Here is a 197,135-nt window from a genome sequence, read left to right as displayed (position 1 = left end):
GTTATCAATAAATCCGATGGCGATAGCGAAGGCATCGCCCGGACTACCCGTCAACACTACGACGGCGCCATGGGCTTACTGAAGCACTCAGGCTTTTGGAAACCGCGGGTGCTCACCTGCTCGGCATTGCATAACCAGTCGATCGACACCGTTTGGGAAACGATTTGCGAGTATCGCGATGCCGCCATCGAGCGGGGCGCACTTGAATCGAAACGGGCCTCACAGAATCTCAGTTGGATGCGTCAATTGGTCAACGAGCTACTCTTGCGCAGTCTGCGCACCCATCCAGGTGTTCGTGAGGCCTTGCCGGCTATCGAAAAGCGCGTTCAAAATGCGGAAGTCACGCCGCTTGCCGCTGCCCTGGAAGTGATTGAGCGCGCCCGCAGCTGACGGTGCGCTTTCTTCCTCTGGATAAGTTGATCAATCTTCACGATGGCTATCGTCGCGCCTTCAAAATTGACCAGCTTGAGATTCTGCTGTTACAGGAAGCGGGCAAGGTGTGGGCGGTGTCCAGCCGTTGTCCCCACCAGGAGCAGTCTTTGATTGACGCGGAAATCATCGATGAACAGCTACTCTGTCCGCGGCACCATTTTGCATTTGAGCTCGCCAATGACGGCGTTCAGGTCGATGGCTTGTGCGCGTCGCTAAAGGTTTTTGCCACCGCCTATGAGGGCAACGAAATCGGTATCCTGCTGCCATAGCAGAGGATCAGGCACGGTCCAATTCGCGATACCGGTTTTCGGCTTCGGCCACATTACCCGCGCTTAGCCAACTACCCAGCACAATAGCGAAGCTCGCGAAGATAAAGCCGGGGATCAACTCGTAAGCTTCGAAAATTCCTCCGTCAATCTGGCTCCAGATAATAACGGTTAACCCCCCGGTGACAACGCCGGCCAGGGCGCCTGTCCCCGTCATACGAGCCCAATAGAGACTGAGTAAGATTGTGGGACCCAGAGCAGCGCCTAGCCCGGCCCAGGCGTAGGACACAACGTCCAGCACCTTACTGTCGCTGTCCATGGCGATGAGTGTGCTGGCGACGGCAACCCCGCCTACCGCCCAACGCCCGATACGCAGGCGAAGCGTGGCGTCGATGGCGCGCTTGCGCAACAGTGGATAAATATCCTCGGCTAAGGCGGACGAGCAGACCAGCAGCTGTGAATCCACGGTGCTCATGATGGCGGCGAGGATGGCAGCGAGCAAAACACCGGCGACGAAGGGGTTGAAAAGGGTACCAACGAGGAGAATAAATACCTTCTCGGCATCGGCCAGAGCCGTATCGAAGACGGCAATACCCGCCATCCCCACTACTATCGCGGCAATATAGACCACGATGGCCCAGATAATACCTATGGCCGCCGCGGATTTTACCGCGTGGGCCGACTCGATCGCTTTGAAGCGCGACAGGATATGGGGCTGGCCAAAATAGCCGAGACCCCAGCCCAGCAGGCTGATAATGGCAATGGCACCGAGTGGCTCCCCGTTCTTGTCGTGCCAGGCTTCGAGTAGCCAGGGGTTCTCTATTTCAATGGCCGCGATACTCGCGTCGAGGCCATCGGCGACCTGTATTGCCATAACAGGTACAACGAGCAGGGCTATTGTCAGTAACAGGCCCTGAAAAACGTCGGTCCATGAGACCGCAAGAAAACCACCGAACAGGGTATAAACGATGATAATGACGGCGCCTAGAATCACCGCGATGTGGTAGTCGACCCCGAACACCGCGACAAAAAGCTTACCGCCGCCAATGAGGCCTGAGCTGACATAAAACAGGAAAAACAGCAGGATAAATAGCGATGAGACGATTCTCAGCCCACCCCCGGAGTCGCAAAAGCGGCGCTGCAAGTAAGTGGGCAATGTGACCGCGTCTTCCAGCGCGTGACTGAAAATCCTCAATTTTCGGGCCGTGAGTAACCAGTTCATAGCAACGCCGAGGCAAAGGCCGAGAGCAAGCCATCCCGCCTCGAGGCCGGACAGATAGGCATAGCCCGGCAATCCCAGTAACACCCAGCCGCTGGTGTCAGATGCACCGGCACTCAAGGCGGCCACGGCGGGGGACAGGTTGCGCCCCCCGAGGTAGTAATCCGCGGCGGTGCGGGTTCGCATCCAGGCGACGACAGCGATGGCAAAAATAATCGCGAGGTAAAACAGAAACGTCGCGGCAATAGCCGCATCGAACGCTACCATTCGTACGACCCCGGCACACTTTTTTCTACCCTAGGAGACGCTGGGGCCAAGACAAAGCGCGACGGAAAACTGCGCATTGAGTAATGAAGCGGTATGCTTGACGTCATGATCAGCTCCCAAATTGAACGCCAACTGTACACCGCCGATCAGGTCCGTGCATTGGATGCCCGTGCCATCAACCAAGCCGATGTACCGGGCTCGGTTTTGATGGAACGCGCGGGGGCGGCGGCTTTCAGGCACCTTGGTGACGAATGGCCAAATGCCCGAGTGATCCATGTTATTTGTGGTACCGGCAATAACGGCGGCGATGGCTGGGTTATCGCGCGCCTCGCCGCGGATTCCGGGTTGCAAGTCAGCCTCACCCTCATCGGCGATGAAGGGCGCATTGGCGGTGATGCCAAAACGGCCTACCTGCGTTTTATAGAAGCCTACCCACAGATCGCCATCCGTACTGAACTGAGACTGCCGCCCGATCCTGAAGCCGGCCCTGCAGCGGCGCCCACTAGCGATCAAGTGGTGGTCGATGCATTACTGGGCACCGGCTACCGGGGCGCACTTCGCGAAGCACATCGCTCAGTGATAGCGCGCATCAATGATGCGGGCCTCCCGGTCCTCGCCATCGACTGCCCCTCCGGGCTAGATGCGTCGACCGGCTCGATACCGGAAGTGGCAGTAAAGGCGTGTTTGACGGTGACATTCATCGGGGCAAAGTTCGGTCTTTATACCGGTGACGGTGTCGATGTGGTCGGAGAGATTCGCGAGGAGTCTTTGCAAGTCCCGGCCTGGGTGTTCGACGATCCAAGCCCTGTGGCAGCCCTCATGAGTCTGGAGCATCAACGGGCTTCATTGCCTAAGCTCCCCCGATCGGCTCACAAAGGTCGCCGTGGTCATGTACTGGTCGTCGGTGGTGATTATGGGTTCGGAGGCGCTGCGATCATGGCCGCTGAAGCGGCGCTGCGAAGCGGCGCGGGTCTGGTCAGCCTGGCCACCAGAACCGAACACCTGAGCGCTATGATGGCGCGGCAGCCCGAGGTGATGGTAACTGGCGTCGGAGGCGCTGCTGATTTGCGACCATTACTGGCGCGGGCGTCGGTTGTCGCGATCGGTCCAGGATTGGGCCAGTCCGAGTGGGGACAGTCGCTATTGGGTGCCGTACTCGATGCTCGATGTCCCCTCGTAGTCGATGCCGACGGGCTTAACTTGCTCGCGAATTCGGGTAGTGAACTGCCCGCGGGATCGGTAATGACCCCGCACCCGGGCGAGGCGGCACGGTTGCTCGGAGTCGGTAACGCCAGGATCGCAGAGGATCGTTTAGCCACTACCCGTGCGCTACAGACGCAGTATCAGGCCACGATCGTGCTCAAGGGAGCCGGTTCGATTGTCATCGATCAGGATGAACGCTTTGCCCCGGGGGTGTGTCCTTATGGCAATCCGGGCATGGGTAGTGGCGGCATGGGTGATGTGCTTACGGGGGTGATCGCAGCCTTGATGGCTCGAGGTTTATCGGCAGGCAACGCCGCGCGGCTGGGGGTGTGTGCCCATGCCCGCGCGGCGGACTGGATCGCCCGTGAAGTCGCGCATGTGGGCTACGTGGCGACCGATTTAATGGCTCCGATCCAGCGCCTGCTGGCGGGCAGGCTGGACTAGAGTCGCCGCAGTTCCGGGGAGGGTGCCGATGCGGTCCACAATCGATCGAAGCGTTCTGCCTGAGATCGTGCTGCTGCGGCGCCATCAAGCGTGCGGAACGCCGTGTCTTCGGCACCGCTATACATCCCGGCCTGTCGATCGACCACAATCACGGTGTCCTGCGGCCATTCAGGGTGGCGCTCCAGCTCGTGCAGATTGACCGTGCTGGGTACGCGAAGAGCCAGAGCCAAAAGCCGGTGCCCCATCTCTTTTAACGGTCTAACCCGAGTCACCAGGAGACGTATGCGGGTTTGCCGGCCGCGTCGCACGAGTTCGGTGAGACAGCTTATGACGACCTCGTCGTTGAGCAGGGTGGGGGCGAGGTCAGGGCTCAGCACATCGACATGCCGCGTCGCGTTTTCCAGCAGCGCAATCAGCGCCTGACGTGAATCAGTAGGCTCAGTCATGGCCTGTCCTCAAGGTCGCAAAGTACGCCTGCCGCCCACAACCACTCCAAAAGCGCTCGAGTGTCGATAGGCGCGGTCGACGTCATAATGCTGCCCCCTGCACAAAGCGGGGTCAAGACATCGAGAGCCTGTCGCGACGCAGGGAAGCGCTCCCCGTTGGCAAACACGGCGATGCCTTCTGGAGTTTCCATCCAGTTAATCCGTGAGCCGAGGTCCATCGCGATATGCGGGGGTACGGCGCCTTCTGGGGACTCACCAATGAACGGTTCGGTCTCTGTCAGCAACTCGCCGAGCCACACGCCATCGTCAAGGGCGCTCAGGGCAGATAAAACGGCGCTGCGAATGTTGTCGCGCTGCTGTGTGGTGATCTCTCCGGGTCGTCCGCGCTCACTGACCAGACTGTTTCGGTCCTCGAGCAGGAGATCAGGCATTAATTGCTCGAGCGCACTATCGGTAAGGCGCGCCGTCAGGGCTGCAATCGACGGCGCACGAAATCCCAGTGAAAAGGTCGTACAGGGGCCGCGGGCAATGCCCCAATGAGCGATTCCCGGCGGTATATACAGCGCATCGCCGGTCTGCAGCAGATGGGTCTCACGATGCTCGAAATCGTCGAGTAGCAGTAGTTCATCGTAATTGTGGGTCGCTGTGGTGTGATCGCAGCGCTGCCCGATTCGCCATTCGCGCTCACCCTCGCCCTGAAGAAGAAATACATCGTAGCGATCAAAATGAGGCCCCACGCTGCCGCCCTCACTGGCATAGCTGATCATCACGTCATCAAAGCGCCAGGAGGGCAGGAAGTCGACAGCGCGCTGTAAGGCCGCCACTTCGGGTAGTAAACGATCTACCCCCTGAACCAATAGACTCCATTGGTCATCACGATCAAAGTCGGCTTCGGAAAAAGGGCCGTGTTGCACTTCCCAATGACCCCGATCACAGCTGACGATCCGGCTTTGAACATCGGGCTCAAGAGCGAGCCCCGCAAGATGGTCGGCATCGATTGGCGGCGTAAAGTCAGGAACGGCCTGTCGAATAACCAGGGGGTGCTTTTGCCAGTAGTGCTTTAGAAAGCGCTCCGTATCAAGACTGATGGTCACGACACGACTCGCTCATGACCTGATCGCTTTTGCCTGCGCTGTGGCGTTGCCAATATAGTTACCCGGTGTCAGGGCCAGCAGGCTCGATTTGGCGTCCTGTGGGATATCCAGGGTTTCGATAAACTCAGCCAGCGTGTCACGGTTGATGGTCTTGCCCCGAGTCAGGGCTTTCAGCTTTTCGTAGGGTTCGGGTACGCCATAGCGCCGCATCACCGTCTGAATCGGTTCCGCCAGTACTTCCCAGGCGTTATCCAGGTCAGAGGCGAGTCGTGCGGCATTGACCTCCAGTTTGCCAATGCCCTTGCTCGCGGATAGATAGGCAAGCAGGCTGTAGCCCAATCCAACGCCCATATTGCGCAGCACGGTGCTGTCGGTAAGATCGCGCTGCCAGCGACTGATCGGCAGCTTCTCTCCCAAATGTTGCAGCACCGCATTGGCCAGGCCCAGGTTGCCCTCCGAATTTTCAAAATCGATGGGATTGACTTTATGGGGCATCGTCGAGGAACCCACCTCGCCGGCAATCGTTTTCTGTTTGAAGTACCCCAGCGATATATAACCCCAAACATCCCGGTTGAAATCAATCAAAATGGTATTGAATCGGGAAACGGCGTCGAACAGCTCGGCGACATAGTCGTGGGGTTCGATCTGGGTAGTGTAGGGGTTCCATTCCAGCCCCAGCGAGGTCACCAGCGTATTTGCCAGCTCGGGCCAGTCAATATCAGGGTAGGTCGCAAAATGCGCATTGTAATTGCCCACAGCGCCATTGATCTTTCCCATGGGTTGCACGGCGAGCACGGCGCGGTGCTGTCGTTTCAGTCGAGCCGCCACGTTGGCCATTTCTTTGCCCAGTGTCGTCGGACTGGCCGTTTGCCCGTGGGTCCTCGACAGCATGGGTAGAGCCGCGTGAGTAACCGCGAGGTCCTCTATGGCCGTGATGATGGCGGTCATGGCGGGGTCAAGCAGCGCCACTCCGTCTCGTAGCATCAGTCCATGGGAAAGATTGTTAATGTCTTCCGATGTGCAGGCAAAATGCAGGAACTCGCTGATAGCGGCCAATTCGGGTTGGTGGGCCACGGCGTGCTTGAGAAAATATTCAACGGCTTTGACGTCGTGATTGGTTGTGGCTTCGATGGCCTTGACGGCCTCGGCGTCCGCCACACTGAAATCAGTGACCAGCTGCTCCAGCATTTTCTGCGCGGCATCACTCAGGGCAGGGACCTCGGCGATGTCAGGGTGCCCGGCAAGACACTCCAGCCATCGAACCTCTACTTCAACCCGACGTTTGATCAGACCGTACTCACTAAAAACATCTCGTAGGGTTGCCAGCTTGTCACCGTAGCGGCCATCGATCGGTGAAATAGCAGTCAGTGCCGTCAGTTCCATATGATTTCCTTTACGTGAAGTGAGCCGTAGTGCGTAACGCCTCGAGTCATCGGCTTAATCAAGGCCCATATCCCGTGACAGTTGATGGGCCGTATCGCGGAGCTGGCCGCGTTGCAGGGCGAGCTTCCAGCGGCGGCCACCCAGTTGCCGCCACAGATAGGCGGAGCGGACACCGGCAAGCAGCAATGCTCTGATGATGTCCGCATTGGCCTCATTCTGTAGGTGCTGCGCGCTCCCCGTGACTTTGATCCGAAACGAAAGCGTGCTCAGAGTATCTTGATAAACCGCTGATATATTATGACATATACCATTGATATCATTGGAGAAATGATTGGCCTTGTATTGGGCGTGCTGGAGACGTGTATGGATGATCTGCTGCATTTCTGGGCGCTTCTCAAACTGTCTGGAGAGATGCAGGATGGCGAACAGATAGCGCATGGTGGTAACGGTTTGATGGCTATTGTCCGTTCCAAGGCCAGCACTGAGCGTCTGCAACCCCAGTTTCACCCCTTGCAGGTTGCCGTATACCGCAGCGACGGATGGGGTGTCGAAACTGAATAGCGAATGGATTGATGCTTCGAGAAACGCAGTGGGGTAGCTGCCACTGCGCGAGCACTGGTCGACGATACGCGCGGCCTGGGCCACACCGGCGAGCGCTATGGTCTGATCTTCCAGAGGGGTATGGGCCACTACAGCGAGTCCTCGATAACGCCACCGCCAAGGCAGCATTCGCCATCATAAAAAACGACGGATTGTCCGGGTGTTACCGCGCGCTGCGGTGTATCGAAAACAACCTCGAAGCCGCCGTCGATGGCGACCAGGTGGCAATCCTGATCGGGCTGCCGATAGCGTATTTTTGCCGACAGCTGCACCGAGGGAGCCGGGGGCTCCCCGGAGATCCAGAAAATGTCTCCGGTAAGCAAGCGCGAGGAAAACAGCGCGGGGTGATCATTCCCCTGGGCGACCAGCAGTACATTTCGGTCGAGATCCTTACCGACGACGTACCACGGCGCCTCATCGTGGTCGGCCAATCCGCCTATGCCCAACCCCTGCCGCTGACCTATGGTGTGATACATGAGACCGATATGCTGGCCAATGGTTCGTCCATCGAGATCCTCGATATTCCCGGGTTGTGCGGGTAGATATTGGCGGAGGAAATCTTTGAATCGACGCTCACCGATAAAGCAGATGCCGGTGGAATCCTTTTTTTTCGCGGTGACAAGCTGGTTTTCCTCCGCGAGTTGGCGAACACGGGGCTTATCAATTTCGCCGACAGGAAACAGGGTGCGACCCAATTCAACGTTACCCACCTGATGCAAAAAGTAACTTTGGTCCTTGTTGGTATCCAGCCCCTTGAGTAGTGTGGCTTTCGATTCGAAATGGCCCCGGCGAACATAATGCCCGGTGGCAATGCAGTCGGCGCCGAGCAGGGTTGCATAATCGATGAAGGCGCGGAACTTTATCTCGCGGTTACACAAGATATCGGGATTGGGTGTGCGACCGGCGCGATACTCGCTGAGAAAGTGCTCGAAGACATTATCCCAGTATTCTGCGGCGAAGTTGGCCTCGTGAAGTGGAATGCCCAACCGGTCAGCAACTGAGCTGGCATCGGCGAGATCCTCTTTTGCCGTGCAGTACTCAGTCCCGTCATCCTCTTCCCAGTTTTTCATGAACAGCCCCTCCACGCGATACCCTGCATCACGCAGCAGCAGTGCCGACACCGACGAGTCAACACCTCCGGACATTCCGACGATGACTTTGGTATTTGCGTTCAGACTCATAAATCAACTACTAAGGATAATGGGGCCCATTGCCCTTTGATGAACTGTTCAATGGCTTTGTACACCAACGGACTGCGCAGTTGCTGACTCCGGTGGCGAATTTCATCGAGGCTAAACCAATGGACGGCGATGATACTCGGATCGAGGGCTTTTGTCGGGTCATGAGTTAACGCCGTGGCAACAAAGGTGTGCCGCAAGTACGTGACGCCATTTCCCCCGGTATACAGGGCGACGCCCAGATAATTCGACACGTGGCAGTGCCAGCGTGTTTCTTCGAGGACCTCGCGCTCAACGGCGGCGATCAGCCCCTCGCCCGGCTCGAGGTGACCGGCGGGTTGGTTGAACACGGTCGCACCGGTGCTGGGGTCAGACTCCTCTACGAGAAGAAATCGATCACCATCGGCGATGACGGCGGCGACGGTAGCGTTGGGTCGCCATCGGGGTGAATCCTGGGCAATAGTTGCGATCATAAAGTCAGCCGCCGATGCTCTCCGGGGCGAAGGGTGTCCAGTTGCCAGGGGCCGATAGCACGACGAACCAGCCGCAGGGTGGGGAATCCAACTGCCGCAGTCATCCGCCGGATCTGACGATTACGGCCCTCGCGCAGGGACATTTCTATCCAACTGTCTGGAACGTTTCGCCGATAACGCACTGGGGGATCCCGAGACCACAACGCAGGCTCACTGATTGCCGTGGCCTTACACGGTTGTGTGGGGCCATCCTTGAGTTCCACCCCCTTCATTAACTGTCCCAATATTTCATTATTCACGGCTCCCTCGATCTGAACCCAGTAGGTTTTCCACTGCTTGTGGCGCGGGTTGGCAATGCGTTGCTGCAATACCCCGTCATTGGTGAGCAGCAAAAGCCCCTCGGAGTCGTAATCGAGCCGACCGGCGACGCGAAAACCCGGCGCACTGAGATAGTCTGCGAGTGTTTTTCTGGGACCACGGCTGGTTTGCTCTCGATCCGTAAACTGACTCAGTACACGAAAGGGCTTATTGATCAGAATGATCTCAGACACGGGTCATCACCGTCACGTTTAATGGTAAACTTGGCGCCGTTTTGCGGTTCAAGCGGGGTTTCGACGCAGCGTAGAATGCTTCCCCCGTTTGCCGAGCCCGGATCTGTCGGTCGATCCGAGCCTACCTATTCTATCGGACTCCAAAAAAAGGAAAGACCCATGGCTTACAAGCACATTAAGGTACCGGAAACGGGCGAGACCATCACGGTTAATGCTGACCACAGCCTCACTGTACCTGATAATCCCATTATCCCGTTTATTGAAGGCGATGGTATCGGCGTCGACATCAGTCCCGTGATGATAGATGTGGTTGACGCTGCTGTTGACAAAGCCTACGGCGGCGACAAGAAAATCTCCTGGATGGAGATTTATACCGGCGAAAAAGCGGCCGAGCTCTACGACGGTGACTGGTTTCCCGAAGAAACTCTCGATGCCATCAAAACCTATTCGGTGGCTATCAAGGGCCCGTTGACCACGCCGGTAGGCGGCGGCTTCCGCTCGCTCAATGTGGCTTTGCGCCAGGAACTTGATCTTTACACCTGTCAGCGCCCCGTGCGCTGGTTTGAGGGGGTTCCGTCGCCGGTGAAGAACCCCGGAGACTGTGACATGGTCATTTTCCGCGAGAACTCCGAGGATATTTATGCCGGTATCGAATACCAGGCGGATTCTCCAGAAGCCAAAAAAGTCGTCGATTTCCTGCGCAACGAAATGGGTGCTACCAAAATTCGATTCCCGGAGAATGTGGGTATTGGGATCAAGCCGGTATCGGAAGAGGGCACCAAGCGCCTGGTTCGCAAGGCTATCCAATACGCCATCGACCAGGATCTGCCTTCGGTTACACTGGTGCACAAAGGCAACATCATGAAGTTTACCGAGGGCGCCTTCCGCGATTGGGGTTATGAGCTGGCGCAGGAAGAGTTCGGTGGCACGCTTCTCGATGGCGGCCCCTGGGTAACGATGAAAAATCCGCGTACGGGTAGCGACATTGTCATCAAGGATGTCATCGCCGATGCCATGCTGCAGCAGATTCTGACTCGCCCGCGAGATTACAGCGTAGTTGCCACGCTAAACCTCAACGGTGACTACCTCTCCGATGCCCTCGCGGCGCAGGTAGGGGGTATTGGCATTGCTCCCGGCGCCAACCTGTCTGACACCATAGGGGTTTTTGAAGCCACCCACGGCACGGCACCGAAATACGCCGGGCAGGACAAGGTCAACCCGGGTTCGCTGATTCTCTCTGCGGAAATGATGCTTCGCCACCTCGGGTGGAATGAAGCCGCCGACCTGATCATTAAAGGGATGAACGGTGCCATTCAGGACAAGACCGTAACCTATGATTTTGAGCGCCTGATGGATGATGCGAAGCTGCTGAGCTGCTCTGAGTTTGGCAAGGCGATTGTCGCGAAGATGTAAGACACCGCCGCAAGACCAGAAAAAGCCCGCGCTTTGTCGCGGGCTTTTTTTTGGTTTATCGCGAATTTCAGGGATTGTTACTCTCCCCGCAGTTGGAGTGCATCGTCCCCGAGCGGATGCGCCTCGACAGTGAAAAACCTTATATTTTACCTCAGTAATCCTCTGCAAGTATATGAAATAAAGTAAATTATTGGTCAGAAAATCTTGCCGGGGTTGAGAATCCCGGTGGGGTCGAGGGCGAGCTTCAAGCCCCGCATCAAATCGATTTCTTCCCGTGATCTCGATATCGACAGATAGTTTTTCTTTTCGATACCAATGCCGTGCTCCGCGGATACAGAGCCTTTAAACGCGTGCAGCGGGTCGTAAACCAGGCCTTCGATCTGCGGTCGCAGGGAGTCAGCGTTGCCGGCAGGTACGCGAATGGCCAGGTGGAGGTTGCCGTCACCCAAATGCCCAAAAACGAATAGATCCGCCTCGGGTAGGGCATTCGCAAGCGCGACCTCCAGTTCGGTCGTGTATCGGTCCATCTCGCCGATGGGCAGTGCGATATCGAACAGGAGCGCGTCCCCTTTGACAAAGACCTGCTCCACATCATCCCGCAGGGCCCAAAATCCGGCGCAATCCTGCTCTGACTGACTCATTGCGGCGTCAACCACCAAGCCCGCCTCCAGTGCCGACTCCAGCGCCTGCTGGAGGCGTTCGCGATCGCTGTCAGGATTGGCGCCCTGGGATTCAAGGAGTACGTAGAAAGGAAAGTCCTGCCCGATGGGTGGGCGGCCCAGCGCCGGCGGGGTGGTGATGAGGCGGTAGAAGGATGGCCACATCGCCTCGAAGGCCGAGAGCGACCCCCCAAGCTGGCTATCCATATGCTTGAGCAAGCGGATTACGGCATCGAAATCGGGGATCGCCACCAATGCCATGTCTCGAGTCAGGGGCGCTTCGCGCAGTCGCAACGACAGTCGGGTAATGATTCCGAGTGTGCCCTCTGAGCCAATAAACCACTGTTTGATGTCGTAGCCCGCATTATTTTTGATCAGGCTGTTCAGCGCGTTTACCACTGTGCCGTCGGCAAGCACTACCTCGAGCCCGAGCACCGACTCCCGCATCATGCCGTAACGAATCACGCGGTTTCCGCCGGCGTTGGTCGCCGCATTCCCACCGAGTGTCGCGCTGCCGCGTGCGCCGAGGTCGAGGGGGAAGTGCAAGGCGTGGGGTTCGAGGGCGGTGTGCAGGGTTTCCAGCGGGACGCCGGCCTGCGCGACGGCAACCCGCTGACGGCTATCGATGCTCTCAATTTGGTTCATCCGCTCCAGAGAAAGAATAACCTGCTCCGGGCTGGCATCGGCACCATGAACCAGTCCGGTCCGTCCACCCTGAGGGACCACACTAATGCCCTGTTGATGGCAGTATTCCATAATCCGGGAAACTTCCCCGGTGCAGGTGGGGCGCGCCAGTGCCGCAGCCTCAAGGGCGTCAGAGCGCCATACGCCGGCCTGGCGTTCACTGAGTGCCGCGGCATCGAGGACACCGCGGTCGCCGATCAATCGTCGTAGGTCGGTTACCAAAGACACGGTCTTTTCTCCCTATTGCGGTCACATCCGCTGCGCATCAATTATACTGGGGCTATGGAAACTATCGATAACGCTGCGACCGCGAGGCTCTCGGACCCTCGCCCCAGGGCGACCGGAGACGACGCGGAGCGCGGCCCTGGTCGGGACGAAGGCGTGGCCATTGCGCCCGCCAAACCGAAGCTGAAAAGGCCGCCACTCTATCGTGTCATTCTGCTCAACGATGATTACACGCCTATGGAGTTTGTCGTCGAGGTGCTTGAGCGCTTCTTCAGTATGAATCGGGATAAGGCGACCCAGGTGATGCTCGCGGTTCACACCCAGGGCAAAGGCGTTTGCGGCATCTATCCCCGCGATATCGCGGAGACCAAGGCCGCACAAGTGAATCAGTGTGCCAAAGAACATCAACACCCGTTACTGTGTGAAGTAGAACCCGCCCAAGACGACGAGGAATAAGACCATGCTAAGCAAAGACCTGGAACAAACGCTGAACGAGACGTTCCGCAATGCCCGGGGTCGTCGCCATGAATTCATTACCGTGGAGCACCTGCTCCTGTCGCTGCTGGACGATACGGCGGCGATCGCGGTGTTGAAAGCCTGTAGTGTCGATCTGGAAGCGCTGCGGGGCGATCTGGTTGAGTTTATCGACGCCACCACGCCGCTGCTGCCCGACGATGACGAGGCGGTAGAAACCCAGCCCACACTCGGTTTCCAGCGGGTGCTGCAACGGGCCGTTTTTCACGTCCAGAGTTCGGGAAAAAACGAAGTAACCGGCGCCAATATTCTGGTGGCCATCTTTTCAGAACAGGAATCCCAGGCCGTTTTCTTCCTGAAATCCCAGGATGTCTCTCGACTGGATGTCGTGAATTACATCACCCACGGCATCGCTAAACCCGATGAAGAAGGCGAGGGTATCGAACGAACCGAGAGCGATACCAGTGAAGACGCGGGCGGTGCTGATGCCAGTCCCCTCGACACCTACGCTACCGATTTGAACGCGGAAGCGCGGGAGGGCAACATCGACCCGCTTATCGGGCGGCTCGAGGAAGTGGAGCGCGTTGCCCAGATTCTGGCGCGCCGGCGCAAAAATAACCCACTGCTGGTCGGCGAGTCGGGCGTTGGAAAGACCGCAATCGCTGAAGGCCTGGCGAAACTGATTGTTGATGGTGACGTTCCTGAAATACTCAAGGACGCGGTGGTGTACTCATTGGATCTCGGTGCGCTGTTGGCGGGTACCAAATACCGTGGCGATTTCGAGAAGCGGTTCAAGGGTCTGCTGGCAGACCTGAAAGAACGCGATCACTCGATCCTGTTTATCGATGAAATACACACGATTATCGGCGCCGGTGCGGCCTCGGGCGGTGTCATGGACGCGAGCAATCTACTCAAGCCGTTGCTCAGCTCGGGCAAGATGCGCTGTATCGGCTCGACGACTTTCGCTGAATACCGTGGAATTTTTGACAAAGACAAGGCGCTCAGTCGTCGTTTTCAGAAGGTCGATGTGCTTGAGCCTTCGGTCGACGACGCCTACAAGATTCTCAAGGGCCTGAAATCCCGATTTGAAGAGCACCACGGATTGCGTTACTCCGACCGTTCGCTGCGCACCGCTGTCGAAATGGCGTCGCGCTACATCACCGATCGTTTCCTGCCGGATAAGGCCATCGACGTCATTGACGAGGCGGGCGCCTACCAGCAACTTCAGGCCCCCTCGAAACGCAAGAAGGTTATTGGCCCCGGTGATATTGAAAGCATTATCGCCAAGATTGCCCGCATTCCCCCCAAAACCGTAACCTCCGACGACAAATCACTGTTGGAGAAGCTGGAACCCAATCTGCAAATGGTTGTTTTTGGTCAGAATAAAGCGATTTCGAGCCTTGTTGCTGCCATCAAGCTCGCGCGAGCGGGGTTGCGATCGGGCGATAAGCCCATAGGCTCCTTCCTGCTGGCCGGCCCTACCGGGGTGGGCAAGACCGAGGTGACCAAACAGCTGGCAATGCAGCTGGGACTTGAGTTATCCCGGTTTGATATGTCCGAATACATGGAGCGACACACGGTATCGCGGCTGATCGGTGCGCCTCCGGGCTATGTCGGTTACGATCAGGGCGGGCTGCTAACCGATGCGGTCACCAAGCATCCGCATTCGGTGGTGTTGCTCGATGAAATCGAAAAAGCCCACCCCGAAGTGTTTAACCTGCTACTGCAGGTGATGGACCACGGGACCCTGACCGACAACAATGGTCGCAAGGCGGATTTCCGCAATGTGATACTGGTGATGACGACCAACGCCGGTGCCGAGAATGTGAGCCGTCGCTCTATTGGCTTTACCGAGCAGGATCACAGTACCGATTCGCTCGAGGCGATTAATCGTACTTTCACCCCGGAATTCCGCAATCGACTCGACGCGATAGTGCCGTTTGAGCCGTTGGGAGAAGACGTTATCTTGACCGTGGTCGACAAGTTTCTCACCGAACTGCAGGGTCAGTTGGACGAGAAGGGTGTTGATCTTGAGGTGGACGAAGAAGCTCGCCTCTGGTTGGTAGAGAAGGGCTATGACCGAACCATGGGAGCAAGGCCCATGGCCCGTGTTATCCAGGAGCACATTAAGAAGCCGCTTGCCGACATGGTGCTGTTCGGAGAGCTCAGCAAGGGCGGTAGCGCCGTGGTGAGCATGAAGGATGACCGCAGTGACTTGTTGGTCTCGGTGCGGGCAGAGAAGCCCTCAGAGGTCAGCGTCTGATCAGCGCTCTCGGTAAGTAATACGGCCTTTGGTCAAATCATAGGGCGTGACTTCCACCCGTACTTTGTCACCCGTCAGGATTCTGATGTAGTGCTTGCGCATTTTTCCCGAGATATGTGCCGTAACCACGTGCCCGTTTTCCAGTTTGACCCGAAAAGTGGTATTCGGAAGGGTTTCTACAATCTCGCCTTCCATTTCAATTTGATCTTCTTTCGCCATGCGGCGCGTTTCCTTTACGATAAAAACAGGCGCGCACTTTAACCGAAAGCGGCGCACTGAGAAAGCGGCATTGTTGTGCTATCGGTCGCGTTACCGATTAAGCATCAGGTTCCGCACCGGTTCTGTGGTGTCCTGATCGGCTGCAGAGGCCTGCAGCCGGCGCCATTCACCACCTTTCAGAATTTCCAGGGCGTTGAATTTCGATTTGTAGCTCATCTTGGGCGACTCTTCGATCCAGAACCCCAGGTACACATAGGGCAGGGCTCGGCGTCGAGCCTCTTCGAGCTGATGCAGTACCGCAAATGTCCCCAGGCTTCTGCGCTCGTGGTCGGGATCGTAGAAGGTGTAAATGGCGGATAGTCCATCTTCCATGACATCGACGACGCTCACCCCGACCAACTGGTCTCCCAGCGAAAACCGGTAATACTCGGTGCACCCCAGCCCATTGTTGAGAAAGGATTCATATTGATCGCGGTCTGGCGGATACATATCACCATCGGCGTGACGCTGCTCGATGTAGCGGTGGTAGAGGGCATAGGTTTCGTCGTCGAAAATATGCTCTGATCGAGCGACCGTGATATCGTGATTCCGATTCAGAATACGCCTTTGGGATCGACTCAGCCGAAATTCAGCGATATCGATCCGTGACGGAACACAGGCGTTGCAGCGATCGCAATGGGGACGATAAACGTGATCGCCGCTGCGGCGAAACCCGAGCAGTGAAAGCTGGGTGTAAAGCCGCTGGTTTATCTTCTGCCGGGGATCGACAAAAAGCGTCGTAGCTTCGCGACCATCGAGATAACTGCAGTCGTGGGGGAAGGTGGTGTACACCTTGATTTCGCGCAATGACGCCGTCAAACCAAAACCTCTGTGTGTGCGGGCATCGTGACGCCCAACTGCATCTCAAGGGAACCCGAGCCCACCGCAGGGCTCAGTGCTTGCCTAGTATCGCTTGGTTTTATAGCGTCTTGAAGCAGTTTTTCAAAGCGTTTGCGCGGTATTTCACGGGCACCGAGGCCCAGCAGGTGTGGATTCGTCACCTGGCAGTCGATCAGTTTAAGCCCCGCTTTTTGTGCCAGCCATACCAGGCCGGCAAGCGCTATCTTGGAGGTGTCTGGCTGGGCAGAAAACATCGACTCACCGAAAAAAACATCGCCGATGCGCACCCCGTAGAGCCCACCGACCAGCTGGTCACCGCGCCAGGTTTCGATCGAATGGGCGCAGCCCAGGGCGTGAAGGTGGCAGTAAGCCGCTTTCATCTGGGGCGATATCCAGGTGTCCGGGCTGTCCGCCCGCGGTGCGGCGCAGCGCTCGACCACGTCTGCAAATGCAGAATCGCAGCGAACCGAGAACTGGTTTTTGCGCAGCGTCTTTCGCAGCGACCGGGAACAATGGAATTCATTGGGGAAGAGAACGGCGCGAGGGTCCGGCGTCCACCAGAGCACCGGTTGGTCCGCCTCAAACCATGGAAAAATACCACGACTGTAGGCGCTAACCAGTCTTGGCGCGGAGAGATCTCCGCCGACAGCCAATAACCCGTTGGGGTCCCGCAGTGCATTTTCCGAGGGAGGGAATGACGTACTGCCCTCGCTTATTGGTTACTCTCCTGGCTATCAAGAAATTTCTCAGCATCCAGGGCCGCCATGCAGCCGAAGCCAGCCGACGTAATCGCCTGGCGATAGATGTGATCTCCCACATCCCCGGCTGCGAACACACCGGGGACACTGGTAGTGGTCGCCTCACCATTGATTCCCGATTTGACGATGATATAACCGCCGGCCATATCGAGCTGCCCCTCAAACATGTCCGTATTGGGCTTGTGGCCGATGGCAATGAATACCCCCGCGAGATCGATGTCCGTCGTCTCGTCGGATTGGGTGGAGCGAAGTCGCATCCCTGTCACTCCGGTGGCGTCGCCGAGGACTTCATCAAGGGTCTGGTTCCAGTGAGGAACGATCTTGCCTTCGTCCACACGGGCAAAAATTCGGTCCTGTAATACTTTTTCGGCTCGCAGGCTGTCCCGTCGGTGAACCAGATGCACCTTGCTGGCGAGGTTACTGAGGTAGAGTGCTTCCTCAACGGCGGTGTTGCCACCACCGACGACGGCGACTTCCTTACCGCGATAGAAAAACCCATCGCAGGTTGCACAGGCACTCACCCCTTTACCCATAAACGTGGTTTCGCTGTCGAGGCCGAGATATTGCGCGGATGCTCCGGTGGCAATGATTAGCGCATCGCAGGTGTAATCACTCGAGCCACTGAGGCGAAACGGCCGCTTTGATAGATCGACACGCTCGATATGATCAAACACGACGCTCGCATCAAAACGCTCAACGTGCTCCTGCATTTGCTGCATCAGCTCTGGGCCCTGCAGTTCAGCGTGACCCCCGGGCCAGTTTTCGACTTCGGTGGTGGTGGTTAACTGTCCACCCTGCTGCATTCCTGTAATGACCACCGGGCTAAGGTTCGCCCGCGAGGCATAGACTGCCGCCGTGTAGCCCGCAGGGCCTGAACCCAGAATAATTAATCGATGGTGCTGAACATCGCTCATGATGACACTGGTGCCTCTGTGAACTGGCAAGGGAGCTGGCCTATTCCCAAGCGGTCGCAACTAAAGTGCAGGGTTAAATAAAGCAGCTAAAGGGGTGCAAGGGTAATACACTGCTGCGGTATCGGCAAAGTTTGGCGCGCCGCTACCAAAAGTAGCGCAAGCATTTGAATTTCATGGCAATTCGACGGACCGCGAAGACAAGGGGCTGTGGTAGCATTTGCCTTTCGCAATAAGGATGTCTGGCTTTGGCCAAAGCAGCAAAACAAAATTCGGAAGCAGCGCTTCAGCGGGGTGATCACCCCCGCAGGCGTCTGCGGGACGCGCTGTTCATCGCCGTGGGAGCGGGGTGCCTGTTTGTTCTTATGGCCCTTTTGTCCTACAGCCCTCAGGATCCGGGATGGTCGGCGAGCGCGGTGAGCAGCGAGGTCAATAATCTCGGCGGGATCACGGGTGCGTTTCTGGCGGATGTCTGTTTCTCTCTGCTCGGTTACGCCGCTTATCTGGTGCCGGTACTCCTCGCCTCCCGGGCGTTCGGCATTCTCCTCGCCAACGACGATCATCGGCCGATTGACTGGTCCTATATAGGCCTGCGCGCACTCGGGCTGGTGCTCGTGGTGATCGCCTTTACGGCGCTGGCATCGCTCAATGACTCGGGCGGTTCGGGGTTGCCCCAGGGGGATGGCGGTATTTTGGGTTCGGGGATTGGGGGTGGTTTTGATACGGCCTTCAGCCCGGTGGGCGCCCGACTGATCCTCGTCGCCGTGCTCTTGCTTGGGCTGACCGTTTTTGCCGATATCAGCTGGCTTCGCCTGTCCCAGGGCATCGGTGCCTTCTGCTTGCTGGCCTGGGACCGGAGCGTGCAATTCGTCGTCACTACCCGCGACCAGATTGCGGACCGACGGGCGCGGGAAAAGCAACTCGAGGTGCGAAAGGCGCAAATCGAGCAGCATGTTGAAAAAGAGCGCAAGAGAAAACCGCCAAAGATCAAAGCATTACAGTCCAAACCTGAAGTCGGAAAGCGGGTCGAGAAAGAAAAGCAACAGCCCCTGTTCAATACGCCAATAAGCGGCGAGCTACCGCCATTGGGGCTGCTTGATGCGCCCACCGAAGACGGTCCCCGCGGTTATTCCAAGGCGGAGCTCGAGTCGCTGTCACGGCTACTTGAGTTAAAACTCGCGGATTTTGGTGTGACGGCTGAAGTGACTGCGGTTTATCCCGGTCCGGTGGTCACCCGCTTTGAGATCCAGCCAGCGGCGGGGGTGAAGGTGTCTCGGATCTCCAACCTCGCCAAGGATGTCGCGCGGTCGTTGGCCGTCATTTCGGTTCGCGTGGTTGAGGTGATTCCCGGTAAAAGTGTTGTGGGAATCGAGATTCCCAACGCCGATCGACAAACCGTCAACTTCAAGGAGGTGCTCGCTTCGCGCACCTTCGACGAGTCCAAGTCTCCGCTCACACTGGCCCTCGGGCACGATATTGCCGGTGTGCCCATTGTTGCGGATCTGGGCAAGATGCCCCACCTATTGGTCGCCGGAACCACGGGCTCGGGTAAATCGGTAGGCGTAAACTGCATGTTGGTCAGCCTTCTGTATAAAGCGGGCCCCGAGGATTGTCGGCTCATTCTGGTTGATCCCAAGATGCTCGAGCTGTCGGTTTACGATGGGATTCCCCATCTCCTGACTCCGGTGATTACCGACATGAAGGATGCCGCCAACGGCCTGCGCTGGTGCGTGGCAGAAATGGAGCGACGGTACAAGTTAATGTCGATGCTCGGGGTGCGGAATCTGGCGGGCTACAACCGCAAGGTGGCTGATGCGGCAAAAGCGGGAGAACCGATTCCGGATCCCACCTGGAAGCCCGACCCCCTGTCGATGACCGCGGAAGAGGATCAGGTCCATCCGGACCTCGAGAAACTGCCCAGTATTGTTGTCGTGATTGACGAATTTGCCGACATGATGATGATTGTCGGCAAGAAGGTCGAGGAGCTGATCGCGCGTATTGCGCAAAAAGCGCGCGCTGCAGGTATTCATCTGATCCTCGCCACCCAAAGACCTTCGGTGGACGTCATCACGGGTCTGATCAAGGCCAATATACCGACGCGTATCGCTTTCTCGGTCAGCTCCAAGGTCGATTCGAGAACCATCCTCGATCAGGGTGGAGCAGAGCAACTTCTCGGCTATGGCGACATGCTGTATTTGCCCTCGGGGTCTAGTGTGCCGCAGCGGGTGCACGGTGCGTTTTGTTCCGATGACGAAGTCCATCGGGTGGTGGCCGATTGGAAGCAGCGCGGGGAGCCTCAATTCATCGAGGGATTATTGGATGAGGGCGGGCAAACACCGGTGACGGCAGGGGAACTGCAGTCGGCGGCATCGGATAACGATGACCCTGAGGCGGATGCACTCTACGATGAGGCCGTGCACTATGTATGCAAGTCACGCCGTGCATCGATCTCCAGCGTTCAACGCAAATTACGTATCGGTTATAACCGGGCCGCACGCCTGATTGAGGCGATGGAAAGCGCCGGCGTGGTCACCGAGATGGGTACCAACGGTCAGCGTGAGGTGCTCGCGCCACCTCCGATGGAGGATTGATGCGCCTGATGCGGTACCGCTCACTCCGTCTTTTATTGCTGCTATCGGGCCTATGGTTTCACCTTGCAGTCGCGGCGGGCCCGGACGATCGGCTGCTACCCTCGGAGGGTCTGCAGGGCAGTTTTCAACAGCAGTTGGTGGATGCCGATGGTGTCTCCCTCGGGTCGAGTGAAGGACGCTTCGCCATCCTGACGCCGCATTTCTTCCGCTGGGAGATTACTGCACCGGGCAGTCAGCTAATAATCAGTGATGGACAGGATTTATGGCAGCTCGATCGCGACCTTGAAACTGCGACCCGGCGACCGCTTGATCCTGAGATGCTTTCACCCATGCAGTTGCTCACCCGTTCTCGGGCCCAGCTCAGCGAGCACTATGTGCTGGAAGCCTCCCTCGACAACCTGGTACTGACACCTAAAGCCGACTTCAGCGCGCCGTTCAGGCGGCTACGCATCCACTTCGAGGGGGATGTTCCATCATCTATCGAAGTACTGGATTCGCTGGAGCAGACCATCTCAGTCGACCTCACCCCGGATGTTGGCGAACTCCCCGATGCCACCTTGTTTGTGATGCAGTTACCGCCCCATATTGAATTGGTCGAGCAGGGCACTGGGAGGCGCTGAGGGTGGCCAATCAACAGCCGCTGTTTGCAGCAGACGACAGTATGGCGAAAACGCGACCGCTTGCCGCCCGTCGCCGACCATCGGCCCTCGCAGACTATGTAGGGCAGGTCCACGTGCTGGGACCGGGTAAGCCTTTGCGCGAGGCCATCGAGCGGGGTGATTTACATTCCTTCATTCTGTGGGGTCCGCCGGGAACCGGCAAGACCACGCTCGCGCGACTGTCTGCCCATCAAGCCAATGCCGAGTTCGTGCAAATCTCAGCAGTCATGGCCGGCGTTAAAGATATTCGCGACGTCGTCGCTCGGGCCAGTCAGGAGCGGGGCATGGGCAGAGCCACCGTCTTGTTTGTCGATGAAGTCCATCGTTTCAATAAAGCCCAGCAGGATGCCTTTCTTCCTTATGTCGAAGATGGCACGTTGATTTTCATTGGGGCTACCACCGAAAATCCCTCTTTTGAGGTGAATTCAGCATTACTTTCCCGTGCTCGGGTGTACAAACTTCAACCGCTGTCCGATGACGAGTTATCACGGATAGTCCGTGCGGCACTGGCGGCGGAATTTACTGACGTGACCGTCAGTGACGACGCCTTATCCCAACTCGTTGCTTCCGCTGATGGCGATGCGAGGCGCGCGCTGGGGCAGCTAGAACTCGCCGTCGATCTCGCCAGTGCTGAAAATGGAAGTACAACCATCACCGAGACCACCATCGAGGAAATTACACGGGGACTGGCACGTCGATTCGATAAAGGGGGAGAGGCCTTTTACGATCAGATCAGCGCGCTGCATAAATCAGTGCGTGGCAGCGATCCGGATGCCACCCTGTACTGGTTTGCCCGAATGATGGATGGCGGCTGTGATCCCTTCTACGTTGCCCGCCGGGCGATTCGTATGGCCACCGAGGATATCGGCAATGCCGATCCCCGGGCTCTCGAACTGGCGCTCAATGCCTGGCAGGTACAAGAGCGTTTGGGAAGTCCTGAAGGCGAGCTCGCTATAGCCCAAGCACTGGTCTACATGGCCTGTGCTGCAAAGAGCAATGCAGTTTATGAAGCTTACAAGGCGGCTCAGCAGGCGGTCGCTGAAGGCGGCTCACTGGAGGTGCCCATGCATCTCAGGAATGCACCGACCCCGTTAATGAAAGACAGTGGCTATGGTGACAATTATCGCTACCCCCATGACGAGCCCGAGGGTTACGCTGCCGGCGTGGACTATCTTCCCGAGTCGCTGACAGGACTTCGCTTTTATCGACCAGTCGATCGCGGTCTGGAGCTCAAAGTGCGGCAAAAGCTTGAACATCTGCGCGCATTGGATAAAAACGCCGTGGATGGCCCTTCATCGTGACCCAGTGGCTATTGGTCGCATTGGGAGGGGCGCTGGGTGCCATGGCGCGTTTCGGTAGTGGTGCGCTGGTTCGCCACTACATCATTGAAGACTGGCCCCTGGCCACCTTACTGGTCAACGTAACGGGCTCCTTGGGTATTGGGGTGCTGTTTGTGCTTCTTGAGCGGGGCATGATACACGGGGATTTTCGCGCCTTGCTGGTGATTGGCTTTTTTGGCGCTTTCACCACGTTCTCGACCTTTTCCCTCGAAATGCTGCATATGATTGAGGCGGGGGATATTTACCATGGGGTGTTGTACGCCGCGCTCAGTATTTTTTGTTGCCTTGCCGGTGTGACCGCAGGTGTTTATCTTGCCAGGGGCGTGGCTTAAAAGGCAGAAAACTCAAGCGCAACGCGCTATCATGCGCGCCCTCAGAATCATCAGTCATAGAGACCATGCTCGATACAAAAACCGTCCGTAAAAATCCGGAAGCGATCGCCGCCCAACTGCTGCGAAAGGGCTTCGAGTTTCCCGTCACCGAATTCAAGGATCTCGAATCGCGCCGTCGCGAGGCTGACGTTCGAGCGCAATCGCTGCAGGCGGAGCGTAAGTCTGCGTCCAGGCAAATCGGTACTCTGATTGCTGCGGGTAAAAGCGTCGACGAGGCCAAAGCCGAGGTGCAGCAGCAACTCGATCGCATCGCCGCAGAGATTGATACGGCTACCGCAGCGGCCAACGCGGTTCAGTCAGCGCTTGAAACACTACTGATGAGCGTGCCCAATGTGCCACATGAGCAGGTTCCCGCGGGATCCGACGAGAACGATAATATCGAGGTAAAGCGTTGGGGTAGTCCGCGTAATTTCGACTATGAGGTCAAGGATCACGTCGATCTCGGAGAGGGCCTCGGTTTCCTTGATACCCAGGCCGCGGTCAAGATCACCGGTTCCCGTTTTGCCGTCATGACGGGGCCCCTGGCCCAGCTGCAGCGTGCGCTGGTGCAGTTCATGCTCGATCGACACACTCTGGATCATGGCTATACCGAGACCTACGTTCCCTATCTGGTAAATCGTGAGTCCCTCGCGGGCACGGGACAGCTTCCGAAGTTTGAGGAAGACCTGTTTCGTATCGTTTCGGATCAGGGCTACTACCTGATACCCACGGCAGAAGTGCCCGTAACCAATCTCTGTCGGGACCGAATTTTTGAAGCCGACGAATTGGGCGAGGAGGGGCTTCGTTTTGTTGCGCACACGCCGTGCTTTCGCAGTGAGGCGGGCAGCTACGGCAGAGATACTCGCGGATTAATTCGCCAGCACCAGTTTGAAAAAGTGGAGCTGGTGCGGATAGTTCGGCCGCAGCAGTCTGATGCGGCACTGGAGAGCTTGACGGCACACGCGGAATCGATTCTTGAGGCACTGGAGCTGCCCTATCGCAAAGTGATTCTCTGTGGTGGTGATCTCGGTTTTTCTGCGCAGCTCACCTATGATCTTGAGGTCTGGCTTCCCGCACAAAATACCTTTAGGGAGATCTCCAGTTGCTCCAATTTCGGTGACTTCCAGGCGCGACGAATGTCGGCCCGGTGGCGTAACCCGGAAACAGGAAAGCCTGAGCTACTCCATACCCTAAACGGATCGGGCCTGGCCGTCGGTCGGACTCTGGTAGCGATTCTAGAAAACTATCAGTGTGCCGACGGCAGCATAACTATTCCCACCGCCCTGAGGCCTTATATGCGCGGCAGCGACGTAATCCGCTAGTGGACTACCTTCCCGTCTGCCTTAAGCTCGATGGCGAGCCCGTTTTGCTTGTGGGAGGTGGAGAGATTGCCACGCGCAAAGCAAGGCTCCTCCATCGCGCGGGCGCGGTGCTTACGGTTGTCGCACCGGAGGTCAGCGCTGAGCTTACTGACCTTGTTGGTGATTCTGCGAGAGTCCAGCGAACGCCATGGAGCCCAGAAAAGCCACTGGATCAATTTCGAGCCGTCATTGCCGCAACCAATGACACTGCGGTTAATGCTGAAGTGTCGCAGGTCTGTCGGGCGGCAAATCTTCCCGTGAATGTGGTCGACAGCCCGGCGCTGTGTAGCTTCATTATTCCCGCGATTGTCGATCGAAATCCACTGCTGGTCGGCATTTCCTCAAGCGGTGCCAGTCCGGTCATGGCTCGGCGCATTCGCAGCACTCTGGAAACGTTGTATCCACCGGGCTATGGCGCCGCCGCGCGCTTTTACGGTGAGCAGCGGGATCGTGTGAGTAGCGAGATTGCGGAGGAGGGCGATCGTCGACAGTTTTGGGAAGCGATCGTGGATTCCCCGATTACCGACCTTCTGGCGAGGCAGGAGGTCGCTGAAGCCAGTCGTCGATTCGATCGGGCGCTGGAGGATCCCGGTGCGCTGATTCACGGTGCGGTCTATCTGATCGGTGCGGGCCCCGGTGATCCTGACCTTATGACATTCAAGGCCTTGCGCCTGCTGCAGCGCGCGGATGTGGTGCTTTATGATCGGCTCATCGGCGATGGCATTCTTGAGCTCGCTCGCCGTGATGCCGATCGTATCTACGTTGGCAAACAGCGTTCTGAGCACGCCATGCCGCAGGATCAAATCAATCAGGCACTGGTGGACTATGCAAGGGCCGGTAAACGGGTCGCGAGACTCAAGGGAGGTGACCCGTTTATCTTCGGTCGCGGCGGTGAGGAAATCGAAGGACTGATGAAGGCCGGGATCGATTTTGAAGTCGTGCCCGGTATTACAGCAGCATCGGGTGCGGCTTGTTATGGCGGCATTCCTTTGACCCACCGGGACCACGCGCAGTCGGTACGCTTTATCACGGGCCACACGCGCAATTACGAATTAAACCTGCCGTGGGCACAGTTTCTGAATCCCGCTGAGACGCTGGTATTTTATATGGGGCTCGCGGGATTGGAGATCATCTGTCGTGAACTTATGGCGGCGGGCAGGGCGGGGGACACCCCCATGGCGGTGATCGAAAAAGCCACCCGTCCCGATCAGCGAGTCATTACGGGGACACTATCCACCATGCACCGTATCGTTGAGGAGACACAGCCTGCGGCACCTACACTGCTCATTATTGGCTCGGTAGTCACGCTGCATGAGTCCCTGGGCTGGTTTAACGGCACCTCCAGCGACGACGATTAACCCGCTACGCAGCGGGCTGTCGTTAGCGGGCTGCGGTTTGCTGTTCTGGCCGCTCTGATGCCGGCGCCGAGAGGGCCATTGCATCGGCGAGGATTCGGCCGGTTTCTATCAGCAGGACGTCGGGGGTATCGGAGTCATCCTCGATAGGATCACTGTGAACCGACAACGCGTCATCACCCCCGGTTTCGCCCTCGGTGCCACCCATTTCCTCATCCGCCAGTGGGTCTGCTGGCGCGTCGCTCAGGCTGGTCAGCAGCTCCAGTCCCTTTGCCTTGCGCCGCTTGTTTTCAATCGCGAGCGCTTTGGCCTCCTGGGCTTCTCGTAACTCCACTCGACTCTGCTCTGACAAAGGAAGCTGTGTCAGCGATCGGGTTTCCGCGGCCATTGCCACCTGATCGGTGAGAAAAATGAAATCCGGGTCATCGGAGACCCGTTCTTCATGGCGTTGCTGGAGCGTGGGCAGCAGTTGCCCATAAAAGTTGTACTCTCTATGACGAACGGGGGAAATCTGATCCCAATCGAGTGCATTATCCAGCGAGCTCTCGCCGATTTGTTCGGGGTCGAACAACGAGGGGTAGCTGATATCCGGGACGACGCCGCGATGCTGAGTGCTGTCACCACTGACACGATAGAACTTACTCTCGGTGACTTTGAGCTGCCCCTCGGGGAGCGCCATCATGGTTTGGACCGTCCCTTTTCCGAACGTCCGGTCTCCGACAACGATCGCGCGCCCGTAGTCCTGTAAAGCGCCGGCAAAGATCTCGGAAGCGGATGCGCTCAGCCGGTTGATCAGTACGGCAACCGGGCCATCGTAATAAGCCGAACGGCGGCGTTTGCCGTCGCGCCACACCCGGCGTTCCGCACTGCGGATCTGTACCGTAGGCCCGTATTCGATAAACAGTCCGGTCAACTCGTTGGCCTCCTGTAAGGAGCCACCGCCATTGTTACGCAAATCAATAACGAGGCCTTCAACACCGTCGGCCTCGAGTTCGCCAATCAGTCGCCGCACATCGCGGGTAGTGGATTTGTAGTCGTCATCGCCCCGGCGAAGTGCGGCAAAATCAATGTAAAACGCAGGGATGTCAATCACGCCAATCTTGCGCACATCACCGTTCACATCGGGCACTTCAATAATATCGCTCTGGGCTGATTGCTCTTCAAGCTTGACCTGATTCCGGCGAATCGCGATAACCTGGCGTTGATCGGTTTTCATTTTGTCCGGAATAACTTCGAGGCGCACAATGGTATCCCGCGGACCACGAATCAGGTCGACGACCTCGTCGAGGCGCCAGCCAACCACGTCCGTGATAGGGCCCGAATTCCCTTGGCCCACGCCGACGATGAGCTGTGAGGGTTGGAGATCCCCCTGCTTTTCGGCGGGTCCGGCGGGCACCAGGCGGGCTATCTTGGTGAACTCATCATCAACCTGTAAGACCGCGCCAATCCCGTCAAACGACAGGCTCATGTTGATATCAAAGTTTTCGGCCCGGCGTGGCGAAAAGTAGCTGGTATGGGGGTCGAATAGCTCGGTCAGGGCGTTGGCATAGACTTGAAAAACATCTTGTGCATTGTATTGATCGAGTCGGTTGAGCTGGCTCGTGTAACGGCGCTCCAACATAGGGACGATCTCGTCATCGGGCTTGTCGGCCAATTTAAGGCTGAGCACCTGATTCTTGACACGCTTCCTCCAGCGGTCGTCCAGATCCGACGGCTTGTCGGCCCACGGTAGTTCACTGCCATCGACCTCGATAAATTCTTCACGCTCAAAATCGTAGCCGGCAACCCAATCTCCGACCTGCTCTACCACCTGCGTCAGGCGCGACCGAAGACGGGCTTCGTAGACGTTAAAAATCTCGAAAGCGGGGGAGAGCTCACCCTCTCGTCCGTAGTCGTCGAGCGCCTCGCCGTAGGCATCGAATTTCTCGATGTCGGCGGAAGTAAAGAACATCCGCTGTGGGTCAAGACTATCGATGTACTCGTTGAGATGGGCGCGCGATAGCGAATCGTCATAGACGCGCTTGGCGTAGTGCCTGTCCTCAAGGGCATCGACCAACTCCTCGAGGGTCTCTCCCTGCGCTGGCGTAGGCTCCAGGCTGTATGCCGGGAATACGAAAAGGAGTGAGGCACCACAGAAGGTAAGCAGCCGACCGAGTCGACCCGCCAATAAACAGGCAATGGTTGAAAGTGCTGTCACGTACATCTTCCTCTATCAAAAATGGGCTCATTAGCCACGTCGACGCGGGGTGCTTTACAAAGTCGCGACAGGACCAGTCTCACCGCGGGGGGGGGGGCCACCTTGATTATCCTGACACTATAGACAACTTGTGAGGTTCAAAGTTAGCAGCTGTTTTTTATCATTGGGACCTATCTACAAGCGGGAACCCTTCGGTAGATCGTTAATTTAACATAATATACATTATACGCAGTTAATGATAAGGCGTAAGGGGTCCTGGCGTCAGGCCTTTCGTGATACCCCCCCCCAGGCAGGTAACTACGGATTTTGAGGCAAAACGGTGCTCTGCCTACACCTCAGGGCTGTTTTTCGAACCGATACCGGATAATTCCAGCTGCCGCATGATTACTATTAACTTGAGAAAGACTTACTAAAATATTGAATTTAAACTCAAAAATCTATTGCGCAAAATCTCAAGGACTTTAGTACTAAAGTACTAGCCCACCGGCGTTTTAGTGCCAAACACTTTGCATTTTCAACAATTGCCCCGTGACTCCGCTCAAACCTTGAATTAGTCTCATTTGCGAAATCGTGAGACGTGCCCTTGTTGAGATGCAAACTGGGCATCGTGCTAAAAGCTAATCGATTTAGGGAAAAACGTTCGAATAGTAAGTAAAGGTGCCGCCGCCATGCCCACTCATTATCAGATACATCGTCGTGACGATGTTCAAAACTCATTACCGGAACGACGGGAAGACCGTGATCAGCATGGTGCAGCGCTTGAGACGAAGCTGACCGGCGCCCAGCAGGCCGTTGTTCTGAATAAGCGCGCGCAGGGGTTTGCAGTTCGGTTTATGCGTGAACACCTCTTCTTCGCCCCGGAAGTCGTACTTGAAGCGCCCGATGGATTCACATTTTTTATCGTTTCTGCCAATGGGCGGATGTCACCGTTTTATAACCTCCGGGATGGTGACGTCTCCTGATTAATTCGCCAGCCTGCAGGGCGCTGACCTTCCGTTAAGGCGAATCCCTGCTTTCCTTCGGCATTGGAAGAAATCGCGCCCCAATGCTGAACACCGCAACCAGAATCGCTCCTGCTATCATGCCCCCGATTGCACTGAGCAGTGTCATCATCAGGGTACTCCAGCCGCCAAGTCCCAGGGGCTTGATCAGATCAACCAACTGGTGCTCGAGTGCTGGTGCCGCGTGCAATAGGATGCCGCCACCGACCATGAACATGGCTACTGTTCCAACGATGGATAACATTTTCATCAGAAATGGAGCGAAGGCGAGTAATCCGCGGCCGATGGCCTGTTGCACGCCCGCCAGCGTTTTGTCATCGGCGGTCTCGCTCATGTACAAGCCCAGGTCATCCAGCTTTACGATGGCGGCAACCAAACCGTAAACACCAACCGTCATAGCGGCCGCTATTCCGCCAAGCACAATTAACTGAGTGACAAGGTCAGAGTCTTCGACCACGCCAAGCGTCAGCACAATGATCTCGGCGGACAGAATAAAATCGGTACGAATCGCGCCTTTTATTTTACTTCGCTCAAGCGCCACGAGATCGCTGGGTGATTTTCTGAGCTTGGAGACACGCTGCGCGGCGCCCTCCTCGTCAGTATGTTTTGATTCCTTAAGCCAGTGGAGCAGTTTCTCGGACCCCTCAAAACACAGGTAAAGCCCACCGCAGACCAATAGCGGGGTTATCAGCCAGGGGGCGATGGTCGCGATCACCAGCGCAGCGGGCACGAGTATGCACTTGTTGACGACAGAACCCTTGAAGACCGCCCAAACCACGGCCAATTCCCGTTCGGGTCGCACGCCGGTAACCTTTTCCGCATTGACCGCCAGATCGTCCCCCAGAACACCGGCAGTTTTTTTGGCGGCGACTTTGGTCATGACCGAGACGTCATCGAGTATTGCGGCGATATCATCCAGAAGGGCCAGCAGGCTGCCAAATGCCATTTATCCCCCTCCTTTGCGTCGCCGCCGCGACGGCTTGCGCATAAACGTCTTGGGGTATCGTGGCAACTTTCCTGCGCTTAAGTAGCGGTGGATCGATTCCTGGGACCGAATCTTGCCGCCCTTGCTGTTCCGGCGTGGCATGGCGTTGCGCTGCTCGGCGTCCAGCGTCCGTGCCTTGACGTTGTCGAACCACTGTTGATCGAGAATATCCTGAATAATTTTCTGATTGTCCTCGCCGTTGACCGGACAGAGAGCCTCAACCCGGTAGTCGATGTTGCGCGTCATTAAATCGGCAGAGCCGATGAAGTAACGTGGTCGACCGCGGTTATGGAAAACATAAACCCGGGGATGCTCGAGATAGCGATCCACAATACTGATCGCTTCAATATTTTCAGAGATTCCCGATACCTGCGGCAGTAAGGCGCACATACCGCGAATAATCAGTCGGATCTCTACCCCACTTTGACTCGCCTCGTAGAGCTTCATTGACAGCTGTCGATCGACGAGGTTATTGCATTTCAGGATGATTGCGGCCCGATACCCATCCCTGGCGTTGCGAATCTCCTGCTCAATCAGCGCAAGCAATCCGGACCGGGAATTGTGTGGCGATACCAGAAGCAGTTTGTAGTCGGGGCGGCGATAGCTGTACTTCAAGAAGTCAAAAACTTTTGCAACGTCCTGGCCAATCGCCTGGTCGAAGGTCAGGAGCGCGAAATCGGTATATAACCTCGCGGTTTTCTCGTTGAAGTTCCCTGTGCCGATGTGGCTGTAATACCTGGTCGCCCCGCTCTCGCGCCGCTCGATGAGGAACAGCTTGCTGTGGACCTTGAGGCCCATAATGCCAAAGATAACCTCGATCCCTGCATCCGTGAGTCGTTGCGCCCACTGTATGTTGGCTTGCTCATCGAAGCGCGCCGCCAGTTCAACCACCGCCATAACCCGCTTGCCATTGTTGATGGCGTTGATCAGGGCGTCGACTACCCTCGAATCGCGAGCTACGCGATACAGGCAAATCTTAATTGCCAGAACGTCGGGGTCGAGCGCCGCCGTCTTCAGGACATCGACGATGTAATCGAAGGAGTGATAAGGATAATAGAGAAGTACGTCCTGCTCCCGAATCGTCTCAAAGCAGTTTGCACCCGATTCCAGTCGGGGTATCTCTATAGGTGGTAGCGGCTTGAACTCAAGATACTTTGGACCCGCGTTGGGAAATGCGATGAAGTCTTTTGAGTTGTGGTACCGACCGCCAGGAATGAGGCTGTCGTACTTGCCGAAACCGAACCGCTTGCGCAGATAGCTAAGGAGGTTTTCGGGCATGGCGCCATCGAATACAAAGCGCACAGCATCGGCTTTTCGACGCTGCTTTAGACTCGACGCCATTTTTTCAATCAGGCTTTCGGTGATGCTGGCATCGATTTCGAGTTCGGCATCCCGCGAGAACTTAAAGCAGTAGGCCTGCGCGGATTTGATAGTGAACACACCTCGGAACACCTGCTTCATGCATGCCCGTATAATGTTGTCGAGAACAATAAACACCCTGCCCCGCTTGCCTTTGCCCTTGCGCTTGGGTATCTCAATGAAGCGATCGAGTCGATCGGTGGGCACCTCGATGACGGCGTACTGGGGACCTCGAGTCGTCTCAAGTGCTACAGCGAGATAAAGCGACTCGTCGGTCAGATTCGGTATAGGCTGATCGTCGCGCAGTAGAATAGGTTCCAACTCGGGAAGGACTTTTTCATGAAAGAACTCCTGAACAAAAGCCGCCTGTCCCTCATCAAGCTGGGTTTCATTGATGAGGTAGATTTTACGAGCCGCCAGCTCTGCCAAGACAGCGTCGTAAACACCATCGAATTCGGCCTGCAACTCCACCACGCGTGCCTGTATCGCAGTTAACAGCTCTTTGGCCCGCTGCCGATGACTGCCTCGGGAGACGCTGATGAGGCGGCGCACTTCGGCCACGCGCACTCTGAAAAACTCATCGAGGTTGCTTGAAAAAATGCCCAGGTAGCGTACACGCTGAATCAGCGGGACGCTGCTGTCCATCGCCTCCTGCAGTACCCGTTCGTTGAAAGAGAGCCAACTGAGCTCTCGGGGCATAAACAGGGACTCATCAAGATCAGCGAGTCTGATTGTGATCTCATTTGACATGCCGGCAGACGCCTCCATGGCGCCAGGAAAGCCCCGCGCGGTAGATCAGGGCTTCAGAGTCAGTGTGTCGCTCTTCAACAAGTGAAGTACTTCCTCAGCGGTGTTACCGATCACCTTGGCTTTGACGCCACGGCGCCCGACGGTTCCCATGACCACAAGCTGGGTTTTCAGACGGCTGGCTTCGGACACAATCGTCTCTGCCACTGGGCCGCGCTTGAGTTTGAACGCCGAACGCGCGACACCGGTGGCTTCGACCAGGGCGTCGATAATCGGTTGAGCCTCTTTTTTGCGCTCATCGGCATAGGTTTTCGGATCGACGAGATCCAAATCCGCGAGAAGTGTCGGGACTTCCAGCACACCCAGTACTTTGAGCTCGGCATCAAAAATTTCTGCGAAATGCCTCGCCTCCAAAATAACGTCAATATTCAATTGCTGTTTGACTTTCTTTTTCGCGTTCAGGTCCACGGTGGCCAGTATGGTGCTCGCTTTCTTCCAGCGCTTTTTGCCAACAAGGAGCACGGGTGCGGGGCACTCGCGCAACAGATGCCAGTCGGTGGGTGTGTGACCAATCGATTCGGTCTGATGCCGGGTTTTTACAACAGCGGCATAGCCGTTTTCAGCACGTTTGCAGATCCAGTCATGGATCTCTTTGGCCCACACCACGGTCACCTTGACCGATTCGCCCTGCGCATATTTCTCGACCCGGGCCTCTACAGCGGCTCGCCGCTCTGCAATAATCTTTTTCTTGGCTTCGGCACTGGTAGCCTCGTTGAGGGCTAGTTTGCTCAAGTCGACCCAGGCAAAGGCGACCACTTCAGGCTGAAGATCCATTTCCCGCGCCAGACTCAAGCCTCGCGGGGTTGCGGAGCACTTGTCCTCGATATCAGCAACAATCAGTACCTTATTCATGAAACCTCCCTAACTAGTGACTACTCCAGTATAGAACCGAGCCGGTCATTACGCATCTTTAATCGTGCCAACGCGTTAGCCGCATCGGGTGAAAACTGTGTTGTGTCCCGCCACCTTAGAAAATATGGATGCACTTCCCTGCTGGCGGCAAAATCGGCGCTAAATGACTGACTTTGTCCCTTGAAAATAATTCCGGGCATGGCCCTTGACCCGATAAGAATTCCGGTGCGCCATGCTCGATGCACAGTGTTAAGCGTTTTATCACGGCATAAAAAAGGCGGCCCCTGGCCGCCTTTCGGGTTCTCGCTGATGGTTCACCTAGAGCTTGGAGAACTCCCGGTTGAGGTCGTAGTGGCGCGAAGTCACGTAACGCTCCATCGCCTCCACTCGGCTCAGGGCCTTGTTCAGTCGCTCCTGAGCCTTGCGGATTCGTGTGCTCGGCGCATCCGAATACCGAAACACCGTCTTCGGGCGGTACTGGTGCAGATCTTCGTCGTATTCCATGGCCACGTCATCCTCGGCGTCCGCCTCAAAGCGGCCCGGGCGCGGCGCCAGTAACAACCAGCCCACGATGTAGCCCCAGAAAGCCAGCGAGCCGGTAAAGATCAGTAGCGCCACCACACCCAAACGCACCATCCACGCCGGTACATCCCAGTGGTCGGCAAAGCCCGCGCACACACCGCCGAGCCAGGCATCGCTGCGGTTGCGGTATAAGCCAATCCCCCAACCCCGTTTCTTGCGTGAACCTATCCCCTCGCGGCGATCGGCCCGTCGGTAACCACGCTCATCCCTGCGCATCATTCGCTCCTTTGTCCGTCTGTCTTGCGCCAATTCGGATGGTCCACATCCAGTATCGACTCCAGCGATACGATTCGGTCGCTCAGCTTGTCCACCGTCGCCAGCATCTCATCAAGCTCCTGACGATCATCCTCGCTCAGGCTCTGGCTCGAGCGCTTGCGGCTCTGGTAGTGCATCACAATCCAGATCGGCGCCACGATCAGCATGAACAGTATGGTCGGTACAAATAACGCTTCCGTAATGCTCATCGTTGACTCCCTGGTCCTGCGTCGGTGATATCGAGTGTAAACAGCCTTCCCTGGCCTTTCATCCTCTCAGTCCTTTGCACCGCCTGATGACTTCCCTTTGCTGGTGGCTTTGTCGTCCTTCGACGCCATCGACGCCTTGAGACGATCGAGTTCCTCGGTCAGCCACTCGTCCTGCGCCAGCGACTCGATCTCCGCCGCCAGATCCGGCGTCACATCGCGACCGAGATCCATCGCCTCCAGCTGCCCTTCGAGGTTATCCACCCGTCGCTCGAACTTGTCGAACTTGGTGAAGGCCTCATCGAGCTCGGTGCGATGCACCTGACGCTTGACCTGCATCCGTGACTGGACCGTCTTCGAGCGCATCAGAATGGTCTTCTGCTTCGCCTTGGCGTCATTGAGCTTCGCCTGCAGCTGGCTCACTTCCTCGTTGAGCTGGGCAATGTGCTCGTCGGTCGCCGACAGTTCCTCCTGAACCGCCGCCACTTCCTCCTCGATCGCCCGCTTCTCCTGAAGCGCTGCCCGGGCCAGGTCTTCGCGGCCCTTGCTGATCGCCAGTTTCGCTTTTGCTTCCCACTGCGCGGCTTCCGCCTCGGTCGCCTCCAGCCGTCGGGCCGCGGTCTTCCTGTCCGCCAACACCCGTGCCGAGGAGCTCCGTACTTCCACCAGCGTGTCTTCCATCTCCTGAATAATCAGGCGAATCATCTTCTCCGGATCTTCGGCGCTGTCCAACAGCGCGTTCAGGTTGGAGTTAACAATGTCTGACATACGTGAAAATATACCCATGATGCTTCTCCTTTCGATGGACCTAGGCGTCGGACTGGTCCGTCGCGTTCATCAGGCCACTAGCGACATACGCCAGCTCGATACCGACCGCCAACACGCCAAAGGTCACCGCCGCGGCACTCAGCCCGGCCAGCGCACCCAGGGTGCTGCAGATGAAAACTACCGCGGTGTAGATCGAGAATCGTTCGTCCAGTGTATCCATGCGGTATTACTCCTTGATAATGAGTGGGGCTTCCCTGCCCCTCTGGCGATTCCGGCCAACCCGGCGCCTTCAACCGGTATTTAGCGAATGCCGTGCCAGATTAATAAATCATTGCGAAAACAGATACTTAAGGCTTTTTTTTAGCTGAGACGGACCTTGTCGGCGACGTATTAAAGGCGTTTATCGCATTTTTAGTGGTGTTTTATACCCAGTAGGGCTAATTTAGCCTTTATGAATGCACCCCAGACGATTATCGGGCAAAGCCCGGCGCTCTCGGCGGCCCTGGACCACCTGTCGGCACTGGCCACCATTGACCGACCGGTACTGGTGATTGGGGAACGCGGCACCGGAAAAGAACTCGGCGCCGAACGGCTTCACTTTCTTTCGAGTCGCTGGTCTGAGCAGTTTATTAAGGTCAACTGTGGCGCCATCACCGAGTCACTTCTGGAAAGCGAACTATTCGGGCATGAAGCCGGGGCCTTTACAGGGGCGACCAAGCGGCACATTGGCCGCTTTGAACGCGCCGATGGGGGCAGTCTGTTTCTCGATGAGTTGGGTACGATGTCCCTGCGTCTACAGGAGAAGCTACTAAGGCTTATCGAGTACGGTGAGTTCGAGCGCGTAGGTGGGTCGAGCACCTTAAAAGTCGACGTGCGGATTATCGCCGCCACAAATGCTGATCTACGGGGTATGGCAAACAATGGGCAGTTTCGCTGGGATTTACTGGATCGCCTGACCTTCGATGTGGTGCGCTTGCCCCCTTTGCGCGAGCGACCCGGCGATATCGAAGAGCTCGCACAACATTTTGCCGTGCGCATGTCTTCGGACCTGGGCTGGTCCTTGTTCCCGGGCTTCACCGATGAAGCGATGGAGACGCTGAAGGGCTGCCGCTGGCCGGGCAATGTGCGCGAGCTTAAAAATGCGGTCGAGCGTTCGCTTTTTCGCTGGGGCCGCGATGATGCTGCCGTGGATGAAGTTGTGGTTGATCCCTTTGCAAACTTCGCCGGCCCATTCGGTGGCGATTCAACGGCAGAAGATTTGGCAGACGTTTCAGATTCGCCGGAACGGCTGAGCACAGGCCTACCGCCTCGCCGGGATTGGCCCATCGATTTTCAGCAGTGTGTAACGGAGTATGCCAAGGCTATCTTGCTCGAGGCGCTGGAGGAGGCAAGCCAACAGCAAAAGGTTGCCGCTGAATTACTCGGGTTGAGCTATGATCAGTTACGGGGCTTGATGCGCAAACACGATTTGAGAACGCGCCCACCCCGGCGGGTAAGCAACCCTCGAAAATAGATCCTCTACCGAAGCATTAATGCCTACGTATTTTCGAGTATACTTATTAGGTAACCTGTTACGCATTTTATTCTATTGAAATAAGGCCTGATTCATGACGCTATTCCTCGACGATCCTACCCTGCTACAAACCCGGGCGCTCATCAACGGATCCTGGGTGGATGGTGATGATGGACATACCCTCGATGTAACCAACCCGGCAACGGGCGCCCTGGTCGCGTCCATCGCCAAGGTGGGACAACCGGAAACTCGGCGAGCCATCGCCGCCGCCGATTCAGCGATGGCGGATTGGTCGGCGACGCCGGCAAAGGCCCGTGCACAGGCGCTGAGGCGCTGGTTCGATCTCATCATGGATAATCAAGAAGACCTTGCAAAAATCCTCACCGCGGAGCAGGGAAAAACACTCGCGGAAGCCCGGGGCGAAATTGCCTACGGCGCCTCCTATATCGAGTGGTTTGGAGAGCAGGCAAAGCGAATCGACGGTGACGTGATACCCGCCCCTTCCGGTGACAAACGCGTGATCTGTATTAAACAACCGGTGGGTGTCGTCGCCGTGATAACACCGTGGAACTTCCCTAACGCCATGATCGCGCGCAAAGTTGGTCCAGCGCTTGCAGCGGGCTGCTCGGTGGTCATCAAGCCCGCAAGTGAGACTCCCCTGTCCGCCCTTGCGATGGCTGAACTCGCGGGCCGTGCCGGCATACCCGACGGGGTCGTCAATGTGGTCTGCGGCAGCTCTCGGGATATTGGCCCTGAACTTACCGGCAATCCGATTGTGCGCAAACTGACATTTACAGGGTCTACACCGGTGGGCAAGCAGTTGGAAACCGAGTGCGCGGCAACGCTGAAAAAGACGTCGATGGAACTGGGCGGTAACGCACCCTTCATCGTTTTTGAAGATGCCGATATCGACGCTGCTGTCGAAGGTGCCCTGGTTTCAAAGTACCGCAACAGTGGCCAAACCTGCGTCTGTACCAATCGAATGCTGGTGCACGAAGACATTTACGACGCCTTTGTGGAAAAGTTGGTGGCTGAGACCGCCAAATTCCGTCTCGGCAATGGAATGGATGAATCTACGCAGCTTGGACCACTCGTCAATGTCAAAGCGGTCAATGATGTGGATGACCTCGTCCAGCGCTCGATTCAGGCGGGCGCTAAATTAGCGTTGGGTGGAGAGCGCAGTGCGCTGGGTGAGTGCTTTTATACCCCTACCGTATTGACCGAGGTTACTGCGGACATGCCGGTCTTCCGCAATGAAATTTTTGGGCCCGTAGCGCCGGTTATTCGTTTCCGTAGCGAAGAGGAAGCAGTGGCCATCGCCAACGATACCGAATTCGGATTGGCCTCTTATTTTTACACTCGGGATATCGGTCGGGTATGGCGCGTCAGTGAAGCACTCGAATACGGCATGGTTGGGGTAAACGAGGGCATCATCTCCAACGAAATGGCCCCCTTTGGCGGTGTCAAAGAGTCCGGTAGTGGACGCGAAGGGTCGAAATATGGCATCGACGACTACGTTGAAATCAAATACATCCTTATGGGCGGACTTGGTCGATAAGGTATCGCGTCTGAATTTGCCAATCAGCCCTGTCCCGCCGCTTCAAGGACTTGTCGATATACCGCCAGATTTCCCCGTGCCATGACGTCAACGGAGAATTCATCCTGCATGCGACGTTTGCCTGCCTCACCCATACGGCGCGCGGTATCAGGGTTGCTGAGTAAGCTGTTCATGGCATCAGCAATCGCCGTAGTATCCCCCGGGGGGCACAGATAACCGGTTTCTCCGTCGACGACGACTTCGGGAATGCCCCCTGCCCGAGTAGCGACAATTGGCAGGCCCGCCGATGACGCCTGCAACAGGGCAACCCCTAACCCCTCGGCATCCGCAGGGTGCACGACAGCAAAAAGATTGGGCAGAATACGCTTGATATCCTGACGAAAACCAATGACATGTACCTTCCCGAGGAAGGGCTTTTTTGTTGCGATCTCGACCAGTTCTCCATAGAGCGGCCCCTGCCCCAACACGAGGATGTGCAGCTCCGGCCAGCGCTCGAGTAACGAAGGCAGTGCTTTAAGTAAATGACGATGTCCTTTTCGCTCGATCAACTGTGCGGCGATTGCAAAAACCCGTGCGTCTTCGGGCAGGTTGAATTCGGTCAAAAACCAGCCGCGTTCCGGTGCAAGGTTCCAGGCATCGCTATCTATGGCACTACGTACACAGGTAATCTGCTTGCCGGATAGACCGCCGTCGAGCAACACTCGCCGTATCTCTTCAGAGATCGTAATCACATGATCGTAAAGCCGGTATTTGATAGGTATCACCCACCGAGACTCGGGGTTGTCAACCCGGCGCGACAGCACGCAGGGGGTTCCCTCAAGCGCTGCTGCAATGCCGCCGAGAACATCGGCGCCGCGTCGACTGTGTAAGTGCACCAGGTCGGGTTTCGTCGTTTTTATCACGCGTCTCAATCGGCCAACAAAACCGATATCAAGATCTCCCGCGAGAGCAACCTCTACGGTGATCGCCGGTGGGGTAATCGCATCGGCGATGGCACTCCCCGGTGGACAAACCAGGGTGTTGCTGATGCCCTCGCGCTGCAGCCGGTTGATCAGATAGCTAACCTGTAATGCGCCGCCATAGAGAAAGCGGCCCGTCTCCACGTGAAGTATGTGCATCTTATAGCGGCATGACAATAAACATCATTGCGCCCGACTCCGTTCCTTGCCACAGCGTGCACAGCGATATCGCGAAATAAGCTCTCCTCGGTGTACGGCAAATGGATCGCTGTTAACGATCTTCCATTTGTGATGCCCGTTTCGACAGAGCGTCAAGTCGACAGGCTTTTTGACGTGTTTCTTAAACGGAATAACATCAGCCATCGGCACCCTCCCCGGTTCGCGCACGCGCAATGGCCCGCTGCCACGAAGCAAGACGCTCCCTGCGTCCGGCTGCCGATAAGCCCACTTTAAATTCCCGATCGATCTGCCAGCTGCGAGTAATATCAGCAGTCGAATTCCAGACGCCGACACCAAGCCCCGCGAGGAAACAGGCACCCGCTACTGTGGTTTCCACGACCTTTGGCCTGATAATTTTACGTCCCATGTAATCGGCCTGTAATTGCATCAAGAGTTGGTTTGCTGAGGCACCACCGTCGACGCGGATAGGCTTGAGTCGCTTCCCCAGATCTCGCTCCATAGCGATGAGTATGTCAGCATTTTGCAATGCCATCGCATCGAGGGTTGCCCGTGCAATATGCCCCCGATTACTACCGCGGGTAAGACCACACAGCAAACCCCGTGCGTCTGGATCCCAATGCGGCGCACCGAGCCCGGTCAGCGCGGGCACAAATTCGACGCCATTACTGTCGGATACTGTGCCGGCCAGCACCTCGATGTCCGCAGCATTGCGGATAATTTGCAGCTCATCACGGAGCCACTGTACCGCCGCACCGCAGACGAAAGCTCCGCCCTCGAGGGCATAATAAAGCGGCCCCCCCGTCTTGAGTTGCCAGGCCACCGTAGTCAGTAAACCGGCCTTGGACTGGATGCGCTGTTTGCCCGTATTGGTCAGGATGAAAGAGCCGGTACCAAAGGTACATTTCGCCTCACCGGTGTGGAAGCACGCCTGGCCAAACAGTGCCGACTGCTGGTCACCAGCCATCCCTGCTATCGGGATACCGTCAGGTAGTCCGGGCACTGAACGGGTATGGCCGAGAACCCCACTGGATGGCGCTATCTCGGGCAATATCGACAGTGGCACCCCGAACAGTGCGCCCAGGTCCTCGTCCCAGTCACCGCGATCGATGTCCATCAGCGACGTGCGTGACGCATTGGAGACGTCGGTGACATGCTGTTCTCCGGCCGTTAGCTGCCACACCAAAAAGCTGTCAATGGTTCCGGCTGCAACGCGACCCTTGCGAACCTTCGACTTTATGCCAGGAGTATTATCCAGCAACCAGCGATACTTGCTGGCTGAGAAGTAGGGATCGAGGACCAGCCCTGTTTTCTGGCGGACCAAGCCCTCAGCGCCGGAACGCTTGAGATTGTCGCAGAATTCGGTGGTTCTTCGGCATTGCCAGACGATGGCGTTGTTGAGAGAACTCCCAGAGTCGGTATCCCATAACAGCGCGGTCTCGCGTTGATTGGTAATACCGATGGCGATCACATCGGCTGGCTTGGCGCTGCCTCGTTTGAAGATGCCGCGAATCCCCTTGAGCACGGACATCCAGATGTCCTCGGGATTGTGTTCGACCCACCCGGGCTTCGGATACCGTTGCGGGAATTCGCGGTTAACACTGGCTAGTAGGTTTCCCCCCGTATCCATCATGGCGACGGTGGTTCCGGTTGTGCCCTGATCAATGGCGAGTATGACTTTCGGCATGCTTATCTATCCTGCTCTCCGATTGCCTGGCTTCAATCGCAAGGGGAAAGGCGCCCGAATCGGACGCCGGAAAGTAAGTGCTACCTAGGCAGACTCGTAACCTGAAACTGCCTTTATTTCCAGATAATCGGTAAAGCCGTGGGAACCCCACTCTCGCCCGTTACCCGACTGCTTATAACCGCCGAACGGGATGTTGTAATCGGCCTCAACACCATTAATGGAGACATTGCCTACACGCAGCTTGCGTGCGAGCTCACGCCCCCGTTCAATGTTGCCTGTTTGGATATAGCCCGCGAGCCCATAAACCGTATCGTTGGCTATTTCGAGCGCCTCCTCCTCGGAATCGTAGGGGATAATCACCAGCACAGGACCGAAAATCTCCTCCCGGGCAACCGTCATATCGTTGGACACCTCGGAAAAAATCGTCGGCCGAACGTAGTAGCCCCGGTCGACGCCGTCGGGCAGCCCTGGGCCGCCACACAACAGTTTGGCACCTTCCTCAATACCCGCCTTGATCAGCCCCTGAATCTTGTTCCATTGAACATCAGAAACCACGGGGCCCATATTGGTGGTTTTTTCCGCAGTATCGCCGGGGCGTGCTTTGGCGGCCGCGGCTACGGCCAGTTCTTCAATTTCGGGGAGCTGCTTACGCGGCACCAGCAGTCGCGATGGCGCGTTACAGGATTGACCGGTATTGCTGAACATTTCACGCACACTGTATTTGACCGCCTTCGTAAGATCAGCATCGTCGAGAATGATGTTGGGAGATTTTCCGCCCAGCTCCTGCGTCACCCTTTTTACCGTCGGTGCTGCATTTTGTGCGACAAGGGACCCTGCCCGTGTCGAGCCCGTGAATGACATCATGTCGATATCCGGATGCTTCGACAAGGCTGTGCCCACGGTGGGGCCGTCGCCATTAACGAGATTGAACACGCCTGCGGGGACACCTGCTTCATGCAAGATTTCAGCGTAGAGATAAGCCGAGAGCGGTGCAATTTCCGACGGCTTAAGCACCATGGTGCATCCTGTTGCCAGAGCCGGCGCGACCTTGCAGCTCACCTGATTGAGCGGCCAGTTCCACGGGGTGATCAGACCGCAGACGCCGATTGGCTCTTTGAAGATACGATGATCACCGAGGTCCTCCTCCCACTCAAAGGTCTTCAGCACTTCGGCGGCTTCCTGAAGATGCCCAAGTCCGGAATAGGCCTGCGCCGACGACGCCCATGAAATGGGTGCACCCATCTCCAGACGAATCGCCTCGGCGATCTCGGGTATACGCCGCTTGTAAATCTCAATGATTCGCTCGAAAAGCGCAATTCGATCGGCGATGGTGCTTTGGCTATAGGTCTTGAAGGCCGCTTTGGCGGCGGCTACCGCGGCATCAACGTCTGCCTCACCACCCAACGAAATATGGGCGCATACCGTTTCAGTAGCGGGATCAATGACGTCAAAATCATTCACCGTCTGTGGGTCGACCCATTCACCGTTAATATAAAACTGTTTGTAGTCTCGCATGTAGCCCTCGTTGTCTGCTGTGCTGATTCAAAGATTGAAAGTCGGTCGTCAACAGCCGAAGCTGGTATCGGTTACGACATAAAACTACCGAGCCGTCATGGTACCCGAGCCGCTCAATATTCGCAGGGGGTGCATGTCAGAACCAGTCTGGGTCCATTTCAAGCGGTGTCGCATCGAGCGAACATAGTAGGTCCGACCACACTGCGGTCTGGGGAAGCTCCCAGCGACCAAAGTAATTCATCGCCTGTAGCTTACCCCTGTAGAACGCCTCCTCGGTCTGATCGAGGTCGGCACCCTGCAGGGCTTCCACCGCTGCCCTCCCCTGACGCAGCCACATCCACCCGACGACCACATGACCAAACAGCTGCAGATAAACCGGTGCATTCGCCAGTGCGAGATCGGTATTCTCTTCGTTGAGCGCAGAAACAAGCGCTTCAGTCGCCCGCTTCAGGTGCCCGAGCGCTGAACCCAGCGCCATATCCATTTCCAGTAAAGACTCCCACTTGGACGCCTTTATTTGCTCGCGTTCCATGGCGCCGACACAAGTGATATAGCCGCGCATCTTTTTCTCGGTGAGTTTGCGCCCGAGCAGATCGAGGGCTTGTATCCCGGTAGTACCCTCGTGAATCGGATTGAGGCGGTTGTCCCGATACATCATCTCTACCGGATGCTCATCGGTATAACCTGCTCCGCCCAAGACCTGAATAGCGAGGTCGTTAGCCCTCGGTCCAAATTCCGACGGGAATGTTTTGACGATCGGCGTGAGGAAGTCGAGCAGGTCATGGGCCCATTCCCGCTGTTCGCTATCGGGGTGAGTTCGCGCGTCATCGACCAGCTGCGAGGCAAATAGACACAGCGAAAAGGCGCCCTCGGCGTAGGCCTTTTGCGCCAATAACATTCGCCGCACATCGGCGTGGTCGATCAGGGCCACGGGCGCTGAAAGGGGATTTTTATTTGAGGGCAGTCGTCCCTGGGTCCGCTCTCGGGCGTACCACAGCGCGTACTGAAAACCGGTGAGGGCAAGAGTAGCTGCCATCATGCCCACCATGACCCGGGCTTCGTTCATCATATGGAACATATAGCCCAGGCCCGCATTGGGCTGCCCTACGAGAAACGCAACAGCGCCCTCACGTTCCCCGAAATTCAGAGCTGTTGAGGTGTGACCGCGGCCCCCCATTTTGTGAAACAAGCCGGTTAGATGGACGTCGTTCCGGCGACTGACCTGCCCCGATTCGTCGAGTAAAAATTTAGGACAAATAAACAGCGAGATCCCAGGGACACCAGGCGGCGCGCCCTCGATGCGCGCCAACACCGCGTGAACGATATTCGACGACAGCTCTTGATCACCGCCAGAAATCCAGATTTTGCTGCCGTAGAGGCGGTAGCTGCCATCAGACTGGAGAACCGCTTTGGTGGTGATGTCGGACAGGCTGGAGCCGGCGTGTGGTTCACTCAGCGCCATGGTGCCCGCAAACTCCCCGGATCGGAGCCGGGGCACCCAGGTGGCGATCTGCTCCTCGTCACCATGGGCTTCCAGTAAACTGGCATTGGCGGCCGTCAGGGCATGATAGCCGTTGGTGGTGCTGCCGGCTGCCGTCAAATAGGCCGTCGCGCTGGCGCTGACCACCGGGGGCAGTTGCATACCGCCCATGCTGTAATCCTGATCGGCGGCAATCAATCCCGCCTCGGCAACTGCCTCATACGCCGCTTTAATATCGGGGATCAGCCTGACCCGCTCACCGTCAAATTCCGGTGGGTTTCGGTCGACCTTCTTCCTGATCGGCAGAAAGTGATCGACCGCGATCTTCTCGGCTAGATCAAGCGCCGCATCAAACGACTCTCGGTTGTGATCGCTATACCGCGCTCTGGAAGTGAGATCCTCGGCCTGAAAGACCTCGTAAAGGTAGAATTCAATATCACGACGAGAAAGCAACGGCGCAGTCATAACAGCTTCCAGAGGATCAGGGGTTGCTCTTTACGCTACCCAAAGGCTGCGTGGTAAAGCGCGCTCACCCATTCAGGGTCTGCACCGGATTATAGGCCAAGCGTGCTACGCGAGTGCATCCAGCGTCTCGCCCAGTGCTGAGACCAGCGATTCCATTTGCGGGCGCTCCATCACAAAGGCCGGTGCAAGCTGAATTGTATCGCCGCCATAGCGCACCAGGAATCCGCGCTCCCAGAGTCCCATCGCAATTTCAAAAGGTCGCCGCAGTGGCTCTCCCGGGTAAGGGGCTATGGTTAGCGCACCTGCAAATCCGTAGTTACGTATATCACTGACATGGGGTTTGTCCCGCAGTGTATGCAGCAACTCGCCCCAGTAAGAGGCTTCCGCAGCGACGCGATCCACCAGCTTCTCCTCAACCAGAACATCAAGCGCGGCAATGCCGGCAGCGCAGGCGACGGGGTGCGCAGAATAGGTATACCCATGGGGGAATTCGAGGGCATATTCCGGGCCCCCGTGCTCCATGAAAGTGTGGTAGATGTCTTCATGCGCAATAACCGCGCCCATGGGGATTACCCCGTTGGTTAGCTGTTTGGCCGTATTGATAATATCCGGGACTACACCGAAGGCGTCGCTGCCCGTCATGGCGCCGCAGCGACCAAAACCCGTGATGACTTCGTCAAAAATCAGCAAAATATCATTGGCGACACAGATTTCTTTAAGTCGCTGCAGGTAACCCACAGGCGGTGGAATTACCCCCGCCGAACCCGCCATAGGTTCTACGATGACCGCCGCAATGGTAGAGGCGTCGTGCAGCGCGATCAGCTCCGACAGATCATCGGCGAGGTGGGCACCGGTTTCCGGCATACCATGAACAAATTTGTTTTCGGGCAGCATGGTATGCGGCAGGTGATCGGCCTCAACGCCCTGACCGAAATGACGGCGGTTTGCAGCGATACCTCCAACGGAGATGCCCCCGAAATTAACGCCATGATAGCCCTTGGATCGACCAATAAAGCGGGTCTTGGCGGGTTGCCCTTTCAGGCGCCAGTAGGCCCTGGCCATTTTCAGTGAGGTGTCTGCCGATTCTGAACCCGAGTTGGTGTAAAACACGTAGTTCAGCGGGTCGGGCATAAGCTCCTTTAACTTCTCCGCGAGCTCGAAAGCGCCCGTGTGGCCGAATTGGAAGGGGGGTGCATAGTCCAGTTGAGCGAGCTGACGGGTGATGGCATCTGCGATTTCCGGCCGGCCATGACCCAACCCGGTGGTCCACAACCCCGAATGGCCATCCAGGATTTTTCGACCGCGATCATCGGTGTACCAGACCCCGTCGGCGGAATGAATCATCCGCGGATCTTTTTTAAACTGGCGGTTACCGGTATAAGGCATCCAGTGGTATTCGAGATTGGCCTGGCTCATGTCGATTCGGGCTCCCTGTTGACGTTGAACAGAAACAAGGGGCATCTTAGTGGTAACCTGAGCGCAGTGTAAGCCTCCCGATACCCCCCGCCGGGGTTAATCTGAAGAGGCGTTTCACCAGTAAATAAACAAACCACAGTCATTATTCGGACAATTTGGAGAAGCTTATGTCACCACGACGTTTTTTGACCGCCAGCGCCCTATCGCTCGCCGTTGTATTGCCTACGGCCGCGCACATCGACGGAGACGAGCCGCTGCAGTCGCTGCGACAGTCCTACTTTGCCCTCGTTGGGATGAATTTTGGCCCGATGGCCGACATGGTGAAAGGCAAGATCGAATGGGACCAGGCCACCTTCGAGGGCTGGGCTACTGACCTGGCAGCCATCGCCGGTACCAACGTTGAGCGCGGGTTCGCCCCGGGCAGCAGCGAGGGTAAAACCCGCGCCAAACCGGAAATCTGGGAGAACATGGATGATTTCAAGGAAAAACTCGCCGAACTGCGCGAGCAGACCGCACTACTTGCTGAAGCCGCCGGTACCGGTGATCGCGAAGCGATCGGTGCACAGCTAGGGGCTACAGGCAAAGCCTGCAAAAGCTGTCACGACGACTACAAGTCAAAGGACTATCTCTACTGACTAGTTACTGACAGCTTAAGGAGTAGGCTCTAAGTTATTGAATAAAAAGTTAATAAAAGGACGGCGCCTCCGGGGCCATCTCGACAATAGCGTATAACATCAGGCCGACGACCGCCCCCGCCACGACCGCTCGCCACAGCGGTTTTGGCGGGTGGTCGCTGGTTTTATCCGGCGCCTTTCCCCACCACATGGCCTGAATCAAGGGCTGTTTACGCCAACGCTGGTAGTACAGAACCGCTCCCACGTGCAAGACGACCATGGCCTGCAATAGAAGCCAATTCACTTCGTGCCACTGCCCGGCCGAGTCGCTGAAATCCCCGGCCCAATAGGCCAGTGGACCTTCGAACAAAATATCGTCTGACGACATCATTCCAGATCCCGCCTGTAGCAGGATCAGGCCCAGTAGCGCGAGCGTCGCATACCCCCCCGAGGGGCTATGGCCCGTGCTCTGCCATGGGCTTCTGAAATAGGCAAAGAAGGTACGAGGACCTACCACAAACGTGGAAAAGCGCGCGTGGTAGCTGCCGATTACCCCCCATAAAACTCGGGTTATGGCGAGTATCAGGATGCCGTAACCGAATCGGGAGTGCCAATCCATCCAGCCCTGCTCCGCGGTAATCCAACTACCGATTACAGCCAGCGCCAGCGACCAGTGGATAACCCTGACCGCCAGATCCCAAACGGGGTAGCCAGCACCCTGCTCATGCTCGGTAAGGGCGCTGTCGTCCAGCGGTTGATCGCGGTCGATCATGGCCTTTCTCCTCCACTCAGGTGTTGGCGCATCACCATTATTCGGTTTGGCAGTGCCGCTATGGTATTCTCTCGGCCCGCTGCCTCAGGCAGCACGCAGTACTCGGCTCTCGCCCGACGTTTTAACCATCTCAATGTGGAAAGTCCAGTGAACAGCGACCTCATTCGCGAGCGATTCGGCAGTTATTTCGTCGACGTGATGCGCCAGTCAGAGCAAACCCGACTTGCCAATCTTTACAGCATGGAGAATGGTGAGAAGATCTGCAGGACGCTCGCGTTAACGCAGTTTTTTCTACCGACCTGCCCCGAACTTGCTGAACCTGACCAGCAGATTCGTCGAGGCGCGAGCATCGGCGCAACATTGCGAGGTGCCGGTTATGCCGTGGAAAAAATAGAAAGTGCCATCATCGTTGCAAAAGCAGGACGCAAGATGGCAGACCTAACGGGGGGCCAGGTGGCGACAGGTAGCCGTATCGAAATTCGGGTTTATGCGCTCAATGCAGTGTCGGCCGGTTCAACCTACCCCTACGCGATGATCGCCGAGGCTTACCACCCCGCGCACATACCGCCGGCCAGTGCCGCCATCAATGTGGACATGGCACTCGAAAAGCTATCCAGTCTTGAGCGCCAGGCCCTGAACGCGATTGTTACCGAACTTTAGCGGGCCTGGTTGGCAAGACTTAGTTCAAAACCCAGTGCCAGCGCTTTGGCTTCTGCCTCGCCGCGCTGTTCTTCACTGCGTGTCACCACCCATAGATTGGTGCATCGGGTTCCGGTGCGGCAGTAAGCCAGTGTTTTTTCCTGGTTATCAAATTCAGCGGCCATATCAGCGGGTGCAGCACCCGGGAATGTCGTTGCGTTGACCGGATATCGAACAAAACGTAAACCCGCGGCAGTGGCGGCAGCCTCCATATCAGCCATTGTTGGCTGGCCGTCAGTCTCGCCGTCGGGACGGTTGCATATGACTGTCTGATAACCGTCTGCAGCAAGGGTGGCCATATCAGCAGGAGTCGGCTGTGCGGAAACCGCGAGATGGTCGGTCAGATTGATTATCTTCATAAACTACTCTTTAGCATTCGTTGAATTTTCGGCGCGTTGGTGAACCGAACCGCGTTAGATTAATCCCAATCCAGCCAGCGCGTCGAGTATCTCCGCCCTCGGGTGTTCAGGGACGCGTATTTCGGAGCCGGTGATCTCCCGACCGAGCCCGAGATAATTTTGAGAGACGTCCATCATCAGTTCGAGTGGCAAGGTGGTTGTTGCTGCAAACGCCAGGCGCTCTGCCATCCGCTGCTTGTCGAGCAGCACAGCCGGGTCTGGAGCCAGGTCAAGCAGTGCCTGGCGGAAAGCTTCTTTACTGCGCTCTACCACCTGCCCCTGCCGGTAGGCGTCACCCTCCCATATTCGTGATGAATCCGGTGTGCCCACCTCATCCATGTAAATCATTTCCAACGTACCTGATTCGCTGTGGACGTATCCAAATTCGAATTTAGTGTCCACAAAAATACGACCCTGCCCGGGCGAGATCGCTGCTGATAAGGTCAAAGCCGGCGCATAACAACTGCTCGTAGCGATCGATGTCGCTGAGGCTCTGAAATCGAAAGCGCGCCAATGGGCGCGCAGTATCGATCTCGATACATTGACGTCGTCGGCTTCAGGCACGCCGGGTATGCCCCGAATAATACCCTTGGTTGATGGAGTGACCACAAGCTCCTCCAGTCGCTCATGGGCGCGGAGACCCGGGGGCAATGTATAGCCGCAAAAATCCCGTGCTCCGGCATGGTAGGCACGCCACATGGACCCGGTAATGTAGCGCCGAGCAATCGCTTCGATCTGAATCGGTTGTGCGCGCTGCACCACCCAAACCAGAGGGTGGGGTACTTCGAGAATGTGACTGCGCGCGAGGCCCTCTGTCCTGAAGCGGTCGAACCAGTGTGCGGAAATGGCATTTAAAGCGGCGCCCTTACCGGGCACTCCGCGTAAATCACCCTCTCCATGCCACAAACACTCAAAAGCAGAGATACGATCTGAAATAATCAGGATGCCCAACTGTGAATCGGCGCTTGCCGGGTAACCACGGGCCTCCACGAGGCGTCGTGAGTCATTGCTTGTCAGCCAATAAGCGGAGCGCACCTTCCCGGAATGCACGGGCGAGGACGTCGCGATGGGAAAATCATCACTGATTTCAAGAATCGTTGGGATATTCGCCATCGGATTATCCCCCGATCGCTAGTGGCAGATACGGCTGGATCGGCTCAGCTCGCCACGTTCCGATCACAGCCATGAGATTCACATCAGGCATAGGCGCGTAATCCAATGGCATCACGTACTTGTCGCAACAGCTCGCTTGCCTGGGGCCGCACGCGTTCGGCGCCTGCCACCATAATATCCTCCAGCTCGCCAGGGTGATCCATTAGATACTGATAGCGCTCACGCGCCGGTGCCAGTTCCTCGTTAATACGTTTGAAAAGCAGCTTCTTGGCTTCGCCCCAGGCAATGCCATCGGCAAAGTCCTGTCGCATTGATTCTCGCTGCTCGTTATCGGCGAACGCCGACCAGATCTGGAACACGATAGAGTCGTCCGGATCCTTGGGTTCGCCAGGCTCGAGCAGGTTGGTCTTTATCTTGTTAATCGATTTCTGCAGCTTTTTCTCACCCTCAAACAGGGGGATGGTGTTGTTATAACTTTTACTCATTTTTCGACCATCAAGCCCCTGAAGCACAGCGACATTGTCATCGACTACCGCCTCCGGCAGCGTAAACAGCGGCTCGTAATGGTGATTGAAGCGCTGGGCGATATCGCGAGCCATTTCAACATGTTGGATTTGGTCACGCCCGACAGGAACCCGCTCCGCGTTAAATATCAAAATATCGGCCGCCATGAGAATCGGGTAGGAGAACAGTCCCATCTTGATGCCGAAGTCAGGATCGTCGTTACTGGCGTCATTAGCCTGAACCGCTGCTTTGTAAGCATGCGCCCGATTCATCAAGCCCTTTGCCGTATTGCAGCACAGTATCCAGCAAAGCTCCGCCACCTCGGGAATGTCTGATTGACGGTAAAAATGACTGCCCGCGGGATCAAGCCCCAACGCCAGCCACGCCGCGGCAATCTCTTTACTCGAGCGCGCCACCTGTTCAGGGTCCTCACACTTAATGAGCGCATGATAATCCGCGAGAAAGAGATAAGCGTCGGTGTCGGATCGCCTTGACGCCTCAATCGCGGGCTTGATGGCGCCGACATAGTTACCCAGATGCGGCGTACCACTGGTGGTTATTCCGGTAAGAACACGTTGGTTTGGCATGGGTAAATCTCCGAATTACGCCCGGTGGTTTAGAAATTGGATGAGCAGTCTGTTCAGATAATCGACATCGGCTGCGCCTGCGAGCTCTCGCACTGAATGCATCCCGAGAGTAGGTACACCAAGATCGATCGTACTGATACCGGTCTCGGCGGCAGTAATCGGTCCAATCGTACTGCCGCAGCCGAGGTCGGAGCGCACAACAAAAGTTTGAATGGGGACTTCGGCAGATTCAGCCAGCAATTTCAGCATTGCAGCGCCCATGCCCGACGTGGCGTAACGCTGATTGCGATTGACCTTGATCACGGGGCCGCCATTCATCAGGGGACCATGATTTTCGTCGTGGCGATCGGAAAAATTGGGGTGAATCCCATGCGCATTGTCCACGGATAACAGCCAGGAATGTTGACGCAGGGACCGATTTTCATCATCAGAATTCGATAAGGCATGCAATACATCGATCAAGAATGGACCTTGGGCACCAATGGCTGACGAGCTGCCCACTTCTTCGTGATCGGTGCAGACAAGAAAAGACCACCCATGGGGTTCCGCGTCAATGAGCGCCTTCATACCGACAAAGCAGCTCAACAGGTTGTCGAGACGCGCCGAAGCGATGAATTCCTCATTAAGGCCAATGACTGCCGCTTTCTGAACGTCGTATAGCGACAGCTCGAAATCGATAATACGCAAATCCTCGTACTCGGGATACTGGATTCTGAGCTGCTCGCTGAGTAACGCCTGGAGGGTAATCTGACCGTCCGATTTATCCGCATTAAGGAGTACCGGTAAAATGTCTTTTTGGGGGTTAACGCTTCGATTCTGGTTGGCCTCTCGATCCAGATGAATGGCGAGACTCGGGATGGTTGCAACTGCCCTTCCAAAGTCAATCAGGGCATCTTGAAGCACGCCATGCTGGTCAACAAAGTTCACTCGACCGGCAATCGACAGGTCACGATCAAACCAGGGGTTGAGTAGTGCACCCCCGTAGACATCAACGCCCAGCTGGACAAAACCATGCCGGATCTTCAACGGATTGGGTTTAATTGAGAGATTGGGGCTGTCGGTATGCGCGCCAATCAGCCTTGCGCCAGCTGAAAGCGGTGCACGACCCGCCCTGAAGGCGATGATCGAACTGTTATTACGAATCGTGAAATATCCACGTCCGGCCTCGATATCTCGGCTATTCAGGTTATCGAGCTCAGTAAAACCAGCCGCTGCCAATCGCCATGCCATGGCATCTACCGCATGGAAAGGGGTGGTCGCCTCGTTAAGGAAGTCGAGCAGCTCAGGTACGACCGGTGCAGTCGAGATCATCAGTTGTGTTCTCCTCAGTAGAACAGGGCAATTAGCGCCAGCCCCATTAAAAGGCGGTAGACGACAAAGGGCATAAGACCAATTCGGTCCAGAAGTGTGATGAAAGCGGCAATCGTACTGAACGCAGCGATCGCTGCGAGACAGCCTGCCACCCACAGCATCGACCACGAAACCGGGCTGCTTTGCTCTGCGGTCAGTACCCCCGCCAATAGCAGACTCATCGCGCCTGCAATAATGGGAATGGATAATAAGAAAGAAAATCGGGCCGCTGTGTCAGCCCGGTACCCGAGCAGCATGGCCGCCGAGATTGTGACACCAGATCTCGAAACTCCCGGCATAAGTGCAAACGCCTGGGCTATGCCAATCAATACTCCCTGCCAAAGACCAATGAATTCGACTTCACCTCCACGAATTGCTGGCCTGCCGAGCGCCGCAGCCACACCCAGTAGCACGCCAAAAATCAGCGTATTCGCCGCGATAACCATAGCCCCCCGGAGCTGAGACCCAATAAAGTCCTCAGCAATTAATCCAAACACTACGGCGGGCAGCGTGGCCACGATCAATACCAACATCTCATGTCGGGACGAGCCGTTTACAGCTTCAGCCGTGAACAGCCCTCCCACCAAATTTAACAGTTCCCGCCGATAATACGTCACCACTGCAAGCAAGGTACCCATGTGCACGGAAACATCGAACAGCATCCCCTGCTCAGGCCAGCCCAGAATTTCGGCGGGAAGCAGCAGGTGCGCCGAACTGGAAATAGGCAGGAATTCAGTGAGTCCCTGAATAACAGCGAGTACCGATACCTGAAGCCAATCAATCACGGGAGCCCTGCTCTGTCAGTTTTTTCCAGCCCACTGTGTCTTGCACGTAGCGAGGCATCAGATCGCCGGCTTTTAAGGTCATAGTGCTTTCGGGAGACTGCGCCAGATGGCGCGCCATTGGTGCCGTGCACAACTCGACCTCGCCGACTCTGGGAATGTCTGAAAATCCGACGAGGACGTCCAACAAGTGTATGCCATTACCGATGATCGCTGTGGGTTCGTTGGGAAACGATACTGCATCAGCTGCACTCAGCTGCGGCGGACCCATGGGCGAAAAATGGCTCTCTCCATACTCAAACCAGCGCCAATAGAGTTGCCCAATCTGCGCATCAAGAGTACTCAAGACTCGGCCAGATGTGGGAACAAGGTCAGCTGCAACGGCAGCTCGCAGTTGAGCCTCAAGGGAGCAAAAAGGCTGCAGCGGTATTTCTCGCGACCAGGCGAGTCCCTGGGCAACGCTAACTGCGATTCTCAACCCGGTAAAAGAGCCTGGCCCAATACCGCAGGCAATCACGTCCACACCGTCCAGTGGGGTGCCATCAAGAACTCGGTCTATCATGGCTAGCAGGTGTTTGTTATGGGCCCGAGGCAGCCGCTCCACTTCAGCATTAACGGTGCCTTCGCATACGAATGTGGCGGAGCAGTATTCAGTAGCGGTATCAAATGCAAGAATAGTGCGCATTGGGGAGGACGGTTCCGGATCGGCGGGGCCGTATGATCCCACAGCAGGAGACCTCTTTGAACACAAGCGGGCATTGTTCACTCGGTATTTTGGCGTCGGGCACAGGTCTGCGATGGGGCAGGCGGGAAAAATCCATGATTGCGTTTCGCGGTAAACCCCTGCTGGTCAATAGCCTTGTCGAAAGTGATGCTTATGGTGAGATCATCATCAACTGCCGATCGACACCCTTTTTCTATAGTCACTACGCGAACCGGCTGGTCTGTGATCGGTCACCGGATAATGGACCCTGCTTCGGCATCCTGGCATTGCTGTCCGCCAGCGCTAACGAACTGATGATGATTGTGCCCAGTGATCTAATCACAATCCCCGTCGACCTAAAACGACGGCTGCTTGAGGAACTCAATGCCGATGATCTGGGCGTGGCTGTCGTCGACGAATCCAGACTAACCAGCGGGTGCCTGTTACTGAAAAGGTCCGCGCTACCTTTCATCGAGCGCTTCCTCGAAACCGGAGGTCGATCACTTAATGGGCTTGTTCAATGTCTCGACCTGAGAAAAAGGGTGCTCTCCCCTGGCGATAACCCACGCGATGCCAATAACCCCGACCAACTGAAATAAAAAACCGGCCGAAGCCGGTTTTTTTTTGCAACCACGGCCTATTTTTTCTTTGCCGCCTTGCGCTTAGCCGCACCCTTCTTCTTGGGTGCTGGTTTCTTCTTGGCGGCCTTCTTCTTGACCGCGGATTTTTTCTTGGCAACCGCTTTTTTCTTCCTGGTCACTTTGGCTTTGGCCGCTGACTTTTTCTTGGCAACTGCCTTTTTCTTTTTGGTTACCTTGGCTTTCACCGCTGTCTTTTTCTTGGCAACCGCTTTTTTCTTTCTGGTCACTTTAGCTTTAACCGCTGACTTCTTTTTCGCGACCGCTTTCTTCTTCTTGGTGACCTTTGCCTTCGCAGTAGACTTCTTCTTCGCCACCGCTTTTTTTACCGTTTTCTTCTTTTTGGCAACTACCTTCTTGGCAGCTGCCTTTTCTTTCGCGGCGGTCTGTTTCGCCTTCGCTTTCGCAGCGGCGATAGTTGCTCTCAGCCGACTGCGGGATTCCTTTGCCTTTTCACGAGCCTTTTTCAGGCGATCACTGATCCGAGCAACCGCCTTTTTAGCCGCCTCCTGACCGCGTTTATCTGCAGCCGCCCGCGCCTTTTTGGCCTTCTCACGCGCCTGCTTGAGACTCGTAGAGTCGGCGTCGATCTGACGAACAATCTTTGCGAGAGCCGCTTCAGCCCGCTTGATTCCAGGCGTAGAAATAGCGGCAGACTTTTTCGTCGGCGACTTCTTTTTTACTGTCGATTTTTTCTTGGCAGCCGTTTTTTTTGCGGCTGTTTTTTTCGGTGAAGCTTTTCGTTTTTTTGCGGTTGCCATTTTTTTCTCCAGTGACCAGCGAGGCTGATTGAAAACTAGCAGCGTTTAACAAACGACACAAGCCGTTGAGTGCGAATAACTACTGACTTTCAAGACTTTTGCGAATTTGGCCGGTAATTGACTCTACGCTGCCGATACCATTTATTCGATGGTAGCGTGGCCCATCGAGATTCTGATAAAAATCAACGAGTGGTCGAGTCTGTTCATGGTAGACGCTAAGCCGATGGCGAATGGTCTCTTCCTGATCGTCGTCGCGCTGAATCAGCGGCTCGCCTGTTTCGTCGTCGATACCTTCGCGATGCGGTGGGTTGTGCTCGATGTGATAGATACGACCACTTTCAGGGTGCACTCGCCTTCCACTCAATCGCTTCACAATCGCTTCGTCTTCAACCGCGATTTCAATCACATGATCGACAGAAATACCGGTATCGACCATCGCCTGAGCCTGCGGAATAGTTCGCGGAAACCCGTCAAACAAGCATCCCCCGGCACAATCGGGCGCCTCAATACGGTCTTTTACCAGGGCAATAATCAAATCGTCGGAGACCAGGCCACCGCTATCCATGATCGACTTCGCCTGTTTTCCCAGTTCGGTACCGGCAGCCACGGCGGCACGCAGCATGTCACCTGTCGATATCTGGGGGATTCCGTAATGATCACAGAGGAACTGGGCTTGAGTGCCCTTGCCCGCTCCGGGTGCCCCCAAAAGAATAATTTTCATCAAAGTGCCCCTTCGTTGTAATGTGCTCGTGGGTTAATGGAAAAAAAGACCATCAAAACTACACAGCCTTAACATGGGTTACAAGTTGCCTTTGGTCGACTTGACCCGGTGCCAGCGTTGCTCGAGTTGTTCGCTGCTTTGTTCGCTCAGTGCGACTCCCTCAGAATCGGCTTCCTTTTCCATTTGTCTGAACCGGTTCTCGAATTTACGACTGGATTGACGGAGGGTCTTTTCAGAATCAAGCCCCAGATGCCTCGCTACATTAACCGCACTGAAAAACACATCCCCCATCTCGTCGGCAATAGCGGCAACCTGCTGCTGCTCCAGTGCCTGCTTGAGCTCCTGAATTTCGGCCTCTAGGTTGTCAATAACCTCTGAAAGCTCCTGCCAATCAAAACCGATACCGGCCGCTCGTTTCTGCAATTTTTGGGCCCGGGATAGTGAAGGCAGACTATGGGGTACATCGTCGAGTATACCGTGATGAGACTTTTCCCGACGTTCCTCGGTTTTAATGGCCTCCCACGTATCACTAACCTCAGCGATTGGTGCCGTTCCCTGCACCACACCATCGATGTCGCCACCGGCAAATACGTGAGGATGCCGTCGAATCAACTTCTCTACCAGGGTATGGGTGACTGAATCAAAATCAAAATCCCCGGCTTCTTTGCCAAGCTGGGAATAAAAAATTACCTGGAACAGCAGGTCACCGAGTTCCTCAGCGACGTGAGGCATATCCTCTCGCTCTATGGCATCCACCAATTCATAACTCTCTTCCAGAGTCGATGCCGTGATGCTTTTGAAGTTTTGCTTTAAATCCCAGGGGCAACCCAGATCAGGATGCCGGAGTCTGCTCATCACATGAAGAAGGTCGTTAATGGTGTAGTGCTGAAGGTTTGAGGAATCCATCAGTCCAACACCCGGTTGGCGGACACGATATTATCAAGCTGACCCAACTTGTTAAGTACTGAACTCAGAGACTCAAGCGAAGCAACTTCCAGGCGCAAACGCATGCGGGCCGTATTGTCGGCCCGATCGCTCAGGGTGTTCACTTCAGTAACATTCACGCGGTTGCGCGCCATCAAACCGGTAACATCGGCCAGCAATCCCTGCCGATCATAGGCCTCAATGGCAATTTCGACCTCGAAACGCTGGTCATCGAGTCCGCCCCAGGACACCGCAATAATACGTTCAGGGGTATTTTGCTTTAGCGACAACACGCGATTACAGTCCCGACGATGCACTGAAACCCCTCTTGAGCGCGTGATGTAACCCACAATTTCGTCGCCCGGCACCGGCATGCAGCAGCGAGCAAATTGGGTCAGCATATTGCCCACGCCGTCGACCTGAATTGCATCGCTGTGTAGGTGCTGGGAGGGTGCCACAACCTTTAATGGATTTTGCGGCGTATCACCCACAACGCTCTGTGCCGCGCGCAACAGTTGCTCTGAAGAAATGTCTCCAGACCCGACCGCGGCAAACAGATCGTCTACCCGCGGACGGCCTAGCTGCTTCGCCATCTCGCGATAATTGATTGACGTTAGCGCCAGCCGGGAACACTCACGCTCAACAAGGGCGCGGCCCGCCGCAATATTGTCATCCCGGTTCTGGGCTTTGAACCACTGCTGAACGCTACTGCGCGCGCGGGGGGTTATCAGGAACTCCGAGCCAGTCTGTAGCCAGTCTCGACGTGGCCTCGATTCATTACCGGTAAGAATCTCTACTCGTTCTCCGGTGAGTAATCGATAGGTGAGAGGTACAATCTTGCCGTTGACCTTGGCCCCTCGACATCGATGCCCCACCTCCGTATGCACGTGGTAGGCAAAATCCAGAGGAGTCGCGCCCTGCATTAAGCTGACCACATCACCTTTGGGTGTAAACACGTAAACCCGGTCTTGTGTGGATTCAAAGCTAAACTGTTGCGCTGTGGTTTCATCGTCACCCACAGACTCATGCCATTCGAGCACGCGCCTCAGCCAGGCTAGCTTTTGCTCATAGGTGTTTGATTGTTTTTTGCTTCGGTCACTGCCCTTGTAGCGCCAGTGGGCGCATACCCCAAGCTCCGCTTCCTCATGCATTTGATGGGTGCGAATTTGAACCTCAAGAATTTTCCCCTCAGGCCCAATTACCGCGGTGTGCAGCGACCGGTAGCCATTTTCTTTGGGACTGGCGACATAATCGTCGAATTCATTGGGGATGTTGCGCCAAATACTGTGGACGATACCCAAGGTGTGATAACAGTCCTTGGTACTGTCAACCAATATACGCAACGCACGTATATCGTAGACTTGGGAAAAACCTATACCTTTGCGCTGCATCTTTCGCCAAATACTGTAGATATGCTTTGCGCGCCCCGACAACTCGTAATCAACACCCGCACGATCCAGACTCAGGCCGAGTTCCGCGCTGACTCGCTCGATAAAACGGTCGCGATCCTTGCGTCGCCCATCCAAGAGCCTGGCGATGCGACGATAGGCATCCTCGTGCAGGTAGCGAAAAGCAAAGTCCTCGAGTTCCCACTTCAGGTGTCCGATACCCAGCCGGTGAGCCAGCGGCGCATAGACGTCGTAGACCTCCTGGGCAATCGGTATGCGCTGCTCGGGTAAGGCTGTGCGTAATACCCGCATCGCGACCGTGCGCTCCGCCAGCTTGAGTAAGGCGACTCTGACATCATCAACCATTGCTACGAGCATTTGTCGAACATTGGTATTGGGGGATGACGACTGACCCAGAACCGGCGCATCACTGTCACCGCGCAACTCACTGACAGCCGCCATGCGCAGTACGCCATCGAGTAACCCGCAGACACCGGTGCCAAATGATTTCTGCACGACGTCCAGCGATAATCGCTGCTCCCGTACAGCCCGATACAGCATCGCCGCGACCAGGGCATCGCCACCCTGGCGTAGTTCGGCGAGGATATGGACAATCTCCAGACCCACCGCAAGCGGCGTTTCGTCACCCGCCCAATCGCGCGTGCTAACACCTTCTTGCGTGGTCGTACCATTGACCGTCTCAATCGCAAGCATTAATTGATCCCGCTCGCGGTCATTGAGCTCTGTGGGCAATTCACAAATCCACTCTGAGAGCTGCTGTGGGTTAGCGTTATCGAAAGCCGGCAATATGCGAGTTTGAACCATCGTCAGTCGCCCGCCGCGAAAACTCCGGTGGAGAGGTATCGATCTCCCCGATCGCACACGATAGCTACAATCGTGGCATTTTCGACTTCTTTACTGATTTTCAGTGCGGCGGCAATTGATCCGCCCGAGGACACACCGGCGAAAATACCCTCCTCGCGCGCCAGTCGCCGCATCATGACTTCGGATTCTTCCTGCGACAGGTCCATGACCCGGTCCACCCGGGCGGCATCATAAATACTCGGCAAGTAAGCTTCGGGCCATCGGCGAATCCCCGGTATTGCTGAACCGTCTTCCGGCTGTAGTCCTATGATCTGGATGTCGGGGTTTTTGGTCTTAAGGTAGGCGGAAACCCCCATAATGGTTCCCGTAGTTCCCATCGAACTGACGAAGTGAGTAATTTGGCCCTCGGTCTGGCGCCAGATCTCAGGACCGGTAGTACGAAAATGAGCCAGCGGGTTATCGCTGTTGCCAAACTGATTCAACACCCTGCCCTCGCCCCTGGCTTCCATGGCGAGCGCGAGATCCCGAGCGCCCTCCATGCCCTCGTCCGAGGTCACCTCAATCAACTCGGCACCGTAGGCCGCCATAGCCTGTTTACGCTCATCGCTCATATGCGAAGGCATAATCAAGAGCATTCGATAACCTCGAATTGCTGCGGCCATCGCCAGTGCGATACCGGTATTGCCACTGGTTGCCTCGATCAGTGTGTCGCCGGGGTTTATATCGCCTCGATCCTCGGCCTCCGCGATCATCGACATCGCCGGCCGATCTTTGACTGAACCTGCGGGGTTATTGCCCTCCAGCTTTGCCAAAAGGGTATTGGTCGTATCGCCACCAAGGCGCTGCAGTCGCACTAATGGCGTGTTGCCGATAACGCTTTCAATAGTGGGATAGTTCACAGCCGAGCCAGTCATGAATGGATCACCTTGATGTTGAGAACAACCAGATGTGAGTGGTTTTAAGGGATTAGACGACGGCGGCGTGAGCCAGCGCACAATCGTACTCATCAGCGATACTCAATAATACTCGTTTACCGCCAATCTTTATAAGTCGTTTTGCGGCAGCACCTTCGAGCCTGACCACCGGTGCTCCAAGAGTGTCGCGCTCAATAATAATATGGCGCCACCCTATACCCTCTCTAAAGCCTGTCCCCAGGGCCTTGGCTACCGCCTCTTTTGCGGCAAATGACTTCGCCAGAAAATGCACATCACCTGGGCGATACCGGACCCGCTCGCCGGCGGACAAAATACGATGGACAAAGCGATCGCCGTGCCGCGATAACGCCGCCTCGATACGGGACGTTTTGATAATGTCGGTACCGAGGCCAATCATCGGGGGTTTAGCCCGTCGGCGCGGGCAGCGGGCACCCTCGTTGAACCGGATAGGAAAGCACGGGCAAGCTCACGACTGCGCAGAGGTTTGTCACCCAGTTGCACTTTCAGGGCGCGGCGGCTGATGTATTTGGCACAGGCAAGCGCCTCTCTATCAAACTCGGAATGATTTTCAAGGGCGTCGATGACACGAATCAAGGTGTTCCCTGTAAAGCCGCTATTGTCAGTCTCCGTATCATCCACACCGACAAGACCCCGGGTTGGGTCCAGGGCGTAACGTCGATGGCCAAGCAGTGACTCGCCCAAAACATCACAGGACAAATTGGGCTGGTAACCCAACGCTTCAAGAAGCCGCCATTCGAAACGCCTTAACACCGGCTCGTTACCACCTGCCTTCATATCCTGTAGCGACGAACCGTAGTCCGCGAATAACTGCGGCTGTGGATCAAATTTCGGCAGCAAACGCACGAGCAGTTCATTCACGTACAACGCGCTGATCATCGCCTCCCTATCGAGTCGCAAATTGGCCCCGGCAGACTCTATTTGCCGTAACTGCTTCAGATCTGAATTTCCCGCCAGGGTAATCAGCAAAGGGGTAAACGGTTGTAGCAGACCTGATTTTGCACCGCCCCTGGAGCGACGATGCACGCCTTTTGCTACCGCTGACAGGCGACCGGTTTCATGCGTGAAAACTTCGAGTAACAGACCGTTATCGCCGTAGCTACGCCGATGCAGCACCCAAGCAGGCTGTAGCGAAGGCAGCACCTTCAGCGATCCTCATAACCGAGACTGCGAAGAGCGCGGAGATCGTCTGACCAGCCAGACTTTACTTTGACCCACAACTTCAACATCACTTTGCTATCGAAGGCTCGTTCCATATCCTTGCGTGCGTCGGTACCGATGGACCGTAATCGGCTACCGCCCTCACCAATCAATATCCGCTTTTGGCCATCTCGCTCGACATAGATAAGCGCCGCGATATGAAGGGTTTTACCCTGTAGCGAAAAATCTTCGATTTCGACCGCGGTGGTATACGGCAGCTCGTCCCCGAGCTGGCGGACGATTTTTTCGCGAATAAGCTCTGCGGCCAGAAAGCGCTCGCTCCGATCAGTCACCTGATCATCGGGAAAAAAATGAGGTCCCTCGGGCATTTTATCGGCGATAAAATCATCGAGGGTATCGAGCTGCTTGTTACGCAGGGCTGAAATGGGGAAAACCCCAGTGAAGTTGTGTTTCTGGGTCATCGTCTCTGCGAAGTTCAACAATTGATCAGGGTGATCCAGCAGGTCTACCTTATTGATAACGAGAGCGACGGGAGCCGCGCTTTTTGATGCCGCACTGAGTACCAAATCGTCCTCTTCGGTCCAGCGATTCCGATCGCAAACCTGTAGAACAAGATCGACATCGTTGACCGCTGCAGCGGCTGTACGGTTCATAAATCGGTTAATTGCCCTTGGCTCTGAACTGTGAATCCCAGGGGTGTCGACAAAAATAATCTGGGTATTGCCATCCGTTTTTATACCCAGCACCTGATTACGTGTAGTTTGTGGTTTTCGAGAGGTGATGCTGATCTTCTGACCAAGCAGGTAATTCAAAAGCGTCGACTTGCCCACATTGGGTCGACCGACGATAGCGACGTATCCGCATTTGGAGGGTTTGTCTTCAGTCACTTTCCAATCGCTCCAGGGTGGCCTTTGCCGCCGCCTGCTCTGCTCTTCGACGACTACTGCCCCGCCCGGTGAGCGCCAGATCGCGACCCGCAAGCTGACAAGTTACCGTAAATGACTGTCGATGATCTTCACCATCGACCTGAACCAAATCGTAGCTCGGGAGCTCCTCCCCCCGTGCCTGCAGCCATTCCTGAAGCCGGGTTTTGGGATCCTTTACCGCATCAAGCGTTATCTCATCCAGCCCCTCGTGATACCACTGCAATACGACCTTCCGCACTGTGGCGAACTCACTATCGATCAGCATGGCCCCAGCAATGGCCTCCACTGCATCGGCGAGTATGGAGCGCCGCTGACGGCCACCACTTTTGCGCTCGCCAGCCCCCAGTATCAACGCGTCTGCCAATTCAAGTCCGTGGGCTAGACCCGCGAGATACTCACCACGAACCAAGATCGCTCTGAGTCGTGTTAACTGCCCTTCATCTGCGTCGGGAAACTTGAGAAAAAGGGCCTCGGCGACAATGTGATTGATAACTGAGTCCCCCAGAAATTCCAGGCGCTCGTTATTGGCTCTACTGGCACTGCGGTGGGTAAGTGCCCGTTGCAGCAGTGTGGAATCGCGAAAGTGGTAGCCTATCGCCTGTTCGAGCGATTGGCGACGCAATGCGGATAACGAGGAGGTCAACTTCCAGCCGGAGGTGTTTCAATCACCAAATCCTCAAACTTCATAACGCCATCGATGATCCAGATGATCGGAAATCGACGTTCGTAATTGGCGTTGATGACCAATATGTCTCGCTCCCGGATGATATCGACGTCATCCAGAGTGAAATCGTAAATCTGGCTGGTGCGCAGGAGTTTGCCGATACGTAATTTCAAATCAGATCGAGTTTCCAGCTCAGGGTCGAATTCCTGAACCGCCCGGTTCAGGACGTCCTTAACCGTGAGATATTCCATGTAGGTCGGCGTTATCCGGAGCACCAGAATTAACACCGCACCAAGCACCAGAAGATTGAGAGCGACCCCCCAGAAGGTAAAACCTTGCTGTGAGTTTTTTAGCCCCGTCGGGTAGATCATTGCGAATACTCCAGTTGATCAGTCAATAGCACCAGTCCGGTCAAAGGATGGGATGCTGAAGAATGACTCCCAATGCATCCAGATGGCAACAGCTTTGCCAACAATATCCTTTTCGGGCACCTGGCCCCACACACGACTATCGCTGCTGTTGTCGCGATTATCGCCCATCATAAAGTAATGCCCGGGCTTCACCACTATTGAAAAGTCCCTGGCCGGCCGCCTGTCATCGACCTGCATGAGATGGTCGTCACCATCGACCGTCTCATTACCGACGTTCAATGTCACCCCGCCGGCACTCTCCCCGAGCCATTCCAAGGGTAGTGGGTCACCATTGACACTTAACTGCTTGTCGCTGTACTCGACTCGGTCTCCGGGTATACCAATGACCCGCTTGATATAATAGGTGGAGTTCTGATGCGGTGGGAAAAACACCATCACATCTCCCCGGGCCGGCTCGCCGATAGGAATGACCTTATTGCGAATAACCGGCAGTCGCAGGCCGTAGCTAAACTTGTCTACCAGAATGTAGTCCCCAACATCGAGCGTGGGTTCCATGGATGAGGAGGGAATCTGGAAGGGCTCATAAATGAAAGATCGAAGAATAAACACGGCCGCCAGTACCGGAAAGAATGACTTCGCGTACTCAACGATTACGGGCTCAGCCGCCTCTTGTCGAACGGCTTCGGCGAACTGAATGGAATCTGCGCTGCCGGCCTGCTGCCATTGTGGGTATTTTTCGCCCAGCTGCTTTACCTTTGCTCGACGTGAACGGGCCGCAAACACACTGTCTGCCAACCAGATAGCACCGCTGCCAAAAACAAGAATGACCAGGATTAGCGGAAAATCAATATTCACTCTCGTTCCCTCGGATCTGGGTAGGTGGGCAAGTCATCACTGTTATCGAAATCAATTATCGACCTGGAGTACGGCGAGAAAGGCGGATTGAGGAATCTCTACATTGCCTACCTGCTTCATTCGCTTCTTTCCGGCCTTCTGTTTGTCGAGCAGCTTTCTCTTGCGGCTAACGTCGCCGCCATAACATTTCGCAGTCACGTTCTTGCGCAGCGCCTTGACGGTTTGACGAGCCACAATCTTACCCCCAACGGCAGCCTGAATCGCCACATCGAACATTTGCCGGGGTATCAATTCTTTCATTTTTTCCGTCAGCACGCGGCCGCGGGATTGCAGATAATCACGATGAACAATAACAGCGAGTGCATCGACACGATCACCGTTGATCAGTACATCAAGACGCGACAAGGGGGCCGCCTCGAAGCGTTCAAAGCTGTAATCGAGTGAAGCGTAACCGCGACTCACCGACTTCAAACGATCAAAGAAATCCAGAACCACCTCAGCCATGGGCAAGTCATAAGTTACTGCTACCTGTTGACCCAGAAACTGCAGATCAACCTGATTGCCACGCTTTTCCGAACACAGGGTGATCACGTTGCCGAGGTATTCCTGGGGAGTCAGAATGTTGCAGCGGGCGATCGGTTCACGCATTTGCTCGATATCAGCGACGTCGGGTAACTTCGAAGGGTTGTCAACGCTGATGGTCTCCCCACTTTTCTTCACCACCTCATAAATCACTGTTGGCGCCGTCGTGATCAGATCAAGATCGTATTCGCGCTCAAGTCGTTCCTGGATAATCTCCATGTGCAGCATACCGAGAAAACCGCAGCGAAAACCAAAGCCAAGGGCATCGGAGGTTTCGGGTTCATAAAACAACGAGGCATCGTTTAGTGTCAGCTTCCCCAGAGCGTCACGGAAATCCTCGTAATCGTCGGAACTGACGGTGAATATACCGGCGTAAACCTGGGGTTTGACCTGCTTGAACCCTGGCAACGCCGCCGTATCCGGGTGTTTTGCACTAATCAGGGTGTCGCCGACCGGCGCTCCTTTGATGTCCTTGATGCCGGCGACGACGTAACCCACCTCCCCCGCTTGCAAGGCGCTGGTTTCCGTTCTTCGCGGTGTAAAAACACCGACGATATCTGCGTTATGTTGCTTACCGGTTGATCGAACAATGAACTTCTCGCGTTTTTTCAATACACCCTGGGTGACCCGCACCAGTGACACCACGCCAAGATACGTGTCGAACCAGCTGTCGATGATAAGCGCCTGCAGCGGCGCTTCACGATTGCCTTCCGGAGGCGGTATGTTGTCGATTAAATATTCTAGAGCGTCTTCGATCCCAAGTCCGGTTTTCGCACTCACTGGAATGGCCTCAGTGGCATCGATTCCGATGATTTCCTCGATTTCGAGCTTCACACGATCGGGATCGGCTTGGGGCAAGTCCATCTTGTTGAGAATTGGCAAGACCTCAAGGCCTTGCTCAATAGCGGTGTAGCAATTCGCCACCGACTGCGCCTCGACGCCTTGGCCGGCATCAACGACGAGCAGCGCACCCTCACAGGCGGCCAGTGAGCGCGACACCTCGTAGGAAAAGTCGACATGCCCGGGGGTGTCGATAAAATTGAGTTGGTAGGTTTCACCACTGCGGGCCGTGTATTGCAGCGTCACGCTTTGCGCCTTGATGGTAATCCCACGCTCGCGCTCGATATCCATCGAATCGAGCACCTGCTCAGCCATCTCTCGCTGTGTAAGGCCACCACAATGCTGGATAAAACGGTCCGCAAGCGTGGATTTGCCGTGATCAATGTGGGCAATAATCGAAAAGTTTCGAATGTGACTAAGATCGGTCACTCAGGGGCAGCCTCGTTTAATTACGCGTCGCTCCAAGCTGGGACAGGTCGCCCTCAGCCAAGCCTGGAAAGCGCGCGATTCTAGCGCACACAGCCGCCCAGTGCATTGACTCTTATTCGAGCGATTCCTTGGGCACTCTGATTCCGATAAATAAAGGCGAACCACGTCGGAAGACTCTCAGCCTGACCGATTTTCCCGGTTCCAGCTGGGTAGCGGCCTCCGCGAAATCTTCAAGATCGCTGACCGCAATATTACCCAGGCGCGTCACAATATCCCCGGGCATCACGTTGGCATCGGCCGCGGGAGAGTCTGGTCGAATCGCGGTAATCAGAACGCCGCCATTGAGACCCAGTTCAGCCATAGCTTCCATGTCGGCGCTCTCAACCACCATCCCCAGAACATCGCTGTTACCCGCATCATTACCGGAGCTTGCGACTGACGGACGATCGTCGGCATCGAGGCCACCGACCTCGACTTCGAGGGTGATGCGCTTTCCGTCACGGATGACCTGGGCATCGACCATTGATCCGGGCGCGAGCAACCCGACAACATGGGGAAGATCGGCGGAGGTATCAATGGTTTGTCCGTCAAACTTAATAATGACATCGCCGGCTTCAATACCCGCACGCTCTGCCGGTGAATCCTCGCCTACCTGTGCCACGAGTGCGCCCTGCGGGCGATCAAGGCCAAAAGACTCGGCCAGATTGCGATCGACATCCTGAATACTAACCCCAAGCCAACCGCGAACGACCTCTCCGTTTTCCTTCAATTGTTCGACGACGTTGCGCACGACATTGACGGGTATCGCAAAAGACAGTCCGATTGAGCCCCCGGATCGGGTAAAGATCTGCGAGTTCACCCCAATCACTTCGCCGTCTATATTAAATAGCGGCCCGCCGGAGTTGCCGGGATTAATGGCAACATCGGTCTGAAGAAAGGGTACGTAATTCTCGCCGCGTTCCGTCGGTAAACTTCTACCCTTGGCGCTGACAATACCCGCTGACACCGAAAAATCGAGACCAAAGGGTGAACCAATGGCAAGCACCCACTGCCCCACTTTGGTTTTGTCGTTGCGTCCAAGCTTGAGTGTTGCCAGGTCATCGGCATCGATCTTGAGCAATGCGAGGTCGGATCGAGGGTCGAGGCCAATAATTTCAGCGTCATAATCCCGACGATCAATCAATCGAACAGTGACCCCGGACGCACCTTCAACCACGTGATTATTCGTAACCACATACCCGTCTTCGGAGATCACAAAGCCTGAACCAATACTCGCTCGTTCACGGGGCTGTGGGTTGCCACCCCTACCCTCAAAGAAGCGGCGCAGGTATTCGGGCAGTTGCTGCATGTCAGGCACCTGTCCAATGGCCTCTTTTTCATCATAGCTGACAAGAATTTTGACAACCGCTGGAGTCGCGTCCTCAACAATGGACGAGAAGTCGGGCAGTGCCTGCGCCGAGAGAATCGGACTCCAAAGCAATAACAGTACAAGCATGACTCGTGTCATGAAAATCTCCTAAAACAGAGTTTAAAGCGTCAGTGTGATTCGACGGCTATCGATTGGATGGGACGTCGGACAGCCGCGACCCGCGGTTCGAAATAGGCCCAACGGCGGGTCAAGGTGGGTAGCCAGCGGATCAATAGAAACCCTGCAGCGATGCCGGCAACAAAACCGGCGGCGGCGCCAAGTTCGCCCAACTGCTCGCCAATAATGGTTCCGACAATCGCGAGCACCAAGGGGACTAAATAAACCAGAAACGAGCCGTATAGCACAGCCTGTTCCGGTAGTTCTATATCGACTTCATCATCGATAGCGCAGGCAGAGGCCTGCACGTGCTCACCGGTGAGTGCGCGAATCAGCCCTTTCGATGCACTGATTGACGCCAGGGCACCGTGACCGCATCCCGCCCTTGCTGCACATCGCCCACAGGCGCTACTGCGGACCGTTTCGACCCAGACGGCGTCGGTTTCCACTGCCACTACTCTGCCTGTTTCCTGCAACACGCCATCTACCCTTTAGTTTTGTTGCACCCGAACGGCATCGGCGAGCAAACGCGCTGTCACCATTGGGATCTCGCCGACTACAGTAACCAATATTCCACCCCTTGGCCCATTAACTCCGCGGGTATAGGAAACGGTACTACCCTCATTGAGACCACCCTCCCCCGGTTGAATAATCTGCTCGACGGACTCTATGAACACGGTCGCAGCGGCAAGCCCATCGCTGACAATCATCGCGGGCATGGGTTGTGTACGCGATGCAATGAGTTTGAAGCCGGGGGGTAGTTCTGACAGCGCGAAATCAGAATCAATCTGCGGTAATCGCGATTGCGACGAGTCGGGTGTTGCGCTGATCTCGATAGACGCGAACTCATAGCGCTCGAGCATCTGGCCATCGGCAGTCGCGGTGACAACACGCAGTGGCAGGCCGAATTGTTTATCGAGGTCCATGACGTAGCCAAAGCGGAGTGGATCTCTCGGTCGGGCACTGAGTCGCAACGTCTCCCTGCCACCGACGGTATCACCGGGGGCTGACGCAAAAACATAGTGTTCGGCAAGTTCACAGGCCTCGACCGTGGTGACATGCTCTGATGGATAAGCGATTGGAGGCGAACCGGGTGCATCGTTTAAGCGACGAAGATTGGCCCCAGAACCGCCATTTCCTGAACGAACATCGACGAATTCGCGGTGCTGATTGCGTTCGAGCAATAGCGTTCCCGTGTAGGCTACGCGCGAGTGAGCCCCCAGCATGGTGTTGATGCGGTCTTGCAGCGTCTGGGAGAGGTTGCAATCTGCGTGCACCGGGCCTGCCACCAGAAACAGTGTGGCGACTATTAGGGAAAACCGGGCGATTGGGGTTCTAGCGCTCCGCGTCGGCGAGGCGAACATGGGGGATTAGCGGGTTGGGCTGGATCGCGGCGGTAGCTGCGGCGTGCTCTGCACCGAGGCGTTGGTATTGCTCGCGGGCCAGTTGTGAATAAGGATTCACCGGGGTGGAAGCCGGCGATGGTCGCTCCAGACGGCCAAGCACCCTGTCGTTGCTACCATAGCTGGCCTGTACAGGCATACCCTGTAAGGACATCACTCCGCCGGGCACTTCGGCAAGGGGCGCTGAACCGGTCTGCAGCGCGAATTGCCCTCCGAATACCACGGCCAGCGTTACCGAAGCTGCCACAGCGACGCCAACCAGCGGATTATATCGTCGCTGTTGTTTCGGCGCCGCTGCAATTGCCGCGCTCACTGCGGCGCTGACATCAATCTCAACCGCTGGCTGCCGAGTAATACGGGCCCGCGTTTGCTGTTGACGCAACCATTCCTCGCGAACCGAAGGGTCCTCATCGACAGCCTTCAGCACTCGCGCCAGGTCGAGATCGGTTCCCTCGCCATCGCCAATCGCCGAAAGTGCCTCGCGTACCGCATCTGTTGCCATGGTTTTCACTCCAGTTCACCACTCATTTGGACACGAACCTTACTGTCGATCGCATCCCGCGCCCTAAATATCCGAGACCGTACTGTACCTACCGGACAATCCATTACCTCAGCAATTTCTTCATAGCTGAGACCTTCAAATTCTCGCAGTGTCAATGCGCGCTTCAATTCTGCCGGGAGGCTGTTCAGGGCGTCACTGACCACTTTAGCCAACTCATCACCAAAAAGGGAGTTCTCCGGATTTTCCGTGTCGTGCAGCGCACCCCCATCCTCATAAAACTCTGCATCTTCGATATCGGCATCAGAGGACGGTCGTCTCCCCTTAGCCACCAGATGATTCTTTGCCGCATTGGCAGCAATTCGATAGAGCCACGTGTAGAAGGCGCTGTCTCCGCGGAACTTGGGCAATGCCCGGAAGGCCTTGATGAAGGCCTCCTGTGTAACGTCCTCTATTTCCGAGGGATTGCCGACGAACCGGCTGATCAGCGCCGCGATACGGCCCTGATACTTCAGTACCAGCAAGTCAAAGGCACGTGTATCGCCACGTTGCGCCCTCTCTACCAGTTGCTGATCGGTCTCCCGACTCGTCACGTATCCGCCTTATACCCATTTACTACCCCTTCAGAAGACGGTCCGTCCCACATTCCTTGCCACGTGAGACTGCTTGCTGGGGAAAAAGTTCCCCAACACGGACAGACAGAAGGTAAATTACGCAGTGAAGCGCCCAAAACTCGGCCTCAAAGCATCGTCTCAAGGATTGTACCTGTTATGACTAAGAAGAGTCATTTTGACGTACTGGTCATCGGCAGCGGTGCAGCCGGGTTAAGTCTGGCACTGCAATTACCCTCCGATGTCCGCTGCGCCGTGTTTTCAAAGGGAGCGCTCTCATCCGGATCGACCTTCTGGGCCCAAGGCGGTATGGCGGCGGTGCTGCACGACCGGGATTCCGTAGAAAAGCACGTTGCTGACACGTTGCTCGCCGGCGCCGGCTTGTGCCACCCGGACGCTGTTGAATTCACCGTTAGCCAAAGTCGTGCCGTAGTTGATTGGCTGGTAGAACAAGGAGTGGATTTTGATAGGCGGGATGATCAACAGGATCAGGAGTTCCAGGAATTTCATCTGACAATGGAAGGCGGCCATAGCCACCGGCGAATCATTCACGCCGCTGACCGAACCGGGCGTGCAATCTCTGAAGTACTGACTGAGCAGGCCAGAAAGGCGCCGAACATAACCCTGCTCACCGACCGCTGCGCGGTCGACCTGATCATGGATGGACCCCGCTGCGCGGGGGTCTACATGCTCAATCGCACCACCCAGGGTGTCGAGACATACGCCGGCAAGGCCACGGTACTCGCCACCGGAGGCGCCAGCAAAGCCTATCTGTACACCAGCAATCCCGATGGCGCGAGTGGGGATGGCATCGCCATGGCCTGGCGCGCCGGATGCCGGGTCGCGGATCTCGAGTTCAACCAATTTCACCCGACCTGTCTTTACCACCCTGAGGCGAAGTCGTTTTTGGTGACCGAAGCGCTTCGCGGTGAAGGGGCCAGGCTTCAGTTGCCCGATGGCGAGCCCTTCATGCAGAAATTCGATAGCAGGGGTGAGTTGGCGCCACGTGATGTTGTGGCTCGAGCCATCGACCATGAAATGAAACGACTGGGTTTGCCCTGCGTTTACCTCGATATCACGCATAAGTCCGATGAATTTATTGAAACTCATTTTCCCACCGTGCTTGAGCGCTGCCTGAGGCTGGGCATCGACCCACGACGGGACCGGATTCCCGTGGTGCCCGCCGCGCACTACACCTGCGGGGGAGTTCTGGTCGATCAGCACGGGGCCACGGATGTGCAGCAGCTTTATGTCATCGGTGAGTCCGCCTGCACAGGACTTCACGGCGCCAACCGAATGGCGAGCAACTCGCTACTCGAGTGCTTTGTGTATGCCGCTTCGGCAGCACAGCAGATCGGCGAAACCATCGCCACCAGTGAATTTGCTGATCTGCCCCTCTGGGACTCGAGTCGTGTCTCGCAATCCGACGAAAAAATCGTCATTCGTCACAACTGGCATGAGCTTCGAACAATGATGTGGGATTACGTGGGCATCGTCAGATCGGACAGGCGCCTGCGCCGCGCTCAACGACGACTTAACCTGCTCAATGCCGAGGTCGATGATTACTACCGTCGATTCACGATTACCAGCGAACTGCTTGAGCTTCGCAATCTGTGTCAGGTATCACTGCTCATGGTGGAATGCGCGATTACTCGCAAGGAAAGCCGCGGGCTTCACTACAATCAGGACCATCCCAATACAGGCGAGTCAGCGGAGCATTCAGTGCTGGTTCCCGACAATGCAATGGCCCAGCAGCATACCTTCCCTGATTACCACTCCTCAGCCCGACCTCAGGGCGTCACTAAGTGACAGACATGGAGATTTCGGCAGATCGCGCCCGGATCGCCTGCGCAAAGTCCAGTGAGCCCGCAGTTTTGGTGTCGCTTTCACACACGTTCACGGTGCCGCTTTGGCATCGTTGTGGCTCCGTATTGCCGCCAGAACTTCGCCTAATGCCGGGTCATGGTTATTATCGCGGGCCATCAACCAGTTAAGAATATCCTGATCTTCACACTGCACCAACGACTGAAACTGAACCTGCAGTTCCCGATCCAGCTCTCGGTAGCAAGCATCCACGAAGGGCGCCAGCAACAAATCCAGCTCGAGCAACCCCCGACGGCTTGCCCAGCGCATACGGTTGAACTCCTCAACATCGGACATTATCGTCCCTCCTTGCCCGCATCCGGTGATTAGCGCTACCACCAGGTGCTCGACTGGGGCATCCTGGCAGCCCGCAGCCTAACCTATTGACAATGATTGAGGTCAAATCGTGCCCGACACCAACCCACCCACAAACCTCAGCCTCGCATACCTTGACCAAGAGGCCGTCCTCGAACTGACCGGCCCCGATGCGGTGTCTTTTCTACAGGGTCAGTCGAGCGCCGACTTTAGCGGATCCGACACACAAAAGCCGATTCTCGGCACTTTCTGCAACGTAAAGGGACGTGTTCTGGCTGATTTTCTCGCCTTCAAGGTCAGCGATGAGCGAATTTTATTGCGTTGTGAGGGGCAGGTTGGAGATGCCTTAATCACACACCTGCAGCCCTACTTGAATTTTTCAAAGAGCACCCTGCGCCGTTGTGAGGGCGTCGTTTATGGTGGCATCGGCGACCAGGATGGATCCAACGTCACCTCATCTGAAGAGGCTCGGGACGCGGGGGAATGGTTTGCCATCCCACGCTTTTCAGGCGCCACCGAGTTTTGGCATTTAGGGGATCATCCCGCAGCAGCGACAACCGTTTCGGCCGATATGTGGTACTCGGAGATGATGCGGAATGAAGACGCACGCATCACCGGGGCGACCATCGGCAAATACCTGCCCCAGGATCTCAATTACGACTTACGAGGTTACATCAGCTTCTCGAAAGGGTGCTATACCGGACAGGAAATTATTGCCCGACTGCACTACAAGGGAAAGCCAAAGCGACGGCTATACCGAGCAACCTGCACGGCAGAAAGTGACTGCGCCCCGGGCTCTGACCTGATCGTCGGCGATCAGGGTAAGGCTGCGGGCTCCGTCGTTAATTGTGCGTCCGCCGCCGGTGTGAAATACCTGCTGATCGAGACTATCGAAAATGCTTTCGACGACCAGTTGCGCCTTGCCGATTGTAATACCCCTTTGCAAGCGATCACCGACTAACCCACAGACATCAGGTCCAGTCAACACGCTCTCTGCCCGCTGCGGATAAAAAAGCGTTGGCTTCCCGGAAGTGATCGCAACCGATGAAGCCTCGATGTGCCGATAGCGGGGATGGATGCGGGGCATGCAACACCCGATGCTGTGTACCCTTGATCTTCTCGCCCTTTCGCTGTGCATACGCCCCCCAAAGCATGAAAACCTTGGGTGTCGGGTCCTCTGCGCACCATTGGACAATTGTGTCGGTGAACCGCTCCCAGCCATGCTTGGCGTGGGATCCGGGCTTTCCGCGTTCAACCGTAAGCACGCTGTTCAGTAAAAGAACGCCCTGATGCGCCCAGTCAGAGAGATCGCCGTTTTGCCGCTCCGGCGCGCCCGTACTGCGCGATAGCTCTCGAAAAATATTGCGTAACGATGGGGGCAGCGCCTGCATGCCGCGAACAGAGAACGCCAAGCCGTGCGCCTGTCCAGGGCCGTGGTACGGATCCTGCCCCAGGATCACAACCCGTATCTCGGACGGTGGAGTGGCGTTGAGCGCGGCAAACATCTGCTCGCCCGGTGGGTAAATCGCTCTCCCCTTTGCAATCTCTGATTGCAGAAAGGCCCTTAGCTCGTTCATGTACGGCTCGGCCAGTTCTGCCTCCAATATTGATAACCATTCAGAGTGAAGCTTGGGCGTGTGCATTGATCGACCCTCGGTATCGGTTATTGACGGAAAACTGGCTCTTTTGTGTGACACGGTTCACAATAATGGGCGTTTGCATTCAAGGGAAGTCCCGAAGCCAATGAGCGAGAACATTGACACGACGGTGGCCCTCGATCCCCGCATATCCGGTCTGCGCCAGACCATCGAGTCGGTTCTCACCCCGCGCATGCGCCTCGTGCTCGAAGAAATGACTGAGCACTTATTCAATTTGTCGTCTTCGGGACAACTGGAATCTGATGCGCGCGCAGAATGCTTTGAGGCTTTTGCCGCTCTGAAAAACGGCCAGAAACTTATTGCGGAATCGGTGCTGAAACTGTTGCTCGAGAATTTTAACCACCTGGTGAGTAATGGTACCCAGACACAGCCGTCACCGACAGATCCGGTGACATCGGAACTGGGGTTGGTTGATCGCGACAGTTTTGAAGACGAGCTGGCCATTGAAAAATTGGTCAAGCTCGGTCTCGAGCGTTTCTCGCTTCCGCTGGAAGCACTCACGCTCAGGATTGCCGAAATTGTCGACGAAGATCCGCTCGATATCCGAATGCCCATCGACCTCCGCGCTTTTTTCGATGCCTATCGCACTGCCATTGCACTGATCGATCTTGATCGCGACGCTATAGCCCATCTCGATGGTTCATTTGCCAGAAACCTGTTTGCCGAGCTGGGTAATATTTATGGCGAAACCAATCAATATCTGATTGATGCGAACATTCTTCCCGAGCTGGAGTCCCGTCTCGAGCGCGAGGGGTCGATACTGGAACGTCGCCGACAATCTAAACGGTCCAGGGAGCGCATTACCCCAAAGCTGGACGCTGGTCCTGGGACTCAAGCTCCAGGGTACGAGTCGAACAATGCACACCCAGGCAGCTCGGCGGGAACGCTGGAGGAGCAGGCCAGATCGATCGCCGCCAACGACGCTCACGATCGACGTCACGAGAGATTTCAGACGACGGGCTTTTCATCGGCATCCCGTTCGCCAGACTTGCCCATGGCGCCAGAAACATTGGCAAAAGGCACGCCCACTTCGCGAGCCTACCTACCCGGATACGGCGCAGCCCGGCTGGGAAGTCCGGTAACTCCTCAGGTACTGAATCGCCTATATACTGGCGGGTATTCCACCGGGCAATCGGTAGCGCCGGATGCCGCCCGCTTGCGCCATCGTGCGGGCGAGGTCGCCGATAACATCGCACAATTGCGCGAGCAAGGTGTGATCGCCAGCGAATCGGATCCGGCGATGATCGACATGCTCAATCTCACGGCAGACAACCCGGAGGAGCAGGCACTTCGCGAGTCGATAGGCCTGGTAGACAGTCTCTACGAAACCGTAGCCAACGCCCTCCCGGAGCAAACTGCGTTGCGCAGAAAGCTTGACCTCATTAAATGGCCACTGGCGCAGCTATCGGCGAGTGAACCCCATTTTTATGAGAATCCGGAACATCCTGCCAGACTGCTGATCGACCGCCTTGGGGAGATGATCGCGCTATCGCCGGCAAACAATCCGCGGGTGGAAAAACGGGTGGAGTCTGTGCTGGACACCATCAACCGGGATTTCAATGGCGATCTCTCAGTCTTCACATCAGCGCTCAGTGACATCACTGATCTCGCGCTGCAGTTGTTGCGCCAGCAGCAGCGCAACATCGAGCGTCACGTCGCCGCGGAGGAAGGCAGAGAACGCCGACAACTGGCCAACCAGCAGGTCGAGCAACGCCTTCTGGACAAATTACCCGAGTTACAGCTACCTGAGAGCTTGTTGAAGTTCATTGATGAGGTCTGGCGAGACCATCTTATCTTTCTTCTGCTTCGGGATACCGACCCCACCACTCTCGACCGGCAATATGCACTGCTCAGACAGACCGCAGACGGGCTTCTGAGTATTACGCGGGGTCAAGAATGCCTTGATGAAAATCAGGCTCAGGGGCTCAGTCGCCAACTGTGGGAGTCGCTGGATAACACGCAGTTCTTGACGGGTCACCAGCAGGCGCTTCTCACCGATATCCAGCGGGAACTGACAGGCGCCACACCTGTAGCCCTGCTGGATTCAACATTAGGTGTGAAAACGATCTATCGGGAGCCCGACTTCAGCGAACGCCTGGCTACCAAGCCACGCCTAAAGCGATGGGTAAGGCGCGCCCGGGGCATCGACGTAGGTACGTGGCTGAGTGAACAATCCGACCAGAGTTATCAGCGCAATGTCCAGCTGATATGGCGCAATGAATCACTTACGCGATTTGCCTTCGCCAATGAACAGGGTCATCTGGTCTTCGAATTACATCTCCTGCAGTTTGCGCGTCAACTGCACCGGCGGCTCCGCCCTCTCCGGCCCGATCAGAATTTATCTTTTATTGAGCGCAGTGTATTTGCAACACTGGAAAAAAAGCAGACTTCGATTGCCGCCGAGTTATGGCCCGTTGCGGAAAGTCGATCGCTGGATCGTGAGCAACTGGTCGATGCTGTACAAACAAACCTCCGCCGCGCCAGGCGTCGTGGCGCCAGCCACTGTGCTCTCGTGCTCTTTGCCGATGCGCCTACCAAGACAGGTGCTTTGATTGAAGCGCTCACCAATGCGGGTATTGCTGTTGAAGCCGAGGGGCTGATCAGTCGACGGGCGTCGGGGGTGATCGTGGAGACCCCGGATACCAACGTGCTACATGCGTTGGTGGGTGAGACCTTTTCCAGCGGATCGCCGACGGGTATCGGGTTAGTCCTGATTAGCAGTGACTACCAAAGTGCGGAAGAAATCTGGAGCACTGCTGAAGACACGGCAGCCCGTGGTTATAGTGATTCGCCCAATACCGGGCTTGTCGTAGGAAAAGTTCCTCACGGTGAAGATCTACAAATCGCCGTTCGAAGCACTTTTGAATCACTCAAAGGTGACTTAACACCGACGTTCAGCCTGCGTCGCATCGATCGATTGGAGACGTCCGACTTGGAATCCTCCGAGCCTATGTATCAGGTGTTGCTTGACGGTATGGCAGATGCCAGCAGCGAACTGCAAGCGCTATCGGGCCATCGATCGGTAGCGCTCTCAATCGCACTCGATTGTGTCAAAGTCAGCAATGCCTGCACGCTCGCAGAGCGGTTGGCCGCCGAGGGCCGAGAGGTTCCGGTGTTTCATCTTGCTATCAGTAGTGACGCGGCACTTCACCATGACTTTCTTGATTTTGTGCTTGATGCCATGTCTCGATCGGGAATAGGCACCAACCGCCTCTGTTACGAATTTAGAGATTCCATGCGCCTGCGGCAATCGATACAGCTCGCGGATTTCACCAATGCGCTGCGCTCGATTGGAAGCCTGATTTCCGTGTGCAACGTCAATCCAAGCCGCGGTAGTACCGGCCAGCTACAAGTGCTGTGTCCGCACAACATCGTGCTCGATCCATCGCTTTGGCCTCCCGCTGAGGACAACCCGGGCAGCCCTGCATTACATCAGGTGATCAGCGATCTGCATCACCTCGTTGGTGAGCACGTTATCTTGCGTGACCCCTCGGACATGTCACAGATTCAGGATATTGGTATCGATTTTGTGGACCGCACCGTCCCTGACGAAATTTCCGCCGATACGCTGGTCAGCACTATGGCCCACGTCAAACGCTAACCCCGACAAACGCCAACCCCGAGATGTGCAGCTGATTCTTATTCTCAGAAAGACCGCTAAACATCGTGTTTTAAGGACAAACTCCTTTCTTTTTACCGAGGTCGCGCTAAACTTGCGGCGTAATAACCTCCGGTAGAGAGGCTTAGAACCAACGGCCTTAAGCACCGCGGCCACACAGCAATACCATCTGGGTTTTGGGGACCGATTTATGTTGCAGTATTCTGTAGGGATTTTGACGAGCCCGTCCACGGCTTGGCGACGTCTCGCCGAGCTGAGCGAGCACAGTCGCGCGATTCTTTTACTTTACCCCGCAATATGGGCAGCGCTTCCGGCGTTTGCCTGGTTCTATGGCACGACGCAGATCGGCTGGACGGTTGGCCTCAACGACGATGTTGTGCGGCTGACCGAAGAGAGTGCGGTCGTCATCAGCTTTCTCTTTTACGCCGCCATGGTCGGCGCGGTTGTTGCCATCGGCTACTTTATACACTGGATGGCCGACACTTACGGTGCAGAATCTACCCTCACCAAGGGCATCATGATCGCGAGCATTACAGCCACGCCGCTATTCCTCATGGGGCTGGTCGGATTCTACCCTATTCTTTGGCTCGATATGCTGCTCGGGGTGCTGGCCTTGAGCTGGTCGGTTTATCTGTTGTACCTAGGAATTCCGATTGTCATGCAGATCCCACAGGAACGTGGTTTTCTATTCGCGAGCGCGGTCATTGCTATCGCACTCGTCGTTCTGATTACCCTGATGGTGGTATCGGTGCTCGCTTGGGACTGGGGTGCCGCCCCCGCTTTTACCAACTAAGCACTATAGTATATCCAGCGCCCTCTGTCGGGTGCGAGCCCGCGCCATCCGTGGGCGATCTAGGGGAATCGGGTTAACAAAACCCAAAAACAAGCGCGAGGAAGTGCGTCATCATGTCTGAACTAAACGCGTCGTTAGAGCATCCCACCTACAACTATAAAGTTGTGCGCCAATTCTCCATCATGACCGTGGTCTGGGGAATCGTCGGTATGTTGGTCGGGGTCTGGATAGCCGCCCAGTTGGCGTGGCCGGCACTGAATTTTGATCTGCCGTGGACCAGTTTTGGGCGACTGCGGCCGCTGCATACCAACGCGGTGATATTTGCCTTCGGCGGTTCAGCGCTGTTCGCCTGTTCGTATTACATCGTCCAGCGAACCTGCCAGGTGCGCTTGATTTCTGACAAGCTGGCAGCATTTACCTTTTGGGGCTGGCAGGCGGTCATCGTCCTGGCCGCGATCACGTTGCCGCTGGGCCTGACCTCTTCCAAGGAATACGCGGAATTAATATGGCCCATTGATATCCTGATTACACTGGTTTGGGTGAGCTACGCGATTGTGTTCTTCGGCACTATTATGACCCGAACCACCTCGCACATTTACGTGGCCAACTGGTTCTTTGGCGCATTTATTATCACCGTCGCTGTACTCCACCTGGTCAATAGCGCCGCCCTTCCGGTTGACGGTTTGATGGCGTACTCCGCCTATGCAGGCACGGTCGATGCCATGGTGCAATGGTGGTACGGACACAACGCAGTGGGCTTTTTCCTCACCGCCGGCTTTCTTGGGATGATGTATTACTTCGTACCCAAGCAGGCGGAGCGACCCGTTTATTCCTATCGCTTGTCGATAGTTCATTTCTGGGCGCTGGTCGCGGTTTACATTTGGGCGGGACCACACCATCTGCACTACACCGCGCTACCGGATTGGGCGCAGAGCCTGGGTATGGTTATGAGTCTGATTCTGCTGGCGCCTTCCTGGGGTGGCATGATCAACGGGATCATGACGCTCTCCGGCGCCTGGGATAAGTTGCGCGATGACCCCATACTCCGCTTTCTGGTGGTCAGCCTCTCGTTTTACGGCATGTCCACCTTTGAAGGCCCAATGATGTCCATCAAGACCGTTAACGCATTGAGCCACTACACCGATTGGACGATCGGCCACGTGCACTCAGGTGCACTCGGATGGGTGGCGATGATCTCTATCGGCAGTATCTATCACTTGATTCCCAATCTTTTTGGCAAATCAGGGATGTACAGCACCAACCTGATTAACGTCCACTTTTGGATGTCCACCATAGGCACCGTGCTTTACATCGCCTCCATGTGGGTCAATGGCATCATGCAGGGCTTGATGTGGCGCGCTTATAACAGCGACGGCACCCTCACTTATACCTTTGTCGAATCCGTAGTGGCCAGTCATCCCGGTTACATTGTGCGAGTGCTTGGAGGCGCCATCTTCCTCGGTGGTATGTTCATCATGGCCTACAACGTGTACATGACCACGCGTCGGGACACGGCGGCGGCTGAGACCACTATTGCCGCGCCCAGCGCGGCATAACGCAGGAGTCCGCTATGAAGCATGATGTGATAGAACGGAACACCCCACTGATGATTGTGCTGATTATCGGCGCCATCAGTTTTGGCACGCTGGTCGAATTGGTGCCGCTGGCCTTCAGTAAACAGCTGGCAACCCCCGTCGAGGGTCTGGAACCGTATTCAGCACTGGAGCTTGAAGGACGCGATATCTATATCCGCGAGGGCTGTAACACCTGTCATTCACAGATGGTCAGACCTCTGCGTGCGGAGACCGAGCGCTATGGTCACTATTCCGTGGCGGGTGAATTTGTCTACGATCGACCGTTTCTCTGGGGCTCGAAGCGAACCGGCCCCGACCTCGCCCGGGTTGGAGAGCGCTACAGCGATGCATGGCATCGCGCGCACCTCTACAACCCCAGGGATGTCGTTCCCGAATCCAACATGCCGTCATTCCCCTGGTTATTCGAGAACGAGCTGAATGCCGAGCGGGTGCCGAAGAAAATGGAGACCTTAAGATCCCTTGGCGTGCCCTACACCGATGATGATATCGCGGGCGCCGTGGCAGCGGTGGAAGGGAAAAAGGAAATCGACGCCGTCGTCGCCTACCTGCAGCAGTTGGGGACGCTGATTCAGGCGCGCCGTTAATGGATATTAACGATCTCCGTGGTTTGAGTACGGCGTTTTTACTCGTGGCATTTGTCGGCCTGGTGATCTGGGCCTACGGGCGCAAGCAAAAGAAAGCCTTCGATGAGGCAGCTAATCTGCCCTTTGAGGATGAGGCTATCAATGAGGCCACCAAAGAGAAGGAGATGAATCGTGACTAGTTTCTGGAGCTGGTGGATCGTCATATTAACCTCGGCACAGATTGTCTTGTGTGCCTGGCTGCTCTTTGGCAACCGGAAAAAAGATAGTGGTGAGGTCAAGACCACGGGCCATACCTATGACGGCCTACAGGAGTTTGATAACCCGCTACCCGCGTGGTGGTTTTACATGTTTGTCATCACCATCGTCTTCGCCATTGGCTATCTCATCGCCTATCCGGGGATGGGAAATTTCAAGGGTGTACTGGGATGGACTCAAATCAACCAGTACGACAAGACCGTGACGATCGCCGATGAAAAATATCGTGCCATGCGCGACCGCTATCTCGCCATGGAGATTGAGGACATCGCCCACGATCCGGAAATCCGTCGTATGGGCCAACGGTTGTTCGGCAACAATTGCGCACAGTGCCACGGCTCCGATGCAGGTGGTAGCTATGGATTCCCGAATTTGATGGACGATGACTGGCTCTATGGCGGCTCGCCCGAGGCCATCAAAACCACGCTGATTAACGGCCGAAAAGCAGCCATGCCGGCCTGGGAATCGATTCTGGGTGAGGGGGGTATTCGCGAGACTGCCGAGTATTTGCTGTCATTGAATAATCGTGAAGCGGATGCCGAAATGGCCACTGCCGGTGCCAGGCATTACCAAACCTACTGCGTGGCCTGTCACGGTACTGAAGCGAAGGGGAATCAAATGCTTGGCGCGCCGAATCTGGTCAATGGCATCTGGCTCTATGGTGGCACGCGGGAGCAGATTGTTCATACCCTGCGAAATGGTCGAAATGGCGTTATGCCCGCCTTTGCTCAGACTCTGAGTGAAGACAAAATCCATATCCTCACCGCCTGGGTTTACGGCCTGCGGAAAGAGACTGCCCCGTAACACCCGCTGATAACGAGTTCGCTCACGAATGGACAAAAAACCGCCAGACATTATTGCGGTCGATGAGGTTGCTCCCGCGGAGGTCGCCGAAGTCGACCTTTATCAGCGCCGGGAAAAGGTATACACCCGCAATATCGAGGGCTTTTTTCAGCGTGTCCGTCTGTACTCGGGCTGGCCAATGCTCATTGCTTATTTCGGTGTGCCCTGGCTAATGTGGGGCGATCGCCAAGCCGTCCTGTTTGATTTGCCCGAACGTAAGTTCCATATCTTTATGCTCACCTTCTGGCCCCAAGACCTGGTGATGCTCGCCTTTCTGCTCATCATCGCTGCATTTGCCCTATTTACGGTTACCGTATTTGCCGGACGGGTGTGGTGCGGATACACCTGCCCGCAAACAGTGTTCACCGCCATATTCATGTGGATTGAACAAAAGTTCGAAGGCAGTCGAAACCAGCGGATGAAGCTGGACAAACAGCCCTGGAGCTTCTCCAAGGTTCGTAAAAAGCTGACCAAGCACGCGGGATGGGTGACGGTGGCTTTCCTCACCGGCATTACCTTTATCGGCTACTTCACACCCATCGGCGCGCTGTTTACTGACTTTTTCACCGGTAATGCGGGCAGTTGGGCGTTCGCCTGGACCCTGTTCTTTACCTGTGCAACGTACATCAACGCCGGCTGGATGCGTGAACAGGTGTGCACCTATATGTGTCCTTACGCCCGTTTTCAGTCGGTCATGTTCGACCGCGACACCCTGATTGTTTCCTACGACCCCGAGCGCGGTGAGCCCCGTGGATCACGTAAGCGATCGGGAAACACGGATGCCATCCTCGGCGACTGTATTGATTGCCAGCTCTGTGTTCAGGTGTGTCCGACAGGAATCGATATCCGCGATGGGCTCCAGTACCAATGTATTGGTTGCGCGCTGTGTATCGATGCCTGCAATTCGATCATGGATAAAATGAACTATCCCAGAGGCCTGGTCAGCTATACCAGCGAAAATGCGCTCGAAGGCAAGCCTTCCACCGTCTTGCGCCCTCGCCTTGTCGGCTATTTGCTGGTACTGGCCGTAATGACGGCGGTATTCAGTTACACCATTTTCTCCCGGGATATGGTCGACCTCACTATTTTCCGAGATCGAAACCAGCTCTACATGGCCGCGCCCGGAGGACTGATTGATAATGTCTATCGACTCCACCTGTCGAATCGCGACACCGAGGATCACCAGTATCAGATCGAGGTCGGCGGTATCGATGGGGTCGAAGTGATAGGCGTACAAACCATTGCAGTCGCCAGCGGAGAATTGGTCGATTTCAATCTTCGGCTACGGGCCAACCCGGTGACGTTGTCGGCACCGGGTACCGAGGTCACCTTTACCGCCACTCAAGTTGACGATCCCTCCATCACCATTACCAGCGAGTCCCGCTTTATCAAGCCGCTGTGACCATACAACACGACATCGAGCATCCCTGGTACCGGCAATTCTGGCCCTGGTTTCTTATCCTGTTGCCCGCGACCGCGGTCGTCGCCAGCATTTACACGATGATTATTGCCGCCCATGGCGCCGATGATCTGGTGGTTGATGATTATTATAAAAACGGGCTGGCGATCAATCGACAACTGACTCGGCAGCAGGAAGCGAAGACCATGGGTATCAGCGCCACGCTGCAAACCGAAGGCCGTGACGTCAGTATAAGAATTCCGGAACGCTTCTCTTTTGCGCAACTGCGACTCCGGCTGTCTCATCCCATGGAAGCGGATCGCGATATGACACTGGCGCTTCATCGCGTTGCCCCTGGCATCTATCAGTCCAAACTGCCTCAAGCAATTTCCGGGCAGTGGATCTGGACTGTCGATGTCGGTGATGGAAGCCGCTGGCGCCTGGATGGCGAAAACCGTTTTTGACTACACCCGAAGCGTTAACGAATCGTTGTTTTCACTGTGGTGATGGAATCCCTTCCGGAATCAAGATCACAGCGAATATTGAAGGTGTAGAACGACCCATGTGCTGCGCGGGGTGTCAGAGCGTTGCGCTGTTGATCAGCGGCGCCGATCTGGGGGCATTCTATCGCCAACGCAGTGAATACCCTCCCCGTCCCGATACCCAAACCGGCGAAGATGCGGAATCGTTTGCTGACCCGGACTGGATCGAAAGCTTCGCTACCGAAAACGCAGATGGCTCGCTTCAGGTACCGCTCCTGGTCAGTGGCATGAGCTGTGCCGCCTGTACCTGGCTGATCGAACGGTTTTTGGATGAATTACCCGAGGTTCGCGCGGTGTCCGTTCAGTTGTCCCTGTCCCGGGTTGTGGTTACCATCGCGCCGAAATCCAGTGTCGCGGCAGTGGTGAGCGTACTCCAGCGCCTGGGCTATGGCGCCAGACCCTGGCGCAATGATCTCCGCATATCGGCCTTAAGGGAGTCCAACAAGCGAGATCTTCGGCGTCTGGGTGTCGCCGGGCTCGGGATGATGCAGGTTGGCATGTTTGCCATTGCGCTCCATGCGGGGGACATCCAGGGTATAGACGCCGAGATAAAACAACTGCTGCGTATTTTCAGTGCACCGCTAACGCTCTTCGTACTTTTTTATAGCGGCCGCGTCTTTTTTGAAGCGGCTTGGCGGCACCTGCTGCAAAAAACGCTGGTAATGGACACTTCGGTATCGATCGCCCTCATTGTCGCCACAATCGCCAGTCTTTGGGCAACCTATCGCGGGGACGGAGAGACCTATTACGACTCCGTGACCATGTTTGTCTTTTTCTTGCTGCTCGCACGCTACGCCGAACGACGCCTCCGCGATGCAGATTTGATTGCACTGGCCAAAGTTGATGATCAACTTCCAGAATTCGTACTGGTAAAAGTCGGAGACGCCTGGGAGCGAAAGCAACGGGCCAAAGTGCAACTTGAGGATGTGGTGCATGTGCCCGCGGGGGAGGCGCTGGCATGCGACGGCACTGTAGTCAGTGGCGAATCGGCAATCAATGAAGCGGTGTTCACGGGAGAGTCATTACCGCGATCTGTGGGGCCGGGAGATGCTGTGTTTGCCGGTACCATCAATGCAGCGAATGCTTTGGACATTCAGGTTACCGCGGACCACCGCCGATCGAGACTGGCGATGCTTCAGGAGAATGTCTCATTGGCGCGGGAGCAAAAGCCCCCCTACCTGCGACTGATCGATGCAATAGCCGCTCGATTTGTGGGCTTTGTTCTAATGGCGAGCTTTACCACCTGGGCGGTTTGGACCTGGCTGGGTAACGACCAGGCGCTGTGGAGTGCACTCGCTGTATTGGTGGTAGCATGCCCCTGCGCGCTCTCCCTCGCGACACCGGCGGCAATCGCCTCGGGCACCGCCTGGCTACGGCGCCATGGCGTACTCGTCCGCGGCGAATTCGGATTGCTTGCTGCGGCGGATAGCAATGTGCTGCTCATCGATAAAACGGGAACCCTTACCGAGACCCGACTGGAGATTGCACACACCATTCCCTTTCATGACGCTGACCCCCAGTTGCTGATCGGCCTCGCTGCCAGTCTGCAGCGGTTCAGCACCCACCCCGCGGCCATTCCATTCCACAATTTGGAAGCGGATCAGTCGGTTTCCGACGTGGTCAGTATTCCGGGAAAAGGCATGAAGGGTCGATGGGAAGGTGGCGAAGTACGTCTTGGGAGCGTCGATTTCATCGCCGAAATCGCGCCCGGTGCCGCCCCTCCGGATGATGCGGAGTATTGGGTTGGCCTTGCCGATAGCCGAGGATTTATGGGTTGGATCGGACTTCAGGAAACCCTCCGTGAGGGTGCCATCAGCGCCATTGGGCAGCTGCAAAAAGCGGGTCTGGATGTCACTGTGGTCAGTGGCGACCGAGCGCCTCGCGTGGAACGTATTGCCGATTTACTGGGGGCCCAGTGGGTCGCCGCGGCACTACCTGAAGATAAGCTGGCATTACTCCAGCGCCATCAGGGAGCCGGCGATTGCGTGCTGGCAGTGGGCGATGGATTCAATGATGCCGCCTTTCTCAGCGCCGCCGACGCATCGGTCGCGGTCGCCAATGCCAGCGCGTTAACCCAGGCCGAAGCGGATTTCGTAATCACCCGGGATAAAATGACCCTACTGCCGGTTATCGTTCGCCTGTCGCACCGGGTTCGATCGATTATCCGCCAGAATTTGTTATGGGCGGGCGGCTATAATCTGATTGGAATTCCCTTCGCCGCCATCGGCTGGGTCCCTCCCTGGGTGGCCGCGCTCGGGATGTCCTTTAGTTCGCTGCTAGTGGTGCTCAACTCGCTACGTCTTCGCCGGGAATCAATCGCATAATGGAAAGCCTGTACCTGCTCATTCCGATTGCACTGCTGTTCGCCGTAGTGGTGATCTGGCTACTGATATGGGCCGTGAACAATGGACAGTACGATGACCTGGAGAAGGACGGTTGGCGCAGTCTGAATGACGAGATGAAGCCATCGGACACGCAGCGTAATGACGATAAATCCGACTGAGCTACTAGCCGCATTGATGCTCGGACTGGCCGGTGCCGGCCATTGTTTGGGCATGTGTGGTGGCATTGCCATTGCCCTGCGACCAAGCTCGGGCGCTTCTCGAGCACTGCCCATCTATTATCACCTGGGCCGACTGGTGAGCTATTCAGCGCTGGGCGGCTTATTGGGCGGTGCCGCTGCAGCAGTGGATCTGGCTGCATGGACGCTTTCACTGCGTTTTGTGGCCGCTGTGCTGTTGGTGGCCATGGGACTTTCCGTGCTTCGGATTTGGAGCGGTATTTCGCGACTGGAGCAGATAGGCGCCATTATCTGGCGTTGGGTAGCCCCCGCGACACGCCCACTGATACCACCGCGCTATCCACTACAATCGTTCTTGCTTGGCAGTGTTTGGGGGCTGATGCCCTGTGGCTTGATATACAGCGCACTGACCTGGTCCGCCGCTACGGCAGGTAGCAGCATCAATGGAGCGTTGCTGATGTTTTTATTCGGTATCGGAACCTTGCCCGCCATGCTGGGAGCGACCCTGGCCGGCCAAAGCATTGAGGCCTTCTTCCGTCACCCACGACTCCGTCAGTTCATTGGCATCAGCTTGATTTTTGCGGGGGTATGGACCGCCTACATTGCCGCGTCCCATGCTGAACATCTGCTTATGCCGCCTAAAGCTTCGGGTGAACTATCGCCGCTTACTCTCGACGCCCAATCACCGCCTTCGAATCACCACCATTAACTGACGAATCAATCGGTTTGGCCATCTGCTGCGGGATCTTCCTCCTTTCTCAGGCGCCGCCGCCTGTGAAACGCTCGCAGGTTATTCAGTGTGATAGCGGCAAGTCCAACCCATACAATGCCAAAAGCCGCAATGGTGGTGGGCGATATGGTCTCTCCCAGCAGGGTTACCGCCACAAGTAGCTGCAGGGTTGGTCCGAGATACGATAGTAAACCTACTGTCGTCAGCGGCAGCAAACGACTGGCCGCGACCTGGGTCAATAAGGGGGCGGCGGTAAAAAACCCGGAGAGAACCAGGAACCAGTCAACCCGCGGCCCGTACTCGCCGAGTCCCGATCCACCCTTGAGAAACACCCAGGGCGCCGCGACACAAAATATAAAAATGGACTCCCAGAATAGCCCCTGCAGTGCATCGGCCCTGATTTGCTTTCTGACGACCGAGTACAAAGTAAAGGAAATGGAAACGCCGAGCGACACCAATGGCAGCCCGCCGAGCGCGACCATTTGTAACAGTATGGCTACCACAACGAGCCCCATCGCCATCAGGTGTAACCCGGTGGGACGCTCACCAAGCGCGAATATGCCGACAAAGACAGTGAAAAGCGGGATGAGAAAGTAGCCAAAGCTCGCCTCTGCTGCCCTCCCATGGGTAACGGCATAAATAAAGGTCAGCCAGTTTACGCTGATGATCGCTCCCGTAAGCGCCATCAACGCGATCGTGCGAACGTCCCGGATCAGTGCAAGGGCGCCCGTCAGACGACCTGCGAGTAGTAGCAGAAAAGCGACCGATGGCAGGGTCCAGAGACCCCGTTGCGCGACCACATCCACGGCTGAAACCGGCTGAGTCTGCATCCAGTAAAGCGCCGCGCCGCCCCATATACTGTGCGCCGTCAGGCTCAAACAAATACCGCGTTGATAGTCACTTAGCAGCTTCAAAGAAGATCTCGCTTCATACAGATTGCAGAAATACACACGAAAGATGATGTGGCTTTCGAACACCAACCAACGGTAATGCCGGCTTCCACGCAGTCACTCACTGGCTTGAGCGCCATGATGTACAACCGCATCGACAATGAAAACTGCCCTGCCCCATCACTCGCGCCTTGCTAACGTGATCCATGACGCGAGAAACCATAACGCTTCCAACAAATGGCCCGCGTAAATCCTTCAAAAGCGAAGCCTGGTATTGAACGCGACCCAGCGAGGATCGAACCGGATTTTGTTTGTCGCGCATCGCACCCGAGTCTACACTACTGCCTTCACTTTCATTGTCCGTTTTGGGTTGGCAGCTTTATCGCGATATCACCTTCCAAACCCGTAAGCTCGGTTCGCACGCAATCCATGGGGAGTCGATGCTTCTTCTGGGCCATCACCCTGTGTGCTCTATTGGCCTATCCCTGCACGGCTGACCCGGATCGCCGGCAGCGCGTTGACTCATCTCCAGAGGGTTGGCAGCAAGCCGTGGTAAGAGTCACTGTTCCGTTGACAAAACTCGTCAATGGTTATCGCCAGCACAATACCGAAAACTGCACCGGCTCATTAATACGGGTTCGCCATCGGCTGCTGATTGTTTCAGCCTGGCATTGTTTTGATGGAATACGCGATTTGAGTCGTCCCCCGATTATCACAATGAGCGATGATTCGAGACGAGAAGCCCGGCTATTGAAAACGGGCCAATCGATCGATGCCGATTGGGCAGTGCTCGAATTCACGACCTCCCGGTTTGACGACAGGCAACTTGTGGTGCTGCCATTGGATACCGCGGCTTTACCTGAAACTGGCCAGGCGGTTTTGATGGCGGGATTTAATAGTGACTACTTTGGCGATGGGGGCGAAACACTGACTTACGATCCGAAGTGTCACATCGAGGAACGTGATTCGTTTAACCTGACGACCAACTGTGTCGCGTTCAAAGGTGCATCTGGAGGTCCCGTATTACGTCGCCTTGATAACGGCCGCTACGCGCTCAGCGGAATTGTGTCTCGCGGTGACAATCGCAAGGTCAGCATTTTTCTGCACACTCAGGGCTTCTACCGACAGCTACCCCGCGCGTTCTGACCATGTATCCCGGGAGCATTCCTGACGCTCAGGTGGAGCAGCGCCAATATGAGCTTCGCCTCGAGCGTTGGCAAGATCGACCTGCTTCTGGCGCTCAGCAAAACGTGCGGTCTGATCCGGCGTGTGCGCATCCACACAACGCGGACAGGAAACCCCTTTTACAAAATCCGGTGACTGCTGGTCTGATTTGGTAATCGGGTGACGACAGGCATAGCACTGGTCGTAACTTCCCCTTTCGAGGTGATGATTCACTGCCACACGATTATCGAACACAAAGCACTCCCCCTCCCAAAGCGATTGCTCAGGAGGAGTTTCCTCGAGGTATTTCAAGATACCGCCACGGAGGTGATAGACCTCCTCGAAACCCTGCTCAACCATATGGGCAGTCGCCTTCTCGCAGCGAATACCTCCAGTGCAGAACATGGCAATTTTCTTGTGCTTGGCGGGATCGAGATGTTGGGCCGCCCAGGCGGGAAACTCCCGAAAATTAACGGTGCCGGGATTGATGGCGCCCTTGAAAGTGCCTATCTCCACTTCGTAATCGTTTCGCGTATCGATGACGACACACTCGGGGTCCTTGAGTAGCTCATCCCAATGGGCGGGGTCGGCATAAGTACCGACCACGCGAGTCGGGTCGATATCAGGGACGCCCATCGTCACGATCTCCCGCTTTAGCTTGACCTTCATGCGCAGAAAGGGGATTTTGCTGTGCACTGACTCCTTCCACTCAAGATCCGCGAGCCGTTCGTCCTGCGCCAGGTAGGCAAGCACCTCGTCGATCCCATCGCGACTTCCCGCGATGGTCCCATTAATACCTTCCGCAGCCAGTAACAGCGTTCCCTTCACGCCTTGCTCCATGCAGGCATCAAGCAACGGCTGTCTTAGGGACCGGTAATTGTCCAGGCGAACAAATCGATACAGCGCCGCGACGATGATATTGTCAGTGGAACTACTCACTGGCCCTGCCACCGAGGCAGTCCGGTGACACCGGGACTGAAACCAACGCACTCCATTCGTCCGCGGTATAGGTATGCAGCGCCAGGGCGTGGATGGGGCCCGCCATAAGATCACCGAGCAAGGCGTAGATCTGCTGGTGACGCTTTACCTTGCGCACGCCCTCGAAATCCTTGCTCACCACGGTTACCTTGAAGTGCGACTCGGAACCTTCGGGTACGTTGTGCATGAAGCTCTCATTGACAATATCCAGCCTTGACACCGACAGCCCCTCAGAAAGGGACCTCTCAATCTGCTCTTGAATCTGCATCTCATCACCCGTAAAAAAGGGTATTATAAGCCCAAGCGGTCAATTTTTTAATCCTAGCGCAGCAATGACGCAATGCGCGTCAGCTGCAGGGGAGGCGGAATTGGAAATTAAGTTCGACGTCTATTTTGCTGGCAGCATAAAATCCGGGGCCGATCAAAATCAGGTCAAGACGGAATTCGCGCGTCTTTTCAAAATAGATGAACTTGAGGCCGCCAAACGATTTGATGGAGGTCGGTACCGCATCAAGACCGATTGCGATAAGGCAACCGCGATTCGCTATCAAAAGGCCCTTGACCAGATTGGCGCTGTTGCAATCATTGAGCGCCGCAACGAAGCTCCACCACCGGCAGCAGTCGTTCCGGAAGCGTCGGCGGCAGTCGCAAGCGCCGAAATCCATGACGAATCCCCTTCTAAAGACCTGGCGAGCGACTTGGCGGGCAGCTTTACTCTGGCAGAAGTGGGTGCACGTATGGATCAAGCCACGTCCACCCCACCGCCTGCGATTTCAGTGCCGAACTTTGACATCGCCGAAGCAGGAGAAATTATTCCAACCATCAAGCCTGATGTGGCGCCCGCAAAACCCGAGACCGGCCATTTGTCGTTGGCCCCGCTTTCCGATCAGGATGCGGGCAAGTTGTTTTGAACGTCGGATAGCAAAGCCAACCCACAATGTCTGAAAACCAGCCCGACGATATCTTCAAGCGGCCCAGCCTGGCACGCCATTTTGCCGCAATGGTCTATGACATGTTTCTCGTTTTGCCACTCTTCATGGCCGCCGTGTTCGTACTCGTGTTTACCGTGGGTAGCGCGGAGGAACCCGATGTGATCTCACTGCCCTCCTGGGCAGTGCAATCCACTTGGCCGGTCATACTCATTCTATTCTTCGGGCTCTTCTGGCGGAAAAGCGGACAAACCCTTGGCATGCAGGCCTGGAGAATCCGCTTACAGCCCCTTGAAGGCGGCAGCGTCAGCTGGCTGCAATGCGTTTTCCGCATTCTGATTCCTGTTGCGCTCACCCTCCCCGGTTTTGCAGGTTATGAGTGGGGGTGGTGGGATGCACGGGTCAGCGCCCTGGCGGCGTTTTTACCCATCGCGGGTCTTTATGGCTGGCGCTTTTTCGATCGTCGCAAACGCTATGGTCACGATGTGCTCTCAGGAACCGAGCTCATACTGGTTCCCAAGCAAGGATAAGCTAGGTTCGGCGATTCAAAAGCCAAATACCGGCCAGCCAACAAAACAGAATGGGAGTTATCGCCGCGAGCACGGGTGGCAGGCCAAACAGCACACTCGCCGGGCCGAAGAAATCCTGGCTAATCCGAAACATCACGCCAACAATGACCCCCGCAAAGATTCTGGCGCCCATACTGCCCTCGCGCAGCGGGCCAAAAATAAACGACATTGCCACCAGTACCAGGCCCGCAATCGCCAGTGGCTGTGTCACCTTACGCCAGAATGCCAACTCAATATCGGTGGCTGTCAGGCCTTGCTGCTCCAGAAACTTGGCCCATGGCCACAGCTTGAAAACCGGTAGGCTCTCCGGTTCGACAACTTCAAGCACCAGGAGATCCGGGGTAATTTGCGTATTCCATCGCCAGGTCAAATACTGAGAAACCGTGGTTTTTTCAGACTCCAGCTGTGTCAGTACCACCTCCTCAAGAAGCCAGTGATCACCCCGGTAAGTCCCCCGCTCCGCATTCAATGAACGTACAAGGTGCTTGTCCTCATCGAAACTGAACAGGGATAAGCCATAAGCAACGCCACCGCGCTGAACCGCGCTGACGTGGATAAAGGTGCCACCATCACGGTTCCAGCTACCGTGTCGCGCGGAGACCGTAGACTCAGATCGCTGCGCCAGTGCACGCTGGGTAATCGCTAATTGCTCCGAGGAAGGGGCGATAAAATCGCCAACGACAAATCCGACCACCGCGGCAAGCAATGCCGGCTTCATTACTGAAATCGCCAACTGCCCTATCGAGACGCCCGCTGAACGTACAACAACCAGTTCGCTGGAACCCGCGAGCCGTCCCAAGCCAACCAGGGCACCAATGAGTGCCGCAAAGGGCATGAATTCATGAATTCGGCGAGGCAAGGTCAGCCCCACATAGCTCATCATGTCAATGAACCCATAGCGGTCTGACAGATCCTCTGCCTCATCGACAATCGTACTCAGCGCATCCAATCCCACCAGCACGCCGAGAACAGCGAAAGTGCCACCCAGGATCGCACGGCCTATATATCGATCGATTTTACCCACGAAGGCTTGACCTCAGCTGCTTCGATAACTGCTCCCAAAACGTCAGCACTACGGCAAGCAGCGTGAATATCAGATGCACACCGACGAACCACCAGCCGCTATCACCGGACTCTACCGCGGTTCGGGCTTGGGTCAGCCCAATAAAGTAAGCGAGAAACACCAACAACGCCGGGGCCAGCTTGGCGTAACGACCCCGACGGGCATCCGTCCGACTCAGCGGGAGTGCGATCAAGCTGATCACCGGAACCAGCACAGGTAGGGAAAAGCGCCAATACAATGCGGCTTGTGCACTCGGCGAGAAATCACTGAGCAATAACCGCGTGGAAATAGCATCGGTCTTGAGGTTGTCGCGGATGCCCCCTTCTCGCTCGGGTATCAATTCACCGTAACGCTTGAATTTGGTCACGGTGTAGTCAGCCTGCCCCGGAACACCCTCGTAGCGCGCGCCGTCGCGGAGTTCGAGATAACGACGCCCATTCTCCGGGTCAACCACCACTTCCCCGGCATCCGCATAGGTGACGCGAGTCCGGGCAGTACCCGCCTCCGACTTCTCTACTACGAAGATATTGTGCATAACACCGTCATCACTGATGGTTTCGGCGTAACTGACGAAGTTCCCGCTACGCTGCTTTTTAAAACGGCCTTCCGACAACTGCTGCAGACCCTCGGCAGAACGGGGATTGTCGAGCATCGCCTGCGCCCGAGCTGACCCTTCCGGTGCGAGGTACAAGGATAAAAACCCGACAACCAATGAAAAGGCGAGTGCCGGCAGTAGCAGGTAAGTCGCTAATTTACCAGGGCCGACACCGCAGGCCTTAAGCACTACCAGTTCGCTATCGGCATACAATCGACCCAGCGAAAGAAGAATGCCAATAAACAGACCCAGCGGCAGGATTAGCTCGAAAAAACTCGGTAGCTTGAACAGCATCACCGGCAGCAGAATATCGCTGGTGATAGCGCCCACCGCGGCTTCCGCCAGATAGCGGATGAAACGGCCACTGAACACAACGAGAAAGAGCACAACGCTCACCGCCAGCGCATGGGCCAGAATGTCGCCTGTTAAATATTTTAAAGTCCGCATGACTGGGAGCTCCGGGACCATTGATTTAATATGGCGCTTGGGCGTCTCGACTGTTTTGTTGCGCGCCAGACCATCATACACTACGCCTCCTACCCTATTTTGATATTGAGAATCCTCAAATGAGCCAATTCGCACTCACTGCCCGTAAATTCTCCAGCTCCACCCCCGCCAAGACCCAATGCCTAGTAGTGCCTGTTTTCAGCGACAGTAAGGCCCCTAAGGGTTTCAATGGGCTGGGGGAAGCCATCTCCGACCTGATCGGAAAAGCTCTCGAGCTCGGTGATTTTACCGGTAAAACGGGAACCACGGCCTGGCTTACGGGCGATGGCCCCGTTCAGCGAATTGTCCTCGTTGGCGCAGGAAAAAGTTCGGACTTTGCCGCCTCCGGTCACCGCCAGATGCTCTCCGCCGCTGCGAATGCCCTGCTGAAGGGCAAAGCAAAAGATGCACTTGTCCATCTCGCCGACCTGAAGATCGATGGTGAAACCCTGCCGCGTGTACTCGAGTGGTTTTCCCGTGAACTGGCAATGACGGCCTACCACTACGATGAAACATTGAGCGAAAAAAAGCCGAAGCCCAGTCTCAAGAAGGTGACGGTTGATATAGGTGATGAACTTACGGTTGCGCGTGCCAGGCTCCATCTGGAGATCGGGCAGTCAATAGCCAATGGCGCCAATCTGGCCCGCGAACTGGTCAACCTTCCGGGCAACATCTGTACCCCTCGCTACCTGAGTAGTCAGGCCAGAAAACTGGCACGGCGATACACGACGATTAAGGCCACGGTGCTTGACGAAAAGAAAATGAAATCGCTGGGTATGGGATCACTACTGTCGGTAGGCCATGGCAGCGATGAGCCTTCTCAGCTCATTATCATGGAATATAAGGGGGCTGGGGCGAAAACTCGACCCTACGCGCTGGTTGGTAAGGGAATCACCTTCGATACCGGTGGTATATCGCTCAAGCCCGGTCCGAAAATGGACGAAATGAAATTCGATATGGGCGGCGCCGGATCCGTATTTGGCACACTGCAGGCGATTGCCGATATGGAACTGCCTATCAATGTCGTCGGCGTTGTTGCCGCTGCTGAAAATATGCCCAGCGGGCGGGCCACTAAACCCGGTGACGTGGTAACCAGCATGTCTGGCCAGACGATCGAAGTTTTAAATACCGATGCCGAAGGTCGCCTGGTTTTATGTGATGCGCTGACGTACGTCGGCCGCTATAACCCTGCAGAGGTTGTCGATATCGCGACATTGACCGGCGCTATCATTGTGTCCCTGGGCAATGTCGCCTCGGGTGTATTCGCCAATGACGACGAACTGGCCGCCACCTTGGTTCAGGCGGGCCAACAGTGCCATGATCGCGCCTGGCAGTTGCCCATTTGGAGCGATTACGACAAACAACTTGAGAGTAAATTTGCCGATATTGCCAACATCGGTAGTGGGCCCGGTGCCGGAAGTATCACGGCAGCCTGCTTTCTGGCGCGGTTTACCAAAGATTATCGGTGGGCACACCTGGATGTCGCGGGTACCGCGTTCAGAAGTGCGCCCAAAGGAGCAACAGGAAGGCCAGTCCCCCTGCTTGTGGAATACCTGCGTAAGCGCGCCGGAAAGTAGGATCCCGACGTGACCCGGGTGGATTTCTATGTCACAACGTCGAGGCAGCCGGAATCACGTCTCAGTGTGGCCGTGAGGTTGGCCGAGAAGGCCTATCACCGGGGTCACCGTGTACTCATCAATGCCGACACCGAGTCCAACGCCAAGACGATTGACGACCTCCTGTGGTCGCAAAAAGCTGTGAGCTTTGTTCCTCATGCCCTCATGTCATCAACGACTCCCGAAGATGTCACGATCACCTGGGGGCAGGAACCGGATAATCATGACGACGTGCTTATCAACCTCGCGCTAACCGCCCCCCCGTGGTTTTCCAGATTCCAGCGCGTGGCCGAGGTGGTCAGTCAGGACCCGTCGGCTCTGGCCGCCCTGCGAGACGCCTGGCGCTTTTATCGAGATCGCGGTTATCCGCTTAAAAAGCATGATCTCTAAACCCCGACATTTCTGAGACTACAGATGGAAAAAACATTTTCACCCGGTGACATCGAGACGCGCTGGTACAAAGAGTGGGAAGCAAAGGGTTACTTCGCACCGCGAGGGGGCGATGGCTACTTCAGCATTGCCATACCACCGCCCAATGTCACCGGTAGTTTGCACATGGGGCATGGCTTCCAGCAGGCGATTATGGACGCTTTGGTGCGTTATCACCGAATGCGCGGTCAGGATACCTTGTGGCAGGTGGGTACCGATCACGCCGGTATCGCGACCCAAATGGTTGTGGAACGACAGCTCCAGGATCAAGGCACTTCGCGGGTAGCGCTCGGCCGTGACGCTTTTGTCGAGAAGGTATGGGAATGGAAAGCCGAATCGGGCGGCAACATCACCCGCCAGTTACGCCGACTCGGTGCATCCACCGACTGGAGCCGCGAGCGTTTTACGATGGACCCCGGTCTTTCCAGGGCCGTCCAAAAGGTGTTCATCGACCTTTATGAAGAGGGGTTGATCTATCGCGGGCAACGCCTGGTCAACTGGGACCCCAAATTCCATACCGCCATCTCAGATCTTGAAGTGGTCCAGGAAGAAGAGAAAGGGTTTCTGTGGCACTTCCGCTACCCCTTGAGCGATGGCAGCGGACATGTGGTTGTCGCCACCACTCGACCCGAGACCATGCTTGGCGACGCGGCGGTCGCGGTCAGTCCCGAAGATTCCCGTTACCAGCACCTTTTGGGAAAGACGGTCACCCTGCCCATCGTGAATCGGGAAATACCGATTATCGCCGACGAATATGTCGATCCGGAGTTCGGCTCCGGGTGCGTGAAAATAACACCCGCGCATGATTTCAACGACTACGCGGTCGGTCAACGGCACAATCTGCCGATGATTAACGTGTTTACACCGGATGCGGCGATCAATCATGAAGCGCCGGCACCCTATCGCGGGCTCGATCGTTTCGAAGCCCGAGAGAAAATCATTTCCGAGTTCGACGCCCGGGGACTTTTGGAAAAAGTCGATGATCACACGCTTAAGGTGCCTCGGGGGGACCGCTCAGGCGTGGTCATAGAGCCTTACCTCACGCCTCAGTGGTACGTCGATGCCAAAAAAATGGCGGGACCCGCCATTGCCGCTGTCGAATCCGGAGATATCGAATTCGTACCGAAGCAGTGGGAGAACACCTACTTTGCCTGGATGCGCGATATACAGGACTGGTGTATTTCTCGACAGCTGTGGTGGGGCCACAGAATTCCAGCCTGGTACGACGACGCGGGCAATGTTTATGTCGGTGAAGATGAACCTGCAGTCCGCGAGCAATACAGTCTTTCGCCAACGGTTGGCCTGCATCAGGACGAGGATGTGCTGGATACCTGGTTTTCATCAGCACTGTGGACCTTTTCGACACTGGGCTGGCCCGAACAACACGCAGAGCTGAGTCGTTTCCATCCGACCTCTGTTCTGGTAACTGGCTTCGATATCATCTTTTTCTGGGTAGCACGGATGATCATGATGTCCCTGCATTTCCTGGGTGAAGCGCCGTTTAAAGCCGTGTACGTTCACGGTCTGGTTCGCGATGGCGATGGGCAAAAGATGTCCAAGTCGAAGGGCAATGTGATCGACCCCATTGATTTGATCGATGGCATCTCACTCGACGACCTAATTGCCAAGCGCACCAGCTCTATGATGCAGCCCCAGCTGGCTCGGAAAATAGAAAAGCAGACCCGACGACACTTCCCTGACGGCATAACGGGCTACGGCACCGATGCCCTGCGCTTTACCTTTTACTCCCTGGCGAGTACGGGTCGGGATATCCGGTTTGATATTGGGCGGATGGAGGGTTTCCGTAACTTCTGCAACAAGCTGTGGAATGCCGCGCGCTATGTACTGATGAATTGTGAGGGTCATCGCTCTGATCCCAATGTTGCCATCGAGCTGACCCTCGCCGACCGATGGATCCTCAGCCGCCTGCAACAGACCACGACAGAGTTTGATCGGGCGATCACGCAATATCGATTAGATCGAGCCTCGCAGGTACTTTACGATTTCATCTGGAATGAATACTGCGATTGGTATCTGGAGCTTTCGAAACCGGTGTTGTGGGATGACAATAGTGACCCGGCGATTCTCGCGGGAACCCGCCAAACCCTCGTTCAGGTCCTCGAGACGATACTTCGCCTACTGCATCCATTAATGCCTTTTATCACGGAGGAGATCTGGCAAAGTGTTGCACCCCTCGCTGGGATCGATGGGGAAACGGTGATGCTTCAACCGTGGCCCGCGGTCAACGACGCTCAGATCGAGCCTGATGCCGAGACTGAAATTGGATGGCTCAAAGGACTGATCGGCGCCCTTCGCACCATCCGGGCTGAAGCCAATCTCGCGCCTGGTAAGGAACTCGATGTCGTCATCCGCAATGGCGACAACGAAGACCAGATTCGCCTCGATCGTCATTTGCCGCTGCTAAAGAAACTCGCCAAGGTCACATCAGTCAAGTTGCTCTCCGCGACCGATGACCCTCCGCCTGCGCTATCTGCCCTGTGCGGCGCATTGGAAGTACTGGTGCCAATGGAGGGGGTTATTGATCTGGATTTGGAATTGGGCCGCATCGACAAGGAATTAGCCCGACAGCGTTCAGAGGCTGAGCGAATTGAAAAAAAGCTGGCCAACGGCAGCTTTGTGGATAAAGCACCGGCTCAGGTCGTTGACAAGGAGCGAGCCAAACTGGACTCAGCCAGGGAGGCTCTGGAATCACTGACCGCGCAAAGAAAACGAATCGAGCAATTACGATAATCACGCGTTGAAACGGCGCGCCGAATTGAAAAGCGGCGCGGTGTTCGAGTCTCTTCTGATAGAATGCCGCGCACCAAACAACAACGGATTCTGGTATGTCTTCCTCAAGTCTACATCTAACCGCTACCGGTAAGATGGTGTTCAATGTAGCGCTGGCGATTGCCGTTTACTTCGCGCTCACCTTTTTGCCGGCATTTTCATATAACTGGCTCGTGGGACTGTTAGTGGTTGCCATTGTTGCAACCCTCATCGGTAATGCCAGCATTACGGTCCCCGCGACGGTCATCCCTGCCGGCACCGGCACCGGCACCAAGGGTAGCATCAAGTGGTTTAATGCAACAAAAGGCTTCGGTTTTATCACCGGCGACGATGGTAACGAAGTTTTCGTCCACTTCCGCAACGTGGAACAGCTGAGCAAGCGAGAGATAAAGCCAGGCCAGCGTGTCGCTTATCGAGTCACTGAAACCGAGCGAGGCCCGCAGGCAGAGGATGTGTCTCCGCTGTGAGCCCTGCGCAGGACAAGACATCAAAAAAAACAGTCAAGGAACGCCGGTTCCGCGGTGTGATTATGCCCACCAGCAGTCACCCGGCGATCCGGCGTGTCAAACGCGCAGGCCATGAGCCCAGTATTCATGGCACCAAGCTCTGGAAATCCAGTTGCCTGATCATCGACTACCTTTGCAAAAATCCGCCGCCCTCAACCGAAGTGGTGCTTGATGCAGGATGTGGTTGGGGCGTTACCGGCATCTGGTGTGCAAAAAAGTGGCAATCCTCGGTCATTTCACTGGACGCCGATCCTGCCGTTTTCCCATTTTTGGACAGTGTTGCCAACCTGAATAAGGTTCAGACCACACCACTGGTCAAGCGGTTTGAAAAACTAAGCAAGTCCGAACTCGAAAGCGTCGATATTCTGGTGGCTGGCGATGTGTGCTTCTGGGATGAATTGGTCAAACCCGTAGGGAAAATGATCGATCGTGCCATCAAGGCAGGGGTTAAAAAAGTCATTATCGCCGACCCCGAGCGCCCTCCCTTCCACGATATGGCTGAACGCGTCATCAAACGCCATGGTGGTGAACTACTCGAGTGGCAGGTAAAGGGCAAGATCAAGGCAAGCGGCGCCCTACTGGTCATCGACAATCTCTGATCAACGCATGGCTTGCAGGGTCAGTTGGACCTTTTGATCAATACGGCCCTGGTCATTGAACGCAGGGCGGAAACGAAGCCGTCTTAACGACCGAGCCACCCAGATGACCGAGGCGTCCGCCTCGTTGTCCACGAGTTCTACGTCGAGGTCGGTCACCCTGCCGCCGTCGGTGACCGTAAACACGGCTGACACCGTCTGAATGCGCTCACTCAGTTGGGGATCCCGATCCAGTGTGGGCAGTGCTGGCAGGGGTACCGGGTCGGAAAACATCGGTGGCTGGCCTTTCCTAAGTCGATCATAAATGTCGAGCGCCTGGCCGCGACGTCCCTGAAACCAATACCAGTCCGCCAAAGCCAGCTCCAATGTGGTCTTGTTTTCGACGTATTTGATGTTGGTTTTTAACAGTCGAGCCCCCGCAGAATAAGCGGTTTTAGCGAGTTGATTAAGCCTCTGTTCAGAGGGATTAGGCTGCATGTCAGGGGATACGAATGGCTGGTTGATGCCTTCCGCAGGTCCATCAATGACGGAATCGGTAATCAGGTGATGTTCGATTAAATACAGCGTTCCCAAATGCGCTAAAGTAAACGCCTCACAGAACTCGCGGGACCACTTCTCGCTCGTGCAGACCCGCTCCTGAAGTAGCTTTCCCCCCTCGTATAACTGAAGCACCCGCCGCGACTCCCCCTGCCAGGATTCGACCATCAACAGTTCCTGATGCCAGCGTAAGTAGGCGAGCGACGCCTCGAGTCGGGTGGGGCTATACGGGCGTCGACCAGACCCCATGATGCGATAGAAATATTCGATGCGGCCACTCAGAGCCTCGCGGTCGCCCATTTGGCGCTGCAGTGCCATGATTTCCTCGAGCACCGGTAACTGGGCTGGATCTCCGAGGCCGTTGTTAACGCGAATATTGTGCAGTGCCCAGTCGTACCACTCCAGTGCCTGTCGCGATTGCCCTACAGAACGGGCGCGCTCAGCCTCTGCAAGCAACATATGCGACAAATCGGGATGGTAGGGGCCCTTCTCAGCCTGCAGCGTGGCCAGCCGATCCTGCGCCTCGCGAAGCGAAACGAGGTCCCGGGAGGTCGTATTGGGCGCCTCAGGAGGGCTGCTCTCTGACGCGGGGAAGCGAAGTTCAACCCCGAACACCTTGGTATCAGCACCGCTGGCCGTGAGTGGCGCTATCAGGAACACGACGATAAGCGCCAGTGAGGGGTTCAAAAATAAGCGAGACATATCGGAACCTTGCCATGTTTTAAGGCGCTTGTTTAGCCATGTCTGGTCAAAAAGGAGGTTCATCGCGGAATTCAGGGCTGGTCACCCTCCCCGCTTTCCGTATGACGTGGTACCCGGCCCAGGCGTGGCCCCCCCAACCCGCGATGAACTAAAAAAAACCCGCCATTACGGCGGGTAAACATGACCTGGATGGGACCGCTGAGCGCTGCATGTACAGCAGATAAACTCAACGGACATCAATTCAGCAGGCGTTGAGAATCCTGCAGATAAGAAAATAAATCTAATGTATTGTTTTTATTCAGCCTAGTCCTCCAGGTTATAATGCTCCCGTGAACATTCGCTTACTTGCCAAAACTGACCTGAATCTGCTCGTCTCGCTGCACGTTCTGCTTGAGGAGCGTAGCGTGTCCAGAGCCGCGGAGCGGCTGTCCATTACTCAGCCTGCGATGTCAAAAACCCTTGCTCGTCTCAGGGAAACCTTTGACGACCCGCTTTTTTCGCGGTCAAAGCGCGGAATCCAGCCCACGCCGAGAGCGATGGCATTATCTGCAGAGCTTTATCGATTGCTCAATAAAATAGAGTCTCTGCTGGACGCGGGAGAATTTAGCCCAGGCGCCTATCGGGGTGAAATTAGCATCGCCATTTCCGAGTATGTCGGCTTTACGCTACTGCCCCCGTTAACAGGCCACCTACAGTCCAAGGCGCCAAAACTTAGGCTGCGCACCATTACGCGTGCTGAAAACCAGCTTGAATTGCTCGCCCAGGGCAGTCTCGACTTTTGCATCCAGATTACGCGTGACAGCTACCCACCCGAATACCGCACCTTCCCGCTTGCCAGCTCGCCGCTGGCATTATTCGTCAGGCGAGACCACCCTTTGGTGGGCAACACCCTGACACGAGCTTCAGTTGCCGAATTTCCGATGATCAACCTTTATGTGGCGGATCGCTCCCAGTCTGGCTTGAATGAAACGGTTCTCAACGGCGCCCCCGTCGGCACACTCGAAACTTCACATCTTCTGACTGCATTCGAGGTCTTAAGGGAGACAGACTACACGCTGGTATGTCCGGCTTATCTCGCTCGCAATGACGGCGCCACCCGAGATGTTGTCGCCCTGCCGCTGCCACCCGGGGAAACACGCAACGTGGATTATTCCCTGGTCGCTCATGAACGCACCAGTCGCTCTCCCATTCACCAATGGCTATGGAATCAAATCATCGACACCGTACGCAGCATGCGGGTGCGGATGGTACACCGCGGCTAGCGTTTCAATCTTTGTTGGCCATGCGTCCGCTGTGAGATAATCGACGCGACTGCCGAGGAGTTTGCATGGGCCGTAAGGTTAAGGTACCAATCCCAACGTTCGTAACGCCACTCATCGAGACTCATTGTCATCTGGATTACCTTGATGGGGACGCACTCACCCAGACCATTGATGAGGCGCATCGAGTGGGGGTCGAGCGTATTGTCACCATAGCGGTATCACCCGACAACCAGAACAGGGTGCAGCAGCTGACCGATCAGTACAGCACGGTCTGGGGCACCCAGGGCATACATCCCCATGAGGCCAATCAATGGTCACCGGCGGTGCTTGAGCAGGTCCGGACAGGTGCCCAGCACCCCCGTATCGTTGCTATCGGTGAGATCGGGCTCGACTATTTTTACGAGCACTCCGACCGTAAGCAGCAGCAAATCGCCTTTGAGCAACAGCTGCAGCTGGCGGAGTCAATGAAGCTACCGGTCGTTATTCACACCCGCGAGGCAGATACTGATACCGAATCCATACTCTCCAGCCATCGCCCGGACACTCACAGCCCCGGGGTAATTCACAGCTTCACATCGGGTATCAAGCTTGCCGAGTACTGCCTGGAGCGCGGCTTTTTTCTTGGCTTTAACGGCATTGCCACCTTCAAAAATGCCGATAATGTGCGTGAGGTGATCGAGGCAACACCCATCGACCAGATCGTGCTTGAAACGGATTCACCCTATCTGACGCCGGTGCCCTACCGTGGTCGCCAGAATGCTCCCTACTACCTTCCATTTATTGCGCAAAAAATCGCAGAAATTAAACATGTCGACGTCGAGGAACTCCTTCACGTGGCGAGGGAAAACAGCATGAAATTGTTTTTTAGTCATGACCACTGAGTTCGCACTGGGGCAGCGATGGGTGAGCCACGCTGATGTGGAGCTGGGCCTGGGGATAGTCGTCGAGGTCGACCCGCGACGTGTTACCGTCCATTTTCCCGCGGTCGGTGAAGATCGAACCTACGCGACCGACCGCGCGCCGCTGACACGACTCGCGCTAAAGTCGGGTGACCTCCTCAATCGCGTGGACGGGGAACAGTTCACCGTTACCGACGTCGAGCATCACGATGGCGTGCTTGTCTATAAAGTGGAAGAAAACAATGAAATTACCGCGGTTTCGGAACTTGAGCTCGATTCCCATATCCAGCTGAGCTCGCCCAAAGATCGCCTGCTCAACAATCAGCTCGACAAAATCGCGGACTTCAAACTCAGATTTGCCACCCTGCAGCACCGCGCCAGCGCCGAGTCGGTAGCTTTTCGTGGTCTGCTGGGGGCTCGCACTTCGCTGCTATCGCATCAAATGTTTATAGCCCATGAAGTGGGCCGACGGTTTGCCCCTCGCGTATTGCTGGCCGATGAGGTGGGCCTGGGCAAAACCATCGAGGCCGGGCTCATTCTCAATCAACAACTGCTCACGGGTAGAGCGCAGCGCGCGTTGATTATGGTTCCCGATGCACTGATTCATCAATGGCTGGTGGAAATGTTGCGTCGTTTCAATCTGCATTTCTCGCTGTTTGACGCCGAGCGCCTCGCCGATATCGATGACGCTTCGCCGTTTGAAACGGAGCAACTCATCCTCTGTCCATTCAGTCTTTTTTCTGACCACCCCAACGCACGTGCCCTCGCCATGTCGGTTAACTGGGATATTGTGGTGGTTGATGAAGCGCACCACTTAAATCATGCCTCAGCCGAGGAAGATCGCCTGTACGACTTTGTCGAGGCGCTGTCGGGTCTCCCCAAGGGCCTGCTGCTGCTCACCGCGACACCGGAGCAGGCGGGCGTAGAAAGTCATTTCGCCAGACTGCGGCTGCTTGATGCCGGTCGCTTCTCCTCAATCGATGAATTTCTTGAGGAGCAGCGCCATTACGCCGAATGGAATACGGTCATCGATTCATTGCTGGCAGGCTCGACGGCCGATCACTTACCCGAGGGCGTCGATACAGATGCCACTCCCAGCGAGCAAATCGATCAGCTACTCGATCGGTATGGGACTGGCCGAGTGCTTTTCCGTAACACTCGCGCCTCGGTGCCCGGATTTCCCGTACGAACCCTCCATTCCTATCCCCTTGAGCTGCCCGAGGGCTACGCGGACCATAAAACAGAGCTTTATCCCGAGCTGAGTACCGAAGAGTCAACGTGGCTTGCTAAAGATCCGCGGGTACACTGGCTCGAAACAACGCTTCGGGAACTGCGTCCGCAAAAAGTCCTGGTCATTTGTGCCAATGCCCAGACCGCACTAGCCCTGGAGCAGTACTTGCACCTCCAGGCTGGCATCCGCTGCGCTGCGTTCCATGAGGGACTGACTCTGGTTGAACGCGACCGCGCGGCCGCCTACTTCGCTGAAGAGGAAGGCGGCGCCCAGGCGTTGATTTGCTCAGAGATAGGTAGCGAGGGGCGCAATTTTCAGTTCGCCCATCACCTGATCTGCTTTGACCTGCCACTTAATCCCGACCTTGTAGAGCAGCGTATCGGCCGCCTCGATCGGATTGGTCAGGAGTCTGCGGTCAATATTCATGTGCCATGGCTTAAGAATTCTGCCCAGGCCGTACTGTTTCAGTGGCTGGATGAGGGCCTGGCGGCGTTTACCCACAGCTCGGCAGTAGGCCATGCTGTTTATTCCGAATTCGAGATGGCGCTGCACATGGCATTGGAGACCCCTGACAGTGACCATGCTGAACTTATGCAGGCCACCCGACATTTTCGTCAGGCACTGGAGTCAGAAATGCAGGCGGGCAGAGATAAATTGCTCGAATTAAATTCCCACCGGCCCGACGTAGGTCTGAAGATTATTGCGGCCGTAGAGGACCACGAGGCTCCAGGGCAAATTGAGGAGTTTGCTGAGCTACTATTTGATCGTATTGGTATCGATCAGGATTATCACGCCGAGGGCAGCTACGTGTTACGGCCCTCGGAACGGATGATCACGGGACAACTCCCTGCGCTGGGTGAGGAAGGCACCACGATTACCTTCGATAGGCAGCGCGCCCTAGCCCGCGATGACATGGTTTTTCTCACCTGGGAACATCCGCTTATTCGCGAGGCGATCGACATCGTGGTGCACAGTGAGCTGGGTAACGCGACCCTGGGAACACTCAAACATTCCAAGATAAAACCGGGAAGCGTTTTACTGGAAGCCATTTTTACCATTGATTGTATTGCACCTGCGCATCTTGAACTCGGTCGTTTTGTAGACCTCGCGCCGCATCGCTTTGTTATCAGTAGCGACGGCAAAAACGTGGCTCAAGGAATTAGTCATGAGGCACTCAATCAGTTGATTCAACCCGTTCCTGCGGCGACCTCAGCCAACGTTATCCGAAGCATCAAGGCGCAACTCGAGCGACAGATCGAAAAAGCCGAAACCCTCGCTCGAGAAGCCATGGCAGGCGTCCTGGAAATAGCACAGAAAGAAATGCAGGAGTCACTCGAATCAGAACGCGAGCGATTGCTTTTCCTGAAGAGCGTCAATCCGTCCGTACGTCAGGACGAGATTGATGCCATCGAGGCACGTATAACCGATAGTGCCCGGGCTATTAGTGGTTGCCAGCTCCAACAACAAGCACTGCGGGTCGTTATCGCGACCTAGACTACCGGCCTTTCCACTCGGGGGTTCGTTTTTCAAAAAACGCCGCAATAGCATTTTGGCAATCTTCACTGTCGATACAAACCCGTTGCAACTCCGCCTCATTACCGATGGCGTCGGCGAGGCCGTGTTCTGCCGAGAACTTTAGCGCCGCCTTGGTATAGCGAAGTGCGAGGGGGGATTTTTCAGCCAGGGTTTGCGCCAGCGTCAGCGCTTCTTCAGCGAGGGCATCCGCAGAGACAACGCGATTGATCAATCCCCACTCCTGCGCTTTTTCGGGACGCAGTTTTTCGCCGAGTGCCATGAGCTCAAATGCCCGCTTCGAACCCACATGTTGCGGCAATAACCAGGTCGATCCACCATCGGGTATCAGGCCGATCGCAGCGAACGGCTGGTATAGAAACGCGTTATCCGCCATAACAACCAGATCACACGCCATAACATAGGAGTAGGCAACACCCGCGCAGGCTCCATTTATTGCCGCTATCCACGGCTTTGGCGCCTCCGCCACCGCCATCACCCCAGGCTTGTATTCGAAATTCAGAACATCGTGAACCAGATCGCCTTTGCCAAACTCTTCAGGATCCTCGGCCAAATCGGCACCCGCACTGAACGCTTTGCCATTGGCGCCTAGAATGACCACGCGGACGCTACTGTCAAGATTCAATGCTCTGGCGGCCATCGCAAATTCGCGACGCATGGTGCCGTTAAACGTATTCATTTTCGATGGGCGGTTAAGCAGCAGTTTCGCAACCGATCCAATGCGCTGTATTTCCAGTGTTTCGTAGTCACTCATGCGTAGTTAATCCCTGAAATCAATCGATTATTCGTTGGTTTGAGCCGCAACCCCGGCGTCAATCATCCCGGCGATGTCGTTGCTACTCACGCCTGCGGCAGCCAGTACCGCAGTCGTGTCAGCGCCTGCCGGACGCACTCCGTGCTTCACCTCTGATGGGGTCCGCGAGAAACGCGGGGCCGGCGCATGCTGGGTGATGCCGTCAACCTGGATATAGCTTGATCGCATCCTGTTGGCCGGATGATCGGGGGCCTCTGAGAGTGTCAATACCGGAGAGAAACACGCCTCGCTTCCCTCCATGATCTCGCACCACTGATCCCGCGTTTTGCTGAGGAATACCTCCGCAAGGCGCTCGGTCAGCTCAGGCCACCTCGCTGAATCATGCTGATCCTTGAACAGCTCGGGGTCGACTCCGGCGAGCTCCACCAGCTTCGCGTAAAACTGGGATTCGATCGCTCCCACGCAGATATACTTGCCATCGGCGGTCTCATAAGTGTCATAAAAGTGGGCGCAGCCATCGAGCAGATTTACGCCGCGCTCAGTGTCATCCCAGGCGCCAATCTGCTGCATTCCCTGGGTCATCCACATGAGCTGAGCCGTTCCATCGATCATCGCCACATCCAGGACTTGCCCCTCTCCAGATCCCTGCGCTTCCAGAAGCGCGGCAAGTACGCCGTTGACCAGCAACATGCCGCCGCCACCCATGTCGCCCACAAGATTCAGTGGCGGCACCGGCTTTTCTCCTCGACGACCGACCGCATGTAAAGCGCCCGTCAGGGCAATGTAATTGATGTCGTGCCCGGGGGTCTGCGCCAGCGGTCCCTCCTGCCCCCATCCGGTCATCCTCGCGTAGACCAGCTTCGGGTTACGCTTGCGACAGGCGTCCGGACCTACCCCAAGTTTTTCAGCTACACCCGGGCGATAGGCCTCTACCAACACGTCGGCGCTATCGACCAACTGAAGAAACGCATCCACACCCGCCTTTGCTTTGAGGTTCAACGACACCGATTTCTTACCCCGTGCAGATACCGGATCAAGGTATAGGGCATTGCCGCCCGGACGTTCGACACGAATCACTTCGGCGCCCATGTCAGCAAGCATCATGCACCCCATGGGTGCTGGACCGATTCCTGCCAATTCAATAATACGAAAACCGCTTAGTGCACCCATTTGCTGTGACTCCCCACTAAAAATTACGGGTGTTGAAAGGTTGGTAGTCCGGGCCTAAACAGTCTCGTCCGATGATGAGCTTCATAATCTCCGAAGTGCCCGCATAAATCGGTGAAATTCGCGCGTCCGTGAACTGCCGGCTGATGGGATACTCATCCATGTAACCTGCACCCCCATGCAGCTGCACGCCGATATCGGCCGCCTTGACCTGCAACTCGCTGGTCATCAGCTTCGATTTCGCGGCGTCAACGGCGGTCAGGCAACCCGCGTTGAAGGCAGCCACCTGCTGATCAATATAGCATTGGGCGACGTCCAGCTCGGTCCGCAACTCAGCCAGCGCGAACTGCGTATTCTGAAAGCTTGCAACCGCTTTGCCAAACGCTTTTCGCGACCGGACAAAGTCGGCGGTAAGATCCCACGAAAGCTGGGCCGATGCCAGATACGCCACCGCCCCGATAAGCCGCTCTTCCGCAAGGCCCTCCATTAGATAGGCAAACCCCCTACCCGGCTCTCCCAGCACCTGGTCTTTCGGTACAACGACCTCATTGAAAAATAATTCAGCGGTATCCTGAGCCTTCATACCCATTTTCTTGAGGTTTCTGCCGCGCTCAAACCCGGGCATCCCGCGCTCGACAATGAAAAGAGTGAGGTGATAAGGATCCTGCTGGGGCTTTGTCTTTGCCGCAACAATCACCACGTCCGCGTTAATACCATTGGAAATGTAGGTTTTCTGACCATTGAGCACCCAGTGATCCGGGTGCTCCGTCGCACTGGTGCGAATACCCGCGAGATCACTGCCCGCATCCGGCTCGGTCATGGCAATAGCTAAAATGGACTCTCCGGAGACGCACTTTGGCAGATACCGTTGACACTGCTCCGGGCTTCCAAATCTCGTGAAATAGGGTCCGACCAATCGACTATGCAGGCTTGAAAACCAGTCGGAGGTGCGCGCATACGCCGCCTCCTCGATAATAATTTGCTCAAAACGAAAATCATCGTCGCCGAGACCTCCGTAGGCCTCGTCGGGCCACACCATCAAAAACCCCTGCTCCCCCGCCTTTTGAAATACGGAGCGATCGACAATACCCTGCGCTCGCCAATGCTCCATATGCGGCACAACCGTCTCTGCGAGAAATCGACGGTATGCGGTCCTGAAGGCGTTCTGTTCCTCTGTAAAAAGCCGCGGCAGCACTTAACCCCCTTAAATAATTATCAACACCCTGCAATCGCACTTGGCGACGAACTCGCGTCGAGCAGACGAAACCTTTATCGTAGAAGCCTTCGATGTCGACGCAGCATCGGGTCGCATGGAGTGTAAACCAAAAGCGGCCGCTGCCCACTCGCTGCATAGAGGTTTTCGTTTTGCTCAGGAAAGTAGTTAAGGCACTCTTTTGGATGTATCTGGTTTATGCGCTGCTGGTCATCGTGGTGGTAAATCCCGCAATCAATATCGTGTTGGAGAAGCGGGCCTCTGCGTTTTTAAATCGAACCGTCACCTCTGGCGTGGCCTTCATCGACCCGATCACATTGAGCGCGACCATCCATGATTTCCGTGTGGATGAACCCACCGGTAACACACTGCTTGAGTTCGATCGTTTCCGTGTCAACGCCGGACTGTGGCGCTCGTTACTGCGCTCTGAAATCGCCCTGCAACGCATCGATATCTCGGGCTTGTCAGCTCAGCTCATCCTGCTGCCGGACGGCTCACTGAATATCACCGATCTAATAACGACCGATCCATCAACTGAAGCGGAATCCGGCAACGCGCCGGTGTTCTTTGCCGATGCCATAGCCATTGACGTGGATCGTCTTGGCCTTCGCGACCAGTCATCAGCTGCGGTGTTCAACAACGCGCTCATTGATACGCAGGTGAAAATTGACCGATTGTCAACGCGTACCGACGCGGACCCTGGCACGCTCTCGCTAAGCACAGCCTTGGAAACTGGGGGAAGCCTTACCGCCACGCTGGAGCTTCAGGTTGCTCAAGGTTTGATCGAGGGCGGGGGCGACATCACGAGCGTGGCGCTATCACCCTGGTGGCCCTACCTGATGCCCGATGTCGCCAGCGTGCTCGATTCAGGTGCTGTCGGCACGTCGTTTTCTGTTGATCTTGAGGTCGTGGGAGAGCCCAAGGGCGAGATCGCTCTGAGCGAGCTCCTGTTCAATAACATCGCAATGCAGAACGACCCGGTAGATCGCGTAGCAGACCGGTTCGCACTGGCCTCCTTCGGCATTCCATCAATCGCTGTGGATCTTGCCCAGCGTCATGTTGAATTAGGCCTCATCGACATCGACGCACTGCGCATAGAGACCTCGGCTGATCGCGACGGTGCTACGCTCGCGACGCTGTTCATGCCGTCCGGTGAAAAAGCGGGCGGGGCCGATTCAGCGGCTGACACAAAACTGCAAGAAGATACCATGGCCAATACAGCCGAGCCCGCCCAGCCCCTGAATGAATGGTCCCTCGCCGTCGCCGGCTGGACCCTCAGTGAAGGCGACGTTCAGATAACATCGCCGCTTGTCAAAGGTGGCCACTTGCATCTTGGCGATATCAGTTCCGGTAAAGGCAGTTTTGGCTGGCCCGTATCCGAGCGGTCGCCCTTTTCGCTGGGGATGACCATAAACGAAACGGCTACCGTTGATGTTACCGGTGATGGCTTGCTCAGTACGGGTGCTTTTACAGCGCAAATCGAGATCGAGGCGCTACCACTGACACTGGCAGAGCCATTGGTCGCTGAAGATTACGATTTGGCACTTGAATCCGGAGATATCTCACTGTCTGCAGAAGTGGATCTCAAAAATTACCTTCCCAATACCCTGAACGGGCGCCTCGAAGTCGAAGATTTGCATATGACAATCCCCGGATCCGGAACAGAACTTCTCAGGCTTCGCAGCTTGCGGATTGAAGATGTCGCCCTTGATGCACCCGCGCAGTCGCTGGTACTTGGCGCAGTTCATCTCACTGGAATAGAGGGTAGTCTGGTCATACTTGAGGACGGTACACTCAACGCAAACCGTATCATGCGGATAACCGACGAGGTCGTTGTTAGCGCTGGACGCTATGCCGAGCAGAAAGCCGAAGAATTTGAATCGGACGATACCGGCTGGCGTATTCAGATACCCGACGCGGATATCTATGACAGTCGGATTGCATTTCGAGACGAATCCCTGGCTGTGAAATTCACCGCCCCCATCGAAGAGCTCTACGTGGAAATGACGGGATTCGATACGGCAACCGACAGCACTGTGGAAGTCAACGGTAAGGGCGTTATCGATGGCTTTGCGCCGGTAACGCTCGACGGCCAGCTGGGGCACTTCAGCTCGCCACGGAACGGCTTTTTTGAGATGACCATGCGCGGCGTCGATCTTGCACGTCTCACACCGTACAGCGCGACCTACGCCGGTTATCCGATCGAGCGCGGCGTGATGTCAGTCACTCTCGACTACACGCTGGAAAATGGTGGGGTAAACGGGAGCAATAACGTCATTGTCGAGCAATTGAAACTGGGCGACAGGGATACCGGTGTTGAGGGCACCGGGCTGCCCATCAAAGCCGCAGTGGCATTGCTCACCAACGCCGCCGGGGTCATCGACATCACGCTGCCGGTCAGCGGTAGTGTCGACGATCCCAGTTTCGGTATTGCTTCCGCTGCAGCCCAGGCCACAGCCACACTGATAACCAATGTCGTCGCAGCGCCCTTCAAACTCCTCGCATCACTCGTCGGCGAAGAAGACGTTCCCGACCAGATTCGTTTCGTGGCCGGCAGGGCCGACCTTACCCCTGAAGCCACAGCAAATCTCGATGTCATCACCGGCGGATTGCTGCAACGGCCCAAGCTCGCGGTCAGGTTAGTTCCCTCTATCGATGGGATTATCGACCGGGAAGCACTGGCCCGAAAAGCCGTAGCGGCGGAGCTTGAGCGCCGCGGGATAACCGCTGAAGCTATCAAAACACGCAGTCTCGAATGGGAAACGGCAATGAGAACCCTCGCCAGCGAGCGCGGTATCGACGCTACATTGCCGCTCTCAGATCAGCTAGACGCTGTCTACGGCAGTCAACCACTGGATGATACGGTCTTCCAGAATCTGGCCTCTGATCGCGCGGCGGCTATCAAAGCCTATATGGTCAACATCGATGGTTTTGATCCACAGCGTGCGGTTATTGATGCCTGGCAAAGCGACAATACCGACTTTCTCGGCGTGAGCCTCTCGGTGGTGGCACGCTAATCGACAGGCCCCGTCAAGCGACGACCGCATTGCACGCAGTGATAGGTCGCTTTTCTTCGCAGCACCCGATTATGGCGTGTGCTTGAAAGCCAATGGGTTTGGCAACCGCAGTGGTAGCGATGACGTCGCTGGCGCCGGGTAGGCACTCCCTCCAGATTATCGTCGAATGTGGCCGCGGGACTACCACCGAGTTGTGAGACCAAGGACCGCCATTCGGGGCCGTGAGCCCTGACGCTCCGCGGGGGATAGGCCATGTGTACTCCGTAATGGGCCACCTCATGCAGAACCGTATCACTGGCGTGTCGCTGCCAATCTTTTGCAAACAGCCACGGATTGAAGCGAATCCAGCGCTCACCGGACCGTGCACAGAACATTCCCGCAGCCGATCCGCGCAGATCAAATCGCACCGTGATCGCAGGCAAATTGACCTGTAAAATCAGCGACGCCGTGGCCACTGCGCGTTGGGTTCGCGCATCTACGTCCTGGCGTTGCTCGTCATTGATCGGTTCGATATAGCGGTTCATCGACAAGCAATGGATTCCCGGGCAAAGACTTCATCTTGGTTGATCTTGAATAACGCGCCATTGACGCGGTGTGGCAGCGGTTCCGACAGGTGCTGAAATTTTCGAGGAGAGGTTACGCAAGTTGGGCTCAGAGTCATAGGCTTAGGCTCAGGCAAAAAGGGGGGGGGGGCATCGAGCGTCGCGATCGGAGGCCAATGAAGTGCAGCCTGCCCCCTCGCCCAGCCACTGGTCCGGAATAGACAATGAAGCACACCTGATCATAAATCCCACTGCTGTTTAAAGGGCGAGGTAGAGGTAGATAGCCTGATCTCGGCAGCCTATAGCGATGGTCGCCGGCCTTCAACCGATCGATCGCAGCAAAAGCGATTGAGTACTTCTTTTGACCCCTTGCTGACTCTGGCATCATGCGATGCATACGGGTGGTGCAACCGCCCAATGAGGAGCAATAATGACAACGCAAACAATGGATCTGCCCGCCCTTGATGCCTGGCTTCGAGAGCACGTTGGAGATTTCGACGGATCACTTCAGGCTGAAAAATTTGCAGGGGGCCAGTCCAACCCAACCTTCAAGCTGACCGCGGGAGCGCAGCAGTATGTTTTGCGTCGGAAACCACCGGGAGAACTGCTCAAATCTGCCCATGCGGTAGATCGCGAATTCAAGGTTATTTCAGCGCTTTATGGCTCACAAGTCCCCGTCGCCAAGCCCATCGCTTTGTGCGAAGACGAGTCGGTTATTGGCTCCATGTTTTATGTCATGGAGTTTATCGAAGGGCGAGTCTTTTGGGATCCCGCTCTGCCCGAGCTATCCAACAGCGAGCGCGCCCAGGCCTACGATGAGATGAATCGGGTTCTGGCAGCACTGCACGAGGTTGATGTTGATGCTGTTGGTTTGGGGGATTACGGGCGCCCCGGTAATTACTTTGAGCGCCAGGTCAGCCGTTGGACCAAACAATACCGCGCATCCGAAACCGAAACCATCGAATCGATGGAAATACTATTGAAGTGGCTGCCCGAGAATATGCCCGAAGACGATGGCCGCGTGGCGTTGGTACACGGTGACTATCGCCTCGACAATGTCATGTTCCACCCCACGGAAATGAAAATCATCGGGGTGCTCGATTGGGAGTTATCAACACTGGGCAACCCCATCGCCGATCTGGCGTATCAGGTCATGGCGTGGCAGTTGCCCCGGGACGGAGGCGTCAGTGGACTTGCCGACGTCGATCGTGCTGCGCTCTCCATTCCCTCGGACGATGTCTATATTCAGCAGTATTGCGAACGCACCGGCCGAGCAGCCATACCTGATTGGAACTTCTATATTGCGTTTTGCTTTTTCCGACTTGCAGCCATTCTGCAGGGCGTAAAAAAACGCGCACTTCAAGGGAACGCCTCCAGCGAAGAGGCCTTATCCCGCGGCGAGCAGGTGAAGCCCCTAGCTGATCTCGGTGTCGGGTTCATTCAATAGGGATCGCGCTAACCAGCCCCAACGGTCAGTTTCACGCCCCGACGGGTAGGGACGCCACGTTGACGGGCACGACCAGTGCCCTTTCAATGCGACGAATCTGCTTACGCGGACGTCTTCTCCGGCTTACTCTCAGTCCGTTTTTTTGCCGATTTGACACGGGTCGTTGCGCGCTTTTTGCGCTGAGGCGCTTTCTTCTTACTTTGCGGGCCCGACTGTCCTGACTCCTCTTCGTTGAGCAATCTGAGCTGCGCGGCTGTCGGTGCCGGGCGGCGACGCCCACTGCGGGGTCGGCGGTATTTCTTTGGATCGGGCCGAAGATCGCCGTACTCGAAACGATAGAGAATCTCCTCCAGCGTTCTCGAGATCATCGTGCAGCATCGGATAGCCTCAACCCTGGGGTAGCAGGAGCGCTCCCCCTCCGCAATCAAAGCGACCAGCTCTTTCTCGGTCAGGTGCGACAGTAAGCGGACTGGATTCGCCATGCGCAGACTGGGAACAATATTGATATCCCCGCTGTATTCCTGATCCAGCATGGCGTGAATACCGTGCAGCATCATGTTGAATCGGGGCCAGTTATCTCCCTGGCGCTGGGCGATATCCCGATAGAAGTTCAGCACTTCCCGACCCATACCAACGCCCAGGGTCCCCGCCGCCTTGGTGAGTGGATTTCGGTCGCCGTCACCCCGGATAAAAGCGGTAGCGACAGGGTTTACCATGCTGACAATGTAGTGATTGGTCGAAAAAAGGCGTGACAACCGCTTGGCGGGAAGATCGTCGGCGACCGAGCCATCGATCCAGCGACGGCCAGGAAGGTAGGGCTGTGGCTCACCGTACATATTCTTGGCCATCAGCATTACCGGAGAAAAGACCCCCGGCACTGCACAGGAAGCCAGAATGGCCGAACGAATATACACGCTCGGCGAGGTGACTGCGTTTAATAAGCGCGAACGCTGATGGGGCTCCGCCGGAGCTACCGTGATACTCACCTGCCGTCCGGTTTTGGCATAAGCCTCCTCGAAGGTGAGGTCCGGAACCAGACGAGCAATAATAGCCTCGACGTCGTCAGTCGTCAGTCTGGGGCCTGCACCGAGGAACAGGCGACGGAACAATCCCGCTTCGCTGCGGGCCTCCAAATGAACCAGTTTCCCATCCCGGAATCGCCCCATCTCCTCATCGGTGTGGCATGCCAGTAACCCGGCCACAATCGATCCGGCGCTCGACCCGGAGATAACGCGGGGCAACAGGCCCTGTTCGAGCAGCGTATTCACAACGCCAAGATGAAGAAAACCGAGCGCGCCGCCACCGCTGAGCATCAATGCCGAACGGCCAAAGCAAATATTGCAGCGATAAAAAAAATCGCTCTTTTGCTGTGCAGGAATAACGCTATCGGGCAGATCGGCGATAATGCGCAGCGATTCATCTATCGCGGAGATGTAGTCCTCGATCAGTTTCTTGGTGCCAAACCGGGCGCGCCGATGAAGAATGCTTTTGCCCATACCCCCCATGTTGCCATGGATACCTTCATTGAGCGCATACAACAGCCCATGCCAGTCCTTTCTCGCCCGCAGATTTCGCAACCGGTCCAAGCGCAGCCGGATCTGGGCATAGTCGTAAAGATCCGTGTGCTCCTCTTTACGCCAGGCCGCCATACCCGACAGTTCATCGGTAGCAATCGCCGCATCCCGCCACTCCGTATAAGAGGTCGCAGTCTCCAGCATTTTCTCCAGTTTCTTCAACGTCTTACGTTTTGACAAACCACCACCCCACACATCGATTGCAGCAAGCCTAGCCGAAAAGCCCCACCGCCTGCCAGCTTGACATTAGCACGTCACATCTACCTCTATTATCGCCGGCACGGCGGGACAGTACAGCCCGCATCGAACCGGCATTGGAGACGCGGTCAACGCCTCCATAATATTGGCATAACGCTTTAGCTGATCCTTGTATCGTGCTGATAAATATGAATAAAAAGACTCTACGCTTTGCCCCTCCCCGGGTCCGCTGGTTTTGTAATCGATAATCCATCGCTCCCCGGTCGCCCTGTCCACGAAGGTACGATCAATCACGCTTTCCCCGAACTCGCCCGACCCGGAGACAATCGCCAATTCGCAGTGCGCCTCCTCGTGCTGTGCAAGAATCCAGCGCCCGGTGGCATCGCCAAGCGCTTGATTGAGCAACCATTCAACCCGTTGCTGTGCGGCCTCGATGTCACCAACTAATCCGGATTGCAGCAGGCTGTAGCGTATCGCGGTGCTGAGCTGTGCAGTGCATTGTGCAGGCAGCTCCGGATATCTGGCGACAAGCTCCAGCCCCCTGTGCATGGCTGTACCCACCGCGCGATCAACGCGGTTATCGTTAACCGCAAGAATCTCGGGACGATTGGCATTAGAGAGACCGGCGTTGACAGAGTCGACCTCGCGGCCTCTCGGTACCGACTTCAATCGCATGAAAACCGCGGGCGAGGGTTCGATCGGTTCGGTGCTACCCGGCCCAGTGCTGAAATCAACGACTTCATCGGTGGCGGAAATTACCATGCCCAACAGCGATTTCTCGCCGGGCATCCGGTATTCCTGACCCTCGGATTCAACCTCACCGCTCAACCAGACACGACGACGGCCACGGGTAATACCGACGTAGAGCAAGCGACGAATTTCCGCCTCGGTTCGTTGTCGCTGCAACCACACCAGATACTGATACAGCGTCGGGTCGCCGTTTTCGCTGCTATCGTCAGCGGCGATCAACACCTCCGGACCCTCAGGCCCCTGGTGCAAATTCCAGCTTAAAAGTTGCCGCGTATCCGCGCGCGATGGTCGATCAAGCCGCGGAATGAACACATAATCGAACTCCAGACCCTTGGCCTTATGCAGGGTCATTAATTCGATACTCGTTTGCTGCGCGCCTTGCGGCGCGTACAGTCGAGCCACTTCGTACTCCAGCCATGCAATATCCAAACCGACACCCTGTCGCTCGGCCTCGCGCAGCAGATCAAAAAAGGCTCGCGCCTCAATCAGACGATCCACTGGCGTAACCGCAGACATCGCCAGACGCTGCCAGATTTGTTCGATCCAAATATCCAATGCTAAACGACCGCGCTTCTCTCTAGCCCAAGACAGAGTGGTTCGCAGATGTGTTGCACGGGCGGCCTCAGCGGCGTGCAGCCTTGCGGGGGCGGCGTCGAGCACGGCAAGCAGGGGCAGCGGTCTGGCAACGCCCTCCAATAAGGTCTGCAGGTCCGCAAGTCGAAGGCCGCAAAAGGGAGCTCGCAGCAAGCCGAGTGCCGCGACGCTGTCTGCTGGATTGGCGAGCCAGCGACACAGCGACATCAAATCCGTAATCACCACGGACTCGTCCAGCGGATCCAGATCTCTCCCGGTGAAGGGTAGGCCGCGGGCTTTCAGCGCGTGAATAACCGGCTGCAGATTCGATCGGGTACGCCCGAGTATGGCAATACTCGCGGTCGGCTCATGGGCTTGTATATCGGCGATCTGTTCGGCAATAAATGAGGCTTCAACGGCGCCACGCTGCTTCGGAAACAGTGCTACCGAGACCGCAGCTCCCGACGTCTTTTCGCGCGTGGCTTCTGCCGGACTGTGTACGACACCTCCTTTTACGGAATCCTCTTGCTCGGGAAAGAGTCGCGAGAACGTGGCGTTGACCCAGTCGACAATACCCGCCTGCGAACGAAAATTCCGTGACAGATAAAGCGGCACCAGGGGAATATCGCTAATGCCCCGTGTTCTTGCCCGGAGAAAAAGTTCTACGTTGGCGTCACGGAAGCCGTAAATGGACTGCATTCCGTCTCCGACGATGAAAAGGGTCCGGGGTATAGCCGCACCGGAATTGTGCTCTTGCCAGCCGCGGGTAAGCCGCTCGAGCAGTCGAAACTGTGGCAACGACGTATCCTGAAACTCGTCAACGAGAATATGCTCAAGCTGGTAGTCGAGCCGCAATGCGAGATCGGTAGGCGCCTCCTCATCACCGAGGGCCATTTCCGCCGCAAGGGCAACATGGGCATGATCAACCTGGGACCTCTGACGGAAAACCAGCAGTAAGTGAGCCTGTAGCACCGGCAGTAAGTGCGACAGGTGGAGCACCAACTGCCACCCCTCGGCACTGGCATCCATACTGGGTAGACGCCGCAGTTCTACCCACTCGCGACGCAGCGAATCATCAGCGCGTACGGCGTCGAGGATAGCGACAAAGCGCTGCTTAAGACGCTTTGCTTCATCCGATTCCGCGGAAAAGCCAATGTCAACCGTCACACCGCCGCCCTTGCGTACCTGGTCACCGCCCGTGAGCACCAGAGAGGCGACGAACCGCCACTGTTCAAGGTGCTCGGGATCGGCGCTAAGTTCGAGTGGAGCGTGAGCCGGCGGCTTCAGGGTTCGAGCCGTGGCCTGATGGGAATCGTGACGCGTTCTGAGCCGGCCCGCCGCACCCTCGCACAGCTCCTGAAAGTCGGAATAACGGGCGATCTGTTTGCCCACCTTTGCGAGCTGGGTCGATACGAGCTCTGCGACAGCGCGGTTAACCGCCTGCTCGGCCGCCTGTGGATTATTATGATGACCCAGAAGACCGGCCCAATCACCTCTCCTGCCCAATAACTCAACCAGCATCTCACTCAAGCGAGCCCAGTTATTATGGTAGGCCAGCAGCAGAGCCGCCAGCGCCTCCCCGGTTGGATTGGGCTCCCCCACCGACTGAAATAGTGCTCTCACCGCCTCTTCATAAAGCGGCCTGGCATCATCGGCAGTCTGCATAAGCCCGCCCGACTCACTCAGTATGGGCATGTGGCGAGTCAGGTAAGCGCAGAAGCTATCGATGGTCCGAATATTGAACCCGTCCGCTTGCAGTGACCAACCCATGCTGGTGGCATGATCCAGCGCAGTCGATGCCAACTGTCGACTTTGCCGCTCAAAATCATCATTAACAGGCCTGTTATCACGCGCCGCGTCGAGTTCACTGAGGATTCGCGCACGCATCTCTGCCGCCGCCTTTCGGGTAAAGGTAAGTGCCAGTATTTGCTCGAGCTTTGCCACCCGGGGCATCAACGCCATAAAGCGCTGGGTCAACAAGGCGGTCTTACCCGACCCCGCAGGGGCCGTCACACAAACACTCCTATCCGGATCAATCGCCTGCTCCCGGATTAACTGATCACTCACGAGGGCATCTCCGACAGCGGCGGCTGGCGAATCCTGCACACCCCCTGCAGGTCGCAGAAATCGCAGGCCCGAGGTTGTGGATCGACCGCCGCATAACCTTCCCCAAACTCAGCGGCAAGATTCGTCAGCGCATCTCGCCAACCCTCGAGAACTTGGCTCCATGTGGTTTCAGGCGGCAGGCCCAGAGCGGCGAGCTGCTTCGATAGCGGCTTTTCCGCGTTCAGTCCTAATTCCCCGCCCAACGCAATAAACTTAAGGTCGCCGGCTTTCAGTCGGGCCCAGGCAATACCCTGAACGCGATCCTGAGAAAGTGCATAAGCGGGCAACTGCGGATCGCTCGGCCGCTCTCCAAACCAGTAACTCGCCGAGCCCACTCCCCCCGACTTATAGTCGATCATGAGCATTTCACCCGAGGCCAGCCGATCAATCCGATCAACCCGCAACGAGAACGTTAGGCCACCCAAATCGAGTCGTCGGGAATCCTCCCGAGAAACCACCTGAAAATCGCCGTTTCTCGAGCGCTCCAATAACAGCCAATCAAGCACTACTCGATAGGTGCAAAGGGCCTCGAGTTCCAGACAGGCCGCGCCGACACGCCGGCGTACGTCCTGATGAATGTGCTCGCCAAAAATTTGATCCAGCACCCCACGTACCAGATTTTCCAGGCCATCCATTGAAAGCGCCAGCAGTTGATCGCGGTTGATAATGCGGCCCCAAACCTCATACAGGACGGCATGCAGAAGGTTTCCACGCTCTATGGGTGACAAACCCAACTGCTCTGGCTCAGGCGCGGAAACCGCTATGCGGCGCCGAACCCAGGCCTTGAACGGGCATTCCGCCTGTTCACGCAGAATCGCCGAACCTCCGACTGACGTCCCGTCCTCTGCGTCTATGGGTATTCCGTAATCATCCTCAAGTATGTCGATTGGAATCTCAGCGCGTTGCGCCGAGGTCCGAAGCAACCAATAGTCAGGGATATCCTGGGGCGTCGAACAAGAAGGGAATACAGGACTCGGATATTGCTCAACCCCATCCTCGAACTGATACCAACTGGCATAAAACTCGATCGATGCAGCGCGAAAACCCTGAAGCGTCACCTCTGATTTTTGCAACATGGAGGCGTAGTCCGCTGTCGGAAAGTGATATTGATTCTGCAGCGCTGCCGGAATAAAGCCGAGCAGCCTTGGCACCCCGGGTACTGCCGTTGATCGAGCACCACAGAACCAGAAGGCATCGAATGTTAAACCGGTCGCCTCTCTGGGACCCAAAACCTGAATGGCAGTCGCCTCGGTCTTGGGCTGAAACACGGTGTCATTCAAAACCGACTCCAGCAAGTTTAACGCTTCAGAAAGAGCGACTTCGGGGCGCACCGAGGCCAGAGATTCGAAGTCATCAAATACGTTGTCGAGACGGTCAAATTGCTGAAATTCGAGTGAATCCAGACCGTCGCGAGCAGGCCAGCCCCAATGCTCGAGCATTCTTCGAAAGAGCGAATGCCATTCACCCAGTCCTAGCTGCACCCGGCCGCGAAGCTCCTCGCGTTGACGGTCGATGATACTGATCAATGGAGACGTGGGATCGTGTTTCGCCAGATAATGGCGAATATCGGTGCATTCCAGATTTGGCTTACCCAGGGCAAATAACTGCTGAATAACCAGTAGTTGCGGACTCTCCTCGGAACGGCAGGCCAACGGTAGAAACGGCGAAGTAAACAGAAATAGCAGATCGCTTCTATCCACCGATGTCAACATCAAACGCAGCGCGCAAAGCAGGGACCGGTACATTGGCGTCGCCGACAGTGGCATGCCCAGCGAAAAGTTCACTGGCAGTTCGTTGTAGCGCGCATCGAGGCAATCAAACTCAGCACGCAACGCGTATTCGAGCAGCGCACGGTCGCTGGCCATGTCGGCCAGTACAATCACGGTTGTGCCCTTCCCCGCGCGATGTCGATCTGCCGCCCATCGTGCGACCTCTGCAAGCTCAGCCTGCCGTGTTGGAAAGGTCGTCAAGGGCGGCAGTGCGGTCTCAGGCTGTTCCGTTGGGCTTATCGAGCGCGCCTGGACCTGCCTGTCGAGCGCTGCGATGACAAGCGGTTGCAGGTCATAACAATGAAACAGGTCTACCGTCTCGCCGGGATTTGACTCGCTCGATCCGACGTCCGCACAGGCCCTCAAGCAATCCGCCTGGGTCGCCAGGTGGGATTGGATTAGCGCCGTGTCAAAGTGCTCGAGCCACGTCAGAAATCGCTGGCAATCGCTATCCCAGCCGAAAAGCCGGCGCACCGAAAAATCGTCCACCGGAACCTCATGGCGCAGCAGTACATCGCGACAACGCATGGCCTCTGAGGCCGCCGCAGTCGGTTGCAGCAGGCTGAAACCCGTCGCCGCCATATCGCGTTCGATCACTTCCTGCCAGAGCAGGCGTTCTTCAAGAGCCGTAAGCAAACGCCTCGGAGCGCATCTGCCCGTCTCTACGAGGCCCCTCCAGCGCTCGGTCAACCACGCCTCTACCGGATATACCGCAGGCCGTGGCAACGCCTTAACACCATTATTGTGAACAATGGCGGCCCACTCAGAAATCGTCAGACGAGCCAGACGCCGGGTCGGGGTCAACACGATGCCGCCCTTCTCAAGCGTGCTTAAGATGGGATCAATATCAACGAATGTATGTTGCCGCGCGTCCACGCCAAACCCCTGTTTACTCTGAACCAACACCGCAGCGGACGTGCCCCGCTACCACATGACGCCGGAGGCGACTCGGGGTAGACTCCGCGACCCCAATGAATCAATCACGGAATAACTTAGCATGGACATCTCCAGAATCCACAATGTCAACGTCGCGGCGCAACGCGTTCTCAAGGCGCCCAGCGAATTGCGCGCCTCAGTTCCCATTGCCGACTCGACGTTTGATTTTGTCGCTGAGTCGCGTCGCACGATTGAGCGAATACTCGATCGCGAGGATCACCGTCTGATGATTGTGGTAGGCCCCTGCTCCATTCATGATCCCAACGCGGCGATGGAGTACGCTCAGCGCCTGAAGCAGCTCGCTGAACACGTGCAAGACTCGCTGTATGTCGTCATGCGCGTCTACTTCGAAAAGCCCAGAACTACAGTGGGTTGGAAGGGCCTGATTAACGACCCGCACATGGATGATTCATTCGATATCGAAGCGGGCTTGAGCCTCGGCCGAACGTTACTCAGGGATATCCTTGATCAGGGGCTGCCGACCGCTACTGAGGCTTTGGACCCGATAACGCCACAATACATGCAGGACCTCATCAGCTGGAGCGCCATTGGTGCGCGGACCACCGAATCACAAACCCACCGGGAGATGGCCAGTGGGCTATCCTCGGCGGTGGGTTTCAAAAATGGAACCGATGGTGGACTGGATGTGGCCATTAATGCCATGCAATCGGTCTGTAATCCCCACCGGTTTCTCGGCATCAACAGTGAGGGTAAAGTTTCCGTTTTCGAGACTCGCGGTAATCGGTATAGCCACATGGTCTTGCGCGGTGGTACCCGGGGCCCCAACTACGATAGCGTGCACACCACCCTGTGTGAGCAAGCCCTGGAAAAAGCGCAACTCCCGAAAAGTATTATGGTCGACTGCAGCCACGCCAACTCCGAAAAAAATCCGGAATTACAGCCTCTGGTGGCCGAAAATGTGTGCCACCAGATCTGTGATGGCAACGATTCCATTATCGGCATCATGCTCGAAAGTCACCTGAACGCCGGCAATCAAAAAATTCCCGATAATCTCGAGGATCTTGAATACGGCGTATCGGTCACCGATGGCTGTATCGACTGGCAAACCACTGAAACACTCTTACTAAAATTGGCCGAATCACTTCGCCCGGTGCTACCTGAGCGAATCGAGCGCTACCATAGCCGGGATCGCTAGTAGTAGGCCTGGCTCCTGTCACTGTGGTCGGTCGCATCCCGAACACCGGTTAACTCGGGCAACTGTTCGACCAGCGTTTTCTCCACGCCGTCTTTAAGAGTCACATCAACCGCCGAGCAGCCCTGACAGCCGCCCCCGAATCGCAGAATCGCGTACTTTTCGTCGGTAACCTCCACCAATGACACCTCGCCGCCATGGGCGGCCAGCGAAGGATTTACCTCATTGTAAAGAATGTAATTGATTCGGTCCTCGATCGGGCTGTCGGGGTCCACTCGCGGCATTTTGGCGTTTGGCGCCTTGATGGTCAGCTGCCCCCCCATTCGATCCTCGGCGTAGTCCACCAGGGCATCCTCCAGAAACGGGACTGAGCGCTGCTCGAACCACGCCTTGAGCGGACCAAAGTCCTGCTCAACATCACCGTCCTCCGTGTCACCGTCACGACAGTAAGCGATGCAGGTTTCCGCTCTCGGTGTTCCTGGATCATTAATAAACACGCGCACACCGAGTGCGTCGTCCTGCTTCGACAACAATTCCGCAAGGTAAACCTGCGCTGACTCTGTGATGGTGATCATTAGCGGCTCCAGAAGTTGGGGTCTTATTTAAAGTGGGACTAAGGGTAGCAAAATCAAGAGGCAGGCATTAATCAAAATATTTTGATATATTACCGGCCCTGAAATTTTGACCGGAATCTCCGATGCCACGCTTTACCTCTCCCCGAATTCAAACTCTCTTGAAATCACTAGAAGAGCGCATTGTAATTCTCGATGGCGCAACGGGCACCGCCCTGCAAAAGTACGCGCTCGACGAAGCCGATTATCGGGGTTCGCGCCTCGCCGAGAGGGCCGGTGAATTCAAGGGCAACAATGACCTGCTCAACCTCACACAACCCGACATTGTGAGCGAGGTTCATCGCTCTTATCTGGATGCCGGCGCCGACATTATAGAAACCAACACCTTTAACGGCACTCGGATAGCACAAAGTGATTACGGGCTGGAGGATCTCGTTGACGAAATCAACCTCGCTGGCGCGCAGCTTGCCCGAAGCGCCGCCGACGTGGCCAGCAAAAAAACGCCCGACAAACCACGCTATGTCGCAGGAGTGCTGGGGCCAACCCCGAGAACGGCCTCGATCTCCCCGGATGTCAACGACCCTGGCGCCCGTAACATCACCTTTGAGCAGCTGGTTGACGACTATCAGTCTGCGGCGGAAACACTGATCGATGGCGGTGTTGATCTGCTCATGGTCGAGACTATTTTCGACACCCTTAACGCCAAAGCGGCCATATTTGCCATCGAGGCCGCGATGGAAAATAGAGGGGTGGTTCTGCCACTGATGCTGTCGGTCACTTTTCCGGATACCAGCGGTCGTTTGCTTTCAGGACAGACCGGAGAGGCCTTTTGGCACTCGATCGCCCATGCGAAACCGCTGGTGGTCGGCTCAAACTGTGGCCGACGCTTCACGGAGGTCCAGCCCTTTCTGGAGTCACTCGCTAATGTCGCCCCCTGCTATTTCAGCGCACACCTGAATGCCGGTCTACCCAATGCCTTCGGCGAGTACGACGAAACCCCCGAGGATATGCACAGCGACTTCAAGGGCTTTGCTGAACGCGGATTCCTCAATCTTGCCGGGGGCTGCTGCGGCACCACCCCGGAACATATTCGAGCCATCGCCGACGCGGTTGAGGGGGTCGCGCCGCGCTCAATACCCGAGCCGCTGCCTGACACTCGCCTTAGCGGGCTTGAGCCCTTCGAGTTCGCCGGCAAAAACTTTGTCAATGTGGGCGAGCGTTGCAATGTCACCGGTTCGGCCAAGTTCAAGCGACTGATACTGGACAACGATTTTGATACTGCCCTCGATGTGGCGCGGACCCAGGTTGAGGACGGCGCCCAGATTATCGATGTCAATATGGACGAGGGCATGCTCGACTCGAAAGCCGCCATGATCCAATTCCTGCGAATGGCCGCCGCCGAACCGGAGATCGCCAAAGTCCCTTTCATGATCGATTCTTCAAAATGGGAGGTCATTGAAGCGGGGCTCAAGTGCGTTCAGGGCAAAGCGGTGGTCAACTCCATCAGCCTGAAGTCGGGTGAAGCGGAGTTCCTCGAGCAAGCGCGGCTTTGCCAGCGTTATGGGGCTGCCGTGGTCGTGATGGCCTTTGATGAGGAGGGTCAGGCCGATACGCTGGAGCGCCGACAGCACATCTGTCGGCGGAGTTACGATCTCCTGATCGAGCGCCTCGATTTCAACCCCTGCGACATTATTTTCGACCCCAATATTTTTGCAGTGGGTACCGGGATCGAAGCTCACAATGACTATGCCCTGGACTTCATAGAAGCGACTCGCTTTATCAAACAGGATTTGCCTGGCGCGCGCGTTTCGGGAGGCGTCTCCAACGTGTCCTTCTCCTTCCGCGGCAACAATGCGGTTCGTGAGGCCATCCACTCGGTCTTTCTCTACCATTCGATCAAAGCCGGTCTCGACATGGGTATCGTCAATGCCGGTCAACTGGCCGTGTATGACGACCTCCCTGACGAGTTACGCGAAGCGGTGCTGGATCTGGTGTTGAACCGTCGCGACGACGCCACCGAGCGACTGCTCGATATCGCCGAATCCTATCGTTCTGCCGGTGGTGAAGCGCGTCGTAATGAGGATCTTACCTGGCGCGAACAGGAGGTGGAGAAGCGCCTTGAATACGCGCTTCTAAAAGGCATCACCAACTGGATCGAGGAGGATACTGAGGAAGCGCGACAGCGCGCCAACAAGCCCATTGAAGTTATCGAAGGGCCACTTATGGACGGGATGAACACGGTCGGCGACCTTTTCGGGGAGGGTAAAATGTTCCTGCCGCAGGTTGTCAAGTCCGCGCGAGTGATGAAACAGGCAGTGGCTTATCTTCAGCCCTATATTGAAGAGGAAAAGGCCGGCGGCTCGGGCAATAACGGAAAAATTCTGCTCGCCACCGTTAAGGGTGATGTGCATGACATCGGCAAGAACATTGTCGGTATTGTGCTGCAGTGCAACAATTTTGAAATCATTGACCTCGGTGTGATGGTGCATTGCGACGAAATCCTCCGAGTGGCTGAAGAAGAGAATGTGGACATTATTGGCCTCAGCGGTTTGATCACCCCGTCGCTGGAAGAAATGAGTCATGTGGCGCGTGAAATGCAGCGCCGGAACTTGCAAACGCCCTTGATGATCGGCGGTGCGACGACGTCGAAGGCCCATACCGCGGTAAAGATACAGCCGGAATACCAGAACAATACCGTCGTTTATGTGCCCGATGCCTCCCGCAGCGTTGCGGTAGCGAGCAAGTTGGTGGGTACGCAAAACGCCGCCTTCGGGGAAGCCATCAAGGAAGAATATGACCAGATTCGTACGCGCGTCGCCAACCGCAAGGGCCGCAGTGAACGGATCGATTACGCCACGGCCTGCGAGCGGCGGCTTGCTATCGACTGGGAAGCCTATCAGCCGCCGAAACCGGCGTTCACGGGCACCAGGATCTTCTCCGATTACCCGATAGCCCAATTACTGGACACGATCGACTGGACACCTTTCTTCATAACCTGGGACCTGCACGGTAAATTTCCCGCTATTCTCGAAGATCCGGTAGTCGGCGAGCAGGCTCGGCAGCTGTTCGATGACGCCCAGACCATGCTGCAACAAATCATCGATCAACACTGGCTTACCGCCAAGGGCGCGATTGGGTTCTGGTCCGCCTGTCAGGTCGATAACGATGACATCAGCGTGCGTGATTCCGACAACACCGAAATAGCACGATTGCACCAAATGCGCCAACAACTGCAAAAACGCGAAGGCGAACCCAATCTATCCCTCGCCGATTTTATCGCCCCCGAAGACGGACCCGATGACTATATCGGCGCATTTTGCGTCACCGTTGGGCATGGGGTGGACGAACGTGTTGCGGCCTACGAGGCACAACACGATGACTACAATGCCATCTTGCTCAAGTCCCTCGCCGATCGCCTGGCCGAGTCCTTTGCGGAAACGCTGCATCGCGAAGTGCGGAAGCAGCATTGGGGTTACGCGCCAGACGAGTCGCTGAGTAATGACGCGCTGATAAGAGAGCGTTACCGAGGTATCCGACCGGCACCCGGTTATCCCGCTTGCCCGGACCACCTGGAAAAAGGAACGATTTTCGACTTGCTGGACGTGTCCGAAAAAATGGGCGTCGAACTCACCGAGAGCTTCGCCATGACCCCGACCGCTTCAGTGAGCGGACTCTACTTCTCACACCCCTCATCGCGCTACTTTTCCGTCGGCAAGATAGGGACTGACCAGCTTGAGGCCTTGGCCGTTCGCAAAGCAATGGAGCAGGACGAATTGGCGCGATGGCTCGCGCCTAACCTGGATTAGCAACGGCAGAGTAGAATACGAACAAGGCTTCGAACCGGGGCCGCCCTATTTGGAGAACCTGATGTCCCAAACAACCGATGATTCTGGCGAGAAATCTGAAAAGATGGGATTACGCGAAATACTATCCAGCGTATTTGCCGCCGCCCTGGGGGTCCAGAGCAGCAAAAATCGCGAGCGTGACTTCAAGTCGGGCAGCTTCGGGGTTTTTATTATTGCTGGCCTTCTGTTCACCGCACTCTTTATTGGCGGCGTGATCACCGTGGTCCAGCTGGTGGTGCCCGATTAAATCAGGCACTCCGGCGGATTCTTGTCAGGCGGGCATACCCATTAGCCAAAAGGTAGCGGAAACCACAACCACCAGCACCACAGCGACCGCGGCAATAGCATCGGCTTGACCGTCTTCCATATTGCTGTTCGACATATACAACCTCCAAAATAGTATAGTTTAGCTATATAAAAATGGCGCCGTTTGTGGAATAAAGGGCACCCTGTTTAGATGGTCTTCAAGGGTTCCCATTGTACACGTATAACGCGAATGATCGTCAGCTTCTCAGCGAGCGCGTAACGCAATTTCGCGGGCAGATGCAACGCTATCTCGAAGGCGAATTGGGCGAGGAACAATTTCGTCCCCTTCGCCTTCAGAATGGACTCTACATTCAGCGCAAGGCGCCGATGTTGCGCATCGCCGTCCCCTACGGTCTGCTCAGCTCCCAACAGCTGCGTAAATTGGCGTCACTGACCCGCGACTACGACAAAGGGTATGCGCACGTCAGTACCCGGCAAAATTTTCAGCTCAATTGGCCTGAACTGGAACGCGTACCGGATCTACTCGGAGAGCTCGCCGAAGTCGATATGCATTGCATCCAGACCAGCGGCAATTGCATCCGCAACACGACAACCGATCAGTTTGCCGGCGTAAGCCCCGATGAAGTCGTCGACCCGCGCCCCTATTGCGAGCTGATCCGCCAGTGGTCAACGCTTCATCCCGAGTTCGCCTTCCTGCCGCGGAAATTCAAAATTGCCGTATGCGGGTCCCAGAGCGATCGGGCCGCCATTTACTCCCACGACATCGGTCTCGCGTTGCAGCACGATCGCCAAGGTAATCTTGGGGTGCAGGTTTTGGTGGGCGGCGGATTGGGCCGTACACCGGTTATCGGCAGTGAAATCGAATCCTGGCTGGATATCAAACATCTCCTCTCTTACCTCGAGGCCGTATTGCGGGTTTACAACCAGTTGGGCCGGCGGGATAACAAATACAAGGCTCGAATAAAAATTCTGGTTCGTGCAATGGGTGTCGATAAGTTCCGCGAAGCGGTACACCGGGAGTGGTCCAAGCTCAAGGATGGTGACAATACGCTTACTGAGAAGCGCATTGAAGACGTTCGAGCCCACTTCAGGGCAATGCCCTATGAGCAGCTCGATGCCACCGCCGAGGCGGCGTTACTGGCGCAACATGACGACCCGATTTTCAAAAACTGGCTGAAGCGAAATACCCGCGGTCATAAAGTGGCTGGATACCGGGCAGTAACCGTGGCGCTCAAGCACCGGGATCTGGCGCCGGGCGACATCACTGCGGATCAGCTTGATCACCTGGCTGAGTTGGCAGATCGCTTCAGCTTTTCGGAAGCGCGAACCACTCACCATCAGAATATGGTGCTCGCGGATGTTCGCGAGCGCGATTTGCACGATTTGTGGACGGCGCTCCAAAAGGCCAATCTGGCAACGGCCAATGCCGGCTACCTGACCGATATGATCTGCTGTCCCGGCGGTGATTTCTGCAGTCTTGCCAACGCCAAATCAATTCCGGTTTCCGATGCGATCAGGGACCGATTCGACGACCTCGACTACCTCTACGACCTTGGGCCCATCGAACTCAATATTTCTGGCTGCATGAACGCCTGCGGCCACCACCACATCGGGCACATCGGAATTCTCGGCGTCGATAAAAAGGGCAAGGAATTTTTTCAGGTATCGCTCGGTGGACGCCAGGCGGAAAGTCCGAAGATCGGCAAAATTCTGGGGCCGTCTTTTGGCGCCTCCGAAATCCCTGAAGTTATTGCCAAGATTCTGGAGCGGTACGTTGAGTTGCGCCAGGAAGACGAGCTATTCATCGACACTATTCATCGAGTGGGCATTGAGCCCTTTAAGGAGCGGGTATATGGGTAAGGTATGGAAAGATGGCGACATCATCGAGAACCCATGGACAGCCGCCGATGCCAACAACGAGGGTGTACCGTCCCGTGGTGTCGGAACACTGGACCAATGGCGCGCCGATCCGACCTTAACCGCCGTTGAGATCAAGTCTGACGAGGATGTGTCGGACCTGACTCAATCACTCGATCAACTCCGCTTGGTGGTGCTGAAGATCGAGGACTTTAACGACGGACGCAGCTTTTCCCAGGCGCGTCACCTCCGTGAAGCCGGCTTCACCGGTGAACTGCGCGCCGCGGGAAACTTCTTGCAGGATCAGGTACAGTATCTCCAGCGGTGTGGCGTCGATGCCTTTGAGTTATCCGCCGATATCAAAATCAGCGCGATGGAAGCGGCGTTGAGCGAATTTTCTGTCAGTTACCAAATGCCGCTGGACGAGCGCTCCGCGGAGATCTCACTAGCGAGGTAAACTCAATGATTGGCGGCATTACGTTCACCTTCGCCGCCATCTTCCTAGGGGCTGCCCTTCTCGCCTCGGTAGCACTCTACACTCGGCAACCTATTATCATTGCCTATATTGCCCTGGGAGCCATTCTGGGGCCCTATGGCAGCGGGCTGATCGACGATATTGAGATTGTTGTTGATGCCGGTCATGTCGGTATTATCTTCCTCCTGTTCCTCCTCGGGCTGGATATGCAGCCTCGCGCCCTGCTGAGCAGTCTCAAGCAGTCATCACTGGTAGCCGTTGTCAGCTCGGCGGTGTTCGCCGGCAGCGGCTTTGGTATCGCCTGGGCTTTTGGGTTTTCGTTAATTGACTGCACGATCATCGGTGCCGCCTTGATGTTCTCCTCCACCATTATCGGCATCAAGCTGCTACCGACGACAGTGCTCCACCACCGTCATCTCGGCGAGGTACTCGTCGCCCTGTTGCTATTTCAGGATCTGCTGGCAATCATCATTCTTGTGCTGATTCAAAGCAGTGTCGGCGGCGAGACCAACGCATGGTCACTGGTCAAGCCCCTCCTTGCATTACCGGTACTCGGCTTCTTCTGTTGGGGCCTGGTAAAAACCGTATTACTCCCCCTGATCACCCGATTTGATCGCTACCATGAATACATCTTTTTGTTATCCATCGGTTGGTGTCTCGGAATTGCGGAACTCGCGATCGTTATGGGTTTGTCAGCGGAGATTGGCGCCTTTATGGCCGGGGTCGCGATCGCGACCAGCCCAATATCGCAGTACATTGCCGTCAGCCTCAAACCCCTGCGCGATTTTTTTCTCGTTATCTTCTTCTTTTCGGTGGGCGCACAATTTGATCTGGCCACACTGCCCGAAGTCGCCCTCGCAGCAACCACGCTGGCCGTCGTTATGCTTGGATTAAAACCCCTTGTCTACCACGCGCTACTGCGAGGGGTGTCAGAAAGCCACGGTTTGGCCTGGAACCTGGGATTCAGACTGGGCCAATGCAGTGAATTCGCGTTGTTGATCGGTTTTGTGGCGATTGGCAGTGGCCTGCTGAGTGGCGAGGCCGCTGTTCTCATACAGGCAACAACGATACTCACGCTACTCGCCTCTTCCTACATCGTGGTTCTGAATTTCCCCACTCCGATAGCGATCAGCGAACGGTTACGACGCGACTAACAACAAGGCAAAAAAAAACCGGCGAAAACGCCGGTTTATCGATGCTTGCCTTAGCGTCAGGGATCATCGTCTCAGAGAGACGCCTCGAGCTCAGGCAGCGCCTGGAATAGATCTGCCACGAGACCATAGTCAGCAACCTGAAAGATGGGAGCGTCCTCATCCTTGTTGATCGCAACAATGACTTTGCTGTCTTTCATGCCCGCCAGATGCTGAATCGCGCCAGAAATACCCACTGCGATGTAAAGGTCTGGTGCAACAATCTTTCCGGTCTGGCCGACCTGATAGTCGTTGGGGACAAAACCCGCATCAACAGCGGCGCGAGAGGCACCGATAGCGGCACCCAGCTTGTCAGCTATGCCCTCCAGCAGCGCAAAGTTCTCGCCGTTTTGCATTCCGCGCCCGCCCGATATCACGACCGATGCGGCCGTTAACTCGGGGCGGTCAGATTCCGCCACCTCTTCGCTGACAAAACTGGACAGCCCGGCGTCGTGATCGGCATCGACTGCCACTACCTCGGCGGAGCCGCCGGTATCGGCGACCGCGTCAAATGCGGTAGTACGCACGGTGATCACTTTTTTCGCATCGCTGGACTGAACCGTGGCGATGACGTTACCGGCGTAGATGGGACGCGTGAACGTATCAGCGCTCTCTACCGAAATAATGTCGGAGATCTGAGCAACATCGAGTAATGCGGCCACCCGGGGCATCACGTTCTTGCCGAAGGTTGTCGCTGGAGCGACCACGTTGTCAAAGGACGCGGCGAGCTCGGCGATCAGTAAACTCACATTTTCCGCCAATTGGTGCTCGTAAGACGGCTTGTCTGCGCAATGCACTTTGCTGACCGACGGAATTGCCGCCGCGGTCTCAGCGACAGCGCCACAACCGCCACCGACTACCAGCAGTTCGATGGAACCACCAAGTTTTTCGGCTGCAGCGAGCGCGTTGAGCGTCGCGGGCTTAAGTTCCGCGTTGTCGTGTTCAGCGATGACCAGCGTATTCATGAAATCACCTTTGCTTCGTTTTTGAGTTTATCCACCAACTGTGCGACATCTTCCACCTTGATACCTGCAGCTCGCTCTGGAGGAGGCGCAACGCTCAGCTGCGTGACATGGGTTTGTATTTCGACGCCAAAATCGGCCGGCGTCACGACATCAAGGGGCTTCTTCTTCGCCTTCATGATATTCGGTAATGATGCGTATCGGGGCTCATTGAGCCGCAAATCGGTGGTAACAATCGCCGGGAGTGACAGCGAGATGGTTTGCATACCACCGTCAATCTCGCGGGTGACATTCATTTTATCGCCGTCAATCTTGATTTCGGAGGCAAAGGTTCCCTGTGCCATATTGGTCAGCGCAGCCAACATCTGGCCGGTTTGGTTGTTATCACCGTCGATCGACTGCTTACCCAGAATAACGAGATTGGGTTGCTCTTTGTCGACCACACCCTTAAGCAGTTTCGCCACCTCGAGTGGCTCGGGTTTGCCGTCAACTTCGACGTGGATGCCGCGATCGGCGCCCAGCGCCAGCGCCGTTCGAATTTGCTCCTGACAGGCCTTTTCACCGATCGAAACCACCACGATCTCCTCTACCGTGCCGGCCTCTTTGAGTCGAACGGCTTCCTCGACTGCGATTTCGCAAAACGGGTTGATTGCCATCTTGACATTATTCAGCTCGACGTCGGAACCGTCGGCCTTGGCACGGACCTTGACGTTATAGTCAACGACCCGTTTCACTGCGACCAGTGCTTTCATAGCGTCTCCATTTGGTTAAAGACTGTGTATTCAAACGGCTTGGGGGTGGAAGCCCTGTTTATGCCGCCAATGCAAAGGAAGAAGGTTCACTCGGCTTTTGTGGCCGTGTAAACTGCTATCCTTGTAAATAGGCGGTGTATTATACCTAACCACGAAGCAAATTCCCGCCGCAATTCATGCTAATAGTGCTGTCTTTACGAGTTCGTCCAACCCCGGCAAACGCCAAACAATGTGAGGTTTACTAGTGGAACGCGAGTCAATGGAGTTCGATGTTGTTATCGTAGGCGCGGGCCCGGCTGGCCTGTCGGCAGCCTGTCGCATTATGCAACTCGCCGCGGAGCAGGAGCGTGAAACCACCGTTTGTGTCGTAGAAAAGGGGTCTGAGGTCGGCGCCCACATCCTCTCGGGGGCCGTGCTGGAGCCCCATGCGCTTGAGGAGCTCTTTCCCGACTGGAAAGATCGGGGAGCACCACTCAACACTCCGGTAACCGACGATACGTTTTTCTTTTACACGAGCGAATCGAAAGCCACCAAGGTCCCCAATTTCCTCATCCCCAAGCCAACCCATAACGAGGGTAATTATATTGTCTCGATGGCCAACGTCTGTCGCTGGCTTGCCGAGCAGGCCGAGGCACTCGGCGTGGAGATTTATCCCGGATTCGCAGCCTCCGAGGTGCTTTACGATGAAAGCGGCGCGGTAAAGGGAATCGCTACCGGCGACATGGGAATCAGTGCCGAGGGCGAACAGAAGAGCAGCTACATGCAGGGCATGGAGCTTCATGCCAGGTACACCCTGTTCGCCGAGGGTTGTCGGGGGCACCTCGGTAAACAACTGATCAGCCAATTCGGGCTTGATGAGGGTAAGGATCCCCAGCATTACGCCCTGGGTATCAAGGAAGTCTGGCAAATTGATCCGTCACTGCACGAAGAGGGAAAGGTGATTCATGGGCTGGGCTGGCCACTGGCGGAAAGTAGCTCTAGCGGCGGTGCCTTCATGTATCACGCGGAGAACAATGAAGTGTATATCGGTCTTATTACCGACCTGAATTACAGTAACCCTCACGTTAGCCCTTTTGAGGAGTTCCAGCGCTGGAAGAAACATCCGGAGACCGAGAAGTACCTCAAGGGAGCGACCCGAATCGCCTATGGGGCACGGGCGCTGGCCAAAGGGGGGTACAACAGCCTGCCCACAATGCACTTTCCAGGGGGGCTGTTGCTGGGCTGCAATGCCGGCACCCTGAACAGTGTCAAAATCAAGGGAAATCATACGGCCATGAAGAGCGGGCTGGTCGCCGCGGAAACCGTGATGAGTGCCCTCGCCTCCCCGCAGGCTGATAAGGATCTGGTGGCATTTGATGATGCTATCGCCAACTCCTGGCTAGGGAAGGAGCTTTATACCACCCGCAATTTTTCCGGTTTTATGCATAAGTTGGGCTGGATCGTCGGCGCAGGCATGGTGTGGATCGACCAAAATATTTTTGGCGGCCGTCTGCCCTTCACCCTGCATGATCGCAAACCCGACCATGCGTGTCTCAAACCTGCGGATGAATGCGCGCCCATCGAATACGCGAAACCCGATGGCAAGATCACTTTTGATCGGTTGGCGTCGGTATTTCTTTCCAACACCAATCATGAAGAAGACCAACCCTGTCATTTGCAGCTCACTGACCCCGAAATACCCATAGCGCAGAACCTGCCGCGCTACGACGAACCGGCGCAACGTTACTGCCCAGCTGGCGTTTATGAAGTCGTCGAGGACACGGAGGGTAAGCGTTTCCAGATCAACGCCCAGAACTGTGTTCACTGCAAAACCTGCGACATCAAAGATCCGGCACAAAACATTACCTGGGTGACGCCGGAAGGCTTTGGTGGTCCGAACTACCCCAATATGTGAATTATCAGCAGGAGTATGCCGGGGAACACGCAGCATGTTTTCAGTTTATCCGCCGATTAGCGGGGCTAAGGTTTACCCGGGTCCCCGGTTATAGCTGTATAAGCCATTCGCCGATAACTACCCCTTCTGCGTTGAAGTCGGTGATGCGGTCGGTAAGACAACCCATCCTTGGAATCCGCGATGAACCTTTTTCAGGGTAACAAGTTAAAGTGCTGTCCGGCGCTTTCAATCTGCCCCTTGTCATCGAGCATTGAGGCCAGCCGATACCAGGCACTTCGCGAGAAAAGCGCGGTTAAACCCCGGTTAATTTCCACGTAAACCGCGTGGCCTGCACGAGGTTCCAGTTTAGGCGGGTGGGCTTCGTCCATCAGCACTTGTCCGCCCGTGTTCAAACTTAAAAGCAGCGTCTTCGGTTCACTCTCGGGAACATAATCGACGTCGGTCACCAAAAGGGGGTGCAGTTCCACAGTGATACGCGCTTTCTCCACGGGAGTGACCAAATAGTACTCACCGTCCTCCTCCCGCCGCAGCACGCTTGCAAACAGCTTAACCAGCTTTTCGCGCTTTATCGGTCTCCCCTCGTGCCACCAGGAGCCATCGCGGCGAATCTCCATATCGATATCGCCGCAGTGTTCGGGATTCCACAGGTGGATCGGTGGCGCAGAACCCTCGGTGGCCGACCCCAACTGGCCGAGAAGGTCGGCTATTGTGTCTTTGCTGTCGCCGCGCTCAGACATAACGCTATCGAGGACACTGGGGCTTAACGCACAACAATCTCGGCCTCCTGACGCAACGCGCGAACATATTCGGCAAGATCGATACGCGCGCCCGCAGATGCGAGTTGCCGCTGCAACTGTTCCCGCGCGTTGTTGGGCATTCGCTGCAAATCCCCTTCCCGGATTCGCGCCAGTTGAACAACAGCGATCGTCTCCCCGGGAAGCTCAACCAGTTCCACCGCCGAGCTGTCTGCGTCCGACATGACAAATGCCGTTGACAGCACCTCGCGGGGAAGCGAAGTATTGTTGCGCTGAGCGGCCAATTCCACCCGCCACTCATAGCCGAGCTCGTTGGCGATCGCTTCCAGTGTTTCACCCGCCGCCAGGCGCTGACTGACCATCTCGGTAAAATCCGTCAACGCGGCTGTACGGGCCTCGGTTTTCAGTTGCGCGGCGATTTCCCCGGCGACATCTTGCAAGGGCTTTTGCCGGGCAGGAATTTGCTCATTCACCCTGACCACCAGGAACTGGCTATCGGCGAGTTCAAGCACCTCGCTGTTATTGCCGCCGCGGTAAACCTCCTCGCTGAAAACGGTGTCGACAACCCTTTCATCAGCCCACACGCCCACACCATTGCTACGCGTCAATTCCTCCTCCTCGGCAACCGAGAAACCCAGCGCCTCCGCAGGACCGATAAGATCGGGAGCATTGAACGTCAAGTCTTTCAACTCATCGACCGCCAACAGCAGATCACGCTCTGCATTGCTGATCTTGATCGCCTGCTCCAATTCTTCACGAAGGGTGGCAAAATCAGGTCGCTCGCCCGCGACCCGCTCTTCAACACGAATAAAGTGTGTCCCGGCATCGGTTTCCACGGGTCCTGAATAGGCACCCACAGACAGGCTGGCAATCGCCTCCTCCATCGGCTCGGGAAATGCAGTGCCATCGGTAAAGCCCAATTCGCCGCCCGAACCCGCAGACCCGACGTCGTCGGACAACTCCATGGCCAGTTGCCCAAAGTCCTCACCGGCATCGAGGCGGCGCGCGACCTCACCCACACGATCAGCGTAGCTCGTATCGCTGTCCTCATCCGACTCAATAATCAATATGTGGGAAACGCGGGACTGGTCGGCCACCTCATATTCATCGCGAACCGCCTCGAACTGTTCACGCACAAGCGCCTCGTCCACGGGCTCATAGAAATCTTCGACGGCGAGCAAAATATAACCGACGTTGGCGGCGGGCTCGGTCACAAACCGATCCTGATTATTGTCGTAATACTCGGCGATTTCCGCCTCGTCGACACTGTCTGGCCGATCAAAATCACTTAGCGGCGCTTCAAGATAACGCACATCGCGCTCTTCAGCCCAGACCTTGGCAGCGGCCTCCATCTCAGAGGGGCTGACGAATGCGCTTTGGGAGATAGCCCCCTGCAATTGGCTCAGCATAAGGTCCTGTGATTGCATGCGGCGGAAACGCTCCGGGGTCAGCCCCGCATTGGCCAAAACCGACTTGTATTGATCCGGAGAAAAAACACCGTCACGCTGAAACGCCTCGATCGCAGTAATTTCCTCTCCGATCGCCTGCGCCGAGGCAATCATTCCAAGGTCCACAGCATGCTGCAGCAAAAGCTTCCGCTCAATCAGCCCTTCCAGCGCGGAAGGCCGAATACGCTCGTCATCCAACATTGCCGGATCAATCCGATCACCAAAAATCTGGGTAAGCTGTCGTTTTTGCGATGCGATGGCATTTTGCAATTCAGCGGGCGATATTTCCTCGCCGTTGACCTCGGCCACCGACGTCCCGCTGCCACCAGGCAACAGAGACTCCAGGCCAAACGCGGCAAAGGACAGAACAATGAGTCCAATAACAATTTTCGCGGCGGTGCTTTTCGCACCTTCCCTCATAGCTTGAAGCATGTCAGATCCAGAATTGGAGGCAGAAATAGGTAAAATGAGTGGCGATCAACCGGAGCGCAATGTAACAAAAAAGGCGCCAAAAAGCGCCTTGTATCGAATCGGTTATTTGCCCGGCGGCGCCATCAGGCCCACCAAAAACGGTTACGGATTAATTGACGGCGTCTTTGAGTGCCTTGCCCGGTTTGAAGCTGGGGTTATTGGACGCCTTGATCTGAATGGTCTCGCCGCTGCGGGGGTTTCTTCCCTCGCGAGCCGCGCGGTGCTTGACAGAGAACGTGCCAAAACCAACCAGAGAGACGGTATCCTGCTTTGACAGGGCTTCAGTCACTGCTGAAAGAGTGGCGTCGAGCGCGCGGGCTGCAGAAGCCTTGGACAAATCGGCGTCTTCGGCGATGGCATCGATAAGATCATTTTTGTTCACAGATAAAACCTCTTCTTGAATGGAATAGCGTTATTAAAATGGGCGGTTGCGGATATTAAGGTTATACCCGTGTCCGGCGCAGGGTCAAATAAAAACCGGATTAATGTGCTTTCGGGCGGCTCAAACTGTCGTCGTCGTTATTTTTCGATCCTGCAGCAATGGGTTCGGGAAGATATTCCTCATCGGAAATCGGCTGGGGCATGGTCTCCAACGCGATATCAAGGACTTCGTCAATCCACTTTACGGCCTTGATCGTCAAATTCTCCTTGATATTGTCCGGGATCTCAGTGAGATCGCGTTCATTTTCTTTGGGAATGATCACCGTCTTAATTCCCCCCCGACGGGCAGCCAGCAGCTTCTCCTTCAAGCCACCAATGGGAAGCACCTCTCCGCGCAAGGTTATTTCTCCCGTCATCGCGACATCGGCCCTGACCGGTATGCCACTGCAAACACTGACCAGCGCCGTACACATGGCTATGCCTGCGCTGGGGCCATCTTTCGGCGTCGCCCCCTCGGGGACGTGGATATGAACATCGTGTTCTTCGTGATAGGCGGCCGGAATACCCAAGCGCTGCGAACGCGAGCGGACTACCGTGGTCGCCGCCTGAATCGACTCCTGCATGACGTCACCCAGCGATCCTGTCTTAACGTGGCGGCCTTTACCGGATAGCGCCACCGCTTCTATCGTCAGAAGCTCACCGCCCACCGAGGTCCAGGCGAGCCCCGTTACCTGGCCGACTTTGTTTTCTTCCTCCGCAATACCGTAATTGTACTTGCGCACACCCAGTAGATCCGGGAGCAAGTCGGCCGTAACCGAGTGCGTGCTTTCTTCAACAGCGAGCACGAAACGCTTGACCATTTTGCGACAAACTTTGGCGATTTCTCGCTCCAGCGAGCGCACGCCCGCTTCGCGTGTGTAATAGCGGATAATATCAAGGATGGCTTCATCCCCGATCTCGATCTCATTCTTCTTCAGGCCGTTGAGCTTGACCTGCTTGGGCACAAGATAACGCTGGGCGATCGAGAGCTTCTCGTCTTCCGTGTAACCGGGAATCCTGATGATCTCCATACGATCCAACAGGGGACCCGGAATGTTCATCGTATTGGACGTGCACACAAACATCACATCCGAAAGGTCGTAATCGACTTCGAGGTAATGGTCATTAAAAGCGTGGTTTTGTTCCGGATCGAGCACCTCGAGCATTGCCGATGCGGGGTCGCCCCGGTGATCCATGCCCATTTTGTCAATCTCATCGAGCAGGAACAGCGGGTTACGAACCCCGGCCTTGGACATTTTCTGTAGCAACTTACCGGGCATGGACCCGATGTAAGTCCGTCGATGCCCGCGGATTTCGGCCTCGTCGCGAACGCCACCCAGGGCCATACGGACAAACTTTCGATTGGTAGCCCTGGCTACCGACTCACCGAGGGAGGTCTTACCGACCCCGGGTGGGCCCACAAGACACAGCACCGGCCCTTTCACCTTTCTGACCCGCTTTTGAACAGCGAGGTACTCGAGTATGCGATCCTTGACTTCGTCGAGCCCGAAATGATCCTCGTCGAGCACCTTGGCCGCGCGCTTGAGGTCGTGACGGACCTTGCTGCGTTTTTGCCAGGGAACACTCACCATCCACTCGATGTAACCACGAACCACCGACGCCTCTGCCGACATCGGCGACATCATCTTCAGCTTGTTTAACTCTGATGTGGCCTTGTCGCGGGCCTCCTCGGGCATTTTGGCCTCGTCGATCCGGTTCTGTAGTTCATCGACTTCGTTGGGGGCGTCGTCCATCTCACCCAACTCTTTCTGGATCGCCTTCATCTGCTCGTTGAGGTAGTACTCGCGCTGACTCTTTTCCATCTGCTTCTTGACCCGACCTCGAATACGCTTTTCCACCTGGAAGAGATCGAGTTCGGCATCCATCAGCCCAATTAGGTGATCCAGCCGTTTCCGAACGTCGGAGATCTCCAGAATGCGCTGCTTCTCCTCAAGATCAACGCCCATGTGCGCGGCGATCGTATCGGCAAGGCGTCCCGGATCGTCGATTCCCGCGAGGGAACTGAGCACTTCCGTCGGGACTTTTTTGCTCATGCTGACGTATTTTTCAAAGTGCTCGACGACCGTGGCGATCAGTTTTTCGCCCTCGCTCTCAGGAATTTCATCGGTCTCGACCTGACGAACCGCGGCGACCGTAAATTCGCCCTCATCATCGATGGACTCGATCGCCGCGCGGAAACTCCCTTCGACCAACACTTTGATGGTTCCATCGGGGAGCTTCAGTAATTGCAGGATGTTGGAAACGGTTCCGACCTGATACAGGTCATCAACTCCCGGATTATCGTCGGCGGCGTTGCGCTGCGCGACCAACAGCACCTGCTTGTCACCGGCCATGGCCTGCTCGAGCGCTTCTATCGACTTTTCCCGCCCGACGAACAGGGGCAGTACCATGTGCGGATACACGACAACGTCCCGCAGGGGAAGCAGGGGTAATTCGGTGGCGATCACATCGGTCATAAAGGTCTCCGGTCTCTCTACCCTGAATATGGGGACGATAACCGGTTATACAATGACCAGCGACATTTTTGGGCCGCATTCGCTGCGACCGACTCGGATTTGAGGGACGTACTGGGCGACGGGCGTCGCCCGGTAGAGATCAGTCTTCGGTGCCTGCTCTCGCCGAATCCTGGGATTCATAGACCAATAGCGGATCTGACTCACCAAGAATCACCGATTCATCGACGACGATCTTGGCGACACCGCTTTCGGAGGGGATGTTGTACATCGAGTCAAGCAGGACGCCCTCCAGGATCGAGCGCAAACCACGGGCACCGGTTTTTCGCTCCATTGCCTTCTCGGCAACCGCACGCAATCCGTCCTCACGGAAGTCGATTTCAACCCCTTCCATATCGAACATCTTGGCGTATTGCTTGGTGAGTGCATTACGAGGCTCGGTCAAAATCTGAATCAGTGCCGCCTCATCGAGCTCTTCGAGGGTGGCAATAACCGGCAGACGACCGACAAACTCGGGGATCAGACCATACTGCACAAGATCTTCGGGTTCGAGATCGGACAGCGTTTCGCCGAACTTGCGTGTCTCGTCCTTGCTCTTGACCTCCGCAGCGAAGCCAATTCCGCCCTTCTCAGAGCGATTTTTAATGACCTTGTCGAGACCTGCGAAGGCGCCACCACAGATAAACAGGATATTGGAGGTGTCGACCTGCAGAAACTCCTGCTGGGGGTGCTTTCGACCACCCTGCGGCGGCACCGAAGCGACGGTACCTTCGATAAGCTTCAACAGCGCCTGCTGAACGCCCTCTCCGGAGACATCCCGGGTAATTGACGGGTTATCGGACTTGCGAGAAATCTTATCGATCTCATCAATGTAAACAATACCCACCTGGGCGCGTTCAACATCGTAATCGCATTTCTGCAACAGCTTCTGGATGATGTTCTCGACATCCTCCCCGACATAACCGGCTTCGGTGAGGGTTGTGGCATCAGCGATGGTAAAGGGAACATCGAGCAGTCTCGCCAGCGTCTCCGCCAACAGGGTCTTGCCCGAGCCTGTGGGGCCGACCAGCAGGATGTTGCTTTTGCTGAGCTCGACGTCATCACCACCGGATTTGGGGGCATAGCGCAGGCGCTTGTAATGATTGTAAACAGCCACTGAAAGCACGCGCTTGGCGCGCTGCTGACCAATCACGTACTGATCGAGAATTTGTTTGATTTCGTGGGGAACCGGGAGGCTATCGGAACCCTGCTCGCTGGCGGCCTCCTGTATTTCCTCACGAATAATATCGTTGCAGAGGTCTACGCATTCGTCGCAGATAAATACCGAGGGACCTGCAATCAACTTGCGTACTTCGTTCTGGCTCTTGCCACAAAACGAGCAATAAAGCAGCTTGCCGTCATCTCCGGAGGATGTGTCGTTCGCCATAATATTCGCCTAACGCCGGCGTGAACTCCCGGCTACACGCTTACCTTGATACGTTTGACCAGCCTTTGCAAGCACTGGAACTCGACAAACCGGGAATCAGGCATCTGGGGCTGCCACGCGATTTTCCACGACCTCATCGACCAGACCGTACTCAACGCTTTGTTCGGCACTCATGAATCGGTCACGCTCCGTATCACGCTCGATGGTCTCGAGGGTCTGGCCCGTATGGTCGGCCATCAATCGGTTGAGGCGCTCGCGCAGATAAAGAATTTCCTTGGCCTGGATCTCGATATCCGAGGCCTGTCCCTGGGCGCCGCCGCTGGGTTGATGAATCATCGTGCGTGCGTTGGGAAGAATGTACCGCTTGCCCTTGGCACCGCCACTGAGCAGAAAAGCACCCATCGATGCCGCCTGGCCGATACACATGGTACTGACGTCGGGTTTGACAAACTGCATCGTGTCATAAATAGACAGGCCCGCAGTGACCGATCCTCCGGGGGAGTTAATGTAGATGTGGATGTCCTTGTCTGGATTCTCCGACTCCAGGAACAACAGCTGTGCGACAATCAGATTCGCCATGTGATCCTCGATGCCACCGACCACAAAAATCACGCGCTCCTTTAACAGCCGCGAGTAAATATCAAATGATCGTTCCCCCCGAGAGGTTTGCTCGATCACCATGGGGACTAGGCCCAGATTTTGAATGTCGCCTGGAGACGTATCTCGAATCATTGCTTTCTCAATTGATTGTCGGGTCATGCCTGCTGTTGGGGACGCGCTGCCGCCAGCGCCTCCTGATAAGAACAGGCCTCTTCTTCCACGGTAGCGCCAGCAAGGAGGGTATCGACTACCTGATCCTCCAGCACCCTGGACTCCACCGCGGCCAGCTGCTCGTTTTCCGAATAATACCAGTTGATCACTTCCTCTGGCTCCTGGTACGTCGACGCAATATCTTCGATCAGCTCGCGTACTTTGGCAGAATCCGCCTGCAACTCCAACTTGCTGACCAACTCTGACATCAGCAAGCCCAGTTTAACCCGGCGCTCTGCCTGCTCTTTGAACATTTCGTCAGGAAGTATGCTCTTAAGGTCGAGCTCCTGAGTATTGCCGCCCCCGAACTGCTGCATCATTTGCTGACGCATACCATCGATTTCCTGGGCGATGAGGCTGCTGGGCACCTCGAGCTCGGGGTTGGCCTCGACGATGGCATCCATGACCTGCTGCTTGACGTGATTTTGCACCGCGTTACGGAGCTCACGTTCCATGTTCTTGCGCACCTCATCGCGGAAAACAGCTTCTCCGCCTTCCTCAACGCCGTAGCTCGCAAACAGCTTCTCGTCGAGGGGAGCGAGTTCAAGCGCCTTGACCTCTTTCACGGTTATCTTGAACTGCACATCCGCACCCTGAAGGTCCTCGGCCTGGTAATCCTCCGGGAACGTCAGGTCAAGAACCGTATTTTCTCCCGCTGAGAGTCCGATGATGCCTTCCTCAAAACCCGGGATCATCCGGCTGGAACCGAGCTCGAGCGAGAAGTCCTCACCACTGCCGCCTTCAAAGGCCTCGCCGTCACGAGTACCTTCAAAATCGATAATCACGGTGTCACCCTCTTCGCCGGCACGGTCTACAGCCACTTGCTGACCCTGCTGCTTGCGGAATACCTCAATGATCTCGTCAACATCGCTATCGGTCACTTCCGCGGTGGGCTTCTTAACGGCAAAGCCGTCGGCTTGCTTGACGTCGAGTGTAGGGAAGATTTCAAACACGGCGACGTATTCAAGATCATTGCCGGGTTCAAAATTGCGGGGTTCGATCCTGGGCTGGCCCGCCGGGCGCAATTGCTCCTGGACAACGGCCTCCTGAAACGTCTGGCTGATCACCTCACCGAGAACTTCCTGACGCACGCCGGCACCGAATCGCTGCTTCATGACGCGCATGGGAACCTTACCTGGGCGAAAACCCGGCAAACGCACATTCTTGGCGGCGTCCTGCAGCCGCGACTGAACGGCACCGTCTACACGCTCGGCGGGCACTCCGACCGTTAAACGTCGCTCAAGACCGGAAGTTGTTTCAATAGAAACCCGCATTGGTTACTCCTGCACACATCGCTGTTTAAGAGCGCGCACGGGGTAAATGATCACCACCGAGAAGCGCTCCCATGACTCAAGTTTGAATTCTTTTTCAGGTGAGTGGTGCGGAAGGAGAGACTCGAACTCTCACGCCTTGCGGCACTGGAACCTAAATCCAGCGCGTCTACCAATTTCGCCACTTCCGCAAACAGCCACCAAAAAACGGTTAGGTCGCAGCGGGGACCGCCGAAACCGAGGGCGCGGATGGTGTCACATAAGCCCCCTACTTTCAATCTCGCACGCAGGCAATACTTACGCCGCCAGTTCGACCGCCATCGAGACCCGCCCCAAGCCCTATACATCCGGGACCCGAGGACGGCCTGCACCGATTAAAATCAGTATATTTTATATTAAAAACATATATTTACGATAGAATATTCATGCTAGATCTCGAATGAGATAAGCCCCATTTTACTTATGCGATATTGTTCTAAAAAACTCGCGAAAGGGTCTGGAAAACGTCAAGCTTTCGTTCATACTGAATTCTCACCATAGTGCCTCTAGCGCAGGCTGCTGGTGACGGGCATCCCAAGTGCCTCAGGCGTGGAACGGCGATACATGTAACAGTCCCCACGCAACACTCCTAAAAGTCTTTAAGGGCTCCTGCTGGGGCCCTTTTTTTGTAACCTTAAATTGATGATTCGATCAAACAGGGAAGTTGGGTCGGTGCATTGGCACGCACTGGGCAAGGTTCATTCAAACGAGTTGAGTTACATGGTATGCGTGCGCCGATCGGCGTTGAGTCCGCCCCCGAGATGGTTTTCTATTTTTGCGTTCGCAGCGGTATCCTGCTCGGAAAACTGAACACCAATTCCCGCCTGACGGTTACCCTGCGCCCCCATGGGGGTGATCCATACCACCGTTCCGGCGATGGGTATTTTCTCGGGCTCGTCCATCAGCGTCAGCAGCATAAAGACCTCATCGCCGATGTTGTACTGCTTATTGGTGGGCACAAACAGGCCGCCATTTTCCAGGAACGGCATGTAAGCGGCATAGAGCACCGCTTTGTCTTTGATCGTCAGCGAGAGAATGCCCTGCCGTGTTCCTTCGCTCATGGTTCCCTTCCCAATTCCATATCCCGAGAGCATACCAGCGCGCGCGCTGCTCTCACAGTGTCTCCTCCCGCCAAATGCCCGCCACCAAACGCGCGGCCTCTGACAGCATGACGTCCTTGGCAGGATTGCCGCCGCGGCTGACGATGCCAAGGTAGCCCTGAAGCGTCTTTCGGGCATCAAATGCCCGCCGTGCGCGGACCAGTCCAGACGCGTCCAATAGCCTCAAGCGACGGTCCATTTCGCCACAGATCAGCCTGAGCGCACGCCCAGGCTCAGCCCTGCCGAGCAAGGACGACGCAACGGTGGCGGCGACCTTCCCGTCGAGCAAACCGCGGATGGATTCCTGAAGACTCAGAAACCCGTCCACTTCATCGTCATTGATAAGCCGGCGGGCTTCCAGCGGACAATCCTGAACCAGATCCAGTACCGCCGAGTAATCCCCCGCAGGCTCAACCACACTCTTCAACCAGGTCAGTCCCTGCTCCCGACTGGGGTGGGAGAGCACTCGACGCTGGCAACGGGATCGAACGGTAGCGGGCAATCGCTCACCGTAATCGCTGACCAGCAGCATGACACTGTCTCCCGCGGGCTCTTCCAATGTCTTCAGCAATGCATTGGCTGCCGCACTGGTCATAGCGTCGGCAGGCGCAATCACCAGCACCTTGCGGCCACCATAAGCAGCGGTTTGCTGCAGAAATTGCACCGCGCCTCGAACCTGGTCTATGCCGATCGCGCGTTTTTCCGGTTCAGGTTCCAGCCAGCGGCTGTCGCCGTGAGCACCACTCATAAACTGCCGGCAGACATCACAAGTGCCACAGCCTCCGGCGACCGAGGGTCGACTACAGAGCAACATCGCCGCAAGAGACCAGGCAAGCTGCCGCCTGCCAGTACCCGGTGCGCCGACAAGCATGAGCGCATGGGGTATCCGGTCCTGCTCGCTATCGTGGTAAACCGAAGCCACGGTATCGTGGTGCCAGGGCAGGGCCTCGAACGGAGTATCGATCACTGATTCAGCCATTGAAAAGCTCCGCTAACACACGTGCAATATCCCTTTGCACCGCATCAATAGACTGACTCGCATCGATTACCCGGTAGCGATGGGGCGCCTGCGCCGCACGGGTTTTATACCCGCGGCGAACACGATCAAAAAACGGAAGCGCCTCGCGCTCGAAACGGTCCAGCGCGCCTCTGCTCCCCGCTCGATCCATGCCGATGGCGGGCTCCATATCCAAAAGCAGTGTCAAATCAGGCCGACGATCACCTTGAATAAGGTTTTCAAGGGTCTCAATCGACGACCACTCAATACCTCGGCCAGCGCCCTGATACGCAAAAGTCGCGTCTGTGAATCGATCACAGAGCACCCACCGACCCGCCTTCAACGCGGGTTCAATAACCGTCGAAAGGTGCTGCGCTCGGGCGGCGAAGATCATGAGCAGTTCTGCATTGGGGCACGGCGGGTCCTCGGAATCGCTAATAAGCAACGCCCTGAGCGCCTCTGCCAAGGGCGTACCGCCGGGCTCTCGCGTGACCACAAGGTCGATACCCTGCGCGCGCAGCGTTTTCGCAATGAAGTCGAGATTCGTTGACTTACCAACGCCCTCCCCGCCCTCAACGGTCAGGAATTGCCCAGGTTTCACTGTGTTGGCGATGATCGGTAATCCTTGCGACGATTGATTTGGTACTGACGCACATTGCTCTCATGTGCCTCAAGAGTATCGGCAAAGGCATGACTACCGTCACCCCTGGCGACAAAAAATAATGCATCACCCTCCGCGGGATCGAGTGCAGCCTTAATGGCGTCCTCACCGGGAAGCGCGATAGGCGTCGGCGGCAGCCCCGGTATTCGATACGTATTGTAGGGATTAGTATCATCCTTGAGGTGACGGCGCTTTAGGTCGCCATCAAACGCGGGGCCGAGCCCATAAATGATGGTAGGATCAGTTTGCAGCCGCATGCCACGGAGCAGACGACGGATAAACACCCCGGCAATCTGCCGACGCTCTTTAGCCAGCCCCGTTTCCCGTTCGATAATCGATGCGAGAATCAGCGCTTCATAGGACGTTTGTAGCGGCAGGCCCTCACGACGGGCGAGCCACAGACGATTCAGCAACGTGGTCATGGCATCGTGCGCCCGTTGCAGCAGTGCGACGTCTGACTCTCCCCTGTGGAAGACATAGGTTTCCGGTAAGAACCATCCCTCGGGGTGGGTCGCCGGGGCCACCATAGCCAGAAGTCTGGGATCCCCGGCGCCTTCCAGGGAACGCTCGATGGCGGAATGCTCCGCCAGGATCTCGAGCGCCCGCTGCAATGTAATCCCCTCTGGCAGTGTCACCGAGTATGTGATCACCTGCCCGGCGGCAAATTGCGTGAGTAAATCACTAGCCGTCATTCCCGAATTGAGCTGGTATTCCCCAACCTGTAAACGACCATCTAGCCCATACCAGCGCGCCACCTGTGCAACCCATCGGGGTCGTGGTATGACTCCCTGCTTCGATAAGCGACGCAGTACCGTCGACAAGGCGTCGCCGGAATAAACCTCAACCACCGTACCGTTCAGGGGCACATTTAACGGCGCATTCCAGTTGTGCAATGCGTAGCCCACGGCCGAGGCGGCCGCCGCAGCAACAATCACCAGGACCAACGCAATAGTCCTTACCATGTCACCGCGGCCTCGGGATCCAACAGCGGGGCCAGCGCCCTGCTCGCCGCGAAGTCAGACCACTGCTGCTGCCCAATGCGTGCGACGGGACGAACTCCCCAGAGCGCGTTGCAGACAAAAATTTCATCCGCCGCCAACAGTTGCGCCCGGGCTACCGATGCAGTGGTTACGTGGTACCCCGCCACCTTTGCGAAACGGTTAAGAATCAGGGCGCGACGGGTACCGGCAATACCCGCCGTCGATAAATCGGGGGTAAGCAGCGTATCAGCCACACGCAGAAAGAGATTGCCGCGCGCCACTGAGCACACTCGATCATCCTGAGTGCACATTACAACGTCATCGACCTGCTGCTGCCTCGCATCCAGGGCCGCGAGGATATTTTCGGTGCGCGCCAATAACTTTGCACCACTGAGCAGCGGCTGATCCGGCCACTTCACCGTGGACCAACCCAGTGTCAGTGGCGCACTGTTTGGAGTGAAGAGCGGATCAAAACTCAGCAGGGATCGCGGAACCGCATCAACAGGTGGGCTATAGCCTCGCGGGCCGGACCCACGGGTAACCGTGAGTCGTGCGCTACCGGTAGTACCGACGGCGGCGATTAACGCGGCACTTTCGGCAATCATTCCCTGTGCGAATTGTTGCGGTGTCGAAAACTGGAGAACGCCCAGACTCCGGGCGAGTCGTTCGCGGTGCTCGTCAACGTACATCACCGTCCCTTCGCGCACCAAAAACGTTTCAAAAGCGCCGTCGGCGAGCAGCAGCCCACGGTCGTCGACGGGAATCTGCTGGCTCGGTTTCCCATCCACCCATACCTGACGCATGGCTATTGCGGTTTAATCAACGGCACTGAATATCAGCGAACCGTTTGTTCCACCAAAACCAAAGGAATTACTGAGCGCGTGCCGAATCGTTCTTTCCTGCGCGGTGTGGGGTACATAATTGAGATCACAACCCTCGTCCGGGTTGTCGAGATTAATCGTCGGCGGTGCAATGCCATCCCTGATGGCCAGAACGCTGAATAATGCCTCCACCGCACCCGCGGCACCGAGCAGATGGCCTGTCATGGACTTGGTCGAACTGACTGCCAAAGAATGGGCGTGATCGGCAAATACCGACTTTACCGCCATCGTTTCCGCAACGTCACCCGCGGCAGTCGACGTACCGTGCGCATTAATGTAATCGATATCCTCGGCGTTCAAACCCGCATCGCGCAGCGCATTCGCCATCGATGATGCGGCTCCGCGGCCATCCTCCGGTGGCTGCGTCATATGATACGCATCGCCACTCATACCAAAGCCCGATACCTCTGCATAAATGTTGGCGCCGCGCGCACGGGCGCTGTCCAATGATTCCAGAACCAACACAGCCGCACCATCGCCAAGAACAAAACCGTCACGGTCGCGGTCCCATGGCCGCGATGCTGCCGTTGGGTCCTCATTACGGGTGGAGAGCGCGCGTGCGGCTGCAAAGCCGCCCAACCCTACCGGCGTAGTTGCCATCTCCGCACCACCGACAAGCATGGCATCAACGTCACCGGACGCGATCAACCGAGCTCCCATACCGATGTTGTGCGTACCCGACGTGCAGGCGGTAACAATCGCAAGATTCGGACCCCGCAGGTCATACATCACCGAGAGATTGCCCGAAATCATATTAATAATGGCACCGGGCACGAAAAAGGGTGACATTTTCCGAGGTCCCGACGAACGTACTATTTCAGTGTTGCGCTCAATCGAGCCGATACCACCAATACCGGAGCCGATGGAGCAGCCGACGCGACTGTTGTTGGCATCGCTGATTTCCAGTCCGGAATCGCGCATGGCCTGAATACCCGCCACCATGCCAAACTGAACAAAAGCGTCCATACGCTTGGCTTCACGAGGAGGCAGATAGCCGTCAATACTGAAATCCTTGACGCTGGCACTGAAGCTGGTGGAAAAGGTGCTGGTATCGAAACTCGTTATGCTGGCCGCACCGCTCACGCCATTGCAGATATTCGTCCAGCTTCCCTCAACGTCAAGACCCACGGGAGTCAACCCACCAAGCCCCGTCACTACCACTCGCTTTCCGTTCATTTGTTCCTCCCAATAGAGCACGGCTATAACCGCCAGCCATCCACTCAAGCGCGCGGTCTGACGTGTTTAGCCACGCAGACCGTGCACGGCTAGTTTATCCCAGACAAAAAAAAGCCGCTCTAGCGCGTAGAACGGCTTTTACTGCCCAACAAAAATCTCAGGCGAGATTTTCGTTGATGTAACTGATGGCCAACTGAACGGTAGTAATTTTCTCGGCTTCTTCGTCGGGGATTTCAGTTTCAAATTCCTCTTCGAGTGCCATTACCAGCTCGACGGTATCGAGTGAGTCGGCTCCCAGGTCGTCGACAAAAGAGGCCTCGGTGGAAACTTCATCTTCCTTGACGCCCAGTTGTTCGGCTACGATTTTCTTGACGCGATCTTCGATGCTGCTCATGGCTAAATAACTACTCCCCGATTATGTTGGTGGGCAACTTGCCCAGTTGGTTTGCGGGATTTTACCCTGAATTCGAACCAGTAAAACCTTTTTTTTTGCCTGGGCGTTAACCCATGTACATTCCGCCATTGATGTGGATGGTTTCTCCGGTGATGTAGGCGGCGCCCTCACTCGTCAGAAAAGCCACAACAGCGGCAATTTCTTCCGCGCTACCGAGTCTGCCGAGTGGTATCTGTCCCAGCATGGCATCGCGCTGATCATCGGCGAGTGCCTGGGTCATATCGGTATCGATAAAGCCCGGCGCTACACAATTGACCGTGATGGAGCGGGAGCCCAGTTCTTTCGCCAACGCCCGGGTAAAACCCTCACTGCCGGCCTTGCTGGCGGCGTAGTTACTCTGGCCGGGATTGCCCATCGCGCCGACCACCGACGAGACATTGATAATCCTTCCCCAGCGCGCTTTGGTCATTCCGCGCAAACACCCTTTACTCAGGCGATACAGCGATGACAGATTGGTGTCGATTACCGACATCCACTCATCGCTCTTCATACGCATGAGTAAATTATCCCGGGTTATTCCCGCATTATTGACCAGAATATGCGGCGCGCCGAATTCAGCCACGATGGCGCTCAGACACGCCTCGACGCTCTCATCGTTCGATACATCGAGCACCTTGCCGGCGCCCCCCTCGGGCACCAGCCATTCGGATATCGCTGCCGCACCTTTTTCGCTGGTTGCGGTACCGATTACCCGGTGGCCATCGGCGACCAACCGCTTGGCAATGGCTTTACCAATACCGCGACTGGCACCTGTTACCAGTGCAATTCGGCCTTCGCTTTTATCGTCTGTCATAGTTAGTGCGCCCTGGAATGCATTGCCGGGTTACTCGATTGCGCCCTTGAGCGCATCCGGCGCTTCTATGGACGCCACTGAAACCGCCTTACTGACTCGCTTGACCAAACCCGAAAGCACCTTGCCTGGACCGCACTCGATGAAGCGATCGCAACCCTGATCGAGCATGGTCTGGACACATTGTGTCCACAGAACGGGACTCGCTATCTGCTCGACCAGCAATCGCTTAATGACGGTGCCGTCTGTTTGCAACTCGGCGTTCACGTTGCTGACCACGGGGACGATCGGATCGTCAACCGCGATTTCACTGAGCGCTTGTTCAAGTACCTCGCCCGCTGGACGCATCAGGGGAGTATGGAAAGGTGCGCTCACGGGCAGCGGCATAGCGCGCTTGGCACCGGCTTCCTTGAGCGCGGCAATCGCCTCCTCCACCGCAGCGGCGTGTCCGGCAATAACGACCTGGCCCGGAGAATTGAAATTCACGGCAGAGACGTGATGCGCGGCTCCGTCGCTGATTCTTGTGCAGACGGCGACGACGTCTTCGTCGGGAACACCCAGGATGGCCGCCATAGCGCCCACTCCGACGGGTACCGCCAACTGCATCGCCTGCCCACGTTGTCGAACCAATTTGACCGCGTCGTCGAATGCGAGGGACTCTGCGGCCACCAACGCCGAGAACTCTCCAAGACTATGGCCTGCGACGACACTGGGCCTGGCACCGCCATTTGCGCACCATGCGCGATACAGCGCTACACTGGCGGTGAGTATGATCGGCTGGGTTTTTTCGGTCAGGGATAACTGCTCAGCCGGGCCGCTGACCACCAGGTCCCAGACATCGTAACCCAGTGCATCAGACGCCTCTTGAAACGTGGTGCCGATTTCCGGAAATGCCGCATGGGCATCCGCCAGCATACCGACCGCCTGGGCCCCCTGACCGGGAAACAAAAACGCCAAATTACCCAACTGTTGTTCTCCCATTATCACGCCAAAACGCCGTCAAGAGGCTTCCCCAGCGGGACAGCCCACCAGGGATCAATGCCTACATAGAGACAAAAGGGCGTTGGCCCTTGAGATGATTTAGTCGTCGTCGCCGATATTGAGCACTTTCTTACCACGATAAAAACCGTCAGCACTCATATGGTGGCGAAGGCGGGTCTCGCCAGACGTCTGATCGACCATAAGCGTAGCGCCGCCAATGGCGTCGTGAGAGCGACGCATTCCACGACGTGAACGGGTCTTCTTGCTTTTCTGAACAGCCATGATGGCCTCCTAAAAGTGCGGCCTGAATACGCCGCGCGGATTGGGGTAATAAATCGAAGCGGCGAATTCTGCCCTATTTTTGATCTTTTTTCAGCTCTGAAAGCACGCTGAAGGGATTATTTCCAGATTTTTCGGTCATTTCGGGCATCTTGACCCCGGAATCAGGGACAACAATCCCCACTTCCGCAGCGCAGTCGATATCGTTGTGGTAACTGAACGGCGGCAAAGCGAGCAATAATTCATCCTCCGCAACGGCCCAGAGGTCCGTTTCCTCCCCGGTGACCAGCGGCTCGATACCCTCCGGTAACGCCGCCGCCTGGTCATCGGTCCAGAGAATCGCCAGGCGCGCCTCCCCCGAGACGGCCACGCGCATCGGCTGCAGACAACGCTGACAGGGGACCGTTACCGCCATGCTCACGCTGACGTCGATAAGATAACGCCCCTCCTCATCGCGAGAAAAATCCGCTTTGGCGCTGGCCGGACCATCGGCACCGAGGATCGCCTGCTGCAACCGAGGCATTCGCTCGAGCGCAACCTCACCCGCCAGATCGCGTCCCCGCGCGGCCAGCGTCCTCGCCTCGATTTTGTTCGGAAATCCGCCTACAGTCATGGCCGCGGATCATACTTTCGCACCCACAAGCTGTCAAAATTTTCAGTGATTTCAATGGCTTTTGATAAATCGGAATTCTTATGAGCACATCGCAGCCGCCATCGCTAACACTGGCATCCACCTCCCGCTGGCGGGCAGCGCTGCTACGCCGCCTGCGGCTCGACTTCGCGATTCAGTCGCCTCAGGTAGACGAATGCCTCGATCCCAGTAGCACACCCGCAGAAAATGCCGAGCGCCTCGCGACCGAGAAGGCCCGCTCTATAGACGTAACTGGGGGATTGGTCATAGGGAGCGACCAGGTCGCCTGGTGTGACGGACGCTACCTTGGCAAACCCGGCACCGCGGAAAAAGCGGTGGATCAGCTTCGCTATTGCGCGGGTAAAACGATGGATTTTCATACCGGGCTGTGCCTCTGGATACCGGGCAAGAACGAATGTGTGACGCGCGTTGTACCCTACCGGGTGCACCTGCGTGAACTGTCGACTGCCGAGATCAAAGCCTATATTGCGGCTGACTCGCCACTGGATTGCGCGGGCAGCTTTCGCTGGGAGTCGCTGGGCATCGCCCTATTCCGGCGCCTCGAAGGTGATGACCCGACCGCGCTGGAGGGCCTACCCTTAATCACCTTGTGCCAGTTGCTGCGGGGTCAGGGCCTGTCAATTCCCCCGCGAGCGCAGCCGCTCCAACACGGCGCGTAGGGACGAATCGAGTGGCGCCGAGAGCTCACAGGGGTGATCCCCAAGCTTAAATCGAAGGCTTTCAGCGTGCAGAAACAGGCGATTTGCGGTCACAGCAGCAGTGAGGGCTTCACTCTCTGCATTGCTGTATTTGGCATCACCTAAAATGGGATGCCCCGCCTGCAAGGCGTGAACGCGGATCTGATGGGTTCTGCCACTGACGGGCTTTGCTTCGAGCAGGGTCGCGTCTTGAAACCGTTCAAGAACCCTGAACCGCGTCAGCGAAGGCTTTCCGTCAACACTGACCCGAACCCGTCGCTCACCAGACGCCAGAGAATAGCGCTCCAGCGGTCCATCCACCTGTTTTAAATAGGCAGGCCAACGCCCGCTCACCAGGCACTGGTAGCGCTTGTCGATCTCGCCATCGCGCAGCTGTGCATGCAGGTCCCGGAGCACACTGGCTCTTTTCGCAACCAGAATCAGTCCCGACGTATCACGATCAAGCCGATGGACCAGCTCGAGATAACGTTGTTCGGGGAACATCGCACGCAGACTCTCAATCAACCCGACATCGACACCACTGCCACCGTGTACAGCGAGGCCCGAGGGCTTGTTCAGGGCCAGCAAGTCGGCGGTATCCAGCACTATCGAGCCCCCGATGGCTTTACGCCAGCGGCCGGAAACCGGGGCAGGACCCTTGGGTTGGGACGCAACCAACGGAGGCAGTCGCACCGTATCGCCGGCTTTTAAGCGCAGATCCACTTTAGCTCGCCCTTTATTAACGCGAACTTCACCCTTGCGAACCGCACGATAGAGCCGGGTTTTGGGCACGCCCTGGAGCGTCCGCAGCAAATAATTATCGAGCCTCTGGCCGGATTCCTCCTCGGTGACGGTCACCAGGCGCGCGCTGACTCGATTTTCAGACATCGGTAATAATTTCCCAGCAATTGAATCACTTACTGTTGAGTGCTACATTCGGCGGCGGATGTAGGGAGAATCGTTCGATGAGAGCGGCAATAACCGGTACCGCTGCCCGAGGGGCATGGTACCACCGCCGCGCCAACGCCGACACTTCCCGGCCCGCCACCCAGCAGCCTGATGTTGCCAGGGGAACCGGCCAGATCACTGCAGGCATTTCGCTCACTGTTCAGCGAACCCGATCGATCACCCCTATAACCAACAGTACGCTGCTTCGGCGCGACAACCACTCCGGGACCTGTACCGATTACCCCGTAAGAGCGGAAAGCGCTGCCGAATTTTTTAGGAAATCCGCGGATCAATGGACGCGGTGCGAAATTTTTGAGGGTGTCGCCAATCGACGCTCTCCGGAAAAGAAACGTCGAGATACCGTAAACAGACGATTCTATCGGCAACGGTAGGCGCCAAACGTAGCCCAGCAATGGGCAGTAACTCGATCATCTCACCGAGCAAACGCTCGGCGCACCCCGCCCAGTTGCCGCAACAACTGGAAGAACCCCATGAAAAAAATGCTTATCAATGCCACGCAGGCCGAAGAGGTCCGCGTTGCACTTGTCGATGGACAGCGTTTGTACGACCTCGATATCGAAAACCGCTCGCGAGTGGCGACCAAGGCCAATGTCTACAAGGCGAAAGTGACTCGCGTGGAACCGAGCCTCGAGGCGGCATTCGTCGACTTCGGCGCCGACCGACACGGCTTTCTGCCGCTGAAAGAAATTGCCCACCAGTACTACCGCACCAACGCGCCCTCCGGTGAAGGCCGTGTCAAGATTCGCGATGTTCTGAAAGAAGGCACCGAGCTACTGGTTCAGGTGGACAAGGAGGAACGTGGTAGCAAAGGCGCGGCACTGACCTCCTTTATCAGCCTCGCGGGCCGGTACATGGTATTGATGCCCAACAACCCCAAGGCCGGCGGCATCTCGCGGCGTATCGAAGGCGACGACCGATCCGAACTCCGGGATGCACTCGCCGAACTCAACATTCCCGACGGTATGGGTGTAATCATCCGAACCGCGGGGGTTGGGCGTTCAAGCGAGGAACTACAGTGGGATCTCGACTATCTGCTGCAACTCTGGGACGCGATCGAAACGGCCGCCAACGACAACAAGTCACCGGTACTGCTGTATCAGGAAAGCGACGTCATCATCCGTAGCATCCGCGACTATCTGCGCGATGACGTTGATCAGGTGTTGATCGACGACCCCGTGGCTTACAAGCAGGCCAGTGATTTTGTCAGCATGGTCATGCCCAAGTACAGCCAGCGCATCAAGTTCTACGAAGATCCCATCCCGCTGTTTAACCGCTTTCAGGTTGAGGGCCAGATAGAGACCGCTTTTTCCCGCGAAGTGCGGCTGCCATCGGGTGGCTCAATTGTTATCGACCCTACTGAGGCCCTGGTTTCAATCGATATCAACTCTGCCCGAGCCACGAAAGGCTCTGATATCGAGCAGACCGCGCTCAACACCAATCTCGAAGCCGCCGAAGAAATAGCGCGACAGCTTCGACTGCGTGACATGGGCGGCCTGATCGTCATCGACTTCATCGATATGAATGCCAGTAAAAATCAGCGGGCGGTCGAGAATCGAATCCGCGACGCACTGGAAATCGATCGCGCGCGGGTACAGGTGGGTCGAATCTCCCGCTTTGGACTCCTCGAGATGTCGAGGCAGCGCCTGCGGCCTTCCCTCGGTGAAACCAGCGGAATGGTGTGCCCACGCTGTACCGGGCAAGGCACGATCCGCGATACCAAATCTCTGGGATTGGCGATCCTCCGGCTGATGCTCGAGGAAGCCACCAAGGAAAAAACCGCCGAGGTTCGCGCCATTGTCCCCGTGGATGTTGCCGCCTTTCTGCTCAATGAAAAGCGCGCCGCGGTCAATGACATCGAAGCGCAAAGCAGCGTACGCCTGCTCATCATCCCCAATCCGCATATGGAAACCCCCCATTTTGAACTTGTCCGCTTGCGTGAGGATGAGGTTGAAGAGGAAGAAACTCACAGCTTTGATGTCGAGATAGAAACGCCACCGCCTATGGCTGTGCAGGAAGAAGAAAATACCGCAGCCATCGCACCCCAGGCTTTGGTGCGCGGCGTGACGCCGAGCCAGCCGGCACCGGCACAGGTAGCGCCCGCCGTAGCTGAGGCTCCTGCTGCGCCCGTGGCCGCACCCACACCTGCGGCCGCACCCAGCAAGCCCGGTCTGGTCTCTAAGTTTCTCAGCACCTTGTTCGCGCCAGCTCCTGCTCCGGAGGACACGTCGTCCGCCACCGAGGAAGAAGCTGCGTCGACCACTGAAAGAGAGAACACCGAATCGAGTGACGACCAGGGCAGAAGCCGCGATGGACAGCGCAGAAGTCGCGGTGGTCGTAATCGCCGGCGCGGCGGTAAGCGAAGCGATAGTGAACAAGCCAGCGAATCGCAGGACGCCAGCGAGGCAGAGGATGAAGCATCCGCCAGCGCGTCTGACACCGACACCGATGATCAAGAGCAGGACGATAAGCCAAAACGCAGTCGCCGCCGACGCGGCCGGCGCGGCGGTCAGCGCCGGAACAATGGCGACGAAAATGGAAACGTCAGTGAAGACACTGGCGTTACCGCTGATGAAGATGCCGAAGACGACGCAGTGGCCGCAACCGTGGACACGCCCGATAGTGACGCTGACGAGACGACTTCCGATACCAGCGAAGCCCGTCATCGTCCGCAGGAGATGCGCCGCGAGGGTCGCCGACGTCGCCGTCGTGGTCCCAAGCCCGAAGTCGATGCGGCAGCAGCAGTGGCTGAAGACACCAATGAGTCGGCTGACGCCACCGTTGAGCCCACACAAGCGGCTGAGGTTGACGCAGACAAACCATCCACTGAGCCTGTCCCTGCGGCCGCTTCAGAGAGCGAAAATGAAACTGCGGAGGTGGAGAGTTCTGCCACTGTAGCTGATCAACAGCCGCAGGAAGCGCCTGCCGAAACGGTCGCTGAAGAGCCCGTCGCAGCGCCAGAAGCCGCGGAAGAGCAACCCAAACCTGTCGCCAAGAAAACGGCCGTGCCTACTCCCCAGCCCGCACCCTCTGAGGCGGACGCGGCGCCGGCGAGCCGGGCCGGGCTCACCGAAAAAGGCCGTGCCATCAATGACCCGCGGGTAGCACCTAAACCGGTGGCCGAGGTCAGCGTGGAAACAGCGCACACCAGCCTCTTTGCAGCACCCGAGGCGCCTCCGGTATCGGTGATTTCACAGGATGTTCCTCGGGCGAGCAATGATCCGCGGTTGAAGCGCGAAGCGCAGAGCGATGCCGCCCCATCCGGGCAGGATTCGGGAACCCAGGATTTATTTGCCGAAGAAGCGAACGGATAAGGTTGAACCTGCAGCGCGGCTGGCTATAATGCGCGCTGCTTTGCGACATTGATCGCATGCAAACACGGTGGGCTGGCTGAGTGGTCGAAAGCGGCGGTCTTGAAAACCGTTGAGGGTTTATCCCCTCCTAAGGTTCGAATCCTTAGCCCACCGCCACACTGATAAAAAACGCCCCTTCTGGGGCGTTTTTTATTGGGCAGGCGATTAGCGAAGGAAGAGAACCCATCGGGTTCGATTAACCACTACAGACCGCCAAAATACATACCGGACAGCGGTGATTATTACGGGGGAGATCTTCCCACGATGAGTGGTCTTTACGACACACTATGATCACTCGTCAAAAATTAAGGCTCAGGTACAACCTAATCTGCCTCGGCTCAAAGACGTGATAGTGAATATCCTCGACGCCCTCAGCGGCCTCGCCAGGAAGGCGAGAGGCATAAAAATAATCGATATCGTGATCGTCGGAATCCAGGGCATTGAGCACGTCCATCTGTACTCGCCAAACATCACCCGCCCAACCCACGGCGAGATTAGCCATAGTCGATCCATCGGCCTTGACACTGCCATCCTCTATAAGTGGGGCTCCGTCAAAATGCCGCAGTCTGATTGAACCAAACCACCCGCCAGGGTAGCGCGCAGACACCGCACCGCTTGCCACCCAACCCAGAGCTCCAGGAATCTCGTCACCCTCAGGAGCATTGTCGCTGAACTGGGCATCCGTCCAGGCGAAATCCGCTTCGATGGACCAGATGTCACTTACCGCCCAGAAATTGTTGAACTCGACACCCCAACGCTCGCTCGGTCGACTGGCTTCCGTATTACCGGCATCACCTACGAATAGGAGTTCTGACTCAAGCTCGAGGTACCACACTGCCAGAGACGAATTCCACCCCTCGAGCCAAAGGCTCTTGAAACCCAGCTCCCCTCCCCTCGATTGCACCAGGGGGTCCACCGGAGACACAGGCCCACCGGTTACGGGATCTAGGCTGATCGTCACACCACGTGCATCATTGGAGTGGAAGCCATACCCACCGCTAAGGTAGGCCTCACTGGTTTCAGAGAAGGCGTAAATCAAACTCACCTTGGGGCTGACGATCGAATCGGAATCCTTGCCGGCATTAGCGGGCTCCTGTGCGTCAACATCGAACCATTGGTGGTCACCGCGTACTCCCAGCAGGGCTCGCCAATCGTCATTCAGTTCCCAGGCCAACTCGTAAAACAACCCGACACTTGCCTGATCAACGCGGTCTTCCCGCACCGTATCTACCTGCTGGCGCGCCCGAGTGCGGTAAAGCCCAACGTTTTCGATGTCGTCGTAACGCCATTGAACCCCGAAGGTATGCTGCATCTGATCGTTGTCGCCCGCAGACACGGAGCGGTTATAGCTACCGCCATAGACCCTACGGCTATCTTCCTGCCTGAACTGATCACCTGAGGTGGGATCGTCGAGAAAATAAGTAAAATTTGACCAAAGGCTCAGCTCGTAATCGATAACGTAGGCGCGCCACTCGGAGCGATAATCCTGATGCGCATAACTGTATTTTCCGGAGAGGCTGATGCGCTGGGTATCACCGCCCAGGGTCGTATCGATTGAACCCAATTCGTCGATCAGATTCTGACGTACAGCGCGCTCGGGGATCTGGTCTGCGGAATTCCATTCGTTCCTGTAAACCATCAAGGTGGTGGACCAGCGACTTGAATCATCGCCGCCAGCCAGCTTCAGGAGACCGTTACGCTTTCGAACGTTCTCATCAATATCGGTCCAGGGACCGTCATAACCCTGCCCCTCCAGCGCACCAGACAAGTGAACGTCACCCAGATCCATGCCGCCCATGGCCAGCAGTCGCTGGTAACCGTTCTCGCCCACACCCACCGTCAGCCGATTTGTCGCTATACGTTCGACGGTGTCGATGTGGACGCCACCAGCGGAAGAAAAATCACCGAGCTCGGCGTGGTAAGGGCCTTTCACATAATCCATGCGCTCAATAGTTTCGGGAATCAGAAAGTTGATATCCGTGTATCCCTGCCCATGACCGTGAGTGCGCATATTGACGGGCATACCATCGACCCAGGTCGCAAAGTCAGTACCATGGTCCAGATTGAAGCCTCGCAGGAACATCTGATTCGATTTACCCGAACCACTGTGCTGAGTCACTATCAGGCCGGGCACCGCTTCGAGAACATCACCAGGGCGCAACAGCGGACGGATTGCCAGGTCCATTTGGCCGATAACGCCCTCAGAGGCACTTCGCGCTTCGCCAGCTAACACCTGGCTGCGACCAGTGACGACGATTTCTTCCAGCGCGCTTGATTGCCCCTCGGCTGAAGCCAAAAACGGGGCAATCAATAACAAGTAAAGACTATATTTAACAAATTGCGGATATAACATTTCAGAGAAAACCAAAAGTTGACCACTATCGGTAGGAAGCGACGCGACCCACGCAGCCGCGTCTCAGTGAACACCGAAAACGTTCGTTAAGGAATTCTGGCCCACGGCGCCGGTGCGCCGAAAGCAATAAACTGATGGAACTACAGACCTCCCGGTCAAGACCGGGTTAATTCAGGGACGGGCGAATGCGACGTTCAGGGGAATGGACTTCAGATGGCGAGCTTGCCGTTTTTCTCCAGTCTGAGGCACGCCTTAACCACTTCGGGGCCATACGGGGCGCCGGCCCCCTGGCGTATCTCTTCGAGCGCGAAGTCTTTTCCCAAACCCTCGCGGTGTGGTCGATGATGCGCCATCGCCTCGCCAATGCTGACTGCCAACTCAGCGACCCGTGCTTCGTGGCCTGCGCTGTAGGGGTCCCTTGCCGCAACGACATAGGCCAGAGCATCCACAGTTTTCTGGAACCCACGCGTGACGGCCTCCGAGGCTGCTGACTCCGCCTTCGCCACTCGCTCTGCGGCTTCTCGCACCTGTTTAAGCAGCGTAACGTCGGTTCAGGTGGAAATGAAGTGATCCCACAGCGGAACCGCCGCCATTTGCAGATGCTGATTTAAACCAGGGAAGTAGTGCTCCCATTTTTTGGGTGCGCGTTCACGAAACACTTCTTGAACAACCGGCAAAAACAGTTTCAGGAGACCCGCTCTATGGCTGACTGGCGCTGCCAAAATCATCGGTAATGAACACCGAGCGGGTATAGTTATCCTGTAGGCTCTTGGCCTTGTGCCCAAATGCCTCTAGGGTGCAACACGCAGTGTTTTTGCGAGGAAACGGCGGTCAGCGGGCCCGTCGCGTACCGGATTGACGCCAGCGCAAGTCACGGTTTAAGCCGATAACCCGTGCGAAAAATCCAGGCCACTACCGCCAGGCAGATGGCGAGAAATCCCAGGGTCATACCGAGGCTCGCCAGAATACTGACATCGCCCTCACCATAGAAACTCCAGCGAAAACCGCTGATGAGATACACAACCGGATTTAACAAGGACAGATTCTGCCAAAACGGCGGCAGCATGCTTATCGAATAGAACGTTCCCCCAAGAAACGTCAGTGGCGTCACTACCAACAGGGGAACCAGCTGCAGCTTTTCAAAATTATCGGCCCAGATTCCCAGGATAAAACCAAAAAGACTGAAGCTGACCGCCGTCAGAATTAAAAAACCCAACATGATCAGCGGATGCTGGATATTCAGATCGACGAAAAAGTAAGCGGTAGCCAGGATTAGCAAGCCAATGAGGACCGACTTGGTCGCCGCCGCCCCCACATAGGCAATGACCACCTCGTAGTACGCAACGGGGGCAGATAACAACTCGTAAATCGTACCGTTAAAGCGCGGAAAATAAATGGCAAAGGACGCGTTCGACACACTCTGCGTTAACAGGCTCAGCATAATCAGCCCAGGCACGATAAACGCCGCATAAGCTATACCATCGACCTCGTTGATCTGGGAGCCGATCGCCGAACCAAAAATAACGAAATACAATGATGTCGACAGCACCGGATAGACCACGCTCTGCAGCAGGGTACGCTGGGTTCTCGCCATTTCAAATTTGTAGATGGCGCGTATCGCATAAATATTCATCGTTGCTGCTCCACCAGATTGACAAAGATGTCCTCTAGCGAGCTCTGCTCGGTATCGAGGTCGGTGAAATGTAGATTGGCATCGCGAAGGTCGGAGAGAAGACCAGTAATACCTGTGTGCTCGCCGCGGGCATCGTAAACATAGGTCAACGTCTCGCCCCCATCGGAGAGGGATAACTCATATTTCTCAGAAAGCGTCGGCGGAATAGTGTCCAGTCGCTCATTCAGTTTCAATACCAACCGCTTCTCGCCCAAACGCTGCATCAGCGCGTTTTTTTCCTGAACCAGAATGAGCTCGCCATTATTGATAACCCCTACCCGGTCGGCCATCTCTTCGGCTTCCTCAATATAATGGGTGGTCAGCACAATAGTCACACCGCGATCTCGCAGCCGGCGCACGAGATTCCACATATCCCTCCGTAATTCCACATCAACACCGGCGGTGGGCTCGTCCAGGAATAGAACATCAGGTTCATGCACCATCGCTTTCGCAATGAGCAAACGCCGCTTCATGCCTCCGGACAACATATGCACTTCGCTGTCGCGCTTCTCCCACAATGACAAATCCCGGAGCACTTGCTCCACGTAGACGTCGTCATGGGGTTTGCCAAACAGGCCCCGACTAAAGCGCACGGTACCGAACACAGTAGCGAACGCGTCGGTGGTTAATTCCTGGGGAACCAGACCCACCCGGGAACGGGTCTCGCGGTAGTCGCTGAGGATATCGAAACCTTCCACTTTAACGGTACCGCCACTGGGATTCACCAGGCCGCATACAATACTAATGAGCGTTGTTTTACCCGCCCCATTGGGTCCGAGAAGTGCAAAGATCTCGCCCTTGGACACATCAAGCGAAACCCCTTTCAGCGCCTCAAAACCGCCGGCAAAGGTCTTGCTCAGACTATCGATTTGGATGGCGGGTGGCACCTGGTTGGCTGGTTCCTGCATAGTGTTGTGGTTAACCTGTCTTTAATCGATCGCGCATTATAGGCGAGTTCGCCGCGGCAATCTGTTTATGGGCACGCCGTAGTCTGTATGATGGCCAACACAATACTGACTCCGCCATGAGGATGCCTTGTAATGAATCCGGCCTTATCAAGAGCTCTGATCACGTTCAGCCTGATACTCGCCCAGCCGATCGCGGCCCAAGGTGACGGATTCCCTCACGATGATGAAACCATAGGCACCGTGAGAGAAATCTATGACGGCGCGTTGTATCCCGACGAGCAGGTCAACACCTTTCGCAATATCCATCGGTTATTTCCGACGCGCCGGGTCCCCGCAGGCGAGAATCCCTATCCCCTACCCCACGCCGCACAACCACTGAAGGCGTTTTCGTTTGAGTCCGCCGGCAAGTCCTATGACCTGTATGACGTTCTCTCCCTGAACAGGGTCAGCGGGATATTGATCGTCAAAGACGGCGAAGTGCTCTTCGAAAAATACCTGCTCGGAAACCACCGAGATACCCGTTGGATGTCGATGTCCGTGGTGAAGTCCATTACCGCAACACTTGTGGGTATGGCAATCCACGATGGCTACATTGCATCGATCGATGACCCCCTGACCGACTACCTGCCCGCATTTAAGGATACCGCCTACGACGGCGTCACCGTACGTCACCTGCTGCAGATGGCATCAGGGGTCGCCTGGAACGAGACGTATACCGATCCCACATCGGACCGACGATCCATGCTCGAGGCACAGATTTCACAGGAACCCGGATCGATACTGGCATTGATGGGGTCACTCGAGCGCCGGCATCCACCCGGTGCGGTGCAACACTACAGCACGGGAGAGACCCAGGTGGTTGGCGCATTGGTGGCCGCTGCAACTGGCCAACCTGTGGCCGATTACCTGTCAGAAAAGGTCTGGCGACCCTTCGGCATGGCGTCGGATGCCTCCTGGTGGCTGGGATCACCCGAGGGGCTGGAAATTGGCGGCAGTGGTCTCTCGGCGACACTGCGGGACTACGCGCGATTCGGACTGTTCATGTTGAATGGCGGCATGATCAACGGTGAACCGACCTTGCCCGCGGGCTGGATCGCCGACGCCACCTCGCCGGGTCCCAACCCTATGTATGGTTCCGAATACGGATATATGTGGTGGTTACTGGAAATGGACGCCTATGCGGCCATCGGGATTTTTGGGCAGTTCATCTACATTCATCCCGAAAGCAATCTGGTGGTGGCGATGCTGGGCGCCCAGCCCAAACCCGAAGGTAAGGAGGGGGTCGATCCCTATGAGTTCTTTAAGGCGTTAACGGTGAAACTGGCGGATTGATCGGCCACACAGCGATAACGGGGTTTCAACGCCAGGAATGACCGCGCCGCTTGCGCAACGCTCAGCGCATCTGCCCTGACAGGAATACATACCTCAACATTCCGTGTGTTTCGGTGGCACCAGGCACCAGACTATTTGCATCCAGCGCAGATCCGCTCTCCCAAAAACATCGATGTAATTAACGACCCGCTTAGCGCCTGGACGCGCCATCGCGCCGCCATTGCCATGGTGCAACCGGGTTGTTGGCGGCCCACAGCCCGCGCCGTTGATCCCGTGCCGAGCGCTGGCAACCGCGGAGTGCGGTGTTGTTGGCTGCATAGCGTTCATACCACCAGGCGGACCCACTGCAGACCATGGCCTGATTAACGTTCACGCCTTCTGCGGTCCATAACACACCGACCACGCGTCCGTAGCTGTCGATATCTTTTTGCTTTAGATACACCACCGTGTCAGTGAACTTTATAAGATCTTTTCTCGATTGACGGCCATAAGCCTGATCCAATTCCGGAGCATCGATGCCCAATAAACGCACGCGAGTACCATCGCGCAACTTAAACGAATCCCCGTCACTGATACGCTGAATGCTGACCGGTATCGCATCACCGGGTAGCTGCCCCTCGATCGGCGAGGGCTGGTCCACATAAAGCAGGTAGCCGGTTACCACCACAGCGACCGCTATAGAAAACCATCGGAATATCTGCCTGCCCGGCTTCATGGATCGTCGCCTGGAATGGGAGTTAGCTTCCCCACCATCTTATCTCGCATTGATAACCCAAAGCTTTCCTGTACGCGCATGGCAAGGATACCCACTCAGCCATAACCGACCGCGCTTTAAATGATTAGCATGGCCAAATGGCTTAACGGGTACTACGCTGCTGCGGCAATCTCTCGAATGCGTGCCACCATGGCCCTCAGGCCGTTCCCGCGAGTTGGCGAGAGATGGCCGAGAAGATCCAGCGACTCAAAGTAGGCGTCGATATCAAAATCAAGAATTTCCGACGGTGTTTTGTTGTTGTAAGCGGCCAGTACTACACCCAGAAGCCCTTTAACGATAAAGGCATCGCTGTCCGCGTTTAACTGCAGCCGGCCCCCCTTAATATCGGTATCAATCCATACCTGACTTTGACACCCTCTGATCTTTCGCTCTTCAGTGCGAAGCGCTTCGGGGAGTTCGGGGAGTTCCTTACCCAGATCGATGATGTATTTATAGCGATCTTCCCAGTCGTCGAAGAAAGAGAGCGTATCGATAATCTCTTCCGCGGTGACACGGGTGCCAAAAGGATTCTCAGGGCTGGTCACACATCACCTCAGTAAAACATTCCGGTTTCGAGCTTGGCCTCTTCGGACATCATGTCCCGACTCCAGGGGGGATCAAAGACCAAATCGACCATCACTTTTTTTACGTGGGGTACTTGCGCAAGCCGATACTCGACGTCGCCCACAAGCACAGGACCCATGCCACATCCCGGCGCCGTCAAGGTCATCACGATCGATACCGTTCCCGACCCTTGATCGATCTCCATGCTGTAAACCAGTCCGAGGTTCACGAGATCAACGGGCACCTCGGGATCAAAGACCGTGTGCAACGCCTCCCACACCTGCTGTTCGCTGATCTGACCATCGGCCGGTTCCTCAAAGTGGAGCGAGAGCGGCTCCAGGCCAAGCGCATCGGCATCGGTACCGTCGACGCGTACCATATTGCCGTTATGTATGACGGTGTAGTTGCCACCGAGTGACTGGGTCAGCGTGACAAAGCTACTCTCGGGAATCGTCACCTTGTCACCCACAGGCACCAACCTTCCCGGACAATCACGCCGGGTCGTCAGTAGCGTTCTCTCCTGAGCGCTCATGATTTATCCTCAGTTAACGCTAAAGCTCTCACCACACCCGCAGGCGGCGGTGACGTTGGGATTATGAAATTTAATGGTGCGGTTGATGCCTTCTTTCTCATAGGCAATCTCTGTGCCCTGCAAAACAGGCAGCGACTCGGGATCAATATAGAGCTCAAGTCCATTGTCCAGATTCATCACCACATCACCGGCTTCACTCTGCTCCACCTGATCCATGACGTACATGTAACCGGTACAGCCACTTTCTTTGACACTCAAGCGCACGCCCCGACCGCCAAAGCGCTCCAGTTGCTGCTTCAGGTGGACCGCCGCATCTGGCGACACGTGCAATGCGTCCTTGCTGACATCAAATGTTTCTACTGACATTCCTGAACTCCTCTCGCCTCTCTAGGCAAACAAACGTTGCGCCTTTTTGATGCCTTCAAACAGGCGATCAACGTCCTCGGTCGTGTTGTATATCGAATAGGAAGCCCGCACGGTTCCCGACAAACCAAAGCGCGCCATTAACGGCTGCGTGCAATGGTGCCCGGTCCTTACGGCAATACCTTGCTGATCGAGCAGCATCCCCAAATCCGATGCAGGAACTCCATCGAGTACAAAGCTGAAAATACCGACCGACTCCCTGGGCTGTCCTATACGGCGCAAGCCGTCAATGCCGCCCGCGAGATCGAGGGTGTGTTGCAGCAGCATCTGCTCGTGAACGGAGGCCGCCTCAAGATCAATGGATGCAAAATACTCGATCGCGGCAGCAAGGCCGATTGCGCCGGCAATATTCGGGGTTCCAGCTTCAAACTTAAACGGCAGGGTATTGAATGTCGTGCCGGAGAAACTGACCACATCAATCATCTCGCCGCCACCCATAAAAGGAGGCATGGCATCGAGTAACTCTTCTTTACCCCAGAGCACTCCAATCCCCGTCGGGCCGAACAGCTTATGCCCGGAGAAGGCATAAAAATCGCAATCCAGTGCCTGCACATCAATGGCAAAGTGGGTCACCGCCTGGGCGCCATCGAGCATGACACGCGCACCAACCGCGTGGGCGCTATCGATAATACGTCGCACGGGATTAACAGTGCCCAGGGCATTGGACACCTGATTGACGGCGACGAGTTTCACGCGATCGTCCAACAGTTGATGGAACGCCTCCAGATCAATATCACCGGCGTCGGTTACCGGAATGGGTACGACCTCGGCACCCGTTTCAGCACAGATCAATTGCCAGGGAACAATATTGGCATGATGCTCGAGTACGGAAACCAACACCTTATCGCCCGGTCCGAGATTCTGGCGCCCCCAGCTCTGGGCAACCAGATTGATGGACTCGGTCGTACCCCGGGTCCAGATCACCTGCTTTGCCAAGGGGCTGTTTATAAATCCGCTAACCCGCTCACGGGCCGCTTCAAACGCCACAGTGGCTCTATCGGCCAGGGCATGGGCCCCACGATGTACATTGGAATTATCCGCTCGATAATAGCCATCAATGGCCGCAATAACAGACTCAGGCTTTTGCGTGGTCGCGGCGTTATCCAGATACACCAGATCACGGCCATTGACCTGCTGATCGAGTATCGGAAAATCAGCGCGCAGGCCAGCCGGGTCAAAGCGAACGCTTTTCATCGCTGCAGCGGTGTTCATAAAATATGCCGCGTGAGGTTGGGGTTGCGGGCGAAGCGATGGGCGAGCAGCGGCTTCAAAAAATCTCTAACGCCATCACAGCGAACGGTTTCGACCACCTCGTTGATAAAACCGTAGCTGAGCATGACTTCCGCCTCGGCTGCGGGTACACCGCGGGTGCGTAGATAATGCAGTGCCGTCGCATCCATCTGAGCCACAGTGGCCCCGTGCGCGCACTGGACATCGTCCGCATAAATCTCCAATTCGGGCTTGGTATAAACCTCCGCCTTATGGCTGGTCAACAAATTCTTGTTGGACAACTCAGCAAATGTTTTTTGCGCGTCGGGATGGATATGGATTCGCCCGTTAAAGACGGCCCGCGATGAATCGGCGACGATGCCCCTGAAGGTTTCACTGCTGGTGCAATGCGGTACTGCGTGTTCTATACAGGTGTGATAGTCGATCTGCTCATCGCCCCGAGGCAAGTAAATACCATTGATCTCGCAGTGCGCTCCCTCGCCCTCATGCTGAACCGTGACATCGATGCGCTTCAGAAGGCTGCCCAATGCCAGGTGAAAGCTGTTCAGCGTCGCATGGCTGCCGAGCACGGCATGGACACCCCCCACATGCAGGCCTTCCTCCTCTTCGAGGTGCAGCCGATAATGGTTCAGTTGCGCGTTGTCCTGAAGCAACAACTCGCTAATGCCGTTGGTGAAGGCGGCAGCGCTGCCCAGATTGACAAAGGTTTCAACCAGGGTAGCCTGGCTGTTGGGAGACATCTCGAACAGCAACCGCTGTGTCACACCGACGTTTTCAAACTCGCCGCTGGTGGCCCAGATCACCTGAATCGGATCGCCGACGACCACACCCTTATCAATAGTCACCTGAACACCGTCCGCAAGTGTCGCATCGTTCAAGGGCGCAAACAGATGCCGATCGTGATTTACGGCCGTACCGAGGCGCTCAAGAATGGCCGTGCTATCGGGCGCATCGGCGTCCGCAAAACGCACCAGTCTGGCGCCCTCCGGCAAACTGACCTGCGAGAGGTCCTCCCGGTATAACCCATCGATAAAAACAAGCGTAGTACCGGCGAGCTCGGGGTAGGACGCTGCAGGTAGCGATACCGATGCAGGCCCGGTCGCGGCAGAAAATGTCGTCTGAAGCGGTTTGAGATTATTGTATTTCCACGCCTCGGTTCTGCGCGTAGGCATCGGGGTTTTGTCCCATACCGCGCGCCCTCTGGCCTGCACATCACTGAGCCAGGCCGGCGCACCTTCTGCCCGGCTGAGCATGGACGATTGCAACGAGCTACCCATCAGGCTGCATCCTCCAACCATCCGTAGCCCTTCTCCTCGAGCTCCAGTGCGAGTGTCTTGTCTCCGGACTTGATGATCCGTCCCCCGGCAAGCACATGCACAAAGTCCGGTTCGATGTAGTCGAGAAGACGCTGGTAATGGGTGACAAGCACAAAGGAACGGTCGTCCGCGCGCATGGCGTTAACGCCCTTGGCGACCACCTGGAGCGCATCGATATCGAGGCCGCTATCGGTCTCATCAAGAATACAGAGCTTGGGCTCAAGCATCATCATCTGCATCAGCTCGTTACGTTTTTTCTCGCCGCCCGAGAATCCCTCATTGACGCCGCGCTTGAGGAAATTAGGGTCGAGATCCACCTGCTTACTGACCTCGCGGGCGTGCTTCATAAAACTGACGCTGTCGATAGAATCCAGGCCTCGAGCCTCGCGCACCGCGTCGACCGAGGCTTTCAGAAACTCCATATTACTCACACCAGGGATTTCCACCGGATATTGAAACGCGAGGAAAAGACCCAGATGTGCCCGCGCCTCGGTATCCAGCTCGAGCAGGTCCTGACCCAGAAGCGTTACGCCACCTTCGGTTACCTCGTAACCCGGGCGTCCGGCCAGCACATGCCCCAACGTGCTCTTACCCGAGCCATTGGGACCCATAATGGCGTGCACCTCACCGGGGTTCACCTCAAGGTTCAAGCCCTTGAGAATGGCCTTATCATCGATTCGTGCGTGCAGATTATTTATATTCAACATTGTCATCTCTCTCATCGGCATCCCTTCGGGCATGCCTTCATACAGTAAATAGCGCTTAGCCGACCGAGCCTTCCAGACTCACTTCAAGAAGCTTCCCCGCTTCCATTGCAAACTCCATGGGCAACTCCTTGAACACTTCACGGCAGAACCCGTTGACGATCATTGATACGGCTTTTTCCGCATCGAGACCCCGCTGCTGGCAGACATACATCTGGTCGTCACTGACCTTGGAGGTCGTTGCTTCGTGTTCGACAACAGCGCTCGGATTACGCGACTCGATGTAGGGGAAGGTATGCGCCGCACAACGGTCACCGATAAGCAGGGAGTCACATTGGGTGTAGTTTCTGGATCCATCGGCACGGGCGCTCATGCGCACCAGACCGCGATACGCGTTGGAACTCTTGCCCGCAGAAATCCCCTTGGAGATGATGGTTGAGCGGGTGTTTTTACCCAGGTGGATCATCTTGGTGCCGGTATCCGCCTGCTGCGCATTATTGGTCAAGGCCACCGAGTAAAATTCACCGACGCTGTTATCACCCTGCAGGATACAGCTGGGGTACTTCCAGGTAATGGCCGAGCCGGTTTCAACCTGGGTCCAGGAAATCTTGGAGTCGGTGTGGGCTACGCCGCGCTTGGTGACGAAGTTGTAGATACCGCCTTTGCCATTGGCATCACCGGGATACCAGTTCTGTACTGTCGAATATTTGATCTCCGCACCCGGCAGTGCGACCAACTCGACCACCGCCGCATGAAGCTGATTCTCGTCGCGCATCGGCGCCGTGCAGCCCTCGAGGTAACTCACGTGGCTGCCCTCGTCGGCGATGATCAGGGTGCGCTCAAACTGCCCCGTGTTTTGCTCGTTGATGCGAAAGTAAGTCGACAGCTCCATCGGGCAGCGAACACCCTTGGGGATATACACGAACGATCCATCGCTATACACCGCACTGTTTAGAGCCGCGTAATAGTTGTCATTGCGCGGGACCACCGAGCCCAGGTACTTGCGGATCAGTTCCGGATATTCGTGCACCGCTTCGGATATCGAGCAGAAAAGCACTCCGGCCTCGGCCAGCTTTTCGCGAAACGTGGTCGCCACTGAAACCGAATCGAAGACCACATCTACAGCTACTCCCGCAAGAGCCTCCTGCTCGTGTAGCGGGATACCGAGCTTGTTGTAGGTTTCGATCAGCTCAGGATCAACCTCGTCCAGGCTCTTGGGTCGGTCTTTATGATCCTTTGGGGAGGAATAGAAGGAGATGTCTTCCACCTGAACGGGCGGGTATTCCACATGTGCCCAGTTCGGCTCCTGCATATTCAACCAGCCGCGATAGGCCTCCAGACGCCATTCGAGCAGCCATTCCGGTTCATTTTTTCGTTGCGAGATAAAGCGCACTACCTCCTCGTTGAGTCCAGGTGGTAGCGTGTCGGACTCGATATCGGTAGTGAATCCCGCCGCGTATTCACGCGAAATGGCACGATCAATCTGTTGCTGGGACATAGTACAAAAACCTATTGAAAGCTAAATTCAGAAGCCGGGTGTCAGGCTTCTTCGAGTGCGGCGATAATATCGCCAGCGGTATTGGCAGAGGTTCGCCCGCGGTAGGTCTGTTGCTGGGCGATCTCACGAATCTCCTCAGTTTCCACCAAATCCTCGAGGGAAATCGCCTCCAGAAAATCATGGATCTGATCGCTAAGGTTCATCCAGAGATGGTGCGTGAGACAGGTGTCTCCCTTCTGGCAATCACCCTTGCCACGACACCGCGTGGTGTCGGTACTCTCGTTCACCGCCTGGATCACGGCGGCAACACTGATTTCTCCGGCGTCACGCCCGAGATGATAGCCCCCACCCGGCCCCCGCACGCTCTTTACAAGACCGCTACGGCGCAGCTGAGAAAACAGCTGCTCAAGGTAGGACAGGGAAATATCCTGCCGCTCGGAGATACCGGCGAGCGCTGTTGGCCCTTGTCCATTGCGCAGCGCCAGGTCGAGCATTGACGTGACCGCGTAACGGCCTCGTGTCGTCAGCCGCATAGTGTTATTCCGTCCATGATTAACTCTCAACTCATCACAATACCCGACCATTTTAGTCGGTTATAAGACCCTTCACAACAGTAAGGTATTGATTGGGCAGATGGCCATCGAGGCCTTGTCCGAATTTACAAATTTTGCTTCAAATCGACGCCGTTACTACCTAAGGTGTTTACCGGGTATTCAACATGCTGGGAGGTTTTGTGTCAGATACCAACAACACAACGGACTGGGCCGCCATCGAGTCCTGGGACCGCCGCTACTATCTGCACAACACCGCCGCATCCACTGAATATGCGTTCACCGGTGTAGAACGGGTTGATGGGAATTACATCACGCTGGCCGATGGCTCAACCTTACTGGATTTTCAGAGCCAACTGGTGTCTGACTCCATGGGGCATCGGCACGAGGCGCCGCACAATGCCATCAGGCAGGCTATGGAGCGTTATGGACATGTGTTCTTTGGCATGGCCACCACCTACCGCGCCGAGGCCGCAAAACTGCTGGTAGAAGATGTGCTAGGTGCGCCAAACTCCTGGGCGTCGAGGGTTCGTTTCCTGACCTCCGGCACCGAGGCGGTAGAGAACGCAGTACAGGCGGCCCGCCTCTTCACCGGAAAAACGCTGGTAATGACCCAGGCACATTCGTTTCACGGCATGGCGAGCGGATCTACCTTCCTGCGCGGCTATCGCGGCAATGTGACGGTGCCAGGGGACCGGGGATTTACCCAGGTCCGCGACATACCGGGGGTACCAGCGCCCGGATATATTCCGATTCCACCACCCGAGCACACCGACTATCTCGATGACGGTACGCTGCCCTCCCTCGCGGCTACCGAGCAGCTGATTCGAGCCTGTGGCGCGGAAAACATCGCCGCCATCATCACCGAACCCATGTTCGGCGCCGCCGGCCTGATGCCGCATAAGGACTATTACAGAGGCCTCCACGAATTGATGCGTCGCTACGGCATTCTCTGGATCGATGACGAAGTGCTCTGCGGCGCAGGGCGTCTGGGCGAGTGGTTTGGTTATCAGCTCACACCCGATATCGCACCCGATATCATGATTGTGGGCAAAGGCATCAACGGGTCTTCGCTGCCTTCTGGAGGCATGGTGGTGAATGAGGCTATTGGTGACTTCCTGGAAGCTGCGCGCTGGTGGAGCGGCAGTACCTGGGACGGCCACCCACTGGTTTGCGCCAGTATCGTAGGCACCCTCAGCTACATGCTGGAAAACGATATTCTGTCGACCGTCAGGCAGCGTGGCCAGTACTTACGTCAAAGTCTCGACCACCTGGCCAGCCAACATTCGCATATTGGTCGGGTATCGGGTGCGGGGCTTTACCATGCGGTAGATCTGGTCGGCGTGGACGGAAAGCCGCTGATTGAAGACGACCGTTACACCGGCTTCGCCGGCGATCTCAGTCGTAATCCAAACGCGATTATTTCCGGCGCCTGCGCTGAAAAAGGCGTATTCCTCGGCGGCTTTGTGCCCAACACCATCAAATGTGCACCACCCTTTACAATCACCGAAGGCGAGATCGATCATGCCATGGAAGCCTTCGATTTCGCCCTTCGTAAATTGGCGGAGGTTTACTCGGGCTGAATCGGAGCGCTGGTAAATGGCGGCAAGGCCGCTGTTTTGACGCGGGAATAGCAGCGCACCATCGCGCAATGGCTGGAGAGGAATACCAGACGAATTGCTTATTCGGCGTCTGGTACCGCCATAAAAGACTTAATGGTTTAAGGGGTGCGACCCAGAAATGACCCGGGCGTCTGCGCGATACTCGCCCACGCCCCCTGCGGCTCCCGCTCAGTAGCCGGACATCGTGGCCTTAAAGCGGCGTCGCGTACCGGTCTGTTTCACGCATCGCCCAATACGCGTTGTCGATTGCCTGGGTAATCGGGCCGGGGGTTGTGCCGCGAATCGTTCGACCTGCGACCTCCCTGACCGGAAGCGCGCCACCCGCTGTGCTGCAGGTGAAGACCTCATCGGCGATATAGACATCGAACGCACTGAGCTGTCGCTCTTTCCAGGGGATGTCCAGCTCGGTCGCGAGCTCGAGAATGGTGTCCCGTGTAATGCCGCGCAGAATTCCTGCTGAAGGGGTGTACAACACACCATTCTTGACGATAAACAGGTTGCTCGCTGCTGACTCGGACACGTGACCGGAATGATCGAGCCAAAGCGCATCGTCATAACCCGCCTCCAGGGCCTCAAGCCGAATCAGCTGTGAATGCAGGCGGTCGAGGCATTTGTAACGAGGGTCCAGGGTGTCAGCAGGGAAACCCCGCGTCGCGCTAATCATCAGGCGAATACCATTGCGGCGTTTCTCCTCATCCGCGAGGAAGATATAAGGCGCCACCCAGACGATGCACGTCGGTTTAAAATCCCGGGGATCAGCAACCACCCCTTTGGGCTCGCCGCGGGTCACGATAAAGCGAATCGAGGCATCGTCGAGTCCATTGCGACGCGTGGTTTCGATGATCGCTTCCTTCCACGCGTCTCGACTCATGTCGTGATTGAGTCGCGCGGCCTGAATCGAGTCAAAGAACCGATCGAGATGGGCGTCGAGCTTGAAGATGTTGCCCTTCCAGGCGGAGACCACATCGAATACGCCATCACCGAGCAGGAATCCCTGATCCACCGGGGATACCCGCGCCTGAGACAGTGGAAGATAGTCACCGTTGATATAGATAATGGGCTCGTCACTCATAACTTGAACTCCGAGGAATAAGTTATTGAAAAATAGATATTTTATTCGAAAATTTCGCGTCTACAGCTGCAGTTTGGGCTTAACCGCCTCACCGAAGCGTTTACACCCCCCGACAAAGTCAGGCCAGCTGAACAGCAATCCATCCACGTCGGTATCGGCGGCAATTTCCTCAATCTTTCGGGCAACCGTCTCCTCGCTACCGTGGATCACAGGGATACCCATAAACGCCATATTGCCCTCCTCCACACTCTTCTGAAGTGCAGCCTTTAGCGTATCGCTGGTGCCGCCCTTATTGGTGTCGAGGGTGGCGCTGCCGATGATATTGCCAATGGCACCGCGATCGGCGTTGGCCACGATGTGATCAACCTGCGCCTGTGCATCGGCGTCGGTATCGCCAATGATCATGTGGAACAGTGCATAGATACCCACCGAGCGCTGGTAAGCTTTCGCTTTTTCGCGCACGTCTTTCACGCTCGAAGCCAAACTCGACTTATCGGTGAGCACAAACTGGTGATCGGCGTGCTTGGCCACAAAAGCCCTGCCATTATCCGATTGACCGGCACTCACCAATGGTATTTCCACACTGGGCGTCGGGTTGACGACGCAATCATCCAGCTCAAAAAACTCACCCTTGTGGGTGAACCCGCCGCCTTCCCATAACCCCTTGAGTACCGTGACGTATTCATCGGCATATTCGTAGCGACGGCCATAATAATCGTCCCCGGGCCACATCCCCATCTGGGTGTACTCGGGCTTATTCCAACCCGTGACAATATTGAGTCCACAGCGTCCCTTGGACACATCGTCGATGGTGGCGACCATTCGAGCGACCACAGCCGGATGTTGGCTAAGTATGGAAATGGAAGGAAACAAGCCGATCTTATCGGTTGCCGCCGCAATTGCCGCCATCAGCGTGAAGGACTCCAGACAGCTGTCCCAATAGCCGGTATCTCCACCGAAACCACGGAATTTCATCATCGACAGCACAAAGTCGAGCCCCTGACGCTCAGCCTCCAATGAGATGTCTAGATTATGCTGGAAGGTTGGCAGGTAGACCGGACTTCCTGCGGAAGGAATATACCCGTTGCTTCCGTTCGGGAGAAAAATACCGAATTTCATTTTTGCTTCGCCTCTCTGATTTTGGCAATAAACGCTTTTTCACAACCGCGGCGGCGGCTTAAACCGGGGTAATTTCTACCCCCTGGTTCGCCGACTCATTACAGGGCAGACCGGGATGCCGGTCAAGGGATGGTTTGCCGCCCACCGGTGACCCGCCCTAACCCAACCCGCGCCGGCCGCGACAAGGTGCAAAGGCCGCAGGGTTTCCCGACGGGCTGCGCCTCACGGACTCAATGAGTAGGAAAAAAACGTGAGCAGATCCGGGCGGCTTGCGACAACGGTGTCAACAGCCTGTATTTCTTCGTCAGACAGGCGCGCCACCTGCTTCTGATTCTGGTCAACAATGGCTTGGGGTGCGTAGTCTTTTACGCTGACAGAGGCGTTGGTATCGATGTCCGCTGTGACGTGGGAGGGCAATGGTAGGCGGTCGAGCAAACGGGCGGGGTCTTTGCAGAACTGTTCATAGGTCAATAAGGGGGCCTGGTATTTTTCAACGATGTGGGCGATCAGTTCGCTTCGTTTCAGCCAGCCATGGGCGGCGTCGCGGACTATCTCCAAACGACGGCTGGACGATAATTCAGTGGCGGCATGATTTCTGAACAGGACGCTGGAACAGTGGGCGTGGGGCTGGCGGTTGTTGGCCATAATCGCGACGTCATCGAATACCTCAACAAATCGATCGAGGCGCAACATATTGGGCGGCGATTTTTCGATGACGGTATCGACGCTTCCCGCTGATGATTGAAGCGATTGATAGCGGCTCAGCCAGACCGCTTTAATCGATTCGAAATCGAAAGTACGAGCAGGATCCCAGCGCGGCTTTTCACACATACCCGGCACCAGCCATTGGCCCTCGCCGCCGGCGTGCAGAAATAGGGTCTTTGAACTGGTATTGATCAATTCGGCGAGCGCGGTGGATCCGGAATACGGCGGCGTAACAATGAATAAAAAACGCGGCTGCGGCCGAGCATCATCGAAATCAGGTCTCGGCCAACGCTCCGGCGCCTGCACCGTCGTTACCAACGTAAACTCAGCGCCGGCGAGACGCTGAAAGGCCGGGCATACTCAGACTCAGAGTCTTGGACGCTTCAATTTCCATCACTGGCGGCGCCCCATCCCCAATCATCGATCGATGAATTTGCGGCAATCATTGCAAAGACAATGTACGCCGCGACATTTTGATCGAGCTGCCCAGGCTGGATACGGCTGAGCACGTCATCGGCGGTGTGGTGGTAATCAAAGTAGTCGCGCCCATCCTGGGCCAGGCTGAACGCGGGGAGCCCGGCCGCTTTGAGCGGGATTAAATCGGGGCCGATACTACTGCTTTGATTATCCCCGGGAGCAATGCCCAGTGGCGCCAGCAACGTCTCCATCAACTGCATCGCGGGACGTGCGGCATCACTGACATTGTAGTTGACCTGCCAGATTCGCCGGGCGCCAAAATCACTCTCCGCGCCCATGACATGGTTCTCGAGTTCATCGCGGTGAGCATAAACGTAGGCGCGCCCTCCCACCAAACCTCCATCGTCAGCTTGCTCGAAGACGCCGCCCTCCTCCGAGCCCCACAAAATTAATCGGATGGTCCGTTCCGGCATCCAGCCCGAGGCGAGAATCATGCGTGCCGCTTCCATAGTGATGGCCACCCCAGCGCCATCATCGAGAGCGCCGGTACCCAGATCCCAGCTATCCAGGTGCCCGCCAATAATCACAATCTGCTCAGGGTGTGTCCGTCCCGGAATTTCGGCAATCACATTGCCGCTCTCGAGGTTCTCGACAACCCGCGCTGTGGAGCGCAGGCGCGCACGGACGGTGACGCCGCGGGCGGCGATACGCTCGATTTGATCGGCATCGGGGTTAGACAGCGCCACTGCCGGAATTTTAGGGGCGTCCATGGCGTATTCCATGGAACCGGTGTGGGGCATACGGTGCTCATCGGTGCCGATGGAGCGAATCATAATGCCCAGTCCACCCTTTCTGGCCACCTCGCTGGCACCATCCCAACGGACTTTCCCCCAGAAACCATAGGACGAACCGTCTTGCGTACGCTGCATTTGATGACCGACGTAAACCAGTCGACCCTTCACCTGATCCGGACCGGCCGCTTCCAACGCCGCAAAATCCTTGAAGACCACCAGCTCAGCCTCTATCCCCTCTGGGGGTGTCGCCACCGAGCCACCGAGAGCGGTAATCGCGAGGGGCTGGGGATAGGGCTCCAGAATCGCTGCCTCCTCTTCTCCCCGTTGCCAGCCAATCATGGGGAAGGTTTCAATGCGCACGTTAGAGAAGCCCATGGCGCTCAGTTTTTTCACCGCCCATTGGCGCGCGCTTGCCTCAGCCGCAGAGCCACCGGGACGCGGCCCGATCTCAGTGGTCAAACTCTCGACCCATTCATAAGCTCGTGTGCCTTGCATCGCTTGATCCCGAAGTTCAACCGCCTGGGCGATGGCGGCGGAGGATACGCCAGGATCAGTGCCCTGCTCCTGAGCGGCGGCTGCCGGAACCCAACAAAAAATTACCGACGCCACCAGGGCGTTGAGGGTATTACTCGCTGAGAAACAAAAAATTCGATTGTCGCTTTTCATTGGACCCTTACGCCTTCTATAAAATCCGAGAGGGGGCCGAGCGCAAAACCTCACTGGAAACCTGTCTCACTGGAAACCTGCAGGATGGCGCATTACCCCGTATACGACCCACTATAAGTTCGCACCGCCCAAACACAAGCCTTCTGCACGAGAACTTCAGGCCCCGGTCACGGTCATACGGATGATATCTATCCAATGGAGCACGTTATGCGAATTGTTGTAGTCGCACTGTTTAGCCTCGTCCTCACTTTGCCTGCCATGGCTGGTGAGCCGTCGACCATCACCACCTCCGGGGTCGGCGAAATCAATCTGGTGCCTGATCTGGCGCGACTCAGTATGACCGTCGAGGCGTCGAGTACGGACTCTTCTGAGGCCGCGAATGAGGTGGCCAAGACCGTCTCCTCGATTCTGGCGATGTTGTCCGAAAAGGGCGTTGCCAACACTGATGTGCAGTCTACCGCCGCGCGAGTATCACCGAAGACCCGCTGGGACCCTGAGACCCGGGAGCAGCGGTTTGAGGGTTATAACGTCAGTCGCGAGCTCGCGGTGACCCTCAGGGACCTTGCCGCGCTGTCTACGGTTATCGAACGGTCCGTGGCACTCGGGGTCGACCGCCTGTCGCCACCCCAGCTCGACAGCAGCGAACGCGAGGCGATCTCGCGCCAGGCACTGACTCTGGCCTACGAAGATGCCCTTGCGCGGGCGAATGTGCTCGCCGAGGCGGCAGCGATTAAAGTTACTGGCGCCCTGAGCATCGACGCCCAGGGCAATAGCCCGCCGCCGCGCCCCCCGATGCGCCTCGCCGCTGCTGATAGCATGACGGAAAGTTTTGAAGTCGGGGAGCTGACCATTGCCAGCCGAATAACGGTGGTATTCAGCGCCGCGCCCTGAGCCATTGGTGCTTGCCCCTTGGAAACAGGGCCTATCGCCCCTATTATAGAACTTACATGAACTTAATTACTTCGGAGAGAGGTATGTCAGACAAACCCGTTTACGCAGCAAAAACCGACACGTTCGGCGCGCAGGCTTCAGTCCTCGATACCAACAAGGTATTGAAGAATACCTACATGTTGCTCGGGATGACTTTAGCCTTCAGCGCAATGACCGCTGGTATTGCGATTGCCGTGGGTATCCCGCCCATGGGAGGGCTACTGCTGATGCTGGTTGGCTTTGGCCTGCTATTTGTCGTTAATCGTATGGCGGACACGGCGAAGGGGCTGCCCGCTATATTCGCCTTTACCGGCGTCATGGGTGCGGCACTCGGCCCAACGCTCAGCTATTACCTGTCGATGACGAATGGCCCGCAGCTGGTTCTACAGGCACTCGGCGGGACAGCGATCGTCTTTTTTGGACTTTCGGCCTACGCGCTGACCACCCGCAAGGACTTCTCTTACATGGGAGGTTTCCTGATGGTTGGATTGCTCGTCGCCATCGTTGCGGCGATCGCCAACATTTTCCTCGCTATCCCGGCCCTGTCGCTGACCATTTCTTCCGCCATCGTGCTAATTATGTCAGGACTCATTTTGTTTGATACGAGCCGAATTGTTAACGGGGGTGAGACCAATTACATTCGCGCCACGGTATCGCTTTACCTGAACGTCTATAACCTGTTCATCCACCTGCTCCACTTACTGGCAGCCTTTACGGGCGGTGATGACTGAACTTGTAGGCCACAACACACAGCCCCGGCAACCCCGGGGCTTTTTTATGGGTGACCGCCGATGATTATGACCCTCGTTGTACAGGCCGGGCCCGAGCAAGGTCAGGCACCGCAACGCGCCCTCGCCTTCGCCCGTGCTGCTATCGATGCGGGGCATCAATTGCACTGTGTGTTCTTCTATCGGGGTGGCGTCGAGGTCTCGGGGTCGGAGGCCGACGCGCCGGAATGGGGCGCGCTGCACTCGGAAACCGGCACACCACTCTTGCTTTGCAGTTCCTCTGCAGAGACGTACGGGCTATCCGGTGATAGACACTTCGCTATCGCCGGACTCGGCACCTTGATTGAAGCCGGTGTGCACAGCGCCAGGGTCGTCACCTTTGCCTGATTCCAAACATTGGCTGATTTTGATCAATAGCGCGCCTTATACCGAGGCGGCACTTGCCGGAGCGGGGATGGATGCGGCGCTGGCCGCCGGCGTCTTCGGACAACAGGTATCGATTGTCTTCTGGGGCGATGGGGTCGCATCGCTCTTCGCAGATCTCGAGCCACCCGAGGGGCAGCGCCATATCGGGAAGCAGATTGCCTCTGCGCCACTGTATGATATTTCCGATATTTTCTTTGACCACTCTCGAGCCGATGGCCCTTTTATTGATGATGCGAACCTTTCACTGCAACCACTGGATACCGCTGGCTTGAAGCAATTGCTTCGCCAGGCCGACCACGTCATGAGCTTTTGATGGCACTGCATCAATTACAGAACGCGGCCCTACTCGACCACTGCCTCGACGCCCTTTCGGCCGACGATACCTTGCTAGTGCTCGATGGCGGATGCTCGGTGATAGAGCAGATAAGCGCGCCACCCTGCCCTGTGCTGATACTCGAGGAGGCGTCCGCGACCGTCGCTTCGAAAAACCTGTCCATAGACCTTCAGGTGATTAGCTACGATCAATGGGTGTCTCTGGTGACTCAACACGCCGTTCAGGTCGTCTGGAAGTAAACGTATGACTAAGCCAGCGCTTATGGACCTGTGTGACGACAACGGCTTTCTGGCGGATCGCAGTGTCTGGAGTACCGAGATAGCCACCGAATTTGCCGCGCTCGAAGACATAGTACTCAGTGAAGCCCACTGGGAAATACTTCACCTGTTGCGCGCTTTTTATGACCAGTACGATGACTCACCGGCGAACCGCGCGCTGGTCAATTATGTCAAACGGCACCTCGGCGCCAAGAAAGGCAATAGCCTTTATCTGATGTCACTCTTCCCCGGCTCTCCAGCGAGGGTCGGCAGCCGAATTGCGGGCTTACCTAAACCAAAAAACTGTCTGTAGGACTGATCGATGCCACTCAGCAATGTGCAACCTGATCGCTATCAGACACTGCTTGATGCCAAGGTTAAGAGTCTGGTTCCGCGGTTTTTAGCGCTTGGCGCGTCTGAACCTGATGTGTTCACCTCGCCGACTACCGGTTTTCGAATGCGCGCTGAGTTTCGCGTGTGGCACGATGACGACGACCTGTATTACGTGATGTTTAAGCCCGGCGACGGAAAAGCCCCGGTACGTATCGATCACTTCCCCATCGCCTGCGACACCATTCAACAGATCATGCCTCGGTTACTAACCGCCGTTCGCAATAAGCCCCTACTGCGAAGAAAATTATTTCAGGTCGAGTTCCTCGCAACGACAACCGGCGAACTGCTCGTAACGCTGGTCTATCACCGACCCCTTGATGGTCAGTGGCAGGAAGCGGCCGAGCATCTGAGAAACGAGCTAAACGTTTCGCTTATCGGGCGTAGTCGTAAACAGAAAATCATTTTGGGGCGCGACTGGGTTGAAGAACGCCTGACCGTCGACGATAGGGTCTATCGGTTCCGTCAACCCGAACAGGCGTTCACACAACCCAATGCCCGGGTAAATACCGCGATGATCACCTGGGCGAAGACCCAGTGCCACGATATCGACGGCGATCTGCTGGAGCTTTATTGTGGCATTGGTAATTTCACCCTGCCCCTGGCCTCGGAATTTGACCGTGTGATTGCTACCGAAATGAGCAAGCCCGCCACCGCGGCAGCCAACTACAATCGCGAAGTAAATGGCATTGATAATGTGGAGTTCGCGCGACTCTCAGCGGAGGACATGACGGCCGCACTGCGGGGTGAGCGGCTGTTTCGGCGGCTTGCCCATCTCCACAAGCCGTTATCCGACTATCGACTCAGCACCCTTCTGGTTGACCCGCCCCGGGCGGGATTGGACCCTGCCACCGAGGCACTGGCTACTGGCTTTGACACTGTGCTGTATGTGTCCTGCAACCCGGAAACACTACTGAAGAATCTTGATGTTCTCACCGCGACCCATGCTATCAAGCAGTTTGCGGTGTTTGATCAGTTCCCCTACACCCACCACCTTGAGTGTGCGGTGTTATTGAAAAGAGCAACCGCCTGACGGAGGCACAACATGGCAGAGACCTTGTCCGAAGATACCATCACAGCCGCACTCGCGGATCAGGAGCACTGGAAACTGGCGGAGGGCAAGTTACTGTTAACCCTCGCCTTTCAGGATTTTAATATGGCCTGGGGATTTATGAGCCGCGTCGCACTGCTGGCTGAGCAGCACAATCATCACCCCGAGTGGTACAACGTTTACAACCGCGTCGAGATCGCGCTAACCACTCACGATTCGGGGGGCATTACCGAAAAGGACCTGGCCCTGGCAACGGCAATCAGCACATTATTGGGCGGCTGACCCGCTACCGATTCAAGAAATCGACCAGCTGTTCACAAACCCCCGGCTCATCAAGCATCGGTGCGTGACCGACATCGGGCACGGTGACCAATTCCATTGACGGGTGTCGCTGTTGCATCTCGGTAACACAACTCTCGTCGAGCAGATCGGTGATGGCACCCCTGACCAGCATCAACGGGACACCCGTCAGCGCATCGAACAAGGGCCACATATCGGGCGGCACGGCAGCCGCCTCTGAGGCCTTCATCGCCTCACTAATACCGGGGTCATAATCGAGAACCACCTTGCCGTCTCGCTCGGTGGCAATGCGCTCCGCAAAAGCGCTCCAATCCGCATCGGTATGGTGGGGAAAAGCCTCGGCATTGACGGTGCGCGCATAGTCGACCGCGCCGGACCAATCGTCGAACTCCGAGGCCATCCCCACGTAGCGGGTGATTCGGTCGAGGCCGCGCTGCGCAATAACCGGACCGATATCGTTGAGCACGACCCGGCTGAATACGCCTGGCTGCGTGGCATTCATCGCCATGGCAATCAGCCCACCCATCGAGGTGCCTACCGTTGCTACGGTGGATAGCCCCTGCTGCTGGAGCAGCTCAAACATATCACCGACGTAGGTCGCGGGCTGATAACGTTCAATCTGTAGATCCCAGTCCGACCGTCCCCGGCCACGCTGCTCAACCACGATCACCCGGTGCGTTTTTGCAATCGCTGGCGCGATCGCTGCGAAGTCACGGCTATTTCGCGTCAAGCCGTGCATGAGTAAGGCAACCGGGGCGTCTGATGTCGGGCCCGCGTAATCCCGGGCATACAGTGTTAAACCGTCCGCTACGGTATAAAAAAGATCGCTGTAATCACCCATAGCGCTTGTCCCCAAATTGTTCTCTTAACTCGCGTTTCAGCACCTTACCATTCGGATTGCGGGGTAGTTCTTCAATAAAGAGGACATCCGCCAGACGCTGCTGTTTACCCACCCGGGTATTGACCCATTCCCTAAGATCCCCGGCTTCGAGCTGCTGGTCTTCGCGACGTACCACCAGCGCGACCGGTGTCTCGCCCCACTTTTCACTCTTTAGGCCAATCACCGCGACATCAAAAACGGCCTCGTGAGTGACCATCACGGCTTCGATATCCTGCGGATAGATATTCTGGCCACCCGAAAGAATCATGTCCTTCTTGCGATCGACAATAAAGAAAAAGCCCTCTTCGTCGAAGTAGCCAATATCGCCGGAACGCATCCAAGGCACGCCGTCGGCGTCTCGAAAGGTCGCCTCCTCATTGGCATCGTCCCGTCGCCAATAACCGGGCATTCCGATACGCCCGCGGGAACAAATTTCTCCGGCTTCTCCGGCGGGCAACACATCGCCACTCTCACTAACGATGCAAATATCAGTGCCCATCAGTGGTCTTCCCACGGAGGACCAGCGGCCCTCGGCATGCTCGGGTTCCAACGTCGTGATAATGCCCTCGGTCAGGCCGTACAGCTCAATGATTCCGCAGGGGAAGTGTTGGAAAATAGCGCGCTTGAGCGTTTCCCGTAGCGGTGAACCACAGCTCATCATCGCCTGCATACTACTGAAGTCGGCTCCGCCATTCTGCTCAGCAGCTTCGATCACCCGCTGGAATTGAATGGGGACCATCGCGGTATGGGTAATACGGTGCTGCTCTACCCGCTCGATAAAGCGATGCTCATTGAATTGTTCTTCAACATAGATACAGCCACCCGACATCAGAGTGCTGAGCATCGCCACCCAGGAGATATTGCTATATAAGCCGATGGTGATGAGCGTCCTGGCACCGCCGTGGTAGCGCAGCGCAATCGCCACGTCATAGACCCAGTCCCGGCGCCCCACATGGTCGTGGGCAATGCCTTTGGGTAGGCCGGTAGTCCCTGAGCTGTAGATAATATTGATCAGGTCGGTAGGACAAAGCCCAGTCTCGGGCAGGGTGCTGGGCTGCTGCGCAGTCACGTCAGCGAAGGAAAGCCATCCATGATGGGGTTTGGGGGTGATGTATAAACTACTGACCGGCAAGGCGTCGCGCATACCCTCTACCCGCGGTTGATGGATACTGCAGGCGACCACAGCGCTGACATCGGCATCACGCAACAGTGTAACCGCCGCCTCGTCCGCAACCGACACGTTCAGCGGCACCACGACAGCCCCCGCGGCGATCACGCCAAAGATGGCCTGCACCATGGGTAGCCCATTACCCATCAGTACGCCGATACGATCACCCGTCTCGATGCCGCGCGCTCTCAACCCATGGGCAAACTGGTGGCTAAACGACGTGAACTCGCGCCACGTCCACTGATCATTGCCCGATACCACGGCGATATCGGCGGCTCGCCATTTTCCATTGAGCGCGAGTATCTCGGGCAGCAGCGGGGGTTCGATTCTAAATTGCACGTTGTCACTCACTCTCAATCGGTTGGAAGCCCGGAGCACAACAGCCGCTAACACGCTTCTCGCAATGACCGGTGTAAACCACCGGGTTGTTCGAAAAATCGGTAGCCGCTTGAGGCTATCGCTGTTACTTTTACGCCATCGTATTCAACAACTGTTGAAGACGCAACCAGGCAATAGGTTAACTAACGAGATGGGTTGATCGGATGAATGCAACGAGTAAACGCGACCGAATTCTTGACGCCGCGGAAGCCCTGTTTGCAGCGCGCGGATTTGACGGAGTCACGCTCCGTCAAATCGCCACCGCAGCCAACGTGGATGTGGCTCTGGCGAACTATCATTTCGGTAAAAAGCTGGCGCTTTTCGAGGCGGTATTCAAACGTCGGGCTACAGAGCTCAACGAGGCACGTCTGCTTGCCCTGCGGGAGGCCTGCGCTGAAGCCGCACCGGCCGCACCCTCCGTTGAAGCGATTGTGGAAGCGTTTCTACGACCCCTCGAGATGGCCCAGGAAACCGGCGACGAGGGCTGGGCCAACTATCTGACACTGATCGCTTACATAAACAATTCCGCCTACTGGGGCTCGCGAATGATGTCGGAGTTATTCGATGAGCTGGTCGGTGAATTTATTGCCGCCCTTAAATTCGCCCTACCCCACTCGAGCGATGAGGCGATTTACTGGTGTTTTCAAAATTTGTCGGGCGCACTGACACTCACGTTCGCACGCACCGGGCGCATTGATAAATTATCGGGGGGGCTCTGTAAATCGACCGACCTGCGAATGGCCTGCGATCATATGATTCCCTTCGTCGTTGCCGGCTTCGAAAGGGTCTGTAACTCGCGTTAGCCTCGGTCGGCCGCAGGACATTAACCGGGGTAACGCTGCTGCAACCCCTGGTACACCTGATCGGGAAAATCCTCTGCGCTGTCGTCTAATTGCGCGATCAGCTCACTGAGATGCTCGTTATCTTCGCGCCCCCGCCATTCCTTGATGTAGGAGCCGTCTTTGTACCCATTATCCTGCCGGAAAAAATTCAAGACATTTTTACCGACATAGTGCTGATACAGCTCATCGAAACTCAACTCAGCAGCGAGCATCAACTGGGCAAACAGCGCCACTGAAAAAGCCCTGCTTTGCAGCGTATGCGCCGCCAGCGCCTCGGTGGCAAGCCTGACATCCCCCGTCTCGGGTTCAGCGTGATACAGCTCGACTTCAATTTGCTGCGCGAGCCCATCGATATCGATCGAGGGATCAAACAAAGCCGACATCCCGAAATGCCAGATATCGACGATTTCCAGACGCACCTGCTCGACGTCCGCGGTTTGCTTCTTCCACCACTTGTAACCAATGTGATCCATGAGTTCACCGCACTCAATCCAAACCGCGCGATACCACTCGTAGTTTTGGTTTACCCAATCCTCATGGACTCGAGTATTCATCTGGTGCTGCATGGTTAACATGGTGCGGATGGCTTGGCGCATGGGAAAACGTTCGCTGTTTGCAGGATGATATTGACCATTCTCAGTCCCGGGGGTGGCCCGGGGGTGAAATGGCGCGATGGCCGCGATGATCCTGCATCTGGGCGCGGAAGTGAAGGCCCAGGCACCTCGAATCCCGCTAAACTGCCGGAAGGCCACCAATCGCGGCATTATGGCTCAAGCGCCAGTTGTTCTTAGCAGTGGATGACCGCAGCAATCGACAGATAGGCCGGGTATAACTCCAGCGGTCGTGACCAGATCAGCGTACCCAGGTAATGGGTGCTTCCCCAACCAAACCAACCCGCGAACTGGAGAAGCCAAAAAACGCGGCGCTTATCTACAATGAGCAGGGAAGACAGCATCGGCGCAGTATAACTGAGGCGGTTTGGCGTAAAACCGACCCCGGCTACCGTTCGTCGCCTTGAACCGACAATTGATCGCGATCGCCCTACCAATTATGAGGACTAAGAAATGCGGCAAGCCACGATTTTTTAACCGAATTGTTGAACCGGCGGGCATTCTTTCTTAACGCCGAGCCGATTTTGGCGCTGGCCAAACGAAGCAAGACGCCCTATAGCATTGCCTTCCTCGATATCGATCATTTCAAAACAATAAACGATAGCTATGGCCATGACGTGGGTGATGAGGCCCTAAAGCACTTCGCCAATATACTGAGGGATTGCTACAGAGACTATGACATTGTCGCACGCTTTGGTGGCGAGGAATTTACCGCACTACTTCCCGGTACCGATGCAGCAGCGGCGGCTACATTCACCCAGAGAGTCCGAACCGCGATGAACGAAAATCCTGTGAACGTCGGTGATGAGTTTTTCACATTGAAACTCAGGTCGGGGATAGCCTCTTCGGAGATCGGCAACGACAACCTGAAATACCTGATCTCGATTGCGGGTAAAGCACTCTCCGATGCGAAGACAAGCGGGCGGGACCGCAAGCGCGGTCTATAGCGAGTCAGAAATCGCCGCCTGAATTCGGCAACCGCATAACCCGCTTAATGCTGAAAAAGCGTTACCAGCCAACAGGGGTGGTGTCGACATCAGCATCTCCTCTACCGATAAACTGCAGGGGGCCTGCCGTGGCTAGCACCCTCCAGCTGATTCGGGCGACATCCGCGACACGATGGATGGTGAAGCGTGGATACTGCCCTGAAAATCAGCTGCCGATCACGCTTCTCATGGCTCGTAGATGACAAATGTTTTCCGTGTTGGCTCGATCACTTCCCACTCACCCTCAAAGCCCGCGGGCACGCAGTATTCGTCGCCTGCTCTTAAATCCACCGCGTTACCCTCATGATCACGAAGCACTGAGTGCCCGCTCAGAATGCGAAAATACTCATGCTCGGTGTAAGTCACGCGCCAGCAACCGGCCTCTGCACCCCATTCACCCACGTAAAACTTGTCGTCAGCAACAAAGTGCGTTGTTGCTTCCTGTATTGGCGCGCCTTTGACACACTTTTCTGGCGGCGTCGGGTAACGCTCGGTCGAGGCGTTACTCTTGGCTATGTTTATCAGGTCTGCGATGCTTCTGGACATGGTCGATGACCTCCATTGCTGTGAACAAGCGATACTTAACAACACATCGGTGATTGAAAGGCACCGAGCAGGTACGCTGGCATACTACGTGAAGACGGAGAGCACAGAGCATAGGGGACAAAATAACAGCAACTTCGGCATCTCCCCTATCGACCCCCCACCGCTAACCAGATTTAAATTCGGTCAAGTTATGAATTACCTGGCACATCTTTACCTTGCAGATGATCGTCCACTATCACTGATTGGAAACCTGATGGGTGACTTCCACAAGGGCGCGGTTGATGCGAACTTGCCCGAAGATATTCGGCTCGGCATCCTCCGGCATCGGCGAATAGACTCATTCACCGATTCACATACGCTGTTCAAACGCAGCCGAGGCCGGCTCAGCGGCCCGCATCGGCGTTATGCTGGAATACTGATCGACATGTTCTACGACCACTTCCTGGCAACCCATTGGGAGGTGTATTCCGATGTTCCACTCGATGACTTCGCCGCCCGGGTGTACAGCATCGTCCGTCAAAATCGCAGCCAGCTACCTGCTCGGATGCAACGGAGTATGCACTACCTGGTAGAGACCGACCTGCTGCGCAGTTACCGAAATATCGACGGCATCGATCGTGCCCTCAAAGGTATCGCAACTCGGCTGACACGCCCCAGTCCATTGGGCCAAGCTATCACCGAACTCGAGAGGAACTATCAGTTTCTGGAAGCCGATTTCAGCGAATTCTTTCCTGAATTGGTTCGATTTGCGGCAACTCGACCAGAGACGGCTCCCGATGTGGCGTGACGAGGTCAGCGCACCCGTAAATTAAACCCGCGCCGATGGGACGTCGGTGCGACGGCCACCGACGAGCGGATTCAGCTACGCAAGGCTTCAACGTGAGCCAGCGCGCTGGTGGACAACGCGCCAATGTCATATCCGCCTTCAAGGGCAGAAACAACTCGCCCTTGAGCGTAAGAATTCGCCAATGACTTAATGTGCCCGGTCACCCAGGTGAAATCCGATTCGGTGAGATTCAGTCCGCCCAATGGGTCGAGATGATGTGCATCAAAACCGGCGGAGACAAAAATCAATTGGGGTGCGTGCCGGCTGATACGGTCGAACCAGTCTTGCTCCACTGCCCTGCGAAACACATTCCCGTCACTGCCCGCCGCGAGCGGAGTAAGAATGACATGGTCCCTGATGAGCTCATCATAACGTCCGGGATAAAACGGATACTGAAAGCTCGAACACACCAGCACCCTCGGGTCATCAGCAAAAATCTGTACAGTGCCGTTGCCGTGATGCACATCAAAATCGAGTATGGCCACCCGCTCGATACCCGGCTGACCCAGGGAAAAATGGGCCGCTACCGCCACACTGTTAAACAAACAAAAGCCCATGGCCGCATCCGACTCGGCGTGGTGCCCCGGCGGCCGTACGGCACAAAATACGCTATCGGCCTCACCTGCCAGCACCGCTCGGGTGCCATCGACCACGGCACCCGCGGCCCGCGTGGCGGCTGCGAGTGATGCCGGGCACAACGCCGTATCCGGATCTACCTGGACAAGCCCCTGCTCGGGAGAGAGCGCCCTCAACTGTTCCAGATAAGCGCCGGCGTGTACCGCTCCAAGATCGTGTGCGCTGGCCAGGGGAGCATCACGAACCTCGCAGTCCTGTAAGAAACCCGTTCGCTCCAAATGCGCCCACACGCCACGCAAGCGATCCGGGCGCTCGGGATGGCCGGACTGGGTTTCGTGTTCAAGACAGTCTGAGTGGGTATAAATCAGCATAAAAATTTCAGTCGTTAATAGATCGCCGGCGCGGGTGTTAACGGATTTTCACCCTAAGGCATCCGGCCAACGCCTCTTCCTATTCAACCGGAACAAGGCGCAGCACGAATCTTTGCGTTTCATTAGCCGTCAACATCAGCCTACGTATCTTAGTAGATCGCGATCGGGTTGCCCGGCGATCCCGTAGCGCCCTTTAACTTCAGCGGCGCCCACGTGAATAAAAATTCGTAAGCCTTGTCTTCCACCAGCTGGCTGAGGTCGAGATTCTCGATATTCCAAATACCACTGCGAGTCATCATCTTCAAATGGCACTCATAAGGTTGCTCGGTCTCGCCGCCACCATCCAGGGCCGTCGCCTCGCTCGAGTGCGTATCGGAACCCCAGAGAATCACTTTGCGCGAAGCCAGATATTCGCAGCCAGAGAGTCCATAACCGGGTGTCCCCGTATTGAAGCGTTCGCGGCGACGGGCCTTTTCCTCGGCGTCAAAACTATCCCACTCGCTGGGATGCCAAATATCGCCGTGTCCGGTGTAAAGAAACACGCAGTCCCCCTCTGCAATAGGTGCTATGCCCTGCCTGGCAACCATCGCCTTAATGTCCTCCGCGGTAATAAAGCCGAGACTCTCGACGCCGCTTTCGGGCGGCACCGGGAGCGGCCCACCACGAAAGCCCACAGCGTCCAAGAGGACACCGCGGCATACAAACCCTTTTTCTGCAATGTGTTCGACACCCAGCGGCCCGAGATCCTCAGGGGTGACATCGGGATCTTCAAGATAGCGCCCGTTATAGAAAAAATCGCCCTTGGAGGTGCGAACACCGATATGCCCCGGCCCATCAAACTGCGTACCCACCTGGCCGATTTCCGCGGTCAGCAGCTCATCGTTACCCACCGCTTCCATGGACCCAATCCCCTCATAGGTCGGAAACCCCGGAATACTCAGCTCCCATTGGCGCTGGCCAAAAAGCGGCATATCCGACTGATAAACCTTGCCCAGCGTTGCCACCTTGCCCTGCTTCACCAGCGCTACCGCATCGAGGACTGTTTTGGGCGTCGTGCGATTGACTGCCCCAATTCGGTCCTCCTCACCCCATTCGCTGGGCGACCAGTTCTCGTTGAGGGGTTCATCATTCGCGGAGAACACGGGTATTGCCGGCAGTGGCATGGCAACAAGAACCATCATCGCCAACACTGATTTTGAAGGTTGGAAACAGAAAGACTTGATCATAATAGGCCGCTCAAATGGTCGAGGTGACAACGTACCTCGGACCTCGGCCGCGTGCAAACGTGGAGCGACTGTTTAACCCTCTTCTGATCAATGCACCGCGTTCAACGCCGGGCCTGAAGTAACCAACCGGTTCGGCAATTCGAAGGGGCACTTCATCAGAACGGCGCCAAGCCCCGAAGTAGCTGTCGAAATAGGCTAAGAAACCTTGCCGAGAGCCGTCGCAGGTCGACGCTGACAGACTCACGACCAGTGATGACGACACCAGTCGTTATGTTGCGAGCAACAACTTTGGCGCCTCACGCCTATCGAAATTCGAGGGTGCCGACGTCAACCATGTCGCCTCCCCCGTCAACCGGCAAGGCAATACCCGTGATGAAAGAGGCTTTGTCGGACACCAGAAATTCGATAACCCGCGCCACCTCGATTGGGTCAGCCAAACGCCGCAGCGGATAGTGCCTTATACAGCGATCGATCGTCTCGTCCACCGAAAGATTTTTCTCTTTCGCCAGGCCACTCATTTCCATTTCCAGCATTTCGGTGGCGACCCACCCAGGACACACCGCATTGACTCTGATTCCCCGCGGCCCGAGGTCGTAAGCCATCGAGCGAGTCAGTCCGATGAGTGCCGTTTTACTGGTCACGTAGCTACACGCGTTTGGCGTTGCTCTAAGGCCCGCCGCCGAAGCAATATTGACGATTGCGGCGCCGGGACGCTCGGATAGCGCCGGAATTGCCGCCAGCGCAACGCGTCGAACGCCGCCCAGATTGATGTCCATGGTCTGGTTCCAGTCATCCTCCGACTCAACGTCAATCGCGCCCTCGCGAGTAATGCCCGCATTGGCAATCACAAAATCGAGCCCCCCATAGTTTTCGACGGCTGCGGCCACCGCGCGAGTACAGGCCTCTTCGGTTGACACATCGCCGGTCACGGCGACACCACCAATCTCATTAGCGACATCATTCAACACGTCCGCTCGACGACCAGTGATGACCACCCGCGCGCCCAAACGTGAGAGATGCCTGGCAGTTGCCGCACCGATCCCGGTCGCACCACCGGTAATGAGCGCCACTTTTCCAGTGAAAGCGTTTTCACTGCTGTAGTTATCGATGTTTGTTGAATTCATTGTGACCCGCCTTATCTATCGAGACTCCGTATTTGAATCATTACCGGTAACACATATAACAAGCGCAAATACGCCTCTCCGCCTCATCGCAGGAGAAGACAAAAGCGTTTTAACGCCCAGGCCAGCTTTACGATGACAGCTCAATGCCGCTTCTGATGCGTCGTCGATGTTCGAGTACCGGCACGGCAATAAAGAAAAGCGCAAGTGCAAAAAAGCCGATCCCCAGCCCATTCACGCTCGCGAATTGCCCTGGGGAAATAAAGTAGGCCGCGATTGCAGGGCCGACCGCCAGGCCAAGCATCTGAGCGGCGACACCGTGAGTGACTACGGTCCCCTTGCGATCAAAACTGGCCAGCGCGGCCAACAGAAAGGGGTGGGTCATATTCCAGGCAAAGTTATAAACACTCACGGCAACCCCGTAGACCAGCGCACCCATTTCCCCAATCAGGAAGAAAAGCGGGATAATCCCACCCAAAATACCGAAGGTAATGGGCGTTAGTCGCCCAAACCGAATAGTAATGAGCACCGCTGCAAATGCGCCTGCAATGCCAAGAAATTGAGAAAGCGTAAGACCATTGGCCACCTGCTGCTCACTGGCCCCACCTTCAACGCCGATGAGGAACAGGTACACCCAGACCACCCCCTGCCCGGTGAAATACAAAAACATGGCCGTGACAGCCATGCCGCGCTGCCATAAAGGTAAATCCACAGCATCGGTCTCTACCTGCGCATGAGTGTCACCTGAAGTGGGCAGGTAACGAACAAAGGGAAGTCCCAGGAGGGTAAACAGCGTAAAAAACAACAATACGCCGGGGATGCCGACAATACTCAAGGCTAAGGGCATCACCCATAAGCCCAACGCGCCAAAGGTCAGCACGGCCATGATCAGATAGCCAAAATTCCGATCCGGGTTGGCGGTCAGGCCGATAATCGTAAAGGTCAGGGAGATAAGGCCGCCAGACCCTATGCCGGCAACAAATCGCCAGCTGGCGAAAACAGCCGGGGTGTCGGTAAAGATGGAGAAAAAGTTACCGCATGCCATTAGTGCAATGGATACGGCCAAAATGACGCGCCAACTAAACCGGTTAACCACAACCGCGATGACCAATGTGGTTAAGGCTATGCCCCACATTTCGACGGAAGCGACATAACCCGCGCTCTGCTCACTGAAGTGATAATACTTGACCAACCCCTGAACAAAGCCGGGCTGAACAATAAAGACAGCAGCGCCAATAACGCCAAGCAGTATCGCCGAAAAAAGTGACAGCGGATGGCTAGGGTGAACCTCCTCGCCAGTATTCCCTAAGTGCTGATCAGACATATTTTGCCCCGCTATGAATCGATACTTCCGAGGTCGAACGTGAAAAATTCGCGGCGGTCATGCGCGGCGCAGGGAAACGATAACTGACAAGAGCGGCTTTGTCACAAGAGGAAGAGCAGAGGTCGGCAAAGCGGGGAATAAGCAGAGCAGCAAAAAAAACGCTAGCTGATCGTCCTGAATCCGTCGCTCCAAACCAGTGCTCGATAGCAAGGTCCAACGGTATCGCCACACTGAGCCCAGTGTACCGCGAGCAATAGTATTTGCTGGCCATCCACATCAAAAATCCGCCATTTGTGTGCAACAAAATCGTATGCATTTCCATCAACGAGCACCCACAAGAGCGTTCCACCCGAGCCGCCCCATAGAGACACTGATGTCGAGCAGGAAAACTGGGATGCGTCTACGATGAGTTCTGGCCTGCCATCACCCGTAATATCACGGGATGTGACCGCTTCATCCGTAGCATCGAAGTGTCCACCCTTAAATCTCGCGCATTCCACTTTTGCCGTTTCCATTATTTCCGCTGCACCGGCCAGGGGCTCAGCGCCTATTACAGACAGAGAGAAACCTAGAAGGAGCGCGCTGCTCAACACAAAGTGCTTAATATCGAATTTCCTGATTCACTAGCTCTCGTTTAGCGGTCAAGCCTACCCAGCGTGCCGGAAAGGTGCAGAGACTGGCCGGTGCAGCATGAACCTGCTGCGTGATTCTCGATTAGCGCCTAGCACCCTGCCAGATCAGGCTGAGGGTGTGAACTTCCCAGGGTCACTGGGCTGCTGAAAACTGTCATGTAGTAACTCTTTTCCTTCATCTTCACTTGCGGGTTTTAAGCTGATCAAAGTCAGCTTTCCTCCCGATCTCCCAGACCCCGAAAACGCCTGCGTTTCAAAGCTTCTTTGCATTGAAGACCCGTTGAGCCCCCTTCAAAACCCAGCCACCCTTTCAATAGTCCAGAATGCAGCGACCGAACCAATGCCATAGGCCGTCGCAGCGGGTAGCCACTTTGCCTTGACCCCCAATAAGCGGACGCCGACAAACTGCAGGGTCAGCACCGCCGTAACGAACAGCAACTGGCCGACTTCAACGCCGACATTGAAGGTCAGCAGCGCCAGCGGTATGGCGGTTTGTGGCAAACCGACTTCGGCAAGCGCGCCGGCGAACCCAAAACCGTGCAGCAGCCCAAAACTGAAGGCGACGATCCAGGGTGCCTGCTCGGTGAGTCCCGTTCGACCCCGGAAGGTATGCACCACTTCGCTGGCAACAAACACAATGCTGAACGCGATAATCGCCTCGACCGGGGGTCCGGGAACCTGGACCCATCCGAGGGTAGCCGCAACAAGGGTCACGCTGTGGGCCAGGGTAAAGGCAGTAACCGTCGCTACAATGCGTTTACCCCCACGAACAATGAGCAGCAGCGCCAGTACAAATAGCAGGTGATCGATGCCGCCGAGAATGTGTTCGACGCCGAGCACGAAATACGCCCAGGCCACCGCTCCGGCCCCCTGGGGCGCCTCGACGATGAATTGCGGCCGCTCCATGGGCAGGCGCTCCACCTGGCTACTCCCATCGAGTCGTTCAACGCGGGCAATCACCTCGGTAACGCCTGCCGCCCTACCCTCAATGGTGAATACCTGCCCCGCCAGGCCGCCGCTGAAACCGATTGTGGTCTGCTCGACCCAGCTATCGCCGGTGGCAACGACACGGGGACCTTCGATAATTGACGCACCTTCGGGTAGGCGAACGTAGGCCGATAAACGCCGGTCACCGCCCTGGGCGGGCACCTTCCACAGCACCGCATACTCATCGTTGCCGAGTTCGCTGATTTCCAGGTACGCCGGACGGAATACGTCCGCAGTTGCCGCAGAGGCAAGCAAAAAAACGAACGCAGCGAGGCAAAGACGCCGGATCATTGCACCCGCTCTTCCCCGCTTACCACCGGCGCCAGCAGTTGGTTGACTTCGTACACGATGGCGTAGCGCTCTTGCAGTGTCGCGTAGACACGCTCCTTGAGCCCGCTCCTGCGCTCGGCGAGGTAGCCTCGTACGACGATTTTGCGACCTTCGTCATATTCGGGCAGCCGCGATGCCTGTCTCGAATCAACGCGGACAAAGTGCAAGCCGTAGCCGGAAGCAACCGGGCCCGCCCATTCACCGATAGCAACGCTCTTCAGGGATTCAGCAAACTCCTCACCAAAGGTACGCCGAACGTCAGAAAGCGTTGCATCCTCCCGCGCGGCCAGCAATAGCGACGCCTCGCCAGCCGGTGTTTCGCTCATTGCCGGAGCCTGTTGCAGCGCTTTAACCTGAGCTTCGTCTGCCGCGCCGCGCGAGGTCGAGTTGATGTGCAGCTGTCGAAAGCTGAAACAGGGATCGAGGCGGTAGCCCTCAGCCTTCTTGGTCAACCATGCCTTGAGTGGAGTAAGGCTGGGTGTTGGCTCAATAAGTTCTTCGCCTATATACCCCATACGACGGGCAACGCGCTGATGCAATACCGAGTCTTTGCGATCAAGCCCCAACGCCAGTCCCTCACGATAGAAAATCTCCTCACGCACCCACTGTTCAACAAGATTCCGAAGCTCATCGCGCGTCGGTGACCGCTTCCAGACGCGGTCGAACTCAGTCGTCAATGCATCGACGCGCCGTTTATCGACAATGATTTCATTTGGGGACTGCAGTGTCCACTCTCCAGGTAAATGTTACCCAGATCTGGCTGGGCGCCGACCTGACGTCGCGGGGGCCTGATGGCTATCGACATCTATGCCGCGACCTGTATTGTTCCCCTTAGGCAACGCATAAGATAGTGCGCGACCACAACTAAAGAGGCTCAACATGATTAGTGCGATCAGGCTTATCGGGTTTTCCTGTCTTTTTCTGTATTCAGCGGTGGCAAGCGCGACCGAAATAGAGCTGACCCGGCATCTGATTCAGCTTGGGGTTGATACGCCGCCGGGCCCGCAGACCAGCACCTTTTTTGGCGTGCCGGGCAAAGCCCGATTGATCGTTTCTGGGGCCGACGAAACACTATCCCTCGAACTGAACAATCAGTCGATCGCCCTGACGAGTGACGGTGATCGAACTGAAGTGCTACTGACCGAATCCAATTCACTCACAGTCAATGTGTTATCAGTGCTGGATAGCCCCGCAAGCATCCGCATCAAACAGGCAGCCGATATTGAACTGAGCGTTGCGTCCTTCATTCACTTTAATACCAATGTCAGCGACTTTGCCACGGCGCGGGACTTCTACGGCTCGCTGGGGTTTGACACCATTAGTGGGTTCCCGGATACCAACACCCAGGCGATGGCGCGTGCCATCGGCATCGAGACGCCGACAGAGTACGACGGCTCCCAGGGCGGAGAGGCCGGCGGCTATTTATTGCACGGCGAGCTCGTAGGCCCGGGCGGTTTTTTTGGTGGCGTGATTGATTTGATTTCATTCACCATCCCCAAGGATGATGCTCCACCCTACGCCGCAGTGAATCATCTTGGTATGGCGCGAGGCGCGATGCTTACCTCCAATCTTGATGCCGACTATGAGTACATGAAGGCGCAAGGCGTGGACCTACTGTCTGCGCCCGTCACACGCGCCGACGGAACACGTTTTTTCATGTTCAAGGATCTGGATGGAACCTTTTATGAGCTAATCGAAGGTAGAAAGGGAGACGGAGATGAGCCGACGGAGACCACCCATATTTACAAGATGGCTTTTGTTAACGTCAATGTCAGCGACTTCGAGCGCTCGCTAGCCTGGTATCAAATGTTTGGCTACGAGGTCTCAGGATCACTTCATGAGACAGACTCCCTCGAAGTGGCCGAGGCCATGGGACTGGATAGACCCTATAGAATAAAGGGTGCCATGCTCACCCATCAGAGCGATGGCTCCGAGATCAAGCTCGTTCAATGGCTAGAGCCGTACAACGCCGAAGCGCCCTATCCGCTTCCCGTTAACCATCTTGGCATTCATCGGATGGCGCTGGCGTCGACCGATATTGAGAGTGATGTCGCCGCACTCAAGGCGCAAGGCGTCGAATTTGTCTCTCCGATTACACCGTGTTGTTCGCCCGATGATCCCTCGAGCAGTATCGTCGCCTTTTACGATCCCGACGGAACGATTGTCGAACTTGCGGAAGTACCCTACCTCTTCAAATTCATCCCCCCCGTGGTGCGTTGGTATCAGGGCCTGTTTGACGACTGATAAACGCTTATTCGACGCTGTCATTTACTGTGGATTCCTCAGAATGACGGCGCCAGGCCAGAAAACCAAGAAAGCTTCCTGCGGGGGGGCTCATCGTAATCGTCTGTAACGACGCCCACGCTAATCGTTATCTTGTTGTGACTGATTGGGGCTGCTGATAATGAGGGTCAGCAAATTGTCTGCCTCGATCTGAGTCGAGGACGGGCGACCAGCTACCCAAGGACCATTGCCTTAATGGGACATACTGCTGTTATTGATTGGCTTGCTCGGTTGGAGCAGGCCACTGTGATCTCGGGCCCGAGGAATAGCCCCTAGATCAGTGGCTGGATATACCGATGCTGAAATGACGGGCCACATCGTGGTTGCCAAGGATTTATGGTGCCCAGGACGGGACTTGAACCCGTACAGCCGTTAGGCCGGGAGATTTTAAGTCTCCTGTGTCTACCAATTCCACCACCCGGGCGTGAACGGCACCGCATTTTCAGCGCGCGAAATATACCATGAATTGTGGCCGCTGCGAGTGCGGCATCTCCCCTCGCGCGTCAATCCGCGTCAATGGTAAAGTTCGCTCGGTGGCGGCGCCGATCGCGGACTGAACGCTGGTAACAATGAATAAAAACGGAGAATAACGTTTTGGCAGCAGGCCGTGGAGAATTCAAATCACGATGGGGTTTTATCCTCGCAGCGGCTGGGTCCGCGGTAGGGCTCGGGAATATCTGGGGTTTCCCTACTCAGGCGGCAAGTAATGGGGGTGCTGCCTTTGTTCTGGTCTATC

Annotated in this window: 183 protein-coding genes, 3 tRNA genes and 2 pseudogenes (1 of these 188 running past the window's edge); 69 read left to right on the top strand and 119 right to left on the bottom strand. The window is 56.2% G+C overall.

Going from position 1 to position 197,135, the window contains the following annotated elements; genetic code table 11:
• Together NOR51B_RS15720 and NOR51B_RS12240 are read left to right on the top strand one after the other, a co-directional pair.
• Positions 1-390 (top strand): annotated as a pseudogene (locus tag NOR51B_RS15720) (methylmalonyl Co-A mutase-associated GTPase MeaB); the annotation flags it as partial.
• Positions 391-392: 2 nt separating this feature from the next.
• Positions 393-701: a Rieske (2Fe-2S) protein gene (locus tag NOR51B_RS12240; protein WP_009019279.1), complete on the top strand. Its 309-nt coding sequence runs from the start codon at positions 393-395 to the stop codon at positions 699-701.
• A gap of 7 nt (positions 702-708) precedes the next feature.
• Here NOR51B_RS12240 and putP read toward each other — a convergent pair whose 3' ends face one another.
• Positions 709-2,184 (bottom strand): sodium/proline symporter PutP, encoded by a 1,476-nt coding sequence (gene putP / locus NOR51B_RS12235; protein ID WP_009020399.1) that lies wholly within the window; start codon positions 2,182-2,184, stop codon positions 709-711.
• Positions 2,185-2,289: 105 nt separating this feature from the next.
• Here putP and NOR51B_RS12230 point away from each other — a divergent pair, with 105 nt between their 5' ends.
• Positions 2,290-3,831, top strand: a complete 1,542-nt coding sequence (locus tag NOR51B_RS12230) for a bifunctional ADP-dependent NAD(P)H-hydrate dehydratase/NAD(P)H-hydrate epimerase (protein ID WP_040482604.1) — start codon at positions 2,290-2,292, stop codon at positions 3,829-3,831.
• Here the strand turns inward: NOR51B_RS12230 and NOR51B_RS12225 are convergent.
• Genes NOR51B_RS12225 through NOR51B_RS12195 form a run of 7 tightly spaced genes read right to left on the bottom strand, consistent with a single transcriptional unit; the run spans position 3,828 to position 9,556 of the window.
• Positions 3,828-4,277 (bottom strand): DUF7931 domain-containing protein, encoded by a 450-nt coding sequence (locus NOR51B_RS12225; RefSeq protein WP_009019334.1) that lies wholly within the window; start codon positions 4,275-4,277, stop codon positions 3,828-3,830. The two genes, NOR51B_RS12230 and NOR51B_RS12225, sit on opposite strands and share 4 nt — an antisense overlap.
• Complete coding sequence (locus NOR51B_RS12220) at positions 4,274-5,371, bottom strand: cupin domain-containing protein (RefSeq protein ID WP_009019143.1); 1,098 nt, start codon at positions 5,369-5,371, stop codon at positions 4,274-4,276. The genes NOR51B_RS12225 and NOR51B_RS12220 overlap by 4 nt, the downstream gene beginning before the upstream one ends.
• 12 nt (positions 5,372-5,383) lie before the next feature.
• A complete protein-coding gene (purB, locus tag NOR51B_RS12215) occupies positions 5,384-6,754 on the bottom strand; it encodes an adenylosuccinate lyase (protein ID WP_009019251.1) in 1,371 nt (456 codons plus the stop codon).
• A 54-nt stretch (positions 6,755-6,808) separates the two neighbouring features.
• Positions 6,809-7,444 (bottom strand): high frequency lysogenization protein HflD, encoded by a 636-nt coding sequence (hflD, locus tag NOR51B_RS12210; protein ID WP_040482096.1) that lies wholly within the window; start codon positions 7,442-7,444, stop codon positions 6,809-6,811.
• Positions 7,444-8,535 (bottom strand): tRNA 2-thiouridine(34) synthase MnmA, encoded by a 1,092-nt coding sequence (gene mnmA, locus NOR51B_RS12205; RefSeq protein WP_009020372.1) that lies wholly within the window; start codon positions 8,533-8,535, stop codon positions 7,444-7,446. The genes hflD and mnmA overlap by 1 nt, the downstream gene beginning before the upstream one ends.
• Positions 8,532-9,005 carry an NUDIX hydrolase gene (locus NOR51B_RS12200; RefSeq protein WP_009018876.1) on the bottom strand — a complete coding sequence of 158 codons (474 nt, stop codon included), beginning with the start codon at positions 9,003-9,005 and terminating at the stop codon, positions 8,532-8,534. Before NOR51B_RS12200 ends, mnmA begins: the two co-directional genes overlap by 4 nt.
• Positions 9,002-9,556, bottom strand: coding sequence for a pseudouridine synthase (locus NOR51B_RS12195; RefSeq protein WP_009020918.1), 555 nt, complete (start codon positions 9,554-9,556; stop codon positions 9,002-9,004). Before NOR51B_RS12195 ends, NOR51B_RS12200 begins: the two co-directional genes overlap by 4 nt.
• 159 nt (positions 9,557-9,715) lie before the next feature.
• Between NOR51B_RS12195 and icd the strand changes: the two genes are divergently transcribed.
• On the top strand, positions 9,716-10,969 hold the full coding sequence (gene icd, locus NOR51B_RS12190; protein WP_009020712.1) for an NADP-dependent isocitrate dehydrogenase: 1,254 nt from the start codon (positions 9,716-9,718) through the stop codon (positions 10,967-10,969).
• Between the two features lie 194 nt (positions 10,970-11,163).
• On the opposite strand, the gene NOR51B_RS12185 is transcribed toward icd, so the two are convergent.
• Entirely contained in the window at positions 11,164-12,540 is a 1,377-nt protein-coding gene (locus NOR51B_RS12185; RefSeq protein WP_009020057.1) for an FAD-binding oxidoreductase, read from the bottom strand.
• A gap of 54 nt (positions 12,541-12,594) precedes the next feature.
• On the opposite strand from NOR51B_RS12185, the gene clpS reads away from it, so the two are divergent.
• Positions 12,595-12,993, top strand: coding sequence for an ATP-dependent Clp protease adapter ClpS (gene clpS / locus NOR51B_RS12180; protein WP_009021153.1), 399 nt, complete (start codon positions 12,595-12,597; stop codon positions 12,991-12,993).
• A 4-nt stretch (positions 12,994-12,997) separates the two neighbouring features.
• On the top strand, positions 12,998-15,274 hold the full coding sequence (clpA, locus tag NOR51B_RS12175; protein ID WP_009019739.1) for an ATP-dependent Clp protease ATP-binding subunit ClpA: 2,277 nt from the start codon (positions 12,998-13,000) through the stop codon (positions 15,272-15,274).
• Here clpA and infA read toward each other — a convergent pair whose 3' ends face one another.
• The 4 genes from infA to trxB form a co-directional block, all read right to left on the bottom strand.
• Positions 15,275-15,493 carry a translation initiation factor IF-1 gene (gene infA / locus NOR51B_RS12170; RefSeq protein WP_040482095.1) on the bottom strand — a complete coding sequence of 73 codons (219 nt, stop codon included), beginning with the start codon at positions 15,491-15,493 and terminating at the stop codon, positions 15,275-15,277.
• Between the two features lie 90 nt (positions 15,494-15,583).
• Positions 15,584-16,351: an arginyltransferase gene (locus tag NOR51B_RS12165; protein ID WP_009020556.1), complete on the bottom strand. Its 768-nt coding sequence runs from the start codon at positions 16,349-16,351 to the stop codon at positions 15,584-15,586.
• Positions 16,348-17,025, bottom strand: a complete 678-nt coding sequence (aat, locus tag NOR51B_RS12160) for a leucyl/phenylalanyl-tRNA--protein transferase (protein ID WP_009021602.1) — start codon at positions 17,023-17,025, stop codon at positions 16,348-16,350. The genes NOR51B_RS12165 and aat overlap by 4 nt, the downstream gene beginning before the upstream one ends.
• Before the next feature lie 59 nt (positions 17,026-17,084).
• Positions 17,085-18,044, bottom strand: coding sequence for a thioredoxin-disulfide reductase (trxB, locus tag NOR51B_RS12155; RefSeq protein ID WP_009020870.1), 960 nt, complete (start codon positions 18,042-18,044; stop codon positions 17,085-17,087).
• Between the two features lie 245 nt (positions 18,045-18,289).
• On the opposite strand from trxB, the gene NOR51B_RS12150 reads away from it, so the two are divergent.
• From NOR51B_RS12150 to cysG, 6 genes are all read left to right on the top strand, one after another.
• Positions 18,290-20,632 (top strand): DNA translocase FtsK 4TM domain-containing protein, encoded by a 2,343-nt coding sequence (locus NOR51B_RS12150; RefSeq protein WP_009018822.1) that lies wholly within the window; start codon positions 18,290-18,292, stop codon positions 20,630-20,632.
• Between the two features lie 8 nt (positions 20,633-20,640).
• On the top strand, positions 20,641-21,252 hold the full coding sequence (locus NOR51B_RS12145; protein WP_230198463.1) for an outer-membrane lipoprotein carrier protein LolA: 612 nt from the start codon (positions 20,641-20,643) through the stop codon (positions 21,250-21,252).
• A gap of 41 nt (positions 21,253-21,293) precedes the next feature.
• Entirely contained in the window at positions 21,294-22,592 is a 1,299-nt protein-coding gene (locus tag NOR51B_RS12140; RefSeq protein WP_040482600.1) for a replication-associated recombination protein A, read from the top strand.
• On the top strand, positions 22,589-22,963 hold the full coding sequence (crcB, locus tag NOR51B_RS12135) for a fluoride efflux transporter CrcB (protein ID WP_009020671.1): 375 nt from the start codon (positions 22,589-22,591) through the stop codon (positions 22,961-22,963). Before NOR51B_RS12140 ends, crcB begins: the two co-directional genes overlap by 4 nt.
• Positions 22,964-23,028: 65 nt before the next feature.
• The gene (serS, locus tag NOR51B_RS12130; RefSeq protein ID WP_009021688.1) at positions 23,029-24,324 is read left to right on the top strand and encodes a serine--tRNA ligase; all 1,296 of its coding nucleotides are present in this window, start codon (positions 23,029-23,031) and stop codon (positions 24,322-24,324) included.
• The gene (gene cysG / locus NOR51B_RS12125; RefSeq protein ID WP_009020998.1) at positions 24,324-25,721 is read left to right on the top strand and encodes a siroheme synthase CysG; all 1,398 of its coding nucleotides are present in this window, start codon (positions 24,324-24,326) and stop codon (positions 25,719-25,721) included. The genes serS and cysG overlap by 1 nt, the downstream gene beginning before the upstream one ends.
• Before the next feature lie 22 nt (positions 25,722-25,743).
• On the opposite strand, the gene NOR51B_RS12120 is transcribed toward cysG, so the two are convergent.
• The gene (locus tag NOR51B_RS12120) at positions 25,744-27,921 is read right to left on the bottom strand and encodes a carboxy terminal-processing peptidase (RefSeq protein WP_009019780.1); all 2,178 of its coding nucleotides are present in this window, start codon (positions 27,919-27,921) and stop codon (positions 25,744-25,746) included.
• Between the two features lie 662 nt (positions 27,922-28,583).
• Here NOR51B_RS12120 and NOR51B_RS12115 point away from each other — a divergent pair.
• Positions 28,584-28,877: a hypothetical protein gene (locus tag NOR51B_RS12115; protein WP_040482093.1), complete on the top strand. Its 294-nt coding sequence runs from the start codon at positions 28,584-28,586 to the stop codon at positions 28,875-28,877.
• Between the two features lie 34 nt (positions 28,878-28,911).
• On the opposite strand, the gene NOR51B_RS12110 is transcribed toward NOR51B_RS12115, so the two are convergent.
• The 7 genes from NOR51B_RS12110 to NOR51B_RS12080 form a co-directional block, all read right to left on the bottom strand.
• Positions 28,912-29,862: a DUF808 domain-containing protein gene (locus NOR51B_RS12110; RefSeq protein ID WP_050759479.1), complete on the bottom strand. Its 951-nt coding sequence runs from the start codon at positions 29,860-29,862 to the stop codon at positions 28,912-28,914.
• Positions 29,863-32,010, bottom strand: a complete 2,148-nt coding sequence (gene ppk1 / locus NOR51B_RS12105) for a polyphosphate kinase 1 (RefSeq protein WP_050759478.1) — start codon at positions 32,008-32,010, stop codon at positions 29,863-29,865.
• 45 nt (positions 32,011-32,055) lie between these two features.
• Positions 32,056-32,919 carry a universal stress protein gene (locus tag NOR51B_RS12100; protein WP_009019716.1) on the bottom strand — a complete coding sequence of 288 codons (864 nt, stop codon included), beginning with the start codon at positions 32,917-32,919 and terminating at the stop codon, positions 32,056-32,058.
• Between the two features lie 318 nt (positions 32,920-33,237).
• Positions 33,238-33,717 (bottom strand): PspC domain-containing protein, encoded by a 480-nt coding sequence (locus NOR51B_RS12095; protein ID WP_154647740.1) that lies wholly within the window; start codon positions 33,715-33,717, stop codon positions 33,238-33,240.
• A complete protein-coding gene (gene pspB, locus NOR51B_RS12090; RefSeq protein ID WP_009018959.1) occupies positions 33,717-33,965 on the bottom strand; it encodes an envelope stress response membrane protein PspB in 249 nt (82 codons plus the stop codon). The genes NOR51B_RS12095 and pspB overlap by 1 nt, the downstream gene beginning before the upstream one ends.
• 66 nt (positions 33,966-34,031) lie before the next feature.
• Entirely contained in the window at positions 34,032-34,748 is a 717-nt protein-coding gene (pspA, locus tag NOR51B_RS12085; protein ID WP_009019999.1) for a phage shock protein PspA, read from the bottom strand.
• Between the two features lie 22 nt (positions 34,749-34,770).
• Positions 34,771-34,950, bottom strand: a complete 180-nt coding sequence (locus NOR51B_RS12080) for a hypothetical protein (RefSeq protein ID WP_009021474.1) — start codon at positions 34,948-34,950, stop codon at positions 34,771-34,773.
• A 231-nt stretch (positions 34,951-35,181) separates the two neighbouring features.
• Here NOR51B_RS12080 and pspF point away from each other — a divergent pair, with 231 nt between their 5' ends.
• On the top strand, positions 35,182-36,243 hold the full coding sequence (gene pspF / locus NOR51B_RS12075) for a phage shock protein operon transcriptional activator (protein WP_009018992.1): 1,062 nt from the start codon (positions 35,182-35,184) through the stop codon (positions 36,241-36,243).
• 94 nt (positions 36,244-36,337) lie between these two features.
• The gene (locus NOR51B_RS12070) at positions 36,338-37,801 is read left to right on the top strand and encodes an NAD-dependent succinate-semialdehyde dehydrogenase (protein WP_009019437.1); all 1,464 of its coding nucleotides are present in this window, start codon (positions 36,338-36,340) and stop codon (positions 37,799-37,801) included.
• A gap of 23 nt (positions 37,802-37,824) precedes the next feature.
• Here the strand turns inward: NOR51B_RS12070 and NOR51B_RS12065 are convergent, their stop codons facing one another.
• The 5 genes from NOR51B_RS12065 to NOR51B_RS12045 all read right to left on the bottom strand — a co-directional run bounded on the left by NOR51B_RS12065 (position 37,825) and on the right by NOR51B_RS12045 (position 45,500).
• Positions 37,825-38,919: a glycosyltransferase family 4 protein gene (locus NOR51B_RS12065; RefSeq protein ID WP_040482092.1), complete on the bottom strand. Its 1,095-nt coding sequence runs from the start codon at positions 38,917-38,919 to the stop codon at positions 37,825-37,827.
• Positions 38,920-39,115: 196 nt separating this feature from the next.
• Positions 39,116-40,624 carry a glycerol kinase GlpK gene (glpK, locus tag NOR51B_RS12060; RefSeq protein WP_009019926.1) on the bottom strand — a complete coding sequence of 503 codons (1,509 nt, stop codon included), beginning with the start codon at positions 40,622-40,624 and terminating at the stop codon, positions 39,116-39,118.
• An 84-nt stretch (positions 40,625-40,708) separates the two neighbouring features.
• Positions 40,709-42,139 (bottom strand): aldehyde dehydrogenase family protein, encoded by a 1,431-nt coding sequence (locus tag NOR51B_RS12055; protein ID WP_009021334.1) that lies wholly within the window; start codon positions 42,137-42,139, stop codon positions 40,709-40,711.
• Positions 42,140-42,275: 136 nt separating this feature from the next.
• Positions 42,276-44,084 carry an acyl-CoA dehydrogenase gene (locus NOR51B_RS12050; protein WP_009021500.1) on the bottom strand — a complete coding sequence of 603 codons (1,809 nt, stop codon included), beginning with the start codon at positions 44,082-44,084 and terminating at the stop codon, positions 42,276-42,278.
• Positions 44,085-44,189: 105 nt separating this feature from the next.
• Positions 44,190-45,500, bottom strand: coding sequence for an aspartate aminotransferase family protein (locus NOR51B_RS12045; protein ID WP_009019052.1), 1,311 nt, complete (start codon positions 45,498-45,500; stop codon positions 44,190-44,192).
• 167 nt (positions 45,501-45,667) lie between these two features.
• On the opposite strand from NOR51B_RS12045, the gene NOR51B_RS12040 reads away from it, so the two are divergent.
• Positions 45,668-46,135 carry a c-type cytochrome gene (locus NOR51B_RS12040; protein WP_009021053.1) on the top strand — a complete coding sequence of 156 codons (468 nt, stop codon included), beginning with the start codon at positions 45,668-45,670 and terminating at the stop codon, positions 46,133-46,135.
• 49 nt (positions 46,136-46,184) lie between these two features.
• Here NOR51B_RS12040 and NOR51B_RS12035 read toward each other — a convergent pair whose 3' ends face one another.
• Positions 46,185-46,886 carry a cytochrome b/b6 domain-containing protein gene (locus tag NOR51B_RS12035; RefSeq protein ID WP_009019039.1) on the bottom strand — a complete coding sequence of 234 codons (702 nt, stop codon included), beginning with the start codon at positions 46,884-46,886 and terminating at the stop codon, positions 46,185-46,187.
• Between the two features lie 147 nt (positions 46,887-47,033).
• On the opposite strand from NOR51B_RS12035, the gene NOR51B_RS12030 reads away from it, so the two are divergent.
• Complete coding sequence (locus NOR51B_RS12030; RefSeq protein ID WP_009019354.1) at positions 47,034-47,546, top strand: hypothetical protein; 513 nt, start codon at positions 47,034-47,036, stop codon at positions 47,544-47,546.
• On the opposite strand, the gene NOR51B_RS12025 is transcribed toward NOR51B_RS12030, so the two are convergent.
• The 6 genes from NOR51B_RS12025 to tsaB all read right to left on the bottom strand — a co-directional run bounded on the left by NOR51B_RS12025 (position 47,543) and on the right by tsaB (position 53,004).
• Entirely contained in the window at positions 47,543-47,944 is a 402-nt protein-coding gene (locus tag NOR51B_RS12025) for a TIGR01244 family sulfur transferase (protein WP_009021433.1), read from the bottom strand. The two genes, NOR51B_RS12030 and NOR51B_RS12025, sit on opposite strands and share 4 nt — an antisense overlap.
• A gap of 54 nt (positions 47,945-47,998) precedes the next feature.
• Positions 47,999-49,096, bottom strand: a complete 1,098-nt coding sequence (gene purC / locus NOR51B_RS12020) for a phosphoribosylaminoimidazolesuccinocarboxamide synthase (RefSeq protein ID WP_009019918.1) — start codon at positions 49,094-49,096, stop codon at positions 47,999-48,001.
• 83 nt (positions 49,097-49,179) lie between these two features.
• The gene (gene trpS / locus NOR51B_RS12015; RefSeq protein WP_009020065.1) at positions 49,180-50,187 is read right to left on the bottom strand and encodes a tryptophan--tRNA ligase; all 1,008 of its coding nucleotides are present in this window, start codon (positions 50,185-50,187) and stop codon (positions 49,180-49,182) included.
• 15 nt (positions 50,188-50,202) lie between these two features.
• Positions 50,203-51,498 carry a M18 family aminopeptidase gene (locus tag NOR51B_RS12010; protein ID WP_009019971.1) on the bottom strand — a complete coding sequence of 432 codons (1,296 nt, stop codon included), beginning with the start codon at positions 51,496-51,498 and terminating at the stop codon, positions 50,203-50,205.
• A 14-nt stretch (positions 51,499-51,512) separates the two neighbouring features.
• The gene (locus NOR51B_RS12005) at positions 51,513-52,322 is read right to left on the bottom strand and encodes an undecaprenyl-diphosphate phosphatase (protein ID WP_009019272.1); all 810 of its coding nucleotides are present in this window, start codon (positions 52,320-52,322) and stop codon (positions 51,513-51,515) included.
• Positions 52,315-53,004, bottom strand: coding sequence for a tRNA (adenosine(37)-N6)-threonylcarbamoyltransferase complex dimerization subunit type 1 TsaB (gene tsaB / locus NOR51B_RS15055; protein WP_050759476.1), 690 nt, complete (start codon positions 53,002-53,004; stop codon positions 52,315-52,317). The genes NOR51B_RS12005 and tsaB overlap by 8 nt, the downstream gene beginning before the upstream one ends.
• Before the next feature lie 32 nt (positions 53,005-53,036).
• Between tsaB and mobA the strand changes: the two genes are divergently transcribed.
• Positions 53,037-53,621 carry a molybdenum cofactor guanylyltransferase gene (gene mobA / locus NOR51B_RS11995; protein ID WP_081443966.1) on the top strand — a complete coding sequence of 195 codons (585 nt, stop codon included), beginning with the start codon at positions 53,037-53,039 and terminating at the stop codon, positions 53,619-53,621.
• 38 nt (positions 53,622-53,659) lie between these two features.
• On the opposite strand, the gene NOR51B_RS15440 is transcribed toward mobA, so the two are convergent.
• From NOR51B_RS15440 to rpoE, 17 genes are all read right to left on the bottom strand, one after another.
• A complete protein-coding gene (locus NOR51B_RS15440; protein ID WP_009020773.1) occupies positions 53,660-54,421 on the bottom strand; it encodes a hypothetical protein in 762 nt (253 codons plus the stop codon).
• Positions 54,422-54,500: 79 nt separating this feature from the next.
• Entirely contained in the window at positions 54,501-55,142 is a 642-nt protein-coding gene (adk, locus tag NOR51B_RS11985; protein WP_009020044.1) for an adenylate kinase, read from the bottom strand.
• 78 nt (positions 55,143-55,220) lie between these two features.
• On the bottom strand, positions 55,221-56,048 hold the full coding sequence (gene mazG / locus NOR51B_RS11980; RefSeq protein WP_009021267.1) for a nucleoside triphosphate pyrophosphohydrolase: 828 nt from the start codon (positions 56,046-56,048) through the stop codon (positions 55,221-55,223).
• Positions 56,048-58,279, bottom strand: coding sequence for a RelA/SpoT family protein (locus tag NOR51B_RS11975; protein ID WP_040482091.1), 2,232 nt, complete (start codon positions 58,277-58,279; stop codon positions 56,048-56,050). The genes mazG and NOR51B_RS11975 overlap by 1 nt, the downstream gene beginning before the upstream one ends.
• 2 nt (positions 58,280-58,281) lie before the next feature.
• Complete coding sequence (cysM, locus tag NOR51B_RS11970; protein ID WP_230198461.1) at positions 58,282-59,193, bottom strand: cysteine synthase CysM; 912 nt, start codon at positions 59,191-59,193, stop codon at positions 58,282-58,284.
• A 52-nt stretch (positions 59,194-59,245) separates the two neighbouring features.
• The gene (gene acpS, locus NOR51B_RS11965; protein WP_009018995.1) at positions 59,246-59,611 is read right to left on the bottom strand and encodes a holo-ACP synthase; all 366 of its coding nucleotides are present in this window, start codon (positions 59,609-59,611) and stop codon (positions 59,246-59,248) included.
• Complete coding sequence (recO, locus tag NOR51B_RS11960) at positions 59,608-60,375, bottom strand: DNA repair protein RecO (protein ID WP_040482090.1); 768 nt, start codon at positions 60,373-60,375, stop codon at positions 59,608-59,610. Before recO ends, acpS begins: the two co-directional genes overlap by 4 nt.
• 2 nt (positions 60,376-60,377) lie before the next feature.
• The gene (era, locus tag NOR51B_RS11955) at positions 60,378-61,280 is read right to left on the bottom strand and encodes a GTPase Era (RefSeq protein ID WP_009019026.1); all 903 of its coding nucleotides are present in this window, start codon (positions 61,278-61,280) and stop codon (positions 60,378-60,380) included.
• Positions 61,273-61,962, bottom strand: a complete 690-nt coding sequence (rnc, locus tag NOR51B_RS11950) for a ribonuclease III (protein ID WP_050759475.1) — start codon at positions 61,960-61,962, stop codon at positions 61,273-61,275. The genes era and rnc overlap by 8 nt, the downstream gene beginning before the upstream one ends.
• Positions 61,959-62,354 (bottom strand): DUF4845 domain-containing protein, encoded by a 396-nt coding sequence (locus NOR51B_RS11945; RefSeq protein WP_009021421.1) that lies wholly within the window; start codon positions 62,352-62,354, stop codon positions 61,959-61,961. The genes rnc and NOR51B_RS11945 overlap by 4 nt, the downstream gene beginning before the upstream one ends.
• Positions 62,355-62,372: 18 nt before the next feature.
• Positions 62,373-63,209, bottom strand: coding sequence for a signal peptidase I (gene lepB, locus NOR51B_RS11940; RefSeq protein ID WP_009020062.1), 837 nt, complete (start codon positions 63,207-63,209; stop codon positions 62,373-62,375).
• Positions 63,210-63,260: 51 nt separating this feature from the next.
• On the bottom strand, positions 63,261-65,060 hold the full coding sequence (gene lepA, locus NOR51B_RS11935; protein WP_009021117.1) for a translation elongation factor 4: 1,800 nt from the start codon (positions 65,058-65,060) through the stop codon (positions 63,261-63,263).
• Positions 65,061-65,172: 112 nt separating this feature from the next.
• The gene (locus NOR51B_RS11930; RefSeq protein WP_040482089.1) at positions 65,173-66,567 is read right to left on the bottom strand and encodes a Do family serine endopeptidase; all 1,395 of its coding nucleotides are present in this window, start codon (positions 66,565-66,567) and stop codon (positions 65,173-65,175) included.
• A gap of 29 nt (positions 66,568-66,596) precedes the next feature.
• Positions 66,597-67,064 carry a SoxR reducing system RseC family protein gene (locus tag NOR51B_RS11925; protein WP_040482088.1) on the bottom strand — a complete coding sequence of 156 codons (468 nt, stop codon included), beginning with the start codon at positions 67,062-67,064 and terminating at the stop codon, positions 66,597-66,599.
• 12 nt (positions 67,065-67,076) lie between these two features.
• Positions 67,077-67,862 carry a MucB/RseB C-terminal domain-containing protein gene (locus NOR51B_RS11920; protein WP_040482087.1) on the bottom strand — a complete coding sequence of 262 codons (786 nt, stop codon included), beginning with the start codon at positions 67,860-67,862 and terminating at the stop codon, positions 67,077-67,079.
• Between the two features lie 58 nt (positions 67,863-67,920).
• On the bottom strand, positions 67,921-68,490 hold the full coding sequence (locus NOR51B_RS15050; RefSeq protein WP_050759473.1) for an RseA family anti-sigma factor: 570 nt from the start codon (positions 68,488-68,490) through the stop codon (positions 67,921-67,923).
• 5 nt (positions 68,491-68,495) lie between these two features.
• On the bottom strand, positions 68,496-69,080 hold the full coding sequence (gene rpoE / locus NOR51B_RS11910; RefSeq protein ID WP_009018873.1) for an RNA polymerase sigma factor RpoE: 585 nt from the start codon (positions 69,078-69,080) through the stop codon (positions 68,496-68,498).
• Between the two features lie 177 nt (positions 69,081-69,257).
• On the opposite strand from rpoE, the gene nadB reads away from it, so the two are divergent.
• On the top strand, positions 69,258-70,907 hold the full coding sequence (gene nadB, locus NOR51B_RS11905) for an L-aspartate oxidase (protein WP_009019586.1): 1,650 nt from the start codon (positions 69,258-69,260) through the stop codon (positions 70,905-70,907).
• An 87-nt stretch (positions 70,908-70,994) separates the two neighbouring features.
• On the opposite strand, the gene NOR51B_RS11900 is transcribed toward nadB, so the two are convergent.
• Complete coding sequence (locus tag NOR51B_RS11900) at positions 70,995-71,258, bottom strand: FAD assembly factor SdhE (protein ID WP_009019828.1); 264 nt, start codon at positions 71,256-71,258, stop codon at positions 70,995-70,997.
• A 109-nt stretch (positions 71,259-71,367) separates the two neighbouring features.
• On the opposite strand from NOR51B_RS11900, the gene ygfZ reads away from it, so the two are divergent.
• On the top strand, positions 71,368-72,237 hold the full coding sequence (gene ygfZ, locus NOR51B_RS11895; protein WP_009020807.1) for a CAF17-like 4Fe-4S cluster assembly/insertion protein YgfZ: 870 nt from the start codon (positions 71,368-71,370) through the stop codon (positions 72,235-72,237).
• 10 nt (positions 72,238-72,247) lie between these two features.
• On the opposite strand, the gene ung is transcribed toward ygfZ, so the two are convergent.
• A complete protein-coding gene (gene ung / locus NOR51B_RS11890) occupies positions 72,248-72,919 on the bottom strand; it encodes a uracil-DNA glycosylase (RefSeq protein ID WP_040482086.1) in 672 nt (223 codons plus the stop codon).
• Positions 72,920-73,019: 100 nt separating this feature from the next.
• Here ung and NOR51B_RS11885 point away from each other — a divergent pair, with 100 nt between their 5' ends.
• The 11 genes from NOR51B_RS11885 (at position 73,020) to NOR51B_RS11835 (ending at position 85,794) form a co-directional block, all read left to right on the top strand.
• A complete protein-coding gene (locus tag NOR51B_RS11885; protein WP_009019898.1) occupies positions 73,020-76,535 on the top strand; it encodes a DUF1631 family protein in 3,516 nt (1,171 codons plus the stop codon).
• A 208-nt stretch (positions 76,536-76,743) separates the two neighbouring features.
• The gene (locus NOR51B_RS11880; RefSeq protein ID WP_009019331.1) at positions 76,744-77,346 is read left to right on the top strand and encodes a Yip1 family protein; all 603 of its coding nucleotides are present in this window, start codon (positions 76,744-76,746) and stop codon (positions 77,344-77,346) included.
• Between the two features lie 113 nt (positions 77,347-77,459).
• Positions 77,460-78,902, top strand: a complete 1,443-nt coding sequence (gene ccoN, locus NOR51B_RS11875) for a cytochrome-c oxidase, cbb3-type subunit I (protein ID WP_009019467.1) — start codon at positions 77,460-77,462, stop codon at positions 78,900-78,902.
• Positions 78,903-78,916: 14 nt separating this feature from the next.
• Entirely contained in the window at positions 78,917-79,525 is a 609-nt protein-coding gene (ccoO, locus tag NOR51B_RS11870) for a cytochrome-c oxidase, cbb3-type subunit II (RefSeq protein WP_040482085.1), read from the top strand.
• The gene (locus tag NOR51B_RS11865; protein ID WP_009020369.1) at positions 79,525-79,704 is read left to right on the top strand and encodes a CcoQ/FixQ family Cbb3-type cytochrome c oxidase assembly chaperone; all 180 of its coding nucleotides are present in this window, start codon (positions 79,525-79,527) and stop codon (positions 79,702-79,704) included. Before ccoO ends, NOR51B_RS11865 begins: the two co-directional genes overlap by 1 nt.
• Positions 79,697-80,584: a cytochrome-c oxidase, cbb3-type subunit III gene (gene ccoP, locus NOR51B_RS11860; RefSeq protein ID WP_009020760.1), complete on the top strand. Its 888-nt coding sequence runs from the start codon at positions 79,697-79,699 to the stop codon at positions 80,582-80,584. The genes NOR51B_RS11865 and ccoP overlap by 8 nt, the downstream gene beginning before the upstream one ends.
• A gap of 28 nt (positions 80,585-80,612) precedes the next feature.
• On the top strand, positions 80,613-82,025 hold the full coding sequence (gene ccoG, locus NOR51B_RS11855) for a cytochrome c oxidase accessory protein CcoG (RefSeq protein ID WP_009019345.1): 1,413 nt from the start codon (positions 80,613-80,615) through the stop codon (positions 82,023-82,025).
• Entirely contained in the window at positions 82,022-82,486 is a 465-nt protein-coding gene (locus NOR51B_RS11850) for a FixH family protein (RefSeq protein WP_009021140.1), read from the top strand. The genes ccoG and NOR51B_RS11850 overlap by 4 nt, the downstream gene beginning before the upstream one ends.
• Positions 82,483-84,888 carry a heavy metal translocating P-type ATPase gene (locus tag NOR51B_RS11845; RefSeq protein ID WP_009020750.1) on the top strand — a complete coding sequence of 802 codons (2,406 nt, stop codon included), beginning with the start codon at positions 82,483-82,485 and terminating at the stop codon, positions 84,886-84,888. The genes NOR51B_RS11850 and NOR51B_RS11845 overlap by 4 nt, the downstream gene beginning before the upstream one ends.
• A complete protein-coding gene (gene ccoS, locus NOR51B_RS11840) occupies positions 84,888-85,067 on the top strand; it encodes a cbb3-type cytochrome oxidase assembly protein CcoS (RefSeq protein ID WP_009019292.1) in 180 nt (59 codons plus the stop codon). The genes NOR51B_RS11845 and ccoS overlap by 1 nt, the downstream gene beginning before the upstream one ends.
• Complete coding sequence (locus NOR51B_RS11835; protein WP_081443962.1) at positions 85,048-85,794, top strand: sulfite exporter TauE/SafE family protein; 747 nt, start codon at positions 85,048-85,050, stop codon at positions 85,792-85,794. The genes ccoS and NOR51B_RS11835 overlap by 20 nt, the downstream gene beginning before the upstream one ends.
• An 8-nt stretch (positions 85,795-85,802) precedes the next feature.
• Here NOR51B_RS11835 and rarD read toward each other — a convergent pair whose 3' ends face one another.
• Positions 85,803-86,729, bottom strand: coding sequence for an EamA family transporter RarD (gene rarD, locus NOR51B_RS11830; RefSeq protein ID WP_154647676.1), 927 nt, complete (start codon positions 86,727-86,729; stop codon positions 85,803-85,805).
• A 546-nt stretch (positions 86,730-87,275) separates the two neighbouring features.
• On the opposite strand from rarD, the gene NOR51B_RS15275 reads away from it, so the two are divergent.
• Positions 87,276-87,851, top strand: a complete 576-nt coding sequence (locus NOR51B_RS15275; RefSeq protein WP_040482084.1) for a trypsin-like serine peptidase — start codon at positions 87,276-87,278, stop codon at positions 87,849-87,851.
• Here the strand turns inward: NOR51B_RS15275 and trhO are convergent.
• Positions 87,834-88,808 carry an oxygen-dependent tRNA uridine(34) hydroxylase TrhO gene (gene trhO, locus NOR51B_RS11820; protein WP_154647675.1) on the bottom strand — a complete coding sequence of 325 codons (975 nt, stop codon included), beginning with the start codon at positions 88,806-88,808 and terminating at the stop codon, positions 87,834-87,836. The genes NOR51B_RS15275 and trhO overlap by 18 nt on opposite strands.
• Complete coding sequence (locus NOR51B_RS11815) at positions 88,801-89,115, bottom strand: BolA family protein (protein WP_009019318.1); 315 nt, start codon at positions 89,113-89,115, stop codon at positions 88,801-88,803. Before NOR51B_RS11815 ends, trhO begins: the two co-directional genes overlap by 8 nt.
• Before the next feature lie 100 nt (positions 89,116-89,215).
• On the opposite strand from NOR51B_RS11815, the gene NOR51B_RS11810 reads away from it, so the two are divergent.
• A complete protein-coding gene (locus NOR51B_RS11810) occupies positions 89,216-89,758 on the top strand; it encodes a hypothetical protein (RefSeq protein WP_040482083.1) in 543 nt (180 codons plus the stop codon).
• 26 nt (positions 89,759-89,784) lie between these two features.
• On the top strand, positions 89,785-90,306 hold the full coding sequence (locus NOR51B_RS11805) for an RDD family protein (RefSeq protein WP_009020159.1): 522 nt from the start codon (positions 89,785-89,787) through the stop codon (positions 90,304-90,306).
• Between the two features lies 1 nt (position 90,307).
• Here NOR51B_RS11805 and lptG read toward each other — a convergent pair whose 3' ends face one another.
• Entirely contained in the window at positions 90,308-91,369 is a 1,062-nt protein-coding gene (gene lptG / locus NOR51B_RS11800; protein ID WP_009019566.1) for an LPS export ABC transporter permease LptG, read from the bottom strand.
• Positions 91,362-92,450, bottom strand: a complete 1,089-nt coding sequence (gene lptF, locus NOR51B_RS11795) for an LPS export ABC transporter permease LptF (protein ID WP_040482589.1) — start codon at positions 92,448-92,450, stop codon at positions 91,362-91,364. The genes lptG and lptF overlap by 8 nt, the downstream gene beginning before the upstream one ends.
• Positions 92,451-92,569: 119 nt before the next feature.
• Here lptF and NOR51B_RS11790 point away from each other — a divergent pair, with 119 nt between their 5' ends.
• The 5 genes from NOR51B_RS11790 (at position 92,570) to NOR51B_RS11770 (ending at position 98,429) form a co-directional block, all read left to right on the top strand.
• A complete protein-coding gene (locus tag NOR51B_RS11790; RefSeq protein WP_040482082.1) occupies positions 92,570-94,066 on the top strand; it encodes a leucyl aminopeptidase in 1,497 nt (498 codons plus the stop codon).
• A gap of 9 nt (positions 94,067-94,075) precedes the next feature.
• The gene (locus NOR51B_RS11785) at positions 94,076-94,495 is read left to right on the top strand and encodes a DNA polymerase III subunit chi (RefSeq protein WP_040482081.1); all 420 of its coding nucleotides are present in this window, start codon (positions 94,076-94,078) and stop codon (positions 94,493-94,495) included.
• Between the two features lie 24 nt (positions 94,496-94,519).
• Complete coding sequence (locus NOR51B_RS11780; RefSeq protein WP_009021138.1) at positions 94,520-97,285, top strand: valine--tRNA ligase; 2,766 nt, start codon at positions 94,520-94,522, stop codon at positions 97,283-97,285.
• A gap of 95 nt (positions 97,286-97,380) precedes the next feature.
• The gene (locus NOR51B_RS15270; protein ID WP_230198459.1) at positions 97,381-97,791 is read left to right on the top strand and encodes a cold-shock protein; all 411 of its coding nucleotides are present in this window, start codon (positions 97,381-97,383) and stop codon (positions 97,789-97,791) included.
• Positions 97,788-98,429: a class I SAM-dependent methyltransferase gene (locus NOR51B_RS11770; protein WP_230198458.1), complete on the top strand. Its 642-nt coding sequence runs from the start codon at positions 97,788-97,790 to the stop codon at positions 98,427-98,429. The genes NOR51B_RS15270 and NOR51B_RS11770 overlap by 4 nt, the downstream gene beginning before the upstream one ends.
• Here the strand turns inward: NOR51B_RS11770 and NOR51B_RS11765 are convergent, their stop codons facing one another.
• Positions 98,430-99,665: a hypothetical protein gene (locus NOR51B_RS11765; RefSeq protein ID WP_154647674.1), complete on the bottom strand. Its 1,236-nt coding sequence runs from the start codon at positions 99,663-99,665 to the stop codon at positions 98,430-98,432. It abuts the gene before it with no gap.
• A 329-nt stretch (positions 99,666-99,994) separates the two neighbouring features.
• Between NOR51B_RS11765 and NOR51B_RS11760 the strand changes: the two genes are divergently transcribed.
• The 3 genes from NOR51B_RS11760 (at position 99,995) to rapA (ending at position 104,551) form a co-directional block, all read left to right on the top strand.
• Positions 99,995-100,927: a LysR family transcriptional regulator gene (locus NOR51B_RS11760; RefSeq protein WP_009021203.1), complete on the top strand. Its 933-nt coding sequence runs from the start codon at positions 99,995-99,997 to the stop codon at positions 100,925-100,927.
• A gap of 65 nt (positions 100,928-100,992) precedes the next feature.
• The gene (locus NOR51B_RS11755; protein ID WP_009020116.1) at positions 100,993-101,808 is read left to right on the top strand and encodes a TatD family hydrolase; all 816 of its coding nucleotides are present in this window, start codon (positions 100,993-100,995) and stop codon (positions 101,806-101,808) included.
• Positions 101,798-104,551, top strand: a complete 2,754-nt coding sequence (rapA, locus tag NOR51B_RS11750) for an RNA polymerase-associated protein RapA (RefSeq protein WP_009020740.1) — start codon at positions 101,798-101,800, stop codon at positions 104,549-104,551. Before NOR51B_RS11755 ends, rapA begins: the two co-directional genes overlap by 11 nt.
• Before the next feature lies 1 nt (position 104,552).
• Here the strand turns inward: rapA and NOR51B_RS11745 are convergent, their stop codons facing one another.
• Genes NOR51B_RS11745 through NOR51B_RS11735 form a run of 3 tightly spaced genes read right to left on the bottom strand, consistent with a single transcriptional unit; the run spans position 104,553 to position 107,706 of the window.
• On the bottom strand, positions 104,553-105,344 hold the full coding sequence (locus NOR51B_RS11745; RefSeq protein ID WP_009018887.1) for an enoyl-CoA hydratase/isomerase family protein: 792 nt from the start codon (positions 105,342-105,344) through the stop codon (positions 104,553-104,555).
• A 27-nt stretch (positions 105,345-105,371) separates the two neighbouring features.
• A complete protein-coding gene (locus NOR51B_RS11740) occupies positions 105,372-106,514 on the bottom strand; it encodes a CaiB/BaiF CoA transferase family protein (RefSeq protein ID WP_009019638.1) in 1,143 nt (380 codons plus the stop codon).
• Between the two features lie 16 nt (positions 106,515-106,530).
• Positions 106,531-107,706, bottom strand: a complete 1,176-nt coding sequence (locus NOR51B_RS11735; RefSeq protein WP_009020292.1) for an acyl-CoA dehydrogenase family protein — start codon at positions 107,704-107,706, stop codon at positions 106,531-106,533.
• A gap of 170 nt (positions 107,707-107,876) precedes the next feature.
• Between NOR51B_RS11735 and NOR51B_RS11730 the strand changes: the two genes are divergently transcribed.
• On the top strand, positions 107,877-110,741 hold the full coding sequence (locus tag NOR51B_RS11730) for a DUF748 domain-containing protein (protein ID WP_195891497.1): 2,865 nt from the start codon (positions 107,877-107,879) through the stop codon (positions 110,739-110,741).
• Here NOR51B_RS11730 and NOR51B_RS11725 read toward each other — a convergent pair.
• Complete coding sequence (locus NOR51B_RS11725) at positions 110,738-111,265, bottom strand: SprT family zinc-dependent metalloprotease (protein ID WP_009020001.1); 528 nt, start codon at positions 111,263-111,265, stop codon at positions 110,738-110,740. The two genes, NOR51B_RS11730 and NOR51B_RS11725, sit on opposite strands and share 4 nt — an antisense overlap.
• 448 nt (positions 111,266-111,713) lie before the next feature.
• On the opposite strand from NOR51B_RS11725, the gene NOR51B_RS11720 reads away from it, so the two are divergent.
• A complete protein-coding gene (locus tag NOR51B_RS11720) occupies positions 111,714-112,730 on the top strand; it encodes a phosphotransferase (RefSeq protein ID WP_040482080.1) in 1,017 nt (338 codons plus the stop codon).
• A gap of 101 nt (positions 112,731-112,831) precedes the next feature.
• Here NOR51B_RS11720 and NOR51B_RS11715 read toward each other — a convergent pair whose 3' ends face one another.
• The 3 genes from NOR51B_RS11715 to NOR51B_RS11705 form a co-directional block, all read right to left on the bottom strand.
• On the bottom strand, positions 112,832-114,484 hold the full coding sequence (locus NOR51B_RS11715) for a DUF3336 domain-containing protein (protein WP_040482585.1): 1,653 nt from the start codon (positions 114,482-114,484) through the stop codon (positions 112,832-112,834).
• A gap of 66 nt (positions 114,485-114,550) precedes the next feature.
• Entirely contained in the window at positions 114,551-117,892 is a 3,342-nt protein-coding gene (locus NOR51B_RS11710; RefSeq protein ID WP_009018952.1) for a UvrD-helicase domain-containing protein, read from the bottom strand.
• Positions 117,889-120,576 (bottom strand): PD-(D/E)XK nuclease family protein, encoded by a 2,688-nt coding sequence (locus tag NOR51B_RS11705; protein ID WP_040482079.1) that lies wholly within the window; start codon positions 120,574-120,576, stop codon positions 117,889-117,891. Before NOR51B_RS11705 ends, NOR51B_RS11710 begins: the two co-directional genes overlap by 4 nt.
• A gap of 121 nt (positions 120,577-120,697) precedes the next feature.
• Here NOR51B_RS11705 and NOR51B_RS11700 point away from each other — a divergent pair, with 121 nt between their 5' ends.
• Entirely contained in the window at positions 120,698-121,792 is a 1,095-nt protein-coding gene (locus tag NOR51B_RS11700) for a 3-deoxy-7-phosphoheptulonate synthase (protein ID WP_009020946.1), read from the top strand.
• Here the strand turns inward: NOR51B_RS11700 and nfuA are convergent.
• The gene (gene nfuA, locus NOR51B_RS11695; RefSeq protein ID WP_009020285.1) at positions 121,789-122,364 is read right to left on the bottom strand and encodes a Fe-S biogenesis protein NfuA; all 576 of its coding nucleotides are present in this window, start codon (positions 122,362-122,364) and stop codon (positions 121,789-121,791) included. The two genes, NOR51B_RS11700 and nfuA, sit on opposite strands and share 4 nt — an antisense overlap.
• Before the next feature lie 122 nt (positions 122,365-122,486).
• Between nfuA and metH the strand changes: the two genes are divergently transcribed.
• Together metH and NOR51B_RS11685 are read left to right on the top strand one after the other, a co-directional pair.
• On the top strand, positions 122,487-126,167 hold the full coding sequence (gene metH, locus NOR51B_RS11690) for a methionine synthase (protein WP_040482078.1): 3,681 nt from the start codon (positions 122,487-122,489) through the stop codon (positions 126,165-126,167).
• Positions 126,168-126,228: 61 nt separating this feature from the next.
• Positions 126,229-126,453, top strand: a complete 225-nt coding sequence (locus tag NOR51B_RS11685) for a DUF2970 domain-containing protein (protein ID WP_040482077.1) — start codon at positions 126,229-126,231, stop codon at positions 126,451-126,453.
• Between the two features lie 24 nt (positions 126,454-126,477).
• Here the strand turns inward: NOR51B_RS11685 and NOR51B_RS11680 are convergent, their stop codons facing one another.
• Complete coding sequence (locus tag NOR51B_RS11680) at positions 126,478-126,588, bottom strand: methionine synthase (RefSeq protein ID WP_154647672.1); 111 nt, start codon at positions 126,586-126,588, stop codon at positions 126,478-126,480.
• Between the two features lie 95 nt (positions 126,589-126,683).
• Between NOR51B_RS11680 and NOR51B_RS11675 the strand changes: the two genes are divergently transcribed.
• Genes NOR51B_RS11675 through NOR51B_RS11665 form a run of 3 tightly spaced genes read left to right on the top strand, consistent with a single transcriptional unit; the run spans position 126,684 to position 129,959 of the window.
• Positions 126,684-128,333, top strand: a complete 1,650-nt coding sequence (locus NOR51B_RS11675) for a nitrite/sulfite reductase (RefSeq protein ID WP_040482076.1) — start codon at positions 126,684-126,686, stop codon at positions 128,331-128,333.
• Positions 128,326-128,787, top strand: coding sequence for a DUF934 domain-containing protein (locus tag NOR51B_RS11670; protein WP_009020119.1), 462 nt, complete (start codon positions 128,326-128,328; stop codon positions 128,785-128,787). Before NOR51B_RS11675 ends, NOR51B_RS11670 begins: the two co-directional genes overlap by 8 nt.
• 5 nt (positions 128,788-128,792) lie before the next feature.
• Complete coding sequence (locus NOR51B_RS11665; protein WP_009021214.1) at positions 128,793-129,959, top strand: cation:proton antiporter domain-containing protein; 1,167 nt, start codon at positions 128,793-128,795, stop codon at positions 129,957-129,959.
• Positions 129,960-130,030: 71 nt separating this feature from the next.
• Here the strand turns inward: NOR51B_RS11665 and NOR51B_RS11660 are convergent, their stop codons facing one another.
• Both NOR51B_RS11660 and NOR51B_RS11655 read right to left on the bottom strand, forming a co-directional pair.
• Positions 130,031-130,960, bottom strand: coding sequence for an electron transfer flavoprotein subunit alpha/FixB family protein (locus NOR51B_RS11660; protein ID WP_009020991.1), 930 nt, complete (start codon positions 130,958-130,960; stop codon positions 130,031-130,033).
• Positions 130,957-131,709, bottom strand: coding sequence for an electron transfer flavoprotein subunit beta/FixA family protein (locus NOR51B_RS11655; RefSeq protein WP_009020027.1), 753 nt, complete (start codon positions 131,707-131,709; stop codon positions 130,957-130,959). The genes NOR51B_RS11660 and NOR51B_RS11655 overlap by 4 nt, the downstream gene beginning before the upstream one ends.
• A 244-nt stretch (positions 131,710-131,953) precedes the next feature.
• Between NOR51B_RS11655 and NOR51B_RS11650 the strand changes: the two genes are divergently transcribed.
• Positions 131,954-133,603: an electron transfer flavoprotein-ubiquinone oxidoreductase gene (locus tag NOR51B_RS11650; RefSeq protein WP_040482075.1), complete on the top strand. Its 1,650-nt coding sequence runs from the start codon at positions 131,954-131,956 to the stop codon at positions 133,601-133,603.
• 191 nt (positions 133,604-133,794) lie between these two features.
• Here the strand turns inward: NOR51B_RS11650 and NOR51B_RS11645 are convergent, their stop codons facing one another.
• The 19 genes from NOR51B_RS11645 to NOR51B_RS11555 form a co-directional block, all read right to left on the bottom strand.
• Positions 133,795-134,340 carry a DUF1285 domain-containing protein gene (locus NOR51B_RS11645; RefSeq protein ID WP_009021422.1) on the bottom strand — a complete coding sequence of 182 codons (546 nt, stop codon included), beginning with the start codon at positions 134,338-134,340 and terminating at the stop codon, positions 133,795-133,797.
• A 23-nt stretch (positions 134,341-134,363) separates the two neighbouring features.
• Positions 134,364-136,238, bottom strand: coding sequence for a SurA N-terminal domain-containing protein (locus NOR51B_RS11640; RefSeq protein ID WP_040482074.1), 1,875 nt, complete (start codon positions 136,236-136,238; stop codon positions 134,364-134,366).
• Positions 136,239-136,386: 148 nt separating this feature from the next.
• Positions 136,387-136,659 carry an HU family DNA-binding protein gene (locus NOR51B_RS11635; protein ID WP_009021013.1) on the bottom strand — a complete coding sequence of 91 codons (273 nt, stop codon included), beginning with the start codon at positions 136,657-136,659 and terminating at the stop codon, positions 136,387-136,389.
• 100 nt (positions 136,660-136,759) lie between these two features.
• A complete protein-coding gene (gene lon, locus NOR51B_RS11630; RefSeq protein ID WP_009019497.1) occupies positions 136,760-139,174 on the bottom strand; it encodes an endopeptidase La in 2,415 nt (804 codons plus the stop codon).
• 139 nt (positions 139,175-139,313) lie between these two features.
• On the bottom strand, positions 139,314-140,597 hold the full coding sequence (gene clpX / locus NOR51B_RS11625; RefSeq protein ID WP_009019848.1) for an ATP-dependent Clp protease ATP-binding subunit ClpX: 1,284 nt from the start codon (positions 140,595-140,597) through the stop codon (positions 139,314-139,316).
• Positions 140,598-140,693: 96 nt separating this feature from the next.
• The gene (clpP, locus tag NOR51B_RS11620) at positions 140,694-141,329 is read right to left on the bottom strand and encodes an ATP-dependent Clp endopeptidase proteolytic subunit ClpP (protein WP_040482583.1); all 636 of its coding nucleotides are present in this window, start codon (positions 141,327-141,329) and stop codon (positions 140,694-140,696) included.
• A 23-nt stretch (positions 141,330-141,352) separates the two neighbouring features.
• Entirely contained in the window at positions 141,353-142,681 is a 1,329-nt protein-coding gene (gene tig, locus NOR51B_RS11615; protein ID WP_009021413.1) for a trigger factor, read from the bottom strand.
• 103 nt (positions 142,682-142,784) lie between these two features.
• Positions 142,785-142,869: transfer RNA gene (locus NOR51B_RS11610), tRNA-Leu, on the bottom strand.
• Positions 142,870-143,433: 564 nt separating this feature from the next.
• Complete coding sequence (locus tag NOR51B_RS11605; protein ID WP_009020161.1) at positions 143,434-143,778, bottom strand: PilZ domain-containing protein; 345 nt, start codon at positions 143,776-143,778, stop codon at positions 143,434-143,436.
• 52 nt (positions 143,779-143,830) lie between these two features.
• The gene (locus NOR51B_RS15045; protein ID WP_009020110.1) at positions 143,831-144,796 is read right to left on the bottom strand and encodes a DNA polymerase III, delta prime subunit; all 966 of its coding nucleotides are present in this window, start codon (positions 144,794-144,796) and stop codon (positions 143,831-143,833) included.
• Positions 144,789-145,415 (bottom strand): dTMP kinase, encoded by a 627-nt coding sequence (gene tmk, locus NOR51B_RS11595; protein ID WP_009021107.1) that lies wholly within the window; start codon positions 145,413-145,415, stop codon positions 144,789-144,791. Before tmk ends, NOR51B_RS15045 begins: the two co-directional genes overlap by 8 nt.
• Complete coding sequence (gene mltG / locus NOR51B_RS11590) at positions 145,412-146,437, bottom strand: endolytic transglycosylase MltG (protein WP_009020235.1); 1,026 nt, start codon at positions 146,435-146,437, stop codon at positions 145,412-145,414. The genes tmk and mltG overlap by 4 nt, the downstream gene beginning before the upstream one ends.
• Positions 146,431-147,258: an aminotransferase class IV gene (locus NOR51B_RS11585; protein ID WP_009019883.1), complete on the bottom strand. Its 828-nt coding sequence runs from the start codon at positions 147,256-147,258 to the stop codon at positions 146,431-146,433. Before NOR51B_RS11585 ends, mltG begins: the two co-directional genes overlap by 7 nt.
• Positions 147,259-147,270: 12 nt before the next feature.
• A complete protein-coding gene (fabF, locus tag NOR51B_RS11580; RefSeq protein WP_040482073.1) occupies positions 147,271-148,512 on the bottom strand; it encodes a beta-ketoacyl-ACP synthase II in 1,242 nt (413 codons plus the stop codon).
• A gap of 157 nt (positions 148,513-148,669) precedes the next feature.
• Entirely contained in the window at positions 148,670-148,906 is a 237-nt protein-coding gene (acpP, locus tag NOR51B_RS11575) for an acyl carrier protein (RefSeq protein ID WP_009019156.1), read from the bottom strand.
• 106 nt (positions 148,907-149,012) lie between these two features.
• Positions 149,013-149,759 carry a 3-oxoacyl-ACP reductase FabG gene (fabG, locus tag NOR51B_RS11570; protein ID WP_009018973.1) on the bottom strand — a complete coding sequence of 249 codons (747 nt, stop codon included), beginning with the start codon at positions 149,757-149,759 and terminating at the stop codon, positions 149,013-149,015.
• Between the two features lie 30 nt (positions 149,760-149,789).
• Positions 149,790-150,737, bottom strand: a complete 948-nt coding sequence (gene fabD, locus NOR51B_RS11565; protein WP_009020501.1) for an ACP S-malonyltransferase — start codon at positions 150,735-150,737, stop codon at positions 149,790-149,792.
• A 99-nt stretch (positions 150,738-150,836) separates the two neighbouring features.
• Positions 150,837-151,019 (bottom strand): 50S ribosomal protein L32, encoded by a 183-nt coding sequence (gene rpmF / locus NOR51B_RS11560; protein ID WP_009021656.1) that lies wholly within the window; start codon positions 151,017-151,019, stop codon positions 150,837-150,839.
• Positions 151,020-151,092: 73 nt separating this feature from the next.
• Positions 151,093-151,629: a YceD family protein gene (locus NOR51B_RS11555; RefSeq protein WP_009020995.1), complete on the bottom strand. Its 537-nt coding sequence runs from the start codon at positions 151,627-151,629 to the stop codon at positions 151,093-151,095.
• Positions 151,630-151,709: 80 nt separating this feature from the next.
• Here NOR51B_RS11555 and NOR51B_RS11550 point away from each other — a divergent pair, with 80 nt between their 5' ends.
• A complete protein-coding gene (locus NOR51B_RS11550; protein ID WP_040482072.1) occupies positions 151,710-152,327 on the top strand; it encodes a Maf family protein in 618 nt (205 codons plus the stop codon).
• On the opposite strand, the gene NOR51B_RS11545 is transcribed toward NOR51B_RS11550, so the two are convergent.
• Positions 152,286-153,233, bottom strand: coding sequence for an RluA family pseudouridine synthase (locus tag NOR51B_RS11545; RefSeq protein ID WP_009019884.1), 948 nt, complete (start codon positions 153,231-153,233; stop codon positions 152,286-152,288). The two genes, NOR51B_RS11550 and NOR51B_RS11545, sit on opposite strands and share 42 nt — an antisense overlap.
• A 551-nt stretch (positions 153,234-153,784) precedes the next feature.
• Between NOR51B_RS11545 and rne the strand changes: the two genes are divergently transcribed.
• Both rne and NOR51B_RS11530 read left to right on the top strand, forming a co-directional pair.
• On the top strand, positions 153,785-156,625 hold the full coding sequence (gene rne, locus NOR51B_RS11535; protein WP_009020636.1) for a ribonuclease E: 2,841 nt from the start codon (positions 153,785-153,787) through the stop codon (positions 156,623-156,625).
• Between the two features lie 66 nt (positions 156,626-156,691).
• A tRNA-Ser gene (locus NOR51B_RS11530) sits at positions 156,692-156,781 on the top strand.
• A gap of 181 nt (positions 156,782-156,962) precedes the next feature.
• Here the strand turns inward: NOR51B_RS11530 and NOR51B_RS11525 are convergent.
• From NOR51B_RS11525 to NOR51B_RS11510, 5 genes are all read right to left on the bottom strand, one after another.
• Positions 156,963-159,017, bottom strand: coding sequence for a TonB-dependent receptor (locus tag NOR51B_RS11525; RefSeq protein WP_009021341.1), 2,055 nt, complete (start codon positions 159,015-159,017; stop codon positions 156,963-156,965).
• 209 nt (positions 159,018-159,226) lie between these two features.
• Positions 159,227-159,523: a hypothetical protein gene (locus tag NOR51B_RS11520; RefSeq protein WP_154647671.1), complete on the bottom strand. Its 297-nt coding sequence runs from the start codon at positions 159,521-159,523 to the stop codon at positions 159,227-159,229.
• 45 nt (positions 159,524-159,568) lie between these two features.
• Positions 159,569-159,745 carry a hypothetical protein gene (locus NOR51B_RS15435; RefSeq protein ID WP_009019609.1) on the bottom strand — a complete coding sequence of 59 codons (177 nt, stop codon included), beginning with the start codon at positions 159,743-159,745 and terminating at the stop codon, positions 159,569-159,571.
• A gap of 143 nt (positions 159,746-159,888) precedes the next feature.
• Positions 159,889-160,650 carry an ABC transporter permease gene (locus NOR51B_RS11515; protein ID WP_009020078.1) on the bottom strand — a complete coding sequence of 254 codons (762 nt, stop codon included), beginning with the start codon at positions 160,648-160,650 and terminating at the stop codon, positions 159,889-159,891.
• Entirely contained in the window at positions 160,647-161,597 is a 951-nt protein-coding gene (locus NOR51B_RS11510) for an ABC transporter ATP-binding protein (protein ID WP_009020113.1), read from the bottom strand. Before NOR51B_RS11510 ends, NOR51B_RS11515 begins: the two co-directional genes overlap by 4 nt.
• Before the next feature lie 132 nt (positions 161,598-161,729).
• On the opposite strand from NOR51B_RS11510, the gene NOR51B_RS11505 reads away from it, so the two are divergent.
• Positions 161,730-162,929 carry a serine hydrolase domain-containing protein gene (locus tag NOR51B_RS11505; protein WP_009021078.1) on the top strand — a complete coding sequence of 400 codons (1,200 nt, stop codon included), beginning with the start codon at positions 161,730-161,732 and terminating at the stop codon, positions 162,927-162,929.
• A 190-nt stretch (positions 162,930-163,119) separates the two neighbouring features.
• Here the strand turns inward: NOR51B_RS11505 and NOR51B_RS11500 are convergent, their stop codons facing one another.
• The 9 genes from NOR51B_RS11500 to NOR51B_RS11460 all read right to left on the bottom strand — a co-directional run bounded on the left by NOR51B_RS11500 (position 163,120) and on the right by NOR51B_RS11460 (position 170,483).
• Positions 163,120-163,644: a thermonuclease family protein gene (locus NOR51B_RS11500; protein WP_009020106.1), complete on the bottom strand. Its 525-nt coding sequence runs from the start codon at positions 163,642-163,644 to the stop codon at positions 163,120-163,122.
• Between the two features lie 152 nt (positions 163,645-163,796).
• Complete coding sequence (locus NOR51B_RS11495; protein WP_009018996.1) at positions 163,797-164,228, bottom strand: SufE family protein; 432 nt, start codon at positions 164,226-164,228, stop codon at positions 163,797-163,799.
• An 8-nt stretch (positions 164,229-164,236) separates the two neighbouring features.
• On the bottom strand, positions 164,237-164,779 hold the full coding sequence (gene sufT / locus NOR51B_RS11490; protein WP_040482070.1) for a putative Fe-S cluster assembly protein SufT: 543 nt from the start codon (positions 164,777-164,779) through the stop codon (positions 164,237-164,239).
• Positions 164,780-164,788: 9 nt separating this feature from the next.
• Positions 164,789-165,145 (bottom strand): HesB/IscA family protein, encoded by a 357-nt coding sequence (locus tag NOR51B_RS11485; RefSeq protein WP_009020739.1) that lies wholly within the window; start codon positions 165,143-165,145, stop codon positions 164,789-164,791.
• A 21-nt stretch (positions 165,146-165,166) separates the two neighbouring features.
• On the bottom strand, positions 165,167-166,414 hold the full coding sequence (locus NOR51B_RS11480) for an aminotransferase class V-fold PLP-dependent enzyme (protein ID WP_009021630.1): 1,248 nt from the start codon (positions 166,412-166,414) through the stop codon (positions 165,167-165,169).
• Positions 166,411-167,709: a Fe-S cluster assembly protein SufD gene (gene sufD / locus NOR51B_RS11475; RefSeq protein ID WP_040482069.1), complete on the bottom strand. Its 1,299-nt coding sequence runs from the start codon at positions 167,707-167,709 to the stop codon at positions 166,411-166,413. The genes NOR51B_RS11480 and sufD overlap by 4 nt, the downstream gene beginning before the upstream one ends.
• On the bottom strand, positions 167,709-168,455 hold the full coding sequence (gene sufC / locus NOR51B_RS11470; RefSeq protein WP_040482068.1) for a Fe-S cluster assembly ATPase SufC: 747 nt from the start codon (positions 168,453-168,455) through the stop codon (positions 167,709-167,711). Before sufC ends, sufD begins: the two co-directional genes overlap by 1 nt.
• 55 nt (positions 168,456-168,510) lie before the next feature.
• On the bottom strand, positions 168,511-169,950 hold the full coding sequence (gene sufB, locus NOR51B_RS11465) for a Fe-S cluster assembly protein SufB (RefSeq protein ID WP_009018960.1): 1,440 nt from the start codon (positions 169,948-169,950) through the stop codon (positions 168,511-168,513).
• Positions 169,951-169,991: 41 nt separating this feature from the next.
• Entirely contained in the window at positions 169,992-170,483 is a 492-nt protein-coding gene (locus NOR51B_RS11460; protein ID WP_040482067.1) for an Rrf2 family transcriptional regulator, read from the bottom strand.
• 185 nt (positions 170,484-170,668) lie between these two features.
• On the opposite strand from NOR51B_RS11460, the gene NOR51B_RS11455 reads away from it, so the two are divergent.
• Positions 170,669-172,084 (top strand): class-III pyridoxal-phosphate-dependent aminotransferase, encoded by a 1,416-nt coding sequence (locus tag NOR51B_RS11455; RefSeq protein ID WP_009019451.1) that lies wholly within the window; start codon positions 170,669-170,671, stop codon positions 172,082-172,084.
• Between the two features lie 229 nt (positions 172,085-172,313).
• Here NOR51B_RS11455 and NOR51B_RS11450 read toward each other — a convergent pair whose 3' ends face one another.
• The 4 genes from NOR51B_RS11450 to NOR51B_RS11435 form a co-directional block, all read right to left on the bottom strand.
• Complete coding sequence (locus NOR51B_RS11450) at positions 172,314-173,195, bottom strand: aminotransferase class IV (RefSeq protein WP_009018841.1); 882 nt, start codon at positions 173,193-173,195, stop codon at positions 172,314-172,316.
• Positions 173,196-173,255: 60 nt separating this feature from the next.
• Entirely contained in the window at positions 173,256-174,314 is a 1,059-nt protein-coding gene (locus NOR51B_RS11445) for an LLM class flavin-dependent oxidoreductase (protein ID WP_040482066.1), read from the bottom strand.
• Positions 174,315-174,536: 222 nt separating this feature from the next.
• Positions 174,537-175,337, bottom strand: a complete 801-nt coding sequence (locus NOR51B_RS11440; protein ID WP_154647670.1) for a sulfotransferase family protein — start codon at positions 175,335-175,337, stop codon at positions 174,537-174,539.
• Positions 175,338-175,402: 65 nt separating this feature from the next.
• Positions 175,403-176,896 carry a M28 family peptidase gene (locus NOR51B_RS11435; RefSeq protein ID WP_009021237.1) on the bottom strand — a complete coding sequence of 498 codons (1,494 nt, stop codon included), beginning with the start codon at positions 176,894-176,896 and terminating at the stop codon, positions 175,403-175,405.
• Positions 176,897-177,103: 207 nt separating this feature from the next.
• Between NOR51B_RS11435 and NOR51B_RS11430 the strand changes: the two genes are divergently transcribed.
• The 8 genes from NOR51B_RS11430 to NOR51B_RS11395 all read left to right on the top strand — a co-directional run bounded on the left by NOR51B_RS11430 (position 177,104) and on the right by NOR51B_RS11395 (position 181,294).
• A complete protein-coding gene (locus NOR51B_RS11430; RefSeq protein ID WP_040482065.1) occupies positions 177,104-177,787 on the top strand; it encodes an SIMPL domain-containing protein in 684 nt (227 codons plus the stop codon).
• A gap of 83 nt (positions 177,788-177,870) precedes the next feature.
• Complete coding sequence (locus tag NOR51B_RS11425; RefSeq protein ID WP_009021707.1) at positions 177,871-178,557, top strand: Bax inhibitor-1/YccA family protein; 687 nt, start codon at positions 177,871-177,873, stop codon at positions 178,555-178,557.
• Positions 178,558-178,617: 60 nt separating this feature from the next.
• On the top strand, positions 178,618-178,941 hold the full coding sequence (locus NOR51B_RS11420) for a DsrE/DsrF/TusD sulfur relay family protein (protein ID WP_009019236.1): 324 nt from the start codon (positions 178,618-178,620) through the stop codon (positions 178,939-178,941).
• On the top strand, positions 178,934-179,293 hold the full coding sequence (locus NOR51B_RS11415; RefSeq protein WP_040482064.1) for a DsrE family protein: 360 nt from the start codon (positions 178,934-178,936) through the stop codon (positions 179,291-179,293). The genes NOR51B_RS11420 and NOR51B_RS11415 overlap by 8 nt, the downstream gene beginning before the upstream one ends.
• Positions 179,293-179,553, top strand: a complete 261-nt coding sequence (locus NOR51B_RS11410; protein WP_009020103.1) for a hypothetical protein — start codon at positions 179,293-179,295, stop codon at positions 179,551-179,553. Before NOR51B_RS11415 ends, NOR51B_RS11410 begins: the two co-directional genes overlap by 1 nt.
• 4 nt (positions 179,554-179,557) lie before the next feature.
• Positions 179,558-179,884: a TusE/DsrC/DsvC family sulfur relay protein gene (locus NOR51B_RS11405; protein ID WP_154647669.1), complete on the top strand. Its 327-nt coding sequence runs from the start codon at positions 179,558-179,560 to the stop codon at positions 179,882-179,884.
• Positions 179,885-179,893: 9 nt separating this feature from the next.
• A complete protein-coding gene (gene trmA, locus NOR51B_RS11400) occupies positions 179,894-180,994 on the top strand; it encodes a tRNA (uridine(54)-C5)-methyltransferase TrmA (RefSeq protein WP_009020314.1) in 1,101 nt (366 codons plus the stop codon).
• Positions 180,995-181,006: 12 nt separating this feature from the next.
• Positions 181,007-181,294, top strand: coding sequence for a 4a-hydroxytetrahydrobiopterin dehydratase (locus NOR51B_RS11395; RefSeq protein WP_009019786.1), 288 nt, complete (start codon positions 181,007-181,009; stop codon positions 181,292-181,294).
• A gap of 4 nt (positions 181,295-181,298) precedes the next feature.
• Here the strand turns inward: NOR51B_RS11395 and NOR51B_RS11390 are convergent, their stop codons facing one another.
• Complete coding sequence (locus NOR51B_RS11390) at positions 181,299-182,153, bottom strand: alpha/beta fold hydrolase (RefSeq protein ID WP_009021327.1); 855 nt, start codon at positions 182,151-182,153, stop codon at positions 181,299-181,301.
• Complete coding sequence (locus NOR51B_RS11385; protein ID WP_154647791.1) at positions 182,146-183,699, bottom strand: class I adenylate-forming enzyme family protein; 1,554 nt, start codon at positions 183,697-183,699, stop codon at positions 182,146-182,148. Before NOR51B_RS11385 ends, NOR51B_RS11390 begins: the two co-directional genes overlap by 8 nt.
• A gap of 203 nt (positions 183,700-183,902) precedes the next feature.
• Between NOR51B_RS11385 and NOR51B_RS11380 the strand changes: the two genes are divergently transcribed.
• A complete protein-coding gene (locus tag NOR51B_RS11380; protein ID WP_009018901.1) occupies positions 183,903-184,541 on the top strand; it encodes a TetR/AcrR family transcriptional regulator in 639 nt (212 codons plus the stop codon).
• Between the two features lie 20 nt (positions 184,542-184,561).
• Here NOR51B_RS11380 and NOR51B_RS11375 read toward each other — a convergent pair whose 3' ends face one another.
• Entirely contained in the window at positions 184,562-185,176 is a 615-nt protein-coding gene (locus tag NOR51B_RS11375; RefSeq protein ID WP_040482576.1) for a dUTP diphosphatase, read from the bottom strand.
• 476 nt (positions 185,177-185,652) lie between these two features.
• Here NOR51B_RS11375 and NOR51B_RS11370 point away from each other — a divergent pair.
• Positions 185,653-186,138, top strand: a pseudogene (locus tag NOR51B_RS11370) (GGDEF domain-containing protein); the annotation flags it as partial.
• Between the two features lie 225 nt (positions 186,139-186,363).
• On the opposite strand, the gene NOR51B_RS11365 reads toward NOR51B_RS11370, so the two are convergent.
• On the bottom strand, positions 186,364-186,723 hold the full coding sequence (locus NOR51B_RS11365; protein WP_009019896.1) for a cupin domain-containing protein: 360 nt from the start codon (positions 186,721-186,723) through the stop codon (positions 186,364-186,366).
• Positions 186,724-186,913: 190 nt separating this feature from the next.
• On the opposite strand from NOR51B_RS11365, the gene NOR51B_RS11360 reads away from it, so the two are divergent.
• Positions 186,914-187,510, top strand: coding sequence for an acyl carrier protein phosphodiesterase (locus NOR51B_RS11360; protein ID WP_009021323.1), 597 nt, complete (start codon positions 186,914-186,916; stop codon positions 187,508-187,510).
• 71 nt (positions 187,511-187,581) lie between these two features.
• Here NOR51B_RS11360 and NOR51B_RS11355 read toward each other — a convergent pair whose 3' ends face one another.
• From NOR51B_RS11355 to NOR51B_RS11325, 7 genes are all read right to left on the bottom strand, one after another.
• On the bottom strand, positions 187,582-188,496 hold the full coding sequence (locus NOR51B_RS11355; RefSeq protein ID WP_009020445.1) for a histone deacetylase family protein: 915 nt from the start codon (positions 188,494-188,496) through the stop codon (positions 187,582-187,584).
• Between the two features lie 149 nt (positions 188,497-188,645).
• A complete protein-coding gene (locus tag NOR51B_RS11350; protein ID WP_230198456.1) occupies positions 188,646-189,677 on the bottom strand; it encodes a cyclase family protein in 1,032 nt (343 codons plus the stop codon).
• A 347-nt stretch (positions 189,678-190,024) separates the two neighbouring features.
• The gene (locus NOR51B_RS11345; protein ID WP_009019877.1) at positions 190,025-190,846 is read right to left on the bottom strand and encodes an SDR family NAD(P)-dependent oxidoreductase; all 822 of its coding nucleotides are present in this window, start codon (positions 190,844-190,846) and stop codon (positions 190,025-190,027) included.
• Between the two features lie 127 nt (positions 190,847-190,973).
• The gene (locus tag NOR51B_RS11340) at positions 190,974-192,167 is read right to left on the bottom strand and encodes an MFS transporter (protein WP_009019409.1); all 1,194 of its coding nucleotides are present in this window, start codon (positions 192,165-192,167) and stop codon (positions 190,974-190,976) included.
• Positions 192,160-192,489: a hypothetical protein gene (locus tag NOR51B_RS15430; RefSeq protein WP_154647668.1), complete on the bottom strand. Its 330-nt coding sequence runs from the start codon at positions 192,487-192,489 to the stop codon at positions 192,160-192,162. Before NOR51B_RS15430 ends, NOR51B_RS11340 begins: the two co-directional genes overlap by 8 nt.
• Positions 192,490-193,090: 601 nt before the next feature.
• Complete coding sequence (locus tag NOR51B_RS11330) at positions 193,091-194,077, bottom strand: HupE/UreJ family protein (protein ID WP_009019139.1); 987 nt, start codon at positions 194,075-194,077, stop codon at positions 193,091-193,093.
• The gene (locus NOR51B_RS11325; protein ID WP_009020978.1) at positions 194,074-194,793 is read right to left on the bottom strand and encodes a peptidyl-prolyl cis-trans isomerase; all 720 of its coding nucleotides are present in this window, start codon (positions 194,791-194,793) and stop codon (positions 194,074-194,076) included. The genes NOR51B_RS11330 and NOR51B_RS11325 overlap by 4 nt, the downstream gene beginning before the upstream one ends.
• 202 nt (positions 194,794-194,995) lie before the next feature.
• On the opposite strand from NOR51B_RS11325, the gene NOR51B_RS15040 reads away from it, so the two are divergent.
• Positions 194,996-196,360 (top strand): VOC family protein, encoded by a 1,365-nt coding sequence (locus NOR51B_RS15040; protein WP_009021652.1) that lies wholly within the window; start codon positions 194,996-194,998, stop codon positions 196,358-196,360.
• Between the two features lie 376 nt (positions 196,361-196,736).
• Here the strand turns inward: NOR51B_RS15040 and NOR51B_RS11315 are convergent.
• Positions 196,737-196,823, bottom strand: a tRNA-Leu gene (locus NOR51B_RS11315).
• A 170-nt stretch (positions 196,824-196,993) separates the two neighbouring features.
• On the opposite strand from NOR51B_RS11315, the gene NOR51B_RS11310 reads away from it, so the two are divergent.
• Positions 196,994-197,135, top strand: the beginning of a protein-coding gene (locus NOR51B_RS11310) for a sodium-dependent transporter (protein WP_009021182.1). The gene runs 1,208 nt beyond the window's last position; 142 of the gene's 1,350 nt are visible here — the first part of the coding sequence; it begins with the start codon at positions 196,994-196,996; the stop codon falls past the right edge of the window.

Origin of the sequence: Luminiphilus syltensis NOR5-1B (genome assembly GCF_000158175.1) — a bacterium.
Lineage (GTDB): Bacteria > Pseudomonadota > Gammaproteobacteria > Pseudomonadales > Halieaceae > Luminiphilus > Luminiphilus syltensis.
The sequence above is the reverse complement of the archived record's forward strand: the minus strand, read 5'-3'. Positions and strand labels throughout refer to the sequence as shown.

What these genes read in the sequence shown, in the direction of transcription:
- nadB (WP_009019586.1), top strand. Translation starts at nt 69,258, where the DNA reads ATGACTAAGAAGAGTCATTTTGACGTACTGGTCATCGGCAGCGGTGCA.
- NOR51B_RS11720 (WP_040482080.1), top strand. Translation starts at nt 111,714, where the DNA reads ATGACAACGCAAACAATGGATCTGCCCGCCCTTGATGCCTGGCTTCGA.
- mltG (WP_009020235.1), bottom strand. Translation starts at nt 146,437, where the DNA reads ATGGTAAGGACTATTGCGTTGGTCCTGGTGATTGTTGCTGCGGCGGCC.
- mnmA (WP_009020372.1), bottom strand. Translation starts at nt 8,535, where the DNA reads ATGAGTCTGAACGCAAATACCAAAGTCATCGTCGGAATGTCCGGAGGT.
- tig (WP_009021413.1), bottom strand. Translation starts at nt 142,681, where the DNA reads ATGCGGGTTTCTATTGAAACAACTTCCGGTCTTGAGCGACGTTTAACG.
- NOR51B_RS11880 (WP_009019331.1), top strand. Translation starts at nt 76,744, where the DNA reads ATGTTGCAGTATTCTGTAGGGATTTTGACGAGCCCGTCCACGGCTTGG.
- NOR51B_RS11345 (WP_009019877.1), bottom strand. Translation starts at nt 190,846, where the DNA reads ATGAATTCAACAAACATCGATAACTACAGCAGTGAAAACGCTTTCACT.
- NOR51B_RS12010 (WP_009019971.1), bottom strand. Translation starts at nt 51,498, where the DNA reads ATGATCTCGACTGCACCGGTCGTACCTGAGCTGCTCGACTTCCTTAAC.
- NOR51B_RS11765 (WP_154647674.1), bottom strand. Translation starts at nt 99,665, where the DNA reads ATGTCTCGCTTATTTTTGAACCCCTCACTGGCGCTTATCGTCGTGTTC.
- NOR51B_RS12200 (WP_009018876.1), bottom strand. Translation starts at nt 9,005, where the DNA reads ATGATCGCAACTATTGCCCAGGATTCACCCCGATGGCGACCCAACGCT.
- infA (WP_040482095.1), bottom strand. Translation starts at nt 15,493, where the DNA reads ATGGCGAAAGAAGATCAAATTGAAATGGAAGGCGAGATTGTAGAAACC.
- trxB (WP_009020870.1), bottom strand. Translation starts at nt 18,044, where the DNA reads ATGAGCGATGTTCAGCACCATCGATTAATTATTCTGGGTTCAGGCCCT.
- NOR51B_RS11455 (WP_009019451.1), top strand. Translation starts at nt 170,669, where the DNA reads ATGCTGGGAGGTTTTGTGTCAGATACCAACAACACAACGGACTGGGCC.
- NOR51B_RS12120 (WP_009019780.1), bottom strand. Translation starts at nt 27,921, where the DNA reads ATGTACGTGACAGCACTTTCAACCATTGCCTGTTTATTGGCGGGTCGA.
- NOR51B_RS11380 (WP_009018901.1), top strand. Translation starts at nt 183,903, where the DNA reads ATGAATGCAACGAGTAAACGCGACCGAATTCTTGACGCCGCGGAAGCC.
- NOR51B_RS11510 (WP_009020113.1), bottom strand. Translation starts at nt 161,597, where the DNA reads ATGCAGGAACCAGCCAACCAGGTGCCACCCGCCATCCAAATCGATAGT.
- NOR51B_RS11430 (WP_040482065.1), top strand. Translation starts at nt 177,104, where the DNA reads ATGCGAATTGTTGTAGTCGCACTGTTTAGCCTCGTCCTCACTTTGCCT.
- NOR51B_RS11445 (WP_040482066.1), bottom strand. Translation starts at nt 174,314, where the DNA reads ATGAAATTCGGTATTTTTCTCCCGAACGGAAGCAACGGGTATATTCCT.
- NOR51B_RS11360 (WP_009021323.1), top strand. Translation starts at nt 186,914, where the DNA reads ATGAATTACCTGGCACATCTTTACCTTGCAGATGATCGTCCACTATCA.
- NOR51B_RS11605 (WP_009020161.1), bottom strand. Translation starts at nt 143,778, where the DNA reads ATGAGCGAAGGAACACGGCAGGGCATTCTCTCGCTGACGATCAAAGAC.
- tsaB (WP_050759476.1), bottom strand. Translation starts at nt 53,004, where the DNA reads ATGCGCACTATTCTTGCATTTGATACCGCTACTGAATACTGCTCCGCC.
- NOR51B_RS12035 (WP_009019039.1), bottom strand. Translation starts at nt 46,886, where the DNA reads ATGATCGACCGCGATCAACCGCTGGACGACAGCGCCCTTACCGAGCAT.
- NOR51B_RS11550 (WP_040482072.1), top strand. Translation starts at nt 151,710, where the DNA reads ATGAGCACATCGCAGCCGCCATCGCTAACACTGGCATCCACCTCCCGC.
- glpK (WP_009019926.1), bottom strand. Translation starts at nt 40,624, where the DNA reads ATGCCGAAAGTCATACTCGCCATTGATCAGGGCACAACCGGAACCACC.
- purB (WP_009019251.1), bottom strand. Translation starts at nt 6,754, where the DNA reads ATGGAACTGACGGCACTGACTGCTATTTCACCGATCGATGGCCGCTAC.
- NOR51B_RS11350 (WP_230198456.1), bottom strand. Translation starts at nt 189,677, where the DNA reads ATGATGGTTCTTGTTGCCATGCCACTGCCGGCAATACCCGTGTTCTCC.
- NOR51B_RS11660 (WP_009020991.1), bottom strand. Translation starts at nt 130,960, where the DNA reads ATGAATACGCTGGTCATCGCTGAACACGACAACGCGGAACTTAAGCCC.
- NOR51B_RS11405 (WP_154647669.1), top strand. Translation starts at nt 179,558, where the DNA reads ATGACTAAGCCAGCGCTTATGGACCTGTGTGACGACAACGGCTTTCTG.
- acpS (WP_009018995.1), bottom strand. Translation starts at nt 59,611, where the DNA reads ATGATTGGCCTCGGTACCGACATTATCAAAACGTCCCGTATCGAGGCG.
- sufD (WP_040482069.1), bottom strand. Translation starts at nt 167,709, where the DNA reads ATGGGTAGCTCGTTGCAATCGTCCATGCTCAGCCGGGCAGAAGGTGCG.
- NOR51B_RS15045 (WP_009020110.1), bottom strand. Translation starts at nt 144,796, where the DNA reads ATGGCTGAATCAGTGATCGATACTCCGTTCGAGGCCCTGCCCTGGCAC.
- NOR51B_RS11365 (WP_009019896.1), bottom strand. Translation starts at nt 186,723, where the DNA reads ATGTCCAGAAGCATCGCAGACCTGATAAACATAGCCAAGAGTAACGCC.
- NOR51B_RS11930 (WP_040482089.1), bottom strand. Translation starts at nt 66,567, where the DNA reads ATGACACGAGTCATGCTTGTACTGTTATTGCTTTGGAGTCCGATTCTC.
- sufT (WP_040482070.1), bottom strand. Translation starts at nt 164,779, where the DNA reads ATGAGCGCTCAGGAGAGAACGCTACTGACGACCCGGCGTGATTGTCCG.
- NOR51B_RS11500 (WP_009020106.1), bottom strand. Translation starts at nt 163,644, where the DNA reads ATGAAGCCGGGCAGGCAGATATTCCGATGGTTTTCTATAGCGGTCGCT.
- ppk1 (WP_050759478.1), bottom strand. Translation starts at nt 32,010, where the DNA reads ATGTCAAATGAGATCACAATCAGACTCGCTGATCTTGATGAGTCCCTG.
- NOR51B_RS11640 (WP_040482074.1), bottom strand. Translation starts at nt 136,238, where the DNA reads ATGCTTCAAGCTATGAGGGAAGGTGCGAAAAGCACCGCCGCGAAAATT.
- NOR51B_RS11665 (WP_009021214.1), top strand. Translation starts at nt 128,793, where the DNA reads ATGATTGGCGGCATTACGTTCACCTTCGCCGCCATCTTCCTAGGGGCT.
- pspA (WP_009019999.1), bottom strand. Translation starts at nt 34,748, where the DNA reads ATGGGTATATTTTCACGTATGTCAGACATTGTTAACTCCAACCTGAAC.
- NOR51B_RS12230 (WP_040482604.1), top strand. Translation starts at nt 2,290, where the DNA reads ATGATCAGCTCCCAAATTGAACGCCAACTGTACACCGCCGATCAGGTC.
- serS (WP_009021688.1), top strand. Translation starts at nt 23,029, where the DNA reads ATGCTCGATACAAAAACCGTCCGTAAAAATCCGGAAGCGATCGCCGCC.
- clpA (WP_009019739.1), top strand. Translation starts at nt 12,998, where the DNA reads ATGCTAAGCAAAGACCTGGAACAAACGCTGAACGAGACGTTCCGCAAT.
- NOR51B_RS11725 (WP_009020001.1), bottom strand. Translation starts at nt 111,265, where the DNA reads ATGAACCGCTATATCGAACCGATCAATGACGAGCAACGCCAGGACGTA.
- nfuA (WP_009020285.1), bottom strand. Translation starts at nt 122,364, where the DNA reads ATGATCACCATCACAGAGTCAGCGCAGGTTTACCTTGCGGAATTGTTG.
- pspB (WP_009018959.1), bottom strand. Translation starts at nt 33,965, where the DNA reads ATGAGCATTACGGAAGCGTTATTTGTACCGACCATACTGTTCATGCTG.
- NOR51B_RS11515 (WP_009020078.1), bottom strand. Translation starts at nt 160,650, where the DNA reads ATGAATATTTATGCGATACGCGCCATCTACAAATTTGAAATGGCGAGA.
- rapA (WP_009020740.1), top strand. Translation starts at nt 101,798, where the DNA reads ATGACCACTGAGTTCGCACTGGGGCAGCGATGGGTGAGCCACGCTGAT.
- NOR51B_RS12065 (WP_040482092.1), bottom strand. Translation starts at nt 38,919, where the DNA reads ATGCACATACTTCACGTGGAGACGGGCCGCTTTCTCTATGGCGGCGCA.
- lon (WP_009019497.1), bottom strand. Translation starts at nt 139,174, where the DNA reads ATGACCGATGTGATCGCCACCGAATTACCCCTGCTTCCCCTGCGGGAC.
- NOR51B_RS11420 (WP_009019236.1), top strand. Translation starts at nt 178,618, where the DNA reads ATGATTATGACCCTCGTTGTACAGGCCGGGCCCGAGCAAGGTCAGGCA.
- NOR51B_RS11340 (WP_009019409.1), bottom strand. Translation starts at nt 192,167, where the DNA reads ATGTCTGATCAGCACTTAGGGAATACTGGCGAGGAGGTTCACCCTAGC.
- NOR51B_RS11975 (WP_040482091.1), bottom strand. Translation starts at nt 58,279, where the DNA reads ATGGTTCAAACTCGCATATTGCCGGCTTTCGATAACGCTAACCCACAG.
- NOR51B_RS12225 (WP_009019334.1), bottom strand. Translation starts at nt 4,277, where the DNA reads ATGACTGAGCCTACTGATTCACGTCAGGCGCTGATTGCGCTGCTGGAA.
- NOR51B_RS12110 (WP_050759479.1), bottom strand. Translation starts at nt 29,862, where the DNA reads ATGGCATTTGGCAGCCTGCTGGCCCTTCTGGATGATATCGCCGCAATA.
- NOR51B_RS11435 (WP_009021237.1), bottom strand. Translation starts at nt 176,896, where the DNA reads ATGAAAAGCGACAATCGAATTTTTTGTTTCTCAGCGAGTAATACCCTC.
- NOR51B_RS11700 (WP_009020946.1), top strand. Translation starts at nt 120,698, where the DNA reads ATGGACATCTCCAGAATCCACAATGTCAACGTCGCGGCGCAACGCGTT.
- ccoG (WP_009019345.1), top strand. Translation starts at nt 80,613, where the DNA reads ATGGACAAAAAACCGCCAGACATTATTGCGGTCGATGAGGTTGCTCCC.
- NOR51B_RS12140 (WP_040482600.1), top strand. Translation starts at nt 21,294, where the DNA reads ATGGCGAAAACGCGACCGCTTGCCGCCCGTCGCCGACCATCGGCCCTC.
- NOR51B_RS11790 (WP_040482082.1), top strand. Translation starts at nt 92,570, where the DNA reads ATGAGCCAATTCGCACTCACTGCCCGTAAATTCTCCAGCTCCACCCCC.
- NOR51B_RS11945 (WP_009021421.1), bottom strand. Translation starts at nt 62,354, where the DNA reads ATGATCTACCCGACGGGGCTAAAAAACTCACAGCAAGGTTTTACCTTC.
- NOR51B_RS11505 (WP_009021078.1), top strand. Translation starts at nt 161,730, where the DNA reads ATGAATCCGGCCTTATCAAGAGCTCTGATCACGTTCAGCCTGATACTC.
- NOR51B_RS11485 (WP_009020739.1), bottom strand. Translation starts at nt 165,145, where the DNA reads ATGTCAGTAGAAACATTTGATGTCAGCAAGGACGCATTGCACGTGTCG.
- NOR51B_RS11450 (WP_009018841.1), bottom strand. Translation starts at nt 173,195, where the DNA reads ATGAGTGACGAGCCCATTATCTATATCAACGGTGACTATCTTCCACTG.
- NOR51B_RS12040 (WP_009021053.1), top strand. Translation starts at nt 45,668, where the DNA reads ATGTCACCACGACGTTTTTTGACCGCCAGCGCCCTATCGCTCGCCGTT.
- NOR51B_RS11645 (WP_009021422.1), bottom strand. Translation starts at nt 134,340, where the DNA reads ATGTCTGAGCGCGGCGACAGCAAAGACACAATAGCCGACCTTCTCGGC.
- icd (WP_009020712.1), top strand. Translation starts at nt 9,716, where the DNA reads ATGGCTTACAAGCACATTAAGGTACCGGAAACGGGCGAGACCATCACG.
- NOR51B_RS11545 (WP_009019884.1), bottom strand. Translation starts at nt 153,233, where the DNA reads ATGTCTGAAAATCGAGTCAGCGCGCGCCTGGTGACCGTCACCGAGGAG.
- ccoS (WP_009019292.1), top strand. Translation starts at nt 84,888, where the DNA reads ATGGAAAGCCTGTACCTGCTCATTCCGATTGCACTGCTGTTCGCCGTA.
- NOR51B_RS12115 (WP_040482093.1), top strand. Translation starts at nt 28,584, where the DNA reads ATGCCCACTCATTATCAGATACATCGTCGTGACGATGTTCAAAACTCA.
- NOR51B_RS15435 (WP_009019609.1), bottom strand. Translation starts at nt 159,745, where the DNA reads ATGATTTTGGCAGCGCCAGTCAGCCATAGAGCGGGTCTCCTGAAACTG.
- trmA (WP_009020314.1), top strand. Translation starts at nt 179,894, where the DNA reads ATGCCACTCAGCAATGTGCAACCTGATCGCTATCAGACACTGCTTGAT.
- pspF (WP_009018992.1), top strand. Translation starts at nt 35,182, where the DNA reads ATGAATGCACCCCAGACGATTATCGGGCAAAGCCCGGCGCTCTCGGCG.
- adk (WP_009020044.1), bottom strand. Translation starts at nt 55,142, where the DNA reads ATGAAAATTATTCTTTTGGGGGCACCCGGAGCGGGCAAGGGCACTCAA.
- NOR51B_RS12045 (WP_009019052.1), bottom strand. Translation starts at nt 45,500, where the DNA reads ATGAGCCAGGCCAATCTCGAATACCACTGGATGCCTTATACCGGTAAC.
- NOR51B_RS15270 (WP_230198459.1), top strand. Translation starts at nt 97,381, where the DNA reads ATGTCTTCCTCAAGTCTACATCTAACCGCTACCGGTAAGATGGTGTTC.
- rne (WP_009020636.1), top strand. Translation starts at nt 153,785, where the DNA reads ATGAAAAAAATGCTTATCAATGCCACGCAGGCCGAAGAGGTCCGCGTT.
- NOR51B_RS12145 (WP_230198463.1), top strand. Translation starts at nt 20,641, where the DNA reads ATGCGGTACCGCTCACTCCGTCTTTTATTGCTGCTATCGGGCCTATGG.
- NOR51B_RS12080 (WP_009021474.1), bottom strand. Translation starts at nt 34,950, where the DNA reads ATGGATACACTGGACGAACGATTCTCGATCTACACCGCGGTAGTTTTC.
- NOR51B_RS15050 (WP_050759473.1), bottom strand. Translation starts at nt 68,490, where the DNA reads ATGGCAACAGATGCGGTACGCGAGGCACTTTCGGCGATTGGCGATGGC.
- sufB (WP_009018960.1), bottom strand. Translation starts at nt 169,950, where the DNA reads ATGTCCCAGCAACAGATTGATCGTGCCATTTCGCGTGAATACGCGGCG.
- NOR51B_RS11395 (WP_009019786.1), top strand. Translation starts at nt 181,007, where the DNA reads ATGGCAGAGACCTTGTCCGAAGATACCATCACAGCCGCACTCGCGGAT.
- fabF (WP_040482073.1), bottom strand. Translation starts at nt 148,512, where the DNA reads ATGAACGGAAAGCGAGTGGTAGTGACGGGGCTTGGTGGGTTGACTCCC.
- purC (WP_009019918.1), bottom strand. Translation starts at nt 49,096, where the DNA reads ATGGCGAATATCCCAACGATTCTTGAAATCAGTGATGATTTTCCCATC.
- NOR51B_RS11375 (WP_040482576.1), bottom strand. Translation starts at nt 185,176, where the DNA reads ATGCGCCAAGCCATCCGCACCATGTTAACCATGCAGCACCAGATGAAT.
- NOR51B_RS11815 (WP_009019318.1), bottom strand. Translation starts at nt 89,115, where the DNA reads ATGCAGATTCAAGAGCAGATTGAGAGGTCCCTTTCTGAGGGGCTGTCG.
- NOR51B_RS11865 (WP_009020369.1), top strand. Translation starts at nt 79,525, where the DNA reads ATGGATATTAACGATCTCCGTGGTTTGAGTACGGCGTTTTTACTCGTG.
- acpP (WP_009019156.1), bottom strand. Translation starts at nt 148,906, where the DNA reads ATGAGCAGCATCGAAGATCGCGTCAAGAAAATCGTAGCCGAACAACTG.
- trpS (WP_009020065.1), bottom strand. Translation starts at nt 50,187, where the DNA reads ATGCCAAACCAACGTGTTCTTACCGGAATAACCACCAGTGGTACGCCG.
- NOR51B_RS11585 (WP_009019883.1), bottom strand. Translation starts at nt 147,258, where the DNA reads ATGCGTCAGGTATGGGTGGATGGGAAACCGAGCCAGCAGATTCCCGTC.
- fabD (WP_009020501.1), bottom strand. Translation starts at nt 150,737, where the DNA reads ATGGGAGAACAACAGTTGGGTAATTTGGCGTTTTTGTTTCCCGGTCAG.
- NOR51B_RS15430 (WP_154647668.1), bottom strand. Translation starts at nt 192,489, where the DNA reads ATGGAAATGCATACGATTTTGTTGCACACAAATGGCGGATTTTTGATG.
- NOR51B_RS11525 (WP_009021341.1), bottom strand. Translation starts at nt 159,017, where the DNA reads ATGTTATATCCGCAATTTGTTAAATATAGTCTTTACTTGTTATTGATT.
- NOR51B_RS12025 (WP_009021433.1), bottom strand. Translation starts at nt 47,944, where the DNA reads ATGAAGATAATCAATCTGACCGACCATCTCGCGGTTTCCGCACAGCCG.
- NOR51B_RS12070 (WP_009019437.1), top strand. Translation starts at nt 36,338, where the DNA reads ATGACGCTATTCCTCGACGATCCTACCCTGCTACAAACCCGGGCGCTC.
- NOR51B_RS11755 (WP_009020116.1), top strand. Translation starts at nt 100,993, where the DNA reads ATGGGCCGTAAGGTTAAGGTACCAATCCCAACGTTCGTAACGCCACTC.
- NOR51B_RS11480 (WP_009021630.1), bottom strand. Translation starts at nt 166,414, where the DNA reads ATGAACACCGCTGCAGCGATGAAAAGCGTTCGCTTTGACCCGGCTGGC.
- NOR51B_RS11555 (WP_009020995.1), bottom strand. Translation starts at nt 151,629, where the DNA reads ATGACTGTAGGCGGATTTCCGAACAAAATCGAGGCGAGGACGCTGGCC.
- ung (WP_040482086.1), bottom strand. Translation starts at nt 72,919, where the DNA reads ATGCACACGCCCAAGCTTCACTCTGAATGGTTATCAATATTGGAGGCA.
- NOR51B_RS11655 (WP_009020027.1), bottom strand. Translation starts at nt 131,709, where the DNA reads ATGAAAGCACTGGTCGCAGTGAAACGGGTCGTTGACTATAACGTCAAG.
- clpP (WP_040482583.1), bottom strand. Translation starts at nt 141,329, where the DNA reads ATGATTCGAGATACGTCTCCAGGCGACATTCAAAATCTGGGCCTAGTC.
- clpX (WP_009019848.1), bottom strand. Translation starts at nt 140,597, where the DNA reads ATGGCGAACGACACATCCTCCGGAGATGACGGCAAGCTGCTTTATTGC.
- NOR51B_RS11390 (WP_009021327.1), bottom strand. Translation starts at nt 182,153, where the DNA reads ATGGGTGATTACAGCGATCTTTTTTATACCGTAGCGGACGGTTTAACA.
- NOR51B_RS12100 (WP_009019716.1), bottom strand. Translation starts at nt 32,919, where the DNA reads ATGAATAAGGTACTGATTGTTGCTGATATCGAGGACAAGTGCTCCGCA.
- NOR51B_RS15440 (WP_009020773.1), bottom strand. Translation starts at nt 54,421, where the DNA reads ATGGCAACCGCAAAAAAACGAAAAGCTTCACCGAAAAAAACAGCCGCA.
- metH (WP_040482078.1), top strand. Translation starts at nt 122,487, where the DNA reads ATGCCACGCTTTACCTCTCCCCGAATTCAAACTCTCTTGAAATCACTA.
- NOR51B_RS11680 (WP_154647672.1), bottom strand. Translation starts at nt 126,588, where the DNA reads ATGTCGAACAGCAATATGGAAGACGGTCAAGCCGATGCTATTGCCGCG.
- NOR51B_RS11835 (WP_081443962.1), top strand. Translation starts at nt 85,048, where the DNA reads ATGACGATAAATCCGACTGAGCTACTAGCCGCATTGATGCTCGGACTG.
- NOR51B_RS11900 (WP_009019828.1), bottom strand. Translation starts at nt 71,258, where the DNA reads ATGTCCGATGTTGAGGAGTTCAACCGTATGCGCTGGGCAAGCCGTCGG.
- NOR51B_RS11780 (WP_009021138.1), top strand. Translation starts at nt 94,520, where the DNA reads ATGGAAAAAACATTTTCACCCGGTGACATCGAGACGCGCTGGTACAAA.
- ccoN (WP_009019467.1), top strand. Translation starts at nt 77,460, where the DNA reads ATGTCTGAACTAAACGCGTCGTTAGAGCATCCCACCTACAACTATAAA.
- NOR51B_RS12095 (WP_154647740.1), bottom strand. Translation starts at nt 33,717, where the DNA reads ATGCGCAGGGATGAGCGTGGTTACCGACGGGCCGATCGCCGCGAGGGG.
- mobA (WP_081443966.1), top strand. Translation starts at nt 53,037, where the DNA reads ATGATCCCACAGCAGGAGACCTCTTTGAACACAAGCGGGCATTGTTCA.
- NOR51B_RS11670 (WP_009020119.1), top strand. Translation starts at nt 128,326, where the DNA reads ATGGGTAAGGTATGGAAAGATGGCGACATCATCGAGAACCCATGGACA.
- NOR51B_RS11805 (WP_009020159.1), top strand. Translation starts at nt 89,785, where the DNA reads ATGTCTGAAAACCAGCCCGACGATATCTTCAAGCGGCCCAGCCTGGCA.
- NOR51B_RS11685 (WP_040482077.1), top strand. Translation starts at nt 126,229, where the DNA reads ATGTCCCAAACAACCGATGATTCTGGCGAGAAATCTGAAAAGATGGGA.
- rpmF (WP_009021656.1), bottom strand. Translation starts at nt 151,019, where the DNA reads ATGGCTGTTCAGAAAAGCAAGAAGACCCGTTCACGTCGTGGAATGCGT.
- fabG (WP_009018973.1), bottom strand. Translation starts at nt 149,759, where the DNA reads ATGACAGACGATAAAAGCGAAGGCCGAATTGCACTGGTAACAGGTGCC.
- cysM (WP_230198461.1), bottom strand. Translation starts at nt 59,193, where the DNA reads ATGACTGGCTCGGCTGTGAACTATCCCACTATTGAAAGCGTTATCGGC.
- NOR51B_RS12055 (WP_009021334.1), bottom strand. Translation starts at nt 42,139, where the DNA reads ATGCGAGACTACAAACAGTTTTATATTAACGGTGAATGGGTCGACCCA.
- NOR51B_RS11745 (WP_009018887.1), bottom strand. Translation starts at nt 105,344, where the DNA reads ATGAGTGACTACGAAACACTGGAAATACAGCGCATTGGATCGGTTGCG.
- NOR51B_RS11460 (WP_040482067.1), bottom strand. Translation starts at nt 170,483, where the DNA reads ATGCGGCTGACGACACGAGGCCGTTACGCGGTCACGTCAATGCTCGAC.
- NOR51B_RS11330 (WP_009019139.1), bottom strand. Translation starts at nt 194,077, where the DNA reads ATGATCCGGCGTCTTTGCCTCGCTGCGTTCGTTTTTTTGCTTGCCTCT.
- mazG (WP_009021267.1), bottom strand. Translation starts at nt 56,048, where the DNA reads ATGGATTCCTCAAACCTTCAGCACTACACCATTAACGACCTTCTTCAT.
- sufC (WP_040482068.1), bottom strand. Translation starts at nt 168,455, where the DNA reads ATGTTGAATATAAATAATCTGCACGCACGAATCGATGATAAGGCCATT.
- NOR51B_RS11740 (WP_009019638.1), bottom strand. Translation starts at nt 106,514, where the DNA reads ATGGGTGCACTAAGCGGTTTTCGTATTATTGAATTGGCAGGAATCGGT.
- NOR51B_RS11885 (WP_009019898.1), top strand. Translation starts at nt 73,020, where the DNA reads ATGAGCGAGAACATTGACACGACGGTGGCCCTCGATCCCCGCATATCC.
- NOR51B_RS11355 (WP_009020445.1), bottom strand. Translation starts at nt 188,496, where the DNA reads ATGCTGATTTATACCCACTCAGACTGTCTTGAACACGAAACCCAGTCC.
- NOR51B_RS12050 (WP_009021500.1), bottom strand. Translation starts at nt 44,084, where the DNA reads ATGACTGCGCCGTTGCTTTCTCGTCGTGATATTGAATTCTACCTTTAC.
- NOR51B_RS11425 (WP_009021707.1), top strand. Translation starts at nt 177,871, where the DNA reads ATGTCAGACAAACCCGTTTACGCAGCAAAAACCGACACGTTCGGCGCG.
- ccoO (WP_040482085.1), top strand. Translation starts at nt 78,917, where the DNA reads ATGAAGCATGATGTGATAGAACGGAACACCCCACTGATGATTGTGCTG.
- NOR51B_RS11410 (WP_009020103.1), top strand. Translation starts at nt 179,293, where the DNA reads ATGGCACTGCATCAATTACAGAACGCGGCCCTACTCGACCACTGCCTC.
- NOR51B_RS15040 (WP_009021652.1), top strand. Translation starts at nt 194,996, where the DNA reads ATGATTAGTGCGATCAGGCTTATCGGGTTTTCCTGTCTTTTTCTGTAT.
- lptF (WP_040482589.1), bottom strand. Translation starts at nt 92,450, where the DNA reads ATGCGGACTTTAAAATATTTAACAGGCGACATTCTGGCCCATGCGCTG.
- putP (WP_009020399.1), bottom strand. Translation starts at nt 2,184, where the DNA reads ATGGTAGCGTTCGATGCGGCTATTGCCGCGACGTTTCTGTTTTACCTC.
- clpS (WP_009021153.1), top strand. Translation starts at nt 12,595, where the DNA reads ATGGAAACTATCGATAACGCTGCGACCGCGAGGCTCTCGGACCCTCGC.